Consider the following 162,466-nt stretch of genomic DNA (forward strand, 5'->3'; position numbering starts at 1 on the left):
GCTGATCTTCAGCCCGGTCGAGCGGTGGGTGCTGCGCAGCCGCGGCCTGCTGGTCAAGAGCTGAGCTGAGTACCGTGTTCCGTTCCCCCGTACTCCTGGTCATAGCCCACGGCAGCCGCGATCCGCGGCACGCCGCGACCGTGCACGCCCTCACCCGGCGCGCCCGGGCGCAGCGGCCCGGCCTGCGCGTGGAGACGGCGTTCCTGGACTTCAACGCCCCCTCGGTGCCACAGGTCCTGACCCGCCTCCACCTGGCGGGGGTACGGGAGGTCGTGGCGCTCCCGCTGCTGCTCACCCGGGCGTTCCACGCCAAGACGGACGTCCCGGCGGTGCTGGCGGAAGCCGCCGGCCGCCTGCCGGGCCTCTCGGTCCGGGTCGCGGACGTCCTCGGCCCGTCGCCGCTGCTGGTCCGCGCGCTGGAGCGGCGCCTGGCGGAAGCAGGCCTCACCCCGGCGGACCGCGCCACCACCGGTGTGGTGCTCGCGTCCGCCGGTTCCTCAGACCCGGAGGCGATCGCAGTGATCGCTGAAATCGCGCGGGAGTGGCGGCGCACCGGTTGGTGTGCCGTGCGGCCTGCGTTCGCCTCCGCTTCCCTGCCCCGCACGGAGGACGCCGTACGGGCCCTGCGCGCCGAGGGCGCCCGCCGGGTGGCCGTGGCCCCGTACGTCATCGCCCCCGGCCGCCTCCCGGACCGCATCGCGGCCGGCGCGGCGGCCGCGGGCGCGGACCTCGTGTCCCCCGTCCTCGGCCCGGCCCCGGAACTGGCCCGTCTCCTCCTCCACCGCTACGACGCGGCAATCCTGACCCCGGCCCTCACCCCTGCCCTCTCGGCCTGAGCACCCTCAGATCGCCCCCCTGCCCCCAGCCCGCCCGGCGCTTGAGGACACGGCACGTCCCCGCCCCCCAGCCCGCCCGGCGCTTGAGGGCATGGCACGTCCCCGCCCCCCAGCCCGCCCGGCGCCTGAGGGCACGGCACGTCCCCGCCCCCCAGCCCGCCCGGCGCTTGAGGGCACGGGCGCGCAGCGCACGTACGGGGTCCGGGGCGGAGCCCCGGTGAACGGAGGAAGGGCGGGTCGGGGACCGGCCCCGCGCAGCGGCAACCCCGCAGCGGCAACCCCGCACCGGCACCGGCACCGGCACCGGCCCCTACCCCCGGGCAACCGCCTCATCGGCCAGGGCCGCCAGGTCCTCGACCGCCATCGCCCCCGGCGGCAGCCCCTCCCGCGCGAAGATGTTCGCGGCGTGCCGCAACGTCTCGTTCACCGGCGTGGCCACCCCGTGCAGCCGCCCCAACAGGCAGATCTCCCCGTTGAGGTAGTCCGCCTCCACCGACCCCGTCCCCCGCGCCAGGCTCTGCCAGGACGACCCGCCCCGCACCCCCGCCGGCTGCTCGACCTTCCCGTCCCGCGCCGCCGCCTGCTCGGCATCGGAGGCGTAACCGATCCCGGCCGCGTCGAACGCCGCCTTGCCCTCGCGGATCGCCCTGAGCAGCAGCGCCGCCTTCGCCGGATCCGGTTCCGGCCCCGTCGTCGCCTGGATCGCGTTGCCCAGGTTGCCCAGCAGCTTCGCGTACTTCCACCGCATCACGTCCTCGACGACCGGCGCCCCGAAGCCCGCCTTCTCCAGGTCGGCGGCGATCGCCCGGGCCCGGGCGTCGCTTCCCCCGGCCGCGCGGCCCAGGTGCAGGATGCCGCTCAGCGGTGCGCACAGCGCCGAGACCACACCCGGCTCCAGGAAGGTGGCGGGCAGCCAGACGCAGACCCCGTACACGCGCGCGAAGCGCCGTAGGGCCAGCCGTTCGCTCTCCACGCCGTTCTGGAGGCACAGCACCGGCAGGCGCTGCGCCGCCGTGCCCCCGCCCGCGACCTCCGCGTCGCCCCAGGCGTCCAGCGCCGCGATCGCGTCCTGGGTCTTCACGGTGAGCAGCAGCACGTCGTCCGGCCGCAGTTCGCCCAGCTCCGCCGGGCCGGTGACGACGGGCAGCCGGTGGACCCGTTCTCCGCCGACCGTCGTGAGCCGCAGCCCGTCCGCCGCGAGCGCCTGGGCGTGCGCGCCCCGGGCGACGAGGACGACCTCCGGGCCCGCTTCCGCGAGCCGCCCGCCGATGGTCGCGCCGATCGCCCCGGCGCCGATGATGATGTACCGCATGCCCCGAGCCTGGCACATCCCGGTCCCGGCGCCGGGACCGGGGCTCCGGCTGCGGCGGCCGTGTCAGTCGCGGGTCAACTCGACCAGCTTGACGACGGTGTTCCAGTTGCGGGTCGTCGCGTCGAGGCCCTTGAGGAGGGCCGGTCTGTGGAGCACCTCGCCCAGCTTGGAGACGCCGAGGCCGCCCGGTGCGTAGAGGTAGACCACGCGGTCGCCGAGGCGGAACTCCTCGGGGAGGAAGGCCTGCGCGTCGATGGCCGCGTAGCGCTCCGGGGAGGGCTGCGCGGAGAGGAACATGGCGTGAAGCTGTCTGCCTTCGAGTTCGGCCGCCGGGAACGGGCAGGCCTCGGCCACGGCGCGCAGGTGCGGGCCGTCCACGACGAGGCAGGGGACGGGGAAGCCGAAGTGCGCCTCGATGGCCGCCTCCAGCCGGCGGGCGAGCGCGTCGGGGTCCTGCTCCGTACTGCTGAACACGGCGTTGCCGCTCTGCAGGTATGTCCGTACGTCGTCCAGGCCGAGCTGTTCCATGACGGCGCGCAGCTCGGCCATCGGGACCTTTTTGCTCCCGCCGACGTTGATTCCGCGCAGCAGGGCCGCGTAGGTCGTGCGGGCTGTGGGCTGAGGGCTCATGTCCCGAACGATAGGGCGCCCCACTGACAGTGCCGGCAAGCAGTGCCGGCCGACCGCGCCGAGAGCGGCGACGCGGGCCCGTCAGGACAGTTCGGCCTCGATGAGGTCGGCGGCCTGCCGGGCCCCGCCCTCGGCAGCCATCTGCGTACGGATGGCCTCGGCGCGGGCGGCGACCTCGGGAGCGGTGGTCAGGGAGAGGACGGCGTCGCGCAGGGTGGGGGCGTCGGCCTCGTCCATCGGGACGTGCCGGGCGATGCCCAGCCCCTGGAGCATGTCGGCGTTCCCGAACTGGTCGACGGCCTGGGGGACGGCGACCATGGGCGTGCCCGTCGCCATGCCCTCCTGGCTTCCGCCGGCGCCCGCGTGGGTGATGAACGCGTCAGCCTGCCGCAGGATGTCCAGCTGGGGAACCCAGCGGTGGACTTCGACGTTGGCGGGGATCTCGCCGAGTTCGGCCTCGTCGGTGAACTTGCCGATCTGCAGGACCACGTGCCAGTCGGGCAGGTCCGCGAAGGCGTCCATGCAGGCGCGGTAGAAGGCGGGAAGTTTGGTGAAGGTGGAGCCCATGGAGACCAGGACCACCTTTTTGCCCTCGGCGGCGGCCGGCCGCCGCCAGGTCCCCTGGGTGGCGCCGCGGTCGGCCTGGCAGGTGCCGACGAAGGTGTAGACGGACTCGTCCACGCGGTCGGCGTGCGGCTGGAGGGCCTTCGGAATCAGCACGATGCTGCGGCGGGGGCGGCCCACCACGCGGTCGGGGTCGTCCGCGATGCCGTTCTCGTCGAGCCAGGCCCGGAAGCGCGCGTAGTAGTCCCGCCCGCGTTCGGTGGCCCGCAGTTGCTCCTTCATGGGCGCGGCGACCTCCTCCTCGTAGCCGGTCCAGGCGACCAGGTTCGGGGAGAGGGAGATGTCGGGGACGCCCCAGCGGCGGGCGAGGACGACCGCCGGGTAGGCGGTGATGTCGTGGATGACGAGGTCCGGCTCGTCGCCTTCGAAGGCGGCGGCGAGCTGGGGCAGTGCCTGGACCGCGTCTTCGAGGAAGGGTTCGAGGTGGTCGATCAGTTCGGTGCCCCACGCCTCGGGTTCGTCGTCGGTGGGCAGGGTCGAGCGCCAGATGACGGGGGTGGCGCCGGTTTCGGCGACCTTGTCGGCGAAGGAGGCGGGAATGGCGTAGCTGACGCGGTGACCGCGGGCGACGAGTTCCCGGATCACTTCGATGCTCGGGTTCACATGCCCGTGGGCTGCGATGGAGAACATGGCGATGTGTGCGGGCTTGGCTGTGGTCACGAGTCCGACCATAACGAGACGATACGTCTCGTGCAAACGGATTCACTCCGACGTGTGAGCCGCCCCGCCGGCCGTGCCGGACCGGAGGGTGACGGTGGGTCAGAACGGCCGTCGGCGGGGATGGCAGACTGGCCGGGACGTGGTGGCAGGGGACGATCCGGACAGGGACGGGCGGGACAGCGGCATGGACGAGGCGCGGGCCAGGGACGTACTGACGGCGGCGGGGGTCGCCGGCGGGGCCGAGCTGCTGGCCTTCGGCGAGAACGCCGTCTTCGCGGTGGGCGACCTGGTGGTCAAGGTGGGCCGGGATGCGGCGCTGCTGGAGCGGGCCGAACGGGAGGTGGCGGTCGCGGAGTGGCTCGCCGCGAGCGGGGTTCCCGCGGTCCGGGCGGCCGAGCCGGGGGCGCGGCTGGTGGACGGGCACCCGGTGACGGTGTGGCACCGCCTCCCGGAGGCGGTCCGCCCGGCGGCCCCGCAGGATCTGGCGCTCCTCCTGCGGCGGATCCACGCCCTGCCCGCACCGCCGTTCGCGATGCCGGCGCGGGACCTGCTGGGCGGGGTCGAACGCTGGCTCCGGCTCGCCGGTGACGCGGTCGGCCCGGCGGACGCGGCGTACTTGCGGGCCCGGCGCGACGCGTACGCCGGCCAGGTGGCCGCGCTGACGCCCCACCTGCCGCCCGGGCCGATCCACGGTGACGCCCTGCCCCGCAACGTGCACGTCGGACCGGACGGACCGGTCCTCGTGGACCTGGAGACCGTGTCGGCCGACCTGCGCGAGCACGACCTGGTGGTGATGGCCCTCTCCCGCGACCGGTACGGGCTGCCCGACCAGTCGTACGAGGAGTTCGTGACGGCCTACGGATGGGACGTGCGCGAGTGGCCCGGCTGCGCGGTGCTGCGCGGCGCGCGCGAGACGGCGAGCTGCGCGTGGGTCGCCCAGCACACCCCGGCCAACCCGGCGGCCCGCACGGAGTTCCGCCGCCGCGTCACCTCGCTCCGCGACGGCGACACCGAGACCCGCTGGCACCCCTTCTGAGCCCCCGCCCCGAAAAGCCCGCCCGGAAGCCCGGCCCCGAAGACCCGGCCCGAAGACCCGCCCCAAGCCGCGGCCCTTCCCCGCCCGACCCCGCCGGCATCCCCCGCGGCGAACCGCTCATGTCCGGCATCCGCGCGCGGGCCCGCCCCCCTGGGCCTCGCCCCGTGGGGCTCAGGCCCCGGCCGGTATGAGCCCCCGAAGCGGCCACGCCGTGTCGATGACGGCGTCCGGGCTGCCCTGGCCCCGCAGGTACGACTGGAAGTCGCGGGCCCAGCGGGCGTGCCAGGCGCCCTGCCGGTCATGCAGGTCCGACGGACTGAGCGCGGCCACCTCCGGATGCCGTGCGGCTATGGCCCGGGCGACCTGGACCGCTGCCAGCGCGTCGGCCCCCGCGTCGTGCGCGGCGTCGAGGACGACCCCGTACACCCCGCACACCGCCTCCAGGGTCCGCTTCCCGCGCCGGTAGCGGTCCACGGCCCGGTCGATGGTCAGCGGGTCCACCACCGGGCCCGTCCGCGCCCCGCCCAGCCGGTCCGCCAGGGACGGCAGCCCGTGCCGGGCCAACTCCGCGGCCAGCAGCGTCAGATCGAAGGCGGCGTTGTACGCGACGACCACTGAGCCGCGCAGCCAGTGGTCCGTGAGGACGGCCGCCACCTCGTCGGCGACCTGGCGTACCGGACGGCCGTCCGCGACGGCCCGCGCCGTGCTGATGCCGTGGATCGCCGAAGCCTGTTCCGGGATGGGTATCCCCGGGTCGGCGAGCCAGGCACGCCGCTCGCGCACCTCGTCGCCGTGCACCTCGACCACCGCGGCCGTCACGATCCGGGACTCCCCCGGCTCCGTGCCCGTCGTCTCCAGATCGAATCCGACCAGCGCTCCCCCGTGCCACGCCGCCATGGCGCCCCTCCCCCGTACAGACTTCCGGTCAACGACTTTCAGCCTGCCATGGGCCACTGACAGTCAGGACACCGGGCGGGAATCCTCCCAAACCGATTCGAATTCCTCCCGGTACGTGGTGAAAAGTCCGTGGTCGGCGTCCTTGGGGACCCCCCGGCCGCCCCCGCGCAGCACCAGCACCGGGGCCTCCATGCCCCGCGCGCGCCTCAGATACGACTGGACCACTGCGATGCCCGAGGACTCCCCCTCCACCAGGTACGCCGTGAAGCGGGGAGTCTCGTCGAAGACGTGGATCTCGAACCGCGACGCGTCCCGCAGCCCGGCCCGGACCCGCCGCACGTGCAGGATGTTCATCTCCACGGACCGGCTCAGCTCGCCCTTGCGCAGCCCGAGCTCCCGCTCGCGCCGCTTGACGGCGCTGCTCGCCGGGTTCAGGAACAGCAGGCGCACCCGGCAGCCCGCCTCCGTGAGCCGCACGAGTCTTCGGCCGGAGAAGTTCTGCACCAGCAGGTTCAGGCCTATGCCGATGGCGTCCAGTCGCCGCGCACCCCCGAACAGGTCCTCGGCCGGCAACTGGCGCTGGAGCCGTACCCGGTCGGGATGGACGGAGATGACGTCGGCGTACCGGTCGCCCACCAGGTCCTCGACCGCGTCGATCGGCAGCCGGTCCGCCCCCGGGCTGCCCGCGCCGCCGCCCAGCACCTCCAGCAGCCGCGCCGATGCCCGCTCCGCCTGTTCGAGGACGGCCCGCGAGAGCGCCCGGTTGCGGGAGACCACGTTGCGGGTGACCTCCAGCTCGTCGAGGGCCAGCTCGATCTCCCGGCGGTCGTCGAAGTACGGCTCGAAGCAGGGCCAGTGCTGGACCATCAGCTCCCGCAGCTGGGGCAGCGTCAGGAAGCTCAGTACGTTGTCGTCGGCCGGGTCCAGGAGGTAGCCCTTGCGCCGGCTGACCTCGCGGACGGCCACCGCCCGCTGGACCCACTCCTGCCCGGCGGGCCCGGCCGCCGCGACAACCCAGTCGTCCTGACCGTGCACGGGCTCGTAGATGGGCCTGAGGACCGCGCCGACGACGGCCCGCAGCCGCTGCTCGATGAGGTTCAGCCAGATGTAGGCCCGTCCCGCCCGCTGCGCGCGGGTACGGACCTCGCTCCAGGCGTCCGCGCCCCAGTCCAGTTCGGCTCCGGTGCGTGCGCCGCCGCTCTCCGGCGGGGCCAGCGAGACCGCCCCGGCCGGCACCCCGGCCTGCGCGCTTCCAGGGGCGTCCGCCGGGCCACCCTCGTGCCCGCTGTCACCAGGGGGCAGCTCCAGACCTCCCGAGCTCACCCGTGCACCGCCTTCTGCGTCTGGACGCCCGTCTCCAGTGATCACGGAAGGGTACTCCGCGCGCGCGGCCCGACGCAGCCCGATGGCCCGTACACCGACTGCCCGTTGACCCATTATCCGATGCCCGGACAGTCCGCTGACCCTGATATCAGCTCTCCGGGTCACCCGGTAGAACCACCCCAAGTCCACGCGTGGCGGCCTCCTTTCGGGGAAGATCTGGCAGTGACGTTGTCCATGCCCGATCAGCCGGGACGTCAGCCGACACCGAGGGAAGAGTCGTTATCTATGCAGGTCTGGCCGGGACAGGCGTATCCGCTGGGTGCCACGTACGACGGCGCCGGAACCAACTTCGCTGTCTACTCGGAGGCCGCTCGTCGGATCGAGCTGTGCCTGCTGCACGACGACGGCTCGGAGACCGCCGTCGAGCTCCGTGAGACGGACGCCTTCGTCCGGCACGCCTACCTGCCCGGCATCATGCCCGGCCAGCGCTACGGCTTCCGCGTCCACGGGCCGTACGAGCCCGAACACGGAATGCGCTGCAACGCGGCGAAGCTGCTGCTGGACCCGTACGCGCGGGCCATCAGCGGCAGCGTGGCCTGGGGCGAGGAGGTGTACGGCTACCACTTCGGGCGCCCGGATTCCCGCAACGACCTCGACTCCGCCCCGCACACGATGACCTCGGTCGTGGTGAACCCCTACTTCGACTGGGCCAACGACCGGCCGCCGCGACACGAGTACCACCACACCGTGCTCTACGAGGCCCACGTGAAGGGCCTGACCATGCGTCACCCGGAGCTCCCGGAGGAGCTGCGCGGAACGTACGGGGCGCTCGCCCACCCGGCGGTCATCGGCCACCTCACCAAGCTGGGGGTGACGGCGCTGGAGCTGATGCCGGTGCACCAGTACGTCAACGACCACCGCCTCGTGGACGACGGTCTGAGCAACTACTGGGGCTACAACACCATCGGCTTCTTCGCGCCGCACAACGGCTACGCCTCCGGTGACCGGGGCGAGCAGGTACTGGAGTTCAAGTCGGCGGTCCGCGCCCTGCACGAGGCCGGGATCGAGGTGATCCTCGACGTGGTCTACAACCACACGGCCGAGGGCAACCACCTGGGGCCGACGCTGTCGTTCCGTGGGCTGGACAACGCCTCGTACTACCGGCTGGCGGACGATCCGCGCCACTACATGGACACCACGGGCACCGGGAACTCGCTGCTGATGCGGTCCCCGCACGTCCTCCAGCTGATCATGGACTCGCTGCGCTACTGGGTCACCGAGATGCACGTCGACGGCTTCCGGTTCGACCTCGCGGCCACGCTGGCGCGGCAGTTCCACGAGGTGGACCGGCTGTCCTCGTTCTTCGACCTGGTCCAGCAGGACCCGGTGGTGAGCCAGGTCAAGCTGATCGCGGAGCCCTGGGACCTGGGCGAGGGCGGCTACCAGGTGGGGAACTTCCCGCCGCTGTGGACGGAGTGGAACGGAAAGTACCGCGACACCGTACGGGACCTATGGCGCGGACAGCCGCGCACGCTCGCGGAGTTCGCCGGGCGGCTGACCGGGTCCTCGGACCTCTACCAGGACGACGGGCGCCGGCCGCTGGCCTCGATCAACTTCACCACCTGCCACGACGGCTTCACCCTGCACGACCTCGTCTCCTACAACGAGAAGCACAACGAGGCCAACCGGGAGGGCAACCGGGACGGCGAGACCCACAACCGGTCCTGGAACTGCGGGGTCGAGGGGCCGACCGAGGACCCGGAGGTCGTGGAGCTGCGCGAGCGCCAGATGCGCAACTTCATGGCGACCCTCATGCTGTCCCAGGGCGTCCCGATGCTCAGTCACGGGGACGAGTTCGCCCGCTCCCAGGGCGGCAACAACAACGCCTACTGCCAGGACAACGACCTGTCGTGGGTCCCCTGGCCCGAGCCGGGCAAACCGGCGCCCGCGCTGCTGGAGTTCACCCGCCAGATGGTGTGGCTGCGCCGTGACCACCCGGTGTTCCGGCGGCGCCGCTTCTTCCACGGACGCCCGGTGGAGGGAACGCACGACGAGCTCTCCGACATCGCCTGGTTCACCCCGCACGGCGAGGAGATGCGGGCCCGCGACTGGCAGGCGCAGCACGCGCGTTCGCTCACGGTGTTCCTCAACGGCGAGGCCATCTCCGAGCCCGGGGCGCGGGGGGAGCGGATCACCGACGACTCGTTCCTGCTGATGTTCAACGCCGGCGCCGAGGGGCAGGAGTTCACGATCCCGGCCGGACACGGCGCCCGGTGGCTGCTGGTGGTGGACACGGCGAAGCCGGACGTCCTGCCGCCCGGCACCGGACCGCAGTACGCGGCCGGCGACCGGGTGCCGCTGACGGGACGCTCCCTGGTGGTCCTCCAGCGCCCGGCGTAGGCCCTGTCCTGTCCGGGACAGGGCCTGCCCGGGATGGGCGCTGTCCGGGCGGGCGTCACCCGGATGCGCCGGGCGAGGGCACGGAATCCGGCTGCGGGGGTACGTACGTCTTATGAGCCAGTCATACGAAAGCTCCCGCCCGGCACCCGACGCCCGGACAGCCGTCACGCCGGCCTCCACCTACCGCATCCAGCTCTGTCCCGAGTTCCCCTTCGCCGCCGCCCGGGCCGCCGTGCCGTACCTCGCCTCGCTCGGCGTGTCCCACCTGCACCTCTCGCCCTCCCTGGAGGCGGTGCCCGGTTCGACCCACGGGTACGACGTCACCGACCACTCCCGGGTACGGGAGGAGCTGGGCGGCGAGACGGGCCTGCGCACGCTCGCCCGCACCGCGCGCGAGCACGGCCTCGGCCTCGTGCTCGACATCGTCCCCAACCACATGGCGGTCCCCTCGCCGCTGCGCCTCAACCGGCCGCTGTGGGAGGTCCTGCGGGAGGGGCCGGACTCCCCCTACGCGCGCTGGTTCGACATCGACTGGGAGGCGGGCGGAGGTCAGGTGCTGCTGCCGGTCCTCTCGGGTCCGCTGGAGGTGGAGTCGCTCAGCGTCGACGGCGAGGTGCTGCGCTACGGGGACCACGAGTTCCCGCTGCGGGCGGGGACCGCCGGGCTGCCGCTGCCGGAGCTGGCGGCGGCCCAGTGGTATCGGCCGGCGTTCTGGCGCGAGGCCCGCACCTCCCTCAACTACCGCCGCTTCTTCACGATCTCGGACCTCATCGGGGTCCGGGTGGAGGACCCGGAGGTCTTCACCGCGACGCACGCCAAGATCCTGGAGCTGGTCCGCGACGGGGTGCTCCAGGGGCTGCGGATCGACCACGTGGACGGGCTCGCGGACCCCGAGGGGTACCTGCGGCGGCTGCGCGCGGAGGCGGGCGAGGGCTGCTGGGTGGTGGTGGAGAAGATCCTCGCGCGCTCGGAACGGCTCCCCGCGACCTGGCCCGTGGCCGGCACCACCGGGTACGACGCGCTCCTGCGGGTGGACGGGGTGTTCACCGATCCCGCCGGGGCGGCCGAACTCGCCCGGGACTACCGCAAGTCCACCGGCGCCGGGTCCTGGGCGGAGACGGCAGAGACGTGCGCGCGGGAGGTGCTGACCGGCGACCTGGCGGCGGAGCTGTCGGCACTGGAGAACATGGCCGGCAAGGAGCTCCGGGACGCCGTACTGGAGTTGCTGGTGGCCAACCCGGTCTACCGGCCGTACCCGGGTGGTCCGGGACTGCCGCCCGAGGCCCTGGAGCGGGCGGCCGCGCTGGTCGGCGCCGGAGCGGTGGACGGCGTACGGGACCTCCTGCGGCAGGATCCCGCGTTCGCGGCGCGCTTCGCCCAGACCTCGGCGGCCCTGCGGGCCAAGTCCCTCGAAGACCGGGCCTTCTACCGCTGGGCGCCGCTGCTGTCGGCGACGGAGGTGGGAGGGGATCCGGGTGACCCGGCGGTGCCGGTCGCGGAGTTCCACGCGTACTGCGCCGAGCTGGAGCGGGAGTGGCCCGCCACGGGGACGGTGCTGTCCACCCACGACACGAAGCGCAGCGCCGACGTCCGGGCCCGCATCGCGGTGCTCTCCCAGGCCCCGGAGCTGATGGCGGGGGCCGGCGCCGTACCGGACGCCCAGCTGGCGTGGGTGGCCCGGCAGAGCGCGCTGGGCCTGGGACAGATCCCGGACCGGGAGTCCCGGCTCGCGGCGGCGCTGGTCAAGGGGGCCCGAGAGGCGGCGCTGCGCACGTCCTGGACCGATCCGGACGAGGAGTACGAGGGCGCGGTCACCGCTCCGCCGGAGGTGGACCTCCCGCCGGAGCCCGCGGAGGCGGCGCGGGCCAACGTACTCGGCATGACGTTGCTGCACCTGGCCATGCCGGGGGTGCCGGAGGTGTACCAGGGGGCGGAGAGCGAGTACCGGGCGCTGGTCGACCCGGACAACCGCCGGCCGGTCGTCTTCCCCCGCGAGGAGCTGGCCCGGCTCGACGGGGGCGGTGTCCCGCACGGCCTGGCGGGGGAGAAACTGGCCCTGTCGGCGGCCCTGCTGCGGCTGCGGCGCGCCCGGCCGGAGCTGTTCACCGGGTACCGGCCGCTGGCGGCCCGGGGTCCGGCCGCCGACCACTGCGTGGCGTTCGGCCGCTCTCCGGGCCTGATCGCGGTGGCCACCCGGCTCTCGCACCGGCTCGCCGGCGACGGCGGCTGGCGTGACACGGCGCTCCCGCTCCCGCCGGGCCGCTGGACGCCCCTGCTGCACGAGGGCGCGTACGAGGGGGAGGCGCTGCTGTCGCACCTGCTGGCCGACAGCCCGGCGGTGGCCCTGGTCCGGGCGCAGTAGCCCCGTACCGAAGGGGGGATGCGGGTTCCGGCCGCCGTCGCCCGCCCGGGAACGCGGCCGGGGCCGCCTCCCGCCCGCCGCCGGGGTTACCCTCCGGGCATGGAACGCGCAGAGGTTCTGAAGCGAGTCATCGGCATCCTCACCGAGGCCCAGGAGATCCGCAGGGCGGCCGAGGCGGGGGAGGACGACGACGTCCCCGCGGCGGAGGCGGGGGTCGTCACCCAGCTGCTGAACGAGATGCTGCCCTCGATCAGCGTCCCGGCCGAGTCCTCCCCGCAGCAGGTCGCCCGGCTGGTCGCCGAGGCGCTCGGTCCGGCCCTGCACACGATGGTCGCCGGTTTCAGCCTGGCCTTCACCAGCCTCGCCATGGTCCACGACAGCGGCCGGACCGACCTGTCCTCGATCCAGGTCCTCCAGCAGCTCGCGCTCGAAGTGGAGTCGGGGGAGTTCGACGACGGCTCCTGAGACCCCGGGGGGCCGGCGCCATGCCCTCCGGATCACCGCCGGCAAGGCGTTGGCCAGGGCTTTCTCCCGAACATCGGACACAAGTGCGGGGCGCGCGGAGCAGTACGGGGCGTGCGCGGCGGGCATGGCATGAGGTGTGACCCTCCTTCGAGACATGCGCTACCCCACCCCGCACCAACTCGCCTTCTCCGCCCGCGCCCTGGCGGACGAACACCCCGCCCGGGCCCTGGTGCGGCGGGTCGGCCGCTCCCGGGGCGGGGAACCGCTCTGGGTGCTGTCCCTCGACGCCGCGCCCCCGGGCCGGAACGTGCTCGTCGTCGCCGGGGCGCACGCCAACGAGCCCGTCGGCGGGGCCACCGCCATCGCCCTGGCCCGCCGCATCATCGCCGAGCCGGCCGCCGCGAACGGCTGCGGCTGGCACTTCCTGCTCTGCGCCGACCCGGACGGCGCGGCCCTGCACCGCACGCCTCGCCCGTACTCGCTCCTGGACTACCACCGGGCCTTCTTCCGGCCCCCCGGGCCGGAACAGCCCGAATGGGCGCCGTCATTACTGCCCCCGGACCGGCTGCCGCCCGAGACGACGGCCCTGACCGCGCTGATCGACGAACTGCGGCCCGTCCTCCAGGTCTCCCTGCACGGCACCGACCTCGGCGGCTCCTGGGTGCAGCTCACCCAGGACATACCCGGCCTCGCGGAGCCGTTCGCCAAGTCCGCCGCCGAGCTGCGCATCCCGGTGGAGACGGGGGCCTCGGACGCCACCGGCTGGCCCTCCCCCGGACCCGGGATCTTCGTCATGCCGGAGCCGGGGACCGGGCCCGACGGGGCCTTCCACCCCGAGGACACCCGGCTCAGCACCTGGTACCACGCCCACCGCTACGCCGGCACCACCGCCATCGTCGAAGTCCCCATGTGGGCCTCGGACACGGTGGACGACCCGGCCCCGCACCCCGACCCGCGCGGCGCGCTGCGGATGCTCGCCGGCCGGCTCACCGCCGAGGCCGCGCGGGTGGCCGCCGTACGGGGGCGGATACCCGACGCCGCGCTGCCGGGCGGCCTCGCCCCGCTGCTGCGCGCGGTCGACTGGACCCTGGTGCTGATCCCGCGGATCGCCGCGGAGTGGACCGGCCCGGGCGCCCCGGCCGAGGCCACAGCGGCCCATATCGGCAGCATCGACGCCTTCGGGCGGCGGCTGTCGCTGCGCGCCGCCGCGATGCTGCTGCGGGTGCTGCGGGCCCAGGGGGATCCGGCCGCGGCCGGCCTGGACCGGCTCGTCACCGGCTGGTGCGAGGAGTTCGCGGCGCGGTTCCAGGCCCGCTGGGTGCCGGTGGCCGCCCAGGTCGAGCACCAGTCGCGGACGGTGCTCGCGGCGTGCGAACGGCTGACGGCGCTCATCCGGTAGCGGGCGGCCGCACCAGGAGGGAGTAGCGCCGCTTGGGCCTGCCGGTGGCTCCGAGCCGGTCGTAGAAGCGGATCGCGCCCTCGTTCCAGTCGGGCGTCTGCCACTCGACGTGTCCGAGGCCCCGCTCCCGCGCGAGGCCCGTCACGGCGTCCATCAGCGCGCCGCCGAGCCCGTGGCCGCGCGCTGCCTCGGCGAGGTAGAGGCAGTCCATGTGCAGGTAGTGGCGCCCGTCCCAGAACGAGAACTCCTCCGAGCAGGCCGCGTACCCGACGACCTCGCCCTGCGGGGTCTCGGCGAGCAGCACCCACACCCGGGCCCCGTCCGCGAACAGGGCTGCCCCGAGCCGCGCCTCCAGCCCCGGGGCCCGCGGATGCGACTTCTCGTACGCGACGTGCTCGTGGACCAGTTCGACGATGCGCGGCAGATCCTCGACCCGCGCCGCCCGCACCCCACTCCCGTATCCGCTCATGCCCCCATCCTGCGCCCCGGCCGGGCGGCGGGCGCAGGCGGCCTCAGCCCGCCGAGAGGCGGAAGGTCATGCGGCCGAAGCCGATCTGGTCGCCCTCGCCGACCACCGCGGAGCCGGTCACGCGCCGGCCGTTGACGGTGGTGCCGTTGGTCGAACCGAGGTCGGTGAGCACCCACACGCCCTCGCGCAGGGTGAGTTCGGCGTGCGCCCGGGAGACCGTCTCGTGGCTGAGCCGCAGGCCGTTGCCCGGGTCGCGACCGATCCGCAGGGGCGCCGCGCTCGGGTGCGGCATCAGCAGCGCGGGCAGCTTCTCCACGCGCCAGGCGCGGCGGACGCCGGCGCTGACGGCCGATACGCGGCCCACCCAGCCGAACAGCCGCTGTGTCCAGGGGCTTTCACCCTGTTCCCGGGCCCGGAGGTCGGCGGTCAGGGCGGCGAGTTCCTCGGAGCGGCGGGCGACCAGCGCGAGTTCCATGCGCCGCAGGAACGTGTCGTGGGACAGCCGGCCCAGGGCAGCCCCTTCCCGGAGCTCCCCCAGCACTCGGTCGCGCTGGGCGTCGGAGACCCGCGGCGCGGGATAGGCGGGGAACTCGAAACTGGACGTCACAGGGTGATTGTCGGCCCGTCGTGGGCAAAGTGTCCAGAACTCCCCCGCCCCTGCCGGGATGATGGGCCCGAGTGAGGGCGACAGGGCCAGGTACCGCCGGAGACGAGGGGACCGTCCGTGCAGTTCGAGGTGTGGGCACCGCAGACAGGTCGGGTCGCCGTGCGACTGAACGACACCGCCTACGAGATGACCCGCGATCCCGCGCCGGACCGCGACGGCTGGTGGGTCGCCGAGGCCCCGGCCGCCGACGGTGACCGGTACGGGTTCCTGCTGGACGACGATCCGCGGCCGCTGCCCGACCCGCGCGGCCGCCGCCTCCCGGACGGGCCTGAGGGTCTGTCGGCGGTGGTCGACTTCACGCCGCTGCACCCGCAGGCGCCCCCACCCCGGATCCCGCTCCAGGACGCCGTCCTCTACGAGCTGCACGTCGGCACCTTCACCTTCGAGGGAACCTTCGACGCGGCCGCCGCCCGCCTCGCGCACCTCACCTCGCTCGGTGTCACGCACGTCGAACTGATGCCGGTCTGCCCGTTCCCCGGCCGGCACGGCTGGGGCTACGACGGCGTCGCGCCCTGGGCGGTGCACGAACCCTACGGGGGTCCGGCGGGGCTGGCGCGGTTCGTGGACGCGGCGCACGCGGCGGGGCTGGGCGTGGTGCTGGACGTGGTCCACAACCACCTGGGCCCGTCCGGGAACCACCTCCCCGCCTTCGGGCCGTACTTCACCGACACCCACCACACGCCCTGGGGCGCGGCGGTCAACCTGGACGCGCCCGGTTCCGACGAGGTCCGCGCGTACTTCATCGGCAGCGCCCTGGCCTGGCTCCGGGACTACCGGATCGACGGGCTGCGGCTGGACGCCGTACACGCCCTGGCCGACGGGCGGGCGCTGACCTTCCTGGAGGAGCTGGCGGCGGCCGTGGACGAGCTCGCGGCGGAGACCGCCCGGCCGCTGTTCCTGATCGCCGAGTCCGACCAGTGCGACCCGCGCACCACCACCCCTCGCGGGGCCGGCGGCCTCGGCCTGCACGCCCAGTGGAACGACGACTTCCACCACGCCCTGCACTGTGCGCTGACCGGCGAGTCGCAGGGGTACTACGCCGACTTCGCCGTGGCCCCGTTCGCGGCCCTCGCCAAGACCCTGACCCGGGCCTTCTTCCACGACGGCACCTGGTCGTCGTTCCGGGGCCGCACCCACGGCCGCCCCGTCGACCGCCGCCGGACGCCCGCGCACCGCTTCGTCGGCTACACGCAGACCCACGACCAGGTCGGCAACCGGGCACTGGGCGACCGGCTCTCCGCCTCGCTGTCGCCTGGGCTGCTCGCCTGCGCGGCGACGCTCGCGGTGACCGGGCCGTTCGTGCCGATGCTGTTCATGGGCGAGGAGTGGGGCGCGCACACGCCCTGGCAGTACTTCACCGACCACCCCGATCCGGAGCTCGCGGAGGCCGTCCGGACCGGCAGGCGCCGGGAGTTCGCCGCGCACGGCTGGAAGGAGGAGGCGATCCCGGACCCGCAGGATCCGGCCACCCGGGAGCGGTCCTGCCTGGACTGGAGCGAGCCGGAGCAGGCCGGGCACGCCCGGCTGCTGGAGTGGTACCGCACCCTCGTGGCGCTGCGCCGCAGCCATCCGGACCTGCGCGACCCGGATCTCGCCGCGGTCCGCGTCGCCCACGACGAGGAGCGGCGCTGGCTGACCTTCCGCCGCGGGGACGTCCGGGTGGCGGTGAACCTCTCCCCCGAGCCGGTGACGATCGCGCTGGGCCGCAACGGGGTAAGGGTGCTGGCCGCCTGGGAGCCGGTCGAAGGACCCGGCGGGGACGGCCGGATCCACGTACCGGGCGAGTCGGCGGTGGTCCTGGGGCCCTGAGCCGCTACGACGGGCCGCCCGTGAGCCGCGCCGCGACGGCGAGCGCGGCTCCGGTGGGTGTGCCCGGCGCGAGGAGTTCCGTACGGTGCACCAGGCGCGGCGACTCCAGCGGTACGGCGACCCCCGCGCGGGCGGCCCGCGCGACCGGCAGCGGCAGCAGGGCCAGGCCGTGGCCGGCGGCCGCGAGGGCGCACAGGGCGTGCAGGTCGGTGCCGTCGTAGCGCAGGGCCGGCGCGGTGCGGACGGCGGGGGCGAGCCCCACCCCGGGGGCGTCGAGCCAGCGCGCGTCGCCCAGGTCGTCCAGCCGGACGGCGGCCCGCCCGGCGAGCGGATGCCCGGCCGGGAACAGGACGGCGAGCTCCTCCTCCCCGATGCCGGTCACCCGCAGCGGGGCCACGTCGGGCAGCCGCAGCGGATCGCTGGGCGCGGCCAGGCCGTCGACGAGCCCGAGGTCGCACTCCCCGGCGGCGACGACGGCCGGCACCTGGGCCGGGGGCAGTACCCGCAGGGTCACCCCGGTGGCGGGGAGGGCGGACAGCAGACGCGGCCCGACGGCGAGCGGGGACGCGGCGACGGTGACCCTCCCGGGCGGCGCGGCGGCCAGCCGCAGCACATCGGCGCGGGCGGCGTCCAGGCGCAGCAGGAGCGGCCCGGCGTGTTCGAGCAGCCGCTCCCCGGCGGGCGTCGGCGCCACGGGCCGCCGGGTGAGCAGCTCGGTCCGCAGGTCCGACTCCAGGGCGGCGATGTGCTGGGAGACGGCGGACTGGGTGTAGCCCAGCTCCCGTGCGGCGGCGGAGAAGGAGGCGAGCCGCGCGACGGCGACGAACGTGCGGAGCAGGTGCGGGTCCATGCCATCAGGATCGCTTATCGATCATGCAGGAACAATAGTTGGCGCTGAACGGGCGGCCGCGCGCAGGATGGGCTCATGAACACCGCGACCACCACAGCCCGGCCCGCAGGGACCGCCGGGACCGCCGCCCGGATCGCCCTCGTCGGCGACCGCTCCCCGCACGTGAAGTCCCACACCCGGATCCCGCTCCTCCTCGACGCCCTGGCCTCCCGCGACGGGTTGGTCCTGGACGCCTACTGGATCCCCACCGCCGACGCCGGGGCCGAGGCGGCCTCGGGGGCGCTGGCCCGGTTCGACGCGGTGTGGGTGCTGCCCGGAAGCCCGTACGCCAGCGAGGCGGGGGTGCTGGCGGCGGTCCGGGTGGCGCGCGAGGAGGGGATCCCCTTCCTCGGTACCTGCGGCGGCTTCCAGCATGCGCTGCTGGAGTACGCCCGCAACGTCTGCGGGATCACCGGTGCCGCTCACGCGGAGAACGATCCGGGCGCCGAGGACCCGGTGATCGCACCGCTCGCCTGTTCGCTCGTCGGTCACGAGGGTCTCGTACGGGCCGAGCCCGGGTCACTGGCCGAGTCGGTGCTCGGCGCGGAGCGCAGCCTTGAGCGCTACCACTGCGCCTACGGTCCGGCGCCGCGCCACCTGCCCGCGCTGGAGGCCGGCGGGCTGCGGCTGTCGGGGCACGACGAGGACGGGCAGGTCCGCATGGCGGAACTGCCGGGGCACCCCTTCTTCCTGGCCAGCCTGTTCCAACCGGAGCTCGCCGGCGACGGCACGAGGCCGCACCCGATCGTGAAGGCCCTCGCGGCGGCTGCCGTGGCGCACGCCGCCGGGGCCCACGCCGCCGGGGCCCACGCCGCCCGATAGGCGTCGCAGGACCACCCGTCTGATCAGCTATGCTGTGCATGCACGTCGAACGGGTGGTCCGCCGCCCTTCGTGGTGGGTGTAGCTCAGTTGGTAGAGCACCTGGTTGTGGTCCAGGTGGCCGCGGGTTCAAGTCCCGTCACTCACCCTGTCGACCCTGTGGGGGTACGAGGTTCTCCTCGTACCCCCACAGGTGTTTTCCGGCCTCCGCGACCTGCTCAGCCCCGCAGGAAGGCCTCCACCTCGGTGACGAAGGCCACCGGGGTCTCGTGGGGCGGGTAGTGGCCGGCGCCGGGAACCGTGCGGACGCGGCAGTCCGCGTACCAGGCCTGCCAGGTGGCCCGCATCACGTCGGCGGTGAGGGCCGGGTCGTACGCGCCGACGAGGACCAGCACCGGGACGGAACTGCCCTTGACGGCCGAGGACAGGTCGAGGGGCTGCCAGCTCGCCAGGTAGGCGGCGAAGGCCTCGGGCCGCGAGACCTCACACGAATGGGCGACCATCCGGTCGAGCCAGCGGCGGCTCACGCGGTTGCCGGTGACCAGGTCGAGGATGGCGCGCCGGTTGCCGGCGTTCTCGGCGGCGCCGTAGAAGAGTTCACGGGTGGCGTCGTCCATCTCGTACGGGGCGGCCGGCACCGGGGCGAGCCCGATCAGCTTCTCGATCCGCTCGGGCGCCCGCACCAGGACCTGTTGGGCGGCCTTGCCGCCCATGGAGTGGCCCAGCAGCGAGAAGGTGTCCCAGCCGAGCTGGTCGGCGAGTGCGAGGACGTCGTCGGCGATCTCCGGGAGGCTGTACCGGCCGGCGACGTCCCGCCGCTCGCCGTAGCCGCGGTAGTCGAGGAAGGCGTACGAGAACCCCTCCGGGTCCAGGTAGTCGAGCACGGAACCCCAGTTGGCGGACGTACCGAACCAGTCGTGCAGCACGATGACGCGGACGGGACCGGTGCCGATCCTGCGGTGGGCGATGGCCATGCGTTCTCCCTCGGTGACGTGGGCGACGTGGAAACGCGACGCCGACGTTCTGCCCAGCGCACCTGCCGTCACACCGTGGGGGCGCACCTGCCGCACGGCCGCCGCCCGCAGGACACGGGGCCCTGGGGCGGCGGCCGGCGCGCGGTCCGGCCGGGCCGTCAGACGGTGCTGATCGCGGGGTCCGAGACGCCGGGGGCGCCCGTCTCCACGTGGCCCGCGAAGCGGCGCAGGAAGGTGGCGTCGGCGTCCGAGACGACCTTGACGTCGTACCAGCGGCCCGTTGCTGCCAGGTCCACCGTGTACGCGGCCGTGCCGCCCGCCGCCACCCGCAGGGTCTGGGACGCGCCGCCGTAGGTGTTGGTCACCGTGAGGTTGACGGCGGTCGTACCGGAGTTGGCCAGGGTCAGCTTGAGGTTGCCGGTGGCCGCGTCGTGGCGGGCCGTCACCTCGGGACCGGCCTTCTTCGCCGGGCCCTTCCAGGTGCGCAGGAACCCGTTCGGGCCCCAGACGCTGAGGTTGATCTGGTATCCGGTGGAGCTGCTGGTGCTCCAGGTGTCCGAGAGGGTCTTGCCCGCCTCGACGGTGTAGGGCCACGGGCCGTCGGTGCGGTTGCCCGAGGTGCTGTGGAAGTGGGCGCCCAGGGTGGGGCCCGAGGAGAACGTCAGCGTGAACTTGCCGGTGGAGACGGTGGCCTTGCCGTCCACGTAGGGGACGTAGCCCAGCGCGCGCGTCGGCTTGGCGCCGCCCTCCTGCTTGGGCAGGGAGCCGGTCGCCGGGGGGACCGGGTGGTAGGAGGGGTGCGCGTTGTGGTCCGCCGGGACGTATCCGGCGGTGGAGGGCAGCGGCGCCGGGGAGGCGTCCGCCTTGGTGAAGTCGAACGCGGAGGTCAGGTCACCGCACACGGCGCGGCGCCACGGCGAGATGTTGGGCTCCTGCACCCCGAAGCGCTTCTCCATGAAGCGGATCACCGAGGTGTGGTCGAAGGTCTCGGAGCAGACGTAGCCGCCCTTGCTCCAGGGGGACACGACGATCATCGGGACGCGGGGGCCGAGGCCGTAGGGGCCGGCCGCGTAGCCGCCGCCCCCGGCGTACAGGTCCTTGGAGACGTCCGCGGTGGACAGGCCCCAGGCCGAGGAGGCCGGCGGGTAGGGCGGGACGACGTGGTCGAAGAACCCGTCGTTCTCGTCGTAGGTGATGAAGAACGCCGTCTTCGCCCACACCGCCGGGTTCGCGGTCAGCGCGTCCAGGACCTGCGAGATGTACCAGGCGCCGAAGTTGACGGGCCAGTTCGGGTGCTCGCTGAACGCCTCGGGTGCGGCGATCCAGGAGACCTGGGGGAGGGTCCCGGCCACGACGTCCGCGCGGAGCTTGTCGAAGTAGCCCTCGCCGGCCTTGGCGTCGGTGCCCGTACGGGCCTTCTCGTAGAGGGCGTCGCCCGGCTGGGCGCTCCGGTAGCTGTTGAAGTACAGCAGGGAGTTGTCGCCGTAGTTGCCGCGGAACGCGTCACTGATCCAGCCCCAGGAGCCGGCCGCGTTCAGGCCGTCGCCGATGTCCTGGTAGATCTTCCAGGAGACGCCGGCCGCCTCCAGCCGCTCGGGGTACGTCTTCCAGCCGTAGCCCGCCTCCTGGTTGCCGAGGACCGGGCCGCCGCCGACGCCGTCGTTGCCCGTGTGACCCGACCACATGTAGTAGCGGTTGGGGTCGGTGGCGCCGATGAAGGAGCAGTGGTAGGCGTCGCAGACGGTGAAGGCGTCGGCCAGGGCGTAGTGGAAGGGGATGTCCTTCCGGGTCATGTACGCCATGGTCGTCGCTGTCTTGGCCGGGACCCACTTGTCGTACTTGCCGTTGTTGTAGGCCTGGTGGCCGCCCGCCCAGTCGTGGTTGAGGCCTTCGACGAACTGCATGCCCAGGTCGGCGACCTGCGGGTTGAAGGGGAGCACGTCCTTGGTGCCGTTGGACTGGTAGAAGACGGACTTGCCGTTGTCCTGGAGGACGGGCCTCGGGTCGCCGAAGCCGCGGACGCCCTTCATCGTGCCGAAGTACTGGTCGAAGGAACGGTTCTCCTGCATGAGGACGACGATGTGCTCGATGTCCTGGATGGTTCCGGTGCTGCCCTGTGCCGGAATGGCGGCGGCCCGGGCGATGCTCTCGTTCAGCATGGCGGCGGCGGCCGTGCCGCCCGCGATCTGCAGGAACCTGCGACGGTTGAGTTCAGCCACGGTGGAGACCTCTGGGGGTGTGGAGGGGGGCGAGGGGCGCCCCAAGGACAGCGGCCCCGGGGGACCGGACGGAGATCCTTGTCTGACCTTGTGCCGTACAACTGGCGAACGAAAGGGCCCGGCCGATCTCCCCGCGCCCCGCCGGTGGAACGGTACGTCGCCCCGCCCGCGCCCAACAGATGCCGTACGCGCAGTACTTGCCGAAGCCGCCCGCACAAACGCCACCGGCCGCCGGGCGAAGGCCCGGCGGCCGGTGGCGATGGACGGTGCGCCCGGCGGGGTCAGTCCTCCGTCGGGGTCAGACGCAGGCTGATGCTGTTGATGCAGTACCGCTGGTCCGTCGGGGTCGGGTAGCCCTCGCCCTCGAAGACGTGTCCCAGGTGGGAGCCGCACTTCGCGCAGCGGACCTCGGTACGGACCATGCCGTGCGAGGTGTCCGCGATCAGCTCGACCGCGTCGCTGTCCTTCGGGTCGTAGAAGGACGGCCAGCCGCAGTGCGACTCGAACTTCGTGTCGGAACGGAACAGCTCCGAGCCGCACGCCCGACAGGAGTAGACGCCTTCCGTCTTGGTGTCCGTGTACTCACCGCGGAAGGCCGGTTCGGTGCCCGCGAGGCGCAGCACCTGGTACTCGGACGGGGTCAGCTCCGCCTGCCACTGCTCGTCCGTCTTCTCGACCTCGTACGCCATGACGTTCCCGCTCCCTCAGTTCGACGGCCGGGCGAGACCGATGCTCTCCAGGATCAGGGGGCCCAGATCCGTGACGTCGCCCGCACCCATGGTGAGAACGAGATCGCCCGGCTTCGCCATTCCCGCGATGACCTCGGCGACGGCGTCCTTGTCGTGCTCGGCGGCGACGTCGGCGCCCGCGGTGCGGGCCGCCTCGATGATGATCTCGCTGGTGACCCCGGGCAGGGGGTCCTCGCGGGCCGGGTAGATGTCCAGGACCACGGAGGCGTCGGCCAGGGCCAGGGCCAGGCCCATCTCCTTGCCGAGCTCCTGAGTGCGGGAGAAGAGGTGGGGCTGGAAGACCACGAGGATGCGGGAGTCCCCCGCGGCGCCGCGGATGGCCTCCAGGTCGGCGGTCATCTCCGTGGGGTGGTGCGCGTAGGAGTCGATGACCTGCACGCCCGCGGCCTCGCCCTTGAGCTGGAGGCGGCGCTTGACGCCGGTGTACGTGCCGAGGGCGGAGGCCAGGTTGTGCGCCGGGATGCCGAGCGCGACACCGGCGGCCAGCGCCGCGACCGCGTTGTGCGCGTAGTGGCGGCCGGGCACGGAGACGGTGAAGGTGAGCATCCGCCCGTCCAGAACCACCGTGACCTCGCTGGTCAGGCCGCGCGGGGTGATCTTCGTGATCCGGACGTCGGCCTCGGCCTCCTCGCCGTACGTGACGACGCGCAGCCCCTCCCGCCCGGCGACCCGCGCGGCGATCTCGGCCGCACCGGCCTGGCCGTGGGCGACGACCAGGGTGCCGCCGGGGACGATCTTCGAGACGAAGGTCTCGAAGGACTCGTAGATCTCCTCCATCGACGCGTAGTTCGCGTGGTGGTCGAGTTCCGCGTTGAGGATGATCGCGACCTGCGGGGCGTACGTGTGGAAGCTGCGGTCGCTCTCGTCCGCCTCGGCCACGAAGATGTCGCCCTCGCCGTGGTGGGCGTTGGAGCCGGGGGCGTCCAGGTCGCCGCCGATGGCGTAGGAGGGGTCCAGGCCCAGGGAGGAGAGCGACACCGCCAGCATCGAGGTGGTGGTGGTCTTGCCGTGCGTGCCGGCGACGGCGATCGGCCGCAGGCCGTCCATCAGGGCGGCGAGGGCGTCGGAGCGGTGCACGACCGGGATGCCGAGTTCGGCGGCGCGGGCCAGCTCGGGGTTGTCGGCGCGGATGGCACTGGAGACGACCACGCAGGTGGAGTCGTCCGCGAGGTGGCCGGCGGCGTGCCCGACGTGCACCGTGGCGCCGTGGGCGCGCAGCGCCTGGGCGGTCTCGGAGTCACGGGCGTCGCTGCCGGCCACCCGCGCGCCGCGCTGGGCGAGGATCTTCGCGATGCCGGACATGCCGGCTCCGCCGATGCCGATGAAGTGGGGCCGTTCCATGGCGGTCGGCAGGCCGGGCTTCATTCAGGTCGCTCCAGTGATCGGTTGCTAGGGGTGGGCCGGGGCCCAGCCTATTCGTTGTGGGCGAAGAGCTTGAGCACCGGAACGCCGACCTTGTGGCGCGCGCGGGAGGCCCAGTCGCGGTGGAAGAACTCCTCCACGAAGTGCGGGGCGGTCAGGACGATCACCTCGTCGGCCCCGGTCTCGTCCACGACGGACCTGAGCTTGTCGAGCGGGTGGTCCTCGACGAGCTGCCCGACCGCCTTGGCCCCCTTTCTGCGCAGGGCCTCCAGCGAGTGTTCGAGCGCCTGTGCGGCGGGGCGGCGGGCCGCGTCGCCCTCCGGCTCGTCGCCCTCGCGCAGCGCCTCGGGGAGCTCGCCGAGCGCGACGTCGTCGATGGCGCGCAGCAGCCTGTCCTGGTCCCCCCTCGGTTGCATGAGGACGATGAAGGAGACCTCGTCGTCTCCGTGCAGGGTGGTGACGAAGTCCACGTCCACCGGGGTCAGCGGCTGCTCGATCATCAATACGCTCGTGAACACGGACGCCCTCTCCTTCATGGGCCGAGGCCGGTGGGCCGACCTCTGCGGAAACCATCCTGCCCCGCTCTCGCGCGGGCTTTGCGCGGATATCTCTGCCCAGGTATGTGCCCAGCGGAAGCTAAGCGGAACGACGAATTCCGCCCCTCGTTCAGATTCGACGGTAACGGGTGAAGAGGAACCCGGCCTCCTCCAGCACACCGGCCGCCGCGAGCCGGTGCGGAACCGTGACCGAGGGGCCCGCGGAGATGCGCTGGGCGTCTCCCGCCGTGAGCATGGGGGAGATCGTCAGGCACAGCTCGTCCAGCGCGTCGGCGGCCACGAGCTGCCCCAGCAGCCGGGGGCCGCCCTCGGTGAGCTGGCGGCGCAGCCCGCGCGCGGCCAGCTCCCGTACCGCCCGTACGGGGTCCACGGCCGCCCCGTCGCCCGCGAGCACGACCTCGGCCCCCGCCGCGGCCGCCTCGGCCACCCGGTCGGCGGGCGCGGCGGCGCCCGTGACGACCAGCGTCGGCACCAGGGGGGAGGTGAACAGGGGCAGCGAGAAGTCCAGCTCCATGCTGGCGGTGATCACCGCGATGGCGGCCGCGGGCCCCTGGCCCGAGGCGCTGCGGCGGTCCGCGAAGGCCTCCCGGGCGCGTGCCGGGCGGTAGCCTTCCTGGCGAACCGTTTCCGCGCCGACGACGATCACGTCGGCCAGGGCGCGCAGGGTGCCGAAGATCTGCATGTCGGTCTCGCCGGAGATCGGCTGCGAGCGGCCGTCGTGCTGGGCGGCGCCGTCCAGGGTCGAGACCATGTTGGCCCGCAGCCAGTGTTCCTCCGGGCCGAGCCGGGGGTACGCGTAGGCCTCCGCCAGCTCGTCCAGCGACCACGGACGGTCGTTCTGGTCTGCTGATGTCTGATCGGTCACAGGGAACAGGCGTCGCATCGATGCAGTGTGCCACGGCACGTAGAGTTGAGGGCTGTGTCCACCTCTCTCACGACCTCCGGTCAGGCCTCCGGGCGGCATCCGATAGCCGACGCGGGCCCCCAGGCCCTGTGTGCCCGGGCCCCCCGCGTGCCCGCCGAACGGCTGGTCGCCGAGATGGTGCCGCCGCCGCGTTTCGACTCGGTGCGCTTCGACACCTACGACCCCGACCCCACCCAGCCCAGCCAGCGCGAGGCCGTCACCGTGCTGGGCGCCTTCGCCGCGGGACTGGGCGGGGCGCACGCGAGCGGCGCGGGCAAGCGCCGCTGGTTCTCGAAGAAGCCCGCCGCCGCGACGGCCTCCCCCGGCGGGGTCTACCTAGACGGCGGTTACGGCGTCGGCAAGACGCACCTGCTGGCCTCCCTGTGGCACGCGACCCCGGCCGAGCCCGCGCTGAAGGCGTTCGGCACCTTCGTGGAGCTGACGAACCTGGTCGGCGCGCTTGGCTTCCAGCAGACCGTGCAGACCCTGGGCGGGCACCGGCTGCTGTGCATCGACGAATTCGAGCTGGACGACCCGGGCGACACCGTGCTGGTGTCCTCGCTGCTGAGCCGGCTGGTGGAGCAGGGCGTGGCGCTGGCCGCCACCTCCAACACCCTGCCCGGCAAGCTCGGCGAGGGCCGGTTCGCCGCGGCCGACTTCCTGCGCGAGATCCAGGGTCTGTCCGCGCACTTCCGGCCCCTGCGGATCGACGGCCAGGACTACCGGCACCGGGGGCTGCCGGAGGCGCCGGCGCCGTTCTCGGACGAGCAGGTGGCCAAGGCCGCGTACGCGACGCCGGGCGCGAGCCTGGACGACTTCCCGGGCCTGCTGGACCACCTGGCCAAGGTGCACCCGAGCCGCTACGGAGCGCTGACGGACGGGATATCCGCGGTGTGCCTGACCGATGTCGGCCCGGTCCCCGACCAGTCGACGGCGCTGCGGCTGGTGGTGCTGGCCGACCGGCTCTACGACCGGGAGATACCGGTCCTCGCCTCGGGCGTGCCGTTCGACCGTCTGTTCAGTGAAGAAATGCTCAACGGGGGCTATCGGAAGAAGTACTTCCGCGCCATATCCCGGCTCACCGCCCTGGCACGCGACGCGAAGGAGCTGGTGGCCCAGTAGGTTGGACGGCGCCGGGCCGTCCACGCCCAACCGATCGTCAGGCACGGGGCGGGTCCGGTCGTTTCCACTTCTGCGAAGGGATCCACCATGGCCACCACGCGTACCGCGCACACCGAATGGCAGGGCAACCTCCTCAAGGGCTCCGGCGTCGTCAGCCTCGACTCCTCGGGCCGGGGTTCGTTCGACGTCTCCTGGCCCTCGCGCGCCGAGGCCGCGAACGGCAAGACCAGCCCGGAAGAGCTGATCGCCGCCGCGCACTCCAGCTGCTACTCGATGGCCCTCTCCCACGGCCTCGACGGAGCCGGCACCCCGCCCACCCGGGTGGAGACCAAGGCCGACGTCACGTTCCAGCCGGGTGAGGGCATCACCGGCATCCACCTGACGGTGCGCGCCGAGGTTCCGGGCCTGGACGCCGACGCCTTCCAGGCCGCCGCCGAGGACGCGAAGAAGAACTGCCCGGTCAGCCAGGCCCTGACGGGTACGACGATCACGCTGAGCGCCGAGCTGATCTGACGCCGCTCCCCCACGGCCGGCCGGTTGTGACCGGCCGGCCGGTCCGCTCCGGCGGGGTCCCGGAACCGCCGGAGCGTTGGCGGTCCGCCCCGCCGTGCGCCGCCGCCCCCGATGTCGGATGATCGGACGAAGTCGACTGATCGGGGTGGACGGCGATGGCGAAGAAGGACGGTAAGCGCGGCAAGGCCCCGGCCGGGTCCCCGCCTTCCCTGCGCGAGTTGCTCCGCGTTGCGCCCGGCCGGGTCGACCTCACGGCCGTGGACCCGTCCTCGACCCCCGGCGGTCCCTCCCGCAAGGCGGACGCCCTGGCCGACACGGCCGAGGCGACGGCGGAGCCGCTCGCCTCGCTCCAGGAACGGCTGTACGCGGCGAGCACCGCGGGTGACCGGCGCCGGCTCCTGCTCGTCCTCCAGGGCATGGACACCAGCGGCAAAGGCGGCACGGTCAAGCACGTGATCGGCCTCTTCAACCCCTCGGGCTGCCGCATCCAGGCCTTCAAGGCGCCCACTCCCGAGGAACGCAGCCATCCCTTCCTGTGGCGCGTCGAAAGGGCCCTGCCCCGGCCCGGCGAGATCGGCATCTTCGACCGCTCGCACTACGAGGACGTCCTGATCGCCCGCGTCCGCGAACTGGTTCCCCGCCGCGAGCTGAACCGGCGCTACGAGGAGATCAACCGCTTCGAGGAGGCGCTCGCGCAGGACGGCGTCACCGTAGTGAAGGTCTTCCTCCACCTCTCCTACGAGGAGCAGCGCGCCCGGCTGCTGGCCCGGCTCGACAACCCGTCAAAGCACTGGAAGTTCAACGTCGGCGACATCGAGGAACGGGCGCTGTGGCCGGCGTACCGGCGCGCCTACGAGCTGGTCCTGGAGCGCTGCTCCACGGACGCCGCGCCCTGGTACGCCGTGCCCGCCGACCGCAAGTGGTACCGCAACTGGGCCGTCGCAAAGCTCCTGCTGGAGCATCTGGAGGACATCGGCCCGCGCTATCCGGGTGCTGATTTCGACGTAGACGAGTGCCGTGCGCGTCTACTTGCCACATAGTCGGATATTTTGCCTGGCGTGACCCTCTCCGTAGCAGTGCGCAAAGCCGCGGCCGCGGCCGTACTCGGTGCCGCCCTCGCCGGTTGCGGGGGCGGCACCGGCTCCTCGCCGAAGCCCGCCAACGAAGCCCGCATGGGTTCCCCGGCGCCCCCCGCCCCCGCTTCCCCCTCCGCCGCCCCGTCGGGCACCCCGCAGGCCGGCGCGCCGGCCCGGGTGCCCGTCCTGCCGCCCGGCCCGAACGGCCTGACGCCCGTCTTCGAGAGGACGAAGCAGCACGTCGAGAAGACCGTCGCGCTGACCTTCGACGCGGACATGACCTCCGATCAGGGGCCGCGCGCCGCCTCGGGGGAACGTTTCGACAACCCGCAGCTGATCTCGTCGCTGCGCGCCCTCAAGGTGCCCGCCACCATCTTCATGACGGGCCGCTGGGCGGAGGAGTACCCGGACCAGGCGAAGGCCATCGGCAGCGACCCCGGCTTCGAGATCGCCAACCACTCCTACAGCCACCACGCCTTCAAGTCGCCCTGCTACGGGCTGCCCGCGCTCGACGGCGCCGCCGCCAAGGCCGACGTGGACCGGGCCTTCGCCGCCTTCCGGAAGGCGGGCGCGGTCAACACCGTCCCCTACTTCCGTTTCCCCGGCGGCTGCTACGACGACCAGGCGCTGCGGGCGCTGTCCCCGGCCAAGGTGACGGCCGTGCAGTGGGACGTGGTCAGCGGCGACGCCTTCGCCAAGGACCCGGACGCGGTGGCGGAGCAGGTGCTGGCCGGGGTGAAGCCGGGGTCGGTGGTGGTCATGCACTGCACGCGCAGCGCGGCGCCGGTCACCGAGCAGGCCGTCCGCAAGGTCGTCCCGGAGCTGCGCAAGCGCGGCTACCGCTTCGTGAAGGTGTCCGAGCTGATCGGGAAGTAGGGACCCGGAAGGACCCGACCGCCCGCGAGGAGGTCCCGCGGCGGTCAGTGCGCCGCGGGCGCCTCCGTGACCTCGCTGGGCCGGACGATGACGAAGCCCTCGCCGCTCAGCTTGAGCTGTACGGCCTCCCCCGAGCCGCCGCGGATCATCGACCCGACCGACTGGGAGCGGTGCAGCCCGGTCTCCAGGGCCGCGCTCCAGCCGACCACCGCGTCGGTGTCCACGTAGACGGGCGCCTGCGCGGTGACCGGGATGATGATCGGATTGCCGTCGCAGATCACCGCGAGTTTGCCGGTGCCGGTGAACAGGCTGTTGAAGAGGCCGCCGCCGGTCATGCCGGCGCCCTTGACCATCTTGATCTCATAGGACAGCGACGGGTCGAAGCACAGGACGTTGCGTCCGTTGATGGTCAGGGCGTCGCCGGGCTCGAACTCGACGATGAAGCAGTTCGCGGCCTGGTGGGCGAACCAGGCCTCGCCCTGGCCGCGCACCGACATCAGCGGCAGGCCCTCGCCGGTCACGGCGCGCTTGAGCATGCCGCCTATGCCCTGCCCCTTGCGCTCGAACTGGAGGTTGCCGCGGAAGGCGACCATCGAGCCCTGACGGGCCAGCATCTCCCCGTTGACGGCGTATTTGACGGACTTGGCGTTCTGCAGGGTCATGCCAGCGACGGCGGAGGGCTGGACCAGGTTCCCGGACGCGAAAAGATCACTCTTCATGGGCCCGATCCTCGCCCGGACGCCACCCCTGCGGCATCCTCCTCAAGTCGGAGGCTGGCAGACTGGGCCGGATGAGCACCGAGGACACCCAGGCCCGCCAGGACACCGCCCCCGCACCTGCCGTGGGGGCCGACAGTCCGTTCCGCAAGGAGCACGCGGCCCGCGACGAGGCCCCCCAGTTCGTGCTGCCGCTGGTCGTGCGGATCGAGAAGGCCGCCCCGCCGGCCAGGACCGACGCGCTGGAGACGGCGGCCCGCGCGGTGCTGGTGCTGCTGACGGACGAGCGCTCGCACGGCGGGGGCGAGTGGGCCGACGCCGTCCGGGACTGGCAGGACGCCCGGATCCGCAAGGTGGTCCGGCGCGCCCGCGGGGCGGAGTGGCGCAAGGCCGGGACCCTGCCCGGGGTCACCGTCCGCGGCGGCGGACCGTCGGGGGCCGAGTGCGAGGTACGGGTCTTCCCGCCGGTGCCGGTGGACGGCTGGCCCAAGGAGCTGGCCAAGCTCCAGGTGTCGGGCACCGACCTCGACGACCCCGAGCCGGCCGCTCCGGCGGCCCCCGGCGTTCCCGTGCTGTGGCTCAACCCGGACCTGGACATGTCGGCCGGCAAGGCGATGGCCCAGGCCGGGCACGCGGCGCAGCTGGCCTGGTGGGAGCTGACCCCGGCGGAGCGCGGCGCGTGGCGGGACTCCGGTTTCCGGCTGGCCGTACGGACGGCACCGCGCGAGGCGTGGGCGCAGCTGAGCGGGAGCGGCCTGCCGGTGGTGCGGGACGCGGGGTTCACGGAGATCGCCCCGGGTTCCTGCACGGTCGTCTCGGACCACCCGGCGCTGCGGGCGCGGCTGTAGGGCCTGCCGCGGCCCTCCGGCCGCGGCCGGAACCTCAAATGTTGCTCTGAACGTCCCCCGCCGCGGGTTGGCGGGACTCCGCCGGGGCCATCACATCGGCCTGAGGACCGATGGAAGGGGGCGGGGGACATGGAGCCCGTGGCACACCTGGGGGTGGGCATCGGCTGGCGGCCGGAGATCGCGGAAGCCGTGGAACGGCTGCCGGGCCTGGACTGGGTCGAGGTGGTGGCGGAGAACATCTGCCCCGGACATCTGCCCGCCCCGCTGACGCGGCTGCTGGAGCGCGGCGTCCGCGTCGTCCCGCACGGGGTCTCCCTGGGCCTCGGCGGCGCCGACCGCCCGGACGCCGGGAAGCTGGCCGCACTCGGGGAGCGGGCGGTGGCGCTGGGGGCGCCGCTGGTCACCGAGCACATCGCGTACGTACGCACCTCCTCGCCGGCGCTGGAGGCCGGACACCTGCTGCCGGTCCCGCGCACCCGGGAGGCGCTGGACGTGCTCTGCGAGAACGTCCGGATCGCGCAGGACGCGCTGCCCGTGCCGCTGGCGCTGGAGAACATCGCCGCGCTGTTCCCGTGGCCCGGGGACGAGCTGACGGAGGCGCGGTTCCTGACCGAGCTGGTGGAGCGGACCGGGGTGCGGCTGCTCATCGACGTGGCGAACCTGCATACCAACCGGGTGAACCGGGGCGAGGACCCGGCGGCGGTGCTCGACGCGATCCCGCTGGAGGCGCTGGCGTACGTGCACGTCGCCGGGGGCGTGGAGCGGGGCGGGGTGTGGCACGACACGCACGCGCACCCCGTGCCGCCGGTGGTGTTGGACGTACTGGCGCAGCTGCGGGCACGGGTGGAGCCGGCCGGGGTCCTGCTGGAGCGGGACGACGACTTCCCGCCGGAGGGCGAGCTGGAGGGCGAACTGCGGGCCGTCCGGGAGGTGCTGGCCGCCGGTCCCGACCAGCCCGCCCGCGAGGCGCCGCGGCCCGCACCGGCCGCGCCCGACCGGCCCGGCCCGCCGGACGGCGACGACCGCCCCACGGCGGGCGCGGGCGGGCCGGACGGTGCACGGACCCGGCTCGGGCTCCAGCAGGCGGCCCTGCTGTCGGCGCTCGTCGCGGGCACCCCCGTACCGGAGGGCTTCGACCGGCAGCGGATCCGGGTCCAGGCCCGGGCGCTGGCCGCCAAGCGCGCTTCGGTGGTGGCGAAGCTGGCGCCGGAGCTGCCCGTGCTCCTGGGCGGCGGGGACGCGTACCTCACCGCGTTCCTCGGCTACGCCCGCGGCCGCCCGATGACGGCCGGATACCGCCGGGACGCCCTGGACTTCGCCGAGCACCTGCTGATCCGCGGCCTCCCGGCCGACCCGGCCGCCCGCCGCCGTCTCACCGCCTGGTGGCGGGACCGGGCCGGGGCGCGGCCGCCGCACCGGGTCGTGCGGTGGGCGCGGGCGCTCGTGGGGAGGGCGGCGTGAACGTACTCGCCGTGGCGCTCTGGCTCGCCGTGGCGGCCTCCAGCGTGCTGCTCCTGCTCGGTGTGCGCGGGCGCCGCTCCCCGGCGCCGGGCTCGACGGCGTACCTGTACGACCTGTCGGAGGCCGCGTTCCTCGCGGGCGGGCCCGGGGCGGTCGTGGACAGCGCGCTCGTCTCCCTGCTCTGCGACGGCCGGCTGGTGGTCGGCGGCCCCGGCATCGTGCACGCGCGACCCGGGGTGCGGGGCGCCGACGTCGCCGAGCGCGCCGTGCTCCAGGCCCTGCTGCGGGCCCCGTCGGGGTGGCTCTACCAGGTGCGGTACGCGGCCATGGTCGACCCCGCCGTGCAGGAGACCGGGGACGCCCTGGCCGACCGGGGGCTGATCACCGTGCCCGGGTCGGGGCGCGGGTGGCGCCGCTGGGGGCGGGCCCAGGCGGTGGTGTGCGCGGTGATGGTGCCGGTGTCCCTGGTGCTCACGTTCGTGGCGTGGGCGCCGGGGCGGGGGTTCCAGGTGCCGTTCGTCCTCGAGGTGCTGCCCGCGCTGCTGATCGGGATCGCGTGCGGCGTCACCGGCGCGCGCCGGGCGCGCCGGCGGATCACGCCTGCGGGGCGGGAGGCGCTCGGCGCGATGCGGGCCCGGTACGCGGGTGACCGGACCCCGCGCGTGCAGACGGCCCTGTTCGGGCTGCGCGGTCTGCGGGACCCGTACCTGCGGCAGCAGCTGGTGCCGGCCGCCCGCGGTACCCGCCTGGCCGCGGCGCAATCGGGTCCCCGGCGGGCTGGCGACCTCGGACCGTCCGATTCGGCCGCCCCGTTCGCGCCGCTGGTGTGGTGCGCGGCGGCCGATGGCGGCGGCTCCGGCTCCTCCTGCGCGGGCGCCGGTTCCGGCTGCGGCTCCTCCGGTTCCGGCTGTTCCACCTCCACCTGTTCCACCGGCTCCGGCTGCTCGTCCGGTTCCGGCTGCTCCGGCTCCTCGGGGTCCTCCTGCTCGTCCTCCTCGGGCTCCGGCTGCTCCTCGGGGTCCTCCTGCTCGTCCTCCTCCGGCTCCAGCTGTTCGAGCAGCTCCTGACCGCCCGTCGGGCCGGACCGTACGACAACCGGGCCGGACCGGTACGACAAAAGGGCGGAGCGGGGCGACACCCGGGGCGGGGTGCTGTACAGCGACGCCCGGGCGGCATCTGATCGGACCAGCCGATGAGATGAGAGGGCCGCCATGCGCAGCAAGCTCCCACGCCTCGCGGTCGTCGCGGCGGTCCTCTCCCTCGCCCTGGCCGGTCCCGTCCCCGCCCCGGCGGCCGCCCGGGACGACCGGGGCGCCGAGGACGCCGAGGCCGCCGGGGCCGAATCCGTCGCGCGCAACCCGCCGCCGCTCGACTTCGGTCCCTGCCCCGACGCCGAGATGCTGCCGGATCCCGTCCGGTGCGCGACGTTGCGCGTCCCGCTCGACTACGCCCGCCCCGACGGCCCGCGGATCTCCCTCACCGTCAGCCGGGTCCCCGCCACCGGCCGCGCCGGAGCGGCCCGCCAGGGCGCCCTCGTCCACAACCCCGGCGGGCCCGGCGCCTCCGGGATGGCCTTCCCGCTCTACGCCGCCCTGCCCGCCTGGCAGCGCGTCGCCGCCGCCTACGACCTCATCGGGTACGCCCCGCGCGGGGTCGGCCGCTCCGCCCCGCTGTCCTGCCAGGACCCGGCCGCCCGCGCCGCGGCGCCCACCCAGATCCCGGCCGACCCCTCACCGGCGTACAAGCGGCGACGGGCCGCCGCCGCCCGGGCGTACGCCCTCGGCTGCGCCCGCCGGGCCGGCGCCGCCCTGCCGTACTACACGACCCTGAACAACGTCCGGGACCTGTACGTGCTGCGCGCCGCGCTCGGCGAGCCGAAGCTGAACTTCCTGGGCGCCTCGTACGGCACCTACCTGGGGGCGGTCTACGCCACCCTCTACCCGGGCCACCTGCGCCGGATGGTCTTCGACTCGGCCGTCGACCCCGACCCGCGCCGCGTCTGGTACCGCAACAACCTCGACCAGGGCCCCGGCTTCGAGCGCCGCTGGTACGACTTCCGCGCCTGGGCCGCGTGCCACCACTCCACGTACGGCCTCGGCGCCACGCCGGAGGCCGTGCTGGGCGCCTACGAACGCGTCCGGGGCGCGCTGGCCCGCCACCCCGCCGGCGGGGTGGTGGGGACGGGCGAACTCCACGCCGCCTTCCTCCAGACGGCCTACTACGACGACGTCTGGCCGGACCGGGCCCGGGCACTGGCGGCCTACCTGCGCGGCGACCCGGGCCCGCTGACGGAGCAGGCGGCGCCGGACCCGGAGCGCGCCGCCGCGGCCGAGAACGCCACGGCCGTCTACACGGCGGTCCTGTGCAACGACGCGCCCTGGCCCGCCGACTGGGAGACCTGGGACCGGGACAACACCGAGGTCGCGCGCCGGGCACCCTTCGAGACCTGGGCCAACGCGTTCCTCAACCTGCCCTGCGCCTCCTGGCCGGTGCGCGAGCGGCAGCGCCCCGTCGACGTCGGGGCCGGGCGGCCGGCGCTCCCGCGCACGCTGGTCGTGGCGGCGGAGCGGGACGGGGCGACCCCCTACCCCGGTGCCCTGGAGCTGCAGCGGCGGCTCGGACCGTCGGCCGCGCTGGTCACGGAGGAGGGGGCGGGGCACCACGGGGTGGCCGGCGGTCGCAACGACTGCGTCGACCGTCATGTGGAGCGGTACTTGCTGACGGGCGGCACCCCCGGCGGGCGTGCCACGTGTGCGCCGCATCCGGAGCCCGCACCGGTGTCGCTGGACGAGCGGGCGGCGGGCACCCGGGGGAATGCTCCCAGGGCGCTGCTGCCGCCGGTCGTCTGAACTTCCGGGCGGGGTCTCCGGCTGCGTCGATTCGGGGGCGGGGCCTCCCGATCACCGGAACGCCGCTCCTCTCGCGGAGCGGACTCCTCCGGTCCTTCCCCCCAGGGGAGGTATCAGGCGAGCCCGGCCACCAGATCGGCGACGGACTTGCGGCGTCCGGTGTAGAAGGGCACCTCTTCACGGACGTGCATACGGGCCTCGGAGGCGCGCAGGTGACGCATCAGATCGACGATGCGCCACAGTTCGTCGGCCTCGAAGGCCAGCAGCCACTCGTAGTCGCCGAGCGAGAACGAGGCGACGGTGTTGGCCCGCACGTCGGGGTAGCCGCGGGCCATCTTGCCGTGGTCGGCGAGCATGCGGCGGCGGTCGTCGTCGGGCAGCAGGTACCAGTCGTACGAGCGCACGAAGGGGTACACGCTGACGTAGTCGCGCGGGTTCTCGTCGGCGAGGAACGCCGGGATGTGGGACTTGTTGAACTCGGCCGGGCGGTGCAGGGCCATGTTCGACCAGACCGGCTCCAGGGAGCGGCCCAGCTTGGTGCGGCGGAAGAGGTTGTAGGCGGTCTGCAGCTCGTCCGCCGTCTCCGCGTGCCACCAGATCATGATGTCGGCGTCGGCGCGGAGGCCGGAGACGTCATAGGTGCCGCGGACGGTGATGTCCTTGGCGGCCAGCTGATCGAAGAGTTCCTGGACCTCGTCGGCGAAGCCGGTGCGGTCCTCCGGGAGAACGTCCTTCAGCTTGAAGACGGACCACAGGGTGTAGCGAATGACCTCGTTCAGGTCCTTCGCCTTCTTCCCCGCGTTGGGAATCTTCTCTGGTGCAGTCATGTGCCTATTGTCCCGTGTGCTGATCAGTGGTCCGTGCCAGGGGTGCCGAACGTACCCCCGAGCGCGCCGAGCACCACGTCGGCGGCCTTGCCGGCGCTCGCGACGCACGCCGGGATCCCCACGCCGTCGTAGAGCGCGCCGCACACCGCGAAGCCGGGCAGGGCCGCGACGGCGGCGCGGATGCGGGCCACGCGGGCGAGGTGGCCGACGGGGTACTGGGGCAGGCCGCCGTCCCAGCGGGTGACGGTGGAGGCGAGCGGGCGGGCCGCGAGGCCCGAGGCCTCGCCGAGGTCGCGGAGGCAGACCTCGACCAGCTCGGCGTCCTCGTGCTCCAGGCCGGCCTCGTCGCCGTGGCGGCCGACGGAGGTGCGCAGCAGGAAGAGGTCCGGATCGGCGCCCGACCAGGCCCACTTGTTGCTGGAGAAGGTGGAGGCCTTGATGGTGCGGCCGTCGACGGGCGGCACGAGGAACCCGCTGGCCCCGCCGTCGGTGACCGCGGGCGGCAGGTCGGAACGCCGGAAGGCCATGGTCACCAGGGCCACCGAGGCGTACTCGACGGCGCGCAGCTCCGCGGCGGCCGCGGGCGCGAGCGCGTCGAGCAGCCGGGCGGCGGGACCGGCGGGGGTGGCCAGGACCACGCCGTCGGCCTCGATGACCTCGGATCCGGCGACCACGCGCCAGCCTTCGGACGTACGGATGACCTCGCGCACGGGACGACCGGTGCGCAGGTCCGCTCCGGCGGCCCGGCAGGCCTGCGCCACCGCGAGCGGGAGCCGTCCCACGCCGCCCTCGATCCCGGCGAAGACCGGACCGGCCGCCTGGGGCAGTGCCTCCGCCCGGCGCCGCAGTTCCCGTACGCCCTCGAACAGCAGCGCGTGCGTGCGGGCGGCCTCGTAGAGCTGCGGCACGGCGGCCCGCATCGAGATCCGGTAGGCGTCGCCCGCGTAGACACCGCCGAGCAGCGGTTCCACGAGCCGGTCGACGACCTCGCGGCCGAGGCGGGCGGCGACGTACTCGCCGACGGCGACGTCCTCGCCGATCTCGACGGGCGCCAGCGTCGGCTCTGCCTCGATCCGGGCGAGGCCTTCGGCGGAGAGCACCCCGGAGGCGGCGAGGGGCGCCAAGTCGCCCGGGACGCCCATGACATGGCCGTGCGGCATGGGGCGCAGCGCGCCGCGGGTCCACAGGTGGGCGGTGGCCGTGGCGGGCGACCGGAGCGCCTCGCCGAGCCCCACGGCCCGGGCCAGGGCCACGGCTTCGGGGCGGCGGGCGAGCATGGATTCCGCGCCGAGGTCGACGGGGGCCCCGGCCAGTTCGCCGGCGTGCAGTTTGCCTCCGAGGCGGGGGCCGGCCTCCAGGAGCGTGACGCGGACACCGTCGGTGAGCAGCCGGTGGGCGGCCGCGAGGCCGGCGATGCCACCGCCGATGACGACGACGTGGCCGGGGTTCCCCGGCCGGTCCGTACGCATGTCCGCTTCGTGCATGGACACATCGTCTCAGACCGATCAACGCGTCCCGTTCCCGGTCCTCTCGGCGACCGGGAAGGGGTACGGAACACGCATTCGGCCGTTCGCCCGTAGCGTGTCCTGCACGTGACGGTGGCGCAGGCGGAGGACGGTGCGGACGATGGCAGCGGAACGACTGGTGGTGGTCGGCGGCGACGCGGCGGGGATGGCCGCCGCTTCCCAGGCCCGGCGGTTGAAGGGCCCGGCGGAGCTCGCGATCACCGCCTTCGAGCGCGGGCACTTCACCTCGTACTCGGCGTGCGGCATCCCGTACTGGGTCGGCGGACGGGTCGGGGAGCGCGACGAGTTGATCGCCCGGACCCCCGAGGAGCACCGGGCCCGCGACATCGACCTGCGGATGCGCACGGAGGTCGTGGAGCTCGACCTCGCGGGGCGGCGGGTCCGCGCCCGGGACCTCGAATCGGGCGCCGAGAGCTGGACGGAGTACGACAAGCTCGTGCTGGCGACGGGCGCCCGTCCGGTCCGCCCGCGCCTGCCCGGCATCGGCGCGCACGGGGTGCACGGGGTGCAGACCCTGGACGACGGGCAGCGCCTGATGGACACCCTGGAGCGGACGCGGGGCCGCAGGGCGGTCGTGGTCGGCGCCGGCTACATCGGCGTGGAGATGGCGGAGGCGCTGGTGGGCCGCGGCTTCGAGGTGACGGTGCTGCACCGCGGCGAGCAGCCGATGGCGACCCTGGACCCGGACATGGGCGCGCTGGTGCACGCTGCGATGAACCGCATGGGCATCCGCACGGTGGCCGGGGCCGAGGTGACGAAGATCCTCACGGACGAGGAGGGCCGGGCGGTGGCGGTGGCCACGGCGGCGGGTGACGAGTACCCGGCGGACGTGGTCGTGCTGGGCATCGGCGTCGAGCCCCGCACCGCCCTGGCCCGGGCGGCGGGGCTGCCGCTCGGCGAGTCGGGCGGGGTGCTGACGGACCTGTCGATGCGAGTGCGGGGCCACGAGGACATCTGGTCGGGCGGCGACTGCGTGGAGGTGCTGGACCTGGTGGCGGGCCGCAACCGGCACATCCCGCTGGGCACGCACGCCAACAAGCACGGCCAGGTGATCGGCGCGGGCGTCGGCGGTGGCTACGCGACGTTCCCGGGGGTGGTGGGCACGGCGGTGAGCAAGGTGTGCGAGCTGGAGATCGCGCGGACGGGGCTGCGGGAGAAGGACGCGCTGGCGGCGGGGCTGCGGTTCGTGACGGCGACGATCGAGTCGACCACGACGGCGGGGTACTACCCGGGCGCGGCGAAGATGACGGTCAAGATGCTGGCGGAGCGACGGACGGGGCGGCTGCTGGGGGTGCAGATCGTCGGCGGGGCGGGGTCCGCGAAGCGGGTGGACATCGCGGCGGTGGCCCTGACGGCCGGTATGACGGTGGAGCAGGTCGTGTCCCTGGACCTGGGCTACGCGCCGCCGTTCTCACCCGTGTGGGACCCGGTCCTGGTGGCGGCCCGCAAGGCGGTGGGCGCGGTGCGGGCGGCGGACGCGTAGGCAGCCCTGCGGGGCCCACCCCTCCCCGCCCTCCTCCGTTGCCCGGGGCTCCGCCCCAGGCCCCCGGTCCTCAAACGCCGGCGGGGCCGGCCTTCCAGCCCGTCCGGCGTTTGAGGACCGGGTCCTTGCGGACCGGGTCCGGGCTAGCGCTGCGTGCGGGTGTGGACGTAGTCCACGAGGCGGGTCAGGGCGTCGGGGTCCGTGGTCGGCAGGACGCCGTGCCCGAGGTTGAAGACGTGGCCCTCCAGGCCGGCCGCGGCCGCGAGGACCTCGTCCGTCTTGGCCCGCACCGCGTCTTCGGTGGAGAACAGCACCGCCGGGTCGAGGTTGCCCTGGAGCGCCTTGCCGGGGCCGACGCGGCGGGCGGCCTCGTCGAGCGCGACCCGGTAGTCGACGCCCACGACGTCCGCGCCGGCCTCGCCCATCAGGCCGAGCAGCTCGCCGGTGCCGACGCCGAAGTGGATGCGCGGGACCCCGTACGAGGCGACCGACTGCAAGACCTTCGCCGACGCCGGCATCACCGAGCGGCGGTAGTCCGCGGGGGCGAGCGCGCCGACCCAGGAGTCGAAGAGCTGGACCGCGGAGGCCCCGGCCTCGATCTGGACCTTGAGGAAGGCGGAGGTGATCTCCGCGAGGCGGTCCAGCAGCTCGGCCCACAGCTCCGGGTCGCCGTACATCAGGGCCTTGGTGTGCTCGTGGTTCTTCGACGGGCCGCCCTCGACCAGGTAGCTCGCGAGGGTGAAAGGCGCACCGGCGAAACCGATCAACGGCGTGGAGCCGAGTTCACCCGTGAGCATGCCGATCGCCTCGGTGACGTACCGGACGTCCTCCGGGGTGAGGTCGCGCAGCTGTGCGAGGTCCTCGCGGCGGCGGATCGGCTGGGCCACGACCGGGCCGACGCCCGGCTTGATGTCCAGGTCGACGCCGATGGCCTTGAGCGGCACCACGATGTCGGAGAAGAAGATCGCCGCGTCCACCTTGTGGCGCCGCACGGGCTGGAGCGTGATCTCCGTGACCAGGTCGGGGCGCATGCAGGACTCCAGCATGGCCGTGCCCTCGCGCACCTTGCGGTACTCGGGGAGGGAGCGCCCGGCCTGCCGCATGAACCACACCGGGGTGTGCGGCACCGGCTCGCGCCGGCACGCCTTCAGGAAGGCGGAATCGTACGTCTGACTCGGCTGGCCCGTCGGGCGGTCAATGGCGCTCACGACCCAAATCTTCGCACGTATGAAGAAGTGCCCGGCCCGGTGCGGGTGTCCCTGCGCCGCCGGGGCGCTCGTTCCGCCTAGTCTTCCCCGCATGGCTGCGGCTCAGGGACGATTTTCAGATGGCGCCGACGGTATGGACAGCGCGAAGGAGAGCTCCGTCCCGCTCCCGTTCCGGCGGGCGGTCGACGGCTTGAAGAAGGCGCGGCTGCGGTCGGGGATCGAGATCGACCCGACGAAACCGCCCCGGAAACTGGCCCCGCACGCCTATGCCCTGGAGGCGGCGGTCGTCGACGGCGAGGACGATCTGGCCGACGGCCGGCTGATCCTGCTCCACGATCCGGCGGGGCACGACGCCTGGCAGGGCACCTTCCGCCTGGTGACGCTCGTACGGGCGGAACTGGAGCCGGAGATGGCCGCTGACCCGCTCCTGCCGGAGGTCTCCTGGTCCTGGCTGACGGGGGCGCTGGACGCGCGCGGGCTGACCTACGGAGAGGCGAGCGGGACCGTGACCATGGCGAGCTCGCACTACTTCGGCGGTCTCGCCGAGCGGCGCCCGGCCACGCAGATCGAGATCAGGGCCTCCTGGACGCCCCGCGAGGGGGTGGGCGGGGTGCCGGACACCGCGGCGCACCTGTCGGCCTGGTGCGAGCTGCTGTGCCAGATCGCCGGGCTGCCGCCGGTGGGGCCGACGGACTCGGGCACGGGTGTGGTCTCCCTGCCACAGCGGCGCGGTCCGCACCACCCGTAGGTGAGGGGCCGTACGGCCCAGGGAGGTCCGGCGGGGTGCAGGGCGGGTGGGCGTCGACGCTCCTGGGTGTCAGAACTGGGCGCCCGTTGCGGCCTTCTGATCATCGCTTGATCGATCACGCGTCCGAATTGCCCGAATTGTTACTCACCAAATCGTGATCATTCCCTAAAGCCGGGCGGGTGACGTGCCGAAAGAGTCAGTGACCATCAGCACGGTGCGCACCGGCTTCCTTCCCCGAGCCGGACGTCCCGCCACTCCCCCAGGAGGCCTAGGTGTCCGTTCTTCTCGAGCAGCCCGCAAGCCTGGTCGCCTACCGCCCGAACAAGCCGACGGCCATGGTCGTCGTGGCCGACCCGCGCGTCCGTTCCACCGTGACCCGCCATCTGTGGGCCCTCGGAGTACGTGATGTGATCGAGGCGTCGTCCATCGCGGAGGCCCGCCCCCGCGTCGGCAGCCCGCGCGACATCTGCGTGGCCGACGTACACCTGCCCGACGGTTCCGGTCTCACCCTGCTCTCCGAGACCCGCGCCGCCGGCTGGCCGAACGGCCTGGCCCTGTCCGCCGCCGACGACATCGGCGCCGTACGCAACGCCCTCGCGGGCGGAGTCAAGGGCTACGTCGTCACCGGCACCCGTACCAACATCGGGCTCCCCACCCGTCCCGGCGCCGCCCCCATCGGCGCCGCGGCCGCCCGTATGCACCGCCGCCCCCCGGGTGCCCCGAGCCACCCGGGCGGCTACCGCGAGCTCTCCGGCCGCGAGGTCGAGGTCCTGCGCCTCGTCGCGGAGGGCCAGTCCAACAAGGCCATCGGCGTCTCGATGGGCCTGTCCGCCCTGACCGTCAAGTCCCACCTCGCCCGGATCGCCCGCAAGCTGGGCACCGGCGACCGGGCCGGGATGGTCGCCGTCGCGCTGCGGACCGGGATCATCCACTGACCCCGCCCGGAGGCTCCTGGGCGACGTCCCGGGGAACCCCCGGGAAACGCCCGCGCCGCACCCCCGCTCCACTCCCGCGCCCGTCGACGGAACGTTCCGGCGACGGGCGCGTCACATCCACGGATACCCTTGAGCGGTGACCGACGCCCAAGAGACCGCAGCAGACCTGCGCACCACCACCGGGGGCGGCCCCCCGGACGACGTCGACAAGGCGCCGATTCCCTTGCTCGAACCCCGCGAGGGGATCCCCCCGGTAGTGGCCGACGACGACGCCCTGGCCCGGGTGGTCGCGGCCTTCGCCGCGGGCACCGGCCCCGTCGCCGTGGACGCCGAGCGCGCCTCCGGATACCGGTACGGCCAGCGCGCCTACCTCGTGCAGCTGCGCCGCGAAGGCGCCGGATCGGCGCTGATCGACCCGGTCGGGTGCCCCGACCTGTCCGCGCTGGGCGACGCCCTGAGCGGTACCGAGTGGATCCTGCACGCCGCCACCCAGGACCTGCCGTGCCTGCGTGAAATAGGCATGACCCCCACCTCCTTGTTCGACACCGAGCTGGCGGGCCGGCTGGCCGGCTTCCCGCGGGTCGGACTGGGCGCGATGGTCGAGGGCGTGCTGGGCTACGTGCTGGAGAAGGGACACTCCGCGGTCGACTGGTCCACCCGCCCGCTCCCCGAGCCGTGGCTGCGCTACGCCGCGCTCGACGTGGAGCTGCTGGTCGACCTGCGGGACGCGCTGGAGAAGGAACTGGACCGGCAGGGCAAGCTGGAATGGGCCCGCCAGGAGTTCGAGGCGATCGCCTCCGCGCCGCCCGCCCCGCCGCGCAAGGACCCGTGGCGCCGTACGTCCGGCATGCACAAGGTGCGCCGGCGCCGGCAGATGGCCGTCGTACGGGAACTGTGGGAGTCGCGCGACCGGATCGCCCAGCGGCGCGACGTGTCGCCGGGCAAGGTGCTGGGCGACGCGGCGATCGTCGAGGCGGCCCTGGCGCTGCCGGCCAACGCCACCGCGCTGTCCGCGCTGCCCGGATTCGGACAGCGGATGGGGCGCCGCCAGCTGGAGCAGTGGATGGCCGCGGTCGACCGGGCGCGGGCGCTGCCCGAGAGCGAGCTGCCGCAGCCGGGGGCGACCCCGGCCGGCCCGCCTCCGCCGCGGGCCTGGGCGGACAAGGACCCGGCCGCCGCCGCACGGCTGTCGGCGGCCCGCACCGCCGTCTCCGCGCTGGCGGAGGGGCTGAACCTGCCGCAGGAGAACCTCATCGCCCCGGACACCGTGCGCCGGCTGTGCTGGGAGCCCCCGCAGCGGCTGGAGCCGGAGACGGTGGCCGAGGCGCTGGCCGGCTACGGCGCCCGCCCCTGGCAGGTCGAGCAGGTCACCCCGGCCCTGGTCGAGGCGCTGGCCGCCACCGCCTGACCACCCACCGAAGCCCCCGGCCCGTGCCGGGGGCTTTCGCGTACCCGCCCGGCGCCGCACGGCCGGGTGCGCGGTGTGACCTTCGCCGCTCCGCGGCCCGGGGGTGTCCACTTGGGTTACTCACAAGTAGCATGGGCCGGGTGAGCGCCCGCTCAGTGAGCGGCGCCACGCGCAGCAGTGCCACCCCGCACCTGGAGGAGAGCCAACGTGCCTCGTACCGTCAGGGACGTCGTCTTCGTCGACGGCGTCCGCACCCCGTTCGGCAAGGCGGGCCCGAAGGGCATCTACCACGAGACCCGCGCCGACGACCTCGTCGTGAAGGCGATCCGGGAGCTGCTGCGCCGCAACCCGGACCTGGACCCCGCGAAGATCGACGAGGTCGCCATCGCCGCGACCACGCAGATCGGCGACCAGGGCCTGACGCTGGGCCGTACGGCCGGCATCCTCGCGGGCCTCCCGCAGTCGGTCCCGGGCTACTCGATCGACCGCATGTGCGCCGGCGCGCTGACCGCCGTGACCGCCGTCGCGGGCGGTGTGGCCTTCGGCGCCTACGACGTCGCCCTCGCCGGCGGTGTCGAGCACATGGGCCGCCACCCCATGGGTGAGGGCGTCGACCCGAACCCGCGGTTCGTCTCCGAGAAGCTGGTCGACGAGTCCGCCCTGTTCATGGGCATGACCGCCGAGAACCTGCACGACCGGTACCCGACGATCACCAAGCTCCGCGCCGACGAGTACGCCGTGCGCTCGCAGGAGAAGGCCGCCAAGGCGTACGCCGACGGCAAGATCCAGCAGGACCTGGTCCCGATCTCGGTGCGCAACACCAACGAGGCCGCGGGCGAGACGGGCTGGGGCCTGGTCACCTCCGACGAGCCGATGCGCCCGGGTACCACGCTGGAGAACCTGGCCGGCCTCAAGACCCCGTTCCGTACGCACGGCCGAGTCACCGCGGGCAACGCCGCCGGTCTCAACGACGGCGCGACCGCCGCGATCATCGCGTCCGAGGACTTCGCCCGGGAGAACAACCTCCCGGTCAAGATGCGCCTGGTCTCGTACTCCTTCGCGGGTGTCGAGCCGGAGGTCATGGGCTACGGCCCGATCCCGGCCACCGAGAAGGCCCTCGCCCAGGCCGGCCTGTCGATCTCCGACATCGGCCTGTTCGAGATCAACGAGGCGTTCGCGGTCCAGGTGCTCGCCTTCCTGGAGCACTACGGCATCGCCGACGACGACTCCCGCGTCAACCAGTACGGCGGCGCGATCGCGTTCGGCCACCCGCTCGCCTCCTCGGGCGTGCGCCTGATGACGCAGCTGGCCCGCCAGTTCGAGGAGCAGCCGCACGTCCGCTACGGCCTGACGACCATGTGCGTCGGCTTCGGCATGGGCGCGACGGTCATCTGGGAGAACCCGCACTTCACCTCCGAGGGAGACGCCAAGTGAGCACCACCACTGAGCTCCTCAAGGGCGCGGCCGAGCTGTTCCCGGACGAGGTCGTGACCCAGGCGCACGTACGCCACCTGGACCTGCCCTTCGGCGCCGGGCGCTTCGCGCTCATCACGCTGGACAACGGCTTCGACCACACCAAGCCGACCACCTTCGGTCCGCAGTCCCTCGCCAACCTGAACGCAGCGATCGACCAGGTCGAGCAGGAGGCCACCGCCGGCTCCATCGTCGGCGCGGGCATCACCGGCAAGCCGTTCATCTTCGCGGTCGGCGCCGACCTCAAGGGTGTCGAGCTCCTCAAGAACCACGACGAGGCGCTCGCCATCGGCAAGGGCGGCCACGACGTCTTCAAGCGCCTGTCGGCCCTGGCCGTCCCCACCTTCGCGTACTACAACGGTGCGGCGATGGGCGGCGGCGTCGAGGTCGGTCTGCACTGCACCTACCGCACCGTCTCGAAGGCCATCCCGGCCTTCTCGCTGCCCGAGGTCTTCCTCGGCCTGGTTCCCGGCTGGGGCGGCTGCGCCCTGCTGCCGAACCTGATCGGCGCGGAGCGCGCGGTCTCGGTCATCATCGAGAACTCGCTCAACCAGAACAAGCAGCTGCGCGGCAAGCAGGTCTTCGACCTGGGCATCGCCGACGCGCTGTTCGAGGGCGCGGACTTCCTGGAGCAGTCGCTCCTGTGGACCGCGAACGTCCTGAACGGCACCACCGAGGTCGTCCGCGCCGAGGTCGAGCGCGGTGACGCCTGGGACGCGGCCGTCGCCAAGGGCCGCTTCATCGCGGACTCCAAGGTGCACGGTGCGGCCCCGGCCGCCTACCGGGCGCTGGAGATCATCGCCGCGGCCAAGGACGGCGACCTCCAGGCCGGTTTCGACGCCGAGGACAAGGCCCTCGCCGACCTCATCATGGGCGGCGAGCTGCGCTCGGGCATCTACGCCTTCAACCTGGTGCAGAAGCGCGCCAAGCGCCCGGCCGGCGCCCCGGACAAGTCCCTGGCCCGTCCGGTCACCAAGGTCGGCGTGGTCGGCGCGGGCCTGATGGCCTCGCAGCTGGCGCTGCTGTTCCTGCGCCGCCTGGAGGTGCCGGTGGTCCTCACCGACATCGACCAGGAGCGCGTGGACAAGGGCGTGGGCTACGTCCACGCCGAGATCCAGAAGCTGCTCGGCAAGGGCCGCATCAACCAGGACAAGGCGAACCGCCTGACCGCCCTGGTGAGCGGCGTCCTGGACAAGGCCGAGGGCTTCGCGGACGCGGACTTCATCATCGAGGCCGTGTTCGAGGAGATGTCCGTCAAGCAGAAGGTGTTCGCGGAGGTCGAGGCGGTCGCCCCGGCGCACGCGATCCTCGCCACCAACACCTCCTCGCTGTCGGTGTCGGAGATGGCCTCCAAGCTCCGGCACCCGGAGCGCGTGGTCGGTTTCCACTTCTTCAACCCGGTCGCGATCCTCCCGCTGCTGGAGATCGTCCGCGGTGAGCAGACGGACGACGCCTCGCTGGCCACGGCCTTCGGTGTCGCCAAGAAGCTCAAGAAGACCGCGGTCCTCACCAAGGACGCCCCGGCGTTCGTCGTGAACCGCATCCTGACCCGCTTCATGGGCGAGATCCAGAACGTCATCGACGAGGGCACCCCGGTCGAGACCGCGGAGAAGGCCATCGAGCCGCTCGGTCTGCCGATGTCGCCGCTGGTCCTCCTGGAGCTCGTGGGCCCGGCGATCGGTCTGCACGTCTCCGAGACCCTGAACCGCGCCTTCCCGGAGCGCTTCACCGTCTCCCCCAACCTCAAGCGGGTCGTCGAGGCCGGCAAGCGCGGCTTCTACGTCTACTCCGCCGAGAACGGCTTCAAGCCGGAGCTGGACCCCGAGGTCGCCGCGCTCCTGGAGCAGGGCGACTCGGTCCTGACCGAGGAGCAGGTGCGCGACCGCGTCCTGGACGCGGTGGCGCAGGAGATCGGCCTGATGCTGGAGGAGGGTGTCGTGGCCGAGGCCCAGGACATCGACCTCTGCCTCATCACGGGCGCCGGCTGGCCCTTCCACCTGGGCGGCATCACGCCGTACCTGGACCGCGAGGGCGTCTCCGAGCGGGTGAACGGCAAGAAGTTCCTCGCGCCCGGCCTGGCGAGCGTCCCGGCCTGACCCGGGCACCGACCCCGGACGCCCGTCCCCCTCACCAGGGGGGCGGGCGTCCGCCGTTTCCCGGAACCCCTGAGTCCGGCTCTACGGGGGTGGCTGCGGCCGGCGGTGAGGCGGCTGGCAGAATATCGGGCATGGCGGACGACAACAGACCTTTCAGCCGCCGGAATCTGCTCTTCGCGGGCGGCGCCCTCGCCGCCGGCATCACCACGAGCGGCCTCGTGTGGGCACTCGGTTCCGATACGGATGAAGAGCCGCCGGACAACTCCCCTCCACTCGTCGGCGAGTTCGATATGCGGACAGGTGCGGAACTGCTGGCGCCCACGCCGCTTTTCAACACGACGGGTCCCCAGTCGTTCGCGTTCGACGATGCGAACGGGCTGCTCTACACCCTCCAGGGCATTCAGGGTGATATCCAGCTCGACGGCGAGACGGAGCCGGTGGATTCCGGTGCCCGCAAGAGCGCGGGCGATATGTGCCTGACGCGGATGAGCAGTTCCGGCGTACCGCTCGGGCACATGTATCTGCGCGGCTTCGGGCACGGCATTTCCTTCGGCGTGGAGCCGGTCGGCACGTCCACCTACATATGGGTGGAGGGCAGGCCCGACCTGGCGAGCGGCTACGGCCGCTCGGTGGCACGGGTGCGCTTCAAGGACGGGGCGCTGGTCGACGGCTCGGACGACGCCGTGACCCAGTACGAGCCGGTGCCCGGCGCCACCGAGGTCTCGCCCGCACTGGACCTGGCGGGCGGCCGGGTGCTGGTGAGCCACACCGAGGACGGGGAGCACCGGTTCTCGGTGTACGGGAAGGCGGACTTCCTCGCCGGTCACTTCGACGCCGCGCACCTGATGCGGGCCGGGGTGCAGGTCAAGGAGGAGGAGTGGTTCCAGGGCTGCGCGCTGCACGGGGACTTCGTGTACGTACTGACCGGCCATCCATATACCGGAAAGAAGGGGGACAATCCCCCCAAGTCCGGGGGAAATACCTATGTCTCCGCAATAGACATCCGAACCGGCGAGCCGCAGGGCCGCCGCAAGGTGACGGTGGCTCCCGGTCTACCCTATAGGGAACCCGAGGGAATGGCCATCAGTACGGCCGGCGGGCGGGCCGGATTGTGTGTGGGATTTTCCATAAAGGCCGAGGAACGGCGCGAGCTGACGGTGTATCGCTTCACCCCATGAGGGTCGCCTGACCTCGAACGACACAGGCGCGGCAGGTTCACGGGGACCCCGAGGATCGTTGGCCCGGGGTTCACCGGACGTTCTTAAACCGTCCATAAAGCTGCTTATACTTCTCCGACGCGCTGATAGAACCTTTAACCACCTCCTTGGGAGAGACTCCCCCGATGGGCTCCAAACGACTGCACGCCGCCATGGGCGTACTGATCACCTCTGGGCTCATCCTCAGCTTCCTCGGCATGATGGTCGCCGTCGCGCTGGTCTCCGTACCGCTGTTCACGTACTGCGCGGCCGTCAGCTACGTGGCCGACCTGATGCTCCACAACACGGAGTCGACGACCCTGGAGCGGCTGCGCGACTCCCGCTTCGGTCTGACGATGCGCTTCCTCATCCGGCAGTTCCTGCTGCTGGGCCTGTGCGGGGCCGTGGCCGACATCGCGTCGTTCGTGTCGCAGATGACGACCATCGGGCTGCTCCTGCTGTTCATCCTCCAGCTCGCCTACGGGGCGCTCCTCAAACACGTGCGCAAGCAGCGCAACGAGCTGCCGTTCACCACGCGCGGGCTGGACACCGAGACGGCCCTCGGCATCCGGCGCATGCCGCACCCCTTCCTGGTGAACAAGCACGTCCGCAAGACGCTCCACCTGGACATCCCCCTCGTGGGCGGCGCCCTGGCCACCATCGCCACGGACGACTGGCGCTTCGTCACGTACGGGATGATCACCACCGTCTTCGTCGCCTACCTCTCCCTGCTGGTGCTGCTGCCCGACGCCCGCAACGCGCTCAAGCTGCCCACCACCGACGAGGCCATCGACGAGCTGAACCACCAGCTGGCGCACTACCGCCCGCAGGTCGCGCTGTACTTCACCTTCGCCGCCATCTCCAAAGACTTCATGTACCAGGTCAACATGTGGCTGGAGTCGCTGGAGTCCCTGGAACTGCGGCCCATTATCGTGCTGCGCGAACGGGCGACCCTGCGCTACCTCGACGCGACGTCGGTTCCCGTCATCTGCGTCCCCAAGGCGGACAACCTCGCGCGGATCGAGATGAACGAGCTGCGGGTCGCCCTCTATCCAGGCAACGCGGGCAAGAACGTGCACATGCTCCAGCGCGCCGAGGTCAAGCACGTCTTCATCGGCCACGGCGACAGCGACAAGCTCGCCAGCAGCAACCGCGTCAGCAAGGTGTTCGACGAGATCTGGGTGGCCGGCCGCGCCGGGCGCGACCGCTACGAGCGCATCAAGCACGCCGTGACCCACAACCAGATCGTCGAGGTCGGCCGCCCCCAGCTGATGTCCCTCCAGCGCTGGACCGGCAAGGTCGCGGGCCCCGTGCCCACGGTCATCTACGCCCCCACCTGGGAGGGCTGGACCGACGACGCCTGCTACACGTCCGTCATCCCGGCCGGCGAGAAGCTGATCCGGGCGCTGCTCGACCACGAGCTCGACATCCGCATCATCTACAAGCCGCACCCGCTCACCGGCTCGCGGTCCGCCGAGGCGGCCGCCGCGCACCGGCGCGTCATCGCCCTGCTCGAAGAGGACAACGCCCGGCGTTTCGGCCGCAACGTCACCGATTCCAAGGCCGCCGCCAAGAAGCTGGCCCGGATCGACAAGCGCATCGCCGACCTCTCCGAGCGCGGTGTCCGCTCCAAGTACCCGGACCTCACCGAAGAGGAACGCACCGCCCGCATCCGGCGCAGCCGCAACCAGGCGGGCAAGCTGTACTGGAGCGCGATGCCCGACGCCGCGCACCACGTGGTCACCGAGCGGATCCCGGCCCTCTACGACTGCTTCAACCAGTCCGACCTGCTCATCGGCGACATGTCGAGCGTGGTCTCCGACTTCATCGCGACCCTCAAGCCGTACGCGATCTTCAACCTGGACGGCCTGCCCGACCAGGAGTTCCGCAACGAGCAGCGCACCGCCTACGCCTCGTACCTCCTGGACTCCGACTGCAACGGTCTGTCCCAGGCCATCGAGGCGATGCTCAGGCCCCGCGAGGATTTCATGGCCCCCTACCGGGAGCAGCTGAAGCAGTACCTCCTCGGCGAGGAGTACCCACCCTCGGTCGTCCGCTTCAACGCCGCCGCGAACAACCTCTACCGGCGCGGGCTCCTCGACTTCCCCATCGAGGAACCGGAACAGACGTACCACCCCGCATGACGGGCGGACTCCCCGTAGTCCCATCCGCCCGCAGCCATGACTCCCCTCAGCCCAGGAAGAAGGCGACGTGTCGTCCAGACCCAGCCCCCGCCGCACCATCGCCGTCGTCCTCGCCGGGGGTACGGGCCAGCGCATCGGCCTCGAAATACCGAAGCAGCTGCTCAAGATCGCCGGTAAGCCGATCCTGGAGCACACGCTGCACGTCTTCGAGAGCGCGGCGGACGTGGACGAGGTCTTCCTCCTCATGACGCCCGACTACGTGGACGACGCCCGGCGCATCGTCGAGCGGGCCGGGCTGGAGAAGGTCACCCGCGTGCTGGCGGGCGGCTCCACCCGCAGCGAGACCACCCGTATCGCCATCCGCGCCGCCTCCGAGGGGCTCGGCGAAGGCGAGGACGTCAACCTCCTGTTCCACGACGCCGTGCGTCCGCTGCTGTCGCAGCGCGTGGTGCGCGAATGCGTGGAGTCCCTGGAGCGCTACCAGGCCGTCGACGTCGCGATCCCCTCCTCCGACACCGTCATCGTGACCCGCACCCACGGGGGCGACGGCGAGTTCATCACCGAGGTGCCCGACCGCTCCCGGCTGCGCCGCGGCCAGACCCCGCAGGGGTTCCGGCTCTCCACCATCCGCACCGCGTACGAGCGGGCCGCCGCCGACCCGTTCTTCCAGGCCACCGACGACTGCTCGGTGGTGGTCAAGTACCTGCCGGACGTACCGGTCCACGTGGTCACGGGCGACGAGTACAACATGAAGGTCACCCAGCCGGTCGACGTCTTCATCGCCGACAAGCTGTTCCAGCTGGCCTCCCACGCCGCGCCCGCGCAGGCCGGGGAGGACGCCTACCGCTCGCAGCTCTCGGGCAAGACCGTGGTCGTCTTCGGCGGCTCGTACGGCATCGGCGCCGACATCGCACGCATCGCCGAGGGCTTCGGCGCCCGCGTCTTCGCGCTGGGCCGCTCCACCACCGGCACGCACGTGGAGAACCCCGACCACGTCGCGGAGGCGCTGGCCGGGGCGTACGCCGAGACCGGGCGCATCGACTTCGTCGTGAACACTGCAGGCGTGCTGCGGGTCGGCCGGCTCGACGAGGCCGGCGACGACACCGTCCGCGAGGCGCTGGAGGTCAACTACCTGGCCCCCGTCAACATCGCGCGGACCGCGTACAAGTACCTCTGCGAGACCCGCGGCCAGCTGCTGCTCTTCACCTCCAGCAGCTACACCCGCGGCCGCGCCAAGTACAGCCTGTACTCCTCCACGAAGGCCGCCATGGTCAACCTGACGCAGGCGCTCGCCGACGAGTGGGCCGAGGACGGCATCCGCGTCAACTGCGTGAACCCGGAGCGCACCGCCACCCCGATGCGGACCAAGGCGTTCGGGCAGGAGCCCTCGGACTCCCTGCTGACCTCCGAGGCGGTGGCGCTGACCTCGCTGGACGTCCTGCTCTCCGAGATGACCGGCCACGTCATCGACGTGCGCAAGCAGGACCCGACGACCAACGCGGCGCAGCGCTCCGCGTTCGATGCGGCGCTGGCGTCCGTACTCATCCAGACCACGGAGGACGGGGGAGTCTAGTCGTGAGCTACGTACCCGAGCCGCAGCGGGGGCGGCCGCGGCGGCTGTTCGTCGCCGGTGACTCGCAGGCCGTCAGCCGGCCCTACAGCTACCTGCCGATGGCGGGCTGGACGCAGGCACTGCCGCTGTTCCTCACCGATGCCGTGGAGGTCGTCAACTGCGCCCGTGCGCGGGCGAGTTCCAAGAGCTTCCGGGAGCGGGGCAGGCTCCAGTGGATCCTGGACCAGCTGGAGCCGGGCGACTACTTCCTGTTCGGCTTCGGCCAGATCGACGTGAAGCCCGATCCCGGGCTGCACACGAAGCCGTTCTCCACCTTCCGGGAACAGCTGACCGCGTACGTGCACGGCGCGCGCGAACGGCAGGCGCACCCCGTGGTGCTGCTTCCGTACGAGCGGCGCCGCATCGACGCGCACGGCAACGTCGCCCGCTTCCTGGGCGACTACCCGCTCGCGGCCCGCCGGCTCGCCGAGGACGAGCACGTCCCCTGCATCGACCTGTACGGGCAGAGCCTGCAGTGGTGGGAGGAGCTCGGGCCGGAGGCGTCCAAGCCCGTCTTCACCTACCTGCGGCCCGGTGAGCCGTTGCTGGAGAACGTCCACGACGGGGACAACGTGCACCTGCGGGCCGAGGGCGCGATCGAGTGCGCCCGCTTCGTGGCCCGCAGCCTCGCCGAGCAGGGGGTCGTCCCCTCCCACTGGGTCCGTGACCTCGACCGCAGCCGCTTCTCGTACGAGGAGCTGGGCTGGCTGGACGAGGAGACCTTCAAGCACCGCACCGCGTCCCGGGTGTCCGGGCCCGTGGCCGCGAAGGAGTCCCGCGCGTGAACCTGCTCCGCCGAGGCCGGGCCGCCGGCGACGATCCGTCGTCGGGCGCCGTCTACGCGGCCCTGTACAGCTCCGCCGACCCCCGGACCGGGGCCGCGCCCGGGGAGACGGTGCAGTTCGCGCTGTCCGTCGCGGCCGACCCGGGGGCCGGGCGGGGCTGTGCGTACCTGATGGAGGAACCGCTCAGCGGCGCCGGTGAGATCGTCGGGGTGCAGGGGCTGGAGTACTTCCCGCGCCAGCGCTGGTTCCGGGTGCGCACCGACGCCGGTGAGACCAGTACCGGCGCGCTGCACCTGCGGGTCGGCGAGGTGACCGGACCGCGCAGCATCCGTGCCCAGATCGTCGTCGGTGTCCCGGACGCGTCGGGCCGAAAGCTCATCCGTACCGGCCGGCTCGGCGCGGAGCCGCTGCCCCTGCTGCCGCCCGCCGCACGGGGCCTGCGGATCGTGACCGCACAGGGCAGCCCCGGCACGGTGAACCTGCTGTCGGGCGCCCCGGCGGGCAGTACCGCCGTATCGGTGTCGCAGCCGCGCAGCGGAGAGGCGGAGCTGTCGTACGACGGGTGGGTCACCTACACCCCCGCCGCCGGAGCCACGGGCTACGACCGCTTCACGTACACGGTGACGAGCCCGGCCGGAGTGGAACTGACCTCGCACGTCAACGTGTTCGTGGGGTCGCCGGACTCTCCCGGCGCCTTCCCCGAGCGCCCGGCGGACAGTGCCCGCCGCCCCTGGCAGTGGCCCGAACTCACCGGTGAGATGCCCTGGCCCCACCGTTCCCGGCAGAACTGAACGAGGATCACGAGATCATGAACACAGCCGTCGTGGGCGTCATGGACATGAAGGACGTAACGGTCGCGCTCCGCGTCCGCGACCAGGCCGCCGCGCTCGACGCCTGCCTGGCCTCGGTCTTCGCGCAGACGATCGGTACGGACCGGCTGGAGATCATCGCCGTCGACGACGGGTCCACGGACGAGAGCGGATCCGTGCTGGCCCGCGTCGCACACCAGCACCCCTCGGTGGTGCGCATGGGGCAGGTGGCACGCGGGATGACCCCGGCGTCTTCCCGCAACTGGGCACTGAGCCAGGTCCGGGGCCGGTACGTCATCTTCCTGGAGGCCACCGACCGCCTGGCCCCGGACGCGCTGGAGCGGATGGTCACGGCCGCCGACGCGTATGAGGCGGACGTGGTGCTCGGGAAGACCGAGGGGCCCGGCGCACCCCCGGAAGCCGCCTCGCTTTTCCGCAAGAACCAGCCCTATTCCGATCTGGACTCCTCGAAGGTCTATTGGTCGCTGAGCCCGGACAAGCTGTTCCGCAGCACGCTGCTCCAGCGCCGCGCGCTGGCCTTCCCCACCGACATGACGATCGGTGACGACCAGGCCTTCACCGCCGCGGCGCTCATCGCCGCGGACAACGTCTGCGTCGTCGCCGACGGGGCTTGCGTGGTCAAGGGCGCCGCCCCGGCCCCCCACGCCACCTCGGCGGACCGGGTCGCGCTGGCCTCGCGGATGCTGGCCCTGGTCGGCTCCCTGCTGCCCGAGGGGCCCCGCCGGGACCGGCTTCACGCACGGCACCTGGAGGTGGAGCTCGGGGAGGCCACCGCCGCCGCCCTGCTGACGGTCACCGACCCGGCTGAGCGCGAGCAGGCTCTGTGGTCGGCCGCGGAGGTGCTGCGTACCCAGGTGTCGCCCGGGGCGCTCGCGCTGCTGCCGCGCAGGGTGGCGGTGCGCTTCGCGCTGCTGGCCGCGAACCGCTTCGCCGAGGCGCAGGCGATGGCCGCCTTCGAGGCCGACAAGGACCGGCCGGCCGTACGCAAGACAGTGGAGAACGGCCGGGTGTTCACCACGCTGCCGTTCTTCCGCGACCCGCACGTGGGCCTGCCGGACGACCTGTTCGACATCACCGGCGACATGACCGTCAGCCATCAGTTGCAGAAGCTGCGCTGGGACGGCCCCATGCTGCTGCTGGACGGCTTCGCCTTCTTCGAGCAGCTGTCGACGAAGGAGCGGGCCACCCGGGTGGTGCTGCGGGAGCGGACCAACGGGGCCCGGGAGACCTACACGGTGACCGCCCGGCGGGACGACACGCTGACCAACGCCAAGGGCCGGCCCCGCGCGATGGGCCGCTTCTCGGCCCGGGTCAACCTGGCGCAGACCGCGAACGGCTGGCCGCTGGCGCCGGGCGTGTGGGACCTGCACCTCGCGGTGAGCTTCGAGGGCGTCACGCAGGAGGTGCGCCTCGGCCCCCGGCGCGGCCCCGATGTGGACACGACCTCCCGGATGCCGGTACGGATCGCGCCCGCCCCCGGGGCCGGGGGCATGGAGCTGGTCGCCACCCCGTACTACACGGAGTCGGGGGGCCTGAGCATCGAGATCGCCCAGCGGACCCCGCTGCCCGGGGGCAACTGAGCCGTCTGTCGCGCGGGTTCAGCCGACGGTCGTCCAGGGGCCGAAGGCCAGGCCCTGCTCCGTGGTGTCCTGGCGGGTGAAGGTGAGGGCCCCGTCGCGGTCCAGGGCCGCGACGACGAGCCGGCCGGCCGCGTCGACCGCCACCTGGGGGGCGCGGGCCCCCGGGGCCCCGAGGGGGACCCACCAGGTGCCGTAGCCCTCGTTCTCGGTGACGTAGGCGGTGACTTCGACCTCCCCGTCCGCGCCCACCTGGGCGAGCACCGTGCAGTCGTAGCCGCCTATGTCGGCGCGGGTGACGCCCGGGGCGCCACGGCCGCCGTGGCCGCCCAGACCCATCAGGCCGCCCTGCGCGCCCGGTGCGGCGGGGCGCCAGGCGACCAGCGAGCCGTCGCCGGGGTAGCGCCAGAAGTAGGTGACCCGGCGCGGTCCCGTCTCGCACACCGCGGGGGTGCCGGGGACGACCGGCGTGGGGACGCGGTCGGCGAGGACGAACCGGCCGCCGCTGACGCCGCTCCAGCGGTCGGCTCGGCCCGGGCCGAGGGCGAGCAGTTCCAGCGGCCCGCCGTTGGGCATCAGCGGGGTCACGTCGCCCGCGTAGGACTCGTCGGCCAGTTGCTTCCAGCCGCCCCACTTCCCCTCGGCGTTGCGGCTGCGGCGCAGGACGCCCCCGTAGCGCAGGGAGACGATGACGTGGGTCGAGCCGGAGCGCTGGTTGACGGCGATCCGGGGCGGACCGGCCGGGCCGTCGCCGGTGGGGCCGCCGCGGAGCGCCGGGGTGCCGAGGCTGTGCCAGTCGATGAGGCCGCGGCCTGGCTGGAACTGGGTGGACACGAGGATCTCGGGCCTGCCCGAGCCGTCGGGAGCGGCGGTCTGCGCCACGAAGTGCACGTACCCCTCAGGGCTGCGGGCCATCGCGACGGGGCCGGTCCAGCCCGGGACTTCGAAGAGCTCGGGGCCGGTCCAACCGGTGCGGGGCGCGGCGGCCTCGGTCCAGCGCAGGAGGCCGCGCGGGCCGGAGGCGTAGGCGGTCAGGCGGCCGTCGTCGCCCTTGAAGAGCCAGGTCCCGGCCGGGGGCGAGGCCGTGGGCGAGCCGGCGGCCCCGGCTCCGGAGGCTTGGCGGGCACCACGGGCCGAAGTGGCGGTCCGGCTACCGCCTCTGCCTCGGATCACGCCGCTCTCCACTCATCCGCCGAGTCGTCCCGCCCGGACGGGCAGGGCTGTTCACCCGAAAGAACCAGCCACTCGAAAGTGTGTCTTATGATGCACCCCATCGATGATAGAAGGGCTCCGCCTCCATGACCGACCGGCCCTCGGGCTCCTCCCCTTCCTCCCGGCGCCGTCCGCGTCGCGGCAGGCGCGTCCTGTGGATCGTACTGTCGGTCCTGGCGGCCCTCGTCCTCGCCACGGGTGGCGCCGGCTGGTGGGCCTACAGCCACCTCAACGGCAACATCGACAGCGTCGACCTGGACCGGGCCATCGGGGACAACCGGCCGCCCAAGGTCGTCGAGAACGCCCAGAACGTCCTGGTGCTGGGTTCCGATTCGCGGGCCGGAGCCAACGGGGACCTGGACCACGGCGACGTCAGCGGAGCCCGCTCGGACACCGCGATGCTGGTCCACATACCCGAGGGCCGGTCCAGGGCCACCGCGGTCAGCATCCCCCGCGACACCCTGATCAGCCGGCCCGAGTGCAAGGACGAGGACGGCGCCACCGTGCCGCCCGCGAACCGGGTCATGTTCAACTCGGTCTACTCGGTGGCCGGTCCGGCCTGCGTGGTCAAGACCGTCGAACAGCTCTCCGGGATCCGCGTGGACCACTTCGTCGAGGTCGACTTCGCCGGCTTCAAGGACCTCGTGGACGCCCTCGGCGGGGTCACCGTCACCCTCGACAAGCCGATGAGCGGAGCCAAGGGCGGCCTCAAGCTCGACGCGGGCACCCACCGGCTGAACGGCACCGACTCGCTCAAGTTCGTCCGTACCCGCTACGGCTACGGCGACGGCAGCGACCTCGGACGCATAGGCCTCCAGCAGAAGTTCATGCTGGCGATGCTGGCCGAGATCAAGAACCAGGACGCCCTCGGCAACCCGGCGCGGCTCTACAAGCTGGCCGACGCCGGCACCAAGTCGCTCACCACCGACTCCCAGCTCGCCTCGCTGACCGCGCTGGCCGACTTCGCACAGAGCATGAAGGGCGTCGACCCGGCCACGATGGAGACCATCATGCTGCCCGTGGCCTACGACAAGGTCGACCCCAACCGGGTGATCGTGGCCCAGCCGCAGGCCTCCCAGCTGTGGGACGCCCTGCGCGCGGACCAGAAGATCCCCGCTTCGGCGAAGGACTCCCCCGCCAAAGGCTGAGGCCGGCGCTCCGACCCGGGGCCGTCAGTAGTCCGCTTCCTGACCGGCCCGGGCGAGGCGGCTGTTGCGCCGGCTGTACAGGAAGTAGACGAAGAAGCCGACGACCATCCAGATGCCGAACCGCAGCCAGGTCTCGGCCGGCAGGTTCAGCATCAGCCACAGCGACGCGGCGATCGACAGGACGGGCACGAGCGGGACCCACGGCGTACGGAAGGACCGGTGCAGGTCGGGCCGGGTACGGCGCAGGACGATCACGCCGAGGGCGACGACCACGAACGCGAACAGCGTGCCGATGTTGACCAGTTCGGCGAGCTTCTCCAGGCTCGTGAAGCCCGCCACGACCGCGATGACCACGCCGAGCGTGATGGTCGCGCGGTAGGGCGTGCGGTACTTCGGGTGGGTCACGGAGAAGAAGCGGGGCAGCAGTCCGTCACGGCTCATCGCGAAGAACACCCGGGTCTGGCCGAGCAGCAGGATCATGCAGACGGTGATCAGCCCGATCGACGCACCGAGGCTGATGGCGCCCGAGAAGAAGGGCTGGTTCACCGATTTGAAGGCTTCGGCGAGAGGGGCGGTCGCTGACATCTGCGTGTACTTCTCCATGCCGGTGACCACCAGCGTCACGGCGACGTAGAGCACCGTGCAGATGATCAGTGAGCCGATGATGCCGCGCGGCATGTCCCGCTGGGGGTTCTTGGTCTCCTCGGCCGCGGTGGCCACGACGTCGAAGCCGATGAAGGCGAAGAAGACCAGCGAGGCCGCCGTGAAGATGCCCATGACGCCGAAGTTGGTGGGGGCGTAGCCGAAGAGCAGCTGGACCAGCGGCGCCTTCCAGCCGCTCCCCGGGGGCTGGGCCTGGGCCGGCGGGATGAACGGCTTGTAGTTGTCCGCCTTGATGAAGAACAGGCCCGCGATGATGACCAGCAGCACCACCGTCACCTTGATGGCGACGACGATGGCGGTGATCCGGGCCGACAGCTTGGTCCCCACGACGAGGATCGCGGTCAGTACCAGGACCAGCAGGAAGGCCAGCAGGTCGAACGTACCGCCCGCGTCCGGCCCCGACAGCCCCGCGGGCAGGTTCCAGCCGAGGTTGGTGCTCATGAGGTGGCGCACGTACCCGGACCAGCCCACCGCCACGACGGCGGTGCCGAGCGCGAACTCCAGTACGAGGTCCCAGCCGATGATCCAGGCGGGCAGCTCGCCGATCGAGGCGTAGGAGAAGGTGTACGCCGAACCGGCCACCGGCACGGTGGAGGCGAACTCCGCGTAGCAGAGCGCCGCGAGGGCGCACACGATGCCCGCCGCGACGAAGGCGAGGGCGGTGGCGGGTCCGGCGTTGTTGCGCGCCGCGATGCCCGTGAGGACGAAGATGCCGGTGCCGATGATGACACCGACCCCGAAGACCGTCAGGTCCCAGGCGGAGAGCGACTTCCGGAGCGCGTGTTCCGGCTCTTCCGTGTCACGGATGGACTGCTCCACCGTCTTGGTCCGGAAGGGGCTGTTCAGGTTCCTGCTCACCGACGCACCTCCGGCTGATGACGAGGCACACGAGAACGGGCCGGGAGGCCCACCCCCTCAAGGGTGATCTCCCGGCCCGTCACGCGCAACCGCGCGCGCCTGGTCGCGTCAGTCGACGGTGGCGGCCGGCTCGCTGTCGTAGCGGCCGTCCAACTTGGCCACCAGGCCCGTGACCTGCCGGGCGATGTCGGGCGCGGTGAGCCCGATCTCGGCCAGGATGTCCTTGCGCAGCGCGTGGTCCAGGAAGCGCTGCGGGATGCCGAAGTCGCGCAGCGGTACGTCGACACCCGCGTCGCGCAGGGCCTGCGAGACGGCGGCGCCCACGCCGCCGGTGCGGCCGTTGTCCTCGACGGTGACGACCACGCGGTGCTGCTCGGCGAGCGGGGCCAGCGCCTCGTCCACGGGCTTGACCCAGCGCGGGTCGACCACGGTGGTGGAGATGCCCTGCTTGTCGAGCAGGGCGGCGATCTCCAGGCACATGGGGGCGAGTGCGCCCACCGAGACGAGCAGCACGTCCGGCCGGGTGACCTCCGGCGCGGGGGCGCGCAGCACGTCCATGCCGCCGATCCGGCCGACGGCGGGGACGGCCGGGCCGACGACGCCCTTGGAGTAGCGCACGACGGTCGGCGCGTCCTTGACGTCGACGGCCTCGCGCAGCTGCGCGCGCAGCTGCTCGGCGTCGCGCGGGGCGGCGAGGCGCAGCCCCGGGACGACCTGGAGGATGGACATGTCCCACATGCCGTTGTGGGAGGCGCCGTCGTCGCCGGTGACGCCCGCCCGGTCCAGGACGAAGGTGACCCCGCACTTGTGCAGGGCCACGTCCATGAGGACCTGGTCGAAGGCGCGGTTGAGGAAGGTCGCGTAGACCGCGAAGACGGGGTGGACGCCGCCGGTCGCGAGGCCGGCCGCGGACGTGGCGGCGTGCTGCTCGGCGATGCCGACGTCGTAGATGCGGTCCGGGAACGCCTCGGCGAACTTGTTGAGGCCGACCGGGTGGAGCATGGCGGCGGTGATGCCGACGATGTCCTCGCGCTCGTGGCCGAGCTTGACCATCTCGTCGGCGAAGACGGAGGTCCAGCTGGCGGCGGCGGTCTTCACCGGCAGGCCGGTGTCGGGGTGGATCACGCCGACCGCGTGGAAGCGGTCCGCCTCGTGCTCCAGCGCCGGGGTGTAGCCGCGGCCCTTCTGGGTGAGGCAGTGGACGATGACCGGTCCGCTGAACCGCTTGGCGCGCTGGAGGGCCGACTCCAGGGCCTCGATGTCGTGGCCGTCGATGGGGCCGATGTACTTGAGGCCCAGGTCCTCGAACATGCCCTGCGGGGCGATGAAGTCCTTGAGGCCCTTCTTGGCGCCGTGCAGGGTCTCGAAGAGCGGCTTGCCGACGACCGGGGTGCGCTCCAGGAGTTCCTTGCCGCGGGCGAGGAAGCGCTCGTAGCCGTCCGTGGTGCGCAGGGTCGCCAGGTGGTTGGCGAGACCGCCGATGGTGGGGCCGTAGGAGCGCTCGTTGTCGTTGACGACGATGACGAGCGGGCGGTCCTTGGCGGCGGCGATGTTGTTCAGCGCCTCCCAGGCCATGCCGCCGGTCAGGGCGCCGTCGCCGATGACGGCGGCGACGTGGTGGTCCTCGCGCCGCAGCACCTCGTTGGCCTTGGCGAGGCCGTCGGCCCAGCCCAGCACCGTCGAGGCGTGGGAGTTCTCGATCACGTCGTGCTCGGACTCGGCGCGCGAGGGGTAGCCGGACAGGCCGCCCTTGGTGCGCAGGCCGCCGAAGTCCTGGCGGCCCGTGAGCAGCTTGTGGACGTAGGCCTGGTGGCCGGTGTCGAAGAGGACCTTGTCCTTGGGCGAGTCGAAGACCCGGTGCAAGGCGATCGTCAGTTCGACCACGCCGAGGTTGGGGCCGAGGTGCCCGCCGGTCTTGGAGACGGCGTCGACGAGGAAGGACCTGATCTCGTCGGCGAGCTGGGAGAGCTCCTCCTGGCTGAGCCGGTCCAGATCGCGCGGTCCCTTGATGCGGGTCAGCAGCACCCGTGCCTCCTTGCAGTTGCTTGCTGGTCTGTCGAGTCTAATGTTCCGCTCGCGACGAGCATCATCGGGCGGTACCGGGACGGCCACGCCTTTGTCATACCTGTACACACCCCCGGCAAATCACACATCCCAAACGGGCGCATACCCGCACAGGCGTACGCACACATGTACGCACGTGTGCCCGGCGCCACGCGAAGTGGCACCGGGCACTGTGACGGTTCTTACCGCCGGGTCACCGCCCGCGGCAGCGCCGTCAGGCGCGTCCCGCCGTCTTCTGGGTCTTGCGGGTGACCGAGTCGATGACCACGGTGGCCAGCAGGACCGCGCCGGTGATCATGTACTGGATCGGCGTCGCGATGCCTTCCAGGGCCAGACCGTACTGGATCGAGGTGATGACCATGACGCCGAGGAGCGCGTTCCAGGTCCGGCCCCGGCCGCCGAAGAGGCTGGTGCCGCCGATGACGGCCGCCGCGATCACGTTCATCAGCAGGTCGCCGGCGCCGGCGCTCTGGTTCGCGGCCGCGATCTTGGAGGCCCAGAAGAGCCCGCCGACGGCGGCGAAGGTGCCGGCGATGGCGAAGACCGCGATGCGGATGCCGGTCACGTTGATGCCCGCGCGGCGGGAGGCCTCGACGCTGCCGCCGAGCGCGAAGACGTTGCGCCCGAAGGTCGTGCGGCGCAGCACGAAGTCCGTGCCGACGAGGACGAGCAGGAACAGCACGACCGCCAGGGGCAGGCCCTTGTACTGGTTGAACACCGCGGCCGGGCCGAAGGTGAACACCGCGAGCACGGCGGTGCGCAGCACGATCTCGCCGAGCGGCCGGGAGGGGACGCCCGCGGCCTGGCGGCGGCGGTTGTCGAAGAAGGTGGCGAGGAAGTACGCCGCCACCGCGACCGTCGCGAGCCCGTAGCCGGCGGCCACGTCAGAGAAGAAGTACGTGGTCAGCTGACCGACCACGCCCTCGGAGTCGAGGTTGATGGTGCCGTTGCTGCCGAGGATCTGCAGCATCGCGCCCGACCAGAACAGCAGGCCCGACAGGGTGACGGCGAAGGCCGGGGCGCCGATGCGGGCGAAGAAGAAGCCGTGGAGGGCGCCGATCAGCGCGCCGCCCGCGACGGCGGCGAGGATCGCGAGCCACTCGTTCACGCCGTGGGTGACGGCGAGGACGGCGACGATCGCGCCCGAGACGCCGCTGACCGAGCCGACCGAGAGGTCGATCTCGCCGAGCAGCAGCACGAAGATGATGCCGACGGCCATCATGCCGGTGGCGACCATCGTGATCGCGATGTTGGTGAGGTTCTCCGGGGAGAGGAAGTTCGCGTTCAGCCCCTGGAAGATGCCCCAGATGATGATCAGGCCGAGGACGACCGGGATGGAACCCAGGTCGCCGGCCTTCATCTTGCGGCCGAACTCGCTGAGGTAGCCGGAGAGGCCCTGCTCGCGGACGAGCAGGCGGGGGTCGACGGCCGGGATCGCGTCCGACGCGGCGGCCGGGTTGACCGGATCGAGGTGCTCCGTCCGGCCCGCGGGGCCCTTGCCCAGCGGATCGGCGGCAGGGTTCTGGGTGCTCACTTGCGGGCCTCCCCGGTGCGGGCCGCCCGGCGGGTCACGGCGTTGTCCGTGGCCCCGGTGATGGCGGAGATGATCTCTTCCTGCGAGGTGTCGGCGACGCTGAAGACGCCGTTGTTGCGGCCCAGCCGCAGCACCGCCACCTTGTCGGCGACGGCCTTCACATCGGCCATGTTGTGGCTGATGAGGATGACGGCGTGGCCGCGCTCGCGCAGCCGCTCCACCAGGTCGAGGACCTGGGCGGTCTGCTCGACGCCGAGGGCCGCCGTCGGCTCGTCGAGGATGACGAGCTTGGGCTCGCCGAGCATCGAACGGGCGATCGCCACGGTCTGGCGCTGACCGCCGGACAGCGAGGCGATGGGGATCCGGACACTGGGGATCCGGATGGACAGGGTGGTCAGGAGCTCGCGGGCGCGGCGCTCCATCTCCACCTCGTCGAGGATGCCGCGGCGCTTGAGCTCGCGGCCGAGGAAGAGGTTGCCGACGACGTCGATGTTGTCGCACAGCGCGAGGTCCTGGTAGACCGTCGCGATGCCCAGGTTCTGGGCGTCGTGGGGCTTGCTGATGGAGACCGGGCGGCCCTCCCACTCGATGACTCCGTCATCGATCGGGTGCACGCCGGCGATCGTCTTGACCAGCGTGGACTTGCCGGCGCCGTTGTCACCGACGAGGGCGACCACCTCACCGGAGTGGATCTCGAGTTCTACGTCGGTCAGGGCCTGAACGGCGCCGAACCGCTTCGAGACCCCTCGCAACGCCAGCACGGGCGCAGCGGACACATGAACCATCTCCTTCGCCGCCTGACCGGCGGGGATGTCGTGCAAAAGAGCAGGAACGCGAATGGGGCTTCGGGGGCCGAGGCCCCCGGGATACGGAAGAAACGTTTCTGTACCGGCGCCCCGCGGATGGCGGGGAAAGGGGGCGGGGCGCCGGACAGGCGAGGGGTCGTCCCTGTCGGGTCGACGAGGCCTTCGGGGCCGGCCGCTCGGACCGGCCGCTCGGGCTTGCTACTTCAGGCCGATGCTCGCGCAGGCGGCCGCGTACTTGTCGGTGCAGATCTCTTCGGCCGTGTAGACGCCGTCCTTGACGACGGTGTCCTTGATGTTGGCCTTGGTCAGCGAGACGACCGGGATCAGCACGGACGGGACGCCCTTGGTGGTCGGGCTGTCGACGTTCTGATTGACGATGCCGTCGATCTTCTCGTGCTTGGCGAGGGCGACGGCCATCTCCGCGGCGGCCGAGGCCTCCGGGGCGTACGGCTTGTAGACGCTCATGAACTGCTCACCCGCGACGATGCGCTGCACGCCGGCGAGCTCCGCGTCCTGGCCGGTCACGGGGGGCAGGGGGGACAGGCCGGCCGCCTTGAGGGCGGTGATGATGCCGCCGGCCATGCCGTCGTTGGCGGAGTAGACGCCGATCACCTTGTCCTTGCCGAGCGCCGAGAGCGCGCCCGCCATGTTGGTGTTGGCGTTCTCCGGCTTCCACTCCTTGGTGTCGTACTCCTTGCCGATGTTCACCTTGCCGTCGAGGACGGAGTGAGCGCCCTTCTTGAACAGGGCGGCGTTCGGGTCGGTGACGGAGCCGTTCATCATGACGATCTGGCCGTCCTTGGCCTTGTCGCCCAGCGCGTCGAGCAGCGCCTTGCCCTGGACCTTGCCGACCTCTTCGTTGTCGAAGGAGGTGTAGGCGTCGATCGGGCCCTCGGCGAGGCGGTCGTAGGCGACGACCGGGATGCCGGCGTCCTTGGCCTTCTTGACCGAGCCCGCGATGGCCTTGGCGTCGACCGCGTCGACGATCAGGACGTCCACCTTGTTGGTGATCATGGTGTCGACCTGCGAGTTCTGCGTGGTCGCGTCCTGCTTGGCGTTGGCGTAGACGACCTTCGCCTTGCCGCCGGTGAGGTCGGCGACCTTCTTCTCGATGAGCGGCTTGTCGAACTTCTCGTAACGGGCCGTCTGGTTCTCCGGAAGGAGCAGGCCGACGGTTATCGCGTCGCCCTTGGCCGCGCCCGACTCCTTCGCCTTGTCGCCGGACTCCTTCGCGCTCCCACATGCGGCGAGGGAAACGGCCATCGCGCCGGCGGCCACGGCAACAGCGGCTCTGCGCATACGAGTGTTCATTGGTTGAACCTCCCTGACGAGGCCGCGACAGTGCGGCCGAGGTGGATGCGAGTCAACCCCGGCCGCAGTTTGCCGTCAAGGAGTGAATCCTTAACGAGATGACAACGGTGCCATCCGTTATCTAACTGAAGACATCAGGGCGGGAGCCCGAACTCCGATTCCATTTTCCGCCAAAAGCGTCGAATCGCCCATCTCGCTCAGCACGAGGGCCAGGGCGCCGAGCACTTCCGCGCGCCCGCCCAGGGAGCCCGTGAGCACCGACAGCTGGCGTGCCGCGCTGGGGATCGCGTACCTCCCCACTGATTCACGGATGGGGGCGAGGACGAGTTCACCGGCTTCGGCGAGCGAGCCGCCGAGCACCACCCGGCTGGGGTTCAGCAGGTTGCACAGACTGGCCACGCCGCTGCCGATGTGCCGGCCGACGTCGGTGATGACCCGACGGCATCCGGGGTCCCCCTCGCGGGCCAGCTCGACGACCCGGTCCATCGTCAACTCCGGTCCGTGGCTGCCCTGGAGGAGGGGCAGGACGTAGCGTGCGGCGGTGAAGGTCTCCAGGCAGCCGCGGTTGCCGCACCGGCAGACCGGGCCCGACTCGTCGAGGGTGATGTGCCCGATCTCGCCCGCCGTACCGCCGGGCCCCCGGTAGATCTGACCGTTGATCACCAGGCCGGAGCCGACGCCGCTGGCGACCTTGATGTAGGCGAGGTCCTTGACCCCCCGGCCGCTGCCCCAGACCAGCTCGCCGAGGGCGCCCAGGTTCGCGTCGTTGTCCACGTACACGGGTACGCCCAAACGGCTGGACAGCTCCTGGCGCGGGTTGATGCCGGCCCATCCCGGCAGGATCGCGGTGGAGCCGAGCGTGCCGGATTCGAGGTCGATGGGGCCGGGGACGCCGAGGCCGACGCCGATCACCTTGTCGCGGCCCACCCCGATGCCCGCGATCAGCCGACCGACCAGCGCTTCCGCCCGGTCGAACCCCTCGGTCCAGGACGCGTCCACGTCCAGCGGTTCGGAGTCCTCGGCGAGCACCTGGTGGGCGAGATTGCCCACGGCCACCCGCAGGTGGGTGTGGCCGAAGTCCACGCCGATCACGATGCCCGCATCACCGCTGAGCGAGACGCTGCGGGCCCGACGGCCGCCCGCCGAGGTGTCGGTGACCTCGACGGTCCCGCCTTCCTTGAGCTCGCGGACGATGTTGGAGACCGTGGCCGCCGACAGTCCGGTGGCGCGGGCGATCTCCGCCTGCGTCAGTGAACCCGCGAGCCGGACGGCCCGCACGACGCGTTCGAGGTTCGCGCGATGCAGCGACGACTGCGATCCCGGAGTCTGCACGACTCATCCACTCCTGCCCATAAGCGACGGCCGGCCGTCGCCCCCCGGCCGGCGATCAGGGCTGAGTGCTCCGAGACACCGGCGTCTCTCCAACTTGTGAACCTTAAGTCGAGCCTTTGGCCCGTCAGACGTCAAGAGGCTGACGCAGCACGAAACGGCCACTATCGACCATATGGGAGTAAAGAAGCTGTCCATATCGTGTTACGGTCGCTGAGGCGTCGATCCTCTGCGGCCCTTCCGGCCGGATCCGGCGCCACGCCGTGACAGCGCTACGCGAGGAGGTGTTCGGGATGAGTCCCGATCGAAGTCCTCGCCGCGCCCTCGCCGGCTGATCAGCCCCGGGCTGACCCCGAGTCCGCGGGCGGCTGCCGCCGCGCCGGCCGGCGCGACCGCGTCCCGCCGCGTTCGCCGCTCCCCCCTTCACCGGCCCTCCACGGCCGTCCCTTCCCCTCCATGCCCCGTGGCGTACCCACGGCCCGTGCCGTGCACGCGTACGCCGCCACTCGGTCACTCCGCGTGACCGTGCCGCTCCGCGCTGCCCGGATCCCGCGGAGGGAGGTATTCGTCATGACCATGCTCACCCCTCGTTCCCCTTCCACCCTCGCACCGCCGGGCCGGGACCGCCGCGAGCGCAGCCGCGGAGCTGGAGCGCCGCACCCGCCTCGTCGCGGTCCGGCTCACCGAGGCCGCCACCCGCCCGGTCGCCGAGGTGCTCGAAGAGCTCGGCGCCACCCCCGAGGGCCTGTCCCGGGCCGAAGCCGCGCACCGCCTGGAGCTGCACGGCCGCAACGAGGTGGCCGGGGGGCGCGCCCCGCGCCGGCCCCGCCGGCTGGCGAAGGCGTACGCGAACCCCTTCATCGCCGTCCTCGTCTTCCTGGCCGCCGTCATGTACGCGCAGGACCCCGCCGACCCGGGTGTCGTCATCCTCTCGGTGATGGCGGGGACCGCCGGCCTGCTGCGCTTCTGGCAGGAGTTCCGCTCGGGGCGCGCCCCGAGGCGTTGCAGGCGCTGGTCACCACCACCTGCGCGGTGCGCAGGCGGGCCGGCGGCGGCTCCCTCGCGACCACCGTCGAGGTGCCCATGGACCAGGTGGTGCCGGGCGACGTGGTCAAGCTGGCCGCGGGTGACCTGGTCCCGGCCGATCTGCTGCTGCTCGCCTCCAAGGACCTGATGGTCGCCCAGGCCGCACTGACCGGGGAGTCCCTGCCCGTCGCCAAGGCCGACACCCCGACCCGCGCCGGGGACGCCGCCCGCCGGGACGGGAGCGGCGACCCCGCCGAGGCCGACAACCTCGTCCTCACGGGTACGTCCGTCACCTACGGCACGGCCACCGGGGTCGTCGTCGCGACCGGCGCCGACACCTACCTCGGCTCGATGGCCGGGGCGATGGCCGGGGAGCGCCCGCCCACCGACTTCGACCACGGCGTGCGCCGCGTCAGCCTCCTGTTGATCCGCTTCATGCTGGTGATGGTCCCCGTCGCCTTCGTGGTCAACGGCGTCACCGAGGGCGACTGGGACTTCGCCGTCGCCGTGGCGGTCGGACTGACCCCCGAGATGCTGCCGATGGTCGCGTCCGCCAACCTGGCCCGCGGCGCGGTGGCCATGTCCCGCCGCAAGGTGGTCGTCAAGCGGCTGAACGCGATCCAGGACCTGGGCGCGATGGACCTCCTGTGCACCGACAAGACCGGCACCCTCACCGAGGACCGGATCGTCTTGGACCGCTACCTCGGCGTGCACGGCGAGGAGGACCCCGAGGTCCTGGAGTAGGCGTACCTCAACTCCCACTTCCAGACGGGCCTGCGGAACCTGATGGACCGGGCCGTCATCGAGCGCGTGGACGAGGCCGAGGAGGTTGTCGTCGACGCACCTTCTCGATGGTCGACGAGATCCCCTTCGACTTCGCCCGCCGCAGGATGTCCGTGGTCCTGCGCCGCGAGGCCTTCGGGGACGGGGCCACCGCCGCCGAGCACGTCATGATCACCAAGGGCGCGGTGGAGGAGGTGCTCGCGCTGTGCACCCACGTCGTCGACCGCGGCCGCAGGACGGAATTCACCGGGCAGCTGAGGTGGCACGTCACCCGGACCGCCGAGGAGAACAACCGCCGGGGCCTGCGGGTCCTCGCCGTCGCCACCCGCACGGTCGGCGCCCCGCGACACCTACTGCGTCGCCGACGAAAACCGGCTGACGCTGGTCGGGTTCCTCGCCTTCCTCGACCCGCCGAAGGCGGACGCCTCCCCCGCCCTGCGGGGGCTCGCGGACCGCGGCATCACCGTCAAAGTGGTGACCGGCGACAACGAGCCGGTCGCCGCGCGGGTCTGCGCGGACGTCGGCCTCGACGCCGGCCGGGTGGTGAGCGGCCGCGAGATCGACCGCCTCGACGACCCGGCGCTGCGCGAACTGGCAGCCCGTACGACGGTCTTCGCCAAGGTCAACCCGGCACAGAAGGCCCGTGTCGTGCGGGCCCTGCGGGCGGACGGGCACACCGTCGGCTTCCTCGGGGACGGCATCAACGACGCCGCGGCCCTGCGTGACGCCGATGTCGGGATCTCCGTCGACACGGCCGTCGACATCGCCCGGGAGTCGGCCGACATCATCCTGCTGGAGAAGGGCCTGGTCTACGACCTCGCGCAGCTGGCGACCCCGTGGGACCGGATGGACGAGGAGTACCTGCGCCGGCCCCGCACCTGGGACGCGAGGGGCATCGGCCGGTTCATCGTGACGCTCGGGCCGGTCAGCTCCGTCTTCGACATCGCGATGTTCCAGATCATGTGGCACGTGTTCGGCGCGAACGACGAGGCGGCCCAGTCCCTCTTCCAGTCGGGCTGGGTCGTCGAGGGCCTGCTCTCCCAGACCCTCGTCGTCCATATGATCCGGACCCGGAAGATCCCGTTCATCCAGTCCCGGGCCTCCTGGCCGGTGATGGCGGCGACGGTCCTCGCGGTGCTGACGGGCCTGTTCCTGCCCTTCTCCCCGCTGGCCGGTCCGCTGGGCATGGTCCCGCTGCCGCCGGGCTACTTCCCCTGGCTGATCGCCGTACTCCTCGCGTACTGCGCGCTCACCCAGGCCGTGAAGACCTGGTACGTCCGCCGGTTCGGCAGCTGGCTGTGAGCCGGCCCCGGTTGCGGGGGCTGCCCCGGGCGGGGGCGCCCCCGGCGGGGCGGCCTACTTGAGGGTGGCGGAGGTCAGGCCGGCCTGGATCTGGCGCTGGAAGGAGAGGTAGACCACCAGCATCGGGATCATCGCGATGGTCACGCCGGCGAACAGCACCGGCAGGTCCGTCTCATAGCCCATCTGGTACTGGAGCTGGATCAGGCCCTGGGTGAGCATGTACCGCTCGGGGTCCGATCCGCTCTGGGGCTGCATCAGCACGGAGGGCAGGATGTACTGGTTCCACTGCCCCAGGACGTTGAATATCCCCACGCTGATCAGGCCGGGCTTGGCCATCGGGAGCATCACCTGGAAGAAGATCCGCGTGTCGGAGGCCCCGTCGATCACCGCCGCCTCGTGGACCGCGCTGGGCAGCGTCCGGAAGAACGAGTGCATGAAGAAGACGGTGAACGGCATCGAGTACGCCACGTACACGAGGATCAGTCCCTGGTACGTGTTGAGCATGTCGAGGCGCTTGACCATGAAGAACAGCGGGACGAGCGCCAGGAAGACGGGGAACATCGCCCCGCTGACGAAGAAGTAGTAGACGACCCGGTTGCCGGGGAAGGGGTAGCGGGCCAGTACGTACGCCGCCATCGACCCGAGCAGCATGGTCAGCGGGACGGAGAACACCAGCACGATCAGCGTGTGGGCGAAGTAGTCGCCGATGCCCTTGTCCCAGGCGCGGGAGAAGGCGTCGAAGTGCCAGTGGGAGGGCCAGCTGAGGGCCGAGCCGCCGATCTGCGAGTCGGTCTTGAAGGAGCCGAGCGCGAGCCAGATCAGGGGCAGGACGATCAGTATCGCCCAGACGGCCAGGAACCCGTGCGAGAAGACGTTGAGCACCATGCCGTCGGAGGGGCCCTTGCCGCCCTCCTTGGCGCGGCGGCCGGCGCCGCCGGGCTGCTCGGCGGCGGCCTCTCCCGGGGCCTTGATCACTGTGGTCATCGGTGTCTCCCGCTCAGAACTCGATGCGCTCGCGGCGGGTGGCGCGCAGCGTGACGATGGAAAGGATCATGGTCAGGACGAGCATGACCACGCCCATGGCGCAGGCGTATCCGCTCTTGCCGAAGTAGAGGAAGTTGCGCATCAGCACGGTCGCCATGACCTCGCTGTGGTGGTCCGGGCCACCGCCGAACTGGCCCGAGGTCATCGTGGACACGAGGACGAACATGTCCATCGCGGCGATGCCGAGATACACGGCGGAGGTCTGCACCGAGTCCCACAGCAGGGGCAGGGTGACCTTGAAGAAGGTCTGGGCCCGCCCGGCGCCGTCCAGCAGCGCGGCTTCGTAGATGTCTTTCGGGATGGACTGCATGGCGGCGGAGAAGAGCACCAGGTAGAAGCCGACGCCGTGCCAGACGACCACCATCAGCAGGCACCACAGCACCAGGTTCGGTTCGTTCAGCCATTCGACCGGGCGGGTCGGGTCGACGAGGCCGAGCTTGGTGAGGAAGCCGTTGAGCAGGCCTCCGGCGTCGCTGCGGTACACGGCGCCGAAGAGGACGGCGAGGATGGCGAGGGAGAGGACCTGCGGGAAGAAGTAGACGATCTTGTAGAGGCCCGATCCGCGTACGCCCCGCACCCCGCCGGCGCCGCTGCGGCCGCCCGCGTTGACCATGAAGGCGAAGAACAGGGCGAGCAGGATGGTGATCACCGGGACGAACACCAGGAGCAGCAGGTTGTGCCACAGGGCCCCGCGGAAGACCTCGTCCTTCATCAGCGCCGAGTAGTTGTCCAGGCCGACGAACTGGAACGTCGGCGACTGGCCCGACCAGTTGGTGAAGGAGTAGCCGAAGGTCTGGATGTAGGGCCAGATGACGAAGGTCAGGTACAGCGCGAGCGGCAGGATCAGGAAGCCGGCGATGAAACCGCCCCGTCCTGCGCCGCGGGCAACGTGGCTCATGGTGTCCGTCCCGTCCGTGACGTCAGCTGCGGCGGTTGTTCTTCGCGTTCGGGTCCTTGGCAGCCTTGTCTACCGCAGCCTGGGCCCGCTTGATCCATTCCTTGGGCTGGATCCGCTGGGCCATCAGCTCATTGGACGCGTTCTGGATCTCGGTGTCCATTTCGCTGTACCAGTCGGGGTACAGGTAGTTGAAGGTGTTGGTTCCCGCCGCCTTGACCGCCGCCACCGCGGACTGCGTGCCCGGGCGCAGCTTGACGTCGGGGTTGACGCCGTCCTTGACGACGGTGAGGGAGTTCGCCTGCTGGGCGAAGGTGGTCGACCATTCGCGTGACAGCATCGAGCGCAGGAACTCCAGTCCGCCGGCCTTGTTGGCGGCCTTCTCGGGGACGATGAACGGCTCGCCGGCCCCGGCCCGGATGGCCTCGAAGGGCAGCTTGCTGTCGGCGAGCAGCGGGACCGGCAGGAACTTCATGTCGAAGTCGTCCGGCGTCTGCTTGAGCTGCTCGTTCTCCAGCCAGGAGCCGGAGGGGATGAAGGCGGCCTTGTACTGGTTCCACGCGGTCTGGGACTCCGTGTGGGTGAGGCCGTTGGTGCCCGGCATCAGCAGGCCCTTCTCGACGACCTCGTACACCGCCTCGACCGCCGCGAGGGCGGCGGGGTTGCCCTCGAAGGCGTTCGGTTCGAGGTTGTCGATCGCCTTCATCGCGTCCAGGCCGCCCTTCTTGGCGATCAGGTCCATGATGACGACGTTGATGTAGTACGGGTACTTCCCCTGGTGGGCGAGGCCGCCGATGCCGGCTTCCTTGGCCTTCGTACAGACCGCCAGGAAGTCGTCCCAGGTCTTGGGCTCGCTCCAGCCCTTCTCCTTGAAGAGCTTGCCGGAGTACCAGAAGCCGAACACGGTGTAGACGTAGTACAGGGCGACGAACTTGCCGCCCTGGGTGCCCTGTTCGACGGTGCCGGGGATGAGCGTGTCCCGGACCTTCTTGGACGGGTCGTCCAGGGAGGGCGCGTCGAGGACCTGGGTGAGGTCGGCGAGCTGGCCGCCCTTGGCGAGGACGTCGACCTTGATCTGCTGGGCGCCCGAGTCGTCGATGACGTCCGGCGGGTTGCCGCCGTTGAAGCGCGGCTGGAGCTTGCCGGTGATCTCCTGGGTGCCCAGGTGGGAGCTGGTGGTGCCCCACTTCTTGTCGAAGGCGGCTTCCCACGCCTTGGCGTAGTCGTCGCCGAACCCGCCCTTGAAGACGACGACGTCCATCTTGCCGCCCTTGGCCACGCCGAAGGGGTTGTCCTTGGAGACGGCCCCCTTCGCGGGACCCTTCGTCGTGGTGTCGCCGCCGGAGGCGCAGGCGGAAAGGAAGCTCATCGTCGGGACGGCGATCAGGCCGAGTGCCGCGGAGCGCTTGATCAGGTCCCGGCGGCCGAGGCCCTCACCGGTGCTGTTCTCGCCGTGGGCGGAGGTGGATCCCATGCTCAAGTCCTCGCCTTCGTCTGGAGTGTGAAGGAGGAAGGAACGCACGGCGGATGCCGTGCACGCGGCATCGCCGCAGGTCCCCACCGTCCCCCCGTCCGGGGCCGCTCGTCTCGCGGTGGCCCGGACGGCCACAGGTATAGTCCACTTCCGCTCGGGTGAGCAAGATCGTGCACAAGTATCTGCCCCGGCTTTTCCGAGTTGAGACCTCACCGTCACCTGGCTGGCCGATACCCGACGGTCCGGACAAGCGGAAGGGCCGTACCCCCTTTCGGGGGTACGGCCCTCGGGTGCCGCTCGGCATCCGCGTGACTAGCCGCGGATCAGGTTGCGGAGCACGTACTGCATGATGCCGCCGTTGCGGTAGTAGTCCGCCTCACCGGGGGTGTCGATGCGCACGACCGCGTCGAACTCCACACCGGTGTCGGTGGTGACCTTGACCGTGCGCGGGGTGGTGCCGTTGTTCAGCTCCTCCACACCGGTGAAGGAGAAGGTCTCCTCGCCGGTCAGACCCAGCGCGGCCGCCGAGGCGCCCTCGGGGAACTGGAGCGGGAGGACGCCCATGCCGATCAGGTTCGAGCGGTGGATGCGCTCGTAGGACTCGGCGATGACGGCCTTGACGCCGAGGAGCGCGGTGCCCTTGGCCGCCCAGTCGCGGGACGAGCCCGAGCCGTACTCCTTGCCCGCCAGGATGACCAGCGGGACGCCGGCGGCCTGGTAGTTCTGCGAGGCGTCGTAGATGAACGAGACCGGCGCGTCGGGCTGGGTGAAGTCGCGGGTGAAGCCGCCCTCGGTGCCCGGCGCGATCTGGTTGCGCAGGCGGATGTTGGCGAACGTACCGCGGATCATGACCTCGTGGTTGCCGCGGCGGGAACCGTAGGAGTTGAAGTCGCGGCGCTCGACGCCGTGCTCCGTGAGGTACTTGCCGGCCGGGGTGTCGGCCTTGATCGCACCGGCCGGGGAGATGTGGTCGGTGGTGACCGAGTCGCCCAGCTTCGCCAGCACGCGGGCGCCGGTGATGTCGGAGACCGGGGTGGTCTCCATCGTCATGCCCTCGAAGTAGGGGGGCTTGCGGACGTAGGTGGACTGCGGGTCCCACTCGAACGTGTTGCCGGTCGGGATGGACAGCGCCTGCCACTGGGCGTCGCCCGCGAAGACGTCCTGGTAGGACTTGTTGAACATGTCCTCGCCGATGGCGTTCGCCACGACGTCGTTGACCTCGGCCTCGGTGGGCCAGATGTCCTGGAGGTAGACCGGCTTGCCGTCGGTGTCGATGCCGATGGCGTCCTTGGTGATGTCCACCTTCATGGAGCCCGCGATGGCGTACGCGACGACCAGCGGCGGGGAGGCCAGGTAGTTCATCTTGACGTCGGGGTTGATGCGGCCCTCGAAGTTGCGGTTGCCCGAGAGCACCGAGGTGACCGCGAGGTCGGCCTCGTTGATCGCCTTCGAGATCTCCTCGTCCAGCGGACCGGAGTTGCCGATGCAGGTGGTGCAGCCGTAGCCGACCAGGTTGAAGCCCAGCTTGTCCAGGTACGGGGTCAGGCCGGCCTTGTCGAAGTAGTCGGTGACGACCTTCGAGCCCGGGGCCAGGGTGGTCTTGACCCACGGCTTGCGGGTCAGGCCCTTCTCGGCCGCCTTCTTCGCCACGAGCGCCGCGGCGACCATGACGTAGGGGTTCGAGGTGTTGGTGCAGGAGGTGATCGCGGCGACGGTGACGGCGCCGTGGTCGATCTCGAACGAGGTGCCGTCGGCCAGGGTGACCAGGGTCGGCTTGGTGGGGATGCCGTTGGCGGAGGCCGGGGCGTCGGACGCCGGGAAGGACTCCTTGCCGGCCTCCTCGTCGTCGCTGACGTAGTTGCGCACGTCGACGGCGAACTGCTCGGCGGCGTTCGCGAGGACGATGCGGTCCTGCGGGCGCTTGGGGCCGGCGATGGAGGGGACGACCGTGGAGAGGTCGAGCTCCAGCTTCTCGGAGAAGTCGGGCTCGGCGGCCGGGTCCAGCCACAGACCCTGCTCCTTGGCGTACGCCTCGACGAGCGCGACCTGCTGGGCGTCGCGGCCGGTCAGGCGCAGGTACTTCAGCGTCTCGTCGTCGATCGGGAAGATCGCGGCGGTCGAGCCGAACTCCGGCGACATGTTGCCGATGGTGGCGCGGTTCGCGAGGGAGGTGGCGGCGACGCCCTCACCGTAGAACTCGACGAACTTGCCGACGACGCCGTGCTTGCGCAGCATCTCGGTGATGGTGAGCACGAGGTCGGTGGCGGTGGTGCCGGTCGGCAGCTCGCCGGTCAGCTTGAAGCCGACGACGCGCGGGATCAGCATGGAGACCGGCTGGCCGAGCATGGCGGCCTCGGCCTCGATGCCGCCGACGCCCCAGCCGAGCACGCCGAGGCCGTTGACCATGGTGGTGTGCGAGTCGGTGCCGACGAGGGTGTCGGGGTAGGCCTGGCCGTTTCGGACCATGACCGTGCGGGCCAGGTGCTCGATGTTGACCTGGTGGACGATGCCGGTGCCCGGGGGGACGACCTTGAACTCGTCGAAGGCGGTCTGGCCCCAGCGCAGGAACTGGTAGCGCTCCTTGTTGCGGCCGTACTCCAGCTCCACGTTCTGGGCGAACGCGTCGTTGGTGCCGAACTTGTCGGCGATGACCGAGTGGTCGATGACCAGCTCGGCCGGGGCCAGCGGGTTGATCTTCGACGGGTCGCCGCCGAGGGCCTTCACGGCCTCGCGCATGGTGGCGAGGTCGACGACGCAGGGGACGCCGGTGAAGTCCTGCATGATCACGCGGGCCGGCGTGAACTGGATCTCCTCGCTGGGCTGCGCCTGCGAATCCCAGTTGCCGAGGGACCGGATGTGGTCGGCGGTGATGTTCGCGCCGTCCTCGGTACGGAGCAGGTTCTCCAGCAGGACCTTCAGGCTGTAGGGAAGGCGGGCCGCGCCCTCGACCTTGTCCAGCCGGAAGATCTCGTACGACTCGTCGCCCACCTGCAGCGTGCTGCGGGCGTCGAAGCTGTTCGCCGACACGACAGTCTCCTTCATGCATGATTTCGCGCGTATAACCGCATCCTGCCGCCACGCCCCATGGCCAATCCGCTAAGGTAGGGCTAAGTTAGGTAACCCTTACCAGCGGGGGCGGCTGCGGTACGCCTTCGGCAGATATCTCGATGTCGAGATAACTCTAGTACATGTCCGGGGGCAGGGACGAGGTACGCACCCTCAGTCCCGCCTCCACGGTCAGCTGGCCGGGCGATTCCGCTTTCCCGGATTCGATCAGCGCCACCAGCGCGGACACCGCCCGGACGGCGATCCGCTCGGGGTCCAGGGTGACGGTGGTCACGGGCGGGTCGTTGCGGGCGTACGCCGGATCCTCGCTGGCGCAGACCAGCAGCAGGTCGTGGGGCGTACGGATGCCGTGGCGCGCGGCGGCCGCCAGCGCCTGCCTGCCACCCGGGTCGTACACGCAGTAGACGGCGTCGGGCCGGGCGGGCCCGCCGAAGGCCCCGTCGAAGGCGTGACCTGCGCGGTCGTCCGGATCGAAGGGGATCACCAGCGCCTTCGCGCCGCGCCGCGCGCACCACTGTTCGTAGGCGGAGGTGACGGCCCCGGTGTAGAACTCCCGGCCGTATCCGGAGTGCAGTGCGATGCGCCGGGCTCCGGAGGTCGCGAGGTGGTCGAGCACCTCTCGCGTGGTGCTCGCGTGGTCGTTGTCCACCCATATGTCCGAAGGCCACGGGTCCGCCGGGCGGCCGTCGAAGACCAACGGCATGCCGCGGGCGCGCAGGGCGCGCAGCACCGGGTCCCCGGCCGGGCTGTCGAGCAGCAGCATGCCGTCGACGGCGAGGGTGTGCCACAGCGGCTCGCCGCCCCGGTCAGCGGGCAGCGTCGTCAGGGCGTAGCCGCGGGCGTGCGCGGCGGAGGTCGCGGAGGTGAGCAGCCGGGAGAAGTAGGCGATCCCCGCGAAGTCCCAGGCGGATCCGGCGTACGTGGTCACCGCCAGCCCGAGGGTGCGGGTGCGGGGACCGCGCCGGGCGCCGTAGCCGAGACCGGCCGCCACCTCGCGGACGCGGCGGCGGGTGCCGTCGGCGAGGCGGCCGGTGCCGTTGAGGGCGTGCGAGACGGTCGCGGTGGAGACCTCCGCGGCGCGCGCGATGTCGGCGATGGTCGGTCCGGGGCCGGGCACGGGGTCATGGTACGGGCGGGGCGCGGTTGCGGGCAGGGCGTGCGGGCGGGGCGCGGCTGCGGGCAGGGCGTGCGGGGGGGGCGCCGTCAGGGCGGGCGTAACGGGCGGAGGTCGCGGAGAGCTGCGGCGGCGCGGGGAGGGGCGGCGTGCGGAATCCGTCGCCCGGGACGGGTTCTGGTTAACGGGTTAATCACCCAGTGTCCACGCCACGTACCGACACCGCCGTACCGATGTCTGGAGTGGCCATGACCCCTTCCCCCCTGTCCCGGCGCGGACTCCTCGCGTCCGCCGGAGCCGCCTCGGCGGCGACCCTGCTGGGCGCGGGCGCCGCTTCGGCCGCCGCCTCCGCGCCTTCCGGGGGTCGCGGCTCCGCCGCGCTGGTGTTCCACAACGCCCGGGTGTACACGGGCCGGTCCGGCGGCGCGCCGGTGGAGGCCCTCGCGGTGGGCCGGGACGGCAGGATCCTGGCCACCGGTTCGAGTGCCTCCGTACGCCGGCACGCGGGCCGGGACACCGAGGTGGTCGACGCCCGCGGCAACACCGTGATGAGCGGCATCCACGACGGGCACGTCCACCCGCTCAATGCCGGCGAGCGGTCGCTGCGGCCCTCGCTGGCGAGCGCGGAGACCACCGTGGCGGAACTCACCGCCCTGCTGACCGGGTTCCTCGCGGACACCGGCGGGGCGGGCGCGGAGCCCGACGGCTGGCTGGTCGTGGAGGACTGGAACCCGATCGGGCTGCTGCCCACGGGGACCAGCCCCCACCACACGATGTTGGACGCGCTGCCCACGCGCCGGCCCGTCGTCCTGATCGGCGGAGACGGGCACAACCTGTGGGCCAACCAGCGCGCCCTGGACATCGCCGGGATCACGGCGGCCACCCCCGACCCGGTCGGCGGCAAGGTGGTCAAGGGAGCCGACGGGCAGCCGACGGGCGTGCTCAAGGACGATGCGCAGGCCCTGGTGAGACGGCACGTCCCGGAGCCCTCCGCGGCCGAACTGACGGCGGCCTGCGCGAAGGTGCTGGAGCTGGCGGCCGCTTCGGGGGTCACGACCATGATGGACGCCCTGGTCGGCCGGCACGAGCTGGAGCTGTACCGGGCGCTGTCGGCGGCGGGCAAGCTGCCGCAGCGGATCGTGCCGGCCATCCGGCTGGAGGCGGAGCAGGCGAAGGACCCGGCGGCCTCGCTGGAATACGCGCGGGGGCTGCGGCGGGAGTTCGAGGGGGTACGGGGACTGCGGTTCGGGATGGTCAAGGTGTTCCTGGACGGGGTCATCGAGTACCCGGCGCAGACGGCGGCGCTGCTGGAGCCGTACCTGGACGGAGCGGGCAGACCGACCGCCAACCGGGGCGAGCTGTACACCTCTGCGGCGGACTACGGCCGGCTGACGGCGGCCTTCAACGCGGCCGGCTGGCAGATGCACGCCCACGGCCTGGGCGACCGGGCGGTCCGTACCGCTTTGGACGGATACGAGTACGCCAGGCGGGTGACGGGTCATCGGGACGCGCGCAATGCGATCGCCCACCTCCAGATAGTGGATCCGGCCGATCTGCCCCGCTTCGCCCGGCTCGGCGTCGCCGTCTGCATGCAGCTCCAGTGGGCATCGCGCGACACCTGGACGATGGAGGCGCTGCTGCCCTACATCGGGCCCCGCCGCCACCGTTGGATGTATCCGGCACGGAGCATCGAGAAGGCGGGGGCGCGGCTCACGGGCGGCTCCGACTGGCCGGTGGACGTGCTGCAGGTGTGGAACCAGCTGCGGACGGCGATCGACCGACAGGGCGCCTTCGGCGAGGGCGAGCTGTACCGGGAGCTGGAGGGCCTGAGCCGGGATTCGGTCTTGCGGATGCACACCTCGGGCACCGCCTGGCAGTTGCGCCAGGAGCAGCTGACCGGCACGGTGGAGACGGGCAAGGCCGCCGACCTGGTACTGCTGGACCGGGACGTGACCCGCTGTCCGGTGTCCGACATAAGCGACACGGGCGTACGCATGACCCTGGTCGGCGGACGCGTCGTGCACGACGCGGAGTCCGCGGCGGGCCGGGCGGCTTCGGCCCGGGCCGAGCGGGCGCGATCGGCGCCGCGCCCGGCCACGTACGCGGCGGTCCACGGCGGTCGGCACCACGCCTGCGGACACTGAGCCGGCAGGGGCCCGGGACCGCCTGCCGGCTGACCCGGGGTCAGCCGGCAGGCCTCCCGCACCACGGTGGGTAACACCCGTCCGCCACACCCCGTTCGGCCCCCATCTCATATCTGAGATACGGTGCACCCATGGCAGACGACTACCTCGTACGCATCGGCAAGCTCATCCGTGACGCCCGTCAGCACCGGGGCTGGACACAGAGTCAGCTTGCCGACGCGCTCGGCACCAGCCAGAGCGCCGTCAACCGGATCGAGCGCGGCAACCAGAACATCAGCCTTGAGATGATCGCCCGAATCGGTGAAGCCCTCGACAGCGAGATCGTCTCTCTGGGCTACGCCGGACCCATGCACCTGCGGGTCGTCGGGGGCCGCCGTCTCTCCGGTGCCATCGACGTCAAGACGAGCAAGAACGCGTGCGTCGCACTGCTCTGCGCCTCGCTGCTCAACAAGGGCCGCACGGTGCTGCGTCGGGTCGCCCGCATCGAAGAGGTCTACCGCCTCCTCGAAGTCCTGAACTCCATCGGGGTGCGCACCCGCTGGATCAACGACGGCGTGGACCTGGAGATCGTCCCTCCGGGGCGCCTCGACATGGACGCCATGGACGCGGACGCGGCACGCCGCACGCGCAGCATCATCATGTTCCTCGGTCCGCTGCTGCACCGGATGGACCAGTTCCGGCTGCCCTACGCCGGCGGCTGCGACCTCGGCACCCGCACCATCGAGCCGCACATGATCGCCCTGCGCCGCTTCGGCCTGGAGATCACCGCGACCGAGGGCATCTACCACGCGCAGGTCGCCGCCGGAGTCTCGCCGGACCGCCCGATCGTCCTGACCGAGCGCGGGGACACGGTCACCGAGAACGCGCTGCTGGCCGCGGCGCGGCACGACGGCGTCTCCGTCATCCGCAACGCCTCCTCCAACTACATGGTCCAGGACCTGTGCTTCTTCCTGGAGGCCCTGGGCGTCAAGGTCGAGGGCATCGGCACGACCACCCTCACCGTCCACGGCGTCCCCCACATCGACGTCGACGTGGACTACTCCCCCTCCGAGGACCCGGTCGAGGCGATGAGCCTGCTGGCCGCGGCCGTGGTCACCGAGTCGGAACTGACCATCCGCCGGGTGCCGATCGAGTTCATGGAGATCGAGCTGGCGGTCCTGGAGGAGATGGGCCTCGACCACGACCGCTCCGCCGAGTACACCGCCGACAACGGCCGCACCCGCCTGGTCGACCTGACGGTCCGCCCGTCGAAGCTCGAAGCCCCGATCGACAAGATCCACCCGATGCCGTTCCCGGGGCTGAACATCGACAACGTCCCGTTCTTCGCGGCCATCGCCGCGGCCGCCCAGGGCCAGACGCTGATCCACGACTGGGTGTACGACAACCGGGCCATCTACCTGACCGACCTCAACCGCCTCGGCGGCCGCCTCCAGCTCCTGGACCCCCACCGCGTCCTGGTCGAGGGCCCCACCCGCTGGCGCGCGGCGGAAATGATGTGTCCCCCGGCCCTTCGCCCGGCGGTGGTCGTCCTCCTGGCCATGATGGCCGCCGAGGGCACCTCGGTCCTGCGCAACGTCTACGTCATCAACCGCGGCTACGAGGAACTGGCGGAGCGCCTCAACTCGGTCGGCGCCCAGATCGAGACCTTCCGCGACATCTAGCCCCTGCCCGGGCGATCGGCGTAACCCCGGGTGCACAGCCGGGGCGCGGCCGTGCACCCGGGGGCATGACCAGGCGCAGGGTGGTGGTGCGGGCGGCCGACAGGCACGACTGCGTCCGGTGACACCTTCGGGTGACCGCCGGGCGCAGGTCTTCCGAACCGCCCGTTCCGGACCGAGTCTTGACGCTCCCCACCACTCACGGAGGCGCGTCCGATGACCAGCAAGGACAGTGAGAAGCAGGCGGACGAGGAGATCTCCTTCGCGTGGGACGGCGACTCCCGCTGGGAGGCCGCGAAGTACATCACGCTGCGTCACATGGCCCGGCGCCTGCCGCACCTGATGAAGCGCTCACTGGCGATCGCCTGGCGCGTCGACCGGGCCTCGGTGGCCGGGCTCTTGACCTGTCAGGTCGTTTCCGGCGTCGCGGCGGCCCTCGGCCTGTTCGCGACCACTTCCACGATCACCGCGCTCATCTCCTCCGGTGACATCACCGAGAGGCTGTGGCAGGCGTGGCCTTCCGTCGTGGTGCTCGCCGCCGCGGCCGGCGTCCGGGCCGCTCTGTACATCGCCATCACCTGGCTGACCTCCCGCATCGCACCCCTGCTCCAGCAGGAATACGAGCTGATGCTTCTCGATGCGGCCACCGGCAGCGAACTAGCCGCCTACGACAGCCCCGGCTTCAAGGACCGCTGGGACAACGCGGAACGCGGCGCGGTCGTCTCCAAGGACATCATCGAAGAGGGCCAGGATCTTCTGGCCGCGCTCGTCTCCCTCCTCGCCGGCGCCGTCGTGCTCGGCACCCTCCACCCCCTGCTCCTGCCGTTCCTCGTCCTCGCCAGCCTCCCCCAGGGCATCGCCCAAGTACACAGCGCCCGCGCCACCTACCTCGCCGCGATCAAGATGACCGGCCACAGCCGCATGATCGGCGTCCTGCGCTGGCACCTCGCCGACCGGCACTCGGCCGACCAGATCCGCGCCGGGACCATGGCGCCCTTCCTCCTCGACAAGTACCGCAGGCTCACCAACCGGGTCACCACCGTCCACCGCGAGGCCGTCACCGAAGGCGCCCGCATGGCCTTCCTCGGCGCCCTCGGCGGCGGCCTCGCGTCCGCGATCGTCTGGGGCGTCCTCGTCGCCCTCCTCGCCACCGGCCACCTCACCGTCGCCGCGGCCGGAACCGCCGTCCTCGCCCTGCGCACCGTCACCGGCTCCGTCCAGGGCGTCGTCCGCAACGCGGCGATGATCTTCCGAACCGGTATGTACATGGACGACTGGTCGAAGTTCCTGGAGGAGACCGGCGGCTACCGTCTCGCCTCCGGCGACGTCGTGCCCGCCGCTCCGAAGGAGATCCGCACCGAGAACCTCGTGTACCGCTACGAAGGGGCCGACAAGAACGCCCTCGACGGCATCGACTTCACGGTCCGCACCGGCGAGATCGTCGCCCTGGTCGGCGAGAACGGATCGGGAAAGAGCACCCTCTCCAAGCTCCTCACCCGCCTCCACCTCCCCACCGCCGGCACCGTGACCTGGGACGGCCGTCCCACGACCTCCCTCGACCCCCACGCGGCCTGGAAGCACGTCTCACTCGTACCGCAGGACTTTTCCTGCTGGCCGATGACCGCCCGCGACAACATCACCCTCGGGCAGCCCCGCGGTGACGGCGACAAGGAAGTCTGGGAAGCCGCCGCCGCGGCCGGTGCCGACGAGGTCGTCCGGGAACTGCGCGCCGGTCTCTCCACCCTGCTCGCCCGCGAGTGGCTCAACGGCGCCGAACTCTCCGGCGGCCAGTGGCAGCGCATCGCCCTGGCCCGCGCCTTCTACCGCCCCGCCGCCCTCCTCGTGCTCGACGAACCCACCTCCGCCCTGGACCCCCGCGCCGAACACCGCATCTTCACCAACCTGCGTCACGCCGCCCGCGACCGCGCCGTGGTCCTGGTCACCCACCGCCTCGCCAACGTCGCCGTCGCGGACCGCATCGTCGTCCTCGACCACGGCCGGGTCGTGCAGGAAGGCACCTTCGGCGAGCTGTCCAGGGCCGGCGGACTCTTCCGCGAACTCCTCGAACTGCAAAACGACCGCACCGTCCCGGCCCAGCGCGCCGCGAAGGAGAAGACCGCGTGAACGCGACGCCGCCCTGATGGCTGCAGCCCGGGAAGGGCGGGAATCGGCCAGCAGGAGGAGGCGGGCCGACGGGGCGAGGGGCAGAATCGGGGGTTCGGGACGACGTCTGGGGGGCGGCCATGGCAGTGGACAGTACGACGGGGACACGCGCGGGTACGGAGGTTCCGGTGTTGGCCGGGGCGCCGTTGCTAGGGTCGTTGTTCGACCTGACCTCGGATTCGCTCGGTACCTACCTGCGTGCCCAGCAGCGCCACGGTGACGTCGTGCGCGTCAGCGCCGGGCCGCCCGGGCTGCGTACCGAGCTGTACTGCGTCTTCTCCGCGGAGGGCGCGCAGCAGGTCCTGGCATCGGAATCGGCCAACTTCCGCAAGGACAACCCCTTCTACCAGGAGATCCGGGAGTCCCTCGGCAACGGCCTGCTGACCAGCCAGGACGAGGAGTACCTGCGCCAGCGCCGGCTGGTCCAGCCGCTGTTCACCCGCCGCCGGGTGGACGGCTACGCGAGCGCCGTCGTCTCGGAGACCAGGGCGACGCTCGACGCCTGGGCGAAGGCCGCGGACGGGATCGTCGACGTATCGGACGAGATGATGCACCTGGCCCTGCGCGCGGTGGCCCGGATCCTGTTCGGCACCGACGTGGACGCCACCGTGGACGTCATCGACCGGTCCTTCCCCGTCATCACGGAGTACGTGCTGCGGCGCGGCTACTCCCCCGCCAACATCCCGCGCAGCTGGCCGACTCCGGGCAACCGGCGGGCGGCGGCCGCGATGGAGGAGCTGTACGCGGTCTGCGACCGGATCATCACCGAGCGGCGCGGCGCCCCGGACGGCCGGGACAGCGGCGACGGCCCGGCAGGCGAGGACCTGCTGACGCTGCTCGCCGCCGCGCAGAGCGCCGACGACGCCGCCTTCGACGCCACCGAGCTGCGCGACCAGGTACTGATCTTCCTGCTCGCCGGTCACGAGACGACCGCCACCTCCCTGGCCTTCACCCTGCACCTGCTGGCCCGCCACCCCGAGCACCAGCAGCGGGCCTACGAGGAGGTCTCCCGGGTACTGGGCGACCGGGCGCCCGAGGCCGCCGACCTCGACCGGCTGCCGTACCTCACGCAGGTTCTCAAGGAGGCGATGCGGCTCTACCCCGCGGCCCCGGTGATCGGCCGCCGCGCCGTCGCCGCGAGCCGGATCGGCGGGCTCACCGTCCCCGCCGGCGCCAACGTGATCCTGGCGCCCTGGGTCACGCACCGCCACCCCGCCTACTGGCCCGACGGCGACCGCTTCGACCCGGAGCGCTTCACCCCCGAGGCGGAGGCCGCCCGGCCGCGCTACGCCTGGTTCCCCTTCGGCGGCGGCCCGCGCGCCTGCATCGGCCAGCACTTCTCCATGCTGGAGTCGGTGATCGCGCTCGCCGTGATGCTGCGGGAGTACGAGTTCGAGGCCGTGGACCACGAGATCCCGGTCGGCGTCGGCATCACCCTGCGCGCCGACGGTCCGGCCCGCTGCCGGCTGCGCCGACGGCCGGCGCGGGCCGGGCAGGACCCGGAGGAGACGGGCTAGATCAGACCGCCGCAGGGGTGTGGTTGCCCTGGAGGCGTGCCAGGTCCGAGGGCCGGACCTGGATGACCACCAGGGCGATCACCGCGGCCATCAGGGCGAACGCGGCCGCCACGATGAAGGCCGAGCTCACGCCGGACGCCAGGACCTGATCGCCCCAGGGGTCGGGGAGTTGGCCGGTGCGCAGGAACACGGCCCGCTGGCCGGGGTCGGCGGTGGCGAGGAAGGCCGGGACCTGGGTGTGGGCCTCGTTGCGGCTGGCGGTGCCGAAGACGGTGACCAGGATGGACAGGCCGAGCGAACCGCCCACCTGCTGCATGGTGTTGAGCAGTCCGGACGCCGCGCCCGACTCCCGCGGGGGAACGTTGGACAGGGCCATCAGCGTCAGCGAGACGAACTGCATGCCCATGCCGAGGCTGAAGATGAGCATCGGACCCAGGATGCTGCCGAGGTACGTCGAGTGGACGTCGGTCTGCGTCAGCCAGGCCAGCCCCGTCGCCGAGCAGAGCGCGCCGCCCACCATGAAGGGTTTGGGCCCGAGCTTGGGCAGCAGCTGTGAGGCGAGGCCCGCGCCCATCCCGATGACCGCGCTGACCGGCAGGAACGCGAGGCCCGCCCGCAGCGGGCTGAATCCCAGCACGTTCTGCACGAACAGGGTCAGGAAGAAGAACATGCCGAACATCGCGCAGGCGAGGAAGAGCATGATGCCGTAGGTCCCCGCGCGGTTGCGGTCGGCGAACATGTGCAGCGGCGTGATCGGCTGTGGCGAGCGCCGCTCGTTGATGACGAACAGGGTCAGCAGGACCACGGCGGCACCGAAGGAGCCGAGGGTCAGCCCGTCGCGCCAGCCGTCCTGCGACGCGCGGATGAAGCCGTAGACGAGGGCGACCATACCGGTGGTGCACAGCAGCGCGCCCGCGAAGTCGAAGTGTCCGGGGTGGCGTTCGGACTCGCCGATGACCTTGACGGCCATCAGGGCGATGGCCACCGCGATCGGGACGTTGACGAAGAGCACCCAGCGCCAGTCGAGCCATTCGACGAGGACACCGCCGGCCAGCAGTCCGATCGCCCCGCCGCCCGCCGAGACCGCCGCGAACACGCCGAAGGCCCGGTTGCGGGCCGGCCCTTCGCGGAAGGTGGTGGTGATCAGGGCGAGCGCGGTCGGTGAGGCGATGGCGCCGCCCATGCCCTGGAGCGCACGGGCGCCCATCAACTGACCGGCGTTCTGGGCCAGTCCGCCGAGCAGGGAGGCGAGCCCGAAGAGCAGCACGCCGAAGATGAAGACGCGTTTGCGGCCGAGGATGTCGCCGGTGCGGCCGCCGAGGAGCAACAGGCCGCCGAAGGTGAGGGTGTAGGCGTTGACGACCCAGGACAGGCTCTCGGTGGAGAAGTGGAGCGCGGTCTGGATGTGCGGCAGCGCGATGTTCACGATGGTGATGTCGAGGACCACCATGAGCTGGCAGCAGGCGATGACGAACAGGGCGAGGCCGTGCCCCTCGCCTCCTCCTCGGACCTTGCCGTCGGTCCCCGTGCTGGTCGGCAATGTGTTCCCGTCCACCCCTCCGACGCTAAACCTGCCCCTGGGGCGCCACCACTCGAATGGCCTAACGCCGCAGTGCTGTACAGTGTGATATTTCACATGGCAGACTGCGATCATGGATGATTTCCTCAGGCTCTCCGCCGCCACCGGCCGGTTCACCTACGGAGCCCCGCGCGCCTTCTCCTTCGGCGACGAAGGCCGACTCCTCTGGTTCCTGCGCTCGTCGGGACCCACCGACCCCCTCGACTCCCTCTGGGTCCTCGACACCGCGTCCGGCGCCGAGACCCTCCTCGCCGATCCCCGGACCCTGCCGGGCGGCGCCCTCCCCACCGCCGAACGCCGGCTGCGCGAGCGGATCCGGCTCGTCGCCGCCGGCATCGGCTCCTACGCCCTCTCCGGCGACGGCCGCCGCGCCGTCTTCGCGCTCCACGGGCGGCTGTACGAGGTCGCCTCCGACGGCGCCGCCCCGCCCAGGGAACTCCCCGCCGCCGGCCCCGCGATGGACCCGCGCCCCAACGCGGACGGCTCGCGCGTCGCGTACGTCACCGCCGACGCCCTCCACACCGTGCCCGGTGGCCGGGTCAGCCCGGACGACGGGGCCCGCTGGGGCGTCGCCGAGTTCGCGGCCGCCGAGGAGCTCGACCGGGACCGGGGGCACTGGTGGTCCCCCGACGGGGAGACCCTGCTCGCCGCCCGCGTCGACGAATCCGCCCTCGGACGGCGCTGGATCGGCGACCCGGCGCACCCGGAGCTCCCGGTGGAGGACTTCGCGTACCCGCAGGCCGGCGGCCCCAACGCGGACGTGCAGCTGTGGGTGCTCGGGCCCGGCGGAGACCGGGTGCGGCTCGACTGGGACGCGGCGACCTACCCGTACGTCTCGGACGCCGCCTGGGAGTCGGCCGGCGAGATCCTGCTGACCGTCCAGGACCGGCTCCAGCAGACCGTACTGCTCCTGGGCGCCGACCCGGTGACCGGCGCGACCCGTGAGCTGTCCCGCACCACGCACCCCCGGTGGGTGGACCCGCTGCCCGGGACCCCGATGCGGCTGCCGGACGGGCGGATGCTCACCGCCGCCGACACCCCGGATGGGGCGGCGCGCGCCCTCGCGCTCGACGGCAAGCTCCTGACCGGCAGTGACGTCCAGGTCCGCCGCGTGGCCGGGCTCCACGAGGGGCTGATCCTGATCGAAGCCGGGCAGCGCGACCCCGCCGAGCAGCAGGTGCTGCTCCTCGACCCCGGATCCGGTGGGCTGACCGCGCTCGCCGACGGGCCCGGGGTGCACACCGTGCTCGCCTCGTCCGGGGCGCTGCTGCTGACCAGCGCCGACGCCGACGGGATACGCCGCAGCGTACGCACCGCCGACGGGCGGGAGTTCAGCCCGGCCGATCTGGCCGAACCGCTGCCCCACCGGGTGGTCCCGGTGCTGGAGCGGGTCACCGAGCACCGCGTCCCCACCGCGCTGGTACTGCCGCGCGGGCACGTCCCCGGCACCCGGCTGCCGGTGCTGGTGGACGGTTACGGAGGCCCCGGCTTCCAGGACGTGTCGGCGGAGCCGCGCCGCTGGCAGCACCGCCAGTGGTGGGCCGACCAGGGCTTCGCCGTGGTCACCGTCGACAACCGGGGCACCCCGTACGTCTCCCCGGCCCACACCCACGCGATGTACCGGGGCTTCTCCGAGGTCACCCTGGAGGACCAGGCGGCCGCCCTCCAGGAGCTGGGCGCCCGCCACCGGGACCTCGACCTCACCCGGGTCGGCGTGCGCGGCTGGTCCTACGGCGGCTACCTCGCCGCCCTCGCGGTGCTGCGCCGTCCGGACCTCTTCCACGCGGCCGCCGCGGGAGCCGCGCCGACCGACTTCCGGTACTACGACACCGCCTACACCGAGCGCTACCTCGGTCTTCCCCAGGAGCACCCCGAGGTGTACGAGCGGGACTCGCTGATCCCGGACGCGCCCCGGCTGACCCGGCCCCTGCTGCTCATCACCGGCCTCGCGGACGACAACGTCCACCCGTCCCACACCCTGCGCCTGTCACGGGCCCTGACGGATGCGGGCCGCCCGCACCGGCTGCTGGCGCTGCCGGGAGTCACCCACATGACGCCGGGCGGCACGAGGGAAAAGGTCATGCTCCAGGAACTGGACTTCTTCCGGCGCGAGTTGCGCGTCTAGAGGGACGATTTCCGACGGGACGACCGAGGGACCCGAAGACGAGGTGAGGGGCCCCGGAGCCGATCGTGTCGGCTCCGGGGCCCCTCTTCTCCCCGGGGTCCCCGTCAGTCCCCCGGGAAGTGACAGGCCACCTCGCGCGAGGCGGCGATCCGCAGCAGCGGGCGCTCCGTGCGGCAGACCTCCTGGGCCTTGGGGCAGCGCGGGTGGAACGTGCAGCCGGGCGGCGGGGCCGCCGGGCTCGGCGGGTCGCCGAGCAGCACGATCCGCTCGCGCCCGCGCTCCGCCGCCGGATCCGGCAGCGGTACGGCCGACAGCAGGGCCCGGGTGTACGGGTGCTGGGGGTCGTCGTACAGCAGGTGCTTCTCGCCGATCTCCACGATCCGGCCCAGGTACATGACGGCGACCCGGTCACTGACCCGCTTGACCACCGACAGGTCGTGGGCGATGAACACGTAGGCCAGGCCCAGTTCGCGGCGCAGCCGTTCCATCAGGTTGACGACCTGGGCCTGTACGGAGACGTCCAGGGCGGAGACCGGCTCGTCGGCGACGATCAGCCGGGGGCTGGTGGCGAGCGAACGGGCGATGCCGATGCGCTGCGCCTGGCCTCCGGAGAACTCGTGCGGGTAGCGGTCGATGTGCTCGGGGATCAGCCCGACCAGTTCCATCAGTTCGGCGGCCTTGCGGCGGGCGTCCGCGGCCGTCCAGCCCTGGACCAACAGCGGGTCGGAGATGATCCGGGCCACCGTCTGGCGGGGGTTGAGGGAGGAGTGCGGGTCCTGGAACACCATCTGGATGTGCTTGCGCAGCGGCCGCAGGGCGCCCTGGGACAGCCGGCTGATGTCCCGGCCCTCGAATTCGATGCTGCCCGCGGTCGGTTCCAGCAGCCGCACCAGCATCCGGCCGGTCGTGGACTTCCCGCAGCCCGACTCCCCGACCAGGCCGAGGGTCTCGCCCTCGGCCAGGTCGAAGGAGACGCCGTCGACGGCGCGCACGGGCGCCCCCCGGCGCCCGGTCGCCGAGCGCCGGCCCGGGAAGGTCATGGTCAGGTCGCGTACGGAGAGCAGCGCCTTCGGTGTGGTGGTCATCGGGTCACCTCTGCCGGGGCGCCGGCTCCGGCGAAGTGGCAGGCGACGGTGCGCGCCCGCCCTTCTCCGTACGGTTCGAGCTCCGGGCGTTCACCGGTGCAGCGCGCCGCCGCCTTGGGGCAGCGCGGGGCGAAGGCACATCCGGGAGCGGGGGTCAGCAGGGACGGCGGCGAGCCGGGGATGGCCCGCAGGGGCGCGTCGTCGGCGTCGTCGAGCCGGGGCAGGGAGTCCAGCAGGCCCCGGGTGTAGGGGTGGGCGGGCTCGGCGAACAGCTGGTCGACGGGCGCCTGTTCGGCGGCCCGGCCCCCGTACATCACCAGCACCTCGTGGGCGACGCGGGCCACCACGCCCAGGTCGTGGGTGATCATCACGACTCCGAGTCCGCGGTCCTGTTGCAGGCGGGCGATCAGCTCCAGGATCTGGGCCTGCACGGTGACGTCGAGGGCGGTGGTCGGCTCGTCGGCGATCAGCAGGTCCGGCTCGCAGGCCAGGGCCATGGCGATCATGGCGCGCTGCCGCATGCCGCCGGAGAACTGGTGCGGGTACTCCCCCGCGCGGCGGGCGGGTTCGGGGATCCCTACCTCGCCGAGCATGTCGACGGCCCGCTTGCGGGCGGCGGCGCGGCCGGCCTTGAAGTGCACCCGGAAGTGCTCGGCGATCTGCTCGCCGACGGTGTAGTAGGGGTGCAGGCTCGACAGCGGGTCCTGGAAGATCATGGCCATCTTGCGGCCGCGCAACCGGGACAGTTCCCGTTCGGACAGGCCGGTCAGTTCCTGCCCGTCGAGGGCGACGGACCCGCCGATCTCGGCGCCCCGGTGCAGGCCCATGACGGCGAGCGAGGTGACGGACTTCCCGGATCCGGATTCCCCGACGATGCCGAGGGTGCGCCCGGCCTCGACGGTGAACCCGAGTGAGTCGACGGCGCGGACCGTGCCGCGCGGGGTGGTGAAGGTGACGCGCAGATCGCGTACTTCCAGGAGAGCGGCCATCAGTACCTCACCCTCGGGTCGATGACGGCGTACAGGAGGTCGACGACGAGGTTGGCGACGACGATGAAGAACGCGGCGAGCAGCGTGACGCCGAGCACCACCGGCTGGTCGGAGCTGACGAGCGCCCCGTAGAACAGCCGGCCGACGCCCGGGAGTCCGAAGATGGACTCGGTGATGACGGCGCCGGCGAGCAGCCCTCCGAGATCCATGCCGAAGATGGTCAGGATGGGGGTCATCCCGGAGCGCAGCCCGTGCTTGACCACGACGGTGCGTTCGGGCATGCCCTTGGCGCGGGCGGTACGGATGTACGGCTCGGCCATCGCCTCGATCATGGAACCGCGGCTCTGGCGGGCGTACATGGCGGCGTACAGCAGGGCGAGTGCGGTCCAGGGCAGCAGCAGGTTCGACGCCCAGCCGAGCGGGTCGTCGCCGAACGCGTGGTAGGAGGGGTAGGGCAGCAGTCCGGCGACGCGGATGACTCCGTAGATCAGCATCACGGAGGTGAAGTACACGGGCAGCGAAGCGGCGGCGACGGCGCCGACCATCAGGGCCTTGTCGGTGGCGGTGTCCTTGCGCAGCGCGGCGGTGACCCCGGCGCCGAGGCCGAGCAGCAGCCACAGCACGGCGGCGCCGAAGGCGAGGGACGCGGAGACCGGCAGGCGGTTCATGAGGAGGTCCCAGACGGGCATGGCGTTCTCGTACGAGTAGCCCAGGCAGGGGAAGTCGCACTGGACGGCGTACTGGCCGCTGCCGAGGGTGCGGCCGGTGAAGATGCCGCTCAGGAAGTCGAGGAACTGCCGCCACAGGGGCAGGTCGAGGCCGAGGTACTCCCGTACGTCGGCGAGCCGTTCGGGGCTGCAGGTCTTGCCGCAGGCCGCCGCGGCGGGGTCGGAGGGCAGGACGTAGAAGATGAGGAAGGTGACGGCCGTGATGGCGAGGAGCACCCCGGCCAGGGCGAGCAGCCGGCGGACCAGGTAGAGGATCACGTGCGGCCGCCCCTCGGGTCGAGGATGTCGCGCAGGGCGTCGCCGAGGAGGGTGAAGGCGAGTACCGCCAGGAAGAGGAAGACGCTAGGGATGACGAAGTACATCGGGTCGGTCTCGTAGTAGGCGACGGACTCGGCGATCATCTGGCCCCAGGACGGGGTGGGCGGGCGGACGCCGACGCCGAGGTAGCTGAGCGCGGCCTCGGTGCTGATCATGCCGGGGATCAGCAGGGTGGTGTAGGCGATGACCGGGCCCGAGACGCCGGGGAGGATGTCGCGGGTCAGGATCCGCCAGGCCCCGGAGCCGCCGACGCGGGCGGCGTCGACGTATTCGCGGTGTTTGAGGGAGAGGGTCTGGCCTCGGACGACGCGGGCGACGCCCGGCCAGCCGAACAGGCCGATCACCGCCGTCATGAGCACGATGCGGTTGACGTCCTTGGCCACCGACAGCATCGCGATCATGAAGATGAGCGAGGGGAAGGACATCGTCAGGTCCATCAGCCGGGAGAGCACCGCGTCGGTGCGCCCGCCGAAGTAGCCCGCGGCGATTCCGGCGGCCGTGCCGGTGACCACCACGATCGCGGTGGCGGCGAAGGCGATCAGGAGGGAGACCTGGGCGCCGTTGACGACGCGGGAGAACAGGTCGCGGCCGCTGACGGGTTCGACGCCGAGCCAGTGGGCGGGGCTGATCCCGCCGAGGGAGCCGAGCGGCTGGCCGCCGAGGTAGGGGTCGATGGCGGTCTTGTCGAACTCGTCCGGGGCCCAGCCGCCGAGAGCGCCCAGCCAGGGGGCGGTGACGGCCATCAGGACGAAGAGGAGGACGACGCAGGCACTGATGCGGACGGCGGGGCGGCGGCGCAGTTCCCGGCGGGCGAGCTGCCAGGGGCTGCTGCCGCCGGCCGGCGCCGGGGCGCCGTCCTCGGCGGCGCCGGGGCGCGGTGCCCCGCCCGGAGCCGGGGCGGGCGGCGTCGGGCCGCCGGCCCCGGGTGCTGTGGTGGTCATGGTGTGGGGTTCCGTATTCCTCAGCCCTGGCTCTTCGAAGGGTCCTTGAGGCCGACGGTCGCGTAGTCGATGGTGCCCGTCCACACGGGGTGACCGAAGGCGCCGGCGATGTTGGGGCCGACCAGCAGCGGCTTGCGCTCCAGCAGGACCGGGACGGAGGGGGCCTTCTTCATGACCTCCGCGTCGAGGTCAATCCAGGCCTGCGCGGCCTGCTTGGCGTCGGACATGGCGTTGATCTCGTCGATCCGCTTCATGGTCGCCTCGTCGCGGAACTGGCTGTAGTTGCCCTGGTTGCCCTTCTCCTTGATGGTGCGTCCGTCGAAGACGAAGGGCATCCAGGTGGAGCCGGAGGGGTAGTCGGGGCACCAGCCGCTGAGGGTCATGTCGGGGGTGGTGGACAGGTCGCCGATGACGTCGTAGTAGGCGCCCGGGTCCACGGTGTCGATGACGACCTCGATCCCGACGCGGGCCAGGCCCTGCTGGATGGCCTCGGCCTTGCCCTTGTCGCCGGTGGAGACGGCGAGGGACACCTTGAGCTTGTCCTTGCCGGCCGCCTGGAGGAGTTCCTTGGCCTTGGCCGGGTCGCCGGTCGGGGCGATCTTGAGGGTGTCGGCCTGCTTGCCCCCGGTGAGGGCCGGCGGGAGGTAGGCGGTGGCGACCTCGTTGAGGGCGGGGCCACCGCCCGCGGTGATCACCGATTCCTTGTCGACGGCGTACTGCATCGCCTCGCGCACCTTCGGGTCGTTGAAGGGGGCGCGGGAGTTGTTCAGGTGCAGCATCTCGGTACAGCCCTGGGACTCGGCGAGCAGCCGGGCCTTGACGTCCGCCTTGGGCAGCACCTTGGGCGCGCTTTCGGGGCGCATGTTGGCGTACTCGATCGCGGAGGCGTCCGGGCCCGTGCCGGCGATGATCCGGTCGTCGATCTGGCCGCCCTTGAGGCCCATGACGACCACGAACTTGTCGGGATAGGCCTTCCTGACGGTGTCGGTCTTGGCGTCCCAGTGCTCGTTGCGGACCAGGACGAGCTTCTTGTCGCGGTCGTACGACTCGATCTTGTACGGGCCCGAGGAGAACGGGCGGGCGTCGTACTGCGTGCCCTTCTCCTGGGACTGGGGGACGGGCGCGAAGGTGGGCAGGGTCGCCGTGGCGGAGAACTCGGCGACGGGGCGCTTGAGTTGGAAGATGATCGTGCGGTCGTCGGGGGTCTTCACCGAGTCGAGGTGCTGCCCCTGGAGCGGCCCCTTGTACCCCTCGGTGCCCGCGAGGTACTGGGCGGCGTAGTCGGGGCCGCCGGTCAGGTCGGGGGCGAAGGAACGCTCGACGTTGTACTTGATGTCCTGGGCCTTGACGGGCGAGCCGTCCTCGTACTTCACGCCCTCTTTGAGGGTGAAGGTCCAGGTCTTTCCGCCGTCGGAGGGGGTGCCGAGGTCGGTGGCGAGGTCCGGGACGAGTTCGCTGCCGGCCCTGCCGGGCTCGGACTTGAAGGTGACCAGCGTGCGGTAGAGGAGCCGGGTGCCGAAGTCCATGGTCGGCATCACCCAGTTGCGGGCGGGGTCGAGGTGGGAGAAGTCCTGGTTGGACAGGACGGTGAGGGTGCCGCCCTTGACCGGCGTCCCGCCGAGGATCTTGCCGTCGTTGCCGGCTGCGGGGTTGGAGGCACCCGATCCGCCGGCCGAGCCCTTCTTGGTGTCGGAGCAGCCCGAGGCGCCGAGTGCGAGGGCTGCCACCAAGGCGGTGGCGAGGGCGAGTTGGGTGCGCTTGGTCATGGTCACTCCAGTGAAGGGCCGCGCTCTATGATGTGACCGGTAACATAGTAATGTGAAATTGCACTGACAAGGGGTTGGCGCCGCCGTTATCCAGCCGTGTCCAAAAAGGGCCGCCGGCAAGGGAGTTGGAATCCCTGTACGGCGGCCCTCGGGATGCGGAACTCAGACGCCCGAGCCCAGGCCGCCCGGGGGCCGGCCGACCGGCTCGTCCCGCCCCTGCGCCCACAGCGAGCGGACGTGACCCAGGTGGCGGACCATGCACGCCTCGGCCGCCGCCGCATCACCGCTGATCATCAGGTCGAGCAGCTCGATGTGCTCCTCCGCCGAGGAGACCAGCTTGCCGGCCTCGTCCAGGCCCGTCAGACCGTAGAGCCGGGAGCGCTTGCGCAGGTCGCCGACCGTCTCGACGAGGCGGTCGTTCCCCGAGAGCGCCAACAGGCTGAGGTGGAAGCGGCGGTCCGCCTCCAGGTAGCCGATCAGGTTGTGCTCACGGGCGCTGGCGACGATCTCCTCCGCGATGGGGCGCAGGGCCTCCAGCTGCTCAGGGGTCGCCAGTTCGGTGATCCGGCCGATCGTCGGCACCTCGATCATCGTGCGCAGTTCGGTGTACTGGTCGAGGTCCTTCTCGCTGACCTCGGTGATCCGGAATCCCTTGTTGCGGACGGGCTCGACCAGTCCTTCGCGGGCCAGGTCGAGCATGGCCTCGCGGACCGGGGTGGCCGACACGCCGAGTTCGGCCGCCAGGCCGGGGGCCGAGTAGACGCTTCCGGGGCGCAGCTCGCCCGCGATCAGGGCTGCTCGGAGGGCGTGACCGACCTGGTCACGGAGCCGTTCCTGGGCCTTGATGAGGCTGTGCTGCTTCAGGTCACCCATTGCTGTTCCTCCGAGCATCGAGAGGGACAGCGTACAATGTCACGTTGCTCTGCCGGTCCCCGTTCTCTGGAGCAGGGCGACCGCCACCGCCAGATCCTCCCAGGCCATCCCCACGCTCTTGAAGAGCCGCGGACCATCGTGTCCTCCCGGCGCCGGATGGCGGCCGGCGACGAGGTCGGCGAGGGTGCCGGTGATGTGGCCGGGGCCGATCGCGCCCTCCGCCTCCGGGATCAGCAGGTCCCCCGCCTCGCGCAGGGCCGCCGCACGCGACTCCACGTACACGGCCGAGCGGCGCACCAGGGCGGTGTCGGTCTCCCGGGCGTCCGGTTCGTGCGAGCCGACCGCGACGACCGTCGCCCCGGGGCCGACCAGCCGTCCGTCGAACAGCGGGGTACGGGCCGTGGTGCAGCAGAGCACCACGTCCGCCCCGGACACGTCCTCGGGGGTACCGGTCCGGGCGGTGAGCCCCAGGGCCCGCGCGTGCGCCACGAGCCGCCGCGCCCGCTCCGGGGCCCGGGCGACGACCGTCACCCCGGCCAACTCCCGCTCCGCGCGCACGGCTTCGAGATGTCCGTAGGCCTGCGGTCCGGCCCCGAAGACGACCAGCGCGAGCGGCCGGTCCCGCGGTGCCAGGTGGCGCAGGGCCAGGGCCGACACGGCCGGGGTGCGCAGGGCGGTGAGTGCCGCGCCGTCGAAGAGGGCCAGGGGCCGCAGGGTCGGGCCGTCCAGCAGGAGGTAGGAGCCGGTGATCCGGGGCAGCCCGAGCCGGGCGTTGCCCGGCGCGACACCCGCGATCTTCACCCCGGCGTAGGCGCCCGCCGCGGCCGGCATCAGCAGCAGCTCCCCGCCGGGCACGGGTACGGCGGTGCGCTGCGGGCACCCCTCCGGGTCCAGTCCGGCGCGCAGGACCCCGGCCAGGGCGTCGGCGGCCTCGGCCGGGGTGAGCAGCCCCGCCGTCTCCTCGCCGGAGAGCTGCGGGATCACAGCAGGAACCCCGCGCCGAGCTCGTCGTGCGGGTCCACGGTGAAGACGTGTCCGCCGGTGCGGTAGGCCGTCCCGGTGACCTCCGTGATCAGGCCTTCCGCGTCCCCGCCGACGACCCGGCCGGTGAACACCGTGCCCACGACGGACTCGTGCAGCAGGTCCTCCCCCGCTGCCGGACGCCCGTCCTGCGCGAGCACGGCCAGCCGCGCGGCGGTGCCGGAGCCGCAGGGGGAGCGGTCGGTCTGCCCGTCGGCGAAGACCGTCACATTGCGCTGGTGCGGTCCGAAGGGGGTGTCGGGGAGTTCCTCGTAGAGGATCACCCCGTACACGCCCGAGAGCAGCGGCCCGCCCGGGTGCCAGGTGCCGGGGTGCGTGGCCAGCGCCGCCCGGATCTCCTGCCCTGCGCGCACCAGTGAGGGCAGCGCGGCGGTGGTGACCTCCAGCCCCAGGTCCCGGGCCGCGACCGAGGCGTAACAGGCGCCGGCGTGCGCGATGTCGGCTTCGGCCAGGCCCAGCGTGGTGGCGACCGGCACCTTGCGGGCGCCGACCCGGGCGGGGACGCCCCGGAACGTCACCCCGGTGGTGCGGCCGCCGGAGCGGTGCACGGTGGCGGTGACCCGCCCGGACGGCACGTCGATGCGGACCTGGACGCTGCCGTCGTCCGGGGCCGGGACCCGGCCGGAGTCCACGGCCCAGGCGCCGAGGGCCATGGTGCCGTGGCCGCAGGCGGTGGAGTAGCCGTCCTTGTGCCAGAACAGCACCCCGAAGTGCGCCCCGTCGTCGTCCGGCGGAACGACGAACCCGCCGTACATGCCGGCGTGCCCGCGCGGCTCCTGCACCAGGAGCCGCCGTACGTCGTCCAGCGCACCGCGCCGCGGAGCCGTCGGGGAGCCGCCGGGACCGATGGCGGTGGCGCAGCGCTCGGCCACCGTGTCCCCGGGTACGGCCGGCATGCCTTCACCGGCGGTGTCGACGATGCGGAAGGGCTCGCCCGCCGCGTGGTAGTCGGTGGTGCGGACGGTGGTGAGGGCGGTCGCGTGGACCGCGGTGGGGTCGGCGGTCACAGCAGGAACCCCGCGGGGAACGGGTCGGCGGGGTCCAGGAAGTACTGGGCGGTGCCGGTGATCCAGGCCCGTCCGGTGACCGTGGGGACCACCGCGGGGAGGCCGCCCACCGTGGTCTGCGCCACGAGCCGGCCGGTGAACTCCGTTCCGATGAACGACTCGTTGACGAAGTCGGTGTCGAGCGGCAGCAGCCCCCGGGCGTGGAGCTGGGCCATCCGCGCACTGGTGCCCGTACCGCAGGGCGAGCGGTCGAACCAGCCGGGGTGGATGGCCATGGCGTGCCGGGAGCGGCGGGCGTCCGAGCCGGGGGCGGCGAGGTAGACGTGCTTGACCCCGGCGATGGAGGGGTCCTCGCGGTGGACGGGCCGGTCGGCGGAGGCGTTGACGGCGCCCATGACGGCGAGTCCGGCCGCCAGGAGGTCGTCCTTGCGGGCCCTGTCGAAGGGGAGCCCGAGGGCGTCGAGTTCGACGAAGGCGTAGAAGTTGCCGCCGTAGGCCAGGTCGTAGCTCACGGTGCCGTATCCGGGGACGTCCACCTTGAGGTCGAGCCCGGCGCAGTACGAGGCGACGTTGGTGAGCGTGACGGCGGTGGCCGATCCGTCCTCGACCCGGACGTCCACGCTCACCAGGCCGGCCGGGGTGTCGAGCCGGACCGTGGTCACCGGTTCCACGGCCGGGACCAGGCCCGTCTCGACCAGGACGGTGGCCACCCCGATGGTGCCGTGCCCGCACATGGGCAGCAGGCCCGACACCTCGATGTAGAGCACGCCGAAGTCGGCGTCGCGGCGGGTGGGGGGCTGGAGGACGGCGCCGCTCATCGCGGAGTGGCCGCGCGGTTCGTACATGAGCAGGGTGCGGACGTGGTCCATGTGCTCGATGAAGTAGAGCCGCTTGTCGGCCATGGTGTCGCCGGGGATGACCCCGATTCCCCCGGTGATCACGCGGGTCGGCATGCCCTCGGTGTGCGAATCCACCGCGTGGTAGATGTTGCGCGTGCGCATGGGTCCTCCAAGGGTCCTAGTTGTGGCCCTCGGCGAGGGCCTTCTCGGTGGCGGCGCGGACGGCCGCCTCGATCTCGCCGGTGAGCGGGAAGCGCGGCGGGCGGGTGGTGCCGCCGGGGCGGCCGGCCAGGTCCATGGAGAGCTTGATGGCCTGCACGAACTCGGTCTTGGAGTCCCAGCGCAGCAGCGAGTGCAGGGACTTGTAGAGAGGCAGCGCGGTGGCGAGGTCGCCGGCGACGGCGGCCCGGTACAGGGTGGCGCAGGACTGCGGGAGGGCGTTGGGGTAGCCGGCGATCCAGCCGACGGCGCCGGCGAGGGCGAGTTCGAGGAGCACGTCGTCCGCGCCGATCAACAGGTCGAGCCCGGGGGCGAGTTCGGCGATCTCGTAGGCGCGCCGCACGTCTCCGCTGAACTCCTTCACGGCGACGATGCTGCCGTCGGAGTGCAGCCGCGCCAGGAGCGCGGGCGTCAGGTCCACCTTGGTGTCGATGGGGTTGTTGTACGCGACGACGGGCAGCCCGGCCCGCGCCACCTCGGCGTAGTGGGCGCGGACGGCGTCCTCGTCGGCGCGGAACGCGTTGGGAGGCAGCAGCAGGACGGATCCCGCCCCGGCTTCCGCCGCCTGCTCGGCCCAGCGGCGGGCCTCGGCGCTGCCGTAGGCGGCGACCCCGGGCATGACGCGGCTGCCGTCGCCGGCCGCCTCGACGGCGGTGCGGACGACCCGGGCCCGCTCCTCGTCGGTGAGGGTCTGGTACTCGCCGAGGGAGCCGTTGGGTACGACCCCGTCGCAGCCGTTGGCGATCAGCCAGGCCACGTGTTCGGCGTAGGCGTCGTAGTCGACGGTGAGGTCTTCGCGCAGCGGCAGTGCGGTGGCGACCATGATGCCGTGCCAGGGGCGGCTGCGGGGCTGGGCGGGCGCGGGGGTGGGCGCGTGCGTCATGTGGGACTCCCTAGAGTGGTGTGTGACATTTTACTGTGGGACGCGAGATGCCCACAAGGGTCCGGACGTGCCGGATCCGGATTCGGATCAGCGGTTTTCCTGCGGCAGTTCGGCCAAATGGCGCAACGGTACCGGGCAGGAGAGGGGGCGCCGGTCGGGGGCGGGCCCCGAGGCGGAGGAGGTCTCCCCCGCCAAGGCGGCCACGGCCGGGCCGCACATCCGGCCCTGGCACCAGCCCATGCCGGCCCGCGTGAGCAGTTTGACCGTACGGGCGTCCCGCGCGCCGAGATCACAGGTGGCCTGCCGGATCCGGCCCGCCGGGACCTCCTCGCAGCGGCACACGTCGGTGTCCTCGCGCAGCCAGCCCGTCCACCCTCCGCCCGGGCGGTGCGCGGCGGCCATCGCCCCGGCGAAGGCGCGCAGCCGCGAGCGGCGGCGGAGGAGGGCGGCCGGCGCGGGGCGGCCGGCGATGGAGAAGGCGGCCAGTTCGCCCTCGACCAGTGCCAGTTGGGCGCCCCCGATACCGCCGGTCTCGCCCGCGGACCAGATCCCGGGGACGGAGGTGCGCTGCCCGGCGTCCAGTTCCAGGGCGGCCGTCCCGTCCGCCCCGGGGCGGGTGGCGCAGCCGAGGGCGGTCGCCAGCTCCAGCTGGGGCACGAGGCCGTGGCCGACGGCGACGGCGTCGCAGGGGATCCGCCGCCCGGTGCCGGGCAGCGGACGCCAGTCGCCGTCCAGCCGGGTCACGGTGACGGCCTCGACCCGGCCGCGGCCGTGCGCTTCGGTGACGGCGTGCCGGGTCAGCAGGCGCACGCCGTGGCGCAGCAGCGCGCCGCCGTACGTGGCGCCTTCGGCCAGCTTGCCGAGGTTGCGCAGCAGGGTGGGCAGCCGGCCCGCGTACGCGGTGTACGAGGCCGCCTCGACGACGGCCGGGACGGCGGCTCCGGCGGCCGCGAGGGAGCCGGCCACGGCGAGCAGCAGCGGCCCGCTCCCGGCGACGACCACCCGCTTGCCCGGCAGCACCAAGCCGCCCTTGAGCATGGCCTGGGCCCCGCCGGCCCCGACGACCCCGGGCAGGGTCCAACCGGGGAAGGGCAGGTGCCGTTCGTAGGCTCCGGTGGCCAGCAGGACGGCGCGGGCCACCAGGGTGACGGAGCGCTCCTCGGGGCCCGCGACGGCGTGCAGGGTCCAGCGCTCGCCGTCCGGGACCACCGTCCAGACGTGGTGCGCCGGGAGGTAGGTGATCCGGCCCGCCGATTCGTGGGCGCGCAGGGCGGCTTCGCGGGTGGCGAAGGCGGCCCATCCGTGGTGCAGGGCCTCCGGCCGTTCGGCGCCGAGGGAGGGCGCGGGCCGGCGGTAGAACTGGCCGCCGGGGCGCTCCCCCGCGTCCAGCAGCGCCACCCGCAGCCCGAGGCGGGCGGCGGTGACGGCGGCGGCCAGCCCGGCGGGCCCGGCACCGACGACGGCGAGGTCGGGCACGGCGAGGCCGCTCCCGGCCGGGCCGGGCACGACGCGCTCCGGCGACGAGGGGTCAGACGGCGAGGTCGGCACGGCCGGTCCCTTCCTGGGTGGTGACGGTGTCCCCGGGCCGCGCCGGGACCAGACAGGCCCGCTGGTTCGGCCGGCCGTTGACCGTGACGAGGCAGTCGTAGCAGCTGCCGATCCCGCAGAACGCCCCGCGCGGGGCGCCCCCCTCACGCGTGGTGCGCCAGGCGAGGATTCCGGCGTTCCACAGCACGGCGGCGATGCTCTGGCCGGACTCCGCGGTCAGCTCGCGGCCGTCGAAGCGAAGGGCGTACGTCGCCCCGGGGACTCCGCCCACGAGGTCGCGGGGCGAGCGGTCACCGGTGGGCCGGCTCATCGGAGGTCTCCTTCTTCGGGCGCGCTTCGGATCGGGGCTTCACGGGGGGCTGCGTGCGGCCGGCTCACGGCTGCCCCTCCGTTCCCGGCTCCGGCCCGAAGGGCCGGTCCGGCCGGAACGGCGCGGGGTCCAGGGGCGGTTCGGCTCCGGTCAGCGCGGCCGCGACCAGCACACCGGTGGCCGGGGCCAGGCCGATGCCCGCGCCCTCGTGCCCGCAGGCGTGCAGCAGCCCGGGCACCCGGGGGTCGTGGCCGATGGCCGGAAGGTGGTCGGGCAGGTAGGGGCGGAAGCCGTGGTAGGTCCGCAGTACCCGTACGTCGGCCAGTACGGGGAACAGCGCGGCCGCCTGGGACGCGAGGCGGCGCAGGGCCTCCACGGACAGGGAGCGGTCGAAGCCGACCCGCTCCCGGGTGGCCCCGATGAGCACCGGGCCCGAGGGGGTCCCCTCGACCACCGCCGAGGACTGCAGAGCGGCGGACCCACTGGCCACGTCCGCGATGTAGTCGGCGGCGTAGACCTTGTGCCGCACGACCCTCGGCAGCGGCTCGGTCACCAGGACGAAGCCACGGCGCGGGAGCACGGGCAGCGTGATGCCGGCGAGTTCCGCGATCCGGCCGCCCCAGGTGCCGGCGGCGTTGACGACGGCCGGGGCGAGGAGTTCCCCGGTCCGGGTGCGCACTCCCCTTACGGCCCCGCGCTCCACGACGAACTCCGTCACCTCCTCACCGAGCTGGACCAGGGCCCCCTCTGCGGCCGCCGCGGCCAGCAGCCGGGCCGCCGCCTGGGCGGGCTGGACCTGGGCGTCCTGCGGGTAGTGGAAGCCTCCCGCGAGTCCCGGGGCCAGATGGGGCTCCAGCTCGCGCAGGTCGCCCTCCTTCACCTCGACGGCGGTGACGCCCGCCGCGCGCTGGCCTTCGGCGAAGCTCCGCAGCGCCCCCAGCGAAGCCTCGTCCGGCGCGACGACCAGGCCGCCCTTGTCCTCGTACTCCATCTCCTGGGGGAGGGCCGCGGCGAGTTCGCGCCACAGACCGGCCGACAGCAGGGCCAGGTCGAGCTCCGGTCCTGCTTCCTTGTCGGAGACGAGCAGGTTGCCCTCGCCCGCACCGGTGGTGCCGCCGGCGACGGATCCGCGGTCGACGACGGCCACGCGCAGACCCGCGCGGGTGGCGTAGTACGCGCACGCGGCTCCGACGACACCGGCGCCGATGATGACGGCGTCCAGACTGGTTCTCTTGGGCACGGCAGTAATATGTCACATTCTTTATGGGGTGCCTAGGGTCGGCCGGGCTCACCGGCCCTGCCCGGACCGGCCCCTTCCCCCCGTTGCGGCAAGGGACCGGTCCGGAGCCGTGGTCAGCTGCGCAACGGGCCCTCGCAGCTGTAGCTCGACGTCCCCGCCTTGTGGTCGCTCCAGATCTCCACGGGGCCGAAGGAACAGTTCATGTCGGCCAGGTTGTTGGAGGCCGGGGCCGCCCGGTCGAGGATGAAGTAGTCCACCGTCTCGGACATGTCCTTGAAGTTCTGGTCGTCGCTGCGCCAGTTCTTGAGGTTGGCGGTGATCCGGCCGGTACAGGTGAACCGGCGCTTGCCGGGGTCGCCGTTCTCCACGCAGTCCGGCGTGTTGTACGTGGCCGCCGCGAACGAGGACTTCACGTTCGCGAGCGCGGAGTCGCGCAGCCGGTCGTTCGCGGTGAACGTGGTGTTCGGCACGTACAGCTGGTCGACCTTGGCGATCTGCGCGTCCAGGAACTTGTCGTAGTCGCGCTGGAGGTAGGTGTCGGCGCCCATCCGGTGGCGCCAGGCGTCGAATCCGGCGACGTCGTTCTCGCGCAGGTGGGTGTACATCTCGCGCAGCAGGCTGGGCTTCTCGGTCCACAGGAACTCGAAGAACGTCCCGGCGTAGTTGTAGAAGCGGAAACCGTCGCCGTCGTACGTGGCGTTCAGCAGCTGCTCGACCGACATCCGGGGACCGCCGCCGGCGGTGTCGGCGATGATGCCCTTGACCAGGGACTTGCGGACGGCGATGCCGTTGTCGCGGGTCGCGCCGTCGAAGAACTCGGCGGTGCCCTCGTCCATCGCGGTGGTGCGGTCGCCCTCGTACCAGGCGCCCTCGCCGAAGAAGCCGGGGACGGCGAAGCGTCCGTTGAGGTAGTGCGTGTACTCGTGGCGGAAGAGCTCTTCGAGGGTGAGGGTGGAGTCCTGCGGGACGCGGCGCTGGTAGGTGTAGAAGGTGGCGCCGTTCTCGATGTACATGCCGCCGTTGTTGGTGCCGTAGCCGTTCAGCATCGTCTGGTAGGTGACGTAGTCGGCGCGGGAGGCGTACAGCACGATGTTCAGCGTGGTGTTGGGGTCGCCGGCGAGCGGCTGGTCGGTGCCCAGCACGCGGTGGAACTGCGTCTTGACCTGCTTGCTCGCGTAGTAGAGCTGGTCGACGGTGGCCCGGTCGAGGGCCGTGCGGACCTTGATGCCGCCGTTGTCGTACGTGTAGGTGTTGGGGAAGAGCATCTTCTCGATGTCCTCCTTGCACACCCCGTACTGCTTGCACGCGTTGTAGGTGTTCAGCCAGCTGACGACCTTGGCCCAGGGCTCGCTGCCGTTGCCCCAGGCCGTCTTGACCTGGGGAAGGAGCGCGCCGAGGTCGGCGGTGATCTGGTCCTGGAGGCCGTCGACCTGGCCGAAGCGGCCGTACTCGCCCAGCCCGTCACGGACGGCCCATTCGTTCGTGGTGCCCTTGAGGTGGGTGTACCCGGCGAAGGCCTTGAAGGCGGCCCGGTAGGAGGGGTCCGCCTTGACGGCGGCGTGGAAGTCGGAGTCTTCGTTGCCCGGGTACACGCCGAGGTAGTTGACCGTGAGGGCAGCGAGGGCGGCGCCGCCCCAGTTGGCGTCGCCGCTGGTCGCGGGGTGCGAGGCGTCCAGGGTGGCCAGGACCTTCTTGACGAGGCCGAGCTGGCGGTGGCGCATGCCGGGCCCGGTGGCGTAGAGGGCCTCGCGCAGGGTCCGGCCGTTGGAGGCGGTGGCGTCGAAGGTGTGCGCGGCGTTGCCGAAGTCGGTGACGGCCCGGCTCATGGCGTCGACGGTCGCGGCGTCGGTGAGGTCGATCTCGTCGCGTGAGAAGTCGTGGTAGACGGCGGCGTGCAGGAAGGTGAACATCTCCTCCAGGTGGGAGGAGTTGCGGCCGTCGTGGGCGGCGGCCAGGGCGGATATCCGGCGCGAGACGGCCTGGACGTGCGCGTCGTCCATGACGGGTGCCAGGCGGGCGTCCCAGGTCCATATGAGGCCCCGCAGGCAGCCGTCCGCGAGGACGGCCGGGTCGGCGAGGAAGTCGGCGAACTGCTCGGGGGAAAGCGCCGTGATCCCGTCGAGGGTGCAGGGGACGTTGACGGCCAGGCTCCGGGTGGTGGGGGCACCCTGGGCGGGCTTGCCGCTCTTGTCCGTGCGCTGTGCGGAGGCGGCGGCGCCCGCGGCCGGGGCGGCGCCGGGCACCTTGCCGTCGGATATCGCCTGGCCGCCGGGGGCGGGGGCCGGTGCGGAGGTGGTGGGCGCCAGGGCGTCGGCGCGGTGCTCGACCTCGTCGAAGGGGTTCGGCGCGATGGCGCCGGGGGCTCCGCCGGTGGTGCCGGCCGCGGAACCGGAGGTGAAGGTGGCGGGTACCGGGGCACCCGTCTCGGCCGCGTGGGTCACGGCCTGGCCGGCGGAGGCGAGGAGCGTGACGGCGACGGCGGCCGAGAGGAGGGACGAACGCACAGCTCTGTGCTGGGACACCAAGGACTCCTGTGGGGAAGGGAGGGCTGAGGATGTGGCGTGCGAGGTGCATGAGGTGCGAAGTGCGTGAACTGCCCTGCTTCACGCGGCGTTTGACGGGGATTAACGCGGCGCGGTGTGAGCTGTAACATAGTAATGTGAAATTGCACTGACAACCCCTGTGCGCCCACCAGTTCGCTTCTCTTTCAGGGAGCCCCCGTGACCGATGCCTCCTCCCGCCTCCACATCGGCAGCCACGACCTGCCCGTCTCCCCTGGGCTGTCCCGTTTCATGGCGGGCGGCTGGGCCCCTTCGCCGCTGCCCGGTTCGAGCGGGATTCCGGCGTCCGCCGTCACCCCCGCCCGCCGGGCCCGCCTTTCGGCGCTCTTCCCGGGCGAGCGGCTCATCGTCCCGGCCGGCGAGCTCAAGGTCCGCTCCAACGACTGCGACTACCGCTTCCGCCCGCACAGCGCGTACGCCTGGCTGACGGGACTGACCGGCGAGGACCAGGTGGGCCACGTCCTGGTGCTGGAGCCTTCGGGCCCGCACGGACACGAGGCGGTGCTGTACCTGCGCCCCCGCTCGCCGCGCGCGGACGGCAACGAGGAGTTCTACCGGGACCGCCGGTACGGGGAGTTCTGGGTGGGCCGCCGCGCCGACCTGGCCGAGGCGGAGGCCCTGACGGGCATCCGCTGCGCCCACCTGGACTCCCTCGGCTCACCGACGGGCCGAGAGGCCTCCCGTGACACCGAACTCGCTTCCGCCCTCTCGGAATTGCGTCTGGTGAAGGACACCTGGGAGGTGGACCAGCTCCAGTTGGCGGTGGACCACACGTCGGCCGGGTTCGAGGACGTCGTACGGTCCCTGCCGCGCGCGCTGGAACACCCGCGCGGCGAGCGCTGGATCGAGGGCGTCTTCGGCCTGCGCGCCCGGGCGGAGGGCAACGGGACCGGGTACGACACGATCGCCGCCTCGGGCGCGCACGCGTGCGTACTGCACTGGATCCGCAACGACGGCCGCCTGGACCGGGGCGATCTGCTGCTGTTGGACGCGGGCGTGGAGACCGACACCCTCTACACGGCGGACATCACCCGCACCCTCCCCCTGTCGGGACGCTTCTCCCCCGTCCAGCGGCAGGTGTACGAACTGGTCCTGGCCGCCCAGGAAGCGGGCATCGCCGCACTGCGGCCCGGCGCGAGCTTTCGGGACTTCCACCGCGCGGGCATGCGGGTGATCGCGGAAGGGCTCGCGGAATGGGGTGTCCTCAAGGACGCGGAGGGCGACCTGCACCGGCGCTACACCCTGTGCAGCAGCGGCCACATGCTGGGGCTGGACGTCCACGACTGCGCGAAGGCGCGGGCCCGGACGTATCTGGACGGGGTGCTGGAGGAGGGGCAGGTCCTCACGGTGGAGCCGGGCCTCTACCTCCAGCCCGACGACGAGACCCTGCCCGCGGAACTGCGCGGCATAGGGGTGCGCATCGAGGACGACCTGGTCATCACGGCGACGGGCGCCCGGCTGATGTCGGGCGCCCTGCCGCGGACGGTCGGCGGCATCGAGGAGTGGATGGGGACCCTGCTGGAGGGCTGAGCCGGCCGGCCGGTGCCGGGCGCGCCACCCGGAGCACCGGCTCAGAGGCCGCCCGAGGAAGCACCGCATTCGGCGCAGATGGAGGCGCCGGCCGGCTTCGAGACGGCCGGCGCCCCTTCCCCGTCGCGCCCCGCCGCCGCCGAGTTGGCGGTCAGGACGTGCTTGAAGCGTTGCTGGCGCCGCAGTTCACGGATGTCCATGGAGTGCATGCGGCCGACTCCGGATGAGGTCCAGGCGGCACATCCCGTGCCCAGGACAGCGCAGATCAGCGCGATTCTCAGGAGCATGTCTGGCACAGCGGTTCCTCTCCGGTAACTGGTGGCAGGGCGTCGGCCGTCTGGCCCGCTCACCCCCGTCATAACGCCCCGGCATATGCGGGGTTGCGCCTTGTCAGCCGATTGCCACAACCGCAGAAATGATAAAAGACACTGGTCAAGGCCGGTTTACCGCACGCTCTGCATCACCTGAACGGCCCGCACCCTCCCCGGTCTCGGAACCGTTTATGGACTATGACAAATGCAAACCACGCAGAAATTTTTCTGCGGAGCGCCGGCGGCCTCGGACTCGGCGCGAGCGCCTCGACCACGAGGGCCGGAGAATGGACGTACACGAGCTGGACCCCCGACAAGGGTGCGACCCTGCGCAGCCAGCGGCATGAGGTCGACCTCCACTACTCGTCCTCGATCTTCGAGGACTTCCTGGAGGCCATGAACCGGATCCAGAACGAGTTCAGCCGGCGCTCGCCGCACACGGACCCGGCCCAGACCGCCGTCAGCGAGTGCTCAGGCGAGACCCCCCGTGTTTGAACAGTACGAGCGGCACGACGGCAGCGGATGGCACGTCGCCCACCCACAACCGCTCCTGGGAGCGGGCGAGGTGGACATCCCGTGGGATCCGGCCGAGGAACTGGCCCATCTCCTGCAAGAGGCCAGGCAGCCGAGGCCCACGGAGACGTTCGACCACTACGGCTTCGACGACACCGGGGATACGGGCGTCGCCGTCGGCGCGGTCACCGAGCCGGCTCCGGGAGCCTACGAGAGGCCGGTCCCGCCGGCCCGCGCCGGGCACCGCCGGACCTCGGCGAAGAGCTCCGTGGTGACCCTGCTCGGAACGGGCAGCCTCTTCACCGCCCTGCTGGTCGCCGTCATCGCCGCCGTGGTGAGCATCTTCAGCGGTCTGGCCATTTGTGAAGCGCTGCGCCACAGCGCCGGACCGCGCACGGCGGACGACGTCGTCAGCTGGTGGCCGCTGCTCATCTACGGGCCGTGGGTGACCGCTTCCCTGTCCATCCTCCGGGCCGCACTACATCAGCGGCGCGCCGTCCATTCCTGGTCCATCGTCCTGCTGTTCTCCACCCTGGCCACACTCCTGTGCGTCGCCCAGGCACCCAGCACGTTCGCCGCCCAGGCCGCAGCCACCCTCCCGCCCATCGCCGCGCTGGCCTGCCTGCAGCAACTCGTCCGCCAGATCACCCTCACGCGACCGCCCCGCCAAGCCGTTCCACGCCACCGCGGCCGCACGTTTTCCCTGCTGCGGCCACCGACCGTCGTGAGCAGCCCGGACAGCGCACTCCCCGACTACCCGGTGATGGACCAGAGGGCGGCCCGTACCGCTACCCCTCCGAGATTCCGCTACGGATCGTGAACTCCCGTCCCTCCGGCAACGCGTCCCTTCCCCCAGGTCAAGGAGCTTGATCACTTGCACTACGAGAACGAAGATCAAAACGCATTAGTCACGGGCTACGCCCGGTCTCAGCCCTACGGGTGTGCACCGTGACCGGCGGCCCTCCACGGAATCCGGGCCGCGCCGGGGCCACGCCCCGCCGCCCGGGTGGCGCACGCCCCCGCCCCCCGTACCTTTCCCGACGTATCCTGGGAGGACAGCACCATGCCCTACGAGCTCACCCACGCCGAGCGACTCCGGTACAAGCGCAGCCAGGACGCCGCCTACCACGCGGGCGAGGAAGCCGTCACGAGCCTCCAGGCCGCACTCTCCCTCGCCGGCCTGACCCTGCCCTCGCTCTGCAACGACGGCCCGGTCGGCTGCCGTGGTTTCGTCCGGCTCGGCGGGTGCAGCACGGCCGTCGCGAACCGACTCGCCGAGGTGATCGCAGCGGGGGCCCACGCCCTGCAGGGCGAGCACCTGTGAAGTGAGCCCCGCAGACGGGCGCGTTAGGCCGAACTGATGACGTTGGCCTCGCGGATGTCGCGCGTGTCGGGCGGCCTATGCACAATGCGTTTGCCGATGTCGGCCGTGGGGTGAGGTGACCTCTGCGTGATGTCTTGAGCTGGAGGTACACCGCCCATGTCGGGCAACGGAAATCCCACGGTCAGAAGGCGCCGCCTGGGCGCGGAACTCCGTCAGCTCCGCAAGGCCACGGGCATGACGTCCTCGCAGGCGGCGCAGCGTCTGATGGTGTCCCAGCCGAAGATCAGTCTCATCGAGACCGGACGGCGCCCGATCAACCCGCGCGACGTCCGCGACCTGTGCCGGATCTACGGAATCACCGACCAGGCGTTCGTCGACTCGTTGATGCGGATGGCGAAGGAATCGGGCCGCCAGGGCTGGTGGGTCTCCTGCGGCGACGTCCCCTACGGCGTGTACATCGGGCTGGAGACGGCGGCGGCTTCGATCCACTCCTACGACGCGCTGCTGGTGCCCTGCCTGCTGCAGACCCCTCCGTACGCGGCGGAGGTCATCGCACGGTCCTTCCCGCACCCCACGGCCGAACAGGCCGCCGTCAGCCTCGACGTACGGCTGCGGCGCCAGCACCGCGCGCACCACCCCGCGCGCCCGTTGCGCTTATGGACCATCCTGGACGAATCGGCGCTGCACCGCACGGTGGGCAACCGCGAGGTCATGCGCGAGCAGCTCGAGCACCTGAACTCCCTGGGCGCCGAGCCGCACATCACCGTGCAGGTGCTGCCCCACGGCGCGGGGGCCCATCCCGGCGTCCTGGGGCAGTTCTCCATCCTCACGTATCCGGAATCCGAGTCGGGAGTGGTCTACCTGGAGCGCCTCACCAGTGACCTGTACCTGGAGAAGCATGCCGACCGGTACCCCTACCAGATCCTGTTCGACCACTTGCAGGCGCAGGCCCTGAACGCCGACGACTCCCGGCACCTGATCAACGACATGATCAAGACGTACCGCGGGGCCCGCTGACGGCGTCAACGGGCCCCGCCGGGCCACTTACCAGCGGCCTCCGCCGTGGTCATAGCCCGACGAATTGTCCCAACCACCGCCGTTCCAGTTGTCGTTCCAGTTGCCGTTGTCGTTCCAGCTACCGTGGTCGTCGTTCCAGTAGCCGTTGTCGTGGTCGTCGTTCCAGCCGGCGTTGCGCCAGTTGCCGCTGTCGTCGTCGTTCCAGCGGGAGGAGTTGCCGCAGTCGCGTGAGTCGTGCCCGCGCGAGTAGGTGGAGTGCTGCTGGCTGTGTTGCGGAAGGCCCGTGTGGGTGGCGGCGAACGCGCCGCTCACCGGCATGAGGCCGAGCGTCACCCCGGCGGCCCCCGCCACGACAGCTGCGATGATCCCACGGCGCATAACGATGCACCTCCGAGAATTGGGGATGTTCCTTACAAAGGGGACATTTCCACCCTCCCTCTTACCCCCACCCGCTGTCAAAGGCACCCGCACCGCACCTTCAGTCCAGGACGGCGATGCCGTCCAGTTCTACGAGCGCCTGCTCGTCCCAGAGCCTGACGGCCCCCACCACCGCCATCGCCGGATAGTCCCGGCCCACCAGGGCCCGCCAGATGCGGCCGAGTTCCGCGGCGTGGCGCCGGTACGACTCCACGTCCACCGGATACACCGTCACCCGGGTCAGCTGCGCAGGGGCCCCGCCCGCCGCTGCGAGCGCCGTGAGCAAGTTGGACAGCGCCCGCTCGAACTGCTGCGGCAGCGTCTCCCCCACCACCTTGCCGGAGCCGTCCAGCGCGGTCTGTCCGGCGAGGAACACCAGGCGGGAGCCGGTCGCCACGACGGCGTGCGAGAAGCCCGCCGCAGGGGCGAGTTCCGCCGGGTTGACGCGCTCCACACTCATCGCGCGGCCACCTCCCGGTAGAGCTCCTTGGCGATGATCGTGCGCTGGACCTCGCTGGCCCCCTCGTAGATGCGCGGTGCACGCACCTCCCGGTAGAGGTGTTCCAGCAGGTGGCCCCGTTGGAGGGCGATCGCGCCGTGCAGTTGGACCGCGTGGTCCACCACGTACTGCGCGGTCTCCGTCGCCAGGAGCTTGGCCATGGCCGCGCGCCTGGGCACCTCCGGGGATCCGCTGTCGTAGGCCCCGGCGGCCGCGTAGACCAGCAGCCGGGCGGCCTCGGTCCGCGTCGCCATCTCCGCCACCCGGTGCGCCACCGCCTGGAGGTCCGCCAGGACCCCGCCGAAGGCGCCGCGGCCCGAGGTGTGCGCGAGCGTCGCGTCCAGTGCCGCCCGGGCCATGCCCACGGCGAAGGCCCCGACGCTGGGCCGGAACAGGTTCAGGGTGTCCATCGCGACGCGGAACCCGCGCCCCGGTTCGCCGAGGACGTCCTCGGGGCCGACCGGGACCCCGTCGAAGGCGAGCGAGCCGATGGGGTGCGGGGACAGCATGTCCAGCGCCTCGCCCGACAGGCCGGGCCGGTCCGCCGGGACGAGGAAGGCGGTGACGCCCTTGGCCCCCGGGCCCTCACCCGTGCGGGCGAACACGGTGTAGAAATCCGCCTCCGGGGCGTTGGAGATCCACCGCTTCTCCCCCGTGAGCCGCCAGCCCCGACCGTCCACACCGTCCACACCGGCGGCGGCTCGGCCGGGGCCGCCGCCGTCCCGTTCCGCCGCCAGCGCCAGCGCCGCCGCGTCCGAGCCGGCGCCCGGCTCACTGAGGGCGAAGGCGGCCACCAGCCGGCCCGCCCGCACCCCCGGCAGCCACCGCTCCCGCTGCGCCGGGCTGCCGGCGCGCAGCACCGGGTACGCCCCCAGCCCCTGGAGGGCCAGCGCCGTCTCCGCCTCCGTGCAGCCGTACGCCAGCGACTCCCGCAGCAGGCACAGCTCCAGCGCGCCCGAGACGAACACCCGCTCCAGCAGGCCTTCTTCCCCGAGTGCGGCCAGCAGCGGCCGGTTGACCCGGCCCGGCTCGCCCTTCTCGGCCAGCGGTCGCAGCCGCCGCGCCGACAGTGCGCGCAGCCGCCCGCACCATTCCTCCTGGTCCACCCCGAGCGCGAATCCGGTCATGCAAACAACCCCGCATCTATCGCGTCCTGTTGACTGCCGTCACCGTCACGATACGCTCGTCACGCGACCCGCGACCGTCCCGAGGGGGCGAACCAGCCTTGGAGCTCAAGCCTTCCGCGCACGTCGACACCTTTACCCGCGACCACCTGCCGCCCGGCGGAACCTGGCCGCGCCTGCTGTTCGACCTGCCCGAGCTGGCCTATCCGGACCGGCTGAACTGCGGGGCGGAGCTGCTGGACGCCACCATCGACCGGTTCGGGCCGCACCGCCCGGCCTTCCGGGGCGCGGGCGGCGAGGTGTGGTCGTACGGGGAGCTGCGCGAGCGCGTCGACCGGCTCGCCCACGTCCTCACCGCCGACCTCGGTGTCGTCCCCGGCAACCGGGTGCTGCTGCGGGGGCCGACCAGTCCGTGGCTGGCCGCCTGCTGGCTGGCGGTGATGAAGGCGGGGGCGGTCGCGGTCACCGTACTGGCCCAGCAGCGCGCGCAGGAGCTGGCCACGGTGTGCGCGATGGCCCGGGCGGGCCACGCCCTGTGCCACGTGGACGCGCTGGACGACCTGGTCAAGGCCGAGGTCCCGGGGCTGCGGATCACCCCGTACGGCGGCGAGGACCCGGGCGACCTCCTCCGGCTCGCCGCACGGCACTCGGGGCCGTTCCCCGCGGCGGCCACCTCCGCCGACGACGTGGCCCTGATCGCCTTCACCTCCGGCACCACCGGGCGCCCCAAGGGCTGCATGCACTTCCACCGTGACCTGCTCGCCGTGGCGGACACCTTCTCGCGCCACGTGCTGCGCCCCCGTCCCGACGACGTGTTCGCGGGCAGTCCCCCGCTCGGCTTCACCTTCGGGCTCGGCGGCCTGGTGGTGTTCCCGCTGCGGGCCGGGGCCTCCTCGCTGCTGCTGGAGCAGGCCGCGCCGCGGCAGCTGCTGCCGGCGCTCGTCGAACACCGGGTGACGGTCCTGTTCACCGCGCCCACCGCCTACCGGGCGATGCTGGACACCCTGGGCCCCTACGACGCGGGCGCCTACGACCTCTGCGCGCTGCGCCGCTGCGTCTCGGCGGGCGAGAACCTGCCGGCCGCCACCTGGCAGGCCTGGTACGAGCGCACCGGGCTGCGCATCATCAACGGCATCGGGGCCACCGAGCTGCTGCACATCTTCATCTCGGCCGCCGACGAGGACATCCGGCCCGGCACCACCGGCCGGGCGGTGCCGGGCTGGGAGGCCCGCGTCGTGGATCCCGCGGGCCTGCCCGTGGCGGACGGGGAGCCGGGGCTGCTGGCCGTCCGGGGGCCGGTGGGCTGCCGGTACCTGGCCGACCCGCGGCAGACGGAGTACGTACGGGACGGCTGGAACCTGACCGGGGACACGTACGTGCGCGACGCGGACGGCTACTTCCGGTACGTCGCCCGCGCCGATGACATGATCATTTCCTCGGGTTACAACATCTCCGGCCCGGAGGTGGAGGAGGCACTGCTGCGCCACCCGGACGTGGTGGAGGCCGCGGTGGTCGGGCGCGCCGACGAACGCCGCGGCCAGGTCGTCGTGGCGTACACCGTGGCGCGCGACGGGGTCACCCTGACGGAGGAGGCGCTGCGGGCGTTCATGCGCGCCGAGCTGGCCCCGCACAAGTGCCCGCGGGCCTTCGTCTTCGTCCCCGCGCTCCCCCGGACGCCCACGGGCAAACTTCAACGCTTCCGCCTGCGCGATCTAGAGTGAACCCGTGGCCGAGCAGCACACCCCGCGATCCCTGATCGTCACGTTCTACGGTGCCTACGGGCGGGCCTTCGAGGGCCCGGTCCCGGTGTCCGCGCTGATCCGCCTGCTGGGCGCGGCCGGCGTGGACGCACCTTCCGTCCGCTCGTCGGTGTCCCGGTTGAAGCGGCGGGGCTTCCTGCTGCCCGCCCGCGCGGCCGACGGGGCGGCCGCGTACGAGCTGTCCGAGGAGGCCCGGCAGCTGCTGGAGGACGGCGACCGGCGGATCTACGGGTCCCCCCGGCTGTCGCAGGAATGGTTGGTCGCCGTCTTCTCCGTCCCCGAGCAGGAGCGGCACAAGCGGCACCTGCTGCGCTCCCGGCTGGCGCGGCTGGGCTTCGGCGCGGTGGCGCCGGGCGTCTGGATCGCCCCCGCGCACCTGTACGAGGAGACCGGCCGCACCATGGAGCGGCTGCACCTGACGCCGTACGTGGAACTGTTCCGCGGCGCCCACCTCGGTTTCGCCCCGACGGCCGAGGCGGTGGCCCGCTGGTGGGACCTGACAGCGCTGGCCAAGCAGCACGAGGAGTTCCTCGACCAGCAGGAACCGGAGCTGCGGGCCCTCCAGTCGGGCCCCGGTCCGACCCCGGAGCAGGCCTACCGCGGCTACCTGCTGGCCCTGGACAGCTGGCGCCGGCTCCCCTACGCGGACCCGGGGCTGCCGCGGGAGCTGCTGCCCGCGGACTGGCCGGGCGACCGCGCGGCGGCCGTCTTCGCAGAACTGCACGCGCGGCTGCGGGACCTCGGGGCCGCGTTCGTGGAGCAGTAGGCCCGGGGAGAGCGCCCGGACGGGGCCCGGCGGCGAAATGGGGTGCGGGGGGGCCGGGCGGCGGACAACATGGGGCCGCATGACCTGGACCCTCAGCACCGACTTCGCCGCCTTCGTAGCCGCCGCGGGCCCGGCCGTCGCCGCGCGGCCCGTGGAGAACACGTCCCTGCTCACCGCCATGGACGCGCTGGAACGGCGCGGCCCGACGGCCTACGGGCCGGACACGCCGTTCTTCGGCTGGTGGACCGGCGCCGACGGGGCCGTGTCCGGCGGGCTGCTGTGCACCCCGCCGCGCCCGCTGCTGCTGGGCGCGGTGCCGGCCGAGGCGGTGGAGGCCCTGGGCTCCGCGCAGGCCGTGGAGCCCCTGCCGGCCGGCGTCGACGGCTTCGACGTACGCCGCCGGGACGCGGCCGCCCTGGCGGCGGCCTGGGGGAAGCCGTCGCGGGTCGCGGCGGAGGCCCGGCTGTACCGGCTGGCCGGCCTGGTCGCCCCGCACCCCCTGCCCGAGGGCCGGCCCCTGGCCGCGACCGAGGCGCACCTGCCGCTGCTGGTGGAATGGGTCGACGCGTTCAAGCGCGAGTCCGGTGAGCCGGGGCGCGCCCGCGAGGCGGCCTTGCGGGACCGGGTCTCCTACGGCGGGATGCTGCTCTGGGAGCACGCGGGAACGCCCGTGTCGATGGCGGGCTTCTTCCGCCCGGTCCGCTCGGTCTCCCGGGTCGGCCCCGTCTACACCCCGCCCCAGCTGCGCGGCCGGGGCTATGCGGCCGGGGTGACGCACGCGGTGAGCGAGGCGGCGTACCGGGCCGGCGCCACGGAGGTGGTGCTCTTCGCGGACCTGGCCAACCCCACGAGCAACGGCGTCTACCGGCGCCTCGGCTACACCCCCGTGGAGGACCGGGTCGAGCTGGCGGCCCTCTGACCGGCAAGGCCGCCGAGCTGCTCCCCGCGGCCGTCAGGTCCGAGCCGCCGGCCCGCTGCTACCCGCGGCCGTCAGGTCCAAGCCGCTGGCCCGCTGCTACCCGCGGCCGGTCGGCGGTTTGCGGCTGCCGGCCCGGTAAGGGGCCGGCCACGGCGCGGCCGGGCCGGTGTAGGACTGGTCGGCGGCGGCGTGCAGGGTCCAGTGCGGGTCGTAGAGGTGCGGACGGCCCACCGCGCACAGGTCGGCGCGCCCGGCCAGCAGCAGGGAGTTCACGTCGTCCCATGAGGAGATCGCGCCGACCGCGATGACCGGGACGCCGAGGGCGTTGCGGATCCGGTCGGCGTACGGCGTCTGGTAGGAGCGCCCGTACTCGGGGGCCTCGTCCGCCACCACCTGGCCCGTGGACACGTCGATGGCGTCCGCGCCGTGGGCGGCGAAGGCGGCGGCGATGCGTTCGGCGTCTTCGGGGGTGGTGCCGCCGGGGGCCCAGTCGGTGGCCGAGAGCCGGACGGTCATGGGGCGGTCCTGCGGCCAGGCCTCCCGGACCGCGTCGAAGACCTCCAGTGGGAAGCGGAGCCGGTTGTCGAGGGAGCCGCCGTAGGCGTCGGTGCGGTGGTTGGTGAGCGGGGAGAGGAACCCGGACAGCAGGTAGCCGTGGGCGCAGTGCAGTTCGAGCAGGTCGAAGCCGGCGTCGGCGGCCCGGCCGGCGGCAGCGGCGAAGTCCGCCCGGACCGCGGCCATCCCGGCGGTATCGAGGGCGCGCGGGACGGCCGAGACGCCGGGCCGGTACGGCAGCGGGGAGGCGGCCACCACGGGCCAGTTCCCCTCGGGGAGGGGATCGTCCATGCCCTCCCACATCACCCGGGTCGAGCCCTTGCGGCCCGAGTGCCCGAGCTGCACGCCGAGCGCGGCCCCGGGCGCGGAGGTGTGGACGAAGTCCGCGATCCGCTTCCAGGCCTGCGCCTGCTCCTGCGTGTAGAGGCCCGCGCAGCCCGGGGTGATCCGGCCTTCGGCGCTGACGCACACCATCTCGGTCATGACGAGGCCGGCGCCGCCGAGGGCCCGGGCGCCGAGGTGCACCAGGTGGAAGTCGCCCGGTACCCCGTCCTTCGCCGAGTACATGTCCATCGGTGAGACCACGACCCGGTTGCGCAGGGTCAGTCCGCGCAGGGTGAACGGGGTGAACATGGGCGGGGTTCCCCCGTCGTCGGGGCAGCCGAAGTCCCGTTCCACGGACCGGGTGAAGCGGGCGTCGCGCATCCGCAGGTTGTCGTGGGTCACCCGGCGGCTGCGGGTGAGGAGGTTGAACGCGAACTGCCGGGCGGGCTGGTCGACGTATCCCGCGATGTCCTCGAACCACCGCATGCTGGCGGCCGCCGCGCGCTGGGTACTGGCCACCGCGGGCCGGCGGGCGGCCTCGTAGGCGTCCAGGGCGGCCGGTACGTCGTCGGGCCGCGCGGCCACGGCCTCGGCGAGCGCGAGGGCGTCCTCCACGGCCAGTTTGGTGCCGGAGCCGATGGAGAAGTGCGCGGTGTGCGCGGCGTCCCCGAGCAGGGCCACGTTGCCGTGGGACCACCGCTCGTTGACGACGGTACGGAACCGGGTCCAGGCCGACTTGTTGCCGCGCAGCGGCCGTCCCCGCAGGGCCTCGGCGAAGGTCTTGGCGCAGCGGGCCGCCGATTCGTCCTCGTCGCACAGGTCGAGACCCGCAGCCCGCCACACCTCCTCCCGCATCTCGACGATCACGGTGGAGGCGTCGGGCGCGTACGGGTACCCGTGCAGCTGCATGACCCCGTGCTCGGTCTCGGCGATCTCGAAGCGGAAGGAGTCGAAGGCGAAGTCGGCGGCGAGCCAGATGTAGCGGCAGCGGCCGGTCGTCACGGTCGGCCGGAAGTGCCCGGCGCCGCCCTCCCTGGTCGCGCTGTGTACCCCGTCCGCCGCGACCACCAGGTCGTACGAGGCCGCGAGCACGTGCGCGTCCGGTGCCCCGGTGCGGAAGCGGAGCGCCACCCCGAGGTCCGTGCAGCGCTCGTGCAGGATCTCCAGCAGGCGCCGGCGCCCCAGGGCCGCGAAGCCGTGGCCGCCGGAGGTCAGCATCCGGCCCCGGTGCACCACGGCCACGTCGTCCCAGCGGGTGAACTCCGCGCTCAGGGCGGCGTGCACGACGGTGTCGGCGCGCTCGATGCCGCCCAGCGTCTCGTCGGAGAGGACCACGCCGAAGCCGAAGGTGTCGTCGGGGGCGTTGCGTTCGCGGACCTCGACCGTGTGGCCCTGCCTGGCCAGCAGAGCGGCGCAGTACAGTCCGCCGGGCCCCCCGCCCACCACGGCCACCCGCAGCCTCGTTCCGAGGGGCACGGCGCTACCTGCCCTTCCACTCCGGCGGCCGCTTCCCGGTGAAGGCGGCGTGGAACTCGGCGTAGTCCTTGCCGTGCATCAGCAGGGCCTGCGTGTTGGCGTCGAGTTCGACCGAGGCGGCCAACGGCATGTCCAGTTCGGCGGTGAGCAGCGCCTTGGTCTGGGCGTAGGCGAGGGCGGGTCCGGCGGCCAGGTGCGCGGCCAGCTCGGCGGCCCGGACGTGGGCCTTGCCCTCCTCGGTGACCTCGCTGAGCAGGCCGATCCGCTCCGCCTCGGGCGCCCGTACGGGCTCTCCGAGCATCAGCAGCCGGGTGGCGTGCCCGAGGCCGACGACGCGGGGCAGCAGGTAGGCGGCGCCCATGTCGCCGCCGGAGAGGCCGACGCGGGTGAAGAGGAAGGCGAAGCGGGCGGTGGGGTCGGCGATCCGGAAGTCGGCGGCGAGCGCGAGGACGGCCCCGGCCCCGGCGGCGACGCCGTGGACGGCGGCGATGACGGGGAAGGGGCATTCGCGTACGGCGCGGACGACGTGGCCGGTCATCCGGTTGAAGTCGAGGAGCTGGGCGGTGTCCATGGCCAGGGTGGCGCCGATGATCTCGTCCACGTCCCCGCCGGAGCAGAAGCCGCGCCCCTCGCCGCCCAGGACGAGGGCGCGTACGGAACGCTCACGGGAGAGTTCGGCGAGCAGATCGCGCAGGTCGGCGTAGGCGCCGAAGGTGAGCGCGTTCAGCTTCTCGGGCCGGTCGAGGGTGACGGTGGCCACGCCGTCCTGCCGGGTCACCCGGAGGTGGCGCCACCGTTCGGTCGCTGGGGTGGAACCGATGAAGGGGCTCACGGTTCCGACGGTATCACCGAGTCGTGACTCCCGTCACAGAAACGCGATGACTCTCCCGGGAGGCCGTCTGCGGGCCGGGCCCGGGAGGGTCCGCGTATGCCTATGCGGGCAGCTGCGCGCCCGGCGCCGCCAGGGTCGCCACGAGGACGGCCTTGATGGTGTGCAGCCGGTTCTCCGCCTCGTCGAAGACGACGGAGTGCGCCGACTCGAACACCTCGTCCGTCACCTCCAGGGAATCCAGGCCGTGCCGGGCGTGGATGTCGCGGGCCACCTGGGTGCCGAGGTCGTGGAAGGCGGGCAGGCAGTGCATGAACTTCACGTCCGGGTTGCCGGTCGCCCGCAGCACGTCCATGGTCACCGCGTACGGGGACAGCAGCCGGATCCGCTCGTCCCAGACCTCCTTGGGCTCGCCCATGGACACCCAGATGTCGGTGATGACGAAGTCGGCCTGGGCGACGCCCTCGGCGATCTCCTCGGTGAGGGTGATCCGGGCGCCGCTCGCCTCGGCCAGGGCGCGGGCCGCCGTCACCACCGACTCGGCCGGCCAGTACGCCTCGGGCGCGACGATCCGCACGTCCATGCCCAGCAGGGCGCCGGTCACCAGGTAGGAGTTGCCCATGTTGAAGCGGGCGTCGCCGAGGTAGGCGAAGGCGATCCGCTCCAGCGGCCGGCCCGAGTGCTCGGTCATGGTGAGCACGTCGGCCAGCATCTGGGTGGGGTGCCAGTCGTCGGTGAGCCCGTTGAAGACGGGCACGCCCGCGTGCGCGGCCAGTTCCTCGACGGTGCCCTGGCTGTCGCCGCGGTACTCGATGCCGTCGAACATCCGGCCGAGGACGCGGGCGGTGTCGCGGACCGACTCCTTGTGGCCCATCTGGGAGCCGGTGGGGTCGAGGTAGGTGGTGCGGGCGCCCTGGTCGGCGGCGGCGACCTCGAAGGCGCAGCGGGTGCGCGTGGAGGTCTTCTCGAAGATCAGCGCGATGTTGCGGCCCTTGAGGTACTGCTGCTCGGTGCCGTTCTTCTTGGCGGCCTTGAGGGCGGCGGCGAGCTCGATCAGACCGCGGAACTCGGCGGCTGTGAAGTCGAGCTCCTTGAGGAAACTGCGGCCGGCGAGGTCGGTGGCCATGGGGACGCTCCAAAATGACGCTGACAGGGGAGGTTGGAAGTCTATACGACCTTCCGTATTGATATACATCCCCCTGGTCCCCTGGCCCCCTCACGGCCGGCGGGGCCCCCTCATACCGTCGGGTCCTCGGGCCGCTTGAGCCCTTGCGCCCTCGGGTCAGGTGGCGTCCCTCTCCACGGGGCAGCTCATGCACCGCGGGCCGCCCCGGCCGCGCCCCAGTTCGCTGCCGGGGATCTCGATCACCTCGATGCCCTCCTTGCGCAGATGCGTGTTGGTCGTGACGTTCCGCTCGTACGCGACGACCACGCCCGGCTCGACCGCCAGCACGTTGCAGCCGTCGTCCCACTGCTCGCGTTCCGCCGAGTGCACGTCCTGGGTGGCGGTGAGGACCCTGATGCCGCCGAGGCCGAGGGCCGCGGCGATGGCCCGGTGCATGTGCTCCGGCGGATGGTCGGTCACCTTCAGCTCGCTCGCCCCGGCGCCCGGCTCGATCGTGTAGGAGCGCAGCATGCCCAGACCCGCGTACTGGGTGAACGTATCCGCGTCCACCATCGTCATCACCGTGTCCAAGTGCATGAAGGCCCGCCGCTTGGGCATGTCCAGCGCCACGATGCTCGTCGCGGACCCCGCGGCGAACAGGCCGCGCGCCAGCATCTCCACCGCCTGCGGCGTCGTCCGCTCGCTCATCCCGATCAGGACGGCGCCGTTGCCAATGACCAGCAGGTCACCGCCCTCGATGGTGGACGGGTAGTCCGCCAGGCCCTGCGACCAATAGTGGAAGGCGCCGGAGGAGGTGAAGACCGGGTGGTGCTTGTAGATCGCCTCGAAGTGCACGGTCTCGCGCTGCCGGGCGGGCCAGCGCATGGCGTTGATGGAGACGCCGTCGTAGATCCAGGCGGAGGTGTCCCGGGTGAACAGGTGGTTGGGCAGCGGCTGGAGGAGGAAGTCGTCCAGCTCCAGTGCGTGGAAGCGGACGGACACCGGCTCGACGTGCCGCTCCAGGAACTCCCGCTTGGTCATGCCGCCGACCAGCGCCTGCGCCAGCCGGTCGGAGGTCAGGCCGTCGAAGATCTGGCGCAGGTGATCGGTGGCGAGCGGGCCGTACTCCTTCTCGTGGAAGACCCGGTCCAGGACGAGGTGTCTCGCCTCCGGGATGTCCAGGGCCTCGCGGAGCAGGTCTCCGAAGAGGTGGACCTCGACGCCCCGGTCGCGCAGCACGTCCGCGAACCCGTCGTGCTCTTGGCGGGCGCGGCGCACCCAGAGCACGTCGTCGAAGAGGAGGGCGTCCTTGTTGCTCGGTGTGAGCCGCTTCAGCTCCAGGTCGGGCCGGTGGAGGATGACGCGGCGCAGCCGCCCGGTCTCGGAGTCGACATGGAATCCCATGCCCTACACGTTCCCAGACCGGACGGCTTTTTGACCCGGCGTCTGCCGGACCCTGTCCGCGGAGCGCTCAGCGCAGGCCGAGAAGCGCCGCCGGGGTGCCCACGAGCTCGGGCGCGGACAGCCCCAGCTTGGGGGTGACGACGTTCGGGATCCCGAAGTTGCTGCCGTCCGGCATCGACAGCGGGGCGCCGACGATCGCGCCGGGGGTCCAGGCGTGCACCTTCGTCTCGGGGGCGTCCAGGGAACCCTCGCCGTCCGTCTCGGGGCGGCCCGCCAGGTTCGGCACCGGGGCGCCGACGAGCGTGTGGCCGAGGTCCATGGTGACGGGGACCACCGGGAGCAGCGGGGCCGGCAGCAGCTCGCCGGTGTGCATGCGCGGCGCCTCGGGCGCGCCGACCATCGGCACCGGCACCCCGGTGGCCACGCGCGGGGCGTCCACGCCCAGCGTGGTCTTCACGGCGTCCAGCGGGACACCCACGGGAACCGCGTCGGCCACGGCCGGGGTGGCCGCGCCGGCCGCGGCCATACAGGTCAGGAGCGCCGCAATGCTTCCGCGCGCGGTCATCTTCATAGGTGATGTTCCGTCCTTCCAGGGTCGCGGACATTCCGCTGCCCTGGATGAACGATCCCGCCGGTGGGTTTCCCGGAGTTCTCGGGGAAAGTTCCCCCATACGACCTAATTAGCGGCCGTACGGGGGCGGCGGCTTTACGCACGGCCGGCGGTGCGGCGATTCCGGCGCACCAGCGGTGAGCCCGACCGGGCCGCGAGTGCGGCGCGGGGGTCGGCCCCGCCGGTGGCGGCCACCCCGGCGCCCCGCCCTTGGCTACCGCGCGCGCATGCGGGCCGCAAGGGTCTCGATGGCAGGTGGGCCGATGCGGCAGCAGCCGCCGAGGAGGCGGGCGCCGGTGGAGCGCCAGGCGGGGAGGTCCCAGGGGGGCGGGGCGGGCGGGGAGTGCCACTGGCCGGTGGCCGCGTCCCAGACCGAGCCGTCGTTCGGATAGGCCAGCAGCGGCTTGCCGGTGACGGAGGCGGCCGCTTCGAGGGCGGGCCCCACCTCCTGGGGGTCGCAGCAGTTGACGCCGAGCGCGATGACCTCAGGGGTTTCGGCCGCCAGGGCGAAGGCTTCGGCGAGGGGCTGGCCGGCCCGGGTGCGGCCGCCGGCCACGGTGTAGCTGAGCCAGGCGGGCGTGCCCGTCCCCGCGAGCACGCCCAGCAGGGCCTCGGCCTCGGTGGCGTCGGGGACGGTCTCCAGGGCCAGCACGTCCGGCCCCGCCTCCAGCAGCGCCTCGATCCGGGGCCGGTGGAAGGCGGCCAGCTCCGCGACCGTGAGCCCGTACCGGCCGCGGTACTCGGAGCCGTCCGCGAGCACCGCCCCGTACGGGCCCACCGAGGCGGCCACCCAGACCTCGTGGTCCGCCGCCCGGGCCGCGCGGTCGGCGACCTCGACGCTGCGGCGCAGCAGTACGCCGGCCTCCGGCGCCCGGTACCCGATCTGGTAGCTCGCGGTGATGAGCACCTCGGCGCCCGCCCGCACGTACGCGGTGTGGGCGGCCTCCACCTGGTCCGGCCGCTCGGCGAGCACCCGGCCCGTCCAGAGGCCGCCGGACAGGTCGCAGCCCTGAGCGGCGAGCTGGTTGCTCAGGCCGCCGTCCAGGAGCACCACCCTGCGGGCGAGGGCCCCGGCGAGCGGGCCGGTTGCACGGGGCACGGGCCGTGGCCTCCCTCAGCCGATCTGGGACAGCACCTGGGCGGAGATCAGCTCCAGGTGGTCGAGGTCGTGGAGGTCGAGCAGCTGGAGGTAGAGGCGGGAGGAGCCGATGGCGGCGTACGCGCCGATCTTCTCCACGACCTCGGCCGGGGAGCCGGCCAGGCCGTTGGCCTTGAGCTCGTCCACCTCCCGGCCGATGGCGGCGGCCCGGCGGGCCACCTCGGCGTCGTCCTTGCCGACGCACACCACGAGGGCGTTGGAGTAGACGAGGTCCCCGGGCCCCCGGCCCGCTTCCCGGGCGGCCTCCCGCACCCGGCCGAACTGCCGCTCGCTGTCCGCGATCGACGCGAACGGCATGTTGAACTCGTCGGCGTACCGGGCGGCGAGGCGCGGGGTGCGCTTCGCTCCGTGACCGCCGATGAGAACGGGTACCTTGGCCTGGGCGGGCTTGGGCAGCGCCGGGGAGTTCTCCAACCGGTAGTGGGCGCCCTGGTAGTCGAAGGTGGCGCCGGGCTTGGTGGCCCACAGGCCCGTGACGATCGCGAGCTGCTCCTCCAGGCGGGCCATCCGGTCCGCCGGGAAGGGGATTCCGTACGCCTTGTGCTCCTCCTCGAACCACCCCGCTCCCAGGCCGAGTTCGATGCGGCCGCCGGACATCTGGTCGACCTGGGCCACCTGGATGGCGAGCACTCCGGGCAGCCGGAAGGTGCCGGCCGTCATCAGCGTGCCGAGTCGGATCCGCTTGGTCTCACGGGCCAGGCCGGCGAGCGTGATCCACGCGTCGGTGGGGCCGGGCAGGCCGTCGGCGGACCCCATGCTCACGTAGTGGTCCGACCGGAAGAAGGCGTCGAAACCGAGCTCCTCGGTGGCCCGGGCGACCCGGAGGAGGGTGTCGTAGGCGGCGCCCTGCTGCGGCTCGGTGAAAATGCGAAGATCCATGCTCCTATCCTGCCTCGGGCCCATCCCTGCCGGGTGAATCTCCGTCAACCGGACGGCGCACGGCGCGCCGCGCCAGTGACCCGCCCGGAAGGTGATCGTTGGCTCGGACGGAGCCGGACCGCCCGGCCCGTGTGCCGGCGGCTCCCCGTCGGCGCGTCCGTCCACCTCCCCTTCCCCTGCGGAAGGGCCCAGGGCCGAGGAGGCCGCCATGTCCCACGAGGCCGTGCCGCAGACCCGCCGACAGAACCCGCAGACCGGCCGGGCCGGACACCTCGGCCAGGCGGCGCATGACGAGGCCCCCGTCCCGGCAGGTGTCGAGGACCGGCAGGATTCCGCCGCGCCCGCCCGGGCAGGCGGCGCGCCCAAGGGGCTGCTCCAGCAGATGGAGGAGCTGATGGCAGCGCTGAACGCGGACCTGTTGCAGCTCGACGCCGACCTCCAGTCCTCCACGGACCGCACGCCCCCGACCACTCCACCCGCTCAGGGCGACACGGCCCAGGGCGAGACGACCCAAGGCGACACGGCGCAGAGCGACACGGCCCAAGGCGGCACGGCCCAAGGCGACACGGCGCAGAGCGGCACGGCGCAGAGCGACACGGCCCAAGGCGGCACGGCCCAAGGCGGCACGGCCCAGGGCGACACGAGGCACGACACCGCGACGCACGGCAGCACCACCGCGGGCGGCGACGGCCCCTCGCACCGGTCCGCCTGACCGGTACCGCCGGGCCGGCGCCGGCCCGACGTGCCCTGCCGGCCCGCCCCCGGCCCGGGTGAGACCGCGCGGCGGCGCCGGGCGTGTCAGGTCACGCCGGAGGCGGAGCCGCGCTCGCGCACGCTGATGCGGCGCAGGAGGGCCCGTACCCGGTCGCTCGACTCGTCAGCCGCGTCGATCGACTCTATGCACTGCCAGTACAGCGTCTCGTCGTCCGTGCCGCAGGCCACCCCGACGAGGGCTATGCCGACCTCGCCGAGCAGCGCCTGCAGTCCCAGCAACGCCTGTCTCGGATCCGCCACTTCCGTCAGCTGCGCCGCTCTCGGCGGATAGTCGGGCACGCTGCCCTCGCCGCCCACGGCTGCGGCTCTGTCGAGCAGCCCGCAGCCCCTGCCTCCCGCCTCACCCAGTCCCCGTGCCTCCGCTCGCAGCTCCGGCGGCCCGCTGACCGCCAGCCAGCTGCCTATCCCCTGCGTCAGCGCCTGCGCCTGCCAGGCCTCGCCCACGATGTCCCACGCCGCCCCGCTCTGTGCCAGCGCGTGCCGGCCGGCCGCGATGAGCCGTACCGCATCCATATGCCGTCCCCCGTCCGCACGACATTCCGCCGTTCCCTCACTACCCAGAGTGAGGGCAATGGGCCAGTAAAGCCAGGGGTATTCGGAAATCTGTGGACACAAAGATGGTTGTGGATGACGCCGTCACTCCGAAGAGTGACGATTCGGGCCGGAACCACCCTTCGAGGGGAAGCGGAGTTCGTTCCTCTCGATCTTCGCGGCGAGCGCGTCCAGCACGTCCACCCCCAGGACCTCGCAGAACTGCAGCAAGTACGCCAGCACGTCGGCGACCTCATCGGCGACCCGGTGCGCGCTCTCGGGCCGCTCCATGACCTTCGCCGACTGTTCCGGCGTCAGCCACTGGAAGATCTCGACCAGTTCGGAGGCCTCCACGCTCAGCGCCACGGCCAGGTTCTTCGGGGTGTGGTATTCGGCCCAGTCACGGGCGGCCGCGAAGTCGGCCAGCCGTCGCTGCAGCCGGTAGAGCCGTTCGTCCGCCTTCCCGCCTCCGTCGTCCTGCGTCTTGTGCGTGTCCTGCGTGCCCTGCGTGCCTTGTGGGTCCTGCGTGTCCCGGGTGCCGTGCGGGTCGTGCGCGTCGTGCGTGTCGCTCATGGGCCCAGGTCTACCACCGAGACGCCCGGGAGGGTGCGCGCGGTTCCCGCCGTCTCCTCGCCGATCGCCCCGACCAGCCGGATGTGGCCGCGCGCGCAGGACAGCAGGGCCAGGCGCAGCAGCTCGGCGCGCTGGCGGCGGTCCAGTCCGTGGTCGAAGCCGTCCGCGAGCACGGTGAGCGCCTGCTGCGCGGAGAGCAGTTCGGCGGCCGGGTCGACGGCCAGCACGCCGGGTCCCGTCAGCAGGACCAGCGCCAGGGCGAGGAAGCTGAGCTCACCCGCTCCGAGGCGGCCGAGCTCCGTGGCGGGCGCGGCGGGGCCGCGGTCCAGCAGCGCGGTGACGCAGCCGTCAGGGTGCTGCCGTACGTCGAGCCCGGCCACCGGTCCCGCACAGCCGGTGCGGGCGGCTTCGGTGAGCAGCGCGTGGCGGGTGCCGCATTCGTGGCGGGTCCGGCGCAGTACGTCGGCCAGGTTCGCGCAGTCGACCCGCAGCCGCCCGGCTCCCGGCCGGACGGACGCCCGCATCCGGTGCGGGCGGGGCTCGCACGGGAACACCGAGCGCAGCGCGACCACCACCTGCTCGGCGGCGGCCAGTACGCGCCGTTGCCCGGCGGTGGCCCCGGCGACGCGCAGCGGGAGTAGGGCGGTGCCGAGCCGGTCGTCCGGGAGCGGGGCGCGGATCATGCCGGTGGCTCCGCCCGTGAGCCAGGCCGCCTGGACGGAGCGCCGGCCGGGGTCGCGCAGGGCGGTGGTGAGCAGGATCTCCCCGTTCAGGGTCAGCCGTTCGCCGACCAGGCGGAGGGCGGGCTCGGCCTGGACGGCGAGGTCGAGCCGGACCGGCCCGACGGGCCCGTCGACGGTGCAGCCGATCCGGAAGCCGCGCCGGTGTTCCGCGTCGGGCAGCGCGCGCTCGGGCACCCGGGCGCGGGGGTCGGGGAACGCCTCGGCCAGGGTGGCGCCGGACGCGAGCTTGGACAGGGCCTCGTAGGCGGCCAGGACGTGCGACTTGCCGCTTCCGCTGGGCCCGGTGAACAGCGTCACCGGCTCCAGCCGGAACACGGCCGAACGGTGCACCCCGAAGGCATCCAGCCGTAACTCGGTCACGGAGGGCCGCTGATACCCCGGCCGGCCCCCGTCCCCTGCGTCGGGCCCCGCCTGCGGCCCGGGGCCGGGCCCCGCGTCCGGCCCGGCGGAATGCGCCGCGGGCGGCTGCGTGTCGTGTGCCGTGTCCGACCAGGTGTCCGGCGCGGTGTCCAAGGTGGCGTCCATGCGCCGGACAGTACGGGCCACCACGGCCCCGGCCGCCACGGTGAACCGTTCCCTCGGCGGGACCTTCCTACGATCGGGGGACGGCCGCGGCCGCGATGCCCTCCACCTCGGTGCCGACCGGCGCCAGCAGGAACACGTTGCGGTCCACCCGGTGCATCCCGCTGCCCAGTCCGAAGACCACGCCGCTGCTGAAGTCGAGGATGCGCTTGGCCACTTCGGTGTCCGCCCCCGTCAGGTCCAGCAGCACCGGGATCTGCGCGATCAGGTACTCCGCCACCTCACGGGCGTCCGCGAAGATCTGGACCCGGATCACCACGAAGCGCCGCTGCTGCTCGGCCGCCGAAGTCCCCGACTGTGCCGGGATCGTGCGGTGGTCCACCCGGGAAGGCCACTCGTTGCGACTGCGCAGGGGGACCACCTGCGCGAGTCCCTCCCACTGTTCGTCCGTGACGTCGTACCTGCTCACCGGACCGCCTCGGCCGCGCGCTTCATGTGCATCCCGCCATCCTCTCGTGTTTCACCCGTTCAGCCCAACAGCGACACGACGCGCGTGGGACCGGCCGGCCCGTGGCCACCCCCAGGTTCGCGAGCGCATCCGGAACGCCGGGATCCAGCCGAAAACAGACCGGAAACAGACCGATGTGGCGCCGCCGGAAATAGACTCCGCCCCGGTCCGTTGGGAGGTACATGAAGGCAATCACATACAACGCGTACGGAACTCCCCCGGCCCTCTCCCTCGTTGACGTACCGCACCCCCGTGTCGGCCCCGGCGAGGTCCTCGTCCGGGTCAAGGCGGCCGGCGTCAACCCGGTGGACTGGAAGCTGGCCGCCGGCTTCCTCGACTCGACGCTCGAAGTGCGCTTCCCCGTCGTACCCGGCTGGGACGTCGCCGGCGTGGTCGAGGCGGTCGGCGACGACACCTTCGACTACGCCGTCGGAGACGAGGTGTACGGGTACGTCCGCAAGGAGTGGGTGGAGCTCGGCACCTACGCGGAGCTGGTCTCGGCCCCGGTCCGCACCATCGCCCACAAGCCCCGCAACCTGGGCTTCGAGGAGGCGGCGGGCCTCCCGCTGGCCGGTCTCAGCGCCTACCAGTCGCTGACCCGCGTCGGAGCCACCGCGGGCGAGACCGTCGTCATCCACTCCGCGGCGGGCGGCACCGGATCCTTCGGCGTACAGATCGCGGTGGCCCTCGGCCTGCGCGTCATCGGCACGGCCGGAGCGCACAACCACGACTACCTGCGCTCGCTCGGCGCGGAGCCCGTGCTCTACGGGGAGGGGCTCGCGGAGCGCATCCGGGAGCTGGCACCCGAGGGCATCGACGCGGGCCTCGACTTCTACGGGGACGGGATCGAGCTGCTCCAGTCGCTGGTCAAGAAGCGCGACCGGGTGGCCTCCCTGGTCGACCCGGACGGCGCCGCCAAGGGAGCGCACCGGCCATGGGCCCGGCCCGACAGCACCGACCTGGCGTTCCTGGCCGATCTGGCCGACGCCGGGAAGCTGACGGTGAACGTGGCGCACGCCCTGCCGCTCGACGAGGCGGCCAGGGCGTGGGAGCTCAGCGCCACCGGAAGGATCCGGGGCAAGATCGTCCTCACCGTCTGAGGGCAGGGGACGGCCCCGGGCCCACACCGCCGGAGCCGTCCTCTCCGGCGGTGTGGGACCGGGGCGGGTCCGCTCCGGCGGGTGGCCCGGGCGGGTCGCTCAGGCGCGTGGGCCCGGGACAGGTCGCTCAGGCGCGTGGGCCCGGGACGGGTCGCTCAGGCTGGTGCCCCGGCGTAGCGGTTCGCCGGACGGGGCAGGCCGTAGTTCTCGCGCAGGGTGCGGCCGGTGTACTCCGTGCGGAACAGGCCGCGGCGCTGGAGGATCGGCACCACGTGGTCCACGAAGTCGGTCAGGCCGGTGGGCAGTACGGGCGCCATGATGTTGAAGCCGTCGGCGGCGCCCCGCGTGAACCACTCCTCCAGCTGGTCGGCGACCTGCTCCGGGGTACCGGCGAAGACCCGGTGGCCGCGGCCGGCGCCCAGGCGGGCGATCAGCTCGCGCAAGGTGAGTCCGTCGCGCCGGGCGAGTTCGGCGACGAGGGTGAACCGGCTCTTGTTGCCGTTGATGTCGCGTTCCTCGGGGAGTTCGGGCAGCGGGCCGTCGAGGGGAAGGCCGGTGAGGTCGGTACCCAGCATTCCGGAGAGCTGCGCGAGACCGTACTCGGGCACTTGGAGGTCGGTCAGCTCCTGCTCCAGGGCCTTGGCCTCGGCCTCGGTGGAACCGATGACGGGTGCGATGCCGGGCAGGACCAGCAGGTCGCCCTCGGCGCGGCCGTACTTGGCGAGACGGGACTTGAGGTCCTTGTAGAACGTCTGGCCGTCGGCGAGGGTCTGCTGCGCGGTGAACACGGCCTCGGCGTACTGCGCGGCGAACTCCTTGCCGTCCTCGGAGGAGCCCGCCTGCACCAGGAGCGGGTGGCCCTGGGGGGAACGCGGCACGTTGAGCGGCCCGGCGACGCCGAAGTACTCGCCTCGGTGGGCGGCGGGGTGCAGCTTGTCGGTGTCGGCGTAGACGCCGCGCTCCTTGTCGAGGACGATCGCGTCGTCCTCCCAGCTGTCCCAGAGCTTGGTGGCCACCTCCAGGAACTCGCGGGCGCGGTCGTAGCGCAGGCGGTGCTCCAGGTGCTCGTCGCGGTTGAAGTTGCGGGCCTCGTCGACGGTGCCGGAGGTGACGATGTTCCAGCCGGCGCGGCCGTTGCTGATGTGGTCGAGCGACGCGAATTTGCGGGCGGTGTGGAAGGGCTCGTTGAAGGTGGTCGAGACGGTGGCGATCAGGCCGATGTGCTCGGTGACGGCGGCGATGGCGGAGAGCAGGGTGAGCGGCTCGAAACCGCCGAGGGCGTTGTAGCGGGCCTTGCCCCACAGGGCGAGGCCGTCGGCGAAGAAGACGGAGTCGAGCCGGCCGCGCTCGGCGGTGCGGGCCAGTTCCTGGAAGTAGCGCAGGTCGGTGACGCGCTCGGGGCTGCTGCCGGGATGGCGCCAGGCGGCGTCGTGGTGGCCCGCGTTCATCAGGAAGGCGTTGAGGTGGAGGGTCCGGGGTGCGGTCATGGTCTGGTCCTCGGGGTGGGTACGGGATGCTTCTGCGTGGGACGGGGTGAGGGCGGCTGCGGGCCGCGCCGGGACTTCGTACGGCCGTACGGCACCCCGCGCGGGCCCGCCGGGCGGGCCCGGTGGGCCCGTCGCGGTCAGGCCGGGACGCGCCACAGGCTGAGGCGGCGTTCGACCGTGACGAGGAGCTGGTTGAAGGCCACCCCGATCGCGGAGATCGTCACGATGCCCGCGTACATCTGGGGAATGGCGAAGTTGAACTGCGAGGCGTTGATCAGATAGCCCAGCCCCGCCTTGGCGCCGATCATCTCGGCGGCGACGAGGACCAGGATCGACACCGCTCCGGCCAGCCGGATGCCCGTGAAGATCGCCGGCACCGAGGCGGGCAGGATGACCTTCTGGAACAGCCTCGGGGTGGACAGGTCCATCGAGCGGGCCAGTTTCACCAGCGTCGGATCGGCGTTGCCCACCGCGCTGATGGTGTTCAGCAGGATCGGCCAGACGCAGGCGTAGACGACGATCGACACCTTCGACGTCTCCCCGATGCCCAGGAGCAGGACGAAGACCGGCAGCAGCGCCAGGGCCGCCGTGTTGCGGAACACCTCCAGCAGCGGCCCGAGCAGGACGGCCACCGGCCGGTACCAGCCGATCAGCAGGCCGAGCGGGACCGCGATCACGACGGCGATGGCGAAACCGCCGAACGAACGGACGAGGCTGGCCTGGGTGTGTTCGGCGAGCTGTCCGTCGCCGAGCAGCTCCCACCAGGCGCGGGCCACGTCGCTGACCGGGGGCAGGAAGGTCGCGTCGACCATGCCGAGACGAGGCGCCGCCTCCCAGACCGCGAGCAGGGCGATGATCGCCGCCGAGCGCAGCAGCGCCGAGCCCAGCCGGCGCAGCGCCGAGGCGCCGACGGCGGCGGCGCGGCCCACCTGGCGGCCCGGGGCCCGGGCGGCGGGCGGCGCCGGGTGCGCGGGGCTCCGTACCGCCCCGGTCGCGGCGGCGGGCACGGCGTCGGCGGAGTCCGGCGGTGCGACGCCGGCCGCGGGGGCGGTGCCGGCCGCGAGGGCGACGCTCGCCGCGGGAGCCGTGCCGGCCCCGGGAGCGGTGTCGGCCGTCTTCGGGGTGACGAGGGCCGTGGTGTCGGTTCCCGTGCTCATACGGTGGCCTCCTCCTTCTCCAGTTCCTGTGCGCGGGCCACTTCGTCGTGCAGCAGCGTCCAGATCTCGTGCCGGTAGCGGGCGAACTCCCGGCTGGAGCGCAGGTCCTCGCCCGTCGCCCCGGCGCCGCGGTCACCGAACGACACGGGGACGACCGCCTTGACGCGCCCGGGGCGCGAGGTGATCACTGCGACGCGCCGGCCCAGGTACACCGCCTCTTCGATGCCGTGCGTGATGAACACGACCGTCTTGCCGGTGCGCTGCCAGATGCGCCGCAGCTCGTCCTGGAGCGATTCGCGGGTCTGGGCGTCGAGGGCGGCGAACGGCTCGTCCATCAGCAGCACGTCCGGGTCGTAGGCGAGCGAGCGGGCGATCGCGACGCGCTGGCGCATGCCTCCGGACAGCTCGTGCGGATGCCGGTCCTCGAAGCCGGTCAGGCCGACGAGGTCCAGGAACTCCCGTGCTCGGTCCCTTCGTTCACGACGCGGGACGCCCCGCGCCTCCAGGCCGAATTCGATGTTGCCGAGTGCGGTCCGCCAGGGCAGCAGCGCGTACTGCTGGAAGACGATGCCCCGGTCGAGGCCGGGACCGGTGACGGGCTCGCCGTCCAGCAGGATCCGGCCGGAGGTGGGCCGGGTGAGGCCGCCGAGGAGGTCCAGGAGGGTGGATTTGCCGCAGCCGCTGGGGCCGACGACCACGAGGAACTCGCCCGCCTCGATCTGCAGGTCGATGCCGTCGAGTGCGGTGAACTCCCCCTTCCTCCTGCCGTCCTTCTTGTGCTTGGTCGGGAAGGTCTTCGTCACCGAGTCGAACACGATCTTCGCCATGGCGGCCGTCAGCCCTTCCCCAGCGCGTTGAACTCATTGGTGTAGAGATCGCCCGGCTTCAATTGGCCCTTCTTGATCTCGCCCCGGCCGCCGAGCCAGTCCAGCCAGAGCTGGAACTCCTTGTCGGCGATACGGCCCCCGGTCTCGGCGACCCCGTACGAGCGCCAGTACTGGAGGGTCGAGGTGTCCTCGTTCCGGCCGCGCTTCTTGATGATCTCCGTCATCCGGGCGATGACCTCCTCGCGCGGGGTGGTGCGGGACCACTCGATGGCCTTGGCGACCCCGGTGGTGAAGGTCCGTACGGTGTCGGGGTTCTCCTTGATGAAGCGCCGCGTCATCACGTACGAGCCGGCGCTGAACGCGCCGAGCAGCTCGAAGTCCTTGAACAGCGGGCGTATTCCGCCGGTCGCCAGCGCCTTGTCGCGCAGGACGCCGCTGAGCACACCGACCTCGATCTGCTTCTGCCTGAGGGCCTGTTCCGTGTTGACGGGCGGGACGACGAGGGATTCGACCTTGTCCCCGTCCGCCTTGGAGAGGCCGTTGCGCTCCAGGTAGATGTCGAGGAGGGCCTGGGCGTGGGCGCCCAGGGTGTTCATGCCGACCTTCTTGCCGATCAGGTCGCGGGCGGAGCGGATCGGGCTGTCCTCCAGGACGTAGTAGCCGAGGTACGTGTCCTTGTCGGAGCCGTAGTAGGACACGACGGCCTGGATCTGGGCCTTGCTGGCGGCCAGCTTGACGATCGCGCCGTTGAAGGCTCCGCCGAAGTGGGTCTGGCCGGTGGCGGCGGACTGGATGTCCTGGGGGCCGCTGATGGTGTTGCCGACCCATTCGAGGCTGAGTCCGCCGAGGTAGCCGAGGTCGGCGGCCAGCTCGGGGAGGGTGACTGCGCCGACGGCGCCCTGGTACTTCAGGGTGGCGACCTGCTTGCCCTGGCCGCCGGAGCCGCCGGTGGCGGTGGCCGTGCCGCAGCTCACCGCGGCCGCCGAGATGCCGAGCAGGGTCAGGAACTGGCGCCGGGAGGTGGGGGTCGGGGTGAAGGCTGCGGGCATGGCTGGTCCTTGTCGCGGGCTGTGAAGGATCGCGGGATCTGTGGAGGGGGTGCAGGTCTGTGGAGGGTTGCGGGATCCGTGGAGGGTTACGGGGCGGGGGTCAGGGCGGCAGGGGTCAGGGCGGCGGGGTCTCCGGCGCGCAGGGCCTCGGCGAACTCGTCGACCGCCTGGAAGAGGTCCAGCTCCGCATCCGGCCGCAGCCGGTCGGGGCCGGAGCCGCGCTCGACGGAGGAGTCCAGGACGAACCGGCCGGCGGTGACGTGGCGGGCGCCGAGCGCGGCGAGGACGGGGCGCAGGGCGTAGTCGATGGTCAGGACGTGGGCGAGGCTGCCGCCGGTGGCGAGCGGCAGGACGGTCTTGCCGGCGAGGCCGTCCTGCGGGAGCAGGTCGAGGAAGGCCTTGAGCAGACCGGTGTACGAGGCCTTGTAGACCGGCGTCGCGATGACCAGGCCGTCCGCCTCGGCCACGGCTTCCAGGGCACGGCGGATCTCCGGCTCGCCGCGGCGGGCGGCGAGGAGGTCGGCGGCGGGCAGCTCGCGCAGGGCGAGGTGCGCGGTCTCGAATCCCGCGTGGGCGAGTCTGCGCCGGACGTGGTCGGCTACGACGGCGGTGCGGGAGTGGACGGAGGGGCTGCCGGTGAGGGCGAGCAGTCGGGGCACGGGGCTCTCCAGGTGCGGCGGGTCGGTGGGCGGGAGGTCAGTTGGTCGCCGTGGAGGCGCCGGAGGGGATCCCGAAGGCGGGGTCGGGCACGGTCTCCGGGCTGATCAGGCGGGACGGGACCCCGTCCGGGCCGACCGGGACCTCGCCGTCGACGGTGACGCGGCGCAGGGTGCGCTCGTGGTCGTCGGAGTCGTCGACGCCGTAGTGCTGGGTGGCGCGGTTGTCCCAGATCGCCACGTCGCCGGCCCGCCACTGGTGCCGGACGGTGTTCTCGGGGCTCTCGATGTGCGCCTGGAAGAGGTCGAGGAGGAGTCGGGAGTCCCGGCCGGTGAGGCCGCTGATCCGCTGGACGAAGTTGCCGAGCAGCAGGGTGCGTTCGCCGGTCTCGGGATGGACGCGGACGACCGGGTGCTCGGTGAGGAAGGTGGTGGAGGTGAACACCTCGCGGTACTGGGCGAGCGCCTCGGGGAGGGCGTCGGGGCGCAGGGCCGCGTAGTCGTACTCGTTGGAGTGGACGGCGCGCAGGCTGTCGGCGAGGGCGCGGAGCGGCTCGGGGAGGTGGTCGTAGGCGGTGGCGGTGTTGGCCCAGAGGGTGTTGCCGCCGTACGGGGGGACGGTGACGGCGCGCAGGATGGAGAAGGCGGGGTAGGCGGGCACGAAGGTGACGTCGGTGTGCCACTGGTTGGCGCGGGCGCCGTGGTGGGAGTCGATGCCGAGGGCGTAACGGCCGTCGGCGGAGGGGACGGTGGGGTGGGCGACGGGCGTGCCGAGCAGTTGGGCGAAGGCTTCGTGTCCGGCCTCGTCGAGGTGCTCCTGGTCGCTGAAGAAGACGACCTTGTGGGCGAGGAGCGCGGCGCGGATGCCGGCGACGGTGGCGGCGTCGAGGTCGCCGCCGAGGCGGACGCCGTCGATGCGGGCGCCGATGCGCCCGCCGATCCTGGTGACGGTGACGGGGGTCGTAGCGGTGACGGGGGTGGTGGCGGTGGTCATGGGGGCTCCCTGGAGGTGCGCGCGGGACTCCACCGGCGCGGCAAGGCGCCGGTGCGTGGCAGCGGTGGTGTGCGTGGCAGGGGTGGTGACGGGACCGGCGCTCGGGCCGGGCGGAGGTACGGCGCTCGGGCCGACGGAGTGCGGCGGTGGTGCGGCCTTCGGGCCGACGGGGTGCGCGCCCAGGCCGGGCGGACACCGTGCGGGGTGCGGTGAACGGGTCGGGCGGGCACCCTGCGGGGGCGGCGCTCAGACGCGGCGGGGGGCCGGACAGCGGCCCTGACACTCGCCCGGCGCGGTACAGCTGCCGGGGGTGTGGAGCCGCGGGGCGAGGAACTCGTTCGCGGACATGTCCCGGAGCGTGGCAGCGGCCCGCCCGGCGGTCAACCCCCGCCGGGCGGCCCCGGACAGGCCCGCGCCCCGAACGCGCGCACCCCGCTGACCAGCGTGTTCACCGCCACCGCAGGACACACGGATCCCGCCGGGGCGGCCGAAAACGGTGGCCTGATTTCACGCCTCTGCAACGCCCCCGCCACGCCGGCGCCCCGGACCCCCGTCCCACCGCGGGGCCCGGCGCCGACACCACCGGGCGGAGCCCCCTCGCTCCCATGGCGCCGGCCACCCCCGTTCCGGCCACCCGGACCGCGGCGCGGGGCGGGGGGTCTGACCTGGGAGTGCGAGATCACATCCGGTGGTTATGGTCTCGATTGAGCGGCCCCCCTAGCATTCGAGCCATGACGGTCCTGCCTGACGACGGGCTCTCCCTGGCCGCCGAGTTTCCTGACGCGACACATGAGCAGTGGCAGCGCCTGGTTGAGGGCGTACTGCGCAAGTCGGGCAAGGAAGTCACCGGCGAGGCAGCTGAAGACGCGCTGTCCACGACGCTCGAGGACGGGCTCCGCACCCGCCCGCTGTACACCGCACGCCCCGGCGGGGACGCCACCGGTTTTCCCGGCTTCGCCCCCTTCGTACGCGGCGGCCGGCCGGAAGGCACCTCCGCCTCCGGCTGGGACGTGCGCCAGCGGCTCGCCGGAACGGACCCGGCGCGGGTGAACGAGGCCGCGCTCGCCGATCTGGAGAACGGCACCACCTCCCTGTGGCTCACCCTCGGGGAAGGCGGCTTCCCCGTCACCGGCCTCGGCCGCGCCCTGGAGGGGGTCTACCTCGACCTCGCCCCGCTCACCCTCGACGCCGGAGCCCAATACGCCGACGCCGCCCGCGCCTTGTTGGCCCTGTACGCCGAACGCGGGGTGGCCCCCGAGGCCGCCCGCGCCTGCCTGGGCGCCGACCCGCTGGGCCACGAGGCCCGTACCGGTGAACGGCTGGACCTCGCCGAAGCCGCCGCCCTCGCGGCCGGGACGGCCGACGCCTGGCCCCACGTACGGACCCTGACCGTGGACGCCCTGCCCTACCACGAGGCCGGGGGCAGCGCCGCCGAGGAGCTGGGGCTGTCGCTGGCCACCGGCGTGGCGTACCTGCGCGCCCTCACCGAGGCCGGTCTCGGCCAGGACGCGGCCCTCGGGCAGCTGGAGTTCCGCTACGCCGCGACCGCCGACCAGTTCCTGACGATCGCCAAGCTGCGCGCCGCCCGCCGCCTGTGGGCCCGCGTCGCCGAGGCCTGCGGGGCGCCCGAGGCGGGTACGCAGCGCCAGCACGTGGTGACCTCGCCGGTGATGATGACCCGGCGCGACCCGTGGGTGAACATGCTGCGCACCACCGTCGCCTGCATGGCGGCGGGCGTGGCGGGAGCGGACGCCGTCACCGTGCTGCCCTTCGACCACGAGCTGGGCCTGCCGGACGCGTTCGCGCGCCGTATCGCCCGCAACACCTCCACCATCCTGCTGGAGGAGTCCTACCTGTCCCGGGTGATCGACCCGGCCGGCGGTTCGTACTACGTGGAGCAGCTCACCGACGAACTCGCCCACGCCGCCTGGGCCCTCTTCCAGACCGTCGAGAAGGCGGGCGGCCAGGCGGCCGCCCTGCGCTCCGGTCTGGTCGCCGAGCGGCTCGCCGCCACCTGGGCCGAACGGTCCGAGAAGCTGGCCAAGCGCCGCGAACCCATCACCGGCGTCAGCGAGTTCCCGCTGCTGTCGGAGAAGCCCGTCGTACGCGAGCCCGCTCCCGCGGGGCCGACGGGCGGTCTGCCGCGCGTGCGGCGCGACGAGGCGTACGAGGCGCTGCGCGCACGCAGCGACGCGCACCTGGCCGCGAGCGGCGCCCGACCGAGGATCTTCCTCGCCGCGCTCGGCCCGGCGGCCGCGCACACCGCGCGCGCCACCTTCGCCGCGAACCTGTTCCAGGCGGGCGGTGTCGAGCCGGTCCACGACCCGGTGTCCGTGAGCCCGGAAACGGCGGCCGCGGCCTACGCGGCGAGCGGCGCGGACGGGATGGCGGTGCTGTGTTCCAGCGACGCCCTCTACGAGGAGCAGGCCGCGGCGGTGGCCGCGGCGCTGCGCTCGGCGGGCGCGACGACCGTGTTCCTCGCGGGGAAGCCCGGAACCGCCCAGGACGCAGTGGACGAGTACGTCTTCGCCGGCTGTGACGCCGTCGCCGTACTGTCCTCCGTACTCGACCGGATGAAGGTGGCGTCTTGAGCACCGCGATCCCCGATTTCTCCGAACTCCCGCTGGACTCCGGGGCGACGCCGGCCGGCTCCGAGGAGCAGTGGCGGGCCGCCGTCAAGGAGTCCACCGGCACGGCGGCCGCGGACCTGCTGTGGGAGACGCCCGAGGGCATCGGCGTGAAGCCGCTGTACACCGGGGCCGACCTGGAGGGCCTGGACTTCCTGCGGACGTACCCGGGCGTGGCCCCGTACCTGCGCGGCCCGTACCCGACGATGTACGTCAACCAGCCCTGGACGATCCGCCAGTACGCGGGCTTCTCCACGGCGGAGGAGTCGAACGCCTTCTACCGGCGCAACCTCGCGGCCGGCCAGAAGGGCCTGTCGATCGCCTTCGACCTGCCCACGCACCGCGGCTACGACAGCGACCACCCGCGGGTGACGGGCGACGTCGGCATGGCGGGCGTGGCGATCGACTCGATCTACGACATGCGGCAGCTGTTCGACGGGATCCCGCTGGACAAGATGACGGTGTCGATGACGATGAACGGCGCGGTGCTGCCGGTCCTCGCGCTGTACATCGTGGCGGCGGAGGAACAGGGCGTCTCCCCCGACAAGCTCGCCGGGACCATCCAGAACGACATCCTCAAAGAGTTCATGGTCCGCAACACCTACATCTATCCGCCGAAGCCCTCGATGCGGATCATCTCGGACATCTTCGCGTTCACCTCGCAGAACATGCCGAGGTACAACTCCATCTCGATCTCCGGCTACCACATCCAGGAAGCCGGGGCCACGGCCGACCTGGAGCTGGCGTACACCCTGGCGGACGGCGTGGAGTACCTGCGCGCCGGGCAGGCGGTGGGCCTGGACGTGGACGCGTTCGCGCCGCGCCTGTCGTTCTTCTGGGCGATCGGCATGAACTTCTTCATGGAGGTCGCGAAGCTGCGTGCCGCGCGTCTGCTGTGGGCGCGCCTGGTCAAGCAGTTCGACCCGAAGAACGCCAAGTCCCTTTCCCTGCGCACCCATTCGCAGACCTCGGGCTGGTCGCTGACCGCGCAGGACGTCTTCAACAACGTCACGCGCACCTGTGTCGAGGCGATGGCCGCGACCCAGGGGCACACGCAGTCGCTGCACACCAACGCCCTGGACGAGGCACTCGCCCTGCCCACGGACTTCTCGGCGCGGATCGCGCGCAACACCCAGCTGCTGCTCCAGCAGGAGTCCGGGACCTGCCGGTCGATCGACCCGTGGGGCGGCAGCGCCTACGTCGAGAAGCTCACCTACGACCTCGCCCGGCGTGCCTGGCAGCACATCCAGGAGGTCGAGGCGGCCGGCGGTATGGCGCAGGCCATCGACGCGGGCATCCCGAAGCTGCGCGTGGAGGAGGCCGCTGCGCGCACGCAGGCGCGGATCGACTCGGGCCGGCAGCCGGTGATCGGCGTGAACAAGTACCGGGTGGAGAACGACGAGGCGATCGACGTCCTCAAGGTCGACAACTCCTCGGTGCGCAGCCAGCAGATCGAGAAGCTGCGGCGGCTGCGCGAGGAGCGGAACGAGGCGCGTACGCAGGACACGCTGCGGGCGCTGACGAACGCGGCCGGCAGCGGGGAGGGCAACCTGCTCGCGCTGGCGGTGGACGCGGCGCGCGCCAAGGCGACGGTCGGTGAGATCTCGGACGCACTGGAGAAGGTGTACGGGCGGCACGCGAGCCAGATCCGTACGATCTCGGGTGTGTACCGCACCGAAGCAGGCGAGTCCCCGTCCGTGGAGCGCACGCGCGCGCTCGTCGACCGGTTCGAGGAGGCCGAGGGCCGCCGTCCGCGCATCCTGGTGGCGAAGATGGGCCAGGACGGGCACGACCGCGGCCAGAAGGTGATCGCGACGGCCTTCGCCGACCTGGGCTTCGACGTGGACGTCGGCCCGCTGTTCCAGACCCCGGCGGAGGTGGCCCGCCAGGCCGTCGAGGCGGACGTCCACGTGGTGGGCGTCTCGTCGCTGGCGGCCGGTCACCTGACCCTGGTACCGGCGCTGCGCGAGCAGTTGGCGGAGGAGGGCCGCGAGGACATCATGATCGTGGTGGGCGGGGTGATCCCGCCGGCGGACGTCCCGACCCTGCTGGAGATGGGTGCGACGGCGGTCTTCCCGCCGGGCACGGTGATCCCGGACGCGGCGCACGACCTGGTGACGCGGCTGGCCGCGGATCTCGGTTACGAGCTGTAGGCGCGGCCGATGCCCTCGAAGATCGACATCGAGGCCTACGCCAAGGGGGTGCTCGACGGGAAGCGCGCGTTCATCGCGCGCGCCATCACGCTCGTCGAGTCCACCCTGCCCGCCCACCGGGCGTTGGCGCAGGCGCTGTTGACGGAGCTGCTGCCGCACGCCGGGCGGGCCCGGCGGATCGGCATCAGCGGGGTGCCGGGCGTCGGCAAGTCGACGTTCATCGACGCGTTCGGGACGATGCTGACGGGCCTGGGCCACCGGGTTGCGGTCCTGGCCGTGGACCCCTCGTCCACGCGGACGGGCGGCTCGATCCTGGGCGACAAGACCCGGATGGAGCGGCTCGCCGTCGACCCGGCGGCTTTCGTGAGGCCCTCGCCGTCGGCGGGGACGCTGGGCGGGGTCGCCAAGGCGACGCGCGAGTCGATGATCGTGATGGAGGCGGCGGGCTACGACGTGGTCCTCGTCGAGACCGTCGGCGTCGGCCAGTCGGAGACGACGGTGGCGGGGATGGTCGACTCGTTCCTGCTGCTGTCGCTGGCCCGTACGGGCGACCAGTTGCAGGGCATCAAGAAGGGCGTCCTGGAACTGGCGGACGTCCTCGCGGTCAACAAGGCGGACGGCCCCCACGAGCGCGACGCCAAGGCGGCGGCGCGCGAACTGTCGGGCGCGCTGCGGCTGATGCACCCGGCCGACGCGGCGTGGACCCCACCGGTCCTCACGTGCAGCGCCCGCGAGTCGGCGGGCCTGGACGAGGTCTGGAACCGGCTCGAACAGCACCGCCGGCTGCTGGACGCGGGCGGCCGCCTCGCCGCCAAGCGGGCGGCGCAGCAGGTCGAGTGGACGTGGTCCATGGTCCGGGAGGAGCTGTTGGAGCGGCTGCGCGCCGATCCGGCGGTACGGGCCCTCGCGCCCGGCCTCGAAGCGGCGGTCCGGGAGGGCGCCGTGACGCCCACGCTGGCGGCGGACCGGATCCTGGGCGCCTTCGGCGGCCTCTGACCGGGCGCGGCAGCCCGGCCTTCCCCGCAGCCCGGCCTTCCCCGCAGCCCGGTCTTGCGGCCCGCCGCCCGGCCGCGGCGCCGCGGCCGGGCGGGTTCGGTCAGGCGCCGACCAGGACCGGGGCGCCGGAGGACAGCGCCGCCCGCAGCACCCGGGCCTGCTCGGCCGGCTCGTCGGTGGCGAGCAGCGCGGACAGGACCGCGATGCGGGCCTGTCCCGCGCGCAGCGTGCCCGTCGGCACGGCCCCGGCGGCGACGAGGTCGACCGCCCCGCCGTGCGTGTAGATCTCGGTGACCGGGCCGGCGGCCACACGCGTGGTGAGCGCGACGAGGACCCCGCGGGCGACTGCGGCGGCGACCGCGTCCACGATCTCCGGCGTGGCGTTGCCGGCGCCCGTTCCGATCAGGACGATCCCGCGCGCCCCCGCCTCCACGGAGGCGTTCAGCAGCGTCGCGTCACCGTCGGCGTGGTGCATGACCATGTCCACCCGGGGCGGGAGTTCCGGCATCGCGGGCAGGGCGAGCGGGGCCGGCCGCTGCGGGGTGCGCAGTACGGTGACCTTCCCGAAGCCGACCTTGCCGAGCAGTTCCTTCGAGGGGTCCGCGAACGCGTCCAGGGCCACGGCCTGCGTCTTCACGGTGCCGCGTGCGGCGTGCACCCGGCCGGCGAAGGCGACCAGCACGCCGAGCCCGCGCGTGGTGGCGGCGGTCAGCAGCGCGTCGTAGAGGTTGCCGGGGCCGTCGCCGTCGGCGGAGCCCATGGGCAGCTGCGAGCCGGTGAAGACCACGGTGCGGGGGTCGTGGTGGTGCAGGTCGAGCAGGAAGGCCGACTCCTCCAGCGTGTCGGTGCCGTGCGTGACGACGATGCCCTCCACGTCCGGGTCGGCCAGGACCTCGTGGACCGTGCGCAGCAGGGTGAGCTGGTGGGCGGTGGTCAGCCGGGGGCTGTTCACGCTGAACAGGTCGACCACCTCGACGGTGACGCCCTCGGGCAGGGGCGCGGTGGCGATCACCTCGCTGCCGTCGGCGTCGGCGGCGAACCCGGAACCCTGCCAGCGGCTGGCTATCGTTCCGCCGGTGCTGATGACGACGACGCGTCCCATCCCTTGCCCCACCTTCTCTCGTACGACGTCCGCACACATTTGCTACAACCGGCAATGATAGAGAGATCTACGCGCAATGCGATTGCCGATTGCGGCACATCCGTCCACATTCACTGGGTGATAATTGCGCGATGGACGCCATTGATCGAGAAATCTTGCGCGAGCTCCAGCGGGACGGCCGTCTCAGCAACCAGGAGCTGGCCCAGCGCGTGGGTCTGACCCCCTCCCCCTGCATGCGCCGGGTGCGGCAGCTGGAGCAGGACGGGGTGATCCAGGGCTACCGCGCGGTGATCGACCCGGAGGCCGTGGGCCGGGGCTTCGAGGTGCTGGTCTCGGTCGAGGTGCGCCGTGACCGCGCCGCCGTGGAGGCCTTCGAGGCCGCGCTCCAGGACATTCCCGACGTCATCGAGGCCTACCGCCTCTTCGGCAGCCCCGGCTGCCTGCTGCGGATCGCGGTGTCGGACCTGCGGGCCTACGAGCGCCTGTGGATCGAGCAGCTCACGGCCCTGTCGGGGGTCACCGAGGTCAACTCGCAGATCATCATGAAGCGGATCAAGGAGCCGACCGGCCTGCCGGTGTAGCGGGCCCGGCCCGCGTCCGCGTCAGCCCACGGCGGCCCGGATCCGCGCCACCCCCACGTCCACCGCGTCCACGGGCAGCCGCGGATCGGTCCGCACCTGGGCCAGCACCCCGGCGAAGGAGGCCGCGAGGGCCTCCACCGTGCCCCGCCCGTAGGAGTCGCAGCGGAAGTCGAGCGTGAACCGCGTGCCGGCCCCGGCGACGCGCAGCGTCAGCGGGTACGGGGAACCTCCCGTGAAGCGGGCGCCCTTGAGGGTGATGCCCGCCGAGGTGGTGGTCCCGCACGGACCGTCCGGACCGTCCGGGCACGGTTCGTGGACGACCAGCGAGTCGAACGGCCGGGCCGGGCCGTCGCCGGGGTGGTGCTCCAGCGTCCGCAGGAGCTGCGCCACCGTGTCGCCAGGTGCGTAGCAGACTCGTACCGGGACGGTGCGGGCGAACAGGCCGACCAGCTCCTGGGCGCCGGGCCGTCCGGTCGGCCGACCGGGGTCGCTCACGCCGAACACCACGTCGCGGCTGCCGGCGAGCCGGGCGAGCAGGATCGCCCAGGCGCCCCGCACCAGCGTGTCCGGCGCGATCCGGAGCTCGGCGGCGCGCCGGGACAGCCCCAGCGCGTCTCCCGTCCCCACCTCGACCTCGACCCGGCCGGTCCCGGGTCCGCCCGCGGGCCCGGCCGCCCGGGGGGCGGCGGCCTGCGCCGGGATCCGCGGTGTCCCTCCGAGGAGCCCGGGGCCGTTCAGGTGGTCCCCGTACCCCGGGGCGGCCGTGAGCAGCGACGCGTCCCCGCCGACGCCGTAGAGCCGGGCCAGGTCCTTCATCAGCACCGCCGCCGACCGGTCGTCGAACAGCGCCGGGTGTGCCGTGACCACCAGGTGTGCGCCGTCCCCGAGGCCGATCAGGGCGAGCCGGATCAGCGGCGGGGCGAGCGGGTCGAAGCGGGCGGCGCGCTCGGCGGCGAGCAGCCGCTCGCTCTCCGCGTCCCGGACGGCCTCGCCGGCCGCCGCCAGGTCGAGGTACCGCCAGGGCACCGGCACGTCCTCGGGCACGATCCGCAGGAGGTCTGCGGTGGCGGCCGTGACGAACCCCGCCCGCAGGTTGGGGTGTCGGGCCGCCAGGGCCTGCCCGGCGGCCCGCATCCGTACGGGGTCCACCCGGCCTTCCACCGGGATGACGAGCTGCACCGGGTACACGGCTGGCGGTGACCCGGCCGGGCCGGCGGGGCGCAGGACCGCCGACTGGACGGGGGACACCGGCCACACCTCGGCCAGCCGCCCGTAGCGGGCCTCCCACTCCTCGATCTCCGTCTGCGCCACCGTCACCAGCGGCATGTCCGAGGGCGTCAGGCCACCGGCGCCCGGCCGGCGGGCGTGCCGGGCGATGCCGGTGAGCGCGGTGACCCAGAGGCCGGCCAGCTCCGTCACCTCCGCCTCGGACAGCACGCCCGTCGGGAAGCCGAAGGAGGCGGTCAGTCCGGTACCCGCCTCGCCGACCGTCGTACAGGCCGCGATCTCCAGGGCCGACGGCGCGGGCGCCTGCCCGTCCGGGGCCGGGGCCGGCTCGTCCCCGTCGGCCGCCGGTACCCAGCCGATGCCCCGCAGCCCGACCGGCATGTCGTCAGCGCCGAAGCGGCGCAGGTGCCCGAAGCCGATCTGCGGCTCGGGGTACGCCGCCAGTTCGGCGGCGGTGCCCGGGTTGAGGTGGCGCAGCAGCCCGTATCCCGTCCCCTCGTCCGGGACGGCGCGCAGCTGCTCCTTGACGGCTTTCAGGGCGCGCCCGGCGGCGGGGCCCCCGGCGAGCGCCTCGTCCAGGTCGATGCCTGCGACGTCCAGGCGTACCGGGAACGCGGCGGCCAACGGGCCGACGGTCCGGTCGAGTTCGGCGCCCGCCTGCGCGTCGTGGTTGCGGCCGTGGCCTTCGAGACGGACCAGGGAGGAGGTCTGCGCGTCGCCCCGGCCGCGGCGCCACCGGGCCAGCGCCAGGGCCAGTGCGGTGAGGAGTACGTCCTCGGGCCGGCAGCGGAAGGCTGCGGGGACGGTGGTCACCACGGGCTCCGCGACCGCTTCCGGGACCCGTACCCGTACCGTCCGCACGGTGGCCGCCACGTCCACGGCCGGGTCGGGGCGGCGGCTGCCGAGGACGTTGTCCGGCGCCGCGAGGACCTCCCGCCAGGCCGGCAGCTCGGCGACCCGGTCGGGATCGGCCGCCCGCCGTTCCAGCGCGTGCGCCCAGCGGCGTACGGAGGTTCCCGCCCGGGGCAGCGTGGCGCGCCCGCACCGGGCCCGGGCCCAGGCGTCGGCCAGGTCGGGCAGCAGGATCCGCCACGACGCGGCGTCGGCGACGAGCCGGTGCAGGACGACCAGCAGCCGTCCGGTGCCCCCTGCGCCCACGGCGCTGCGGTCGAACCAGACGAACTGGGCCATCACCCCGGCGGCCGGGTCCAGCCGGCCGGCCGCCGCGTCCAGTTCGGCGGCGATCAGCGTTTCGTCCCACGGGCCGCCGCAGAAGATCCGGCGCACCAGCACGGCCGGGCTCACGAGTCCGACGGGCTCGACCCGCAGCCCGGGTTCCGGGTCCTGCACCAGCCGGGAGCGCAGCACGTCGTGGCGGTCCAGGACCGCACCGAGGGCCGCCATCAAGGTCGACCGGTCGGTCTCCAGGGGGAGTTCGAGCAGCTGTGCCCGCGCGAGCCGGTCCGTGCCGCCGCCTCGGCCCATCAGGTGCCGGGCCGCGGGCGGCAGCGGCATCCAGCCGACGCCGTCACCCTCCGGTTCGGCGGGTTCCGGGGTGTCGCGGATCCGTTCGGCGGCGAGGACCGCCAGGTCGGCCACGGTGCGGTGTTCGAATATCTCCTTCGGCGTCACGTCGGCGCCCCGGGCGCGGGCCCGCGCGGCGGCCTGGACGGAGCGGATGCTGTCGCCGCCGGCCTGGAAGAAGTCCTCGTCGACACCGACCCGTCGCAGGCCGAGCACCTCCCCGACCGCCTCGGCCAGCACCTCCTCCGTGGCGGTGCGCGGGGCGCGGTAGACACGGTCGGCGAGGTCGGGCGCGGGCAGCGCCGACCGGTCCAGCGTGCCGTCCGCCGTCAACGGCATCCGGTCGAGCACCGTGAAGGAGGCGGGGACCAGGTGGTCGGGCAGCCGCGTGGAGACGAAGCGCCGCAACTCGGCCTCGTACTCGCCACCGCCGCCGTCCTCGCCGCCCGCGAGTACGACGTAGGCCACCAGGCAGGGGCTTCCGCAGCGGCCCTCACGGGCGACGGCCACGGCCTGGGAGACGGCCGGGTGGGCCATCAGCGCGCCCTCCACCAGGGCCGGTTCGACGCGCAGCCCGCGTACGGTGACCTGCGCCCCGGCGGGGCCCAGCACCTCCAGCCGGCCGTCGGCGCCCCACCGCGCCAGGTCGCCCGTCCGGTACATCCGGCCGCCGGCCGGCCCGAAGGGGTCCGCGACGAACCGCTGCGCCGTCGCACCGGGCCGCCCGGGGTGGCCGCGGCCCACTGTGCCGCCGACGTACAGTTCGCCGACCGCCCCCGGCGGTGCGGGCGCCAGACCCGGCCCGAGCACGTAGGTCCGTACGCCGGTGGCGTCCGGGCCGTGCTCGGGGACCTCGGGGACGCAGAAGGCGTCGGCCCGGCCGTATGCGTCGACCACCCGGACGCCGGGAACGGCCGCCCGGGCCCGGTCCACGAGCCACGCGGGCACCGGCTCTCCCGTGAGAACCAGCGCGCGTACGCCGGTGCCCGCCGGGATCCGGTCGGCCAGCGCCGCGAACACGGACGGGGTCGTACTGACCACCTGCGCGGGCCGGCCGCGCGACTGCGTCAACGCCGCGCCCACGTCGCCCACTTCGACGCTGCCTCCGGCGCAGAGCGGGGTGAGGATCTCGTACGCCGACACGTCGGAGCCGGGCCGGGACCCGGCGAGCGTCCGCCGCCCGGCGAGGACGCCGAGGCGCCGGGTCAGCCGGCGGACGCCGTCGGCCAGGTCCCGGTGCGTGACGGCGAGGCCCCCGGGCTCCCGGGCTCCGTGGAGCACGCAGGCCAGGTGGCCGGGGAGCGGGTCCGGGACCCGGACCGGGTCTCCCGCTGCCCCGTCGCCGATGTCCTCCACCCGCAGCAGCGGGACCTCGCCGGAGGGCAGGGCGCCCGCACCGGCGGAGTCGGTCAGGACCAGCACCGGGCAGGCGTCGGCGAGGACGGCGCCGAGCGGTGCCGCGCCGGGCCGCCCGGGACCGAGCGGAAGGCAGCCCGCGCCGGACTTGAGGACGCCGAGCAGGCCGACGACGTACCCGGCGCCACGGGGCAGCGCGAGCCCGACGAGGCCCTCGGGACCGGCGCCGCGCCGGATCAGCTCCCGCGCCACCCGGTCGGCGCGGGCGTCCAGTTGCCCGTAGGTGAGGGCGCCGTCCGCATCGAGGACGGCCACGGCGTCCGGAGTGGCCCGTGCCTGACGCTCGAAGAGCGCGACGACCGTCTCCCCGTGCTCCGCGGCGGCCGAGCCGCCGGCCGGCCCCAGCAGCCGTTCGCGCTCGTCGTCGGACAGGACGTCCACCGCGCCGACCCGGACCCCCGGGTCCGCGACGATCCCGCGCAGCACCCGCAGGAACCGGGCGGCGAGCCCCTCCACCGTGCCGCGGTCGAACAGGTCGGTGGCGTAGGAGAGACGGACCCGTGCTCCCCCGGCCGGATCCGGGACGATGAGGAAGGACAGGTCGCAGGTGGCGGCGGCGGTGCAAACGGGTTCGAAGGCGACCCTGAGCCCGGGGACCTCGATCTCGGGCGGGGAGGGCTGCCAGGCGCACCGCACCTGGAACAGCGGGTGGTAGGCGGTGGAACGTTCGGGGGCGATGAGTTCCACCAGTCGCTCGAACGGCACGTCGTGCAGGTCGTACGCGTTCAGCGCCTTGGTGGCGGCCGTCCCGAGGAGTTCGGAGAAGGAGGGGTCGCGGCTCAGGTCCAGCCGCAGCACCCAGGTGTTGGCGAGGCAGCCGACGAGGTCGGTGAGGGCCTCCTCCGTGCGGTCGGTGACGGGGCAGCCGATCGTGAGGTCGTCGCCCGCGCCCAGCCGGTGCAGCAGCACGGCCAGGGCGGACTGCATCGTCACCGGCACCGTCGCGCCGTGGCCGGCGGCCAGCTCCTCGATGCCGGACAGCAGCTCCGGCTCGATCGTGAACTCGTACAGGTCGCCGCGGTAACTCGCGGCCGGGGGCCGGGGGCGGTCGGTGGGCAGCGCCGACGGCTGGGGGACGCCCGCCAGTTCCTCGCGCCAGTAGGACACCTGGGCCGCGGCGAGGCCCGCCGGGTCGTCCTCGTCGCCCAGCAGGTGGCGCTGCCACACCGTGTAGTCCTGGTACTGCACGGGCAGTTCGCCCCGCCCGGGGGCGTGTCCCGCGCGCCGTGCCTCGTACGCGGCGAACAGGTCGCGCGCCAGGGGCCTGCCCGACTCGTCGTCGCAGGCGATGTGGTGGGCGACCAGTACCAGCAGGTGCTCCTCGGGTGAGCACCTGAGCACGCTCGCCCGTAGGGGGATCTCCGCCGTGAGGTCGAACGGGTAGGACACGGCGCGGGCCACGGCGGTCGGAACCCCTTCGGGCGCCACGTCGGTCACGGGCACGGTCAGCGGCACGCCCGCCGGGGGCACGATGCGCTGGAACGCGTCGCCGTGCTCGTCCTCCACGAACAGCGTGCGCAGGCTCTCGTGCCGGGCCACCAGGTCCCGCACGGCCGCTTCCAGCGCGTCCGGGTCCAGTTCGCCCCGCAGGCGCAGGACGAAGGGCACGTTGTGGGTGGCCGAGGGGCCTTGCAGCCGGTGGAGGAACCACAGGCGGCGCTGGGCGAACGACAGGGGGATCATCTGCGGCCCCGGGGACGGGGTCCGGTGGTGGGCGCTTGCCGGGTGACCGGATCGTTCGTGGTGCCGATGTCAGACATCCCGCCCCGTCCCCACGGCCGACCGGCCGTGTCCGCGTCTCGTCGCATTGCCCCGCCGGTCGCGCCGGGAGGTGCTCGGAACCTTCTGACGGGCAGGTTAGGGAAGGGCGCCGTATCGACCCGCTGAGCGGCGCTCGAACTTCGGACGAGGCCCGCTGGGAAGTGCCTGCAGGGGGTACGTCCCCGTCCGCGCCGTATGGGTGAGTACGGCGTGGCCCGCCGCGAGCCAGGTGAGGGCGTACAGCCATCCCCCGATGACGTCGCTGGGCCAGTGGACGCCGAGGTAGATCCGGCTGAGTCCGACGGCCACCGCCCAGCAGACGAGCAGTGCGGCGCCGGTGCGGGCGACGGCGGGGCGGGTGGTGCGGTACAGGGCCCAGGCAAGCAGTCCGGCCACCAGGGCGGAGGTGGTGGTATGGCCGGAGGGGAAGGCGTAACCGGTGGCGGTGGTCGCCCAGTCGGCCGGGGCGGGGCGCGGCCGGTGGACCAGGAAGAGCGCGGCGTAGCGGGTGGCCTGGGCGAGGAGGAGGAAGAGGAGCGCGGCGATGGCGGCCAGTCGCCGCTCCCGCGCGTCGCGGCCGGCGATCAGTCCGGCCGCCACCGCGCCGAGGTAGGGCAGCGGCCAGGTGCCGGTCGCGGTGAGGAGGCGGGCGCACGTGGCGGCCCAGGGCGGCCGGTGGCGTACGGACCAGACGTGCAGGCTCCGGTCGACGGGGAACGGGAGGCCGTGCCGGCCGGCGACGGTGGCCGCGAGCAGGGCGAAGAGCGCGGCGCACACGGCCGCCACCCCCGCCGCCGCCACCGCTCGGTTCACCTCGGCGCGACCAGCGGCCGCAGCCGGGATGCGCGGGCCCGTTCCACCAGCGGTGCGCCGCGCCGGGCCGCGAGCGTCAGGCACCAGCCGACGGCGGCGCCGACCACCAGGCCGAGCACCACGTCGTGCGGGTAGTGGGCGCCGACCCAGACCCGGGAGAGCGCCATCAGCAGCGCGGCCAGGGCGGCGATGGAGCCGAGACCGCGGTCGACGAGCCAGAGCGCGACCGCCGCGGCGGCGGCGATGGCGGCGTGGTTGCTGGGGAAGGACCAGTCGTCCGGGCCGGGGCACGCCTCCAGGGTGACGGTGTGCAGGGTCCGGCAGGGGCGCTGTTCCCGGACCAGGGCCTTGATCAGGGCGTTGGCCGCGTAGGCGAGGACCACGGCGACCGGCGCGGCCAGTGCCATCGCGATGCGGGGGGCGTTCCCGGGCCGGGCCCGCCACCAGGCGGCCAGCATGAGCACGGCGAACAGGCCCAGGCCGTACGCCGACCAGTGCGAGACCAGCGTGTCCAGCCAGCCGGGTGACCGTCCGGCGAGCCCGGTGACGTGGGTGTACAGGCGGCCGTCGAGGGACGCTCCGTCGAGGGCGGGAAGGGCCCTCGGGGCGGGAACGTGCGCGGGAAGGGTCATGGATCGCCACTCCCTCCTACGGATGACGTAGATGGTCTACGTCACTGTAGGAGGCGTCGGTGTCTTGCGCAGGCGAGGCGTACGCCAGGCGGCGGACTCGGGCGGCTAGTGGGAGTGCGTCTCGGGCACTTCGGGAGCCGTAGGGGCGGCGGGCGCTTCGGGTGACGCGGGAGCTGCGGGAGTCGCGGGACCTGCGGGCGCTTCGGGTGCCGCCTGACCACCGACCCGGACCGTGAACGCGGCGGTGTGGACCTTGCCCTGGTGCTGGAAGTCCAGGAAGAGCCGGTAGGTGCCCGCGCTGGGGGCCGTCGCCGTGAACGAGACGTCCGGGCCGGGACCGCCGGCGTTCGGGTGGACGTGGAGGTAGGCCAGGTCTCCGTCGCGCAGGGCGACGAGGTGGCCGTAGGCGCCGAGGTAGGGCTCCAGGTCGACGACCGGCTTGCCGTCCTTGCTGACGGTGAGCCTCAGCTCCTGCGCCTTGCCCGGGACGGGCGCGCCGGCCAGCGCCACCTGGTAGCCGTCCACCTCGGCGGTGGGTACGACCGGCGGCAGCGGGGCGGGGGCGTACGGCCCGGGCACGGACACGTCGGCGCCGAGGGTGACTCCCTTGGCGTCGGCGGCGGCCGGGGTGAAGTCGGCGAATACCTTGTAGGCGCCGGGCGACGGCAGGTCGACGGGGGTCGACCAGGTGCCGTCCTCGGCGCGGACCGGGTGCAGGTGCCGGTAGACCGTCAGGTCGCGCGAGGCGACGATGAAGTGCAGTTCCTTGCCGTGTTCGGTCTTGAACGCGGTGACCTTGCGGCCCTCGCGGTCCTTGACGGAGAACCTCAGCTCCCCCTGCCCGGGCGCGACCTGCCGGGTGTCGAGGGCGAGCGTGTAGCCGCCCTCCGAGATCTGCAGCCCTCCCGCCGCCGGCCCTTGGGCCGCGCCCTCCTCGTGGCCCGCGTGCCCGCCGCCCGCGGCGGACGACACCCCGGCCCGCGCCGCATGGGCGGCGTGCTCGGAGGACGCGGGGGCGTTCACGGGCCCGACCCCCTTGCCGACCCCGTACGCCGCTCCGAAGGCCGCGGCGAGCGCGGCGGCATAAGCGGTGATCCTCACTCCGGTGTTCATGGCTGCTCTCCCGTACGACGTGGCCCGCGTTCGGCGGTTCGATGCACTTCACCATACCCCTGGGGGGTATCAAGTCAAGCCGAGCCCGCCGCTTGCGCCGGATACCTCTGGGGGGTATATCTGGAAGCCGACAGGGATACCCCCTCAGGGTATACCGACCGACGAAGGAGAGATCCATGTCTTCCTGCTGCACTCCCGAAGGCAGCTGCGGCACCGGCGCCGCGCAGACGGCCGTCGCCATCGCCGACAGCACCGCCACCACCTACCGCGTCTCCGGCATGACCTGCGGCCACTGCAAGAGCGCCATCACCGCCTCGGTGAGCGCGCTCGACGGCGTCCTCTCCGTAGACGTCGACGTGGACGGCGGCCTGGTCACCGTGACCACGGCGGGCGAGCCCGACGACGCGGCCGTCGCCGCCGCGATCGACGACGCCGGCTACGAACTCACCGGCCGGGCCGCCTGACACCCGCCCGGCCCGGCCGCCGGGGCCCGCCGCCGCGCCCCGCGCCATCCGCCCGGGCCGCCGGGCCCCGGCCCCCACCCCGCTCGAACGAGGAGCAGTTCTCATGACCACCACCACAGCCGGCGCCGCCCAGGTCGAGCTCGCCATCGGCGGCATGACCTGCGCCTCGTGCGCGGCCCGCATCGAGAAGAAGCTCAACCGCATGGACGGGGTCGAGGCCACCGTCAACTACGCCACCGAGAAGGCGAGGGTCACCTTCGACGCCGACATCTCCGTGGCGGACCTCATCGCCACCGTCGAAGCCACCGGCTACACCGCGCGCGAGCCCGTGAAGGCCCCGGAGAACGGCGGCCCGCAGGCGCCCGCGGAGGAGCCCGACGAGCTGCTCCCGCTGCGTCAGCGGCTGGTGGCCGCCGTCTGCCTCGCCGTGCCGGTCGTGGCGCTGGCCATGGTCCCGGCCTTCCAGTTCGAGTACTGGCAGTGGCTCTCGCTGACCCTGGCCGCGCCCGTGGTCACGTACGCCGCCTGGCCCTTCCACCGCGCCGCGTGGACCAACGCCCGGCACGGCGCCGCCACGATGGACACCCTGATCTCGGTGGGTACGACGGCCGCGTTCCTGTGGTCGCTGTGGGCGCTGTTCTTCGGCAGCGCCGGAACGCCCGGCATGACGCACGCCTTCGAGTTCACCATCGCCCGCACCGACGGCGCCGGGAACATCTACCTGGAGGCCGCGGCCGGAGTCACCGCCTTCATCCTCGCCGGCCGGTACTTCGAGGCCCGCTCCAAGCGCAAGGCCGGAGCCGCGCTCAAGGCGCTGCTGGAACTGGGCGCCAAGGAGGTCACGGTGCTGCGCGGCGGCCGCGAGGTCACCGTGCCCACCGCCGAACTCCGGGCCGGGGACCGCTTCCTGGTCCGCCCCGGCGAGAAGATCGCCACCGACGGCACCGTGGTGGAGGGCTCCTCCGCCGTCGACGCCTCCATGCTCACCGGTGAATCCGTACCCGTCGAGGTCGGGGTCGGGGACTCCGTCACGGGCGCCACCCTCAACGCGGGCGGACGCCTGGTCGTCGAGGCCACCCGGGTCGGCGCCGACACCCAGCTGGCCCGGATGGCCAAGCTGGTCGAGGACGCCCAGAACGGCAAGGCCGCCGCCCAGCGCCTCGCCGACAAGATCTCCGCCGTGTTCGTACCGGTCGTCATCGGCCTCGCGCTGGCCACCCTCGGCTTCTGGCTCGGCTCCGGCTCGGGACTCACCGCCGCGTTCACCGCCGCGGTCTCCGTACTGATCATCGCCTGCCCGTGCGCCCTGGGCCTGGCCACCCCGACCGCCCTGATGGTCGGCACCGGCCGGGGCGCCCAGCTCGGCATCCTGATCAAGGGCCCCGAGGTCCTGGAGACCACCCGCAAGGTCGACACGATCGTCCTGGACAAGACCGGCACAGTCACCACCGGCAAGATGACCCTGCTCGCGGTGCACACCGCCGAAGGCACCTCCGAGAACGACGTACTGCGCCTGGCCGGAGCCCTGGAGCACGCCTCCGAGCACCCGATCGCGCAGGCCGTGGCCTCCGGCGCGGCCGCCCGGGTGGGCGCCCTGCCCGCCCCCGAGGACTTCGCCAACATCCCCGGCCTCGGCGTCCAGGGCGTCGTGGACGGGCACGCGGTGCTCGTCGGCCGCGAGAAGCTGCTGGCCGAGTGGGCGATCAGCCTGCCGGCCCACCTGGAGCACGCCAAGGCCGCCGCCGAAGCCGCGGGCCGTACCGCGATCGCCGTCGCCTGGGACGGGCAGGCCCGCGCGCTGCTGGAGGTCGCCGACGCGGTCAAGGACACCAGCGCCGAGGCGATCGGGCGGCTGCGCGCCCTCGGGCTCACCCCGATCCTGCTCACCGGCGACAACAAGGCGGTGGCCGAGGCCGTCGCGGCGGAGGTCGGCATCGACGAGGTGATCGCGGAGGTCATGCCGCAGGACAAGGTCGACGTCGTCAAGCGGCTCCAGGCCGAGGGCCGCAGCGTCGCCATGGTCGGGGACGGCGTCAACGACGCGGCCGCGCTCGCCCAGGCCGACCTGGGCCTCGCGATGGGGACCGGCACGGACGCCGCCATCGAGGCGGGCGACCTGACGCTGGTGCGCGGGGATCTGCGGGCCGCCGCCGACGCCATCCGGCTCGCCCGCAAGACGCTCGGCACCATCCGCTCGAACCTGTTCTGGGCCTTCGCCTACAACGTGGCCGCCCTGCCGCTCGCCGCGGCCGGACTGCTCAACCCGATGATCGCCGGAGCGGCCATGGCCTTCTCCTCCGTCTTCGTCGTCGGCAACAGCCTGCGTCTGCGCGGCTTCCGCGCCGCCGACAACTGAGGAGTCCTCGTGGCCGGTTACTCAGCACACAAGGAAGACGTCATCAGACGCCTGCGGCGGATCGAGGGCCAGGTCCGCGGCGTGCAGCGGATGGTGGACGACGACGTCTACTGCATCGAGGTACTGACCCAGGTGTCCGCGATCAACGCCGCGCTCCAGTCCTGCGCGGTGACTCTGCTGGACGAACACCTCGCCTGCTGCGTCACCGAGGCCATCGCGCAGGGCGGCGACCAGGCGAAGGAGAAGGTCGGCGAGGCCACCAAGGCGATCTCCCGACTGATCCGCGCCTGACCGGAACGCGGCCGACTGCCCTTCCATGGAGCCGACTTCATGGGAGGGCAGTTCGCCGTTCCGGGCCCGTGGGGCCGGTCGCCTACCCGCCGGGGGTATGCCGCAGGGCAAGGGGCGGCCCGTACGATGAGCCGCTCGCGAGGGGTGAGGGCCGAAAGGAATGCGCGTGCGCCGACTGGGAGATCTGGAGGCCGAGATCATGGACCGGCTCTGGCTGTGGCAGCGGCCCGCCTCCGTCCGTGAGGTCGTCGACGACATCAACCTCGGGCGCCGCGTCGCCTACACCACCGTCATGACCGTGGCCGACATCCTGCACCGCAAGGGCTGGCTGCGCCGGGAGAAGTCCGGCCGCGCCTGGATCTACGAGGCCGTCCGCAGCCGCGAGGAGTACACGGCGGCGCTCATGCAGGACGCGCTCGGCGACAGCCAGGACCGCAAGGCCACCCTGCTGCGGTTCGTGGAGCGCATGTCCCACGAGGACGTCGAGGCGCTGGACGCGGCCCTGCGCGCCGCCCGCCCCGGACACGCCGACGCCGACGCCCCGGGAAGCGGACGGTGAACCACCACGTCCTGCCCCCGCTCGGCCTGGCCCTGGTCACCGGCCTGGTCTTCCCCTGGCTGCTGGTCCGGGCCCGCTGGGCGCAGCAGGCGCCGCGCCTGGCGCTGGCCGTCTGGATCGCCTGCGCCGCCGTGTTCGCGCTCGCGGCGGCGATGCTGCCGGCGCAGCTGCTGCTGCCGGCGCGCACGAGCCACCGTCTCGTCGACCTGGCCCTGACGCTGCGCCTGCCGTCACCTCGGCGGATGGCGGCCGGTTCGGCCCGGGAGTTCCTCGCCGCGGGCGCAGCGCTCGCCGTCGCAGCGGTGCCCGCGACCGGTTTCGTACGGGAGTTGCTGCGGGCTCGACGGGCCCGGACGCGCCACGCCGAGCTGCTGCGGCTGGTCGGCCGGCCCGACCCGCACCTCGGGGTGACCGTACTGGAGGACGCGCGGCCCGCCGTGTACTGCCTGCCGGGGCGCTCGCGCCGGGTGGTGGTGTCCTCGGGCGCGGTCGAGATGCTCACGGCGCCGCAACTGGCCGCGGCGCTCGCCCACGAGCGGGCCCACATCGGCGGCCGGCACCACCTGCTGGTCGCCGCGGCCGGGGCGTACTCGGGCAGGGTGTTCCGCAGGCTGCCGCTGGCCCGGATCGGCGGGAGGGCGGTACCGCTGCTCCTGGAGATGGCCGCCGACGACCGGGCGCTGCGCGGCTGTTCCCCTGACGCGCTGGCCCACGCGCTGTACGCACTGGCCGCCGGGCGGGCGCCGCACAGGGCGTTCGCGGCGGGCGGCCCCTCGGCCGCGCTGCGCATGAGCCGCATCCTGGCGCCGCCCGCGCCGGGCCGGCCGGTGCTGCGCGGGCTGCTCGCGGTGGCCGCCGTGGTGTCGGTGGTCGCGCCGCTGGTCTTCGCCTGCTGCTCGGTCCCCGGATAGCCGCGGCCCCAATCACCGCATTTACTAAGCGAATTCGTAGATTTCTCACCGCCACCGGCCACTTGAATTCCCCGCTATTGTGGGCGGGTACGGGCCGAGGACCGGGACGCGAGGGGTGCGGGACGAATGCTGCTGGCTGACGTGCGATCGGCAGCGCCCGGTGACGCGACGGCGATATCCCGGCTGCTGGGAGTCTCGATTCGCGAGGGGTACGGCGCCGCGCTCGGGGAAATCCGGACCGCGCGCCTGGTGTCGGACCAATGCTCCCTGCCCCTGATAAGAGCGGAAATTGAAATTCCCGGCGGGGCGCCCGGCCGGCTGGGCTGGCTGGTGGCGGCCGATGCGGACGGGCGGGTCGTGGGGGCCGTCTCGGGAGGTGTCCCCGTCGCCGCCGAAGGCGAGTTGTACTCCCTGTGCGTGGCCGCCGACCGGCGCCGCGGCGGGATCGGGACGGCGTTGCTGGCGGCGGCGACCGAGCGGATGCGGACGTACGGGGCCACCTCGCAGTGGATCGGCCTGCCCGCCGGGCTGCCCTCCGAGGCCGACCCCGCCGTGCCCTTCCTCACCCGTCACGGCTTCACCGGCGTCACCCCGGTGCGCCTGCGCCGTACGCTCTGACGCCCCCCAGCTCCCGCGGCCCGTGGCAGATCCACGCCATCGCGTGTTCACGCAGCCCGTTCCGCTGGCCGGGGACCCCGCCCCCGGGACAGGATTTCCCCAGCGGCGCGGTCCCGGCGGCACGGGCGCCACGCCCCGGACGGCCGGACCCAGCGAGCCCCTGGAGGAGCGATGCACACACCGAGCGGCACTTCCCTGCCCGTCGTGCCCGCCGCGCTCGCACCGGTCCTGCCGTCCGCACGGCTCGCGGGCGCCGGCGCCCCGGTGCTCGTCGGCGCCGGAATCCGCGACGCGGCGGACTTCCTGCCCGGCCTGGAGTCGGTCTCGCCCGTGGAGGAGCACTCGGCCTGGCTGCACGGCGCACTGCTCGGCCCGTACAGCGCCGACATCGTCCGCTGCCTGAGGCTCGCCCGCGAGGCCGACGGCCCGGTACTGGACCTGGGCTGCGGCGCCGGGCGGCTCGCGGTGCCCTTCGCCCGCCACGGCTTCGAGGTCGAGGGCGTGGACCGTGACCCGGCCTGTCTGGAGCGGCTGGGTGCCTGGGGCCGGCGGATCGGCCCCCAGGTATCGGCCCGGGTGACCACCACCCGGGCGGACCTGGCATCGCTGCGGCTGCGGCGGACCTACCGGCTGGCGCTGCTGGCCGGGACGATGGTCTGCGCCCTGCCGCCCGCCGCGCGTCCGGGGCTGCTGGCAGAGGTCGCCGCCCACCTGGCGCCCGGCGGCGTCCTCGCCCTCGACTACACCGCCCACCGGCTGCGCGGCCTGGCCGAGGAGCCGCAGCGGACCTGGGCCTTCGAGGTCCCGCGGTTCGACGGCGTCGAGGAGTGGGCCGTCGCCCGTCAGGTCTTCGACCTGGAGGAGATGAGCGAGCGGATCACGTACTACACCGTGCGGACCGGGAAGCTGAACAGCGAACGGGTGGTCCTGACCACCGACAAGTGGATCGTCGACCCGGCCCGGCTGACGGCCGAACTCCAGGCGGCGGGACTGTGCGTCGAGCGCCGCTTCCGCCATCGCCTCGACGAGCGGACCGAGAGCGTCTTCCTCGTCTGCCGCGCCGCCGGCTGACCCCCGGCCTCCCCCTCCCGCACCCTCTCCCCGGGCGGGGGCAAGAGGTACGATGCACTCAAAGGTTTGGGTGGACCAACGGCGAGTGGGTGGCGGAGGAATGGCTGTCGTGGAGGAGTCGACCGGCCGCGAGGCGGTGATCCAGCGCCTCCGCGACGTGGGGCTGCGCGTGACGGGACCGCGCCTGGAAGTCCTGCAGGTCCTGACCGCCGGCGGCCACATGGACGTGGAGGCCATCACCGCGGCGGCCCGCGAACGGCTCGGCACGCTGACCAGCCAGGCCGTCTACGAGATGCTGCGCCACTTCCTGGAGACGGGGCTGGCGGCCAAGTTCGACCGCCCGGGACTGCCCGCCGTCTTCGAGATCGCCGGCCCGCCGCACCAGCACGCGCTCTGCCTGCGCTGCGGCCGGGTGGAGAACGTACGGGCCCGGGTGCCCGAGCCGACCGACGAGGCGCTCCTCGACTGGCGTATGGACGGCGGCGCGGAAGTGGTGTTCAAGGGCCTTTGCCCCGATTGCCTGCGCGCGCAGGAGCGGCCGTAGGAGGTCCCGCCGGAGCGGCCGAACGGCCCGCGTGACGCCCGTCACATACGAATCGAGGCGGCGGGAGCTCCTCCAGCCACATGTGTCAAAGTGTGACTGTCGATTCGTAAGACGAGGGGGTCACTGCGCGATGGCAGCGGGCGATGGCAGGGACGGCATCCAGTCGGCCGACAGGGTGTTCGCTCTCTATCAGGAGCTGCGCCTGCGCGGGGTGTCCGACGTGGGCGACGTCTCCCGCGAACTCGGCCTGGCCCCCGAGGAGTACGAGCGGCGGCGGGCCGAACTGATCGAGCTCGGACTGATCGTGCCGACCGGGACCACCCACGCCACGCGCGCCGACCTCCAGGCCGGCACCTGGGAGTCCGCGGCGGACGCCGTCGCCGTGGTGGACCCCGAGATCGCCCTGCTGCGCATGCTGCGACGCGAACGCGAGCGACTGCGCGAGCACTTGGACGAGTCGGACCGGGCCTACGGCTCGCTCGAAACCCTGGTCGGCACCTTCCTGCGGCCGGGTTCGCTGAGCGGCTCCGAGGTCGAGGTGGAGATCCTCGACGACTACGGCCGGATCCAGCAGGTGCTGGAGGACATCACGGACGTCATCCAGCACGACCTGGCCTCGATGCACGTGACGGCCCTCGTCCGCGAGGTCGCCGACCGGGTCCTCAGCCGGGACCGGCGCCAGATCGACAACGGCGTGCGCATCCGGGCCATTTACCACCAGCGCATCACCACCTCCCCGGAGGCGACGCAGATGCTGCGCCGCCGGGTCGAGGCGGGCGTGGAGATCCGTTTGTCCCCCGCCGTCCCGATGAACATGATCATCGCCGACCAGCAGTTCGCCGTGCTGCCCGTCCACCCGGAGGACCGGTCGGCCGGCGCGATCCTCGCCCGCGGTCCGGCCCTCGTCCGCTCCTACCGGGCGCTGTACGAGCACTGCTGGCACGCGGCCACACCGTACGGCGACGACGCCGCCCCCGAGGTCGGCGGGGACGGGCTGTCCGAACAGCAGCGGGCCGCCCTCAAGATGCTGGCCTCGGGCATGAAGGACGAGAAGGTCGCCCGGACGCTCGGCGTCTCGCTTCGCACGGTCAGCCGCATGCTGTCCGAACTGATGCAGGAAATGGGGGCGTCGAGCCGGTTCGAGGCCGGAGTGCGCGCCCAGCGCCTCGGCTGGCTGGACTGACCGGCCGCACCACCTCGCACCGCACCACACCGCACCACACCGCACGACGGAAAAGCCCCGCCGCCGCCCGACCCGTTGGGGAAAGGCGCGCGCGGGGCTTTTGCCGTAGGGCGTCGCGAAGCCGAGCGAGGCCGTCGCGAAGCCGTCGCGACTAGTCCCAGCCGTTGCCGTCCGACACGGAGCAGGGGGTGGGGACGTTCGCGGTACAGGACGGGTGAGCGGACATGATTCCTCCAGGAAGCCGCAATGGCGATTGACGATCGGCGTCTTCGCGACCCGTGCCGCCGGGATTGCGTCGAAGACCTCTCCATTGTCGTACGCCATTCGGGGCTGGCCCCGATTTCTGTAGCGCGTCTGAGGCGGAACTGGAGCCGCCCGGACCGGAGTTCACATTGACGTTACGCTTACATACCTTTGGTCAGCTCAAAAGAGCTGTTAGGCTGGCGATCCGGCCTTCTCGACCCTCCAGGAGAGAGGCGTCGGCGAGGCAGGAGCGTGCCGCCGCTCCTGCCTCACTCGTTCCCGGCGCCCGTCGACCGCCGCCGTCCGCCGCTCCTCGGCCAGCGCGCCCCGGTACACCTCCAGCGTCCGCGCGGCGGCGGCCCGCCAGCTCATCGACCGCGCATGGGCCACGGCCGCCTCCCCCATCGCGACCCCCGCCCCGGGACGCTCGACGAGGTGGCGCAGCCGCGTCGCGTACGCGGCCGGATCGTGGCCCTCCACCAGCATCCCCGTCACCCCGTCCCGCACCGCGGTCGGCAGACCGCCGACCGCCGCGGCCAGGACCGGGGTCCCGCAGGCCTGGGCCTCCAGGGCGACCAGCCCGAACGACTCGCTGCGCGAGGGGACCACCAGGACGTCGGCGGCCCGGTACCACTGGGCCAACTCCCGCTGCGGCACGGGCGGGGAGAGCCGCAGCACGTCCGCCACCCCCAGCTCCCGGGCCAGCTCCCAGGCACCATCGCGGGGCCCGGAGCCCGAATGCCCGCCCACGACCGGGACGACGGTCCGCGGGCGCAGCCACGGGGCCGCCGACAGCAGCTCGGCGATCGCCCGCACCATGACGTCGGGGCCCTTGAGGGGCTGGATCCGGCCCGCGTACATCGGGACGAACGCGTCCGCCGGCAGACCGAGCCGGGCCCGCGCCTGTGCCCGCCCCCCGCCCGGCCCGAAGGTGCCCAGGTCGACCCCCGGCCGTACGACCTCGGTCCGGCGGGCGCAGGCCCCGTACGACTCCCGCAGCGCCCGGGCCTCGTCGGCCGTGTTGGCGATGAGCCGGTCCGCGGAAGCGGCCACCTGGTGCTCGCCCCGGATCCGCAGCTCGGGCTCGGGCCGGTCGCCCTCCGCGAGGGCGGCGTTCTTCACCCGGGCCAGGGTGTGGGCGGTGTGCACGAGGGGGATCCGCCAGCCGGCCGCGGCGATCCGGCCGGCCTGCCCGGAGAGCCAGTAGTGGGAGTGGACCAGGTCGTAGCGCCGGTCCTCCTTGAGCAGCGCCAGCGAGAACGGGAGCACCAGCCCCGGCATGGCCTCCTTGGGGAGCGCGGCGCGCGGACCGGCGGGCAGGTGGCGTACCTGTACGCCGGGCGCGAGGTCGACCCGGGCCGGTCCGCCCTCGCCCCGGCACCGGGTGTACAGGTCGACTTCGACGCCGTGTTCCGCGAGGGCCCGGGACAACTGGACCATGTAGACGTTCATGCCGCCCGCGTCCCCGGTGCCGGGCTGGTGCAGCGGCGAGGTGTGGACGCTGAGCATGGCGACGCGCAGGGACACGTGGATCTCCTAGCGGAAGGGGTTCAGAAGCCGAACACCGGTCCCGAGGGCGGTGCCAGCCGGGTGCCGGGTGGAGGTGGTGCGAGCGCCCCGGCGGAGACGGGCAGTCCCGCTGCGGTTCCCAGGGCCGAGGCCAGCCGGTCCGCGCCCTCCGGCATCACCGGCCGGGCCCACGCGCTGAGCGCCCGGGCGACGGCCAGTTGCGCCGACAGCGCCGGCAGGTGGCGGCCGCCGGCGCCGGGGCGGTGTGCGCCGTGGGCGTTGACATGGCCGAAGTCGCCGACCGCGCGGACGACTTCGTCGAGCACGGCGACCGCCCGGCGCGGATCGAAGGCGTCCGGCCCGTACGCTTCGCGCACGTCCTCCACGGCGCGCAGCAGCCGCCGCTCCAGCACCTGCCAGCCGGTGCCGCCCGGGAGCGCTGCCGGTGCGAGGCCGCCGCACTGCTCGCGCACGGCGGCGAACAGCCGCGAGAGCCAGCTGTTCCAGTTCTCGTCCAGCTCCCGGCGGGCCGCCGCCAGCCGGCCGGTGTCGAAGTGCGTGCGCCGGCCGAGGGGCCGGGCCGCCAGGACGTGGCGGCGCAGGGTGTCGGACCCGTACTCGGTGATCAGGTCCAGCGCCCACGCCTTGTGGCCGGCGCCGGGCCCCTCGTCCTCGATGACGTACGCCTCGTTGACGCAGAAGTCCTGCGCGGGCTTCACCCCGCGGGCGGACAGCAGGACCGGCAGCAGCACGGCGTGGCAGAAGGAGTGGCCGAACCCGCAGAAGTGGACGGCGCGTTCGGGAACGGGACGGTCGTCGCCGCAGCCGAAGAGGTGCATCGCGGCGGTTTCGAAGCAGCTGTCGATCCGGTGCTCGGGGAAGCCGTCGACGGGCACGGGCAGGCCCCACTCCGCCGGGTTCGTCACCACGAGGTCCGGCAGGCCGTCCTCCAGCAGCGATTCGCACAGCGCGGCCAGCCGGGGCGGCAGGCCGGCGTCGGCCCAGTAGGCGGCCAGGGCGTCGCGGAACGGCTCCAGCGGGATGTACAGGCGCCGGCAGCGGCGGAGCGCCGCGGCCGTCCCGCACCGGGTGCACCGCGCCGCGAGGAGGTCGCCGCCGTCGTTGGGCCGGGCGCACTCGTGGCAGGTGCCGCCCTCACTGGGCTCCCCGCAGTGCGGGCAGGAGCCCGTCACGTGCGCCCCGTGCAGCCAGCGCCCGCACGGTTCGCAGTACGGCGTCAGGCGCGTGCGGGCGGCGATGACGCCCTCCGCGTGGAGCCCGCGGAACAGCTGCGCCATCCGTCGGCCGTAGCCCTCGTCCTGGCGGGGCCGCACGATGTGGTCGAACTCGATCCCCGAGCGCAGCCAGTCCGCGGTGATCGCCTCCCGGAAGCCCTCGGCGACCTCCTCCGGCTTGCGCCCCGCGCGCAGGGCACGGACGTGGACGGAGCTGCTGTGGTCGGCGGTGCCCGTGGTGAACAGGACCGGTGCGCCCTCGGCGCGCAGGTACCGCGCGAGGACGTCGGCGGCGACGTACGGTCCCGCGAGGTGGCCGACGTGGAGTTCGCCGTGGGGGGCGGGCGGGGTCGCGGTGATCCAGACGGGGGTGCTCAATGGGACCTCCTTGACGCTGTGGTGCGCAATGCTCAGCGAGGCTCGATAGGGGTGGAGCTGGTTAAGGATTCCTGCGGTTCGTGGAATGGCATTCTTCGCTCGGTCTCCCTGCGGTGAGTGGGACGCGCATGCGGTCGAATTCACGGCTCCCGGCTTCACGGTGACAATGGGGGATGCCGGGTCCCGATAAGCCTGCCAGAGGAAACAAGCGGCGGGCCGGGGAAGTGCTTGCGCATTCACGCCGTTGCGCGGACACGCCAAAGGGTTGTCTTGCGGCCCCTCCGGACGCCCAACAGGCTGGTCCCATGGAACACTTCGCGACCGATCCCATAGACCGAAGCGCCCCGGAATCCCTGCTCGTGGTGGCCGCGCACCCGGACGACATCGAGTTCTGCGTCAGCGGCACGGTCATGCGGTGGATCGCTCAGGGCACGACCCGCGTGACGTACTGCATCGTCACGGACGGCGGCGCCGGCGGATACGACGAACAACTGCCCCGCCAGGCGATGGGAGACCTCCGCCGGGCCGAACAGGTGCATTCCGCCAAGCGCAGCGGAGTGGACGACGTCCGCTTCCTCGGCTACCCCGACGGCTACGTCGAAGCCGGCGTCGACCTGCGCCGCGACCTGTGCCGGGTGATCCGTCAGGTCCGTCCGCAGCGCGCCGTCATCCCCAGCCCCGAGATCAACTGGGCGCGCGTGGCCGACCTGCACCCCGACCACCGGGCGGTCGGTGACGCCGCCCTGCGGGCGATCTACCCGGAGGCGCGCAACCCGTTCGCCCACCCGTCCCTGCTCAAGGAGGAGGGGCTGGAGCCCTGGATCGTGCCGGAGCTGTGGCTGATGACGGGACCCACCCCGAACCAGTACATCGATGTGACGTCGGTCTTCGACCGCAAGGTGGAGGCGCTGCGCATCCACACCTCGCAGACGGCGCACTTCGACGACCTGGCGGGGCTGCTCCGGCGGTGGCTGGGTGAGCACGCGACGGCGGCGGGGCTGCCCGCGGGGCGCCTGGCGGAGGCCTTCCAGGTCGTCAGGATCGACTGAGTCCCGGTCCGCGCGCCGTGTGGGCGGCGGGGACCGGGACCGTGAGCCGTTCCTTGCGCCGATTCCCGGCGTCAGCGGTAGATGAGCAGTTCCTCCTCTGCGGCGCCCACCAGTTCGTAGCGCGTCCCGACCAGCGGGCGGCCCGAGTAGAGGCGGATCAGCGTCGGCGCGTCGCCCCGGAACCGGGCGGCGGGACGGCCGTCCACCGCGTTGCCCAGTACCAGCGCCTCGCGCTGCCCGGCGATGTCCGCCAGCAGCCGGGGCGTTCCGCGCCTGCGGCTCGTCGTGCGGAGCAGGGGCAGCGAGAGCGCCAGGGCGGCCCCGGCGTAGGCCCCCGGCTCGCCGAGGGCTTCCCGTACGTCGCCCGCGTGGATCCACTCCCCCAACGCCACCGCGTCCAGGGTGCCGTCACCGGCCGCGATGGCCGGACCGGCCTCGGTCAGACCGCGCTCCAGCTCGTCCAGGATCCGGGCCAGGGGCCGGTCCGCGCGTTCCGCGACGTCGGCGGCGTTGGCCGCGGGGAGGAAGACCCCTTCCTCCAGCCGGCCCTCGACGATGCGGACGAGGGCGGCCGCGCAGTGGGCGAGCACGTCGCGCACCGTCCACCCCGGGCAGGCGGTGCGCAGCGCGTACGCGGCCGCCGGCGTGCGGCGCAACAGCGGTATCAGGGCGTCGCGTTCGGTGCGCAGGAGACGGTCCGGGAGCCAGGGGTCGCGCATGTCCTCCGTCACTGACATGGCATCAGTAGCGGTAGTGGTCGGGCTTGTACGGGCCTTCGACCTTGACGCCGATGTAGGCGGCCTGCTCCGGGCGCAGGGTGGTGAGCTTGACGC

Annotated in this window: 137 protein-coding genes, 1 tRNA gene and 2 pseudogenes (1 of these 140 only partly in view); 64 read left to right on the forward strand and 76 right to left on the reverse strand. The window is 72.7% G+C overall.

Annotated elements, in window-relative coordinates:
- Together ACIA6C_RS27005 and ACIA6C_RS27010 are read left to right on the forward strand one after the other, a co-directional pair.
- Positions 1–64, forward strand: partial view of an ABC transporter permease gene (locus tag ACIA6C_RS27005; RefSeq protein ID WP_399279643.1) — the end only. Its footprint begins 827 nt before the window's first position; 64 of the gene's 891 nt are visible here — the last part of the coding sequence; the start codon falls outside the window, past its left edge; its stop codon occupies positions 62–64.
- A gap of 10 nt (positions 65–74) precedes the next feature.
- Positions 75–836 carry a sirohydrochlorin chelatase gene (locus ACIA6C_RS27010; RefSeq protein WP_399279645.1) on the forward strand — a complete coding sequence of 254 codons (762 nt, stop codon included), beginning with the start codon at positions 75–77 and terminating at the stop codon, positions 834–836.
- A 310-nt stretch (positions 837–1,146) separates the two neighbouring features.
- Here ACIA6C_RS27010 and ACIA6C_RS27015 read toward each other — a convergent pair whose 3' ends face one another.
- The 3 genes from ACIA6C_RS27015 to mgt all read right to left on the reverse strand — a co-directional run bounded on the left by ACIA6C_RS27015 (position 1,147) and on the right by mgt (position 4,074).
- The gene (locus ACIA6C_RS27015; RefSeq protein WP_399279647.1) at positions 1,147–2,148 is read right to left on the reverse strand and encodes a ketopantoate reductase family protein; all 1,002 of its coding nucleotides are present in this window, start codon (positions 2,146–2,148) and stop codon (positions 1,147–1,149) included.
- 63 nt (positions 2,149–2,211) lie between these two features.
- Positions 2,212–2,778, reverse strand: coding sequence for a DUF1697 domain-containing protein (locus tag ACIA6C_RS27020; protein WP_366081794.1), 567 nt, complete (start codon positions 2,776–2,778; stop codon positions 2,212–2,214).
- An 81-nt stretch (positions 2,779–2,859) separates the two neighbouring features.
- Positions 2,860–4,074, reverse strand: a complete 1,215-nt coding sequence (gene mgt, locus ACIA6C_RS27025) for a macrolide-inactivating glycosyltransferase (RefSeq protein ID WP_399279649.1) — start codon at positions 4,072–4,074, stop codon at positions 2,860–2,862.
- A 172-nt stretch (positions 4,075–4,246) separates the two neighbouring features.
- Between mgt and ACIA6C_RS27030 the strand changes: the two genes are divergently transcribed.
- Positions 4,247–5,098, forward strand: coding sequence for a phosphotransferase enzyme family protein (locus ACIA6C_RS27030; RefSeq protein WP_399279822.1), 852 nt, complete (start codon positions 4,247–4,249; stop codon positions 5,096–5,098).
- A gap of 171 nt (positions 5,099–5,269) precedes the next feature.
- On the opposite strand, the gene ACIA6C_RS27035 is transcribed toward ACIA6C_RS27030, so the two are convergent.
- Both ACIA6C_RS27035 and ACIA6C_RS27040 read right to left on the reverse strand, forming a co-directional pair.
- Positions 5,270–5,995 (reverse strand): exonuclease domain-containing protein, encoded by a 726-nt coding sequence (locus tag ACIA6C_RS27035; protein WP_361131853.1) that lies wholly within the window; start codon positions 5,993–5,995, stop codon positions 5,270–5,272.
- A gap of 63 nt (positions 5,996–6,058) precedes the next feature.
- Positions 6,059–7,318, reverse strand: a complete 1,260-nt coding sequence (locus ACIA6C_RS27040; RefSeq protein ID WP_361131850.1) for an SAV2148 family HEPN domain-containing protein — start codon at positions 7,316–7,318, stop codon at positions 6,059–6,061.
- A gap of 285 nt (positions 7,319–7,603) precedes the next feature.
- Here ACIA6C_RS27040 and glgX point away from each other — a divergent pair, with 285 nt between their 5' ends.
- From glgX to ACIA6C_RS27060, 4 genes are all read left to right on the forward strand, one after another.
- Positions 7,604–9,718: a glycogen debranching protein GlgX gene (glgX, locus tag ACIA6C_RS27045; protein ID WP_366081797.1), complete on the forward strand. Its 2,115-nt coding sequence runs from the start codon at positions 7,604–7,606 to the stop codon at positions 9,716–9,718.
- Between the two features lie 112 nt (positions 9,719–9,830).
- Positions 9,831–12,080, forward strand: a complete 2,250-nt coding sequence (gene treY, locus ACIA6C_RS27050) for a malto-oligosyltrehalose synthase (protein WP_399279651.1) — start codon at positions 9,831–9,833, stop codon at positions 12,078–12,080.
- A gap of 99 nt (positions 12,081–12,179) precedes the next feature.
- Positions 12,180–12,545 carry a hypothetical protein gene (locus tag ACIA6C_RS27055; protein ID WP_361131842.1) on the forward strand — a complete coding sequence of 122 codons (366 nt, stop codon included), beginning with the start codon at positions 12,180–12,182 and terminating at the stop codon, positions 12,543–12,545.
- 136 nt (positions 12,546–12,681) lie between these two features.
- Positions 12,682–13,944, forward strand: coding sequence for a M14 family zinc carboxypeptidase (locus ACIA6C_RS27060; protein ID WP_399279653.1), 1,263 nt, complete (start codon positions 12,682–12,684; stop codon positions 13,942–13,944).
- On the opposite strand, the gene ACIA6C_RS27065 is transcribed toward ACIA6C_RS27060, so the two are convergent.
- Both ACIA6C_RS27065 and ACIA6C_RS27070 read right to left on the reverse strand, forming a co-directional pair.
- Positions 13,934–14,413: a GNAT family N-acetyltransferase gene (locus tag ACIA6C_RS27065; protein ID WP_399279655.1), complete on the reverse strand. Its 480-nt coding sequence runs from the start codon at positions 14,411–14,413 to the stop codon at positions 13,934–13,936. The two genes, ACIA6C_RS27060 and ACIA6C_RS27065, sit on opposite strands and share 11 nt — an antisense overlap.
- Before the next feature lie 43 nt (positions 14,414–14,456).
- A complete protein-coding gene (locus ACIA6C_RS27070) occupies positions 14,457–15,020 on the reverse strand; it encodes a DUF1707 and FHA domain-containing protein (RefSeq protein ID WP_399279657.1) in 564 nt (187 codons plus the stop codon).
- A 117-nt stretch (positions 15,021–15,137) separates the two neighbouring features.
- Here ACIA6C_RS27070 and treZ point away from each other — a divergent pair, with 117 nt between their 5' ends.
- A complete protein-coding gene (gene treZ / locus ACIA6C_RS27075) occupies positions 15,138–16,889 on the forward strand; it encodes a malto-oligosyltrehalose trehalohydrolase (protein WP_399279659.1) in 1,752 nt (583 codons plus the stop codon).
- A gap of 4 nt (positions 16,890–16,893) precedes the next feature.
- Here treZ and ACIA6C_RS27080 read toward each other — a convergent pair whose 3' ends face one another.
- Positions 16,894–17,739, reverse strand: coding sequence for a LysR family transcriptional regulator (locus tag ACIA6C_RS27080; protein ID WP_399279661.1), 846 nt, complete (start codon positions 17,737–17,739; stop codon positions 16,894–16,896).
- 75 nt (positions 17,740–17,814) lie between these two features.
- Between ACIA6C_RS27080 and ACIA6C_RS27085 the strand changes: the two genes are divergently transcribed.
- Positions 17,815–18,600 carry a hypothetical protein gene (locus ACIA6C_RS27085; RefSeq protein WP_399279663.1) on the forward strand — a complete coding sequence of 262 codons (786 nt, stop codon included), beginning with the start codon at positions 17,815–17,817 and terminating at the stop codon, positions 18,598–18,600.
- Between the two features lie 73 nt (positions 18,601–18,673).
- Positions 18,674–18,746 (forward strand) — tRNA-His (locus ACIA6C_RS27090).
- A 70-nt stretch (positions 18,747–18,816) separates the two neighbouring features.
- Here the strand turns inward: ACIA6C_RS27090 and ACIA6C_RS27095 are convergent.
- From ACIA6C_RS27095 to ACIA6C_RS27120, 6 genes are all read right to left on the reverse strand, one after another.
- Positions 18,817–19,572 (reverse strand): alpha/beta fold hydrolase, encoded by a 756-nt coding sequence (locus tag ACIA6C_RS27095; RefSeq protein WP_399279665.1) that lies wholly within the window; start codon positions 19,570–19,572, stop codon positions 18,817–18,819.
- Between the two features lie 158 nt (positions 19,573–19,730).
- Positions 19,731–21,791: a phosphocholine-specific phospholipase C gene (locus ACIA6C_RS27100; protein WP_399279667.1), complete on the reverse strand. Its 2,061-nt coding sequence runs from the start codon at positions 21,789–21,791 to the stop codon at positions 19,731–19,733.
- Positions 21,792–22,072: 281 nt separating this feature from the next.
- Positions 22,073–22,480, reverse strand: a complete 408-nt coding sequence (gene msrB, locus ACIA6C_RS27105) for a peptide-methionine (R)-S-oxide reductase MsrB (protein WP_329199275.1) — start codon at positions 22,478–22,480, stop codon at positions 22,073–22,075.
- 15 nt (positions 22,481–22,495) lie between these two features.
- Positions 22,496–23,905: a UDP-N-acetylmuramate--L-alanine ligase gene (gene murC / locus ACIA6C_RS27110; RefSeq protein ID WP_399279669.1), complete on the reverse strand. Its 1,410-nt coding sequence runs from the start codon at positions 23,903–23,905 to the stop codon at positions 22,496–22,498.
- A gap of 47 nt (positions 23,906–23,952) precedes the next feature.
- Positions 23,953–24,420: an indole-3-glycerol phosphate synthase gene (locus ACIA6C_RS27115; protein ID WP_366082493.1), complete on the reverse strand. Its 468-nt coding sequence runs from the start codon at positions 24,418–24,420 to the stop codon at positions 23,953–23,955.
- 148 nt (positions 24,421–24,568) lie between these two features.
- Positions 24,569–25,342 (reverse strand): pyrimidine reductase family protein, encoded by a 774-nt coding sequence (locus ACIA6C_RS27120; protein WP_361131807.1) that lies wholly within the window; start codon positions 25,340–25,342, stop codon positions 24,569–24,571.
- Between the two features lie 84 nt (positions 25,343–25,426).
- Between ACIA6C_RS27120 and zapE the strand changes: the two genes are divergently transcribed.
- From zapE to ACIA6C_RS27140, 4 genes are all read left to right on the forward strand, one after another.
- Entirely contained in the window at positions 25,427–26,485 is a 1,059-nt protein-coding gene (zapE, locus tag ACIA6C_RS27125; protein ID WP_399279824.1) for a cell division protein ZapE, read from the forward strand.
- 87 nt (positions 26,486–26,572) lie between these two features.
- The gene (locus tag ACIA6C_RS27130) at positions 26,573–26,998 is read left to right on the forward strand and encodes an OsmC family protein (protein ID WP_361131801.1); all 426 of its coding nucleotides are present in this window, start codon (positions 26,573–26,575) and stop codon (positions 26,996–26,998) included.
- A 155-nt stretch (positions 26,999–27,153) separates the two neighbouring features.
- Complete coding sequence (locus ACIA6C_RS27135) at positions 27,154–28,038, forward strand: PPK2 family polyphosphate kinase (protein ID WP_366082494.1); 885 nt, start codon at positions 27,154–27,156, stop codon at positions 28,036–28,038.
- A gap of 18 nt (positions 28,039–28,056) precedes the next feature.
- A complete protein-coding gene (locus ACIA6C_RS27140) occupies positions 28,057–28,950 on the forward strand; it encodes a polysaccharide deacetylase family protein (protein WP_399279672.1) in 894 nt (297 codons plus the stop codon).
- Positions 28,951–28,994: 44 nt separating this feature from the next.
- Here the strand turns inward: ACIA6C_RS27140 and ACIA6C_RS27145 are convergent, their stop codons facing one another.
- Positions 28,995–29,669 (reverse strand): AIM24 family protein, encoded by a 675-nt coding sequence (locus ACIA6C_RS27145; RefSeq protein WP_399279674.1) that lies wholly within the window; start codon positions 29,667–29,669, stop codon positions 28,995–28,997.
- Positions 29,670–29,740: 71 nt separating this feature from the next.
- On the opposite strand from ACIA6C_RS27145, the gene ACIA6C_RS27150 reads away from it, so the two are divergent.
- The 4 genes from ACIA6C_RS27150 (at position 29,741) to ACIA6C_RS27165 (ending at position 34,824) form a co-directional block, all read left to right on the forward strand.
- Complete coding sequence (locus ACIA6C_RS27150) at positions 29,741–30,514, forward strand: aminoacyl-tRNA hydrolase (protein WP_399279676.1); 774 nt, start codon at positions 29,741–29,743, stop codon at positions 30,512–30,514.
- Between the two features lie 129 nt (positions 30,515–30,643).
- Positions 30,644–31,975, forward strand: coding sequence for a DUF692 domain-containing protein (locus tag ACIA6C_RS27155; protein ID WP_399279678.1), 1,332 nt, complete (start codon positions 30,644–30,646; stop codon positions 31,973–31,975).
- Positions 31,972–33,042, forward strand: a complete 1,071-nt coding sequence (locus ACIA6C_RS27160; RefSeq protein WP_399279680.1) for a TIGR04222 domain-containing membrane protein — start codon at positions 31,972–31,974, stop codon at positions 33,040–33,042. The genes ACIA6C_RS27155 and ACIA6C_RS27160 overlap by 4 nt, the downstream gene beginning before the upstream one ends.
- Before the next feature lie 144 nt (positions 33,043–33,186).
- Positions 33,187–34,824, forward strand: coding sequence for an alpha/beta fold hydrolase (locus ACIA6C_RS27165; protein WP_399279682.1), 1,638 nt, complete (start codon positions 33,187–33,189; stop codon positions 34,822–34,824).
- Positions 34,825–34,937: 113 nt separating this feature from the next.
- On the opposite strand, the gene hemQ is transcribed toward ACIA6C_RS27165, so the two are convergent.
- Positions 34,938–35,651, reverse strand: a complete 714-nt coding sequence (hemQ, locus tag ACIA6C_RS27170; RefSeq protein WP_190187377.1) for a hydrogen peroxide-dependent heme synthase — start codon at positions 35,649–35,651, stop codon at positions 34,938–34,940.
- A gap of 23 nt (positions 35,652–35,674) precedes the next feature.
- Positions 35,675–37,135, reverse strand: a complete 1,461-nt coding sequence (hemG, locus tag ACIA6C_RS27175; protein WP_399279684.1) for a protoporphyrinogen oxidase — start codon at positions 37,133–37,135, stop codon at positions 35,675–35,677.
- A gap of 142 nt (positions 37,136–37,277) precedes the next feature.
- Here hemG and ACIA6C_RS27180 point away from each other — a divergent pair, with 142 nt between their 5' ends.
- Positions 37,278–38,660, forward strand: a complete 1,383-nt coding sequence (locus tag ACIA6C_RS27180) for an FAD-dependent oxidoreductase (RefSeq protein ID WP_361131770.1) — start codon at positions 37,278–37,280, stop codon at positions 38,658–38,660.
- A 143-nt stretch (positions 38,661–38,803) separates the two neighbouring features.
- On the opposite strand, the gene hemE is transcribed toward ACIA6C_RS27180, so the two are convergent.
- Positions 38,804–39,868: a uroporphyrinogen decarboxylase gene (gene hemE / locus ACIA6C_RS27185; RefSeq protein WP_361131767.1), complete on the reverse strand. Its 1,065-nt coding sequence runs from the start codon at positions 39,866–39,868 to the stop codon at positions 38,804–38,806.
- 91 nt (positions 39,869–39,959) lie between these two features.
- Here hemE and ACIA6C_RS27190 point away from each other — a divergent pair, with 91 nt between their 5' ends.
- The 11 genes from ACIA6C_RS27190 (at position 39,960) to ACIA6C_RS27240 (ending at position 54,675) form a co-directional block, all read left to right on the forward strand.
- Positions 39,960–40,616: a DUF3000 domain-containing protein gene (locus tag ACIA6C_RS27190; RefSeq protein ID WP_329199242.1), complete on the forward strand. Its 657-nt coding sequence runs from the start codon at positions 39,960–39,962 to the stop codon at positions 40,614–40,616.
- Between the two features lie 272 nt (positions 40,617–40,888).
- The gene (locus ACIA6C_RS27195) at positions 40,889–41,551 is read left to right on the forward strand and encodes a response regulator transcription factor (protein WP_007267191.1); all 663 of its coding nucleotides are present in this window, start codon (positions 40,889–40,891) and stop codon (positions 41,549–41,551) included.
- 136 nt (positions 41,552–41,687) lie between these two features.
- Positions 41,688–42,959, forward strand: coding sequence for a ribonuclease D (locus ACIA6C_RS27200; protein ID WP_366080089.1), 1,272 nt, complete (start codon positions 41,688–41,690; stop codon positions 42,957–42,959).
- A 207-nt stretch (positions 42,960–43,166) separates the two neighbouring features.
- A complete protein-coding gene (locus ACIA6C_RS27205) occupies positions 43,167–44,393 on the forward strand; it encodes an acetyl-CoA C-acyltransferase (protein WP_329199237.1) in 1,227 nt (408 codons plus the stop codon).
- A complete protein-coding gene (locus ACIA6C_RS27210) occupies positions 44,390–46,528 on the forward strand; it encodes a 3-hydroxyacyl-CoA dehydrogenase NAD-binding domain-containing protein (RefSeq protein WP_361131759.1) in 2,139 nt (712 codons plus the stop codon). The genes ACIA6C_RS27205 and ACIA6C_RS27210 overlap by 4 nt, the downstream gene beginning before the upstream one ends.
- A gap of 131 nt (positions 46,529–46,659) precedes the next feature.
- Positions 46,660–47,706, forward strand: coding sequence for a signaling protein (locus ACIA6C_RS27215; protein ID WP_399279688.1), 1,047 nt, complete (start codon positions 46,660–46,662; stop codon positions 47,704–47,706).
- 164 nt (positions 47,707–47,870) lie between these two features.
- On the forward strand, positions 47,871–49,868 hold the full coding sequence (locus tag ACIA6C_RS27220; RefSeq protein WP_399279690.1) for a hypothetical protein: 1,998 nt from the start codon (positions 47,871–47,873) through the stop codon (positions 49,866–49,868).
- 67 nt (positions 49,869–49,935) lie between these two features.
- A complete protein-coding gene (locus ACIA6C_RS27225) occupies positions 49,936–51,441 on the forward strand; it encodes an SDR family NAD(P)-dependent oxidoreductase (RefSeq protein ID WP_399279692.1) in 1,506 nt (501 codons plus the stop codon).
- Between the two features lie 2 nt (positions 51,442–51,443).
- A complete protein-coding gene (locus ACIA6C_RS27230) occupies positions 51,444–52,265 on the forward strand; it encodes a rhamnogalacturonan acetylesterase (protein ID WP_361131748.1) in 822 nt (273 codons plus the stop codon).
- Complete coding sequence (locus tag ACIA6C_RS27235; RefSeq protein ID WP_366080081.1) at positions 52,262–53,056, forward strand: Ig-like domain-containing protein; 795 nt, start codon at positions 52,262–52,264, stop codon at positions 53,054–53,056. Before ACIA6C_RS27230 ends, ACIA6C_RS27235 begins: the two co-directional genes overlap by 4 nt.
- 17 nt (positions 53,057–53,073) lie before the next feature.
- Complete coding sequence (locus tag ACIA6C_RS27240; RefSeq protein ID WP_399279695.1) at positions 53,074–54,675, forward strand: glycosyltransferase family 2 protein; 1,602 nt, start codon at positions 53,074–53,076, stop codon at positions 54,673–54,675.
- Positions 54,676–54,693: 18 nt separating this feature from the next.
- Here the strand turns inward: ACIA6C_RS27240 and ACIA6C_RS27245 are convergent, their stop codons facing one another.
- Positions 54,694–55,845: a hypothetical protein gene (locus ACIA6C_RS27245; RefSeq protein ID WP_399279697.1), complete on the reverse strand. Its 1,152-nt coding sequence runs from the start codon at positions 55,843–55,845 to the stop codon at positions 54,694–54,696.
- Positions 55,846–55,970: 125 nt separating this feature from the next.
- Between ACIA6C_RS27245 and ACIA6C_RS27250 the strand changes: the two genes are divergently transcribed.
- Positions 55,971–57,032: an LCP family protein gene (locus ACIA6C_RS27250; protein ID WP_366080078.1), complete on the forward strand. Its 1,062-nt coding sequence runs from the start codon at positions 55,971–55,973 to the stop codon at positions 57,030–57,032.
- Between the two features lie 24 nt (positions 57,033–57,056).
- Here the strand turns inward: ACIA6C_RS27250 and ACIA6C_RS27255 are convergent, their stop codons facing one another.
- The 7 genes from ACIA6C_RS27255 to ACIA6C_RS27285 form a co-directional block, all read right to left on the reverse strand.
- Positions 57,057–58,553, reverse strand: a complete 1,497-nt coding sequence (locus tag ACIA6C_RS27255) for an amino acid permease (protein WP_366080077.1) — start codon at positions 58,551–58,553, stop codon at positions 57,057–57,059.
- Between the two features lie 108 nt (positions 58,554–58,661).
- Entirely contained in the window at positions 58,662–60,578 is a 1,917-nt protein-coding gene (dxs, locus tag ACIA6C_RS27260) for a 1-deoxy-D-xylulose-5-phosphate synthase (protein ID WP_366080076.1), read from the reverse strand.
- Between the two features lie 253 nt (positions 60,579–60,831).
- Positions 60,832–62,121: a sugar ABC transporter permease gene (locus tag ACIA6C_RS27265; protein WP_399279826.1), complete on the reverse strand. Its 1,290-nt coding sequence runs from the start codon at positions 62,119–62,121 to the stop codon at positions 60,832–60,834.
- Positions 62,122–62,147: 26 nt separating this feature from the next.
- Positions 62,148–62,936 (reverse strand): ATP-binding cassette domain-containing protein, encoded by a 789-nt coding sequence (locus ACIA6C_RS27270; protein WP_329199216.1) that lies wholly within the window; start codon positions 62,934–62,936, stop codon positions 62,148–62,150.
- 219 nt (positions 62,937–63,155) lie between these two features.
- Positions 63,156–64,268, reverse strand: coding sequence for a sugar ABC transporter substrate-binding protein (locus ACIA6C_RS27275; RefSeq protein ID WP_399279700.1), 1,113 nt, complete (start codon positions 64,266–64,268; stop codon positions 63,156–63,158).
- 117 nt (positions 64,269–64,385) lie between these two features.
- Entirely contained in the window at positions 64,386–65,600 is a 1,215-nt protein-coding gene (locus ACIA6C_RS27280) for an ROK family transcriptional regulator (protein ID WP_366080075.1), read from the reverse strand.
- A gap of 577 nt (positions 65,601–66,177) precedes the next feature.
- Complete coding sequence (locus ACIA6C_RS27285) at positions 66,178–66,381, reverse strand: hypothetical protein (protein WP_399279838.1); 204 nt, start codon at positions 66,379–66,381, stop codon at positions 66,178–66,180.
- On the opposite strand from ACIA6C_RS27285, the pseudogene ACIA6C_RS27290 reads away from it, so the two are divergent.
- From ACIA6C_RS27290 to ACIA6C_RS27305, 4 genes and pseudogenes are all read left to right on the forward strand, one after another.
- Positions 66,343–66,426, forward strand: a pseudogene (locus ACIA6C_RS27290) (hypothetical protein); the annotation flags it as partial. The gene ACIA6C_RS27285 and the pseudogene ACIA6C_RS27290 sit on opposite strands and share 39 nt — an antisense overlap.
- Before the next feature lie 173 nt (positions 66,427–66,599).
- Complete coding sequence (locus tag ACIA6C_RS27295; RefSeq protein ID WP_399279702.1) at positions 66,600–67,367, forward strand: hypothetical protein; 768 nt, start codon at positions 66,600–66,602, stop codon at positions 67,365–67,367.
- Between the two features lie 146 nt (positions 67,368–67,513).
- Positions 67,514–67,564: pseudogene (locus ACIA6C_RS27300) on the forward strand (hypothetical protein); the annotation flags it as partial.
- A gap of 277 nt (positions 67,565–67,841) precedes the next feature.
- Positions 67,842–68,708: an HAD-IC family P-type ATPase gene (locus ACIA6C_RS27305; RefSeq protein WP_399279828.1), complete on the forward strand. Its 867-nt coding sequence runs from the start codon at positions 67,842–67,844 to the stop codon at positions 68,706–68,708.
- 54 nt (positions 68,709–68,762) lie between these two features.
- Here the strand turns inward: ACIA6C_RS27305 and ACIA6C_RS27310 are convergent, their stop codons facing one another.
- The 5 genes from ACIA6C_RS27310 to ACIA6C_RS27330 form a co-directional block, all read right to left on the reverse strand.
- Complete coding sequence (locus ACIA6C_RS27310) at positions 68,763–69,692, reverse strand: carbohydrate ABC transporter permease (protein ID WP_399279704.1); 930 nt, start codon at positions 69,690–69,692, stop codon at positions 68,763–68,765.
- A gap of 13 nt (positions 69,693–69,705) precedes the next feature.
- Positions 69,706–70,650, reverse strand: a complete 945-nt coding sequence (locus tag ACIA6C_RS27315) for a carbohydrate ABC transporter permease (protein ID WP_399279706.1) — start codon at positions 70,648–70,650, stop codon at positions 69,706–69,708.
- A 22-nt stretch (positions 70,651–70,672) separates the two neighbouring features.
- Positions 70,673–72,121: an N-acetylglucosamine/diacetylchitobiose ABC transporter substrate-binding protein gene (ngcE, locus tag ACIA6C_RS27320; RefSeq protein WP_361131719.1), complete on the reverse strand. Its 1,449-nt coding sequence runs from the start codon at positions 72,119–72,121 to the stop codon at positions 70,673–70,675.
- A 312-nt stretch (positions 72,122–72,433) separates the two neighbouring features.
- Positions 72,434–75,148, reverse strand: a complete 2,715-nt coding sequence (acnA, locus tag ACIA6C_RS27325) for an aconitate hydratase AcnA (protein WP_399279708.1) — start codon at positions 75,146–75,148, stop codon at positions 72,434–72,436.
- A 154-nt stretch (positions 75,149–75,302) separates the two neighbouring features.
- Complete coding sequence (locus ACIA6C_RS27330) at positions 75,303–76,304, reverse strand: LacI family DNA-binding transcriptional regulator (protein WP_399279710.1); 1,002 nt, start codon at positions 76,302–76,304, stop codon at positions 75,303–75,305.
- A 245-nt stretch (positions 76,305–76,549) separates the two neighbouring features.
- On the opposite strand from ACIA6C_RS27330, the gene ACIA6C_RS27335 reads away from it, so the two are divergent.
- The 4 genes from ACIA6C_RS27335 to ACIA6C_RS27350 all read left to right on the forward strand — a co-directional run bounded on the left by ACIA6C_RS27335 (position 76,550) and on the right by ACIA6C_RS27350 (position 83,783).
- Entirely contained in the window at positions 76,550–78,445 is a 1,896-nt protein-coding gene (locus ACIA6C_RS27335) for an amidohydrolase (RefSeq protein ID WP_399279712.1), read from the forward strand.
- 131 nt (positions 78,446–78,576) lie between these two features.
- Positions 78,577–80,106 carry a UDP-N-acetylglucosamine 1-carboxyvinyltransferase gene (locus ACIA6C_RS27340; protein ID WP_361131707.1) on the forward strand — a complete coding sequence of 510 codons (1,530 nt, stop codon included), beginning with the start codon at positions 78,577–78,579 and terminating at the stop codon, positions 80,104–80,106.
- Between the two features lie 213 nt (positions 80,107–80,319).
- Positions 80,320–82,227: an ABC transporter ATP-binding protein gene (locus ACIA6C_RS27345; protein WP_399279714.1), complete on the forward strand. Its 1,908-nt coding sequence runs from the start codon at positions 80,320–80,322 to the stop codon at positions 82,225–82,227.
- Between the two features lie 119 nt (positions 82,228–82,346).
- Positions 82,347–83,783, forward strand: a complete 1,437-nt coding sequence (locus ACIA6C_RS27350; protein ID WP_399279716.1) for a cytochrome P450 — start codon at positions 82,347–82,349, stop codon at positions 83,781–83,783.
- Position 83,784: 1 nt separating this feature from the next.
- On the opposite strand, the gene ACIA6C_RS27355 is transcribed toward ACIA6C_RS27350, so the two are convergent.
- Entirely contained in the window at positions 83,785–85,323 is a 1,539-nt protein-coding gene (locus tag ACIA6C_RS27355; RefSeq protein WP_399279830.1) for an MFS transporter, read from the reverse strand.
- A gap of 112 nt (positions 85,324–85,435) precedes the next feature.
- On the opposite strand from ACIA6C_RS27355, the gene ACIA6C_RS27360 reads away from it, so the two are divergent.
- Positions 85,436–87,487, forward strand: a complete 2,052-nt coding sequence (locus tag ACIA6C_RS27360; protein WP_399279718.1) for a prolyl oligopeptidase family serine peptidase — start codon at positions 85,436–85,438, stop codon at positions 87,485–87,487.
- Between the two features lie 104 nt (positions 87,488–87,591).
- On the opposite strand, the gene ACIA6C_RS27365 is transcribed toward ACIA6C_RS27360, so the two are convergent.
- The 14 genes from ACIA6C_RS27365 to ACIA6C_RS27430 form a co-directional block, all read right to left on the reverse strand.
- The gene (locus ACIA6C_RS27365) at positions 87,592–88,572 is read right to left on the reverse strand and encodes an ABC transporter ATP-binding protein (RefSeq protein WP_399279720.1); all 981 of its coding nucleotides are present in this window, start codon (positions 88,570–88,572) and stop codon (positions 87,592–87,594) included.
- Positions 88,569–89,561 (reverse strand): ABC transporter ATP-binding protein, encoded by a 993-nt coding sequence (locus ACIA6C_RS27370; RefSeq protein ID WP_399279722.1) that lies wholly within the window; start codon positions 89,559–89,561, stop codon positions 88,569–88,571. Before ACIA6C_RS27370 ends, ACIA6C_RS27365 begins: the two co-directional genes overlap by 4 nt.
- Positions 89,561–90,547, reverse strand: a complete 987-nt coding sequence (locus ACIA6C_RS27375; RefSeq protein ID WP_366079734.1) for an ABC transporter permease — start codon at positions 90,545–90,547, stop codon at positions 89,561–89,563. Before ACIA6C_RS27375 ends, ACIA6C_RS27370 begins: the two co-directional genes overlap by 1 nt.
- On the reverse strand, positions 90,544–91,548 hold the full coding sequence (locus ACIA6C_RS27380) for an ABC transporter permease (protein WP_361131685.1): 1,005 nt from the start codon (positions 91,546–91,548) through the stop codon (positions 90,544–90,546). The genes ACIA6C_RS27375 and ACIA6C_RS27380 overlap by 4 nt, the downstream gene beginning before the upstream one ends.
- A 20-nt stretch (positions 91,549–91,568) precedes the next feature.
- Positions 91,569–93,314, reverse strand: coding sequence for an ABC transporter substrate-binding protein (locus ACIA6C_RS27385; RefSeq protein WP_399279724.1), 1,746 nt, complete (start codon positions 93,312–93,314; stop codon positions 91,569–91,571).
- A gap of 162 nt (positions 93,315–93,476) precedes the next feature.
- On the reverse strand, positions 93,477–94,187 hold the full coding sequence (locus ACIA6C_RS27390; protein WP_399279726.1) for a GntR family transcriptional regulator: 711 nt from the start codon (positions 94,185–94,187) through the stop codon (positions 93,477–93,479).
- Between the two features lie 39 nt (positions 94,188–94,226).
- Positions 94,227–95,171, reverse strand: coding sequence for an ornithine cyclodeaminase family protein (locus ACIA6C_RS27395; RefSeq protein WP_399279728.1), 945 nt, complete (start codon positions 95,169–95,171; stop codon positions 94,227–94,229).
- Positions 95,168–96,235 (reverse strand): proline racemase family protein, encoded by a 1,068-nt coding sequence (locus tag ACIA6C_RS27400; RefSeq protein WP_399279730.1) that lies wholly within the window; start codon positions 96,233–96,235, stop codon positions 95,168–95,170. The genes ACIA6C_RS27395 and ACIA6C_RS27400 overlap by 4 nt, the downstream gene beginning before the upstream one ends.
- Entirely contained in the window at positions 96,232–97,236 is a 1,005-nt protein-coding gene (locus tag ACIA6C_RS27405; RefSeq protein ID WP_399279732.1) for a proline racemase family protein, read from the reverse strand. The genes ACIA6C_RS27400 and ACIA6C_RS27405 overlap by 4 nt, the downstream gene beginning before the upstream one ends.
- A gap of 16 nt (positions 97,237–97,252) precedes the next feature.
- Positions 97,253–98,176: a dihydrodipicolinate synthase family protein gene (locus tag ACIA6C_RS27410; protein WP_399279734.1), complete on the reverse strand. Its 924-nt coding sequence runs from the start codon at positions 98,174–98,176 to the stop codon at positions 97,253–97,255.
- 87 nt (positions 98,177–98,263) lie between these two features.
- Positions 98,264–99,682 (reverse strand): NAD(P)/FAD-dependent oxidoreductase, encoded by a 1,419-nt coding sequence (locus tag ACIA6C_RS27415; protein ID WP_399279832.1) that lies wholly within the window; start codon positions 99,680–99,682, stop codon positions 98,264–98,266.
- 22 nt (positions 99,683–99,704) lie between these two features.
- On the reverse strand, positions 99,705–100,034 hold the full coding sequence (locus ACIA6C_RS27420) for a (2Fe-2S)-binding protein (RefSeq protein ID WP_361131661.1): 330 nt from the start codon (positions 100,032–100,034) through the stop codon (positions 99,705–99,707).
- A gap of 64 nt (positions 100,035–100,098) precedes the next feature.
- Positions 100,099–101,274: an NAD(P)/FAD-dependent oxidoreductase gene (locus ACIA6C_RS27425; RefSeq protein WP_399279736.1), complete on the reverse strand. Its 1,176-nt coding sequence runs from the start codon at positions 101,272–101,274 to the stop codon at positions 100,099–100,101.
- A gap of 113 nt (positions 101,275–101,387) precedes the next feature.
- Positions 101,388–103,796, reverse strand: a complete 2,409-nt coding sequence (locus ACIA6C_RS27430; RefSeq protein ID WP_399279738.1) for a collagenase — start codon at positions 103,794–103,796, stop codon at positions 101,388–101,390.
- A gap of 198 nt (positions 103,797–103,994) precedes the next feature.
- On the opposite strand from ACIA6C_RS27430, the gene ACIA6C_RS27435 reads away from it, so the two are divergent.
- Positions 103,995–105,365: an aminopeptidase P family protein gene (locus tag ACIA6C_RS27435; protein WP_399279740.1), complete on the forward strand. Its 1,371-nt coding sequence runs from the start codon at positions 103,995–103,997 to the stop codon at positions 105,363–105,365.
- A 41-nt stretch (positions 105,366–105,406) separates the two neighbouring features.
- Here ACIA6C_RS27435 and ACIA6C_RS27440 read toward each other — a convergent pair whose 3' ends face one another.
- Complete coding sequence (locus tag ACIA6C_RS27440) at positions 105,407–105,652, reverse strand: hypothetical protein (protein ID WP_361131650.1); 246 nt, start codon at positions 105,650–105,652, stop codon at positions 105,407–105,409.
- A 222-nt stretch (positions 105,653–105,874) separates the two neighbouring features.
- Here ACIA6C_RS27440 and ACIA6C_RS27445 point away from each other — a divergent pair, with 222 nt between their 5' ends.
- The 4 genes from ACIA6C_RS27445 to ACIA6C_RS27460 all read left to right on the forward strand — a co-directional run bounded on the left by ACIA6C_RS27445 (position 105,875) and on the right by ACIA6C_RS27460 (position 108,530).
- Positions 105,875–106,171: a hypothetical protein gene (locus ACIA6C_RS27445; RefSeq protein ID WP_399279742.1), complete on the forward strand. Its 297-nt coding sequence runs from the start codon at positions 105,875–105,877 to the stop codon at positions 106,169–106,171.
- Positions 106,164–107,009 carry a hypothetical protein gene (locus ACIA6C_RS27450; protein ID WP_399279744.1) on the forward strand — a complete coding sequence of 282 codons (846 nt, stop codon included), beginning with the start codon at positions 106,164–106,166 and terminating at the stop codon, positions 107,007–107,009. Before ACIA6C_RS27445 ends, ACIA6C_RS27450 begins: the two co-directional genes overlap by 8 nt.
- Positions 107,010–107,252: 243 nt before the next feature.
- Complete coding sequence (locus tag ACIA6C_RS27455) at positions 107,253–107,513, forward strand: hypothetical protein (RefSeq protein ID WP_399279746.1); 261 nt, start codon at positions 107,253–107,255, stop codon at positions 107,511–107,513.
- A gap of 156 nt (positions 107,514–107,669) precedes the next feature.
- On the forward strand, positions 107,670–108,530 hold the full coding sequence (locus ACIA6C_RS27460; protein ID WP_399279748.1) for a helix-turn-helix domain-containing protein: 861 nt from the start codon (positions 107,670–107,672) through the stop codon (positions 108,528–108,530).
- A 27-nt stretch (positions 108,531–108,557) separates the two neighbouring features.
- Here ACIA6C_RS27460 and ACIA6C_RS27465 read toward each other — a convergent pair whose 3' ends face one another.
- The 3 genes from ACIA6C_RS27465 to ACIA6C_RS27475 form a co-directional block, all read right to left on the reverse strand.
- Positions 108,558–108,908 (reverse strand): hypothetical protein, encoded by a 351-nt coding sequence (locus ACIA6C_RS27465; protein WP_399279750.1) that lies wholly within the window; start codon positions 108,906–108,908, stop codon positions 108,558–108,560.
- A 100-nt stretch (positions 108,909–109,008) separates the two neighbouring features.
- On the reverse strand, positions 109,009–109,407 hold the full coding sequence (locus tag ACIA6C_RS27470) for a Rid family hydrolase (protein ID WP_361131634.1): 399 nt from the start codon (positions 109,405–109,407) through the stop codon (positions 109,009–109,011).
- Positions 109,404–110,573 (reverse strand): acyl-CoA dehydrogenase family protein, encoded by a 1,170-nt coding sequence (locus tag ACIA6C_RS27475; RefSeq protein ID WP_399279752.1) that lies wholly within the window; start codon positions 110,571–110,573, stop codon positions 109,404–109,406. Before ACIA6C_RS27475 ends, ACIA6C_RS27470 begins: the two co-directional genes overlap by 4 nt.
- A 98-nt stretch (positions 110,574–110,671) precedes the next feature.
- On the opposite strand from ACIA6C_RS27475, the gene ACIA6C_RS27480 reads away from it, so the two are divergent.
- The 3 genes from ACIA6C_RS27480 (at position 110,672) to ACIA6C_RS27490 (ending at position 114,015) form a co-directional block, all read left to right on the forward strand.
- Positions 110,672–112,291, forward strand: a complete 1,620-nt coding sequence (locus tag ACIA6C_RS27480; RefSeq protein WP_399279753.1) for an AMP-binding protein — start codon at positions 110,672–110,674, stop codon at positions 112,289–112,291.
- A 4-nt stretch (positions 112,292–112,295) separates the two neighbouring features.
- Positions 112,296–113,096, forward strand: coding sequence for a PaaX family transcriptional regulator C-terminal domain-containing protein (locus ACIA6C_RS27485; RefSeq protein ID WP_361131624.1), 801 nt, complete (start codon positions 112,296–112,298; stop codon positions 113,094–113,096).
- A gap of 79 nt (positions 113,097–113,175) precedes the next feature.
- A complete protein-coding gene (locus ACIA6C_RS27490; protein WP_399279756.1) occupies positions 113,176–114,015 on the forward strand; it encodes a GNAT family N-acetyltransferase in 840 nt (279 codons plus the stop codon).
- A gap of 96 nt (positions 114,016–114,111) precedes the next feature.
- Here the strand turns inward: ACIA6C_RS27490 and ACIA6C_RS27495 are convergent, their stop codons facing one another.
- The 7 genes from ACIA6C_RS27495 to ACIA6C_RS27525 all read right to left on the reverse strand — a co-directional run bounded on the left by ACIA6C_RS27495 (position 114,112) and on the right by ACIA6C_RS27525 (position 122,356).
- Positions 114,112–116,370, reverse strand: a complete 2,259-nt coding sequence (locus tag ACIA6C_RS27495) for a bifunctional salicylyl-CoA 5-hydroxylase/oxidoreductase (protein WP_399279758.1) — start codon at positions 116,368–116,370, stop codon at positions 114,112–114,114.
- 4 nt (positions 116,371–116,374) lie between these two features.
- Positions 116,375–117,202, reverse strand: coding sequence for an enoyl-CoA hydratase family protein (locus tag ACIA6C_RS27500; RefSeq protein ID WP_366079709.1), 828 nt, complete (start codon positions 117,200–117,202; stop codon positions 116,375–116,377).
- A 100-nt stretch (positions 117,203–117,302) separates the two neighbouring features.
- On the reverse strand, positions 117,303–118,325 hold the full coding sequence (gene argF / locus ACIA6C_RS27505) for an ornithine carbamoyltransferase (protein ID WP_399279760.1): 1,023 nt from the start codon (positions 118,323–118,325) through the stop codon (positions 117,303–117,305).
- Positions 118,326–118,481: 156 nt separating this feature from the next.
- On the reverse strand, positions 118,482–119,708 hold the full coding sequence (locus tag ACIA6C_RS27510; RefSeq protein ID WP_361131608.1) for an arginine deiminase: 1,227 nt from the start codon (positions 119,706–119,708) through the stop codon (positions 118,482–118,484).
- Between the two features lie 67 nt (positions 119,709–119,775).
- A complete protein-coding gene (locus tag ACIA6C_RS27515; RefSeq protein WP_399279763.1) occupies positions 119,776–120,273 on the reverse strand; it encodes a hypothetical protein in 498 nt (165 codons plus the stop codon).
- Positions 120,274–120,532: 259 nt separating this feature from the next.
- The gene (mmuM, locus tag ACIA6C_RS27520; protein ID WP_399279765.1) at positions 120,533–121,417 is read right to left on the reverse strand and encodes a homocysteine S-methyltransferase; all 885 of its coding nucleotides are present in this window, start codon (positions 121,415–121,417) and stop codon (positions 120,533–120,535) included.
- A 15-nt stretch (positions 121,418–121,432) separates the two neighbouring features.
- Positions 121,433–122,356 carry an LLM class F420-dependent oxidoreductase gene (locus ACIA6C_RS27525; protein WP_399279766.1) on the reverse strand — a complete coding sequence of 308 codons (924 nt, stop codon included), beginning with the start codon at positions 122,354–122,356 and terminating at the stop codon, positions 121,433–121,435.
- 208 nt (positions 122,357–122,564) lie between these two features.
- Between ACIA6C_RS27525 and ACIA6C_RS27530 the strand changes: the two genes are divergently transcribed.
- Positions 122,565–123,068 (forward strand): hypothetical protein, encoded by a 504-nt coding sequence (locus ACIA6C_RS27530; RefSeq protein WP_399279840.1) that lies wholly within the window; start codon positions 122,565–122,567, stop codon positions 123,066–123,068.
- An 86-nt stretch (positions 123,069–123,154) separates the two neighbouring features.
- Here ACIA6C_RS27530 and ACIA6C_RS27535 read toward each other — a convergent pair whose 3' ends face one another.
- The 4 genes from ACIA6C_RS27535 to ACIA6C_RS27550 all read right to left on the reverse strand — a co-directional run bounded on the left by ACIA6C_RS27535 (position 123,155) and on the right by ACIA6C_RS27550 (position 125,968).
- The gene (locus ACIA6C_RS27535) at positions 123,155–123,643 is read right to left on the reverse strand and encodes a DUF6099 family protein (protein ID WP_366079702.1); all 489 of its coding nucleotides are present in this window, start codon (positions 123,641–123,643) and stop codon (positions 123,155–123,157) included.
- 123 nt (positions 123,644–123,766) lie between these two features.
- Positions 123,767–124,234, reverse strand: coding sequence for a nucleotide pyrophosphohydrolase (locus ACIA6C_RS27540; RefSeq protein ID WP_399279768.1), 468 nt, complete (start codon positions 124,232–124,234; stop codon positions 123,767–123,769).
- On the reverse strand, positions 124,231–125,502 hold the full coding sequence (locus ACIA6C_RS27545; RefSeq protein WP_399279770.1) for an ATP-binding protein: 1,272 nt from the start codon (positions 125,500–125,502) through the stop codon (positions 124,231–124,233). The genes ACIA6C_RS27540 and ACIA6C_RS27545 overlap by 4 nt, the downstream gene beginning before the upstream one ends.
- Positions 125,503–125,569: 67 nt before the next feature.
- Positions 125,570–125,968 (reverse strand): cell division protein SepF, encoded by a 399-nt coding sequence (locus ACIA6C_RS27550; RefSeq protein WP_361131589.1) that lies wholly within the window; start codon positions 125,966–125,968, stop codon positions 125,570–125,572.
- A gap of 221 nt (positions 125,969–126,189) precedes the next feature.
- Between ACIA6C_RS27550 and ACIA6C_RS27555 the strand changes: the two genes are divergently transcribed.
- The gene (locus tag ACIA6C_RS27555; protein WP_399279772.1) at positions 126,190–127,107 is read left to right on the forward strand and encodes an NADP-dependent oxidoreductase; all 918 of its coding nucleotides are present in this window, start codon (positions 126,190–126,192) and stop codon (positions 127,105–127,107) included.
- A gap of 155 nt (positions 127,108–127,262) precedes the next feature.
- Here ACIA6C_RS27555 and ACIA6C_RS27560 read toward each other — a convergent pair whose 3' ends face one another.
- From ACIA6C_RS27560 to ACIA6C_RS27585, 6 genes are all read right to left on the reverse strand, one after another.
- Positions 127,263–128,594 (reverse strand): LLM class flavin-dependent oxidoreductase, encoded by a 1,332-nt coding sequence (locus ACIA6C_RS27560; RefSeq protein ID WP_399279774.1) that lies wholly within the window; start codon positions 128,592–128,594, stop codon positions 127,263–127,265.
- 137 nt (positions 128,595–128,731) lie between these two features.
- Positions 128,732–129,751, reverse strand: coding sequence for an ABC transporter permease (locus ACIA6C_RS27565; protein WP_399279776.1), 1,020 nt, complete (start codon positions 129,749–129,751; stop codon positions 128,732–128,734).
- On the reverse strand, positions 129,748–130,578 hold the full coding sequence (locus ACIA6C_RS27570; RefSeq protein ID WP_399279778.1) for an ABC transporter ATP-binding protein: 831 nt from the start codon (positions 130,576–130,578) through the stop codon (positions 129,748–129,750). The genes ACIA6C_RS27565 and ACIA6C_RS27570 overlap by 4 nt, the downstream gene beginning before the upstream one ends.
- Before the next feature lie 8 nt (positions 130,579–130,586).
- A complete protein-coding gene (locus tag ACIA6C_RS27575) occupies positions 130,587–131,627 on the reverse strand; it encodes an ABC transporter substrate-binding protein (RefSeq protein WP_399279780.1) in 1,041 nt (346 codons plus the stop codon).
- Positions 131,628–131,713: 86 nt separating this feature from the next.
- A complete protein-coding gene (ssuE, locus tag ACIA6C_RS27580) occupies positions 131,714–132,286 on the reverse strand; it encodes an NADPH-dependent FMN reductase (protein WP_399279782.1) in 573 nt (190 codons plus the stop codon).
- Between the two features lie 37 nt (positions 132,287–132,323).
- Positions 132,324–133,277: a TauD/TfdA dioxygenase family protein gene (locus tag ACIA6C_RS27585; protein ID WP_399279784.1), complete on the reverse strand. Its 954-nt coding sequence runs from the start codon at positions 133,275–133,277 to the stop codon at positions 132,324–132,326.
- Positions 133,278–134,008: 731 nt separating this feature from the next.
- Here ACIA6C_RS27585 and ACIA6C_RS27590 point away from each other — a divergent pair.
- The 3 genes from ACIA6C_RS27590 to meaB are packed head-to-tail and all read left to right on the forward strand — an operon-like array spanning position 134,009 to position 139,053.
- Positions 134,009–135,868 (forward strand): methylmalonyl-CoA mutase family protein, encoded by a 1,860-nt coding sequence (locus ACIA6C_RS27590; RefSeq protein WP_399279788.1) that lies wholly within the window; start codon positions 134,009–134,011, stop codon positions 135,866–135,868.
- The gene (gene scpA / locus ACIA6C_RS27595) at positions 135,865–138,057 is read left to right on the forward strand and encodes a methylmalonyl-CoA mutase (RefSeq protein WP_399279790.1); all 2,193 of its coding nucleotides are present in this window, start codon (positions 135,865–135,867) and stop codon (positions 138,055–138,057) included. Before ACIA6C_RS27590 ends, scpA begins: the two co-directional genes overlap by 4 nt.
- A 9-nt stretch (positions 138,058–138,066) precedes the next feature.
- Positions 138,067–139,053 carry a methylmalonyl Co-A mutase-associated GTPase MeaB gene (gene meaB / locus ACIA6C_RS27600; protein ID WP_361131559.1) on the forward strand — a complete coding sequence of 329 codons (987 nt, stop codon included), beginning with the start codon at positions 138,067–138,069 and terminating at the stop codon, positions 139,051–139,053.
- Between the two features lie 100 nt (positions 139,054–139,153).
- On the opposite strand, the gene ACIA6C_RS27605 is transcribed toward meaB, so the two are convergent.
- The gene (locus ACIA6C_RS27605) at positions 139,154–140,155 is read right to left on the reverse strand and encodes an asparaginase (protein ID WP_399279792.1); all 1,002 of its coding nucleotides are present in this window, start codon (positions 140,153–140,155) and stop codon (positions 139,154–139,156) included.
- 131 nt (positions 140,156–140,286) lie between these two features.
- Here ACIA6C_RS27605 and ACIA6C_RS27610 point away from each other — a divergent pair, with 131 nt between their 5' ends.
- Positions 140,287–140,736 (forward strand): Lrp/AsnC family transcriptional regulator, encoded by a 450-nt coding sequence (locus tag ACIA6C_RS27610; RefSeq protein ID WP_361131553.1) that lies wholly within the window; start codon positions 140,287–140,289, stop codon positions 140,734–140,736.
- A gap of 21 nt (positions 140,737–140,757) precedes the next feature.
- Here the strand turns inward: ACIA6C_RS27610 and ACIA6C_RS27615 are convergent, their stop codons facing one another.
- The 4 genes from ACIA6C_RS27615 to ACIA6C_RS27630 all read right to left on the reverse strand — a co-directional run bounded on the left by ACIA6C_RS27615 (position 140,758) and on the right by ACIA6C_RS27630 (position 149,222).
- A complete protein-coding gene (locus ACIA6C_RS27615; RefSeq protein WP_399279794.1) occupies positions 140,758–146,586 on the reverse strand; it encodes a condensation domain-containing protein in 5,829 nt (1,942 codons plus the stop codon).
- A 174-nt stretch (positions 146,587–146,760) separates the two neighbouring features.
- On the reverse strand, positions 146,761–147,477 hold the full coding sequence (locus ACIA6C_RS27620; RefSeq protein WP_399279796.1) for a phosphatase PAP2 family protein: 717 nt from the start codon (positions 147,475–147,477) through the stop codon (positions 146,761–146,763).
- Positions 147,474–148,109 (reverse strand): phosphatase PAP2 family protein, encoded by a 636-nt coding sequence (locus ACIA6C_RS27625; RefSeq protein ID WP_399279798.1) that lies wholly within the window; start codon positions 148,107–148,109, stop codon positions 147,474–147,476. Before ACIA6C_RS27625 ends, ACIA6C_RS27620 begins: the two co-directional genes overlap by 4 nt.
- A 105-nt stretch (positions 148,110–148,214) precedes the next feature.
- Entirely contained in the window at positions 148,215–149,222 is a 1,008-nt protein-coding gene (locus tag ACIA6C_RS27630) for a hypothetical protein (protein WP_399279800.1), read from the reverse strand.
- A 176-nt stretch (positions 149,223–149,398) separates the two neighbouring features.
- On the opposite strand from ACIA6C_RS27630, the gene ACIA6C_RS27635 reads away from it, so the two are divergent.
- The 9 genes from ACIA6C_RS27635 (at position 149,399) to ACIA6C_RS27675 (ending at position 157,219) form a co-directional block, all read left to right on the forward strand.
- Positions 149,399–149,686 carry a cation transporter gene (locus tag ACIA6C_RS27635; RefSeq protein WP_361131537.1) on the forward strand — a complete coding sequence of 96 codons (288 nt, stop codon included), beginning with the start codon at positions 149,399–149,401 and terminating at the stop codon, positions 149,684–149,686.
- Between the two features lie 103 nt (positions 149,687–149,789).
- Positions 149,790–152,042 carry a heavy metal translocating P-type ATPase gene (locus tag ACIA6C_RS27640; RefSeq protein ID WP_399279802.1) on the forward strand — a complete coding sequence of 751 codons (2,253 nt, stop codon included), beginning with the start codon at positions 149,790–149,792 and terminating at the stop codon, positions 152,040–152,042.
- 9 nt (positions 152,043–152,051) lie between these two features.
- Complete coding sequence (locus tag ACIA6C_RS27645) at positions 152,052–152,333, forward strand: metal-sensitive transcriptional regulator (RefSeq protein WP_361131531.1); 282 nt, start codon at positions 152,052–152,054, stop codon at positions 152,331–152,333.
- Positions 152,334–152,499: 166 nt separating this feature from the next.
- The gene (locus ACIA6C_RS27650) at positions 152,500–152,892 is read left to right on the forward strand and encodes a BlaI/MecI/CopY family transcriptional regulator (RefSeq protein ID WP_399279804.1); all 393 of its coding nucleotides are present in this window, start codon (positions 152,500–152,502) and stop codon (positions 152,890–152,892) included.
- Positions 152,889–153,803 carry a M56 family metallopeptidase gene (locus ACIA6C_RS27655; protein WP_399279806.1) on the forward strand — a complete coding sequence of 305 codons (915 nt, stop codon included), beginning with the start codon at positions 152,889–152,891 and terminating at the stop codon, positions 153,801–153,803. Before ACIA6C_RS27650 ends, ACIA6C_RS27655 begins: the two co-directional genes overlap by 4 nt.
- A 126-nt stretch (positions 153,804–153,929) precedes the next feature.
- Positions 153,930–154,421, forward strand: a complete 492-nt coding sequence (locus tag ACIA6C_RS27660; protein ID WP_361131522.1) for a GNAT family N-acetyltransferase — start codon at positions 153,930–153,932, stop codon at positions 154,419–154,421.
- 171 nt (positions 154,422–154,592) lie between these two features.
- Positions 154,593–155,492: an SAM-dependent methyltransferase gene (locus ACIA6C_RS27665; protein WP_399279809.1), complete on the forward strand. Its 900-nt coding sequence runs from the start codon at positions 154,593–154,595 to the stop codon at positions 155,490–155,492.
- 109 nt (positions 155,493–155,601) lie between these two features.
- Positions 155,602–156,036: a transcriptional repressor gene (locus ACIA6C_RS27670; RefSeq protein ID WP_361131516.1), complete on the forward strand. Its 435-nt coding sequence runs from the start codon at positions 155,602–155,604 to the stop codon at positions 156,034–156,036.
- A 130-nt stretch (positions 156,037–156,166) separates the two neighbouring features.
- Positions 156,167–157,219 (forward strand): LuxR C-terminal-related transcriptional regulator, encoded by a 1,053-nt coding sequence (locus ACIA6C_RS27675; protein WP_399279811.1) that lies wholly within the window; start codon positions 156,167–156,169, stop codon positions 157,217–157,219.
- 435 nt (positions 157,220–157,654) lie between these two features.
- Here the strand turns inward: ACIA6C_RS27675 and mshA are convergent, their stop codons facing one another.
- On the reverse strand, positions 157,655–158,971 hold the full coding sequence (gene mshA / locus ACIA6C_RS27680; RefSeq protein WP_399279834.1) for a D-inositol-3-phosphate glycosyltransferase: 1,317 nt from the start codon (positions 158,969–158,971) through the stop codon (positions 157,655–157,657).
- Positions 158,972–159,012: 41 nt separating this feature from the next.
- Positions 159,013–160,584 carry a class I tRNA ligase family protein gene (locus ACIA6C_RS27685; protein ID WP_399279813.1) on the reverse strand — a complete coding sequence of 524 codons (1,572 nt, stop codon included), beginning with the start codon at positions 160,582–160,584 and terminating at the stop codon, positions 159,013–159,015.
- A 305-nt stretch (positions 160,585–160,889) separates the two neighbouring features.
- On the opposite strand from ACIA6C_RS27685, the gene ACIA6C_RS27690 reads away from it, so the two are divergent.
- On the forward strand, positions 160,890–161,633 hold the full coding sequence (locus ACIA6C_RS27690; protein ID WP_361131507.1) for a PIG-L deacetylase family protein: 744 nt from the start codon (positions 160,890–160,892) through the stop codon (positions 161,631–161,633).
- A gap of 71 nt (positions 161,634–161,704) precedes the next feature.
- Here the strand turns inward: ACIA6C_RS27690 and ACIA6C_RS27695 are convergent, their stop codons facing one another.
- Both ACIA6C_RS27695 and ACIA6C_RS27700 read right to left on the reverse strand, forming a co-directional pair.
- A complete protein-coding gene (locus ACIA6C_RS27695) occupies positions 161,705–162,370 on the reverse strand; it encodes a maleylpyruvate isomerase family mycothiol-dependent enzyme (RefSeq protein ID WP_361131504.1) in 666 nt (221 codons plus the stop codon).
- A 4-nt stretch (positions 162,371–162,374) separates the two neighbouring features.
- Positions 162,375–162,466: adenosylhomocysteinase (locus ACIA6C_RS27700; RefSeq protein ID WP_399279836.1), on the reverse strand; the 92-nt coding region annotated here is incomplete at its 5' end.

This window comes from Streptomyces sp. NPDC051578 (genome assembly GCF_044454045.1).
In the GTDB taxonomy this organism is placed as follows: domain Bacteria; phylum Actinomycetota; class Actinomycetes; order Streptomycetales; family Streptomycetaceae; genus Streptomyces.

What these genes read in the sequence shown, in the direction of transcription:
- ACIA6C_RS27015 (WP_399279647.1), bottom strand. Translation starts at nt 2,148, where the DNA reads ATGCGGTACATCATCATCGGCGCCGGGGCGATCGGCGCGACCATCGGC.
- ACIA6C_RS27020 (WP_366081794.1), bottom strand. Translation starts at nt 2,778, where the DNA reads ATGAGCCCTCAGCCCACAGCCCGCACGACCTACGCGGCCCTGCTGCGC.
- mgt (WP_399279649.1), bottom strand. Translation starts at nt 4,074, where the DNA reads ATGGTCGGACTCGTGACCACAGCCAAGCCCGCACACATCGCCATGTTC.
- ACIA6C_RS27030 (WP_399279822.1), top strand. Translation starts at nt 4,247, where the DNA reads ATGGACGAGGCGCGGGCCAGGGACGTACTGACGGCGGCGGGGGTCGCC.
- ACIA6C_RS27035 (WP_361131853.1), bottom strand. Translation starts at nt 5,995, where the DNA reads ATGGCGGCGTGGCACGGGGGAGCGCTGGTCGGATTCGATCTGGAGACG.
- glgX (WP_366081797.1), top strand. Translation starts at nt 7,604, where the DNA reads ATGCAGGTCTGGCCGGGACAGGCGTATCCGCTGGGTGCCACGTACGAC.
- treY (WP_399279651.1), top strand. Translation starts at nt 9,831, where the DNA reads ATGAGCCAGTCATACGAAAGCTCCCGCCCGGCACCCGACGCCCGGACA.
- ACIA6C_RS27055 (WP_361131842.1), top strand. Translation starts at nt 12,180, where the DNA reads ATGGAACGCGCAGAGGTTCTGAAGCGAGTCATCGGCATCCTCACCGAG.
- ACIA6C_RS27065 (WP_399279655.1), bottom strand. Translation starts at nt 14,413, where the DNA reads ATGAGCGGATACGGGAGTGGGGTGCGGGCGGCGCGGGTCGAGGATCTG.
- ACIA6C_RS27080 (WP_399279661.1), bottom strand. Translation starts at nt 17,739, where the DNA reads ATGGACCCGCACCTGCTCCGCACGTTCGTCGCCGTCGCGCGGCTCGCC.
- ACIA6C_RS27085 (WP_399279663.1), top strand. Translation starts at nt 17,815, where the DNA reads ATGAACACCGCGACCACCACAGCCCGGCCCGCAGGGACCGCCGGGACC.
- ACIA6C_RS27095 (WP_399279665.1), bottom strand. Translation starts at nt 19,572, where the DNA reads ATGGCCATCGCCCACCGCAGGATCGGCACCGGTCCCGTCCGCGTCATC.
- msrB (WP_329199275.1), bottom strand. Translation starts at nt 22,480, where the DNA reads ATGGCGTACGAGGTCGAGAAGACGGACGAGCAGTGGCAGGCGGAGCTG.
- murC (WP_399279669.1), bottom strand. Translation starts at nt 23,905, where the DNA reads ATGAAGCCCGGCCTGCCGACCGCCATGGAACGGCCCCACTTCATCGGC.
- ACIA6C_RS27120 (WP_361131807.1), bottom strand. Translation starts at nt 25,342, where the DNA reads ATGCGACGCCTGTTCCCTGTGACCGATCAGACATCAGCAGACCAGAAC.
- ACIA6C_RS27130 (WP_361131801.1), top strand. Translation starts at nt 26,573, where the DNA reads ATGGCCACCACGCGTACCGCGCACACCGAATGGCAGGGCAACCTCCTC.
- ACIA6C_RS27135 (WP_366082494.1), top strand. Translation starts at nt 27,154, where the DNA reads ATGGCGAAGAAGGACGGTAAGCGCGGCAAGGCCCCGGCCGGGTCCCCG.
- ACIA6C_RS27145 (WP_399279674.1), bottom strand. Translation starts at nt 29,669, where the DNA reads ATGAAGAGTGATCTTTTCGCGTCCGGGAACCTGGTCCAGCCCTCCGCC.
- ACIA6C_RS27150 (WP_399279676.1), top strand. Translation starts at nt 29,741, where the DNA reads ATGAGCACCGAGGACACCCAGGCCCGCCAGGACACCGCCCCCGCACCT.
- ACIA6C_RS27155 (WP_399279678.1), top strand. Translation starts at nt 30,644, where the DNA reads ATGGAGCCCGTGGCACACCTGGGGGTGGGCATCGGCTGGCGGCCGGAG.
- ACIA6C_RS27165 (WP_399279682.1), top strand. Translation starts at nt 33,187, where the DNA reads ATGCGCAGCAAGCTCCCACGCCTCGCGGTCGTCGCGGCGGTCCTCTCC.
- hemQ (WP_190187377.1), bottom strand. Translation starts at nt 35,651, where the DNA reads ATGACTGCACCAGAGAAGATTCCCAACGCGGGGAAGAAGGCGAAGGAC.
- hemG (WP_399279684.1), bottom strand. Translation starts at nt 37,135, where the DNA reads ATGCACGAAGCGGACATGCGTACGGACCGGCCGGGGAACCCCGGCCAC.
- ACIA6C_RS27180 (WP_361131770.1), top strand. Translation starts at nt 37,278, where the DNA reads ATGGCAGCGGAACGACTGGTGGTGGTCGGCGGCGACGCGGCGGGGATG.
- ACIA6C_RS27190 (WP_329199242.1), top strand. Translation starts at nt 39,960, where the DNA reads ATGGCTGCGGCTCAGGGACGATTTTCAGATGGCGCCGACGGTATGGAC.
- ACIA6C_RS27215 (WP_399279688.1), top strand. Translation starts at nt 46,660, where the DNA reads ATGGCGGACGACAACAGACCTTTCAGCCGCCGGAATCTGCTCTTCGCG.
- ACIA6C_RS27220 (WP_399279690.1), top strand. Translation starts at nt 47,871, where the DNA reads ATGGGCTCCAAACGACTGCACGCCGCCATGGGCGTACTGATCACCTCT.
- ACIA6C_RS27240 (WP_399279695.1), top strand. Translation starts at nt 53,074, where the DNA reads ATGAACACAGCCGTCGTGGGCGTCATGGACATGAAGGACGTAACGGTC.
- ACIA6C_RS27250 (WP_366080078.1), top strand. Translation starts at nt 55,971, where the DNA reads ATGACCGACCGGCCCTCGGGCTCCTCCCCTTCCTCCCGGCGCCGTCCG.
- ACIA6C_RS27270 (WP_329199216.1), bottom strand. Translation starts at nt 62,936, where the DNA reads ATGGTTCATGTGTCCGCTGCGCCCGTGCTGGCGTTGCGAGGGGTCTCG.
- ACIA6C_RS27275 (WP_399279700.1), bottom strand. Translation starts at nt 64,268, where the DNA reads ATGAACACTCGTATGCGCAGAGCCGCTGTTGCCGTGGCCGCCGGCGCG.
- ACIA6C_RS27310 (WP_399279704.1), bottom strand. Translation starts at nt 69,692, where the DNA reads ATGACCACAGTGATCAAGGCCCCGGGAGAGGCCGCCGCCGAGCAGCCC.
- ACIA6C_RS27315 (WP_399279706.1), bottom strand. Translation starts at nt 70,650, where the DNA reads ATGAGCCACGTTGCCCGCGGCGCAGGACGGGGCGGTTTCATCGCCGGC.
- ngcE (WP_361131719.1), bottom strand. Translation starts at nt 72,121, where the DNA reads ATGGGATCCACCTCCGCCCACGGCGAGAACAGCACCGGTGAGGGCCTC.
- ACIA6C_RS27335 (WP_399279712.1), top strand. Translation starts at nt 76,550, where the DNA reads ATGACCCCTTCCCCCCTGTCCCGGCGCGGACTCCTCGCGTCCGCCGGA.
- ACIA6C_RS27340 (WP_361131707.1), top strand. Translation starts at nt 78,577, where the DNA reads ATGGCAGACGACTACCTCGTACGCATCGGCAAGCTCATCCGTGACGCC.
- ACIA6C_RS27345 (WP_399279714.1), top strand. Translation starts at nt 80,320, where the DNA reads ATGACCAGCAAGGACAGTGAGAAGCAGGCGGACGAGGAGATCTCCTTC.
- ACIA6C_RS27350 (WP_399279716.1), top strand. Translation starts at nt 82,347, where the DNA reads ATGGCAGTGGACAGTACGACGGGGACACGCGCGGGTACGGAGGTTCCG.
- ACIA6C_RS27360 (WP_399279718.1), top strand. Translation starts at nt 85,436, where the DNA reads ATGGATGATTTCCTCAGGCTCTCCGCCGCCACCGGCCGGTTCACCTAC.
- ACIA6C_RS27365 (WP_399279720.1), bottom strand. Translation starts at nt 88,572, where the DNA reads ATGACCACCACACCGAAGGCGCTGCTCTCCGTACGCGACCTGACCATG.
- ACIA6C_RS27370 (WP_399279722.1), bottom strand. Translation starts at nt 89,561, where the DNA reads ATGGCCGCTCTCCTGGAAGTACGCGATCTGCGCGTCACCTTCACCACC.
- ACIA6C_RS27380 (WP_361131685.1), bottom strand. Translation starts at nt 91,548, where the DNA reads ATGACCACCACAGCACCCGGGGCCGGCGGCCCGACGCCGCCCGCCCCG.
- ACIA6C_RS27385 (WP_399279724.1), bottom strand. Translation starts at nt 93,314, where the DNA reads ATGACCAAGCGCACCCAACTCGCCCTCGCCACCGCCTTGGTGGCAGCC.
- ACIA6C_RS27390 (WP_399279726.1), bottom strand. Translation starts at nt 94,187, where the DNA reads ATGGGTGACCTGAAGCAGCACAGCCTCATCAAGGCCCAGGAACGGCTC.
- ACIA6C_RS27405 (WP_399279732.1), bottom strand. Translation starts at nt 97,236, where the DNA reads ATGCGCACGCGCAACATCTACCACGCGGTGGATTCGCACACCGAGGGC.
- ACIA6C_RS27410 (WP_399279734.1), bottom strand. Translation starts at nt 98,176, where the DNA reads ATGACGCACGCGCCCACCCCCGCGCCCGCCCAGCCCCGCAGCCGCCCC.
- ACIA6C_RS27420 (WP_361131661.1), bottom strand. Translation starts at nt 100,034, where the DNA reads ATGAGCCGGCCCACCGGTGACCGCTCGCCCCGCGACCTCGTGGGCGGA.
- ACIA6C_RS27440 (WP_361131650.1), bottom strand. Translation starts at nt 105,652, where the DNA reads ATGCTCCTGAGAATCGCGCTGATCTGCGCTGTCCTGGGCACGGGATGT.
- ACIA6C_RS27445 (WP_399279742.1), top strand. Translation starts at nt 105,875, where the DNA reads ATGACAAATGCAAACCACGCAGAAATTTTTCTGCGGAGCGCCGGCGGC.
- ACIA6C_RS27455 (WP_399279746.1), top strand. Translation starts at nt 107,253, where the DNA reads ATGCCCTACGAGCTCACCCACGCCGAGCGACTCCGGTACAAGCGCAGC.
- ACIA6C_RS27460 (WP_399279748.1), top strand. Translation starts at nt 107,670, where the DNA reads ATGTCGGGCAACGGAAATCCCACGGTCAGAAGGCGCCGCCTGGGCGCG.
- ACIA6C_RS27465 (WP_399279750.1), bottom strand. Translation starts at nt 108,908, where the DNA reads ATGCGCCGTGGGATCATCGCAGCTGTCGTGGCGGGGGCCGCCGGGGTG.
- ACIA6C_RS27470 (WP_361131634.1), bottom strand. Translation starts at nt 109,407, where the DNA reads ATGAGTGTGGAGCGCGTCAACCCGGCGGAACTCGCCCCTGCGGCGGGC.
- ACIA6C_RS27475 (WP_399279752.1), bottom strand. Translation starts at nt 110,573, where the DNA reads ATGACCGGATTCGCGCTCGGGGTGGACCAGGAGGAATGGTGCGGGCGG.
- ACIA6C_RS27490 (WP_399279756.1), top strand. Translation starts at nt 113,176, where the DNA reads ATGACCTGGACCCTCAGCACCGACTTCGCCGCCTTCGTAGCCGCCGCG.
- argF (WP_399279760.1), bottom strand. Translation starts at nt 118,325, where the DNA reads ATGGCCACCGACCTCGCCGGCCGCAGTTTCCTCAAGGAGCTCGACTTC.
- ACIA6C_RS27510 (WP_361131608.1), bottom strand. Translation starts at nt 119,708, where the DNA reads ATGGGATTCCATGTCGACTCCGAGACCGGGCGGCTGCGCCGCGTCATC.
- ACIA6C_RS27515 (WP_399279763.1), bottom strand. Translation starts at nt 120,273, where the DNA reads ATGACCGCGCGCGGAAGCATTGCGGCGCTCCTGACCTGTATGGCCGCG.
- ACIA6C_RS27525 (WP_399279766.1), bottom strand. Translation starts at nt 122,356, where the DNA reads ATGGATCTTCGCATTTTCACCGAGCCGCAGCAGGGCGCCGCCTACGAC.
- ACIA6C_RS27530 (WP_399279840.1), top strand. Translation starts at nt 122,565, where the DNA reads ATGTCCCACGAGGCCGTGCCGCAGACCCGCCGACAGAACCCGCAGACC.
- ACIA6C_RS27535 (WP_366079702.1), bottom strand. Translation starts at nt 123,643, where the DNA reads ATGGATGCGGTACGGCTCATCGCGGCCGGCCGGCACGCGCTGGCACAG.
- ACIA6C_RS27540 (WP_399279768.1), bottom strand. Translation starts at nt 124,234, where the DNA reads ATGAGCGACACGCACGACGCGCACGACCCGCACGGCACCCGGGACACG.
- ACIA6C_RS27545 (WP_399279770.1), bottom strand. Translation starts at nt 125,502, where the DNA reads ATGGACGCCACCTTGGACACCGCGCCGGACACCTGGTCGGACACGGCA.
- ACIA6C_RS27555 (WP_399279772.1), top strand. Translation starts at nt 126,190, where the DNA reads ATGAAGGCAATCACATACAACGCGTACGGAACTCCCCCGGCCCTCTCC.
- ACIA6C_RS27560 (WP_399279774.1), bottom strand. Translation starts at nt 128,594, where the DNA reads ATGACCGCACCCCGGACCCTCCACCTCAACGCCTTCCTGATGAACGCG.
- ACIA6C_RS27565 (WP_399279776.1), bottom strand. Translation starts at nt 129,751, where the DNA reads ATGAGCACGGGAACCGACACCACGGCCCTCGTCACCCCGAAGACGGCC.
- ACIA6C_RS27570 (WP_399279778.1), bottom strand. Translation starts at nt 130,578, where the DNA reads ATGGCGAAGATCGTGTTCGACTCGGTGACGAAGACCTTCCCGACCAAG.
- ACIA6C_RS27575 (WP_399279780.1), bottom strand. Translation starts at nt 131,627, where the DNA reads ATGCCCGCAGCCTTCACCCCGACCCCCACCTCCCGGCGCCAGTTCCTG.
- ACIA6C_RS27585 (WP_399279784.1), bottom strand. Translation starts at nt 133,277, where the DNA reads ATGACCACCGCCACCACCCCCGTCACCGCTACGACCCCCGTCACCGTC.
- ACIA6C_RS27590 (WP_399279788.1), top strand. Translation starts at nt 134,009, where the DNA reads ATGACGGTCCTGCCTGACGACGGGCTCTCCCTGGCCGCCGAGTTTCCT.
- meaB (WP_361131559.1), top strand. Translation starts at nt 138,067, where the DNA reads ATGCCCTCGAAGATCGACATCGAGGCCTACGCCAAGGGGGTGCTCGAC.
- ACIA6C_RS27605 (WP_399279792.1), bottom strand. Translation starts at nt 140,155, where the DNA reads ATGGGACGCGTCGTCGTCATCAGCACCGGCGGAACGATAGCCAGCCGC.
- ACIA6C_RS27610 (WP_361131553.1), top strand. Translation starts at nt 140,287, where the DNA reads ATGGACGCCATTGATCGAGAAATCTTGCGCGAGCTCCAGCGGGACGGC.
- ACIA6C_RS27615 (WP_399279794.1), bottom strand. Translation starts at nt 146,586, where the DNA reads ATGATCCCCCTGTCGTTCGCCCAGCGCCGCCTGTGGTTCCTCCACCGG.
- ACIA6C_RS27625 (WP_399279798.1), bottom strand. Translation starts at nt 148,109, where the DNA reads ATGACCCTTCCCGCGCACGTTCCCGCCCCGAGGGCCCTTCCCGCCCTC.
- ACIA6C_RS27630 (WP_399279800.1), bottom strand. Translation starts at nt 149,222, where the DNA reads ATGAACACCGGAGTGAGGATCACCGCTTATGCCGCCGCGCTCGCCGCG.
- ACIA6C_RS27635 (WP_361131537.1), top strand. Translation starts at nt 149,399, where the DNA reads ATGTCTTCCTGCTGCACTCCCGAAGGCAGCTGCGGCACCGGCGCCGCG.
- ACIA6C_RS27640 (WP_399279802.1), top strand. Translation starts at nt 149,790, where the DNA reads ATGACCACCACCACAGCCGGCGCCGCCCAGGTCGAGCTCGCCATCGGC.
- ACIA6C_RS27660 (WP_361131522.1), top strand. Translation starts at nt 153,930, where the DNA reads ATGCTGCTGGCTGACGTGCGATCGGCAGCGCCCGGTGACGCGACGGCG.
- ACIA6C_RS27665 (WP_399279809.1), top strand. Translation starts at nt 154,593, where the DNA reads ATGCACACACCGAGCGGCACTTCCCTGCCCGTCGTGCCCGCCGCGCTC.
- ACIA6C_RS27675 (WP_399279811.1), top strand. Translation starts at nt 156,167, where the DNA reads ATGGCAGCGGGCGATGGCAGGGACGGCATCCAGTCGGCCGACAGGGTG.
- mshA (WP_399279834.1), bottom strand. Translation starts at nt 158,971, where the DNA reads ATGCTCAGCGTCCACACCTCGCCGCTGCACCAGCCCGGCACCGGGGAC.
- ACIA6C_RS27690 (WP_361131507.1), top strand. Translation starts at nt 160,890, where the DNA reads ATGGAACACTTCGCGACCGATCCCATAGACCGAAGCGCCCCGGAATCC.
- ACIA6C_RS27695 (WP_361131504.1), bottom strand. Translation starts at nt 162,370, where the DNA reads ATGTCAGTGACGGAGGACATGCGCGACCCCTGGCTCCCGGACCGTCTC.